At 73.5% G+C, this 222,644-nt stretch carries 208 protein-coding genes, 6 pseudogenes and 1 riboswitch (1 of these 215 running past the window's edge); of the genes and pseudogenes, 115 read left to right on the top strand and 99 right to left on the bottom strand.

Annotation, left to right across the window (positions count from 1 at the left end):
• Nucleotides 1-439 precede the first annotated feature (439 nt).
• The gene (locus ACIBQZ_RS14870; RefSeq protein ID WP_396089143.1) at nt 440-982 is read left to right on the top strand and encodes a hypothetical protein; all 543 of its coding nucleotides are present in this window, start codon (nt 440-442) and stop codon (nt 980-982) included.
• A gap of 120 nt (nt 983-1,102) precedes the next feature.
• Here the strand turns inward: ACIBQZ_RS14870 and ACIBQZ_RS14875 are convergent, their stop codons facing one another.
• On the bottom strand, nt 1,103-2,851 hold the full coding sequence (locus ACIBQZ_RS14875) for a DNRLRE domain-containing protein (protein WP_396089144.1): 1,749 nt from the start codon (nt 2,849-2,851) through the stop codon (nt 1,103-1,105).
• 293 nt (nt 2,852-3,144) lie between these two features.
• On the opposite strand from ACIBQZ_RS14875, the gene ACIBQZ_RS14880 reads away from it, so the two are divergent.
• Entirely contained in the window at nt 3,145-4,314 is a 1,170-nt protein-coding gene (locus tag ACIBQZ_RS14880; RefSeq protein ID WP_396089494.1) for a dipeptidase, read from the top strand.
• A 288-nt stretch (nt 4,315-4,602) separates the two neighbouring features.
• Nucleotides 4,603-5,421, top strand: a complete 819-nt coding sequence (locus ACIBQZ_RS14885) for a polysaccharide deacetylase family protein (RefSeq protein WP_396089145.1) — start codon at nt 4,603-4,605, stop codon at nt 5,419-5,421.
• A gap of 59 nt (nt 5,422-5,480) precedes the next feature.
• On the opposite strand, the gene ACIBQZ_RS14890 is transcribed toward ACIBQZ_RS14885, so the two are convergent.
• Genes ACIBQZ_RS14890 through ACIBQZ_RS14900 form a run of 3 tightly spaced genes read right to left on the bottom strand, consistent with a single transcriptional unit; the run spans nt 5,481 to nt 8,160 of the window.
• Nucleotides 5,481-6,185 (bottom strand): VOC family protein, encoded by a 705-nt coding sequence (locus ACIBQZ_RS14890; RefSeq protein WP_396089146.1) that lies wholly within the window; start codon nt 6,183-6,185, stop codon nt 5,481-5,483.
• 35 nt (nt 6,186-6,220) lie between these two features.
• On the bottom strand, nt 6,221-6,913 hold the full coding sequence (locus ACIBQZ_RS14895; RefSeq protein ID WP_396089147.1) for a response regulator: 693 nt from the start codon (nt 6,911-6,913) through the stop codon (nt 6,221-6,223).
• Nucleotides 6,877-8,160: a sensor histidine kinase gene (locus tag ACIBQZ_RS14900; RefSeq protein WP_396089148.1), complete on the bottom strand. Its 1,284-nt coding sequence runs from the start codon at nt 8,158-8,160 to the stop codon at nt 6,877-6,879. Before ACIBQZ_RS14900 ends, ACIBQZ_RS14895 begins: the two co-directional genes overlap by 37 nt.
• Before the next feature lie 131 nt (nt 8,161-8,291).
• On the opposite strand from ACIBQZ_RS14900, the gene ACIBQZ_RS14905 reads away from it, so the two are divergent.
• The 4 genes from ACIBQZ_RS14905 (at nt 8,292) to ACIBQZ_RS14920 (ending at nt 12,487) form a co-directional block, all read left to right on the top strand.
• A complete protein-coding gene (locus tag ACIBQZ_RS14905) occupies nt 8,292-9,191 on the top strand; it encodes an ABC transporter ATP-binding protein (protein ID WP_396089149.1) in 900 nt (299 codons plus the stop codon).
• Complete coding sequence (locus ACIBQZ_RS14910) at nt 9,188-9,988, top strand: ABC transporter permease (protein WP_396089150.1); 801 nt, start codon at nt 9,188-9,190, stop codon at nt 9,986-9,988. Before ACIBQZ_RS14905 ends, ACIBQZ_RS14910 begins: the two co-directional genes overlap by 4 nt.
• 36 nt (nt 9,989-10,024) lie before the next feature.
• Nucleotides 10,025-10,291 (top strand): hypothetical protein, encoded by a 267-nt coding sequence (locus tag ACIBQZ_RS14915; RefSeq protein WP_396089151.1) that lies wholly within the window; start codon nt 10,025-10,027, stop codon nt 10,289-10,291.
• 87 nt (nt 10,292-10,378) lie between these two features.
• Nucleotides 10,379-12,487 (top strand): peptidase M6 immune inhibitor A, encoded by a 2,109-nt coding sequence (locus ACIBQZ_RS14920; RefSeq protein WP_396089152.1) that lies wholly within the window; start codon nt 10,379-10,381, stop codon nt 12,485-12,487.
• On the opposite strand, the gene ACIBQZ_RS14925 is transcribed toward ACIBQZ_RS14920, so the two are convergent.
• Nucleotides 12,460-13,260 (bottom strand): cyclase family protein, encoded by an 801-nt coding sequence (locus ACIBQZ_RS14925; protein WP_396089153.1) that lies wholly within the window; start codon nt 13,258-13,260, stop codon nt 12,460-12,462. The two genes, ACIBQZ_RS14920 and ACIBQZ_RS14925, sit on opposite strands and share 28 nt — an antisense overlap.
• 101 nt (nt 13,261-13,361) lie before the next feature.
• Here ACIBQZ_RS14925 and ACIBQZ_RS14930 point away from each other — a divergent pair, with 101 nt between their 5' ends.
• Together ACIBQZ_RS14930 and ACIBQZ_RS14935 are read left to right on the top strand one after the other, a co-directional pair.
• Nucleotides 13,362-13,973: a hypothetical protein gene (locus ACIBQZ_RS14930; RefSeq protein ID WP_396089154.1), complete on the top strand. Its 612-nt coding sequence runs from the start codon at nt 13,362-13,364 to the stop codon at nt 13,971-13,973.
• A 99-nt stretch (nt 13,974-14,072) separates the two neighbouring features.
• Nucleotides 14,073-14,783 carry a hypothetical protein gene (locus tag ACIBQZ_RS14935; RefSeq protein ID WP_396089155.1) on the top strand — a complete coding sequence of 237 codons (711 nt, stop codon included), beginning with the start codon at nt 14,073-14,075 and terminating at the stop codon, nt 14,781-14,783.
• A 66-nt stretch (nt 14,784-14,849) separates the two neighbouring features.
• On the opposite strand, the gene ACIBQZ_RS14940 is transcribed toward ACIBQZ_RS14935, so the two are convergent.
• Nucleotides 14,850-16,472, bottom strand: coding sequence for a diguanylate cyclase domain-containing protein (locus tag ACIBQZ_RS14940; protein ID WP_396089156.1), 1,623 nt, complete (start codon nt 16,470-16,472; stop codon nt 14,850-14,852).
• A gap of 102 nt (nt 16,473-16,574) precedes the next feature.
• On the opposite strand from ACIBQZ_RS14940, the gene ACIBQZ_RS14945 reads away from it, so the two are divergent.
• From ACIBQZ_RS14945 to ACIBQZ_RS14955, 3 genes are all read left to right on the top strand, one after another.
• Nucleotides 16,575-17,249 (top strand): MerR family transcriptional regulator, encoded by a 675-nt coding sequence (locus ACIBQZ_RS14945; RefSeq protein ID WP_396089157.1) that lies wholly within the window; start codon nt 16,575-16,577, stop codon nt 17,247-17,249.
• Entirely contained in the window at nt 17,246-19,585 is a 2,340-nt protein-coding gene (locus tag ACIBQZ_RS14950) for a VIT domain-containing protein (protein ID WP_396089158.1), read from the top strand. Before ACIBQZ_RS14945 ends, ACIBQZ_RS14950 begins: the two co-directional genes overlap by 4 nt.
• A gap of 159 nt (nt 19,586-19,744) precedes the next feature.
• Nucleotides 19,745-20,638, top strand: coding sequence for a ricin-type beta-trefoil lectin domain protein (locus tag ACIBQZ_RS14955; protein ID WP_396089159.1), 894 nt, complete (start codon nt 19,745-19,747; stop codon nt 20,636-20,638).
• Nucleotides 20,639-20,755: 117 nt separating this feature from the next.
• Here ACIBQZ_RS14955 and ACIBQZ_RS14960 read toward each other — a convergent pair whose 3' ends face one another.
• Nucleotides 20,756-21,265 carry a MarR family winged helix-turn-helix transcriptional regulator gene (locus ACIBQZ_RS14960; RefSeq protein WP_396089160.1) on the bottom strand — a complete coding sequence of 170 codons (510 nt, stop codon included), beginning with the start codon at nt 21,263-21,265 and terminating at the stop codon, nt 20,756-20,758.
• Nucleotides 21,266-21,362: 97 nt separating this feature from the next.
• Between ACIBQZ_RS14960 and ACIBQZ_RS14965 the strand changes: the two genes are divergently transcribed.
• The gene (locus ACIBQZ_RS14965) at nt 21,363-22,001 is read left to right on the top strand and encodes an FMN-dependent NADH-azoreductase (RefSeq protein ID WP_396089161.1); all 639 of its coding nucleotides are present in this window, start codon (nt 21,363-21,365) and stop codon (nt 21,999-22,001) included.
• A 7-nt stretch (nt 22,002-22,008) separates the two neighbouring features.
• On the opposite strand, the gene ACIBQZ_RS14970 is transcribed toward ACIBQZ_RS14965, so the two are convergent.
• Genes ACIBQZ_RS14970 through ACIBQZ_RS14985 form a run of 4 tightly spaced genes read right to left on the bottom strand, consistent with a single transcriptional unit; the run spans nt 22,009 to nt 24,891 of the window.
• Entirely contained in the window at nt 22,009-22,683 is a 675-nt protein-coding gene (locus ACIBQZ_RS14970) for a glycosyltransferase (protein WP_396089162.1), read from the bottom strand.
• Nucleotides 22,677-23,285: an SAM-dependent methyltransferase gene (locus ACIBQZ_RS14975; protein WP_396089163.1), complete on the bottom strand. Its 609-nt coding sequence runs from the start codon at nt 23,283-23,285 to the stop codon at nt 22,677-22,679. The genes ACIBQZ_RS14970 and ACIBQZ_RS14975 overlap by 7 nt, the downstream gene beginning before the upstream one ends.
• The gene (locus tag ACIBQZ_RS14980) at nt 23,282-24,004 is read right to left on the bottom strand and encodes a PIG-L deacetylase family protein (RefSeq protein ID WP_396089164.1); all 723 of its coding nucleotides are present in this window, start codon (nt 24,002-24,004) and stop codon (nt 23,282-23,284) included. Before ACIBQZ_RS14980 ends, ACIBQZ_RS14975 begins: the two co-directional genes overlap by 4 nt.
• Nucleotides 23,998-24,891: an acyl-CoA dehydrogenase gene (locus ACIBQZ_RS14985; protein ID WP_396089165.1), complete on the bottom strand. Its 894-nt coding sequence runs from the start codon at nt 24,889-24,891 to the stop codon at nt 23,998-24,000. Before ACIBQZ_RS14985 ends, ACIBQZ_RS14980 begins: the two co-directional genes overlap by 7 nt.
• A 113-nt stretch (nt 24,892-25,004) precedes the next feature.
• Here ACIBQZ_RS14985 and ACIBQZ_RS14990 point away from each other — a divergent pair, with 113 nt between their 5' ends.
• The 4 genes from ACIBQZ_RS14990 to ACIBQZ_RS15005 are packed head-to-tail and all read left to right on the top strand — an operon-like array spanning nt 25,005 to nt 28,106.
• Nucleotides 25,005-25,508 (top strand): hypothetical protein, encoded by a 504-nt coding sequence (locus ACIBQZ_RS14990; RefSeq protein WP_396089166.1) that lies wholly within the window; start codon nt 25,005-25,007, stop codon nt 25,506-25,508.
• 44 nt (nt 25,509-25,552) lie between these two features.
• The gene (locus tag ACIBQZ_RS14995) at nt 25,553-26,419 is read left to right on the top strand and encodes a DUF4097 family beta strand repeat-containing protein (RefSeq protein WP_396089167.1); all 867 of its coding nucleotides are present in this window, start codon (nt 25,553-25,555) and stop codon (nt 26,417-26,419) included.
• On the top strand, nt 26,416-27,336 hold the full coding sequence (locus ACIBQZ_RS15000) for an ATP-binding cassette domain-containing protein (RefSeq protein ID WP_396089168.1): 921 nt from the start codon (nt 26,416-26,418) through the stop codon (nt 27,334-27,336). The genes ACIBQZ_RS14995 and ACIBQZ_RS15000 overlap by 4 nt, the downstream gene beginning before the upstream one ends.
• Complete coding sequence (locus tag ACIBQZ_RS15005) at nt 27,333-28,106, top strand: ABC transporter permease (protein WP_396089169.1); 774 nt, start codon at nt 27,333-27,335, stop codon at nt 28,104-28,106. Before ACIBQZ_RS15000 ends, ACIBQZ_RS15005 begins: the two co-directional genes overlap by 4 nt.
• Before the next feature lie 51 nt (nt 28,107-28,157).
• Here the strand turns inward: ACIBQZ_RS15005 and ACIBQZ_RS15010 are convergent, their stop codons facing one another.
• Complete coding sequence (locus ACIBQZ_RS15010) at nt 28,158-30,344, bottom strand: ricin-type beta-trefoil lectin domain protein (protein ID WP_396089170.1); 2,187 nt, start codon at nt 30,342-30,344, stop codon at nt 28,158-28,160.
• Between the two features lie 24 nt (nt 30,345-30,368).
• Nucleotides 30,369-31,577 (bottom strand): alginate lyase family protein, encoded by a 1,209-nt coding sequence (locus ACIBQZ_RS15015; protein WP_396089171.1) that lies wholly within the window; start codon nt 31,575-31,577, stop codon nt 30,369-30,371.
• Between the two features lie 286 nt (nt 31,578-31,863).
• On the opposite strand from ACIBQZ_RS15015, the gene ACIBQZ_RS15020 reads away from it, so the two are divergent.
• Genes ACIBQZ_RS15020 through ACIBQZ_RS15035 form a run of 4 tightly spaced genes read left to right on the top strand, consistent with a single transcriptional unit; the run spans nt 31,864 to nt 34,415 of the window.
• A complete protein-coding gene (locus ACIBQZ_RS15020; protein WP_396089172.1) occupies nt 31,864-32,268 on the top strand; it encodes a VOC family protein in 405 nt (134 codons plus the stop codon).
• Nucleotides 32,265-33,134, top strand: a complete 870-nt coding sequence (locus tag ACIBQZ_RS15025) for a GNAT family N-acetyltransferase (protein WP_396089173.1) — start codon at nt 32,265-32,267, stop codon at nt 33,132-33,134. The genes ACIBQZ_RS15020 and ACIBQZ_RS15025 overlap by 4 nt, the downstream gene beginning before the upstream one ends.
• A 59-nt stretch (nt 33,135-33,193) precedes the next feature.
• Nucleotides 33,194-33,751: a TetR/AcrR family transcriptional regulator gene (locus tag ACIBQZ_RS15030; RefSeq protein WP_396089174.1), complete on the top strand. Its 558-nt coding sequence runs from the start codon at nt 33,194-33,196 to the stop codon at nt 33,749-33,751.
• A gap of 1 nt (nt 33,752) precedes the next feature.
• Nucleotides 33,753-34,415, top strand: a complete 663-nt coding sequence (locus ACIBQZ_RS15035; protein ID WP_396089175.1) for a lysophospholipid acyltransferase family protein — start codon at nt 33,753-33,755, stop codon at nt 34,413-34,415.
• Nucleotides 34,416-34,419: 4 nt separating this feature from the next.
• Here ACIBQZ_RS15035 and ACIBQZ_RS15040 read toward each other — a convergent pair whose 3' ends face one another.
• Nucleotides 34,420-35,376 (bottom strand): TIGR03885 family FMN-dependent LLM class oxidoreductase, encoded by a 957-nt coding sequence (locus tag ACIBQZ_RS15040; protein ID WP_396089176.1) that lies wholly within the window; start codon nt 35,374-35,376, stop codon nt 34,420-34,422.
• A 67-nt stretch (nt 35,377-35,443) separates the two neighbouring features.
• Here ACIBQZ_RS15040 and ACIBQZ_RS15045 point away from each other — a divergent pair, with 67 nt between their 5' ends.
• Nucleotides 35,444-36,346 (top strand): nucleoside hydrolase, encoded by a 903-nt coding sequence (locus tag ACIBQZ_RS15045; protein WP_396089177.1) that lies wholly within the window; start codon nt 35,444-35,446, stop codon nt 36,344-36,346.
• A gap of 10 nt (nt 36,347-36,356) precedes the next feature.
• On the top strand, nt 36,357-36,809 hold the full coding sequence (locus ACIBQZ_RS15050) for an SRPBCC family protein (protein ID WP_396089178.1): 453 nt from the start codon (nt 36,357-36,359) through the stop codon (nt 36,807-36,809).
• Here the strand turns inward: ACIBQZ_RS15050 and ACIBQZ_RS15055 are convergent.
• Nucleotides 36,793-37,875, bottom strand: a complete 1,083-nt coding sequence (locus ACIBQZ_RS15055; protein ID WP_396089179.1) for a M20 family metallopeptidase — start codon at nt 37,873-37,875, stop codon at nt 36,793-36,795. The two genes, ACIBQZ_RS15050 and ACIBQZ_RS15055, sit on opposite strands and share 17 nt — an antisense overlap.
• Nucleotides 37,876-37,901: 26 nt before the next feature.
• On the opposite strand from ACIBQZ_RS15055, the gene ACIBQZ_RS15060 reads away from it, so the two are divergent.
• Nucleotides 37,902-38,621 carry a nucleotidyltransferase domain-containing protein gene (locus tag ACIBQZ_RS15060; RefSeq protein ID WP_396089180.1) on the top strand — a complete coding sequence of 240 codons (720 nt, stop codon included), beginning with the start codon at nt 37,902-37,904 and terminating at the stop codon, nt 38,619-38,621.
• 122 nt (nt 38,622-38,743) lie between these two features.
• A complete protein-coding gene (locus ACIBQZ_RS15065; protein WP_396089181.1) occupies nt 38,744-39,667 on the top strand; it encodes a GNAT family N-acetyltransferase in 924 nt (307 codons plus the stop codon).
• A gap of 65 nt (nt 39,668-39,732) precedes the next feature.
• On the opposite strand, the gene ACIBQZ_RS15070 is transcribed toward ACIBQZ_RS15065, so the two are convergent.
• Nucleotides 39,733-40,326, bottom strand: coding sequence for a transglycosylase domain-containing protein (locus tag ACIBQZ_RS15070; protein WP_396089182.1), 594 nt, complete (start codon nt 40,324-40,326; stop codon nt 39,733-39,735).
• A gap of 55 nt (nt 40,327-40,381) precedes the next feature.
• Between ACIBQZ_RS15070 and ACIBQZ_RS15075 the strand changes: the two genes are divergently transcribed.
• Nucleotides 40,382-41,041, top strand: coding sequence for an MSMEG_1061 family FMN-dependent PPOX-type flavoprotein (locus ACIBQZ_RS15075; protein WP_396089183.1), 660 nt, complete (start codon nt 40,382-40,384; stop codon nt 41,039-41,041).
• A 73-nt stretch (nt 41,042-41,114) separates the two neighbouring features.
• On the opposite strand, the gene ACIBQZ_RS15080 is transcribed toward ACIBQZ_RS15075, so the two are convergent.
• The gene (locus ACIBQZ_RS15080) at nt 41,115-42,278 is read right to left on the bottom strand and encodes an LLM class flavin-dependent oxidoreductase (RefSeq protein WP_396089184.1); all 1,164 of its coding nucleotides are present in this window, start codon (nt 42,276-42,278) and stop codon (nt 41,115-41,117) included.
• A 116-nt stretch (nt 42,279-42,394) separates the two neighbouring features.
• Nucleotides 42,395-42,754, bottom strand: a complete 360-nt coding sequence (locus ACIBQZ_RS15085; protein WP_396089185.1) for a hypothetical protein — start codon at nt 42,752-42,754, stop codon at nt 42,395-42,397.
• 352 nt (nt 42,755-43,106) lie between these two features.
• On the opposite strand from ACIBQZ_RS15085, the gene ACIBQZ_RS15090 reads away from it, so the two are divergent.
• Nucleotides 43,107-43,355, top strand: a complete 249-nt coding sequence (locus tag ACIBQZ_RS15090; protein WP_396089186.1) for a hypothetical protein — start codon at nt 43,107-43,109, stop codon at nt 43,353-43,355.
• 243 nt (nt 43,356-43,598) lie between these two features.
• On the opposite strand, the gene ACIBQZ_RS15095 is transcribed toward ACIBQZ_RS15090, so the two are convergent.
• Both ACIBQZ_RS15095 and ACIBQZ_RS15100 read right to left on the bottom strand, forming a co-directional pair.
• The gene (locus ACIBQZ_RS15095) at nt 43,599-44,537 is read right to left on the bottom strand and encodes a DUF808 domain-containing protein (RefSeq protein ID WP_396089187.1); all 939 of its coding nucleotides are present in this window, start codon (nt 44,535-44,537) and stop codon (nt 43,599-43,601) included.
• A 553-nt stretch (nt 44,538-45,090) separates the two neighbouring features.
• A pseudogene (locus ACIBQZ_RS15100) lies at nt 45,091-45,720 on the bottom strand (transposase family protein).
• A gap of 474 nt (nt 45,721-46,194) precedes the next feature.
• Between ACIBQZ_RS15100 and fxsT (ACIBQZ_RS15105) the strand changes: the two are divergent.
• Nucleotides 46,195-48,387, top strand: coding sequence for an FxSxx-COOH system tetratricopeptide repeat protein (gene fxsT, locus ACIBQZ_RS15105; RefSeq protein WP_396089188.1), 2,193 nt, complete (start codon nt 46,195-46,197; stop codon nt 48,385-48,387).
• Between the two features lie 34 nt (nt 48,388-48,421).
• Here fxsT (ACIBQZ_RS15105) and ACIBQZ_RS15110 read toward each other — a convergent pair whose 3' ends face one another.
• The 4 genes from ACIBQZ_RS15110 to ACIBQZ_RS15125 form a co-directional block, all read right to left on the bottom strand.
• Nucleotides 48,422-48,820 carry a hypothetical protein gene (locus ACIBQZ_RS15110; protein ID WP_396089189.1) on the bottom strand — a complete coding sequence of 133 codons (399 nt, stop codon included), beginning with the start codon at nt 48,818-48,820 and terminating at the stop codon, nt 48,422-48,424.
• 334 nt (nt 48,821-49,154) lie between these two features.
• Nucleotides 49,155-49,796: a hypothetical protein gene (locus ACIBQZ_RS15115; protein WP_396089190.1), complete on the bottom strand. Its 642-nt coding sequence runs from the start codon at nt 49,794-49,796 to the stop codon at nt 49,155-49,157.
• A 29-nt stretch (nt 49,797-49,825) separates the two neighbouring features.
• Nucleotides 49,826-53,095 carry an FxSxx-COOH system tetratricopeptide repeat protein gene (fxsT, locus tag ACIBQZ_RS15120; RefSeq protein ID WP_396089191.1) on the bottom strand — a complete coding sequence of 1,090 codons (3,270 nt, stop codon included), beginning with the start codon at nt 53,093-53,095 and terminating at the stop codon, nt 49,826-49,828.
• Nucleotides 53,096-53,152: 57 nt separating this feature from the next.
• Nucleotides 53,153-53,560: a universal stress protein gene (locus tag ACIBQZ_RS15125; protein ID WP_396089192.1), complete on the bottom strand. Its 408-nt coding sequence runs from the start codon at nt 53,558-53,560 to the stop codon at nt 53,153-53,155.
• A gap of 111 nt (nt 53,561-53,671) precedes the next feature.
• Between ACIBQZ_RS15125 and ACIBQZ_RS15130 the strand changes: the two genes are divergently transcribed.
• Complete coding sequence (locus ACIBQZ_RS15130; RefSeq protein WP_396089193.1) at nt 53,672-55,096, top strand: APC family permease; 1,425 nt, start codon at nt 53,672-53,674, stop codon at nt 55,094-55,096.
• Between the two features lie 3 nt (nt 55,097-55,099).
• Here the strand turns inward: ACIBQZ_RS15130 and ACIBQZ_RS15135 are convergent, their stop codons facing one another.
• Nucleotides 55,100-55,861 carry a dihydrodipicolinate synthase family protein gene (locus tag ACIBQZ_RS15135; protein ID WP_396089194.1) on the bottom strand — a complete coding sequence of 254 codons (762 nt, stop codon included), beginning with the start codon at nt 55,859-55,861 and terminating at the stop codon, nt 55,100-55,102.
• A 78-nt stretch (nt 55,862-55,939) separates the two neighbouring features.
• Here ACIBQZ_RS15135 and ACIBQZ_RS15140 point away from each other — a divergent pair, with 78 nt between their 5' ends.
• Nucleotides 55,940-56,491 (top strand): TetR/AcrR family transcriptional regulator, encoded by a 552-nt coding sequence (locus tag ACIBQZ_RS15140; RefSeq protein ID WP_396089195.1) that lies wholly within the window; start codon nt 55,940-55,942, stop codon nt 56,489-56,491.
• Here the strand turns inward: ACIBQZ_RS15140 and yicI are convergent.
• The 7 genes from yicI to ACIBQZ_RS15175 all read right to left on the bottom strand — a co-directional run bounded on the left by yicI (nt 56,477) and on the right by ACIBQZ_RS15175 (nt 66,902).
• Nucleotides 56,477-58,714, bottom strand: coding sequence for an alpha-xylosidase (gene yicI, locus ACIBQZ_RS15145; protein ID WP_396089196.1), 2,238 nt, complete (start codon nt 58,712-58,714; stop codon nt 56,477-56,479). The genes ACIBQZ_RS15140 and yicI overlap by 15 nt on opposite strands.
• A gap of 12 nt (nt 58,715-58,726) precedes the next feature.
• Nucleotides 58,727-59,551 (bottom strand): carbohydrate ABC transporter permease, encoded by an 825-nt coding sequence (locus ACIBQZ_RS15150; protein WP_396089197.1) that lies wholly within the window; start codon nt 59,549-59,551, stop codon nt 58,727-58,729.
• On the bottom strand, nt 59,544-60,443 hold the full coding sequence (locus ACIBQZ_RS15155; RefSeq protein WP_396089198.1) for a carbohydrate ABC transporter permease: 900 nt from the start codon (nt 60,441-60,443) through the stop codon (nt 59,544-59,546). The genes ACIBQZ_RS15150 and ACIBQZ_RS15155 overlap by 8 nt, the downstream gene beginning before the upstream one ends.
• Nucleotides 60,440-61,750 (bottom strand): ABC transporter substrate-binding protein, encoded by a 1,311-nt coding sequence (locus ACIBQZ_RS15160; protein WP_396089199.1) that lies wholly within the window; start codon nt 61,748-61,750, stop codon nt 60,440-60,442. Before ACIBQZ_RS15160 ends, ACIBQZ_RS15155 begins: the two co-directional genes overlap by 4 nt.
• Before the next feature lie 143 nt (nt 61,751-61,893).
• On the bottom strand, nt 61,894-62,898 hold the full coding sequence (locus ACIBQZ_RS15165) for a LacI family DNA-binding transcriptional regulator (protein ID WP_396089200.1): 1,005 nt from the start codon (nt 62,896-62,898) through the stop codon (nt 61,894-61,896).
• Nucleotides 62,899-62,953: 55 nt separating this feature from the next.
• Nucleotides 62,954-65,878: a glycoside hydrolase family 3 C-terminal domain-containing protein gene (locus tag ACIBQZ_RS15170; RefSeq protein ID WP_396089201.1), complete on the bottom strand. Its 2,925-nt coding sequence runs from the start codon at nt 65,876-65,878 to the stop codon at nt 62,954-62,956.
• A gap of 235 nt (nt 65,879-66,113) precedes the next feature.
• Entirely contained in the window at nt 66,114-66,902 is a 789-nt protein-coding gene (locus ACIBQZ_RS15175; protein WP_396089202.1) for a class I SAM-dependent methyltransferase, read from the bottom strand.
• Nucleotides 66,903-66,968: 66 nt separating this feature from the next.
• On the opposite strand from ACIBQZ_RS15175, the gene ACIBQZ_RS15180 reads away from it, so the two are divergent.
• The 4 genes from ACIBQZ_RS15180 (at nt 66,969) to ACIBQZ_RS15195 (ending at nt 72,040) form a co-directional block, all read left to right on the top strand.
• Nucleotides 66,969-67,658, top strand: coding sequence for a hypothetical protein (locus ACIBQZ_RS15180; RefSeq protein WP_396089203.1), 690 nt, complete (start codon nt 66,969-66,971; stop codon nt 67,656-67,658).
• A 60-nt stretch (nt 67,659-67,718) separates the two neighbouring features.
• A complete protein-coding gene (locus ACIBQZ_RS15185) occupies nt 67,719-69,782 on the top strand; it encodes a glycosyltransferase (RefSeq protein WP_396089204.1) in 2,064 nt (687 codons plus the stop codon).
• Entirely contained in the window at nt 69,779-71,119 is a 1,341-nt protein-coding gene (locus ACIBQZ_RS15190) for a glycosyltransferase (protein ID WP_396089205.1), read from the top strand. The genes ACIBQZ_RS15185 and ACIBQZ_RS15190 overlap by 4 nt, the downstream gene beginning before the upstream one ends.
• A 6-nt stretch (nt 71,120-71,125) precedes the next feature.
• Nucleotides 71,126-71,256, top strand: a riboswitch (FMN riboswitch).
• A gap of 67 nt (nt 71,257-71,323) precedes the next feature.
• Nucleotides 71,324-72,040 carry a nicotinamide riboside transporter PnuC gene (locus ACIBQZ_RS15195; RefSeq protein ID WP_396089206.1) on the top strand — a complete coding sequence of 239 codons (717 nt, stop codon included), beginning with the start codon at nt 71,324-71,326 and terminating at the stop codon, nt 72,038-72,040.
• 12 nt (nt 72,041-72,052) lie between these two features.
• Here ACIBQZ_RS15195 and ACIBQZ_RS15200 read toward each other — a convergent pair whose 3' ends face one another.
• On the bottom strand, nt 72,053-73,219 hold the full coding sequence (locus tag ACIBQZ_RS15200) for an LCP family protein (RefSeq protein WP_396089207.1): 1,167 nt from the start codon (nt 73,217-73,219) through the stop codon (nt 72,053-72,055).
• Nucleotides 73,220-73,370: 151 nt separating this feature from the next.
• On the opposite strand from ACIBQZ_RS15200, the gene ACIBQZ_RS15205 reads away from it, so the two are divergent.
• From ACIBQZ_RS15205 to ACIBQZ_RS15215, 3 genes are read left to right on the top strand one after another with little or no spacing between them, the layout of a single operon-like run.
• Nucleotides 73,371-73,766 carry an ArsR/SmtB family transcription factor gene (locus ACIBQZ_RS15205; protein ID WP_396089208.1) on the top strand — a complete coding sequence of 132 codons (396 nt, stop codon included), beginning with the start codon at nt 73,371-73,373 and terminating at the stop codon, nt 73,764-73,766.
• Nucleotides 73,699-74,181, top strand: a complete 483-nt coding sequence (locus ACIBQZ_RS15210; RefSeq protein WP_396089209.1) for an SRPBCC domain-containing protein — start codon at nt 73,699-73,701, stop codon at nt 74,179-74,181. The genes ACIBQZ_RS15205 and ACIBQZ_RS15210 overlap by 68 nt, the downstream gene beginning before the upstream one ends.
• Entirely contained in the window at nt 74,168-74,740 is a 573-nt protein-coding gene (locus ACIBQZ_RS15215; RefSeq protein ID WP_396089210.1) for a TIGR03086 family metal-binding protein, read from the top strand. The genes ACIBQZ_RS15210 and ACIBQZ_RS15215 overlap by 14 nt, the downstream gene beginning before the upstream one ends.
• A 1,014-nt stretch (nt 74,741-75,754) precedes the next feature.
• Here ACIBQZ_RS15215 and ACIBQZ_RS15220 read toward each other — a convergent pair.
• Genes ACIBQZ_RS15220 through ACIBQZ_RS15230 form a run of 3 tightly spaced genes read right to left on the bottom strand, consistent with a single transcriptional unit; the run spans nt 75,755 to nt 77,013 of the window.
• On the bottom strand, nt 75,755-76,198 hold the full coding sequence (locus tag ACIBQZ_RS15220) for an SRPBCC domain-containing protein (protein ID WP_396089211.1): 444 nt from the start codon (nt 76,196-76,198) through the stop codon (nt 75,755-75,757).
• Nucleotides 76,199-76,231: 33 nt separating this feature from the next.
• A complete protein-coding gene (locus ACIBQZ_RS15225; RefSeq protein WP_396089212.1) occupies nt 76,232-76,564 on the bottom strand; it encodes an ArsR/SmtB family transcription factor in 333 nt (110 codons plus the stop codon).
• Entirely contained in the window at nt 76,561-77,013 is a 453-nt protein-coding gene (locus tag ACIBQZ_RS15230; protein ID WP_396089213.1) for an SRPBCC family protein, read from the bottom strand. Before ACIBQZ_RS15230 ends, ACIBQZ_RS15225 begins: the two co-directional genes overlap by 4 nt.
• Nucleotides 77,014-77,083: 70 nt before the next feature.
• On the opposite strand from ACIBQZ_RS15230, the gene ACIBQZ_RS15235 reads away from it, so the two are divergent.
• Nucleotides 77,084-77,245, top strand: coding sequence for a hypothetical protein (locus ACIBQZ_RS15235; RefSeq protein ID WP_396089214.1), 162 nt, complete (start codon nt 77,084-77,086; stop codon nt 77,243-77,245).
• A gap of 5 nt (nt 77,246-77,250) precedes the next feature.
• Here the strand turns inward: ACIBQZ_RS15235 and ACIBQZ_RS15240 are convergent, their stop codons facing one another.
• The 9 genes from ACIBQZ_RS15240 to ACIBQZ_RS15280 all read right to left on the bottom strand — a co-directional run bounded on the left by ACIBQZ_RS15240 (nt 77,251) and on the right by ACIBQZ_RS15280 (nt 85,791).
• The gene (locus ACIBQZ_RS15240; RefSeq protein WP_396089215.1) at nt 77,251-77,715 is read right to left on the bottom strand and encodes a nitroreductase/quinone reductase family protein; all 465 of its coding nucleotides are present in this window, start codon (nt 77,713-77,715) and stop codon (nt 77,251-77,253) included.
• A 27-nt stretch (nt 77,716-77,742) separates the two neighbouring features.
• Nucleotides 77,743-78,810, bottom strand: a complete 1,068-nt coding sequence (locus tag ACIBQZ_RS15245; protein WP_396089216.1) for a polyprenyl synthetase family protein — start codon at nt 78,808-78,810, stop codon at nt 77,743-77,745.
• 85 nt (nt 78,811-78,895) lie between these two features.
• A complete protein-coding gene (locus ACIBQZ_RS15250) occupies nt 78,896-80,278 on the bottom strand; it encodes an alkaline phosphatase family protein (protein WP_396089217.1) in 1,383 nt (460 codons plus the stop codon).
• Complete coding sequence (gene eboE / locus ACIBQZ_RS15255; RefSeq protein ID WP_396089218.1) at nt 80,275-81,426, bottom strand: metabolite traffic protein EboE; 1,152 nt, start codon at nt 81,424-81,426, stop codon at nt 80,275-80,277. Before eboE ends, ACIBQZ_RS15250 begins: the two co-directional genes overlap by 4 nt.
• Nucleotides 81,426-82,274 carry a TatD family hydrolase gene (locus tag ACIBQZ_RS15260; protein ID WP_396089219.1) on the bottom strand — a complete coding sequence of 283 codons (849 nt, stop codon included), beginning with the start codon at nt 82,272-82,274 and terminating at the stop codon, nt 81,426-81,428. The genes eboE and ACIBQZ_RS15260 overlap by 1 nt, the downstream gene beginning before the upstream one ends.
• Nucleotides 82,274-82,882 carry an EboA domain-containing protein gene (locus ACIBQZ_RS15265; RefSeq protein ID WP_396089220.1) on the bottom strand — a complete coding sequence of 203 codons (609 nt, stop codon included), beginning with the start codon at nt 82,880-82,882 and terminating at the stop codon, nt 82,274-82,276. The genes ACIBQZ_RS15260 and ACIBQZ_RS15265 overlap by 1 nt, the downstream gene beginning before the upstream one ends.
• Nucleotides 82,879-83,721: a sugar phosphate isomerase/epimerase family protein gene (locus ACIBQZ_RS15270; RefSeq protein WP_396089221.1), complete on the bottom strand. Its 843-nt coding sequence runs from the start codon at nt 83,719-83,721 to the stop codon at nt 82,879-82,881. Before ACIBQZ_RS15270 ends, ACIBQZ_RS15265 begins: the two co-directional genes overlap by 4 nt.
• Nucleotides 83,722-83,803: 82 nt before the next feature.
• Nucleotides 83,804-84,652, bottom strand: coding sequence for an SCO3242 family prenyltransferase (locus ACIBQZ_RS15275; protein ID WP_396089222.1), 849 nt, complete (start codon nt 84,650-84,652; stop codon nt 83,804-83,806).
• Nucleotides 84,649-85,791 (bottom strand): inositol-3-phosphate synthase, encoded by a 1,143-nt coding sequence (locus ACIBQZ_RS15280; protein ID WP_396089223.1) that lies wholly within the window; start codon nt 85,789-85,791, stop codon nt 84,649-84,651. Before ACIBQZ_RS15280 ends, ACIBQZ_RS15275 begins: the two co-directional genes overlap by 4 nt.
• Nucleotides 85,792-86,016: 225 nt before the next feature.
• Between ACIBQZ_RS15280 and ACIBQZ_RS15285 the strand changes: the two genes are divergently transcribed.
• The 4 genes and pseudogenes from ACIBQZ_RS15285 to ACIBQZ_RS15300 form a co-directional block, all read left to right on the top strand.
• Nucleotides 86,017-86,829 carry an NAD(P)H-binding protein gene (locus ACIBQZ_RS15285; protein WP_396089224.1) on the top strand — a complete coding sequence of 271 codons (813 nt, stop codon included), beginning with the start codon at nt 86,017-86,019 and terminating at the stop codon, nt 86,827-86,829.
• 4 nt (nt 86,830-86,833) lie between these two features.
• Nucleotides 86,834-87,766 (top strand): AraC family transcriptional regulator, encoded by a 933-nt coding sequence (locus tag ACIBQZ_RS15290; RefSeq protein WP_396089225.1) that lies wholly within the window; start codon nt 86,834-86,836, stop codon nt 87,764-87,766.
• A 53-nt stretch (nt 87,767-87,819) separates the two neighbouring features.
• Nucleotides 87,820-87,992 (top strand): annotated as a pseudogene (locus ACIBQZ_RS15295) (IS5/IS1182 family transposase); the annotation flags it as partial.
• Nucleotides 87,974-88,198 (top strand): annotated as a pseudogene (locus tag ACIBQZ_RS15300) (IS5/IS1182 family transposase); the annotation flags it as partial. The pseudogenes ACIBQZ_RS15295 and ACIBQZ_RS15300, both read left to right, overlap by 19 nt.
• 184 nt (nt 88,199-88,382) lie before the next feature.
• On the opposite strand, the gene ACIBQZ_RS15305 reads toward ACIBQZ_RS15300, so the two are convergent.
• A complete protein-coding gene (locus tag ACIBQZ_RS15305) occupies nt 88,383-89,099 on the bottom strand; it encodes a hypothetical protein (protein ID WP_396089226.1) in 717 nt (238 codons plus the stop codon).
• Between the two features lie 988 nt (nt 89,100-90,087).
• Nucleotides 90,088-91,323, bottom strand: a complete 1,236-nt coding sequence (locus ACIBQZ_RS15310) for a serine/threonine-protein kinase (protein WP_396089227.1) — start codon at nt 91,321-91,323, stop codon at nt 90,088-90,090.
• Nucleotides 91,324-91,412: 89 nt separating this feature from the next.
• Here ACIBQZ_RS15310 and ACIBQZ_RS15315 point away from each other — a divergent pair, with 89 nt between their 5' ends.
• Nucleotides 91,413-92,927: a diguanylate cyclase gene (locus tag ACIBQZ_RS15315; protein WP_396089228.1), complete on the top strand. Its 1,515-nt coding sequence runs from the start codon at nt 91,413-91,415 to the stop codon at nt 92,925-92,927.
• Nucleotides 92,928-93,145: 218 nt separating this feature from the next.
• Here the strand turns inward: ACIBQZ_RS15315 and ACIBQZ_RS15320 are convergent, their stop codons facing one another.
• Both ACIBQZ_RS15320 and ACIBQZ_RS15325 read right to left on the bottom strand, forming a co-directional pair.
• Nucleotides 93,146-93,646 (bottom strand): hypothetical protein, encoded by a 501-nt coding sequence (locus ACIBQZ_RS15320; RefSeq protein WP_396089229.1) that lies wholly within the window; start codon nt 93,644-93,646, stop codon nt 93,146-93,148.
• Between the two features lie 98 nt (nt 93,647-93,744).
• Nucleotides 93,745-94,917, bottom strand: coding sequence for a PucR family transcriptional regulator (locus ACIBQZ_RS15325; protein ID WP_396089230.1), 1,173 nt, complete (start codon nt 94,915-94,917; stop codon nt 93,745-93,747).
• Nucleotides 94,918-95,012: 95 nt separating this feature from the next.
• On the opposite strand from ACIBQZ_RS15325, the gene ACIBQZ_RS15330 reads away from it, so the two are divergent.
• The 4 genes from ACIBQZ_RS15330 to bluB are packed head-to-tail and all read left to right on the top strand — an operon-like array spanning nt 95,013 to nt 99,199.
• Nucleotides 95,013-96,071: a ferredoxin reductase gene (locus tag ACIBQZ_RS15330; protein ID WP_396089231.1), complete on the top strand. Its 1,059-nt coding sequence runs from the start codon at nt 95,013-95,015 to the stop codon at nt 96,069-96,071.
• A 31-nt stretch (nt 96,072-96,102) separates the two neighbouring features.
• Nucleotides 96,103-97,311: a fatty acid desaturase family protein gene (locus tag ACIBQZ_RS15335; RefSeq protein WP_396089232.1), complete on the top strand. Its 1,209-nt coding sequence runs from the start codon at nt 96,103-96,105 to the stop codon at nt 97,309-97,311.
• A 23-nt stretch (nt 97,312-97,334) separates the two neighbouring features.
• Entirely contained in the window at nt 97,335-98,576 is a 1,242-nt protein-coding gene (locus tag ACIBQZ_RS15340) for a D-arabinono-1,4-lactone oxidase (RefSeq protein WP_396089233.1), read from the top strand.
• A complete protein-coding gene (gene bluB / locus ACIBQZ_RS15345) occupies nt 98,573-99,199 on the top strand; it encodes a 5,6-dimethylbenzimidazole synthase (protein WP_396089234.1) in 627 nt (208 codons plus the stop codon). The genes ACIBQZ_RS15340 and bluB overlap by 4 nt, the downstream gene beginning before the upstream one ends.
• Nucleotides 99,200-99,204: 5 nt before the next feature.
• Here bluB and ACIBQZ_RS15350 read toward each other — a convergent pair whose 3' ends face one another.
• The 3 genes from ACIBQZ_RS15350 to ACIBQZ_RS15360 all read right to left on the bottom strand — a co-directional run bounded on the left by ACIBQZ_RS15350 (nt 99,205) and on the right by ACIBQZ_RS15360 (nt 102,472).
• Nucleotides 99,205-99,609, bottom strand: a complete 405-nt coding sequence (locus ACIBQZ_RS15350) for an ester cyclase (protein WP_396089235.1) — start codon at nt 99,607-99,609, stop codon at nt 99,205-99,207.
• Nucleotides 99,610-99,733: 124 nt separating this feature from the next.
• Nucleotides 99,734-100,774 (bottom strand): hypothetical protein, encoded by a 1,041-nt coding sequence (locus tag ACIBQZ_RS15355; protein WP_396089236.1) that lies wholly within the window; start codon nt 100,772-100,774, stop codon nt 99,734-99,736.
• Nucleotides 100,775-101,089: 315 nt separating this feature from the next.
• Complete coding sequence (locus tag ACIBQZ_RS15360; RefSeq protein WP_396089237.1) at nt 101,090-102,472, bottom strand: cation:dicarboxylate symporter family transporter; 1,383 nt, start codon at nt 102,470-102,472, stop codon at nt 101,090-101,092.
• 96 nt (nt 102,473-102,568) lie between these two features.
• Here ACIBQZ_RS15360 and ACIBQZ_RS15365 point away from each other — a divergent pair, with 96 nt between their 5' ends.
• On the top strand, nt 102,569-104,143 hold the full coding sequence (locus ACIBQZ_RS15365; RefSeq protein WP_396089238.1) for an ATP-binding protein: 1,575 nt from the start codon (nt 102,569-102,571) through the stop codon (nt 104,141-104,143).
• A complete protein-coding gene (locus tag ACIBQZ_RS15370) occupies nt 104,140-104,823 on the top strand; it encodes a response regulator (RefSeq protein ID WP_396089239.1) in 684 nt (227 codons plus the stop codon). Before ACIBQZ_RS15365 ends, ACIBQZ_RS15370 begins: the two co-directional genes overlap by 4 nt.
• A gap of 7 nt (nt 104,824-104,830) precedes the next feature.
• Here the strand turns inward: ACIBQZ_RS15370 and ACIBQZ_RS15375 are convergent, their stop codons facing one another.
• On the bottom strand, nt 104,831-106,972 hold the full coding sequence (locus tag ACIBQZ_RS15375; protein ID WP_396089240.1) for a transglycosylase domain-containing protein: 2,142 nt from the start codon (nt 106,970-106,972) through the stop codon (nt 104,831-104,833).
• Between the two features lie 37 nt (nt 106,973-107,009).
• Complete coding sequence (locus ACIBQZ_RS15380; protein ID WP_396089241.1) at nt 107,010-108,017, bottom strand: chlorophyllase; 1,008 nt, start codon at nt 108,015-108,017, stop codon at nt 107,010-107,012.
• Between the two features lie 87 nt (nt 108,018-108,104).
• Here ACIBQZ_RS15380 and ACIBQZ_RS15385 point away from each other — a divergent pair, with 87 nt between their 5' ends.
• Nucleotides 108,105-108,887: an LLM class F420-dependent oxidoreductase gene (locus ACIBQZ_RS15385; RefSeq protein WP_396089242.1), complete on the top strand. Its 783-nt coding sequence runs from the start codon at nt 108,105-108,107 to the stop codon at nt 108,885-108,887.
• A gap of 120 nt (nt 108,888-109,007) precedes the next feature.
• Here the strand turns inward: ACIBQZ_RS15385 and ACIBQZ_RS15390 are convergent, their stop codons facing one another.
• Both ACIBQZ_RS15390 and ACIBQZ_RS15395 read right to left on the bottom strand, forming a co-directional pair.
• Complete coding sequence (locus ACIBQZ_RS15390; protein ID WP_396089243.1) at nt 109,008-109,667, bottom strand: response regulator; 660 nt, start codon at nt 109,665-109,667, stop codon at nt 109,008-109,010.
• Nucleotides 109,655-110,899: a sensor histidine kinase gene (locus tag ACIBQZ_RS15395; RefSeq protein WP_396089244.1), complete on the bottom strand. Its 1,245-nt coding sequence runs from the start codon at nt 110,897-110,899 to the stop codon at nt 109,655-109,657. The genes ACIBQZ_RS15390 and ACIBQZ_RS15395 overlap by 13 nt, the downstream gene beginning before the upstream one ends.
• A 157-nt stretch (nt 110,900-111,056) precedes the next feature.
• Between ACIBQZ_RS15395 and ACIBQZ_RS15400 the strand changes: the two genes are divergently transcribed.
• Complete coding sequence (locus ACIBQZ_RS15400; RefSeq protein ID WP_396089245.1) at nt 111,057-111,248, top strand: hypothetical protein; 192 nt, start codon at nt 111,057-111,059, stop codon at nt 111,246-111,248.
• Between the two features lie 48 nt (nt 111,249-111,296).
• Here ACIBQZ_RS15400 and ACIBQZ_RS15405 read toward each other — a convergent pair whose 3' ends face one another.
• Both ACIBQZ_RS15405 and ACIBQZ_RS15410 read right to left on the bottom strand, forming a co-directional pair.
• A complete protein-coding gene (locus tag ACIBQZ_RS15405) occupies nt 111,297-112,790 on the bottom strand; it encodes a GntP family permease (protein WP_396089246.1) in 1,494 nt (497 codons plus the stop codon).
• 44 nt (nt 112,791-112,834) lie between these two features.
• Nucleotides 112,835-113,518 (bottom strand): SDR family oxidoreductase, encoded by a 684-nt coding sequence (locus ACIBQZ_RS15410; protein WP_396089247.1) that lies wholly within the window; start codon nt 113,516-113,518, stop codon nt 112,835-112,837.
• Nucleotides 113,519-113,622: 104 nt separating this feature from the next.
• Between ACIBQZ_RS15410 and ACIBQZ_RS15415 the strand changes: the two genes are divergently transcribed.
• Both ACIBQZ_RS15415 and ACIBQZ_RS15420 read left to right on the top strand, forming a co-directional pair.
• Complete coding sequence (locus ACIBQZ_RS15415; RefSeq protein WP_396089248.1) at nt 113,623-114,189, top strand: TetR family transcriptional regulator; 567 nt, start codon at nt 113,623-113,625, stop codon at nt 114,187-114,189.
• Nucleotides 114,190-114,384: 195 nt separating this feature from the next.
• Nucleotides 114,385-114,768 (top strand): VOC family protein, encoded by a 384-nt coding sequence (locus tag ACIBQZ_RS15420; RefSeq protein WP_396089249.1) that lies wholly within the window; start codon nt 114,385-114,387, stop codon nt 114,766-114,768.
• Nucleotides 114,769-114,800: 32 nt separating this feature from the next.
• On the opposite strand, the gene ACIBQZ_RS15425 is transcribed toward ACIBQZ_RS15420, so the two are convergent.
• The 3 genes from ACIBQZ_RS15425 to ACIBQZ_RS15435 all read right to left on the bottom strand — a co-directional run bounded on the left by ACIBQZ_RS15425 (nt 114,801) and on the right by ACIBQZ_RS15435 (nt 116,910).
• Nucleotides 114,801-116,267, bottom strand: coding sequence for a hypothetical protein (locus ACIBQZ_RS15425; protein WP_396089250.1), 1,467 nt, complete (start codon nt 116,265-116,267; stop codon nt 114,801-114,803).
• Nucleotides 116,268-116,290: 23 nt separating this feature from the next.
• Nucleotides 116,291-116,656 (bottom strand): PadR family transcriptional regulator, encoded by a 366-nt coding sequence (locus tag ACIBQZ_RS15430; protein WP_396089251.1) that lies wholly within the window; start codon nt 116,654-116,656, stop codon nt 116,291-116,293.
• Nucleotides 116,657-116,739: 83 nt separating this feature from the next.
• A complete protein-coding gene (locus tag ACIBQZ_RS15435; protein WP_396089252.1) occupies nt 116,740-116,910 on the bottom strand; it encodes a hypothetical protein in 171 nt (56 codons plus the stop codon).
• A gap of 58 nt (nt 116,911-116,968) precedes the next feature.
• Between ACIBQZ_RS15435 and ACIBQZ_RS15440 the strand changes: the two genes are divergently transcribed.
• From ACIBQZ_RS15440 to ACIBQZ_RS15455, 4 genes are all read left to right on the top strand, one after another.
• The gene (locus tag ACIBQZ_RS15440; protein ID WP_396089253.1) at nt 116,969-117,841 is read left to right on the top strand and encodes an amidohydrolase family protein; all 873 of its coding nucleotides are present in this window, start codon (nt 116,969-116,971) and stop codon (nt 117,839-117,841) included.
• A 67-nt stretch (nt 117,842-117,908) separates the two neighbouring features.
• The gene (locus ACIBQZ_RS15445; RefSeq protein WP_396089254.1) at nt 117,909-118,064 is read left to right on the top strand and encodes a hypothetical protein; all 156 of its coding nucleotides are present in this window, start codon (nt 117,909-117,911) and stop codon (nt 118,062-118,064) included.
• 7 nt (nt 118,065-118,071) lie between these two features.
• Nucleotides 118,072-118,926 carry a PfkB family carbohydrate kinase gene (locus ACIBQZ_RS15450; RefSeq protein ID WP_396089255.1) on the top strand — a complete coding sequence of 285 codons (855 nt, stop codon included), beginning with the start codon at nt 118,072-118,074 and terminating at the stop codon, nt 118,924-118,926.
• 92 nt (nt 118,927-119,018) lie between these two features.
• A complete protein-coding gene (locus ACIBQZ_RS15455; protein WP_396089256.1) occupies nt 119,019-119,822 on the top strand; it encodes a S1 family peptidase in 804 nt (267 codons plus the stop codon).
• An 11-nt stretch (nt 119,823-119,833) separates the two neighbouring features.
• Here ACIBQZ_RS15455 and ACIBQZ_RS15460 read toward each other — a convergent pair whose 3' ends face one another.
• Nucleotides 119,834-121,291, bottom strand: coding sequence for a serine/threonine-protein kinase (locus ACIBQZ_RS15460; protein WP_396089257.1), 1,458 nt, complete (start codon nt 121,289-121,291; stop codon nt 119,834-119,836).
• A gap of 165 nt (nt 121,292-121,456) precedes the next feature.
• On the opposite strand from ACIBQZ_RS15460, the gene ACIBQZ_RS15465 reads away from it, so the two are divergent.
• From ACIBQZ_RS15465 to ACIBQZ_RS15480, 4 genes are all read left to right on the top strand, one after another.
• Nucleotides 121,457-122,791: a hypothetical protein gene (locus ACIBQZ_RS15465; RefSeq protein WP_396089258.1), complete on the top strand. Its 1,335-nt coding sequence runs from the start codon at nt 121,457-121,459 to the stop codon at nt 122,789-122,791.
• A gap of 46 nt (nt 122,792-122,837) precedes the next feature.
• Nucleotides 122,838-123,404 (top strand): class F sortase, encoded by a 567-nt coding sequence (locus ACIBQZ_RS15470; protein WP_396089259.1) that lies wholly within the window; start codon nt 122,838-122,840, stop codon nt 123,402-123,404.
• Nucleotides 123,376-124,842 (top strand): hypothetical protein, encoded by a 1,467-nt coding sequence (locus ACIBQZ_RS15475; RefSeq protein WP_396089260.1) that lies wholly within the window; start codon nt 123,376-123,378, stop codon nt 124,840-124,842. Before ACIBQZ_RS15470 ends, ACIBQZ_RS15475 begins: the two co-directional genes overlap by 29 nt.
• A gap of 146 nt (nt 124,843-124,988) precedes the next feature.
• The gene (locus ACIBQZ_RS15480) at nt 124,989-125,210 is read left to right on the top strand and encodes a hypothetical protein (RefSeq protein ID WP_396089495.1); all 222 of its coding nucleotides are present in this window, start codon (nt 124,989-124,991) and stop codon (nt 125,208-125,210) included.
• A gap of 218 nt (nt 125,211-125,428) precedes the next feature.
• On the opposite strand, the gene ACIBQZ_RS15485 is transcribed toward ACIBQZ_RS15480, so the two are convergent.
• The gene (locus ACIBQZ_RS15485) at nt 125,429-125,887 is read right to left on the bottom strand and encodes a MarR family winged helix-turn-helix transcriptional regulator (RefSeq protein WP_396089261.1); all 459 of its coding nucleotides are present in this window, start codon (nt 125,885-125,887) and stop codon (nt 125,429-125,431) included.
• A gap of 103 nt (nt 125,888-125,990) precedes the next feature.
• Between ACIBQZ_RS15485 and ACIBQZ_RS15490 the strand changes: the two genes are divergently transcribed.
• On the top strand, nt 125,991-126,218 hold the full coding sequence (locus ACIBQZ_RS15490; RefSeq protein ID WP_396089262.1) for a hypothetical protein: 228 nt from the start codon (nt 125,991-125,993) through the stop codon (nt 126,216-126,218).
• 200 nt (nt 126,219-126,418) lie between these two features.
• Nucleotides 126,419-127,282: an alpha/beta hydrolase gene (locus tag ACIBQZ_RS15495; protein WP_396089263.1), complete on the top strand. Its 864-nt coding sequence runs from the start codon at nt 126,419-126,421 to the stop codon at nt 127,280-127,282.
• Between the two features lie 50 nt (nt 127,283-127,332).
• Here the strand turns inward: ACIBQZ_RS15495 and ACIBQZ_RS15500 are convergent, their stop codons facing one another.
• Nucleotides 127,333-128,340, bottom strand: a complete 1,008-nt coding sequence (locus ACIBQZ_RS15500) for an NADP-dependent oxidoreductase (protein WP_396089264.1) — start codon at nt 128,338-128,340, stop codon at nt 127,333-127,335.
• A gap of 59 nt (nt 128,341-128,399) precedes the next feature.
• On the opposite strand from ACIBQZ_RS15500, the gene ACIBQZ_RS15505 reads away from it, so the two are divergent.
• Nucleotides 128,400-128,918, top strand: coding sequence for a TetR/AcrR family transcriptional regulator (locus ACIBQZ_RS15505; protein WP_396089265.1), 519 nt, complete (start codon nt 128,400-128,402; stop codon nt 128,916-128,918).
• Nucleotides 128,919-129,522: 604 nt separating this feature from the next.
• Nucleotides 129,523-130,422, top strand: coding sequence for a hypothetical protein (locus tag ACIBQZ_RS15510; protein WP_396089266.1), 900 nt, complete (start codon nt 129,523-129,525; stop codon nt 130,420-130,422).
• A gap of 12 nt (nt 130,423-130,434) precedes the next feature.
• Here ACIBQZ_RS15510 and ACIBQZ_RS15515 read toward each other — a convergent pair whose 3' ends face one another.
• The gene (locus tag ACIBQZ_RS15515; RefSeq protein WP_396089267.1) at nt 130,435-131,376 is read right to left on the bottom strand and encodes a helix-turn-helix domain-containing protein; all 942 of its coding nucleotides are present in this window, start codon (nt 131,374-131,376) and stop codon (nt 130,435-130,437) included.
• A 71-nt stretch (nt 131,377-131,447) separates the two neighbouring features.
• On the opposite strand from ACIBQZ_RS15515, the gene ACIBQZ_RS15520 reads away from it, so the two are divergent.
• Nucleotides 131,448-132,380 (top strand): saccharopine dehydrogenase, encoded by a 933-nt coding sequence (locus ACIBQZ_RS15520; protein ID WP_396089268.1) that lies wholly within the window; start codon nt 131,448-131,450, stop codon nt 132,378-132,380.
• A 55-nt stretch (nt 132,381-132,435) separates the two neighbouring features.
• Here the strand turns inward: ACIBQZ_RS15520 and ACIBQZ_RS15525 are convergent, their stop codons facing one another.
• The gene (locus ACIBQZ_RS15525) at nt 132,436-133,491 is read right to left on the bottom strand and encodes a DUF3068 domain-containing protein (RefSeq protein WP_396089269.1); all 1,056 of its coding nucleotides are present in this window, start codon (nt 133,489-133,491) and stop codon (nt 132,436-132,438) included.
• A gap of 110 nt (nt 133,492-133,601) precedes the next feature.
• On the opposite strand from ACIBQZ_RS15525, the gene ACIBQZ_RS15530 reads away from it, so the two are divergent.
• Nucleotides 133,602-134,801: an acyltransferase family protein gene (locus tag ACIBQZ_RS15530; RefSeq protein WP_396089270.1), complete on the top strand. Its 1,200-nt coding sequence runs from the start codon at nt 133,602-133,604 to the stop codon at nt 134,799-134,801.
• Here ACIBQZ_RS15530 and ACIBQZ_RS15535 read toward each other — a convergent pair.
• Nucleotides 134,690-138,940: an alpha-(1->3)-arabinofuranosyltransferase gene (locus ACIBQZ_RS15535; protein WP_396089271.1), complete on the bottom strand. Its 4,251-nt coding sequence runs from the start codon at nt 138,938-138,940 to the stop codon at nt 134,690-134,692. The two genes, ACIBQZ_RS15530 and ACIBQZ_RS15535, sit on opposite strands and share 112 nt — an antisense overlap.
• A gap of 86 nt (nt 138,941-139,026) precedes the next feature.
• Here ACIBQZ_RS15535 and ACIBQZ_RS15540 point away from each other — a divergent pair, with 86 nt between their 5' ends.
• Nucleotides 139,027-140,226: a glycosyltransferase family 4 protein gene (locus tag ACIBQZ_RS15540; protein WP_396089272.1), complete on the top strand. Its 1,200-nt coding sequence runs from the start codon at nt 139,027-139,029 to the stop codon at nt 140,224-140,226.
• Here the strand turns inward: ACIBQZ_RS15540 and ACIBQZ_RS15545 are convergent.
• Nucleotides 140,211-140,372: a hypothetical protein gene (locus ACIBQZ_RS15545; RefSeq protein ID WP_396089273.1), complete on the bottom strand. Its 162-nt coding sequence runs from the start codon at nt 140,370-140,372 to the stop codon at nt 140,211-140,213. The two genes, ACIBQZ_RS15540 and ACIBQZ_RS15545, sit on opposite strands and share 16 nt — an antisense overlap.
• A 63-nt stretch (nt 140,373-140,435) precedes the next feature.
• Nucleotides 140,436-141,950 (bottom strand): annotated as a pseudogene (locus ACIBQZ_RS15550) (hypothetical protein); the annotation flags it as partial.
• A 68-nt stretch (nt 141,951-142,018) separates the two neighbouring features.
• Here ACIBQZ_RS15550 and ACIBQZ_RS15555 point away from each other — a divergent pair.
• Nucleotides 142,019-143,233, top strand: coding sequence for a polysaccharide biosynthesis protein (locus ACIBQZ_RS15555; RefSeq protein ID WP_396089274.1), 1,215 nt, complete (start codon nt 142,019-142,021; stop codon nt 143,231-143,233).
• 18 nt (nt 143,234-143,251) lie between these two features.
• The gene (locus ACIBQZ_RS15560; protein WP_396089275.1) at nt 143,252-145,732 is read left to right on the top strand and encodes a DUF5005 domain-containing protein; all 2,481 of its coding nucleotides are present in this window, start codon (nt 143,252-143,254) and stop codon (nt 145,730-145,732) included.
• A 9-nt stretch (nt 145,733-145,741) separates the two neighbouring features.
• On the opposite strand, the gene ACIBQZ_RS15565 is transcribed toward ACIBQZ_RS15560, so the two are convergent.
• On the bottom strand, nt 145,742-146,383 hold the full coding sequence (locus ACIBQZ_RS15565; protein ID WP_396089276.1) for a hypothetical protein: 642 nt from the start codon (nt 146,381-146,383) through the stop codon (nt 145,742-145,744).
• Between the two features lie 1,384 nt (nt 146,384-147,767).
• Between ACIBQZ_RS15565 and ACIBQZ_RS15570 the strand changes: the two genes are divergently transcribed.
• Nucleotides 147,768-149,375, top strand: coding sequence for an ATP-binding protein (locus tag ACIBQZ_RS15570; protein ID WP_396089277.1), 1,608 nt, complete (start codon nt 147,768-147,770; stop codon nt 149,373-149,375).
• Between the two features lie 42 nt (nt 149,376-149,417).
• Here ACIBQZ_RS15570 and ACIBQZ_RS15575 read toward each other — a convergent pair whose 3' ends face one another.
• Nucleotides 149,418-150,140, bottom strand: a complete 723-nt coding sequence (locus ACIBQZ_RS15575; RefSeq protein ID WP_396089278.1) for a VOC family protein — start codon at nt 150,138-150,140, stop codon at nt 149,418-149,420.
• Nucleotides 150,141-150,600: 460 nt separating this feature from the next.
• Nucleotides 150,601-152,448 carry a molecular chaperone HtpG gene (gene htpG, locus ACIBQZ_RS15580; protein WP_396089279.1) on the bottom strand — a complete coding sequence of 616 codons (1,848 nt, stop codon included), beginning with the start codon at nt 152,446-152,448 and terminating at the stop codon, nt 150,601-150,603.
• Nucleotides 152,449-152,687: 239 nt separating this feature from the next.
• Between htpG and ACIBQZ_RS15585 the strand changes: the two genes are divergently transcribed.
• Nucleotides 152,688-154,046, top strand: a complete 1,359-nt coding sequence (locus tag ACIBQZ_RS15585; protein WP_396089280.1) for a ferric reductase-like transmembrane domain-containing protein — start codon at nt 152,688-152,690, stop codon at nt 154,044-154,046.
• Here the strand turns inward: ACIBQZ_RS15585 and ACIBQZ_RS15590 are convergent, their stop codons facing one another.
• The 3 genes from ACIBQZ_RS15590 to ACIBQZ_RS15600 all read right to left on the bottom strand — a co-directional run bounded on the left by ACIBQZ_RS15590 (nt 154,047) and on the right by ACIBQZ_RS15600 (nt 155,679).
• Complete coding sequence (locus tag ACIBQZ_RS15590; RefSeq protein WP_396089281.1) at nt 154,047-154,472, bottom strand: ASCH domain-containing protein; 426 nt, start codon at nt 154,470-154,472, stop codon at nt 154,047-154,049. It abuts the gene before it with no gap.
• 202 nt (nt 154,473-154,674) lie between these two features.
• Nucleotides 154,675-154,875: a hypothetical protein gene (locus tag ACIBQZ_RS15595; RefSeq protein WP_396089282.1), complete on the bottom strand. Its 201-nt coding sequence runs from the start codon at nt 154,873-154,875 to the stop codon at nt 154,675-154,677.
• 192 nt (nt 154,876-155,067) lie between these two features.
• Complete coding sequence (locus tag ACIBQZ_RS15600; RefSeq protein ID WP_396089283.1) at nt 155,068-155,679, bottom strand: TetR/AcrR family transcriptional regulator; 612 nt, start codon at nt 155,677-155,679, stop codon at nt 155,068-155,070.
• A 45-nt stretch (nt 155,680-155,724) separates the two neighbouring features.
• Here ACIBQZ_RS15600 and ACIBQZ_RS15605 point away from each other — a divergent pair, with 45 nt between their 5' ends.
• Nucleotides 155,725-156,843, top strand: coding sequence for an FAD-dependent oxidoreductase (locus ACIBQZ_RS15605; protein ID WP_396089284.1), 1,119 nt, complete (start codon nt 155,725-155,727; stop codon nt 156,841-156,843).
• Nucleotides 156,844-156,905: 62 nt separating this feature from the next.
• The gene (locus ACIBQZ_RS15610; protein WP_396089285.1) at nt 156,906-157,724 is read left to right on the top strand and encodes an alpha/beta hydrolase; all 819 of its coding nucleotides are present in this window, start codon (nt 156,906-156,908) and stop codon (nt 157,722-157,724) included.
• On the opposite strand, the gene ACIBQZ_RS15615 is transcribed toward ACIBQZ_RS15610, so the two are convergent.
• Nucleotides 157,690-158,064: a hypothetical protein gene (locus tag ACIBQZ_RS15615; RefSeq protein ID WP_396089286.1), complete on the bottom strand. Its 375-nt coding sequence runs from the start codon at nt 158,062-158,064 to the stop codon at nt 157,690-157,692. The genes ACIBQZ_RS15610 and ACIBQZ_RS15615 overlap by 35 nt on opposite strands.
• 113 nt (nt 158,065-158,177) lie before the next feature.
• Between ACIBQZ_RS15615 and ACIBQZ_RS15620 the strand changes: the two genes are divergently transcribed.
• On the top strand, nt 158,178-158,999 hold the full coding sequence (locus ACIBQZ_RS15620) for an alpha/beta hydrolase (protein WP_396089287.1): 822 nt from the start codon (nt 158,178-158,180) through the stop codon (nt 158,997-158,999).
• The gene (locus ACIBQZ_RS15625; RefSeq protein WP_396089288.1) at nt 158,996-159,886 is read left to right on the top strand and encodes an ABC transporter substrate-binding protein; all 891 of its coding nucleotides are present in this window, start codon (nt 158,996-158,998) and stop codon (nt 159,884-159,886) included. The genes ACIBQZ_RS15620 and ACIBQZ_RS15625 overlap by 4 nt, the downstream gene beginning before the upstream one ends.
• A gap of 32 nt (nt 159,887-159,918) precedes the next feature.
• Here ACIBQZ_RS15625 and ACIBQZ_RS15630 read toward each other — a convergent pair whose 3' ends face one another.
• The 3 genes from ACIBQZ_RS15630 to ACIBQZ_RS15640 all read right to left on the bottom strand — a co-directional run bounded on the left by ACIBQZ_RS15630 (nt 159,919) and on the right by ACIBQZ_RS15640 (nt 162,176).
• On the bottom strand, nt 159,919-160,509 hold the full coding sequence (locus ACIBQZ_RS15630; RefSeq protein ID WP_396089289.1) for a dihydrofolate reductase family protein: 591 nt from the start codon (nt 160,507-160,509) through the stop codon (nt 159,919-159,921).
• A gap of 31 nt (nt 160,510-160,540) precedes the next feature.
• Entirely contained in the window at nt 160,541-161,314 is a 774-nt protein-coding gene (locus tag ACIBQZ_RS15635; RefSeq protein WP_396089290.1) for a DUF6597 domain-containing transcriptional factor, read from the bottom strand.
• 67 nt (nt 161,315-161,381) lie between these two features.
• Nucleotides 161,382-162,176 (bottom strand): CDP-alcohol phosphatidyltransferase family protein, encoded by a 795-nt coding sequence (locus ACIBQZ_RS15640; RefSeq protein ID WP_396089291.1) that lies wholly within the window; start codon nt 162,174-162,176, stop codon nt 161,382-161,384.
• Between the two features lie 108 nt (nt 162,177-162,284).
• On the opposite strand from ACIBQZ_RS15640, the gene ACIBQZ_RS15645 reads away from it, so the two are divergent.
• The 7 genes from ACIBQZ_RS15645 to ribA all read left to right on the top strand — a co-directional run bounded on the left by ACIBQZ_RS15645 (nt 162,285) and on the right by ribA (nt 168,313).
• A complete protein-coding gene (locus tag ACIBQZ_RS15645) occupies nt 162,285-163,268 on the top strand; it encodes a zinc-binding alcohol dehydrogenase (protein ID WP_396089292.1) in 984 nt (327 codons plus the stop codon).
• The gene (locus ACIBQZ_RS15650; protein WP_396089293.1) at nt 163,269-163,667 is read left to right on the top strand and encodes a 6-pyruvoyl trahydropterin synthase family protein; all 399 of its coding nucleotides are present in this window, start codon (nt 163,269-163,271) and stop codon (nt 163,665-163,667) included.
• Complete coding sequence (locus tag ACIBQZ_RS15655) at nt 163,664-164,905, top strand: glycosyltransferase family 4 protein (RefSeq protein WP_396089294.1); 1,242 nt, start codon at nt 163,664-163,666, stop codon at nt 164,903-164,905. Before ACIBQZ_RS15650 ends, ACIBQZ_RS15655 begins: the two co-directional genes overlap by 4 nt.
• Nucleotides 164,902-165,705 carry a methyltransferase domain-containing protein gene (locus tag ACIBQZ_RS15660; protein ID WP_396089295.1) on the top strand — a complete coding sequence of 268 codons (804 nt, stop codon included), beginning with the start codon at nt 164,902-164,904 and terminating at the stop codon, nt 165,703-165,705. The genes ACIBQZ_RS15655 and ACIBQZ_RS15660 overlap by 4 nt, the downstream gene beginning before the upstream one ends.
• Before the next feature lie 59 nt (nt 165,706-165,764).
• On the top strand, nt 165,765-166,835 hold the full coding sequence (locus tag ACIBQZ_RS15665; RefSeq protein WP_396089296.1) for a lysylphosphatidylglycerol synthase transmembrane domain-containing protein: 1,071 nt from the start codon (nt 165,765-165,767) through the stop codon (nt 166,833-166,835).
• 73 nt (nt 166,836-166,908) lie between these two features.
• Complete coding sequence (locus ACIBQZ_RS15670; protein ID WP_396089297.1) at nt 166,909-167,598, top strand: RibD family protein; 690 nt, start codon at nt 166,909-166,911, stop codon at nt 167,596-167,598.
• Nucleotides 167,599-167,650: 52 nt separating this feature from the next.
• Nucleotides 167,651-168,313, top strand: coding sequence for a GTP cyclohydrolase II (gene ribA / locus ACIBQZ_RS15675; RefSeq protein ID WP_396089298.1), 663 nt, complete (start codon nt 167,651-167,653; stop codon nt 168,311-168,313).
• Here the strand turns inward: ribA and ACIBQZ_RS15680 are convergent, their stop codons facing one another.
• Nucleotides 168,314-169,711, bottom strand: a complete 1,398-nt coding sequence (locus ACIBQZ_RS15680; RefSeq protein WP_396089299.1) for an alpha/beta hydrolase — start codon at nt 169,709-169,711, stop codon at nt 168,314-168,316.
• A gap of 93 nt (nt 169,712-169,804) precedes the next feature.
• On the opposite strand from ACIBQZ_RS15680, the pseudogene ACIBQZ_RS15685 reads away from it, so the two are divergent.
• The 4 genes and pseudogenes from ACIBQZ_RS15685 to recQ all read left to right on the top strand — a co-directional run.
• Nucleotides 169,805-170,134, top strand: a pseudogene (locus ACIBQZ_RS15685) (VOC family protein); the annotation flags it as partial.
• A gap of 77 nt (nt 170,135-170,211) precedes the next feature.
• Nucleotides 170,212-170,613: a VOC family protein gene (locus ACIBQZ_RS15690; RefSeq protein ID WP_396089496.1), complete on the top strand. Its 402-nt coding sequence runs from the start codon at nt 170,212-170,214 to the stop codon at nt 170,611-170,613.
• Between the two features lie 46 nt (nt 170,614-170,659).
• A complete protein-coding gene (locus tag ACIBQZ_RS15695) occupies nt 170,660-171,478 on the top strand; it encodes an alpha/beta fold hydrolase (RefSeq protein ID WP_396089300.1) in 819 nt (272 codons plus the stop codon).
• Nucleotides 171,475-173,313, top strand: coding sequence for a DNA helicase RecQ (gene recQ / locus ACIBQZ_RS15700; protein ID WP_396089301.1), 1,839 nt, complete (start codon nt 171,475-171,477; stop codon nt 173,311-173,313). Before ACIBQZ_RS15695 ends, recQ begins: the two co-directional genes overlap by 4 nt.
• 11 nt (nt 173,314-173,324) lie before the next feature.
• Here recQ and ACIBQZ_RS15705 read toward each other — a convergent pair whose 3' ends face one another.
• A complete protein-coding gene (locus ACIBQZ_RS15705; RefSeq protein WP_396089302.1) occupies nt 173,325-174,206 on the bottom strand; it encodes a hypothetical protein in 882 nt (293 codons plus the stop codon).
• 65 nt (nt 174,207-174,271) lie between these two features.
• Between ACIBQZ_RS15705 and ACIBQZ_RS15710 the strand changes: the two genes are divergently transcribed.
• Both ACIBQZ_RS15710 and ACIBQZ_RS15715 read left to right on the top strand, forming a co-directional pair.
• The gene (locus ACIBQZ_RS15710; protein ID WP_396089303.1) at nt 174,272-174,634 is read left to right on the top strand and encodes a YybH family protein; all 363 of its coding nucleotides are present in this window, start codon (nt 174,272-174,274) and stop codon (nt 174,632-174,634) included.
• A 72-nt stretch (nt 174,635-174,706) separates the two neighbouring features.
• The gene (locus ACIBQZ_RS15715) at nt 174,707-175,936 is read left to right on the top strand and encodes an EAL and HDOD domain-containing protein (protein ID WP_396089498.1); all 1,230 of its coding nucleotides are present in this window, start codon (nt 174,707-174,709) and stop codon (nt 175,934-175,936) included.
• A gap of 61 nt (nt 175,937-175,997) precedes the next feature.
• On the opposite strand, the gene ACIBQZ_RS15720 is transcribed toward ACIBQZ_RS15715, so the two are convergent.
• Nucleotides 175,998-177,167, bottom strand: a complete 1,170-nt coding sequence (locus ACIBQZ_RS15720; protein ID WP_396089304.1) for an RNA polymerase sigma factor — start codon at nt 177,165-177,167, stop codon at nt 175,998-176,000.
• 56 nt (nt 177,168-177,223) lie between these two features.
• Nucleotides 177,224-177,583 carry a YciI family protein gene (locus tag ACIBQZ_RS15725; RefSeq protein WP_396089305.1) on the bottom strand — a complete coding sequence of 120 codons (360 nt, stop codon included), beginning with the start codon at nt 177,581-177,583 and terminating at the stop codon, nt 177,224-177,226.
• Between the two features lie 118 nt (nt 177,584-177,701).
• On the opposite strand from ACIBQZ_RS15725, the gene ACIBQZ_RS15730 reads away from it, so the two are divergent.
• A complete protein-coding gene (locus ACIBQZ_RS15730; RefSeq protein WP_396089306.1) occupies nt 177,702-178,856 on the top strand; it encodes a hypothetical protein in 1,155 nt (384 codons plus the stop codon).
• Here ACIBQZ_RS15730 and ACIBQZ_RS15735 read toward each other — a convergent pair.
• Nucleotides 178,853-179,854, bottom strand: coding sequence for a 3-oxoacyl-ACP synthase III family protein (locus ACIBQZ_RS15735; protein ID WP_396089307.1), 1,002 nt, complete (start codon nt 179,852-179,854; stop codon nt 178,853-178,855). The two genes, ACIBQZ_RS15730 and ACIBQZ_RS15735, sit on opposite strands and share 4 nt — an antisense overlap.
• Nucleotides 179,855-179,951: 97 nt before the next feature.
• Between ACIBQZ_RS15735 and ACIBQZ_RS15740 the strand changes: the two genes are divergently transcribed.
• Nucleotides 179,952-180,221 carry a hypothetical protein gene (locus tag ACIBQZ_RS15740; protein WP_396089308.1) on the top strand — a complete coding sequence of 90 codons (270 nt, stop codon included), beginning with the start codon at nt 179,952-179,954 and terminating at the stop codon, nt 180,219-180,221.
• Nucleotides 180,222-180,279: 58 nt separating this feature from the next.
• Here ACIBQZ_RS15740 and ACIBQZ_RS15745 read toward each other — a convergent pair whose 3' ends face one another.
• Complete coding sequence (locus ACIBQZ_RS15745) at nt 180,280-183,153, bottom strand: M36 family metallopeptidase (protein WP_396089309.1); 2,874 nt, start codon at nt 183,151-183,153, stop codon at nt 180,280-180,282.
• A gap of 152 nt (nt 183,154-183,305) precedes the next feature.
• On the opposite strand from ACIBQZ_RS15745, the gene ACIBQZ_RS15750 reads away from it, so the two are divergent.
• From ACIBQZ_RS15750 to ACIBQZ_RS15760, 3 genes are read left to right on the top strand one after another with little or no spacing between them, the layout of a single operon-like run.
• Nucleotides 183,306-184,754 (top strand): FAD-linked oxidase C-terminal domain-containing protein, encoded by a 1,449-nt coding sequence (locus ACIBQZ_RS15750; protein ID WP_396089310.1) that lies wholly within the window; start codon nt 183,306-183,308, stop codon nt 184,752-184,754.
• Nucleotides 184,754-185,854, top strand: coding sequence for an FAD-binding oxidoreductase (locus ACIBQZ_RS15755; RefSeq protein ID WP_396089311.1), 1,101 nt, complete (start codon nt 184,754-184,756; stop codon nt 185,852-185,854). Before ACIBQZ_RS15750 ends, ACIBQZ_RS15755 begins: the two co-directional genes overlap by 1 nt.
• Nucleotides 185,854-187,197 (top strand): (Fe-S)-binding protein, encoded by a 1,344-nt coding sequence (locus ACIBQZ_RS15760; protein WP_396089312.1) that lies wholly within the window; start codon nt 185,854-185,856, stop codon nt 187,195-187,197. Before ACIBQZ_RS15755 ends, ACIBQZ_RS15760 begins: the two co-directional genes overlap by 1 nt.
• A gap of 242 nt (nt 187,198-187,439) precedes the next feature.
• Here ACIBQZ_RS15760 and ACIBQZ_RS15765 read toward each other — a convergent pair whose 3' ends face one another.
• Entirely contained in the window at nt 187,440-189,650 is a 2,211-nt protein-coding gene (locus ACIBQZ_RS15765; protein ID WP_396089313.1) for a cellulose binding domain-containing protein, read from the bottom strand.
• A 222-nt stretch (nt 189,651-189,872) separates the two neighbouring features.
• On the opposite strand from ACIBQZ_RS15765, the gene ACIBQZ_RS15770 reads away from it, so the two are divergent.
• Nucleotides 189,873-190,961 carry a cellulose binding domain-containing protein gene (locus ACIBQZ_RS15770; protein ID WP_396089314.1) on the top strand — a complete coding sequence of 363 codons (1,089 nt, stop codon included), beginning with the start codon at nt 189,873-189,875 and terminating at the stop codon, nt 190,959-190,961.
• A 48-nt stretch (nt 190,962-191,009) separates the two neighbouring features.
• Here ACIBQZ_RS15770 and ACIBQZ_RS15775 read toward each other — a convergent pair whose 3' ends face one another.
• Nucleotides 191,010-191,339 carry a putative quinol monooxygenase gene (locus ACIBQZ_RS15775; protein WP_396089315.1) on the bottom strand — a complete coding sequence of 110 codons (330 nt, stop codon included), beginning with the start codon at nt 191,337-191,339 and terminating at the stop codon, nt 191,010-191,012.
• A 69-nt stretch (nt 191,340-191,408) separates the two neighbouring features.
• On the opposite strand from ACIBQZ_RS15775, the gene ACIBQZ_RS15780 reads away from it, so the two are divergent.
• Nucleotides 191,409-192,212 carry an IclR family transcriptional regulator gene (locus tag ACIBQZ_RS15780; RefSeq protein ID WP_396089316.1) on the top strand — a complete coding sequence of 268 codons (804 nt, stop codon included), beginning with the start codon at nt 191,409-191,411 and terminating at the stop codon, nt 192,210-192,212.
• On the opposite strand, the gene ACIBQZ_RS15785 is transcribed toward ACIBQZ_RS15780, so the two are convergent.
• Genes ACIBQZ_RS15785 through ACIBQZ_RS15795 form a run of 3 tightly spaced genes read right to left on the bottom strand, consistent with a single transcriptional unit; the run spans nt 192,203 to nt 194,915 of the window.
• A complete protein-coding gene (locus ACIBQZ_RS15785; RefSeq protein ID WP_396089317.1) occupies nt 192,203-192,868 on the bottom strand; it encodes an iron-sulfur cluster assembly protein in 666 nt (221 codons plus the stop codon). The two genes, ACIBQZ_RS15780 and ACIBQZ_RS15785, sit on opposite strands and share 10 nt — an antisense overlap.
• Nucleotides 192,865-193,905 carry an amidohydrolase family protein gene (locus ACIBQZ_RS15790; protein WP_396089319.1) on the bottom strand — a complete coding sequence of 347 codons (1,041 nt, stop codon included), beginning with the start codon at nt 193,903-193,905 and terminating at the stop codon, nt 192,865-192,867. Before ACIBQZ_RS15790 ends, ACIBQZ_RS15785 begins: the two co-directional genes overlap by 4 nt.
• 11 nt (nt 193,906-193,916) lie before the next feature.
• The gene (locus tag ACIBQZ_RS15795; protein WP_396089320.1) at nt 193,917-194,915 is read right to left on the bottom strand and encodes an NAD(P)-dependent alcohol dehydrogenase; all 999 of its coding nucleotides are present in this window, start codon (nt 194,913-194,915) and stop codon (nt 193,917-193,919) included.
• A gap of 282 nt (nt 194,916-195,197) precedes the next feature.
• Between ACIBQZ_RS15795 and ACIBQZ_RS15800 the strand changes: the two genes are divergently transcribed.
• The 6 genes from ACIBQZ_RS15800 to ACIBQZ_RS15825 are packed head-to-tail and all read left to right on the top strand — an operon-like array spanning nt 195,198 to nt 201,166.
• A complete protein-coding gene (locus ACIBQZ_RS15800; protein WP_396089321.1) occupies nt 195,198-196,472 on the top strand; it encodes an ABC transporter substrate-binding protein in 1,275 nt (424 codons plus the stop codon).
• Complete coding sequence (locus tag ACIBQZ_RS15805) at nt 196,469-197,428, top strand: carbohydrate ABC transporter permease (RefSeq protein WP_396089322.1); 960 nt, start codon at nt 196,469-196,471, stop codon at nt 197,426-197,428. The genes ACIBQZ_RS15800 and ACIBQZ_RS15805 overlap by 4 nt, the downstream gene beginning before the upstream one ends.
• A 2-nt stretch (nt 197,429-197,430) precedes the next feature.
• Nucleotides 197,431-198,264 (top strand): carbohydrate ABC transporter permease, encoded by an 834-nt coding sequence (locus ACIBQZ_RS15810; protein WP_396089323.1) that lies wholly within the window; start codon nt 197,431-197,433, stop codon nt 198,262-198,264.
• 36 nt (nt 198,265-198,300) lie between these two features.
• Nucleotides 198,301-199,473 (top strand): ABC transporter ATP-binding protein, encoded by a 1,173-nt coding sequence (locus tag ACIBQZ_RS15815; protein WP_396089324.1) that lies wholly within the window; start codon nt 198,301-198,303, stop codon nt 199,471-199,473.
• A gap of 51 nt (nt 199,474-199,524) precedes the next feature.
• Entirely contained in the window at nt 199,525-200,049 is a 525-nt protein-coding gene (gene smpB, locus ACIBQZ_RS15820) for an SsrA-binding protein SmpB (protein ID WP_396089325.1), read from the top strand.
• Nucleotides 200,042-201,166 (top strand): alpha/beta hydrolase-fold protein, encoded by a 1,125-nt coding sequence (locus tag ACIBQZ_RS15825; protein ID WP_396089326.1) that lies wholly within the window; start codon nt 200,042-200,044, stop codon nt 201,164-201,166. Before smpB ends, ACIBQZ_RS15825 begins: the two co-directional genes overlap by 8 nt.
• Here ACIBQZ_RS15825 and ACIBQZ_RS15830 read toward each other — a convergent pair.
• The 3 genes from ACIBQZ_RS15830 to ACIBQZ_RS15840 form a co-directional block, all read right to left on the bottom strand.
• Nucleotides 201,153-201,413, bottom strand: coding sequence for a hypothetical protein (locus ACIBQZ_RS15830; RefSeq protein WP_396089327.1), 261 nt, complete (start codon nt 201,411-201,413; stop codon nt 201,153-201,155). The genes ACIBQZ_RS15825 and ACIBQZ_RS15830 overlap by 14 nt on opposite strands.
• A 56-nt stretch (nt 201,414-201,469) precedes the next feature.
• Entirely contained in the window at nt 201,470-201,988 is a 519-nt protein-coding gene (locus tag ACIBQZ_RS15835; RefSeq protein WP_396089328.1) for a hypothetical protein, read from the bottom strand.
• 66 nt (nt 201,989-202,054) lie between these two features.
• The gene (locus tag ACIBQZ_RS15840) at nt 202,055-203,494 is read right to left on the bottom strand and encodes a hypothetical protein (RefSeq protein ID WP_396089329.1); all 1,440 of its coding nucleotides are present in this window, start codon (nt 203,492-203,494) and stop codon (nt 202,055-202,057) included.
• Between the two features lie 144 nt (nt 203,495-203,638).
• On the opposite strand from ACIBQZ_RS15840, the gene ACIBQZ_RS15845 reads away from it, so the two are divergent.
• From ACIBQZ_RS15845 to ACIBQZ_RS15870, 6 genes are all read left to right on the top strand, one after another.
• The gene (locus ACIBQZ_RS15845) at nt 203,639-205,216 is read left to right on the top strand and encodes a hypothetical protein (protein ID WP_396089330.1); all 1,578 of its coding nucleotides are present in this window, start codon (nt 203,639-203,641) and stop codon (nt 205,214-205,216) included.
• Between the two features lie 23 nt (nt 205,217-205,239).
• Nucleotides 205,240-206,100, top strand: coding sequence for a hypothetical protein (locus tag ACIBQZ_RS15850; protein ID WP_396089332.1), 861 nt, complete (start codon nt 205,240-205,242; stop codon nt 206,098-206,100).
• Nucleotides 206,101-206,199: 99 nt separating this feature from the next.
• Nucleotides 206,200-206,922 carry an energy-coupling factor ABC transporter permease gene (locus ACIBQZ_RS15855; protein WP_396089333.1) on the top strand — a complete coding sequence of 241 codons (723 nt, stop codon included), beginning with the start codon at nt 206,200-206,202 and terminating at the stop codon, nt 206,920-206,922.
• Nucleotides 206,919-207,266: a PDGLE domain-containing protein gene (locus ACIBQZ_RS15860; protein ID WP_396089334.1), complete on the top strand. Its 348-nt coding sequence runs from the start codon at nt 206,919-206,921 to the stop codon at nt 207,264-207,266. Before ACIBQZ_RS15855 ends, ACIBQZ_RS15860 begins: the two co-directional genes overlap by 4 nt.
• A complete protein-coding gene (cbiQ, locus tag ACIBQZ_RS15865) occupies nt 207,266-208,027 on the top strand; it encodes a cobalt ECF transporter T component CbiQ (protein ID WP_396089335.1) in 762 nt (253 codons plus the stop codon). The genes ACIBQZ_RS15860 and cbiQ overlap by 1 nt, the downstream gene beginning before the upstream one ends.
• Nucleotides 208,024-208,764 carry an energy-coupling factor ABC transporter ATP-binding protein gene (locus ACIBQZ_RS15870; RefSeq protein WP_396089337.1) on the top strand — a complete coding sequence of 247 codons (741 nt, stop codon included), beginning with the start codon at nt 208,024-208,026 and terminating at the stop codon, nt 208,762-208,764. Before cbiQ ends, ACIBQZ_RS15870 begins: the two co-directional genes overlap by 4 nt.
• 69 nt (nt 208,765-208,833) lie before the next feature.
• Here the strand turns inward: ACIBQZ_RS15870 and ACIBQZ_RS15875 are convergent, their stop codons facing one another.
• Entirely contained in the window at nt 208,834-209,286 is a 453-nt protein-coding gene (locus ACIBQZ_RS15875; protein ID WP_396089339.1) for a hypothetical protein, read from the bottom strand.
• Between the two features lie 30 nt (nt 209,287-209,316).
• Nucleotides 209,317-209,826, bottom strand: coding sequence for an RICIN domain-containing protein (locus ACIBQZ_RS15880; RefSeq protein ID WP_396089340.1), 510 nt, complete (start codon nt 209,824-209,826; stop codon nt 209,317-209,319).
• A gap of 201 nt (nt 209,827-210,027) precedes the next feature.
• On the opposite strand from ACIBQZ_RS15880, the gene ACIBQZ_RS15885 reads away from it, so the two are divergent.
• Together ACIBQZ_RS15885 and ACIBQZ_RS15890 are read left to right on the top strand one after the other, a co-directional pair.
• Nucleotides 210,028-213,684 carry a BTAD domain-containing putative transcriptional regulator gene (locus ACIBQZ_RS15885; protein ID WP_396089341.1) on the top strand — a complete coding sequence of 1,219 codons (3,657 nt, stop codon included), beginning with the start codon at nt 210,028-210,030 and terminating at the stop codon, nt 213,682-213,684.
• A gap of 91 nt (nt 213,685-213,775) precedes the next feature.
• Nucleotides 213,776-214,951, top strand: coding sequence for a hypothetical protein (locus ACIBQZ_RS15890; RefSeq protein ID WP_396089342.1), 1,176 nt, complete (start codon nt 213,776-213,778; stop codon nt 214,949-214,951).
• A gap of 14 nt (nt 214,952-214,965) precedes the next feature.
• Here ACIBQZ_RS15890 and ACIBQZ_RS15895 read toward each other — a convergent pair.
• Nucleotides 214,966-215,199 (bottom strand): annotated as a pseudogene (locus ACIBQZ_RS15895) (aldo/keto reductase); the annotation flags it as partial.
• 150 nt (nt 215,200-215,349) lie between these two features.
• Between ACIBQZ_RS15895 and ACIBQZ_RS15900 the strand changes: the two are divergent.
• From ACIBQZ_RS15900 to ACIBQZ_RS15910, 3 genes are read left to right on the top strand one after another with little or no spacing between them, the layout of a single operon-like run.
• Entirely contained in the window at nt 215,350-215,685 is a 336-nt protein-coding gene (locus tag ACIBQZ_RS15900; RefSeq protein ID WP_396089344.1) for a PadR family transcriptional regulator, read from the top strand.
• A complete protein-coding gene (locus ACIBQZ_RS15905; protein WP_396089345.1) occupies nt 215,682-216,572 on the top strand; it encodes a permease prefix domain 1-containing protein in 891 nt (296 codons plus the stop codon). Before ACIBQZ_RS15900 ends, ACIBQZ_RS15905 begins: the two co-directional genes overlap by 4 nt.
• Nucleotides 216,569-217,513, top strand: a complete 945-nt coding sequence (locus tag ACIBQZ_RS15910) for an NAD(P)-dependent alcohol dehydrogenase (RefSeq protein ID WP_396089346.1) — start codon at nt 216,569-216,571, stop codon at nt 217,511-217,513. The genes ACIBQZ_RS15905 and ACIBQZ_RS15910 overlap by 4 nt, the downstream gene beginning before the upstream one ends.
• On the opposite strand, the gene ACIBQZ_RS15915 is transcribed toward ACIBQZ_RS15910, so the two are convergent.
• The 3 genes from ACIBQZ_RS15915 to ACIBQZ_RS15925 all read right to left on the bottom strand — a co-directional run bounded on the left by ACIBQZ_RS15915 (nt 217,503) and on the right by ACIBQZ_RS15925 (nt 221,264).
• A complete protein-coding gene (locus tag ACIBQZ_RS15915; protein ID WP_396089347.1) occupies nt 217,503-218,348 on the bottom strand; it encodes a sugar ABC transporter permease in 846 nt (281 codons plus the stop codon). The two genes, ACIBQZ_RS15910 and ACIBQZ_RS15915, sit on opposite strands and share 11 nt — an antisense overlap.
• Nucleotides 218,345-219,937, bottom strand: coding sequence for an ABC transporter permease subunit (locus ACIBQZ_RS15920; protein WP_396089348.1), 1,593 nt, complete (start codon nt 219,935-219,937; stop codon nt 218,345-218,347). Before ACIBQZ_RS15920 ends, ACIBQZ_RS15915 begins: the two co-directional genes overlap by 4 nt.
• Before the next feature lie 85 nt (nt 219,938-220,022).
• The gene (locus ACIBQZ_RS15925; protein ID WP_396089349.1) at nt 220,023-221,264 is read right to left on the bottom strand and encodes an extracellular solute-binding protein; all 1,242 of its coding nucleotides are present in this window, start codon (nt 221,262-221,264) and stop codon (nt 220,023-220,025) included.
• A gap of 215 nt (nt 221,265-221,479) precedes the next feature.
• Here ACIBQZ_RS15925 and ACIBQZ_RS15930 point away from each other — a divergent pair, with 215 nt between their 5' ends.
• Nucleotides 221,480-222,532, top strand: coding sequence for a LacI family DNA-binding transcriptional regulator (locus ACIBQZ_RS15930; protein ID WP_396089350.1), 1,053 nt, complete (start codon nt 221,480-221,482; stop codon nt 222,530-222,532).
• Nucleotides 222,533-222,550: 18 nt separating this feature from the next.
• A protein-coding gene (locus tag ACIBQZ_RS15935; RefSeq protein WP_396089351.1) for an alpha/beta hydrolase crosses the window boundary here: on the top strand, nt 222,551-222,644 show its 5' portion. It continues 512 nt past the right edge of the window; 94 of the gene's 606 nt are visible here — the first part of the coding sequence; it begins with the start codon at nt 222,551-222,553; its stop codon lies beyond the right edge, outside the window.

Here is a 222,644-nt window from a genome sequence, read left to right on the forward strand (position 1 = left end):
CGGCAATGCTTGGCGCGGCCGTTTCGGCGCGGCAGAAGCGTGTCGCCCGTCCGGGGGATGGCGATCGATCATCACAACAGCCATGCAAAAGACTCGGTGGAACGTTTTAGCTCATCAAGATCTGCGGGAAGGCTGCCACTGAGGCTGCGACCGCACTGAATGGCGAAAGTCGACCGCTGAGTAAGGGTCACAAGATGACACAGCGAGTCATGGCCGCGGCGATTTCGCGGGGGCACCTTGCTTGTCAATGAGCCCCTCTTGCCGGTGCACCGGCTTCCGCTTCCCTTGCACCGCAACGAATACACCCCTCAAACGGTCACCTTGAGTAGCGTCGCGATGTCACTTAGTAGTGGGCCAGATGTCACAGCGAGTAATCGCCACTTATGCCGCCAATGGTGACAATCTGTAACCCTAACCATCGCGGCCACGGGAGCTCACCATGACGGCAGTCCGACGGCTGACCACGACGCTCACCCTCGTGATCGCTGCCCTCGCCGTCACCACGGTCACCGTCGCTTCGCCGGCCTCGGCGGCCACCGTGTCAACGTCGCGGGCCAACAGCGCCCTGCAGTCGGTTGTTCCGGGCGCCTGGCGCAACGCCATCCCCAGTGCCCTGGCCACCAGATTGATCTCCGGGAAATCGAGCACATCCGCCTACCGCCAGGGAATCTGGGTCAGCCGCTTCCACGCCGGCCAGTCGACACCGCTGCTGCGGCACACCATGGCGCACGAGTTCGGTCACCACATCGCGTTCTTCTACGGCAGCCAGACGATCTACGGAGCCGCACCGAAGGGCTTCCCTCAGGGCGTCACGTCCGTCGAGACCTGGGCGGACTGCGTTGCCACGGCCCTCAGCGGGGTCGACAAGCACGGCACGAACGTCAAGAAGATCTGCAGCCGTGCAGGCCTGCGGTGGACGAAGGCGTGGCTGAAGAAGGGCCCCGCCGCGCACCCGCGCACCGACGCGGCGATCCGCTGGTGACATCCGGGACCGTCCACCCGTGACACCGGCACCCACCCGAGCCACCAACAGCACCAGCCACCGACAGCACGAGCCGCCCTGCAGACTTGCCGGGCGGCTCGTGAGCACATCGGACTTCGGTCAGCGCAGCTTCACGTCGAAGATCTTGTCGGCGGCCAGCGCGCGGAACGCGGCCAGGGCCGGCTTGGTGCTGTCGATGCTGATGTCGCGGTCACCCTGGTCGTCGCGCTTGGTGTCGAAGTAGACGATCGCCTTGATGCCGGGACGCTTCTTCAGCTCGGGCAGCACGCTCGCGAAGCCCGGCGCCTTGTCGGCGACCTTGCCCACGCGGTGGTACACGCCCCACTCGGCGACCATGATCGGCTTGCTGGCGTACTTGCCGGTGGCCCAGTCGTACCAGCCCTGGCCGCCGCCGGTGGGCGCGCGGTCGAGCAGGTCACCGAACATGCCGAAGTGGTAGTAGCCCTTCTCGGCGCTCACGTACGAGTCGAGGCCCAGCCAGTCGACGACGTCGTCGCCCGGGTAGAGGTCCTGCCACCAGGACTGCGCCATCCACTTCTCGTTGCCCATGTAGGCCATGACGTTGATCGCGTTGGTGACACCCTTGGCCCGCAGGCGCAGGATCGTGTGCCGGTACATGGCGGCGAAGTCCTTGGCCTCCCAGCCGGAGCCGGCCTTGGCCACGACGTCGTTCTCCGGCTCGTGGTTGAGCACGAGGAAGAACTTCTCGCCGAAGGTGGAGCTGATCCGGGCGGCGAACTTGTCGATCCGGGCGTCCTGCTCGCCCTTGGCGACCTTCGCCCAGGTGGAGCCGTACGCGATCTTCCAGTTCAGCAGCAGCACGCGGGGCTTGGCGGCGTCGCGGGCCATGGCCATCTCGGCCTTGGTCGGGAACGGCTCGTCACCCTTGTGGTACGCGTGGAAGATGCTCGCGGTGCGGCCGCTGAGCTGCTCCCAGTCCATGAGCGCCCGGTCGCGCGGCGCGTCGGTGAAGCCACCGGCGGCGGCGCCCCACAGCACCCCGCAGGACGGTACGAGCTTGGCGTCGGTGACGCACCCGCCCGGCGCCGGGGTGGTCGGCGCGGGGGTGGTCGGGGCCGGGGTGGTCGGAGCCGGGGTCGTCGGAGCCGGGGTGGTCGGGGCGGGCGTGGTCGGGGCGGGCGTGGCGGGGGCCGGGGTCGACGGCGCGGGCGGCGGCATGTCCTCGTCCTCGATCGGCGTGGCCGGCGGCACCGCGACGTCGCCGGGCACGGAGCCGGCCGGCGGCTGGGCCGGCGCGGTGGGCGCGGCCGGGGCGGGCTGGCCGTCCCGGGTGGTCACGGTCAGCAGCGGGCCGCCCCACTTGCCCTCGGTGGCGCGCAGCCGGGTGACCGCGTTGGCCGCCGAGGACTGGATGGCGAAGGAGTAGGTGCCCGGGCCGGTGACCGCGGCGCCGACGTCCAGCGACAGCTCGGCGCCGGTCCTCGGGGTGACGGACGCGACGACCGCGCCGAGGGCGGGCGCGGTGCCGGCGGTCAGGGTGCGCTGCGACCAGGTGGTGTCGGCCACCCGGCGCACGGTCACCGTGCCGGCGACCTCGCCCACCGTGACCAGCCGCAGCCGGGCGCCGGTGACCTGGGCGCCGGCCGGGACCTGGAACTTCAGGAACGCGATCTTGGCGTCGCCCTCGAGCCGGCCGACCGACAGCTTGTCCTCGGCGCCGAAGGAGGCGTCCTTGCGGCCGCTCGAGACGTACGTGTCGTCACCGGCGGTGAGCTTGAGCTCCGGGCCGGCGGCCTCGGCGGGCGCCGTGGCGACCAGCGCGGTGCCGGCGCCGGCCACCAGGGCGGCCAGCGTGGTCACGGACTTCTGCAGCTTCGAGCGACGCAATTCAGATCTCCCCCGCGTTGTCCGGCCGGGTGTCGGCCGGGCATGCAGAGAAGATTCCGGGGCTTCCGGTGCCCGCGCCGTGCCCGTCCGGGTGCCGCGTGGTTGCGGACGAGCCGATCGGCGGGACTTGAGGATTCCGCGGGGCCTCCCGCGCGCGGATCGCCCGTTCCGTCCTAAACTCCGGGCCAGTGATCATCGTCCGTCCGGACCGAGCACGAGGAGCCCCGCCGGTGTCCGTCGTCGATCTCGCCCTGCGTGCCGCGCCCGTGATCGACGGGCACAACGACCTGCCGATGGCGCTGCGCGACCGGGCCGGCTACCGGGTCGACGGGCTGGCCGCGGACCGGCCGGAGTTCCACACCGACATCGCCCGGCTGCGCGCCGGCGGCATCGGCGGCCAGTTCTGGTCGGTGTACGTGCCGTCGGACCTGAGCGAGCCGGACGCGGTGGTGGCGACCATGGAACAGGTCGACGCGGTGTACCGGCTCGTCGCGGCGTACCCGCGGGACCTGGTGATCGCCTGCTCGGCGGCGGACGTCGAGGCCGCCCAGCGGGCCGGGCGGATCGCCTCGCTGATCGGCATCGAGGGCGGGCACAGCCTGGCGACCTCGCTCGGCGTGCTGCGGTCCTTCGCCCGTCTCGGCGTCCGGTACGTGACGCTCACCCACAACCACAACACCTCGTGGGCGGATTCCGCGGCGGACGTGCCGGCGGCCGGCGGCCTGACCGGCGAGGGCCGGGCGGTCGTGGCGGAGATGCAGCGGATCGGCGTGCTGGTGGACCTGTCCCACGTCGCCACCACCACGATGCACGCGGCGCTGGACGTGGCCACCGCCCCGGTGATCTTCAGCCACTCCTCGGCCCGGGCGGTCAGCCCGCACCGTCGCAACGTGCCCGACGACGTGCTGGTCAGGCTGCGGGACAACGGCGGCGTGTGCATGGTGACGTTCGTGCCGCCGTTCGTCTCGGCGGAGGTCGCGGCCTGGACCCGGGCCGCCGACGCGGAGTGGGAACGGCTCGGGCTGCCGGCCGAGCCGGAACCCTGGGCGAGCGCACCCCGGCCGGGCCGCGCCGCCGAGCCCCGGCCCCGCACCGCGAGCGGGTCGTTCGGCACCGCGCTGCCGGGTGCGGGCGCGCCGCCGCCGGAGCCGTTCCGCGCCTGGCTGGCCGCGCACCCCCGGCCGCAGGCGACGATCGCGCAGGTGGCCGACCACGTGGAACACGTCCGCGCGGTGGCCGGGCCGGAGCACGTCGGGCTCGGCGGCGACTACGACGGCTGCGACCGGTTCCCGGTGGGTCTGGAGGACGTGTCGGGTTATCCCCGCCTGCTCGCCGAGCTGGCGCGGCGGGGCTGGAGCGGGGCCGAGCTGGAGCTGCTGACCGGGCGCAACATCCTGCGCGTGCTGCGCGAGACCGAGCAGGCGGCCGAGGAGCCACTGTGGCCGCTCTCCCCGGCCCGATAGCCCCGGCCCGATAGCCCCGCCCGATCGGTCCGGCCCGATCGGTCCGGCCCGGCAGCCCCCGCCCGATCGGTCCGGCCCGATCGGTCCGGCCCGGCAGCCCCCGCCCGATCGGTCCGGCCCGGCAGCTCCGGGCCGGTAGGTCCGGCCCCGTAGCACAGGCGCGCCTCGGCCGAAGGACGGATCCGGGTGCGGTTGATCTCCGGCCCGCGCCGGATGCCGGCCGGTGGCGCCGCGCGAGAGGCTCCCTGGGCGCCGCGGTTCCGCGGCGCGGACACGGGGAGATCAGCCATGCGCTTCACCATCGCGCGGCCGAGCCGGCGCGCCTTCCTCCGCGGCGGCCTGCTGGCCGCCGCCGGGGCCGGCGTGGGAGCGCTCGGCGCGGGCGGGATACCGCACTGGTGCGGGTGGGACCGGCCGCCGCTCAGCGGCGGTTACGCGGCTGCCGCGGACACCCCGGCCGCCGCCCGGCACGCCGACGTGACCGTGCGGTACTACGCCGAGACGGCCGAGCCGGTGGTGGCGTTCACCTTCGACGACGGCCCCGGGCCACGGTGGACGCCGATGGTGCTGGACACGCTCGCCGCCGCCGGGGTGCCCGCCACGTTCTTCATGGTCGGGCGCAACCTGCGGGACCACGCCGGGCTGGTCCGGGACCGGCTGGCCGGCCACGAGGTCGGCAACCACTCCTGGTCGCACGACGACCTGGCCACCCTCGACCTGGCCGGGGTCACCGCCGAGCTGACCCGGACGCACGAGGTGATCCGGGACGTCACCGGCCGGGCGCCGGCGCTGCTCCGGCCGCCGTACGGGCACCTGGGCGGGTCGACGCTGCTGGCGGCCGACTCGATGGGCTACGACATCGTGCTCTGGTCGCAGCAGATGCGCGAGCGCACCTACGCCCGCGACCCGGCCGCGCAGGTGCGGGCGATCGTCGACACGGCCCGCCCGGGCGACATCATCCTGGCCCACGACGTCGGCGCGGACCGGCGGCTGGTGGCGCTGCACGGGCTCACCGCGATGATCGACGGGCTGCGCGCCCGCGGTTTCCGCTTCGCGACGGTCTCCGACCTGGTGTCCGCGCACCCGAGCCCCGCGACACCCGCCTGAGCCGAACGCCCGGTCGCGGCCCTGCGACGGGCCGCCCGAGCCGGATGTCAGCCGGGCGTTCAGTCGCGGCCCTGCCAGGTGGTCACGCAGGCCTCGTTGCCCTCGACGTCGGCCAGCACCCAGAAGGACGGCGCCCGGTCGGCGGAGAGCAGCACACCCCCCGCCGCGATGGCCGCCCGGATCCGGTCCGGCGCCTCCTCGTGCGGCACCGAGACGTCCAGATGCAGCCGGTTGCGCTGCGGGCGCGGGCCGGTCATCTGCTGGAACCAGATCGCCGGGCCCTGGGCCAGCGGATCCACGATCGGGTCCTGCGGGCCGCCGCCGCCCGGCTCGTCGGCGTAGCCCAGCACCGCCTTCCAGAACGGCCGGATGTCCGCGATCACCAGCGCGTCGATGCCGATCTCCAGGGCCTGCACGGAGCGCCGCCCGTCGGCGTCCGGCAGCAGTGGCAGGCCCATCTCGGCGGCCGCGGTGGCGATCAGCCGGGCGTGCGTCAGCTCGCGGGCGGTCAGCCCGGCCGGGTCCGGCGGGCTCAGGATCAGCTCCAGCCGGCCGCGGCGCAGGTCGAGCTGGAGGCATTCGTCGGCGCCCTCGCCGCAGGCCCGGATCAGCTCGGTGGCGACCTCGGCCACCTGCCACATCGAGCCGAGCCGCAGCGACGCGCGCAGGCTGCCCAGCACGTACCGCCAGCCGAGGTCGCCGATCGCCGCGGACACGCTGGTCCCGCTGAGCACTGTGCGGTCGTCCGTCGCCTCGCCGGTCATCCCGGCATCGTCTCATCCCGGCCGCGCGGAAGCGGTCAGGCCAGGCCCGCGTCGTGCACCAGCAGCGCCACCTGGACCCGGTTGTTCAGCTCCAGCTTGACCAGCAGCCGCGACACGTGGGCCTTGACCGTGGCGACGCTCATGAACAGCTCGGTGGCGATCTCCGCGTTGGCGCGGCCCTGCCCGAGCAGCAGCGCCACCTCGCGTTCGCGCTCGCTGAGCTGCGCCAGCGCGGTCTGCGCGGCCTGCCGGCCGCCGTTGACCTCGGGGGCGGCCACGTGCGCGATCAGCCGTCGGGTCACCGCCGGCGACAGCATCGCCTCGCCGTGCGCCACCCGGCGCACCGCGTGCAGGATCTCCACCGGCGGGGTGTCCTTGAGCAGGAAGCCGCTGGCGCCGGCCCGCAGCGCGCGCAGCACGAACTCGTCGGCGTCGAAGGTGGTCAGCACGATGATCTCCGGGGCGCTCGGCCGGCGGCGCAGCGACTCGGTGGCGGTCAGGCCGTCGACCCGGGGCATCCGGATGTCCATCAGCACGACGTCCGGGCGGTGCGCGGCCACCGCGGCCGGCACCTCGCTGCCGTCGGCCGCCTCGCCCACCACGGTGACGTCGTCGGCGCCGGACAGGATCATCGTCAGGCCCGCCCGGACCAGGGCGTCGTCGTCGACGATCAGCACGCGGACCGGCCCGGTCACGGCGCCGCACCCGGCTGCGGCCAGGGCAGCCACGCGCTGAGCGTGAACGCGCCGTCGGCGTCGTGCCCGGAGGTCAGCCGGCCGCCGGCCAGGGTGGCGCGCTCGGCGAGCCCGACCAGGCCGGTGCCGGCGCCGGGCAGCGCCGCGGCGGTGCGCGGGCCGACCGGCGCGGGGTTGCGGATGTCGATGGTCAGGCCGGTGCCGGCCGCGCCGGCCACCCGGACCCGCACGGCCGTGCCGGGCGCGTGCTTGCGGGCGTTGGTGAGCCCCTCCTGCACGATCCGGTACGCCGCCCGCCCGGTCCCCGCCGGCAGCTCGGCCGGCCCGTCGACCAGCAGCTCCAACCGCACCCTGACCCCGGCGGACCGCGACTCCTCGGCCAGCGCGGGCAGCTCACGCAGGGTCGGCTGGGGCCGTTCCGGGTTGGCGTCGCCGGCCGGCTCGCGCAGCACGCCGATGACCTCGCGCAGGTCCTGCAGGGCCTGGTGGGCGCTGGCCCGGATCACCCCGGCGGCGCCCGCGACCTCGGCCGGCGCCGCGTCGGGGCGGATCTCCAGCGCGCCCGCGTGCAGGCTGAGCAGCGAGATCCGGTGGGCCAGCACGTCGTGCATCTCCCGGGCGATCCGGGTGCGTTCCATCGCGCGGGCCTGGCCGACCCGCAGCTGCTGCTCGGACTCGGCGCGCTCGGCGCGGTCGCGCAGCGAGACCACCAGCTGCCGCCGGGACCGCACCACCATGCCCCAGAGCATGATGATCACGTAGATGACGGTGCCCCAGGCCAGCGACTCCAGCACCGGGGTGTCCCGCTCGGGGCGCAGCACGCAGAACACGGCGTTGGAGCAGAGCGAGCCCACACCGATCACCGCGGTCACCGCGAAGCGCCTGTGCACCGCCACGGTGAAGAAGATGATCGCGGCCGCGATGGCCGCCGCGATCGAGAACGCCCCGAAGACCATCGCGACCACGGACAGCCGCACCGCGAACCGGCGGCGCCACCAGAGCGCGGCCGAGAGCACCAGCCCGGCGACCAGGTCCGACCAGGCCAGCCAGGCGGGCGTGTTGGTCCATTGCGGCACCACGTCGGGGTCCGCCCGCAGCAGGTCGGTGCCGGCCAGCACGGCCCAGCCCAGGCCCATCACGAAGCAGAGCGAGTCGACCAGCCAGTCCCGGGTCGACCGCAGGCTCCGCACCGGCTCGGCCGGCTCCCGCAGCTCCGCCGGCAGCAGCCAGTGGTATTCCGGCGGCCGGCGGCCGGCCGTTGACACCGTCAGCTCCCCCATCGTGGTCATGCTACGGGCGGGCCGCCGCCGCCCGATACCGACCAAAGTCGCAACCATCACCAGACCAAGGTTCGCCGGAACCGACCGGCGGCCGACGCGGCCGGCCGGGTGGCCTCGGCACGCTGAGGGACATGATCACAGTTGACCATCTGAGCAAACGGTACGGGAGCCACCCGGCCGTCGACGACGTGTCGTTCACCTGCGAGCCCGGCACGGTGACCGGCTTCCTCGGCCCGAACGGGGCCGGCAAATCCACCACCATGCGGATGATCTGCGGGCTGACGCCGCCCACCGCGGGCTCATCCACCATCGACGGACAGCCGTACCGGCGGCTGGGCAATCCCGGCCGGCGGATCGGGGTGCTGCTGGACGCGTCCGCGCAGCACGCCGGGCGGACCGGGCGGGAGGTGCTGAGGCTGGCCGCGCTGACCATGGGCGTCGACAAGCGGGGGGTCGACGAGAGCCTGGCCCGGGTCGGCCTGAACAGCACCGCCGCCAAGCGCCGGGTCAAGGCGTACTCGCTGGGCATGCGGCAGCGGCTCGGGCTCGCGTACGCGCTGCTGGGCGACCCCGGCATCCTGATCCTGGACGAGCCGGCCAACGGCCTCGACCCGGAGGGCATCTACTGGATGCGCGGGCTGCTGCGGGACTTCGCCGACCGGGGCGGGACCGTGCTGCTCTCCTCGCACCTGCTGCGCGAGGTGGAGGCGGTGGCGGACCGGCTGGTGGTGATCGGCGCCGGGCGGGTCGTGGCCCAGGGTGACAAGGCCGAGCTGCTGGCCGCCTCGGGCACGGTCGTCCGGGCGCTGGACATGGCCGCCCTGGAGACGGTGCTGGCGCGCATCGGGCTGTCCGGCACGAAGGCGACCGACGGGGGCGTCGTCGTGCAGGCCGACGCGGAGACCATCGGGCGGGCCGCGGCGGACGCGGGCCTGGTGCTGCTGGAGCTGCGCCCGGCCGGCAGCGGCGGGCTCGAGCAGATGTTCCTGACCCTGACCGCCGGTGACTCGGTGCAGGAGGCTGTCCGATGACCGCCGTGCAGACCGTGCCGACCAAGGCGCCCGCCGCTGCGGCTGAGGACGCCGGACGCCGTACCGGAATCCCGCTGGCCCGGCTGATCCTGGTGGAGCTCCGCAAGCTGGCCGACACCCGGTCGGGCCTGTGGTTGTTGATCGTGATCGCGCTGGCCTCGGCCGGCGCGTCCACGCTCATCCTGCTCGCCGCGCCGGACGACGAGCAGACGTTCACGGACCTCTTCTCCTTCGGGCTGGTGCCGGCGGCCATCCTGCTGCCGGTGCTCGGCATCCTGTCGATGACCAGCGAGTGGTCGCAGCGCACGGCGCTGACCACCTTCACGCTCACCCCGGCGCGGGGCCGGGTGATCGGCGCCAAGCTGATCGCGGCGGTGCTGATCGCGATCGCGACCACGGCCGTCGCGGCGGCGATGGCCGCGGTGGCCAACCTGATCGCCATCGGTACGGGCGGCGACGGCAGCTGGCAGATCCAGGCGGCCCTGGTCGGCCAGCTGCTGACCAACCAGGTGGTGTTCGTGCTGATGGGCTCGGCGTTCGGCGCGCTGCTGCTGAACTCGCCGCTGGCCATCGTGCTGTACCTGGTGATCCCCACGCTCTGGTCGGTGCTCGGCGAGATGGTGTCGTGGCTGCGCCGGGCGGCCGGCTGGCTGGACATCAACCTGACCTCGCTGCCGCTCAGCGAGCCGGGGATGACCGCCGAGCAGTGGTCCCGGTTCGGCGTCGCGGCGCTGGTGTGGGTGGCGCTGCCGCTGGCCCTGGGCACGGTACGGGTGCTCCGGCGCGAGGTCTCCTGAGGTGAACCCCGCCCGGCCGGGGGCTAGGCTCGATCCATGCCGATCGGCGCCCAGCCACCCGGCCGGCGGGGCACCGTCGGCGAGCCGTACAGCGCGCTCAACCTGCGCCTGGTGCTGGCCGCCTTCGGGTTCGTGGCGTGCTCGGCGCTGGCGGTGGTGCTGTGGCGGATGGGCTGGGCGGTGCCCGGCTGGCTGCTGGCCGGGTGGGCGCTGGTCGCCGCGGTGGACCTGGTCGTGGTGCAGCTGCGGCGGCGGGCCCGGCGCCGGGCCGAGGGCGGCCGGCGGCATTCACTCTTCGAGTAGACCGCGTCTTGCCCCTTTTGCCCCTTCAGTCCGGGTACCGTCGCCTTCTGTGCGCGCCCCACCGGCGCGGCGCCGAAGGGAGTCCCATTGGCCCGCCTGCGTTTCGCCGCGGTCGCCCTGCTGATCCTGCCGCTGCTGCCGGTCCCCTCCCCGGCCGCGGCGGCCGCACCGGCCCCGCCCGCGCCGGCGGTCCCGCCGGCCGGCGACATCCGCGAACTGACCCGTAAGCACCTGGACGTCTCCGGGCTGACGATGCGCCGCCGGGCGGCCGGGCGCACGGCCCGGATCGCCGCCGCGCCCACGCCCGCGGTGGGCACGGTGCGGGAGTGGCTGGGCCTGGACGACGTGGCCGGCACGCTCTACCGCAAGGACTACACACTGCGCGGGGTCGGCGACCACATCGAGGTCTGGGTCGCCGTCGACGTCGCCTTCCCGCCCGGCGACTGCCGCCCGGCGTCCTCGGTCCAGGTCACCGACCAGCAGATCGGCGAGCTGGTACGGGAGTTCGACAAGACGATCTACCCGCGGGAGACGGCCGCGTTCAGCGTCCCGCGCGACCGCGACGGCACCGAACCGGTGCTGGCCGGCGGCGACTACACCGGCGACGGGGACAAGACCGTGACGCTGGTCGACAACGTGCGCGACCAGAACTACGTCGACTTCCCGGACTCGCCGACCTACATCGCCGGGTTCTTCTCGGCGCAGCTCAACCAGCTGGTCGACCGCAACGTCATGACCGTCGACGCGTACGACTGGCAGCACCGCTCGGGCGCGGCGCCGCCGGACGAGGCGACCGACGACCTGTGCACCAGCCGGCCGGCCCGGCCCCGGATGTACGAGGGCACGTTCGCCCACGAGTGGCAGCACCTGCTGCAGTCGTACACCGATCCCGTCGAGGACCTGTGGGTCAACGAGGGCCTGTCCGACTACGCGCAGACCCTGGTCGGCTACGTCGACGGCACCGCCACCGTGTACCACCCGGGCGCCGACAGCCACCTGACCTGCTTCCAGGGGTTCGGGCTGGTGCGCACGCCCTACAACACCAACCCGCGGGACTGCGGCGGGCCGCAGAACTCGCTGAACCTGTGGGGCGAGGGCGCGCCCGCGGAGGTGCTCGCCGACTACGGCAACGCGTACCAGTTCATGCTGTACCTGCGCGACCGGTTCGGCCCCGCGGTGCTGGAACGGCTGCACCGCGACGGCGCCCGCCAGGGCCTGGCCGGGGTGGCCGCGGCACTGGGCCCCGGGGTCAAGCTGCCCGCGGTGATCCACGACTTCCAGACCATGACCCTGGTCGACAAGGTGGTCGGCGACACCGCGGACGGGGTGATGACCGGCGTGCCGAAGGCGAAGGTGACCTCGGCGAGCGTCCGGTCCACGGTCAACCTGGCGAACCCGGCCGCGTTCGACTACCCGGGCGCCGCCCCGAACGGCGCCGACTACGTCCGGCTGCGCAACGCCGCCGGCGAGTTCCTGAGCGGGGCCGAGCTGACCGGGGTGCGGTTCACCGGCGCCCGGACGCTGCCGCCGCGGCCACTGCAGTGGACCGTGCAGGGTGGCGCGCTGTTCTCCGGCAACACCAGCAACCTCGACGCGAGCGCCGTGACGGAACTGACGGTGCCGGCCGTGGACCCGGCACTGCGGATGCGGACCACCTACAAGACCGAGGACGACTACGACTACGGGTACGTGACCGTGTCCACCGACGGCGGGCGCACCTACACGAGCCTCGGCGGGGACAGCACCGTGCCGGCGCCGGGCGGGCCCGCGCTCAACGGCGACTCCGGCGGGCCGGTGACGCGGACCTACGACCTGACCGCGTACGCGGGCAAGCGCATCCTGCTCGGCTTCCGCTACACCTCGGACGCCTCGATCAACCAGGGCGGCTGGCTGATCGACGAGGCGACCGTGGGCGCCCTGCGGGTCACCGACGGCGCGGAGCTGACCGGCTTCCGCTCGCCCACCCAGATCCAGCCGGTCAAGGTGCCCGCCTGGCACGTGAAGCTGGTCGGGCTGGACGAGGAGAACCGGCGGGCCCGGCAGGTGAGCCTCGCCGGGTACGCCGCGCTGCGGGCGTACCCCAAGGTCGTTGCGATCGTCGGCTACGACGAGCCGACCGAGCAGGTGAGCCAGTACGCGCCGTACGCGCTGACGGTCAACGGCGTGGTTCAGCCCGGCGGCGGCAGGATGCCGTAGATCAGCGCGGTCGAGCCCGAGCCGGCCTTGTTGACGTGCCCGCCGCACAGGACGTACCCACCGGTGGCGGGCAGCGCGGCCAGGTTGGCCAGCACCTCCAGGCTGATCCGGTGCCGCTGGTAGACCAGCAGCGAGACCGCGTACGTGGTGTCGGTGCCGAGGTCCGGGCCGAACGTGTCGGTGCCGGTGCCGCCCCGGTGCCCCAGCCGTCCGGTGTCGACCAGCCAGCGGACCGCCTCGAGGCTGAAGCCGGGCTGGTGCATGACCCCGTCGGCGTCGAGGTTGAGGTAGGCGGGGGTGCCCCAGCGGGCCTCCCAGCCGGTCCAGAGGATCACCATGGACTCGTCGGGGATCCGGCCGTGCCGGCGTTCGAATGCCTTCAGGTCGCGCACCGACAGCGCGAAGTCGGCGTCCCGGGCGCACTGCCGGCGTACGTCGATCTTGACGGCGGGCAGGAAGAGGTCGGCCGGCTCGAGGTCGTCGGCGAGCGCGGCGCCGGCGTTGAAGTGACCGGGCGCGCCCCAGTGCGTGCCGGTGTGCTCGCCCTCGCGCACGAACTGCAGGTAGAAGCCGTCCTGCTCGACGGTCGCGATGGTCTCCAGCTCGAACGCCGGGTCCCCGGGATAGCCGATCGTGGTCGCCGGATCGTTGACGTGCGACAGGCTGACCAGGTCGAGGGCGAGCCCGGGCCGGCCGCCGGCCCGGGCCGGCCCGCCGGTCAACGCCCCCGCCAATCCGGCCGCCGCCGCACCCATCAGTCCCCGTCGTCGCATGTGCCACCGTCCCGGTCATCCTGCCCGATCAAGCCACGCGGTTCTTGCTATCGCGGCGCGACAGGCGGTGTCAATGCGAGCACGGTGGGCAATCAGAGGCGATGAGACGGTGGCGGGTCGCGACGGCGGACGAGGTACGGACACGGGTACGGCGGGCGGTGGGTGAACCCGCCGGGCGGCCGCCGATCCTCGCGGTGGACGGGCGGGGCTCGAGCGGGAAGTCCACATTCGCCGCCCGGCTGGCCGGGATCTGGGACGGCGCCACCGTCGTGCACACCGACGACATCGCGTGGCGGCACGCCGTGCTGGACTGGGCGGCGCTGCTCAGCGAGGGGGTGCTGAACCCGGTCCGGGCCGGGCGGGCGGTGGCGTACCGGCCGCCGCAGTGGGACGCGGCCGGCCGCCCCGGGGCGATCGAGGTGCCCGCGGAGACCACCCTGGTGATCGTCGAGGGCACCGGCGCGGGCCGCCGGGAGCTGGCACCGGTGCTGGACGCGGTGGTGTGGGTGGAGGCGGCACAGTGCGACGTGGACCGGCGCAACGCCGAGCGGGTCGCCGCGGGCGAGACCACGCCGGCGGACTTCGCCGCCTGGATGGCCGAGGAGAACCCGTTCGTCGAGGCCGAGCGGACCTGGGAACGCGCCGCCTTCCTGGTCGCCGGGTGGCCCGCGCTGCCGCACGACCCGGGCGCCACATTCGTCATCGCGAGTTGAGCCCCGGCCATTCGGTCAGCCGACCCGAACTGTTCGGTTATCCGGGTTTCTGATCTTCGCAAACCTACGATCATGGCAACGTCAACGGCGGGGGTTGCCATGGAATCGACAAGCGCGGACCGGTGGGACAACGCGAGCCGGCAATGGGCGCCACCGCGGCAGAAACGGCGCCCCGCAAACGCCGCCAAAAGCCTTCCCGACGGCTTCGGCGGACGGTCCAACGTGGCCTCCGCCCCCGGCACGCGGCGGCGGGAGACGCCGGCCGGCACGGCTCGGACCTCGGCGCGGCCCGTGGTGGAGACCGGCAAGCCGGCGCTGCGCGCGATCATTCAGGCGGTCGAGGAAATGCGGGAGGACCGGCCGCGGATCTGCGTCGGCGGGCTTTATCTGCAATTCCGCTGCCGGGGCGGGCGGTGGGCGCTGGTCACCCGCGAGGATGTGCGGGTGGCGCTCGCCGGAATCGAATGTGCGGCGCGCCGGGAATTCCTTGCGCCGGGCGGCGCGGAAAGCCCCCGGCGGCCGGCGGCGCGCACTCCGCACGGTTCCTGGCCGCTGTTCCAGCAGGCGGTCGCCGAGCTGGGCGGCCGGGGCGCCGACCCGGCCGGGATGCTCCGGCTGCTGCACGAGCGCGGCTGGCAGCGGGTGGGCCACGACGACGTGGCCCGGGCGCTGCGCCGGATCGGGACGGCCAACACGCCCCGGCACTTCCTGCCCGGACAGTCGCTGCCCGCACCCCGGCAGGCGGCCCCGGGCCTGTGCCCGTCGTGCGCGGTGCCGATCACCGATCTCGGGCTGTGCCGCTGCTCCTGACCCGGGCCGCCCGCCGGCGCGAACCGCGGGCGGCAGACCTGACCGCGGCTCGGCGCGGCGGGCCGGCTACTGGGCGAGGACCAGGGCCAGGCGGCCGGTGCGGGCCTTCTTCGCCGCGTACATCGCGGTGTCGGCGCGGGCGATGAGCGCGTCCGGTGCGCTGGTCGCCGGGTCGCCCCAGGCCACGCCGATGCTCGCCTGCGGCAGCAGGCGCTCCCCGGCCACCTCCAGGCAGCTCTCCCCCAGCGCGGTCAGCAGCGTCTCGCCGATCCGGCGGGCCCGCTCGGCGGTCGCGACGTCGGCGCAGATCACCACGAACTCGTCGCCGCCGAAGCGCCCGACCACGTCGCCGTCGCGGACCGCGGCGCGCAGCCGGCCGGCCACGTGGGTCAGCAGGGCGTCGCCGGCGGCGTGCCCGTACCGGTCGTTGACCTGCTTGAAGTCGTTGAGGTCGATGAAGACGACCGCGGTGCCGCTGGTGCGGCCGGGCCCGGCCAGCGCCTCGCCGAGGGCGTGCAGCGTGGTGGCCCGGTTGCGGCACCCGGTCAGCGCGTCGTAGCTGGCCCGCTGCTTGAGCTCGTCGCGCAGCCGGACGTCCTCGGTGACGTCGGTGAGGCAGACGATCGCGCCGGTGATCTCGCCGCTCTCGCCGGTCAGCGAGCGCAGGCTGGCCCGCACCCGGCGCAGGCCACGCTCGTCGCGGTGGCCGTACTCGACGTCGATGTCGGTGCCGGCGCCGAGCACCCCGGCGAGCGCGTCGTCGATCGCCGGGCGGTCGCCGGGCACGATCGGGCCCAGGTACGCGTCGCCCAGGATGTCGCCGAGCCCGGCGCCGATGGCCCGGGCGGCCCGCGCGTTCTGGTAGACGATCCGCCGGCCGGCGTCGATCTGCACGATGCCCATCGGGATGGTCTCGGTGAGCCGGCGCATCAGCTTCTCGCCGGTCCGCAGCGCCTCCTGGGCGGCCATCTCGTCGGAGATGTCCAGCATCTCCGCGACCACCCGGGGCCGGTCCGGGTCGGCCAGCAGGTTGTAGTTGGTGACCTCGAACCAGATCGGGTGCCCGTCGCGGTGCAGGTGCCGCAGCCGCACCCGGCGCGCCTCACCCTGCGGGCTGGACAGCATGTCCATCCAGCTCGCGATGGCCCGCTGCTGGTCGTCGGGGTGCACCAGGTCCAGCGAGCGGGTGCCGGCCAGCTCGGTGTCGGTCCAGCCGAGCACCAGGGAGATCTCCGGGTCGGCCGAGGTGATCACGGCGACCTGGTCCTTGTGCACGGTGACCAGGCGCGGCTTGATCGGGTCGTGCTGCAGCGTGCTGCCGGCCGGGTGGGCGGACAGGCCGGTGAGGAACACGACGAAGACGCCGTGCCGGTGGGTCATGTCGAGCAGGTGCAGCCGGACCAGCTCGGTCGGCGCCGCCACCGGGTGCACCAGGCAGTTGGCGACGCCCTGGCCGAGCGCCCGCTGCCAGGCCTCGATCGTCATCTTGTGGTCGTCGGCGACGACCAGGCCCAACGCCGACTGCGCGCCCACGATGTGCCGCAGCCCGCCGGTGTCGAGCCCGTCCGGCAGCGGCATGAAAAGGCCCATCGGCGAGACCGCGCCGATGAAGTCGTTCGGGTGCTGCTTCAGCATGGCGGCGTAGATGTCGTCACGGGCGGCCGGATCCAGGCTCACTTCCTCGGGCATACCGCTTGGCATCGGCCGCCGCGGCGGCGACTGTAGCGAAACCTGACGGACATTAGTTGACAGTGTCACGATGACAGTGTCATGGTAGTCAGCGTGTGGACGATGGACGAGTTGGTGGAGCGGGTGCGCCGGGCGCTGGCGGCCGAGTATCCGGGCGCCCCCAACGGCCGGGTGCGCGACGTGCCCGACCGCCGGGCCATCCGGTGGTACACGACCACCGGGCTGGTGGACCGGCCCGCCGGGATGCGCGGGCGCACCGCCCTCTACGGGCCGCGGCACCTGCTCCAGCTGGTGGCGGTCAAGCGCCGGCAGGCACAGGGGCACTCGCTCGCGGCGATCCAGGCCGAGCTGGCCGGCGCCAGCGACGCCGAGCTGACGATCGCGGCCCGCGTACCGGAGGAGCTGCTGGCGGTCGACGCCGACGCCGAGCCGGCGGACGGCCCGGCACGGCCCCGGTTCTGGGCCACCGCCGCGCCGCCGCCGCAACCGGCCCTGGCCGCGCCCACGCCGGTGGCGACCGCCCCCGATCCCGCACCGCACGGTGCCGCCCTGACCGATCCCGCGCCGCAAGCGGTCGCCGGGCCGGTTTCCGCCGCCGCGGTGGTGCGCCCGGTGGGCGGCGTCGCGCTGGGTGGGGGCGCCATCCTCGTGCTTCCGGTACGCCCGGACGCCGCCGACTACCCGGCCATCGCCACCGCCGCCCGACCCCTGCTGGACCTGCTCGCCGCCCGTGGCCTGCTCGCCGGCGACACTCTCGACGATGGGAGCACGTCATGACCATTTCCGTCACGCCGATGGATCCGGCGGAGCTCGGCCGCGTCCGGGTGCTGCCCGACGCCGGCCTCGGCGCCCTGCACACCGACCGGGGCAACCTGCCGCTGGACCGCCTCGACGTGCGGGCGGCCATCACCGGCCTGGTCGCCCGCACCACCGTCACCGCCGAGTACGTCAACGCGCACGACACCCCGCTGGAGGCCACGTACATCTTCCCGCTGCCGGACCGCGCCGCGGTGACCGGCATGACGATGACCGCGGACGGCCGCACGGTCGAGGCCGAGCTGCAGGAGCGGGCCCGGGCCCGGCAGCAGTACGACGAGGCCATCGCGGCCGGGCGGCGGGCGTCGATCGCCGAGGAGGAACGCCCGGACGTCTTCACCATGAGGGTCGGCAACATCCTGCCCGGCGAGCGGGTCACCATCACGTTGTCCCTGGTGGGGCCGCTGCCCTGGGAGGACGGCGCGGCGACGTTCCGGTTCCCGCTGGTGGTCGCGCCGCGGTACGTGCCCGGTGTGCCGCTGCCCGGCCCGGCCGTCGGCTCCGGTCAGGCGCAGGACACCGACGCGGTGCCGGACGCCTCCCGGATCACGCCCCCGGTGCTGCTGCCCGGCTTCCCCAACCCGTTGCGGCTCAGCGTCGGGGTGGAGCTCGACCCGGCCGGGCTGGCGCTCGGCGAGGTCCGGTCCAGCCTGCACACGGTCACCGGCGAGGGCGGCCGGGTGGAGATCGCGCCCGGCGAGCGCGCGGACCGGGACTTCATCCTGCGGCTGCCGTACGCGGGTGACGGCTCCGGCGCGGTCGCCGTGCCGGACCCCACGGCGGCGGGCGACGAGGGCACCTACCAGCTGGTGCTGGTGCCGCCGGAGGACGCCGCCGCGGCCGCCCGGCCCAAGGACGTCGTGCTGCTGCTGGACCGCTCGGGCAGCATGGGCGGCTGGAAGATGGTCGCCGCCCGGCGCGCCGCCGCCCGGGTGGTCGACACGCTGACCACCGCGGACCGGTTCGCCGTGCTCACCTTCGACCACCAGGTCGACCGCCCCGAGGGGCTCGGCAACGGGCTGTCCGAGGCCACCGACCGCAACCGGTTCCGGGCGGTCGAGCACCTGTCCCGCGCCGACGCGCGCGGCGGCACCGAGCTGCTCGTCCCGCTGCGCGACGGGCTCGGCCTGCTGGCCGGCTCCGGCGCCCGGGACCGGGTGCTGGTGCTGGTCACCGACGGCCAGGTGGGCAACGAGGACCAGATCCTGGCCGAGATCACGCCGCTGATCGGCGCCACCCGGCTGCACACCGTGGGCATCGACCGGGCCGTCAACGTGGGGTTCCTGGGCCGGCTCGCCGCGCTCGGCGCGGGCCGCTGCGAGCTGGTGGAGAGCGAGGACCGCCTGGACGAGGCGATGGCCCGGATCCACCGGCGGATCGCCGCGCCGGTGCTCACCGACGTGACCGTCACCGCCGCGGGTTTCGCCGTCGAGCCGGCCGCCCCGCGGACCGTGTTCCCGGGGGTGCCGCTGGTGGTGTCCGGCCGCTACACCGGCGCCGCCACCGGCACGCTGACGGTGCGCGGCCGGACCGCCGACGACGACGAGTTCACCCGCGAGGTCCCGGTGCGCGACAGCGCCGAGCCGGCGGTCACCGCGCAGTGGGCGCGGGCCCGGCTGCGGGAGCTCGAGGACCGGTACCTGACCGGACAGCACGAGCTGGAGCCGGCCATCGTGGCCACCTCGCTGCGCTACGGGGTGCTGTGCCGGTTCACCGCGTACGTGGCGGTGGACAGCCGGGTGGTGGCCGAGGGCGGCGAGGTCCGCCGGGTGACGCAGCCGGTGGAGTCGCCGTCCGGCTGGGCCATGTTCGACCCGTCCGGCGCGCCGGACGCGAAGCGGATGGTGTCGCTGGGATTCGCGGCGGCGGCACCGCCGGCCCCCGCGCCCCAGGCCGGCGGGTTCGCGCCGGCGCGGGCCGCGGCGCGCACCGGGCCCCAGCCGTTCGCCCAGATCCCCGGCGGGCTGCGGGCGGGCGGGGCGCGGGCCAAGGCGGTGGCGCCGGGCGGCTCGCCGCTGACCCTCGCGGACCTCACGGCGATCGTCGCGGTGGAGGCCACCCGGCTGCGCGAGGCCGAGGGGCGTCCCGCCCGGGAACGCCGCGACCTGCTGGCCGACCTGGCCAGCCGGCTCGGGGCGCTGCTGGAGGGGCGCGACGACGCGGAGCTCAAGGCGCTGCGCGACCTGGTCGCGCGGCTGACGGCGGACGGCGGCCTGCCGGAGAAGTGGGCGCTGGCCCGGGAGACCCTGGACGGCTTCGCGCCGGCGCCGCACCGCAAGGCGTTCTGGAAGCGCTGACCGCCGCCCGCGGCCCCGCAAGGCGTTCTGGAAGCGCTGACCGGCGCCCGCGGCCCCGCAAGGCGTTCTGGAAGCGCTGACCGGCGCCCGCGGCCCCGCCCCGCGGGCGCCGAGGCGGTACGGTGCAGGTCGATGTCATGGCACAGGTGATGGGACGCGATGACCGACCGGAACGACGAGGGCGATCCGCTGCTGGTGCGTCCGTACCTCCTGGGTGACCCGGGTGGTACGGCGCCGCCCGCCGCCGGTCCGACGTGGCCGGAGGCGGCGGCGGAGCCCGCCGTGGCGCCGGAGCCGGCCGACGCGACGGTGATCCTGCCGGCGCTCACGCCCGCGCCCAGCCGGCCGGGGCGGCGCCGCCTGCTGCTGGTGCTCGGCACCGTGCTGGTGCTCGTGCTGCTGGGCGCGGCCGCCGCGGTGGCGGCGCTGCTGCCCGAGCCCGGCGTGACGAGCGCCGGGCCGGTCGGCGCCCCGCTGCCCGCCCCGCTGGTCTCCGAGCCGCCGCCGGCCACCACGCCCGCGCCGACCGGCACCACGCGGGAGACGACCGCGGCGAACCGGACCCGGCCCACGAGCAGCCCCACCGCCACCCCGACCTCGACGCCGGCCGCCACCGGCACGAGCACGGCTCCCCCGCCTGCCACCGCCGGCGAGCCCACCCAGATGCTGGTGCCGCCGCCGGGCGACCGGGTCGGCCGGATCCACGGCCCCGGCGGGCTCTGCCTCGACCTCAACGGCGGGGTGGCCGCCGACAACAACCACATCCAGGTCTTCACCTGCAACGACTCGCCCGCCCAGGTGTGGACCCTGGCGGCCGACGGCACGCTGCGGGTGGTCGGCCGGTGCGCCATGGCGGCCGACGACGGCACCGTGCGGATCACCGGCTGCGACGGCCGCCGGTCCGCGCAGTGGCGGGCCGGCCCGGACCGGGCGCTGGTCAACCTCGCCTCGGGCGACTGCCTGACCGACCCGGGCACCGGCACCCGGGTGGGCGCCGGCGTCCGGATCGAGGACTGCTCGGGCGCCGAACGGCAGCGCTGGGAGCTGCCGTGACACTCCCCGGCCCGCGGGCCGGCGGCTAGCTCGGCGCCCCGGCCGCCAGGTGCGGACCGGCCGCCAGGTGCGGACCGGCTCCGCCACCGGGGGCGGCCCGCTTCGGCGGCACCGCGGTCAGCTTGCCGGGGTGGCCGGCCGGTCCGGCAGCGGCCAGGTGTGCCCCGGCTCGACCCGGTCGGCGATGCGGCGGCCGATGTCGCACAGCTCGGCCACCTGATCGGGGCGCAGCGTGTCGAACACGTACCGCCGGACCGCCGCGACGTGGCCGGGTGCGGCCTGTTCGACCACCGCGAAGCCGGCGTCGGTGAGCGTCGCCTCGACGAAGCGGCCGTTGCCGCTGCAGGTCTCCCGGACGATCCAGCCGCGTTCCTCCAGGCGCTTGACCACATTCGACAGCCGGGAGAGCGAGCCGTTGGCGAACTGGGCCAGGTCGCTCATCCGCATCCGCCGGCCGGGCGCCATCGACAGCCCGCCGAGCACCAGGTACTCGAAGAGCGAGAGGCCGCTGTCGCGCTGCAGCTGGGCGTCGAACGCGCCCGGCAGCCGGTGCATCAGCCAGGACAGCGAGATCCAGGCGTCGGTCTCGCCCGGCGTCAGCCACTGCGGTTCGTCCCCTGCTTCCACGAATCCCAGCCTACCGGCGGGCGGGTTGACTTCAAGCTTGAAGCTGAGTTAGCGTCGACTTCAAGCTTGAAGTCAAACGCCGACAAAGGGATGAACCATGACACTGTTCCGGCTGGACGCCAGCATCCGGGCCGAGGGGTCCGCGAGCCGCGAGATCGCCGACATCGTCGAGCAGGAGTGGCTGGCCGCGCACCCCGGTGACCGGGTGGAGCGGCGGCACATCGGCGTCGACGTGCTGCCCGCCGACGCCTGGGGCCACGCCGTCGCCGCCGGCTTCGCGGCGCCCGAGGACCACACCGCCGAGCAGGCGTACGCGGTCAAGCTCGCCACCGCCCTCACCGACGAGCTGGTCGCCGCCGACGCGGTGCTGCTGGCCGTACCGCTCTACAACTGGGGCGTCTCGCAGCACTTCAAGACCTGGTTCGACCTGATCATGACCGACCCGCGGGTCCGCGCGCCCGAGGGCCTGCTGCCCGGCAAGCCGGTCGTGCTGGCCACGGTGCGCGGCGGCGCGTACGGGCCGGGCACGCCCAAGCACGGGTGGGACTACTCCACGCCGTACCTGCGCCGGATGCTCGCCGAGCAGTGGGGCGCGACCGTGACCGTGGTCGAGCGGGAGCTGACCCTGGCCGCGGTGAACCCGGCGATGGCCCCGCTCCGGGAGCTGGCGGCCCAGCAGCACGCCGAGGCGCTGGCCGCGGCCCGGGAGACCGGCCGGGCCTTCGGGGTGGCGTAGCCGCGCCTCAGCGCGCTGACACCTCATCCGCCACGGATGCCAGGTGGGCGGCGAAGCCCGCGGGTGCCCGGGCGACCCCGCGCGCGCTGGTCCGCACCGGGCACCTCCGGTCGAAGACGACCCGCAGCCCGGCCCGGGTGGCCCGGGTGACCAGGTCACGGTCCTCGTCGTGGGTCACCGCGGCGAAGCCGCCCAGACCCGCGTACGCCTGCCCCGCGCACCCCAGGTTGGCGCCGTGCACGTGCCGGCGGGATGCCCGGTAGCCCCGCTCGTACGCGTGCCGCACCGCCTCCGGCCACGGTGTCCAGTCACCCACCTCCACCGTGCCGACCAGCAGCTCGGTGCCGCGCGCCGCGTGCCGGGCGTGCCAGCCCAGCCAGCCCGGCCCGACCCGGCTGTCGGCGTCCGTGGTGGCCAGCCACAGCCCGGCGGTCCCGTGCCGCAGCGCGTACGCCATCCCGGCCGCCCGGGCCGCGCCCACCTTGCCCGCCGCCACGGTCACGACCTGGGCGCCGGCCACGGCGGCCAGCTGGGTGGTGGTGTCGGTGCAGGCGTCGGCCACCACGACGACCTCGGTCGGCACCGCCACCGCGCCCGCCGCGATCCGCAGCGCGGCCAGGCAGCCCGGCAGCAGTTCCTGCTCGTCGTGGGCGGGCACGACAACGGCGAACCGGGTCAGCACAGACCCTCGCGCTGCGCGACCGACCGGGCGGCCGGGGGCGTCCGCGCGAAGACCTCCAGGACGAAGTCGTCCTCGACGTGCCGGACCGTGCGGTCCAGGCCCGGGGTGGCGGCCAGCCGCGCGTGCACCTCGTCGCCGGGGCGGGCGTGCTCGGCGACCGGCCGGCGCCAGTGCACCGCGACCAGGTCCCCGCCGGGTTCCAGGGCGGTGAGCGTACGGGCCACGAGCGTGTCGAGATCCGCGTCGTCGAAGTAGTAGCCGAGCTCGGAGAGCACGATCAGGTCGAAGGTCCCCGCCGGCCACTCGTGCGGCATCCGGGCCCGGGCGACGCTCACGTGCGGCTCGGCGGCGAGCCGGTCCGCGGTGGTCGCGACGGCGGACCCGACGGCGTCCACGGCGAGCAGGGCCTCGCAGCGGGGCGCCAGCCGGGCGGTCAGCATGCCGGTCGAGCAGCCGGGCTCGAACGCGGACCGGTAGCGGGGGCGGGGCAGCGCGGCCACGGTCAGCGTGTGCTTGCGGTTGTCGTACCAGCGGGCCTCGAAGCTCCACGGGTCGGCGCTGGCGGCGTACATCCGCTCGAAGTAGTCCTGCGGGGTGGTCACCCGAACACCACCTCGAACGGCCGGCGGAACCGGGCCAGCACGTGCGGCGGCAGGATCGCGGCGTCGCCCGGCTCCGGCCCGAGGTCGTGGATCTGGCTGGGGAACGCCTGGATCGCCGCCTCCTTGGCGTGCCGGGCGGCTGCCGGCAGGTCCAGCCGGCGGGCCCGGTCCCAGGGCACCCGGTGGTCGCCGGGCTCCGCCCAGTGCCAGGTCCAGATCGGATACTCCAGCAGCCGGGCGCCGGTGGCCGCGCAGGCGGCGGCCGCGGCCCGGCCGACCGCCTCGTGGTCCGGGTGCCCGTCGCCGCGCCAGGTGGCCAGGCACCAGCGGCCCGGCGTGAGCCGTTCGGTGAGCGCCGCGGTCAGCGCGTCCTCGTTGATGCCGCCGTCGGGCTGGCCCAGGTGGACCACCGGGGTGTCCCCCACCCCGAGCCGGCGCAGTGCCTCGGCGGTCTCGTCGCGCCGGAGCGCGGCCAGCCGCGCCCGGGTGTACACGGTGGAGCCGGGGTGCGAGGCCTCGCCGTCGGTCACCGCGACCACCTCGGCATCCCGCAGCAGCGCCAGCAGCCCGCCGACGCCCAGCACCTCGTCGTCCGGGTGCGGGGCCACCACCAGCGGCGGGCCGGGCGGGTCGACGGCCAGGGCGGGCCAGCCGGCGACGGCGGGCCAGGAGCGCCAGCGGGTGTCGTCGGTACCGGCGCCCTCGATCACGGTCACCATGCGGGCGGGTCCTCCTTCAGCAGTTCTCCGAGGTGGGCGAGGTCGGCTTCGGCGTGGCTCTGCCGCAGGTAGACGGTCAGGTCGCTGACCCGGCGGGCGTGCGCGCCGTCGTGGCCCAGCGGCCCGGCGCCCAGGGCCCGGCCGACCCGGTCGATGACCTGGGCGGCGGCGGACTCCACGGTGCAGCGGACCCGGACGGCGAGCTGCTCGGCGTCGGCGCCCGGCTCGGCGTCGATCCGGGCGGCGGCCTCGCGCAGCACGGCCCGGGCGGCGCTCAGCAGCACGTCCACGGCGCCGAGGTGGGCCAGGGCGTGCGGGCCCTGGGCGCGGGCGAGCAGCAGGTCGGCGACGCCGGTCGCGCCGCCGTACCAGCAGGCCGCGACGCCGACTCCGCCGTGCCAGAAGCCGGGGCGGCCGACGTAGGCGCCGGGCCCGCCGACCGGACGGGCCGGCGCGTCGGTGAACCGGACCGTCCGGCTGTCGCTGCCGGCCATCCCGACCGCCGGCCAGGTGCCGTCCAGCGGGACGGCCCAGGGTGCGCTGTTCCGCACGGCGAACAGCCGCACGCCGTCCGGGGCGGCCGCGGTGACCAGCGCGTGCGTACAGGAACCCGCGCCGGAGCACCACGGCCGGTCGCCGGTCAGGGTCCAGGTCCCGCCGTCCGGGCGGGCCGTCACCGACGCCGGCTTGGCCGCCCAGACGCCCCACCGCTGGTCCGGGCCGGCCGGGCCGGTGTCGCCGAGCTCGGCCCGGATCGCCACCGCGTCGGCGTGCCCCTCGGCCAGCCGGGCCAGCACCGGGTCCCGGCGGGCCAGCGCGGCCAGCCGCTCGAAGCGTTCCAGGGTGCGGCCGGAGCCGGGCAGCGGAAGATCAGAAACCTCGTGCACGGCGGGGTGGTACCCCGCCGCCGGAACTTCAACCAACCGACGCGGCAACCGACGCAACAAGCGTGGCGCCATAGTGGCTTTACTTGGCGCCATTGTGGTGCCATAGTGGTGCCATGGACCTCACGTCATACGTCGCCCGCCTGCGCGAGGAGCTCGCCGACGCGGCCGAGCTCGGCGGCCCCGACGCCCGCGCGCTGGCCGACCGGCTGACCGCGCCGATGGACTCGGCCTTCCGGCTCGCCATGCTCGACGCCCTGTCCGCCGCCGCGGACGAGATCACCCGCGACCTCGCGCCCGGCTCGGTGGAGCTGCGGCTGCGTGCCGGCTCCCCCGGCTTCGTGGTCACCCCGCCGCCGGTCGAGCACCCCGGCGCCGAGAGCCCGGCCCCCGCTCCGGCGGAGGCCACCGAGACCCCCGACGACGGCGCCGTCTCCCGGATCAACTTCCGGCTGCCCGACCAGCTCAAGGGCCGGATCGAGGAGGCCGCCGCGCGCGACGGGCTGTCGGTGAACGCCTGGCTGGTCCGGGCGGCCACCGCGGCGGTGCAGACCGGCGACCGGCCGCACACGTCGCGCGCCCCGCTCGGTGGCGACCGCTTCACCGGCTGGGCCCGCTGATGCCGCCCACCGCACCCCCCTTCCTGCCGCGAAAGGACCACGCCATGCCCACCTTCGCCACCCCCGGGCCGATCCGGGCCACCATCGAGATGATCGTCGGCGATCTGCGCGTCGCCGCCTCCGACCGCACGGACACCGTCGTCGAGGTCCGCCCGACCGACCCGCTCGTCACGCTCGACGTGCGGGCCGCCGAGCTGACCCGGGTCGAGTTCACCGACGGCACGCTGCTGGTCAAGACCCCGAAGACGCTCAAGACCCTCGGCATCCTGCGCAAGACCGGCTCGATCGACGTCGAGATCTCGCTGCCCACCGGTTCCCAGGTACGCGGCGATGCGGCGGTCGCCGCGTTCCGTGGCACCGGCACCCTCGGCGAGGTCCGGATCCGCACCGCGACCGGCGACGTGGAGGTGGAGCACGCCGCCGCCCTGACCGTGACCACCGCCGGCGGTGCCATCGTGGTGCAGTCGGTTGACGGCGACGCGCACGCCACCACCGCGACCGGCGCGATCCGGCTCGGCGCCGTCGGTGGTCGGGTGACGCTGAAGAACTCCAACGGCGACAGCTGGATCGGCTCGGCCGGCGGCGACCTGCGCGCCCGGGCGGCCAACGGTGACATCGTCGCCGGGCAGGCGCGCGGCGACGTGGACGCGGCCTCCGCCAACGGCAGCATCCGGATCGGCGCGGTGCACCGGGGCTCGGTGGCCGTCCGGACCGCCGCCGGCGAGCTGGAGGTCGGCATCGCCCGGGGCACGGCCGCCTACCTGGACCTGCACACCCAGTACGGCAAGGTGCTCAACCAGCTCGACGGCACCGGCGCCCCGGAGCCGGGCGAGCACAACGTGCAGCTCCGCGCCCGCACCTCGTTCGGCAACATCATCGTCCGCCGCGGCGAGCCCGGGGAGAGCCGATGATCTCCGTGACCGGCCTGCGCAAGGCGTACGGCGACCACACCGTCCTGGACGGCATCAACCTGCACGTCCCGGCCGGCACGATCTTCGCCCTGCTGGGGCCGAACGGCGCCGGCAAGACCACCACCGTGCAGATCCTCTCCACGCTGATCGACGCCGACGCCGGCGAGATCCGGGTGGCCGGCCACGACCCGGCGACCGAGCCGGACGCGGTCCGGGCCGCGATCGGCGTCACCGGGCAGTTCGCCGCGGTCGACGGCCTGCTCACCGGCCGGGAGAACCTGATCCTGATGGCCGACCTGCACCACCTGGGCCGGCACGCGGGCCGGCGCCGCGCGGACGAGCTGCTGGCGCAGTTCGACCTGACCGACGCCGGCGGCAAGCCGGCGTCCGCCTACTCCGGCGGCATGCGGCGGCGGCTGGACATCGCGATGGGCCTGGTCGGCACGCCGCGGCTGGTGTTCCTGGACGAGCCGACCGCCGGGCTGGACCCGCGCAGCCGGCAGGCGATGTGGCAGACCGTGCGGCAGCTGGTCGCCGGCGGCGTGACGGTCTTCCTCACCACCCAGTACCTGGCGGAGGCGGACCAGCTCGCCGACCGGATCGCGGTGCTGGACGGCGGCCGGCTGGTCGCCGAGGGCACCGCCGACGAGCTCAAGCGGCTGGTCCCGGGCGGGCACGTGACGCTGCGCTTCCCCGACGGGCCGGCGCTGCGGGCCGCGGCCGTGGCCCTGGAGGCCACCGACGTCGACTCCGCCCAGCTCACCCTCCAGGTGGCCGGCGACGGCAGCGTGCGCTCGCTGCGCGCCCTGCTCGCCACCCTGGACGAGGCCGGCGCCGAGGTGGAGACCCTGACCGTGCACACCCCCGACCTGGACGACGTCTTCCTGGCCCTGACCGCGAAGGAGCCCGTGCGATGACCACCTTGAGTTTGGCCGTGCGTGACTCGAACACGATGCTGCGCCGCAACCTGCGGCACATGCAGCGCTACCCGGCGATGATCTTCTACCTGGCCGGGATGCCGGTGATCTTCCTGCTGCTGTTCGTCTTCGTCTTCGGCGGCACGCTCGGCGCCGGCCTGGGCGGTGGCCGCACCGAGTACCTCGGGTACGTGGTGCCGGGCATCCTGCTGATGACCATCGGCGGGGCGGCGGCCGGCACCGCGGTCTCGGTCGCCACCGACATGACCGAGGGCATCGTGGCCCGGTTCCGCACCATGGCCATCGCCCGGGTCGCGGTGCTGACCGGGCACGTGCTGGGCAGCATCATCCAGACCCTGGTGAGCCTGGCCATCGTGCTGGCGGTGGCGCTCGCGATCGGCTACCGGCCCACCGCGGACCCGGTCGCCTGGCTCGCGGTGGCCGGGGTGCTGACGATGACCTCGTTCGCGATCACCTGGCTGGCCACCGCGCTGGGCCTGGTGGCCAAGACGGTGGAGGAGGCGAGCAACACGCCGCTGCTGCTGAGCCTGCTGCCGTTCATCGGCAGCGGCTTCGTGCCGACCGGGTCGATGCCGGCCGGCCTGCGGCAGTTCGCCGAGCACCAGCCGTTCACGCCGATCATGGAGACCCTCCGGGCGCTGCTGACCGGGGCCCCGGTGGGCAACCAGCTCTGGTGGGCGATCACCTGGTGCGTGGCGATCGCGCTGATCGGCTACCTGTGGGCACGCAGGCGTTACAACGCCCGCTGACACTCACCGAGGCGGCCCGCCGGAGCACCGGCGGGCCGCCTCGTTCGTGGGTCAGGGACCGCTGACGATGCTGGTCACCTGGTGGCCGCTGTTGACCGCGGCGCCCGTGTTGTTGATGACGTGCGAGATGGTGCCGGTGCCGCCCAGCGAGACGGTCACCATGTTGCGGAACTGCACGCCGGACTTGACCGGCACCTCGAAGGCGCGGGCGTTGACCACGCTGGGGTTGACGTTGAAGTAGGCGTACGAGCCCAGCCCCCAGGCCTGGTGGTTGTTCACCGAGTCGGCCACCTTGTACGCCGCCCAGCCCTGCGTGGAGCCGTTCATGTAGGCGGCCTGGTTCGGCGGGTCGTACGGCATCTCGTTCTGGTAGAAGTACGTGCGCCCGTTCTCGCCGTTCCAGATGGTCTGGTACTGCTGGTAGTGCTCGACGAACAGGCCGTAGAACGTGACGTCGTCGCCGTTGACGATCAGGCCGTTCGCCGCGGTGTTGACGGTCCAGCCGACCGTGCCGCTGTTGCCGTGGTCGGCGCGCCAGATCCAGGCGTGGTCACCGATCACGTCGTCGCTGTTGATCCGCAGGCTCACCGACGCCTTGCCGGCGATGGCGCCGCCGATCCGGAAGAACACATCGGACAGCACGGTGGGGTTGGCCGAGTGGTCGGCGGCCGAGCCGTTCGGGCCGACCTCCATCAGCACGGACGAGTTGGTCGTGCCGGCGTCGAAGAGCACGCCGGCCACCCGCACGCCGTCGACGTCGGCCACGGTCATCGCCGTGATGCCGTTCTGCGGGACGAAGGTGGCCAGGCCGAGGCCGAGCACGACGGTGTTCGGCCGGGTCACGGCGATCGTCTGGTTGAGGTTGTAGACCCCCGGGGTCACCAGCAGGTTCTTGCCCGCGGCGAGGGCCGCGTTGATGGCTGCCGCGGTCTCCCCCGGCTTGACCACGAAGAACGTGCCGATCGGCAGCGACTGCCCGGCCGGGTTGCCGTTCGCCCAGGTGGTGCCCGACGAGTTGGACCGCACCGCGGGCACGAAGACCTGGTAGGCCCCGGCCGCGTCGACGTACAGGTACGGCTTCTCGGCGACCTTCGGCGTCTGCCCGACGGTGGTGTAGGGCGGGGTCGGGAAGGTGTTGCCCGGCGCGCCCGGCGAGCCCACGAACACCTGGTTCCAGTTCGAGCCGGACCAGGAGCCCATCTGCGAGTTACGGGTGATCCACTGCTGCTGCGAGCCGGACTGGATCTGCCCGTCGATCTTGGTGTCGGACATCCAGCCGCCGGACGACCAGCCGCCGTCGGAGAGCGCCAGGTTGCCGCGCACGTGCATCCGGCGGTACGGCGCCGCCTGCGACACGGCCCAGCGGTCGAGCCCGCCGGTCGGGGTCACCGACAGCCCCTCGGCCGAGCGCCAGAAGTTCTGGGTGGCGTTCTGCGAGCCGTCCGGCCACCAGTCGGCCTCGGCGTGCACCCGGCCGTTGATGGTGACCGCGTCCGGGCTGAGCCCGAGGCCGGCCACCTGGGTGAAGAAGCCGACGTTGGCGTCCACGTTGTACGAGCCCGGCTTGAACAGCAGCGCGTACCGCTGGTTGCCGAACTGGTTCTGCACCTGCTGGTTGAAGACGGTGTTCAGGCGGTTCTGGACGGTCGCCTGGGTCATCGACGGGTCGAAGATGGTCACGTTCGGGCCGAGGTCGGGGTTGCCGCTGCCCGGCGGGACCGTCGGCGGCGTGGTCGGGGGCGTGCTCACTCCGTTGACCGTCCACTTCTGGTTGGCGCCGCCGCCGCAGGTCCAGAGCTGCAGCTTCGCGCCGTCGGCGAGGTTGTTGTCCTTGATGTCCAGGCACTTGTCCGCCTTGACGTTGACCAGGTCCCGGCCGGCCGTGTAGGTCCACTGCTGGCTGGCCAGCCCGGCGTAGCAGTCCCACAGGTGCACGGTCGCGCCGTCGGTGGTGGCGCCGTTCACGACGTCGAGGCATTTGCCCAGGCCCTTGAGCGACAGGTCGTCGCCGTACGTCCAGGTCTGGTTGGGCCCGCTCACGCAGGACCACATCTGCGGCAGGTTGCCGTTGGCGGTGGAGCCGTCGGTGACGTCCAGGCACTTGCCGTTGGCGCTGCTGACCACGGTGCCGGTGGTGGCGGCCAGGGCGTTGGTGATGCCGGCGACGCCGAGAGCCGCGACGGTCAGCGTGGTGACGGAGACGGCGAGGACACGCCGTCGGCGGGGATGCGGGGGCATGGGGATCCTTCGGGGACGAGGGGATCAGGCGGGGTTGCCGGCGTGGGTGAGCGTCTCCCACGCGACGAACAGGTTGTTGCTGCCCTGCGGGCGCTTGGCGAGGGTGTACGTCTCGGTGTTGGCCATCGCGATGCCGAGGCGGTTGTGCAGCGCGTTGAAGGCCACCTCGGTGATCGGGCCGAGGCCCTTGGTGACGGTGCCGCCGCAGATGCTCGCCGGCACGGCCGTGCCGTTCTCGAACTTGGTGTGCAGGCCCAGCGCGTGCCGCAGCCGGTCCTGGAGCTCGGGGTAGCGGTCGCCGCCCTGGATCCGGCTGGTCTCGGCGACGTGGGCGATCGCGGAGATGCCGTAGCCGGTGTGCGTGAAGTCGCGGCAGGTCTCCTGGGAGAGGCCGTCGACGAAGGTGCTCTGGCCCTGCCAGTAGCTGATCAGCTCGGCGCGGGTGTCGATGCCGCCGGCCGGCGGGTACCTGGGCTGCGCGCCGTCGGCGGTGACGTACAGGTAGGAGGCCGCGCGCAGCCGGAAGCGGGCGATGGCACGGTCGTAGCCGGCCCGGTCGTCGAGGTGGACGGCGATGCCGACGGCCGCCTCCATCATCGACAGCTCCCAGTTGCCGTTGCTGTGGATGCCGGGGATGACCACGGGCAGGTAGACGGTGCGCAGCATGGTGGCGAACCGGGCCTGGTTGGGCCAGTTCCCGTACGCGTGCTTGATGATCTCCGCGGCCCGGGGCCAGACCGAGCCGGCCCAGCCGGTCTGCAGCGGGGCGTTGCTGTTGGTGTGGCTCCGGATCGTCGCGGACCAGGCGTCCATCAGCGCGATGGACTTGGCCGCGTACGCGGTGTCGCCGGTGATGTACCAGGCCAGCGCGTCGGTGTACGCCGCGATGGCGTCCTCACGCTCGTCGGTGCAGCCGTTGTCGGGGTTGGAGTACGAGCCGCACTCGACGATCGCGCGTGGCTTGGGGGTGCGCGAGAGCGAGGCGTACCGGCTGGCCATCATCTGGCCGTAGGCGGCGGTCCAGGGCTGGGCCTTGGCGGCGACCCGGCCCTTGACGAAGTCGAGCTGGGCCCGGTTGAGCAGGACGCCGGGGTGGGAGAAGGCGGCCGCGGCGGCGACCCGGACGGGGGCGACCGTGTCCGCGTGGGCCACGAAGCGGACGCCGGCGGTGGCGAGCAGGGCGACGAGCACGGTACCCGCGGCCAGCAGGGACCTTCGGGGGGATGGGTGCACAACGACTCCGGGTGGGGACGGGGAACCGGAAGGTGACTTAACAGTGCCGAACTCAACCGTGGCGAACCGGACGCGGTCAAGCAGGCATCGACCAACTTAAGGATGACGAAAGGTTCGCGGAACGGAGAGCGCTTTCCCTTGACAGCGTGGCAGATCCGGGTCCCGGAACCGGTTACGGCGAGAAAGCGCTCTCACGGAGTCAGCAACCGCACCGCGCTGCATCAGCGGGAACTTCGTCATACCAGCGGGTCGGCGCGGCGCCGCGTTTCTCGACATCATGGGTGCCATGACCGGAGTCACCGGGCCGATCGGCCGGCTGCACCACACGATCGTCGACTGCCCCGACCCGGCCGGGCTGGCCGCGTTCTACAGCGCCGTGCTGGGCCTGCCGATCACCTACCGCGACGAGGACTTCGCGGTGGTGGCGACCAGCAGCCGCGCCTCGGGGCTGGCCTTCCAGCGCGCACCCGGCAACCGGCCGCCGACCTGGCCGGACCCGGCGGTGCCCCAGCAGATCCACCTGGACGTGATGGTCGACGACGTGCCCGCCGCGTCCGCCGCCGTGCTGAGCCTGGGCGCGACCCCGCTGCCCGGCACCGGCGTCTTCGCCGACCCGGCCGGCCACCCGTTCTGCCTGATCCCCAGGCCGGGCTGGGCGCCGCCGGTCGCGGACGGCACAATGCCCGGGTGAAGATCAGCGCCTGGACCGAGCCACGGCCGGGACCGTCGTCCTACCGGCTGGCCTGGGTCGCCACCGGCGACGAGGACCACCCGGTCGCGACGGCGTCGCTGCGGGTGTTCACGGTGGCCGGCGCGGAGCACCGCACCGAGGCCGAGATCGCGGTGCACCCCGCCGAACGCCGGCGCGGGGCCGGCACCGCGCTGCTGGCCGAGGCCACCGCCGCGGCCCGGGCCCTGGGCCGCCGCACGCTGGTGGCGGGCCCGGTCGACGCCGGCTCACCCGGCGAGGCGTTCCTGACCGCGCGGGGGCTGCGGCCGGTGCTGGCGCTGACCTACGCCCGGCTGGCCCTCGCGGAGGCCGACGTCACGGCCGCCCTGGCCGAGCCGCATCCGGGCTACCGCCTGGTCACCTGGGAGGGCACCGTGCCCGACGGGCTGGCAGCCACCTTCGCGGAGTCCCGCCGGGCGATGGACGACATGCCGATGGACCAGGCCGACGTCGGCGCCGAGACCTGGGACGTCGACCGGGTCCGGGCGATCGCGGCGGCGGTCACCACCCGCGGCGACACCCTCTGCACCGTCGCGGCCGTCGACGCGGCGGAGGGCACGATCGCCGGCTTCACCGAGCTGGTGGTCGCCGGCGCCGGCACCTCCGACGCCCAGCACTACGGCACCGGGGTGCTGCCCGGGCACCGCGGCCGCGGCCTGGCCCGCTGGATGAAGGCGGCCGCGATCCGGCACACCCGCGAGCGGCACCCGGACGTGCCGGGGCTGCTGACCGACACCGCCGACAGCAACGTGGCCATGCGCCGGATCAACGACGCCCTCGGGTACGCACCCACCCACCGCTCGGTGCTCTTCCAGCTCGACCTCTGACCGGCCCCGCCCACGACCGGGTGATAGACACTGTCCATCGGCTCTGGTAGACACTGTCTATGCCCGATGACCTGCGTGCCCGCCTGGTCGCCACCGGCGTCCAGCTGGTCACCGCCGAGGGCACCGAGGCGCTGACCCTGCGCGAGATCGCCCGCCGCGCCGGGGTCTCGCACGGCGCGCCGCGGCGCTACTTCCCCACCCATCGCGAGCTGCTGGCCGCCGTCGCCCGGGTCGGTTACGACCGGCTCTCCGCCCGGGTCGCCGCGCTCGGCGAGCAGCCCGACCCGCGGGCCGGGCTGCTCGCGCTGGGCCGGCTCTACCTGGAGTTCGCAAGCACCGACCGGGGCATGTTCGAGCTGATGTTCCGGCACGAGCTGCTGCGCGGCAACCAGGAGGGGCTGCGGGCGGCCAGCAGGCCGCTGTTCGCCGTCCTGGTCGACCTGGTGACCGCGGCCCGGCCGGGGCGCACCGACGCGGCCGTCGCCGCCGGTGCACTATGGGCGAATCTGCACGGCATCGCGCAACTCTGGTCCTGGGGCAGTCTGCAGATGACGGTCGAGACCGACGACGCCGACGCGCTGCTGCGCGCGGCGATCGACGCGTACGTGGAGTGCTGACATGCTGCCGCAGCTGATCCGCGCCTCGCTGATCCCGGTGTCCCGGGTGGCCTTCCGGCCGGTCATCGAGGGCCGCGCGCACGTGCCGCCGGCGGGCCCGGTGATCCTGGCCGCCAACCACCTGTCGTTCCTGGACAGCTTCCTGGTCCCGCTGGTCGCGCCGCGTCCGGTGGTGTTCCTGGCCAAGGACGACTACTTCACCCGGACCGGGGTGCGGGGCCGGCTGATCGGCGCCACGCTGCGCGGGCTCGGGGCGGTGCCGGTGCCCCGCGGCGCGCACCGGGCCGCGCAGGCCGCCCTGGAGACCGCCCTGGGCCTGCTGCACGAGGGCCGGGCCTTCGGCATCCACCCCGAGGGCAGCCGGTCCCGCGACGGCCGGCTGTACCGGGGGCGCACCGGCGTGGCGTGGCTGGCCTTCGCCTCCGGCGCTCCGGTCGTACCGGTGGCCCTGATCGGCACCGAGCAGATCCAGCCGGTCGGCGCGAGCTTCCCGCGGCCCGGCCGGGTGATCGTGCGCTTCGGGGCGCCGCTGCGGTTCGGCGCGCCGGTGGGCAGCGCCGGCCGGGCCCGGCGGGAGGCCACCGACCGGATCATGGCCGAGATCGGCAAGCTCTCCGGCCAGGAGCCGGCCGGCTGCTACAACGAGCTCTCCGGCGGCGGGTGAGCGGTCAGCGCAGCGCCGGCAGCACCTTGGCGCCGAAGGTCTCCACGAACGGGATCAGGTCCTGGCCCACGTGGTGCAGGTAGATCCGGTCGAAGCCCAGCGCCGCATAGCCGCGCAGCAGCTCGACGTGCCGCTCGAGGTCGGCGGAGACGTTGACCACCTGGCGGACCTGCGCGATGGTCACCTTCTCGGAGATGACGTCAAAATGCTCGACGGTCTCCAGGTCCCAGCAGACCGGCGGCGGGAAGATGTTGCTGCGCCACTGGTCCAGCGCGATCGCCTCGGCCTCGGCCTCGGTCGGCGCCCAGCTCAGGTGCACCTGCAGGGCCGCCGGGCCGCGGCCGCCGGCATCCCGGTACGCGGCGAGCATCGCGCGCAGGTGCTCCTCGGGCGCGTTGACGGTGACCAGCCCGTCCGCCCAGCCCGCGCACCACGCGGCGGTCTTCGTGCTGACCGCGGCCCCGATCAGCGCCGGCGTCGTCGCCGGCCGGGTCCAGAGCTTGGCCCGGTCCACCTTGACCAGGCCGTCGCGGGTGACCTCTTCGCCGCCGAGCATCCCGCGGATGACCCCGACGCACTCCAGCAGCCGGGCCTCGCGGACCTCCTTGCGTGGCCAGGGCTCGCCGGTGATGTGCTCGTTGCTGTACTCGCCGCTGCCCAGCGCCGCCCAGAACCGGCCCGGGTACATGGCGCCCAGGGTGCCGATGGCCTGCGCGATGATCGCCGGGTGGTACCGCTGGCCGGGCGCGTTGACCACCCCGAACGACAGGTTGGTGGCCTGCAGCGCGGCGCCGAGCCAGGACCACGCGAAGGCCGACTGGCCCTGCCGGGCGCTCCACGGCGAGAAGTGGTCGGAACACATCGCGGCGTCGAAGCCGGCGCGTTCGGCGGCGACCACGGCGGCGAGGAGCTCGGCGGGCGGGATCTGCTCGTGCGAGGCGTGGATGCCGTAGTCCGTCATGGTGCAGGTCGTACCCAGCCGGGTAGGGGGACAACCACGGCGGCCGCGACCACATAGCCTTTCGGCCATGGCGACGCCCTATTTCCTCGACTGCGACACCGGCGTGGACGACGCCCTGGCGATCGCGCTGCTGCTCGGCCGGCCCGGCGTCACCCTGACCGGCGCCGGCACGGTCAGCGGCAACACGTCCGCCGGGCAGGCCGCCCGCAACACCCTGGACCTGCTGGCGCTCGGCGGCCGCCCGGACGTGCCGGTGGCGGTCGGCGCCCACCACCCGCTGGACGGACGCTTCGGCGGCGGTGCGGAGGTGGTCCACGGCGGCAACGGCATCGGCGGGGTCGAGCTGCCCACCGCCGGACGCGAGCCCGAGGACCGGGACGCGGCGGACCTGCTGCTGGAGCTGGCCCGGCGGCACGCCGGCGAGCTGCGGATCGTGGCGACCGGCCCGCTGACGAACCTGGCCCTGGCGCTGCGCCGGGAGCCGGGCCTGACCGGCCTGGTCCGCGACGTCACGGTGATGGGCGGCGCGGTCCGGGTGCCGGGCAACGTGACCGGGCACGCCGAGGCCAACATCGCCAACGACCCCGCGGCGGCGGCGGTCGTGCTCGCGGCGGACTGGCCGGTGACGCTGGTGCCGCTCGACGTCACCATGCGGCACCGCTTCACCGAGCGGGACCGGGCCGTGCTGGCCGCCGCGGGCACGCCGCTCACCGCGGCGCTGGCCGCGATGCTGGGCGGGTACTTCGACTTCTACCAGCCGCAGTTCGGCGCGCGCGAGGTGCCGTTGCACGATCCGCTCGCCGCCGGCATCGCCACCGGCCTGCTCACGCCGTCGGAGGCGCCCCTGCTGGGCCTGCGGGTCGGGCCCGGCGGGCAGCTCGTCGAGGACCCCGCGGTCGCGGCCCGGACCCGGGTGGTGTTCGCGCTCGCCGCCGACGCCGCGCCGATCATCCGCGATCTCATCTCCTGAGCGGGCACCCGTGCCGACCACCGAGTTCAGCCACACCTTCGCCGTCGCCGCGCCCGCCGGGCAGGTCTGCGCCCACCTCGCCGAGCCGGCGAACTACCTCGGCCTGTCCCCGCTGGTGGTCGAGGTCCGCGACGTCCGGCGCACCGGCGCGGCCGTCTCCTACGTGGCCGTCGAGCGGTTCACCCTCGGCCCGGTCCACCACGACAACCTCATCGCGGTGACCATCACGGTGCCGCTCCCCGACCGGCGGCTGGTCAGCGACGTCGTGAGCCCCGCCCGGGTCCGGCTCACCGCCACCGTCGACCTGGCACCGGACGGCGCCGGCACCCGGGTCACCGAGACCCTGCGGGTGACCTGCCCGGCGCTGCTGCGGCGGTTCGTGCTGGGGCAGGCCCGCGAGGTGCAGCGGTTCCGGGCGGCGGAACTGACCCGGCGGATGGCCGCGCTCAGCGCGCCGGGCTGAGGCCGGTGAGAAACAGGACCAGGGCTTTCCGGTACGGCGCCACGGTCGTCAGGTCGGCGTACTCGTGCGGGCCGTGCTGGCCGTCGCCGCCCGGGCCGAAGATGACGGCGTCGACGCCCCGCGCCGAGTAGAACCGGCCGTCGGCGGCGCCGTGCTTGCGCAGCAGCTCCCCGGAGTAGCCGGCCTCCCGCGCGGCGGCCCGCAGCAGGGTCACCTCGGGGCTGTCCGGGTCGGCGTGGTGCGGCGGGCCGAGGCTGTCCACCGTCACGTCGACGCCGCTGAGCGCGCGCAGGAACGCGGTGATCTCCTCGGCGGTCCGGCCCGCGAGGTCGGTGTCCTCGCTCGGGAAGCGGATGTCGAGCCAGGCGGTCGCCTCCGCCGGCACCTGGTTGACGGCGCGGTTACCGGTCTCGATCCGGGCCACGTTGACGGTGGTCCGCCACTGCTCCTCCGGCGGCACCGGGTAGCGCCGCAGCACCGCGTCCACCGCGGCGGTCAGGGTCAGCAGGGCGTTGGCGCCGAGCCACGGGTAGGCGGCGTGGGCGGCGGTGCCGGTGGCGTGCAGCCGTACCTGAAGGATGCCCTTGGAATCGGTGACCACGCGCAGGCCGCTCTGCTCGCCGATGACGACAAAGCCGGCGGCGACGCCGGCGGCGACCTGATGCGCGGTGCCGTCGTAACCGCCGACCTCCTCGTCGGTCACCAGCTGCAGCCCGAGCGGGTACGGCAGCACCGGCGCCAGCGACCGGAAGACGTCCGCCAGGACCAGCGCGGCGACCTTCATGTCCTGCGCCCCGCGCCCGTAGAGCCGGTCACCGTCGCGCCGGGCCGCGTACGCGTCGGCGGGCACGACGTCGAGGTGGGCGTTGAGCAGCACCCGGAACGCCGGGCGCGAGCCGGGCAGGTGGACCAGTGCGCTGGGCTTGCCCCGGGATTCGAACCACTCCACGGTGAAGCCTGGCCCGACGACGTCGAGCACCAGCTCCAGGGCCCGCCGGAGGTCGCCGGGGCGGTCGGTGGTGGAGGGCACCGCGATCAGCTCGGCGGCGCGGGCCGGTAGATCCATGAGCCGACGATACGTAGACTCCCGCCATGGTGACAGCACCGGCGGTCGTCGCGGAGTTCGGCGCCGAGCTGCGCGCGGTGGGCTGGGTCCGCGATCTGATGGTCGCGGGGTCGCTGGCGACCGGCGACTACCTCCCGAGGATCAGCGACCTCGACCTGGTCGCCCTCGTCGACGGGCCGGTCGACGCCGGGCGGCGGGCCGCGCTCGCCGCGCTGCACCGCCGTCTCGACGGCGGCTCCGGCGCGGGGTTCGACCTCGGGTGCGTCTACGTCGACACCACGACGCTGGCCGAGGCCGGCACGGCACACCCCACCTGGACCCACGGCCGGCTGGTCGACCGGATCCTCTCCCTGGTCACCCGGGCCGAGCTGGCCCGGCACGGGTACCCGGTCTTCGGGCGCCCGCCCCGGGAGGTCTTCCCGCCGGTCTCCGACGACGACGTGCGGGCGGCGGCCCGGGCGGAGCTCACCGGCTACTGGGCGTGGGCCGCCCGGCGGCCCTGGATCTGGCTCGACCCGGTCATGGCCGACCTGGGACTCACCTCGATGGCCCGGGGCCGGCACGCGCTGCGCACCGGCGAGCTGCTCACCAAGTCCCGGGCGATCGCGCGGGCGGACGCGCCCCGCTGGCTGATCGACCAGCTCGCCGCCCGGCGCCGGGGTGAGGCGGTGGTGTCACCCCGGATCGCCACCGCGCTGATCGCGTGGCGGGACGCCCGCCGCACCGTGGTCGGCGTGCGACCGTAATCCGGTTGCGGGCCGCCGGGCCGGCGGGCTACAACTGGCGGCCGCGCTCATGTCCTCACCGTTCGTTCGACCAGCACAGCTGATCACGGAGCGGACGGGGCGCCCTCCCGACGGAGAATGCCTTGACCCTGCACGACCCTGACCTGACCCTGCGCCCGATCACCGGGCCCGACGAGCTGGACCTGTTCAACAGCCTGCCGTACGTCCTCAACAAGGAGCTCGCCGAGGACCTCGCGGCCGGCCGGCGCCGCCCGGAATGGCTGTGGCTCGCCCTGCGCGGCGACCGGGTCGTCGCCCGGGCCGCCTGGTGGTCCCGGCCCGGCGACGAGCACCCGGTGCTGATGGACGTCCTCGACCTCGCCGGCGAGGTCGGCGACGGCGCCCGGCTGGTGCGGACCGCGCTGGCCACGCTGGGCACCGACCCGCCCGACTACCTGCGGTACGTCCCCGGCGACTGGCGTGACCAGCCGGAGGTGCGCCGCGGCGTCGAGCAGCGGATGGGCGTCCTGGAGAGCCTCGGCGCGAAGCTCTTCGTCGAGCGGCTGCGCCTGGAGTGGCGGCCCGGCACTCCCCTGCCGGAACCGGCCGGCCGCCTCACCTTCCGCCCGGTCCGCGACGCCGGCGAGCTCATCAGCCTGATGACGCTGGTGCTGGAGGGCACGCTGGACGCGCACAGCCGCGACGACCTGACCCGGATGACGGCCCGGGAGTCCGCGCAGGAGCAGTACCGCGACGAGCTGGACCGCTACGCGACCCCGCACGAGTGGTGGCAGGTGGCGACGCTGCCGGACGGTGACCCGGTCGGCTTCGTCATCCCGGCGCACAACGGCTACAACCCGATCATCGCGTACCTCGGGGTGGTGCCGGCCCACCGCGGCCACGGCTACGTCGACGAGCTGCTGGCGGCCGGCACCCGGCTGCTGGCCGGCGAGGGCGTGCCCCGGATCCGGGCGTCGACGGACGTCGGCAACGTGCCGATGGCGCGGGCGTTCGCCCGGGCCGGCTACGTCACCTTCGAACGCCAGCTCGACATGACTTGGCGCTGACCGGGGGCGTGCCCCGCAGAGTCTCGCGGGGTACGCCGCACCGCCGCCGGATCTCCCGGGCCCGGTCAGCCGGGGAAGGTGAGCCCGTTCCGTTCGGCCGGGCTCAACCAGCCGCGCTCCACCATGGTGTTGAGCACCTGCGCCCAGCCGGCCTCCGGCGCGGGCCGGTCGGGGTGCAGCTGCACCGCGAGCAGCGCCGCCTCGGCAACGGTCAGTTGTGCGGCCGGCTTGTCGAAGTACGTCCGCGCGGCGGCGTCCAGGCCCACCGCACCGCGGCCGTAGTCGGCTCTGTTGAGGTAGCGCTCCAGGATCTCCGTCTTGGTGTAGCCGGCCTCGGCCTTGTCGGCCATGACCCACGTGCGCCAGCCGGACTGCTCACCGGCACCGGACGCGAGCACCGCGTACCGCCGGGTGATCAGCGAGTCGTCGGAGGCGTAGAAGTCCGGGTCGACGGCGGCGATGAACGCGTTGGCCACCGGCGGCGGCAGCTCCGCCACCGGCACGACCGGGTACCCCACGCTGTCGTCGGCCAACGGCACATTGTCGTAGTAGTAGGTGAACGCGACGGTGCCGACGGCCCACAGCAGCAGGACGATCGAGGCACCGACGGCCAGCCACCGGCCGCGACGCCGTGACGGGTTGTTGCCGGCGAGAGTCATGGCCCCACAATAGGGTGCGGGTCGGCGGCAGGGTCGGCCCGCTAGGGTCGGCGGCATGACGTCAGCCCTTGCCGCCACTGCTTTCGACTCGCTGCGCCGCGACGCCGTGCCCGACCTGGAGGCGCTGCGCCGGGCCTACGAAATGCCCAGCGAGGCGGCCGTACGGAAGCAGATGACCGAACTCACCGACCAGGCCCGGCGGTTGATCGGCTGCTCGTCGCTGGTCCTGGTCGCCAGCGTGGACGCCGAGGGCAACTGTGACGTCTCCCCGCGCGGCGGTCCCGCCGGGTTCGTCGCCGTCCTGGACGCACGGACGGTGGCGATCCCGGACGCGACCGGCAACAAGCGCCTGGACTCCCTGCAGAACATCGTCGCCACCGGCCGGGCCGGGCTGCTGTTCGTCATCCCGGGCCGCACCACGACGCTCCGGGTGAACGGCCGGGCCTGCGTCTCCACCCGCCCCGAGCTGCTGTCGCAACTGACCGCCGTGGGCAAGCCGCCGGCCAGCGCGCTGGTGCTGGGGATCGAGCAGGTCTACCCGCACTGCCCCAAGGCGCTGCTGCGCAGCGGGGCCTGGCAACCGGAGCAGTGGCTGCCGGCGGACGCCCAGCCGACCTCGGCCGAGGTGACGCTGGCCCAGCTGCGGATGCCGGAGCTGACGATCACCGACATCGAGCAGGCGGAGGCGGACTCGCTGAAGTACCGGTACGAGTGAGTGACCCTCGACCGCGGCCGTGGCTCGCGATGCCTGAGACGGCGGCTGCCGCGGAGCGCGCCGAGCGGTCCACTCAGCTGGGTGACGCCGCCGGAGTCGGTGCGACGCCGGCGAACGGGATGCTGGCTTGCTGGGTGTTGCCGTCGCCGCCCGGGTGGCGCCAGAGGCCCCGGCGGCGCAGTTCCGGCAGGACGCCCTCGCCGAACCAGTACGCCTCCTCCAGGTGCGGGTAGCCGGACAGGATGAACTCGGTGATGCCCAGGGCGGCGTACTCGGCGACGCGGTCGGCGATCTCGGTATGGCTGCCCACCAGTGCCGTGCCCGCGCCGCCGCGGACCAGGCCCACGCCGGCCCACAGGTTCGGGGAGACGACCAGGCCGTCGCGGCTGCCGCCGTGCAGCTCGAGCATCCGCCGCTGGCCCTCGGACTCGCTGCGCCGCAGGCCCGCCTGGACCGCCTCGATGTCGGCCGGCGACACGCCCCGGAGCAGCCGGTCCGCCTCCGCCCAGGCCGCCTCGGCCGTGTCGCGGGCGATGACGTGCAGCCGGATGCCCAAGCGCAGGGCCGGGTTCAGCCCGCGGATCCACTCGATCTTCCGCGCCACCTGGGCCGGTGGCTCGCCCCAGGTGAGGTAGACGTCGGCGTGCCGGGCCGCGACCGGGCCGGCCGCCGCCGAGGAGCCGCCGAAGTAGATCTGAGGGGCCGGGTCCGGCAGCCGGCTGAGCCGGGCGCCCTCGACGCGCAGGTGCTCGCCGAGGTGATCGACGGTCTCGCCGCGCCACAGCGCCTTGACGATGCCGAGGAACTCGTCGGTGCGGGCGTAGCGGGCGTCCTTGTCGAGGAAGTCGCCGTAGCCGCGCTGCTCGCTGGACTCACCGCCGGTGACCACGTTGAGCAGCAGCCGGTTGCCGGACAGCCGCTGGAACGTCGAGGCCATCTGCGCCGCCAGGGTCGGCGAGATCAGCCCGGGCCGGAACGCGACCAGGAACTTCAGCCGCTCGGTGACCTCGGTGAGCATCGCCGTGGCCAGCCAGGCATCCTCGCACCAGGCGCCGGTCGGGGTGAGCGCGCCGGCGAAGCCGAGCTGCTCGGCGCTGCGGGCGATCTGGCCGAGGTAGCCGACGGTCAGCGGGCGGATCCCGCCGGCCGAGCCGACCGGGGTGCCGTGCCCGCCGCCCACGATGTCGCGGCTGTCGCCGTTCGTGGGCAGGAACCAGTGGAAGTCGAGCGCCGTCATGCGGGACAGGATACCCACATATCCTATGGGCCAGATAGAGTGCGTCGCGGGCCGGCGCGGCGGCACCCGCTGGACCGCCTCGGCGTCCCGCTCACCCGCGGCGGGCGGCAGGTGGTTCAGTCGCGGCGGCGGAGGCCGGCGTGACGCAGCGGTCCCACGGCCCGCGCGCCCCGGGGCTCGGTCCGGCGGTGGTGCAGCCCCGGCCGGAGCCGGGGCACCGGGCCCCGCGTGCCCGGCCGCCATCCCGCGACCAGCGCCCGGGTGACGCTCTCGGCCACCGTGGACGGCAGCACCGGCCGGGCCGGCGCTACGGCCGGCAGGTTGACCACCAGCAGCGCACCCTGCCCGGTGTCCCGCTCCGCCACGAACGTCAGCAGCGTGCACCCGCCGCCCCGGTAGTGGGCCGCCCGCCGCCGGAACGTCCAGCGGTATGCCGTGCCGCCCACCTCGATCGGCCGGGATCGGTTCCGTGCCACCGTCATCGCTCCGCCCTTCCCTCCCCGGACGCCGTTGCCGGCGTGGTCAGAGGGCCGACCCTACCCACACGTGGCCGGCCGCGCCGCCGCATTTCCGGGCGGTGGCGCGGGCCGCCTGGAGTCGGCGCCATGGACGGGGAGCCCGGACGGCCGAGGCTGAGCCCCCCGTTGCTGGCGGCGGGTCTCGTGCTCGGCCTGGACGCGATCGGCTGCCAGGTGCTCGCCCTGGCCTGGGTGCTGACCACCTGGCTCTCCCCGCTGCCCGACGTGGCGACCGACGACGGGACCGTCCCGGCCGTCCGGCTCGGCGCCGCCGCCGTGCTCGCGCTGTGGTGCCCGGCGGCGGCCGCGCTTGTCCTCGGGGTGCGCACCCGGGGCGGCCCGGCTGATCGGCCTGGCCACCGCGGCTGTGCTGGCCGCCACCGCGGCTGCGCCGGCCGCGGCGGGCCTGCGACCGGGGGCCGGAGTGAGCGTCCAGCTCCTCGTCGGTGTCGTCGCGGCGCTGGTGAACGTCGGCGTGGTCGCGCTGCTCCTCCCGGCGCCATGCCCCGAGCCGCTCGCCGCGGCGCCGACCGGCGTGATCGACCTCGGCGACCGGTGACCGGTCAGCCCTCCACCGCCTCGGCCCTCCATGCTGGACAGCGCGCTCTGGCGCCGGTCCGCGCCGGTCCGGGCCAGCAGCAGGGCCGGCCACGCCCGGGGTGAACTGGTACTCGGCCACCCCCGCCGCGAGCCGTCAACCGCTCCGCAGGGCGGCACCGCCGGCGACGACCGGCCGGCGCGGTGGCCCGAGGCGCAGGGCCCTGTTCGTGGAGCGGGCCGGCCGGCCCGCTGACCGGTTGGTTCAGCCGGTGACACTCCCGGCCTTGCGGCGGCGGGCGATCAGGGTCATGACCGCCACGACCAGGGCGCCGACGACCAGCCCGAGGATGGCACTGGCCACCGTGTTGACGAGCCAGCCGACCAGCCCGCCGAGCGCGCCCGTGGCGTCGTGGGCCGCCTCCTCCACGTGGTGCACGGCAGCGTAGAGGAAGTGCAGGCCGAGCTCGTCCGTGCCGACCAGCAGGATGTGCCCGCCGACCCAGAGCATCGCGGCGGTGCCGACCACGGTCAGCACGGTGAGCACCAGCGGCATCGCCTTGACCAGGCCCCGGCCGAACGACGCGACCGCGCCGGAGAGCTGGGCCAGGCGCAGCCCGGCGTCGTCCATCTTCACGATCAAGGCCACGGCGCCGTACACCACGACGGTCATGACCAGGGCGACCACTGCCAGGATCGCCAGCCGGGACCAGAACGTCTCGTTGATCACCTCGTTCAGGGTGATCACCATGATCTCCGCCGAGAGGATCAGGTCGGTCCGCACCGCGCCGGACACCAGGGTCTTCTCGTCCAGGGCCGCCTCGTCACCGGCGCCGTGCGCGTCGTGGTGGGCGAGCTTGGCCCAGACCTTCTCCGCGCCCTCGTAACACAGGTAGGCGCCGCCCAGCATGAGGATCGGGGTGAGCAGCCACGGCACGAACTGGCTGAGCACCAGCACCGCCGGCAGGATGATGAGGAACTTGTTGCGCAGCGACCCCACCGCGATGCGCTTGATGATCGGCACCTCGCGCTCGGCGGCCAGGTCCCGGACATACTGGGGGGTGACGGCAGCGTCGTCGATGACCACGCCGGCGGCCTTGGCGCCGGCCTTCGCGGCGGCCGCCCCGATGTCGTCGACGGACGCGGCAGCGGCGCGAGCCAGCACCGCGACGTCATCCAGCAGGGCTACGAGTCCACCGGCCAAGGCGAATCCTTCCAGGGTTGAACAGATCGTGTCCGCTCATTGTCGCCCATCGCCCGTGCGAGCTCCGCAGGGTCAGCCCTATGGCCGATCCGGGTGGTCGCCCGCCCGTCGCCTCGCACCCCGCCTGACATGACCGCGGTCACCCTGCACAGGCATCAGCCGTCGTCGACTTCCGGGGCGGCACCCAGGATCGGGTCCGTCGACCCGATCGGCTCGCCGAACGCTGACCAGAACGTGGGCCCCTGCCGCCGGGCCTGGCCGGCCCACCGGCCCGGACGCGCCCAGGTCCGGCAGGCGCTCGGGAAGCCGGGCTCGCCGCCACGCCCGCAACCGGCGCCGGAGATTGCCCGGCGACCAGCAGCAGCGGGTGACGATCGCCCGGGCCTGGGTCATCACGCGGCACGACGCTGTCGTTCGCGTAACCCGCTGCGGCCTGAAAGAGGTTGCTCCGTAGAGGTGAATCGGTAGCCGGGAGTATTCGAAGCGCTGGTGCGGGAGTTCAAGTCGGTGGCCAGAATTGGACCAGAAATCCATGACATTTGATAGCTGCGGGTCATATACCAAAGCGTGCCCGGAAGGCAACGCGATCATCCTCAAATGAGCCCTTTTGACCTGCGTAGTGGTCGGCCTGGACGTGGTGCAGGACGAGGATGGCCTGCACGATCGTGGTGGCGCGGCGTGGGCAGCAGCCCAGCTTGACCAGGACCTTCCAGGTCTGAGGGTGGTGATCACGCGCCCACCGCGGGCGCGGATCTCGGCGTGGGGCGCTGGACGTTCACGCCGTGCCGCTGGTGTTTTCCGGAGTAGTACGGCCTCCGGTCGGCGACGCGGTCGATCGGGATCAGGGTGCCGTCCAGGATCGCGTACGCCAGTTGACGGATGCGTCGCATGGCGGCGTCAAGGTCGTCAGCGGTCGCCCTGAGCAGGGCGATTGCTTCCTGGACGTAGCGCCAGGCGGCGACGACGCCGATCTCGAAGCGGCAGCAAGGCGGGTGTAGGTGTCGCCGTTGCGCAGATGGGCCAGGGCCAATAGTGCCTGGCGGCCGGGGCTCAGCCGCCTCCACCGGGATTTGCGTTGCTGGCGGTGACCGCGGAGGCGGTCGGCGAGGTGGTTCAAGGCCCGGCTGGACAACGAGATCGTGGACAGGTAGGACAGCCACGGCGAGCCTCCCGCTCGGGGCATCAGGTTTGGTCGATTTGCTGTCCCATCTGGAGCCTCGACCTCATCGATCACCGACCCGGCCGACACGGCCTGACCAGCAAGATCAAGCTGGAAAAGGCCCATCGATGGTCGGCAGCGCCTGAGGCTTGGACGCTTCCGGTGCGCTGCCCCCTCCCCCGCTCGACTGCAAATGCACTCCCAACTGCGATCAGCGCGTGTGACATCTGCGCGATGTCGATCACGACAAGAAAGTCGCAATGCACCTGTTGTGCATCTATGCTTCAATTGGTTCAGGCTTGGGGAGGCAGCATGAGGAGATCGTCAAGATATATAGTCTCCTGCGCATCGGTGATTGTGTCTTTCGCTGCGACCTGGCCAATTTTTGAGATTATCCTAGAGATCGATCGGGACACCACCCTTGCGTTGTGCGGCCTAGTGTCAGGCCTGATCGGAAGCTTCTGTTTTTCTTGGGCGGCCACGGGTAGGGCTCGCCCGGTGAAGACTTCCGATAATCCAGCATCACAGCCCGTCTTGCCGATTGGTACTGAAATCCTGTCGATCGAAAGCTCGACGGGATTGGCGATCCCGGACGGCATTGATGTACGAGATATTTCAGCAGGGCAGGGCGTTGCCATCACCGCAGCCGAACCGGCAGGCATTCCTCCGCGCGCATGGAATGTTGCTGCCCGAAACCCTGACTTCGTTGGCCGGAAACAGCTATTGCAGATCCTTCGCAGACGCCTGCTGGGCAGCAAATCTGTGGTGGTTCAGGCTCTACACGGGATGGGCGGCGTTGGAAAGACTCAGCTTGCCATAGAATACTGCCATCGATACTCCGACTACTACGATATCGTCTGGTTCTTCGCTGCCGAGCGTACCGATATACTCGGCGATCAGTATGCGGATCTGGCGGTGGAGGCAGGTTTGGCAAGTCGTGATATCGACACGGCCTCCGCTGTTCGTATCGTTCGCGCGCATTTTCGATCGAGTGATCGATGGCTGGTCATTTTCGACAATGCCGAAGACCCCGCATCTTTGCGCGCCTGGCTTCCGTCAGGTCGCGGGCACACCATGATCACCTCCCGGAATGAATCCTGGCGAGAAGTAGCCGCACCACTCTCCGTCAATGTATTCAATAGATTCGACTCGGTTGCACTGCTGGTCGCCAGGCTGCCAAATCTCAGCCCGGCAGCGGCAGGTCGACTGGCGCATGAAATGGGCGACCTGCCGCTTGCGCTTGCTCAAGCTGCGGGCGTTATGGCGGAGACCGGAATTTCGGAAAGCGAATACCGCACGATGTTGACAGCCAGCCCGACCCAGTTACTCGATCATGGAAAATCGGCGGCTTATCCACGTTCATTGGTCGGCACCGTGCGCATCGCAGTTGATCGTCTACGCGCAGAAGATGCTGCCTCACCTCAATTGCTTGGGCTTTGTTCTTATTTCGCACCAGAACGGATCCCGTTCAGCGTCTTCTCGGAGTACCCTGGCAATCTTCCTGAACCCCTGGCGACGACCGCAAAAGACATGTTCAACCTTCGAAGGTCGGCTCAAACAGCGAGACGCCTTGGGCTCGCCCGTATCGACAATGATTTTCTGCAGCTGCACAGGCTAACCAGGGGAATTCTAATTGCCAGCGCAGACGCTTTGGTGAGTGGCGCTCGAATTCTGGCAGAAGACATCATCGTACAGGCGGCCCCTGAAGACGCCGACTCACCGTTGAGCTGGTCCAAGTGGGGAGTCCTTTTCCCGCACATTCTTGCCCAGGATCCGGCTTCGAGTGCAAACGAGGAGATCCGAGGAACAACCGTAAGGATGGTGTGGTACCTGATCTGCCGGGGCGACGTTGATGCCGCACGAATCTTGGCGGAAGAACTGCGGGAGACGTGGCTGCGACTCCATGGTCCTATGGATCCGAATGCGATAGTTGTCGGCAACCATCTTGCCCGGTCCTACGCTAAACTCGGAATGTCGACGCGCGCCCGAGAACTACAGGAGTCCGTGCTGCGCGAGCTGCGCTCGGTGTATGGCGACGATGACGTTCGAACGTTGGCCGCAGCCGGAAATCTCGGCGGCGATCTGAGGCGGTCGGGTGCGCATGCGGCTGCTCTGAAGATCGACCAGGACGTATTGATGAGGAGGCGCCGAGTCCTCGGCGAAGACCATCCGGACACTCTTCGCATCAGCAACGGCGTGGCTCGTGACCTGCGTCGGCTCGGAGCCATAGAGGAAGCGCGAAAAATAGACGAGAACGTCTATAAAAGGATGCGACAGCTAATGGGCGACGATCATGTCTACACCTTGGCGTCTGCCAATAGCCTCGCTTACGCGCGAAGGACGGCGGGCGACCTGATCGGTGCGCGGGCGTTGGATGAAAACACATTTCGTAGATGTCGGGAAGTCCTCGGCGAAAACCACCCTGCGACTCTGGTTTCGGCGTTCAATTTGGCGAGAGACCTCTTCGCGCTGGGAAACCGGGAAGAAGCTCAGAAGCTGGATGAGGAAACACTTTCACTAAGAAGGAATGTACTGGGGCGAACTCATCCAGACACTATCAATACCGCCCGATTCTTGGTAGCCGATCTTCGAGCTCTCGGCAAAGACGAGGCAGCTGGCCGGCTTGAAGAGGAGATTCTCAGTGTTCGACAGGTTGTTGGCGACCCGAGCGAACCGGACGGCAATTTTTGAGTCTTCTCCGGGTGGGAAATCCGGGGCCTTCCAGTCACGATTGAGCCCACCTTCGTCGGCACGAACGAGCGCCGGTCAAGCCCACCGCGGTGATCTGCCCGTGCACCACATCGGCGCGGATCCGGCCCCCGGGCAAGCCAACCGGTTTCACCGCACCCCACCTGCCACGGCTGGCCCACCGTCCGGCGGTGCCGGAGACGAGGAACGTTGCCACGTCGTGGCGAACGCCGTTGACGGGTTCGCCGACGTCGGCGACGCGGCCGTCGAGGTCGGCGACGAACCTGCACTTTCTGGCCGGAGATGTGTTCCTGCCCGACGACAGACCGTCATAGACGTTGTATCGGTGGCTGCGCGACGGTGTCTGGGCGCGGATCCCGGCCTTGCTGCAGGCCCGAGCGGACGCAGCCGGGTTGATCGGCCGGACAGCGAGCATGGGCTCCACCATCAGCCGCGGTCACCAGCACGCGGCCGGAACTCGCCGTGACGGTGATCGGTAGAAGGAAGCACCCGGCGACGCGCGGGTCGAGCCGGAAGACACCGGGCTCGGCCGGTCGAGGGTCGGCTGGACCACCAAGACCCATCCGCAAAGCCAGAGGATCCAAAGGCGGGGCTGGTGCCGCCCGGTGCTCGGGTCCGACCCGCGATACGACCGGCCTTCGGTGCCTTGGGCGGTCAGGTAGCGGAGCCGGATCCGGGCCGTCGGCTAGTGATCAGTCGTGGCGTAGTGCTGAGCATCGTCCGCCTGCGACTCGGCCGCTGAATGAGTGTCAGGGCCGGTCGCGCGTCTCGGCATCTGCGATCACGACGCGGGCGCGGTTGAAGAACGCGTCCAGCGCCGCCTGCTTGGCCGCTCGGTTTGGCTCAGTGCCACCGCCGCGGAGGGTTTCTTCGGCTCGCGTGTACCAGTCTTCGTAGGTGGCGAAGACGGCGTGTGCGGCGTCGCGCAGCGCCGGGTCCTCCAGAACGCCGATGTGTGGCACCGCCGCGTTGGCGGCTTTCCTGACGGCGAGTGTCGCCTGGTTCCACAAGGTGGCCCGTTGATGGCTCGCGGCACCCGCGCTGGCTTCGTCCATCGGGCGCACGCCTTCCAGCATTCCCGCGATCTCGGATGCCACTGCGGCGATCTGCTCGCGGATTCTGGCATTCCGGCCGGCCCACAGCTCCGCCGATCGGCGGTCACGCTCCGCGGAAATGGTGTACCAATGGCCGAGCGCCGCTGTCAACGCGGCGGAAGCCAGAGCGATCAGGCCGGTCACGACCGCGAGCGCCAGTGCGTTGCTTTCGGTGACCGTGCTGGTCTCGGTTCCGTTCTGAGTGACCACCGTGCGCGTAACGCCGTACCGCTGCAGCAGATACAGGACGGCGATGCCGATACCTGTGCATCCGGCGGTAGTGAGGAGCAGGAGCACGCGACGTGGCATTCGGTTGCTGCCTTTCCCTACAGGGGCAAGGGGTCGATCTCACAATCGGCGCGCAGGTACTGCTCGGCGTTGACGGTGGCGGGATGTTGGGGTCCGAGGGACTGGCGGTATCGGTGCACCGTGTCGTCGTGGATCACCTGAGCCTCACGGTCGCGGCCGAGGAGCCTCAGGTCGAGGGCAAGGTTGAGGTTGCAGGCAAGGGTGGACGGATGTGTCGCGCCGAGGACTCTGGTGGACCGGGCGACGGTGTCGGTGTCGCGCTCGAAGGCATGCTGGCAGTCGCCCAGGAGAAGCTCGTCACTGGCCAGGTTGACAGCACAGGCCAGGGTGGACGGGTGGTCCGGACCAAGCCTATGTACGAACTCGCGCAGTGTTTCGTCGTCGTTCCTGCGAGCAAGTTCGACGTCACCTTGCAGCCGCTGGACGACGGCCAGATTGACCCGGGCGGAGAGCGTGTGCGGATGGGTCGGATGGAAGACGATCCGGTACCGCGCAACCGTTCGTTCATTGAGTTCACGGGCATCGTCGAGCTCACCGTGCAGACGCATTTCCACCGAGAGGGCGAGCGCCGCCGCCATGCCCTCGGGATACTCGTCTCCGTAGCGTCGTTGGATCCGCTCGACGGTGTCCTTGGCCAGGCGCCTGGCCGCGTCGTGATCGCCGCCACAACGCCGGGCGACGGCCAGGGTGCGTGCCGCGCGTAATGCCCCCGGAGCATCCGGCCCGAACGTGTCGACGTGCCGTTGGTAGACATCCTCCGCCAGGCGCCGAGCGCGATCGTACTGACCAATTCCGCAGTAGTCGATCGCCAGGCTGTTGCGGGTGCTCAGGGTGGCCTCGGCATTGTCGCCGAACAGGTCGCCCCGCCGCCGGTAGGTGTCGTTGTCGAGGTCGGCTGCAACGGTGAATTCACCAGTCAGCCGGAGGTCCGCGGCCAACGCGTGGGCGGCGGCCAAAGTGGCGGGATCATCGGGCCCGAACGAGCGGTTGCAGGTGGCCAGGGCGTGCTGATCCATGTCTCGAGCCGACCAGAACTCGCCGGCTGAGCGCAGATCGGCAGCCACCAGGTGCATCGCACGAAGGGTGCCCTCGTCGTCTTCACCGAAGTTGTGTCGGTAGTGCTCCAGCGATCGGCGGTTGAGTTCGGCGGCCTCACCGTACTTGCCGATGGTCCACTTGACCGAACCCAACCACGTCGCGAGTTCAAGGGTCCGCGGGCTGGTCTCCCCGAGATGCGCCAAGCGAACGGCGTAAGCCTCGCCGGCGAGTTCCTCGCATCCCGCATGATCGCCCCAGTGGAAGAGGAACTGGACCGTACCCAGCACGAGGTCCTGAACCCGTCGATCACCCGACTCGACAGCTCGGGACACTCGCAGGTGGGGAAGCATCGCCTGGTAACGCGGCCACATCGCGGCGTCGGACGGGTTCTTCGGGTCGCCGTTGGCCAGCAGAGTGTGTGCGCCGCCCCTCATGGTCTCGCGTTCCGCGGGCGTCATCCGGCCGATCAGAACGACCTGCACTATGCGATGCATCTGCAAGGTCTGATGGTGGTGATCAAGGCGGGCCAGGGCGTAACGCTTGATCTCCCGGATGACGCGGCCGAGCCTGATCGAGTCGTCGAGAGCGTGGTCGAGTGGGTCGGTGATCGGCGCCGTGGGTGATCCGGCGAACAGAGCCAACGAGATCGGCTCAGGGGCGAAGAACGCGCAAACCTGGAGCAGATGCAGAGCGGCCGGGTGTACGTCTGCGAGGCGGTCCAGTGACACGTTCCAGGCGGCAGCGACCGAGGTCTCGATGTTCGGCGGGTAGTCGTCGAACAGTTCCAGCCGCTGTTGATCCAGAAGACGAAGGTACTCGTCCACGGCCATGCCCGTAGCCGCGCACCACGCGGCGGCCTGGTCGAGTGCGAGAGGCAGGTCACCGAGGGCCGCGGCCAGTCGGTCCGCTTCCTCGGTGCGCAAATCGGGAGTGCGTCTCGTGAGCAGAGCTACGCTCTCCACCCGAGAGAAGACGTCGATCTCCAGCGATGCCGCGACCAGCGCCCACTCGGGGTTCCGTGCCGTCACGAGAATCTGCCCACCCGCTCCGGCCGGGAAGTAGTGCCGGACATCGCGTACGGCCTCGGCGTTGTCGAACACGAGCAACCACGAGGGGTATGGCCCGGCTCCGGTGCTCAAGGCCTCCCGCACGGCCGGGACGGCACTCGACGCGTCCAGGCCGACGTCCAGATTCAGGCGTTGAGCGAGCCGGGTGAGCGAGGCAAGGATCTGGTCGGGATGCTCGGCCGGAATCCACCAGATCAGATCGTAGGTCTCCTTGAACCGGTGCACATACTCGATCGCGACCTGCGACTTCCCGACCCCGCCCAAGCCATGCAACGCCCGGGGAAGAACGGCCGCGTGCCCGCTCGTCACGAGCTGCTCGCGCAGCAGGTGCAGCAGATCCTCACGTCCCGTGAATTGAGGGTTCCGGGGAGGGACGTCACCCCAGATGACGGGACGCCGGATGTCGTGTTCCCGAGACAGCTTTGCAGCAGCGGTTTCCGACGCGTTCGGCGCGCCGCCATCCGCCGGATGCAGCGACGGATCGTGGCATTCGGGAGGTAGGAGTGGGGGCAGCGGATCGAGCCCAGGGGGTGGCGACGGCTCCGGTGGCGGGATCACGGCCTCGGCGGCAGGCGCCTCGGTGGTGGACACGCCGGGCCCAGGCGGTCGGCCCACACCGACTTGCTCCGCCACCGACGCGATCCAGGTACGCAACTCCGGATCATCCGTCTCGTCGGCGACCCTCGTGGCCAGGTCCAGCGCCGGCGGCATGCCGTGGTCGTCCGGCGGGCGGGACAGCAGTTCGTCGAAGTCGGACAGAAGGTCAGGAGCTGTCGCGGAGCTCCGACGCCGCGCCTCCGGCAGCCGGGTCAGTACGCGCCGGATCAGCCGTCGTCCCCGGTCCAGCTCGGCGTCGCTCAGGAGACTCTGCAGAGGTGCCGATTGCACCAGATGCTGCACCCGCAGCGCCTGGGGCTCGTTCGGTGCCATCACCGAAAGCGCCCCGGCGAGAGCACGTAGCCCGGCCGGCGGATGGAGGCACGCCATGACGATCTCGACCGCGTGAAGTCGCTGCTCCTGCCGCTCCTGAATGTCGGCGACCGGAGTGCCGTCGCGGCGGATCAGCTGGATGAACAGCCGGCGGTTCGGCAATCCCCGCATGAACGGCAGTTCGACCAGCGCCTCGACCAAGGCGGCGCGCAACTCACGAGCCGGATCCCTACGGACGGAACCGCTGACCATCCAGCCCTCCGTTCACTTTCACCGGACCGATCGCTTACTCGCCGAAGCTCCCGTGATCTACGGCCGGGTGACCACCAGGACCGGGCGGGACGCCTTCTCGATCAGCTGCAGTGGGACGCTGCCGAGCAGCCGTTCCGCCACCGCGGGCCGGGTGCTGGCGCCCACCACGATCACGTCGGTCTGCCGTTCGTCGGCGAAGTCGATGATCCGCTGGAGCGGGCGGCCGGAGAGCACCACCCCTTCCGCCACCACACCCGCCTCGGCCAGCCGGGCCACCGCCGTGTCGACGGCCTCCCGGGCGCCCTGGACGAACACGCTGCGCGGCGCCGCCGAGAAGCGTTCGAGCTCCACCGTGTCGACCGCGATCACGACGACCGTCGCGGCGGTCTGTCTGGCCAGCCGGGCCACGGAGTCGGTGATCCAGGGCTGGTCGGCGTCGGGCTTGGCAGCCAGCACGATGTGCATGTCGTCCTCCGGCAGGTGGGATCACGTGGGTCGATCCTCGCCCGCCCGCCGCGCCGGAACAAGTCTCCGCAGCGGCGAGTTCCCGCCTGATCGCTTACCGTGAGGCCAGGCATGTCGATGTGGAGGTACGCGGCTATGGCGGACGCGGGAACACGGGACAGCACCGAGACACGCGACCAGCCCGCGCTCAACCGGGTGATCGGCCCCGGGCTGCTGCTGCTGTTCGTGGTCGGCGACATCCTCGGCACCGGGGTGTACGCGCTCACCGGCAAGGTCGCCGCCGAGGTGGGCGGCGCGGTCTGGCTGCCGTTCCTGGTCGCGTTCGTGGTGGCGCTGCTGACCGCGTTCAGCTATCTGGAGCTGGTCACGAAGTACCCGCGCGCGGCCGGCGCGGCGCTGTACACGCACAAGGCGTTCGGCCTGCACTTCCTCACCTTCATGGTCACCTTCGCGGTGATGTGCTCGGGGCTGACCTCGGCGTCCAGCGCGTCCAAGGCGTTCGCCGGCAACTTCGCCGAGGCCTTCGACCTGTCGCTGGGCGAGGGGCTGGGGCTGACCGCGGTGGCGGTCGGCTTCATGACGCTGATCGCGCTGGTCAACTTCCGTGGCGTCGGCGAGAGCGTCAAGGTCAACGTGCTGCTGACCTGCGTCGAGCTGACCGGCCTGCTGATCGTCATCGGCATCGGCGCGTGGGCGCTCGGCGGCGGCGAGGGTGACCTGGCCCGGCTGGTGCAGTTCGACTCGCCGCCGGACGAGAGCGCGTTCTTCTCGGTGACCGCGGCCACCGCGCTGGCGTTCTTCGCCATGGTCGGCTTCGAGGACTCGGTGAACATGGCCGAGGAGACCAAGGACCCGGTGCGGATCTTCCCCAAGGTGATGCTGACCGGCCTGTGCGTCACCGGGCTGATCTACGTGCTGGTCGCGATCTCCGCGGTCGCGCTGGTCTCCCCGGCCGACCTCAGCGAGGGCGACGCGCCGCTGCTCAAGGTGGTGTCGGCCGGCGCGCCCGGGTTCCCGCTGTGGGTGTTCGCGTTCATCACCATGTTCGCGGTGGCCAACTCGGCGCTGATCAACATGCTGATGGCCAGCCGGCTGCTCTACGGCATGGCCAACGAGCGGGTGCTGCCCAAGGTGCTGGGCCGGGTGCACCGGACCCGGCGCACGCCGTGGGTGGGCATCGTCTTCACCACGCTGATCGCCTTCGGGCTGATCTGGTTCGCCGACCTGACCGCGCTCGGCGGCACCACCGCGCTGCTGCTGCTCTGCGTCTTCACCGTGGTCAACATCGCGGTGCTGGTGCTGCGCAAGGACCGGGTCGAGCACCAGCACTTCAAGGCGCCCACGGTCATCCCGGTCATCGGCGCGGTCGCCTGCGCGTACCTGGCCAGCCCGCTCTCCGGCCGGGCCGCCGCCGACTACCAGGTGGCCGGGGTGCTGCTGATCATCGGCGTGGTGCTGTGGGCGATCACGTACGCGACGAACCGGTTCATCCTGCACCAGGAGACCACGCTCGACCCGACCAAGCTGGAGAAGTAGGGCTCAGCCCAGCCGGCGTACCGGTGAGGTGCCGTACCGCTGGGCCACCGCCTCCTTCAGACCGCCCGGCAGGGCCTTGCTCTCGCGCTCGGCGCGCAGCACAGCGTGCTGGGCGGCGGCGTCGCGCTCCCAGGCGGCCACGCACTCCTGCGGTACGAGGTTCGCCGCCGCCACGATCGCACCGGCCGCGCCCAGCCAGCTCGCGTAGCCGAGCAGCGCGGACGCCCCGGTGTAGACGGCGAGGTCCCCGCCGAGCTGGAGCTCGTGGCCGAGCCGGGCCGGGTCGCCGCTGGAGTCCTTGACCCCGGCGAGCCCCAGCTCCCCGAGCGCCCCCACCGGCACCGGCCCGCCCGCGACCCCCGGGTAGTGATAGGCCAGCACGGGCACCCCGGCGGCGGCGACCACCCGCTCGAAGTAGCCGTGCAGGGCGCCGCCGAGCCGGGGCGGCGCGACCAGCACCGCGTCCGCGCCCGCGTCGACCGCGCCGGCGACCCGGGTCGCGGCCTGCCGCCACCAGTCCCCCGAGGCGCCGGCGATGACCGGCACGTCGGGGCAGGCGGCCCGGACGGCGGCGACCAGCTCCACGCGTTCGTCGTCGGTCAGCGCGGCGGCCTCGCCGGTGCTGCCGTTCACCAGCACCGCACGGATGCCGGCCGCGACCAGGCGGGCGGCGTGCTCGGCGGTGGCTTTCGCCTCCACCGCGGCGTCGGCGTCGAACAGGTTCACCAGGGCGACCGCGGGTCCGGTCCAGAGCGGCTCAGTCATGCCCCCAGCGTCCCGCACAACCGGCGGCGACGCGTGTCGTACGATACGGAGGGATACCCCGGTTAGGCAGGGTGAGGTATGCGACCGAGACGAGCGGACGCCGCCCGCAACTACGACCAGCTGGTCGCGGCGGCGGCGGAGGCCTTCGCGCGCGAAGGCGCCGAGGCCTCGCTGGAGGAGATCGCCCGGCGGGCCGGGGTCGGCTCGGCCACCCTGCACCGGCACTTCCCGTCCCGGCAGGCCCTGCTCACCGCGGTCTTCCACGACCGGGTCGAGGCGCTCTGCCGGCAGGCCCGGGAGTCCGCAGGCAGCGCCGAGCCGGGCACCGCGCTGACCGGCTGGCTGCGCTCGGTGGGCGCCTCCGTGGCCGGCACCCGGGGCCTGGCGTCGTCGCTGGTGCCGGGCACCGACAACGCCTGCCACCTGATGATGGCCGAGGCAGGCGACGTGCTGCTGACCCGGGCCCGCCGGGCCGGCGCGGTCCGCGCCGAGGTGTCGATCGGTGACCTGCTGACGCTGGTGGTGGCGATCTCGATGACCGTCGAGCACCGCCCGGGCGCCGACGGCAGCGAGGCCGAGCGGCTGCTCGGCCTCGCCATCGACGGCATCCGCCAGCTACGGCAGGGTTAGCTCGCAGCCGGTCTCGCCGGCGGCCACCGCGACCACCGTGTCGCCGGCCTGGACCTGCCACGGCAACGCCGCGCCCGAGCGGGTCACCCGGACGGTCGCGCCCTGCCGGGTGACCTCGAAGGTGGACCCGGCCACGGTCACGGTCCGGCTGCCCTCGGCCGGCTCGAACAACCGCAGCGTGATCCCGTCCCGGTAGTCGTAGTCCGGCCGGTCCACCCGCGCGCCGACCGGCACCACCGAGTCCGGCCGCACCAGCAGCGGCACGCCGTCGAAGCCGTGGGTCTCGTGCACCCAGCCCGGCCCCTCGACGATCTCCCCGGTCAGGTACCGCGTCCAGCGCCCGGCCGGCACGTAGTACGACGTCTCCCCGGACTCGCTGAACACCGGCGCCACCAGCAGCGAGTCGCCGAGCAGGTACTGCCGGTCCAGGTGGGTCACGGCCGGGTCGTCCGGCCAGCCGAAGACCATCGGCCGCATCACCGGCAGGCCCTCGTGGTGCGCCCGCTCGGCGGCGGCGAACAGGTACGGCATCAGCGAGTTCTTGAGCCGGGTGAACGACCGCAGCACGTCCACGGCTTCGGAGTCGAACAGCCACGGCACCCGGTACGTCTGGTTGCCGTGCAGCCGGCTGTGCGAGGAGAGCAGCCCGAACGGGATCCACCGCTTGAACACCGCCGGGTCCGGCAGCCCCTCGAAGCCGCCGATGTCATGGCTCCAGAAGCCGAACCCGGACGCCGCCAGCGACAGCCCGCCGCGCAGGCTCTCGGCCATCGACTCGTACGTGGACGAGTTGTCGCCGCCCCAGTGCACCGGGAACTGCTGGCCGCCCACGGTCGCCGAACGGGCGAACACCACCGCCTCGCCCTCGCCGCGGTGCTCGCGCAGCACGTCGAAGACCACCTTGTTGTACAGCTGGGTGTAGTAGTTGTGCATCCGTTCCGGGTCCGAGCCGTCGTGCCAGACCACCTCGAGCGGGATGCGCTCGCCGAAGTCGGACTTGAACGCGTCCACCCCCATCTCCAGCAGCGTGCGCAGCTTGCCGGCGTACCAGGCGCAGGCCTCGGGGTTGGTGAAGTCGACCAGCGCCATGCCGGCCTGCCACCGGTCCCACTGCCACACGTCGCCGTCCGGCTTGCGCACCAGGTAGCCGGCCCGCATCCCCTCGGCGAACAGCGACGACCGCTGCGCGATGTACGGGTTGATCCACACGCAGGTGCGCAGCCCCCGGTCGTGCAGCCGCTTGAGCATGCCCGGCGGGTCGGGGAAGATCCGCGCGTCCCACTCGAAGTCGCACCAGCTGAACTCGCGCATCCAGAACGTGTCGAAGTGGAACACGCTCAGCGGCAGGTCCCGCTCGGCCATCCCGTCCACGAAACTCGTCACCGTCTCCTCGTCGTACGAGGTGGTGAAGGACGTGGTCAGCCACAGCCCGAACGACCAGGCCGGCGGCAGCGCGGGCCGCCCGGTCAGGGCGGTGTACTTGCGCAGGATGTCCGCCGGCGTCGGCCCGTAGATGACCAGGTAGGACAGCGACTGCCCGGCGACGCTGAACTGGGTGCGCCCGACCAGCTCGGAGCCGACCTCGAAGGACACCTTGCCGGGGTGGTCGACCAGCACGCCGTAGCCGCGGTTGGTCAGGTAGAACGGCACGTTCTTGTAGGCCTGCTCGCTGCTGGTGCCGCCGTCCTCGTTCCAGATGTCGACGGTCTGACCGTTCTTGACCAGCGGCCCGAACCGCTCGCCGAGCCCGTAGACCGCCTCGCCCACGCCCAGGTCGAGCTGCTCGTGCACGTAGTGCTCGCCGTCGGCGGTGTCGACGACGCCCATGCCCTTCCAGCCGCTGCGGGTCAGCCGCTTGCCGCCGGCCCGGAACTCCAGGCCCCAGGCGTCGCCTTCGGCGAAACGCGCGGTGAGCGCTCCGGAGACCAGCGACCGCGACGAGATCTCCGGCCGGAAGTCCGGCTCGGCGAAGATCTCAAATTCCGGGGTACGGCGCTGAGCGCCCGCGAAGTGGCTGATCGACACCCGGACGACGTCGGGCGCCGGCGCGCTGAGCTCGACGGTGATGATCGGCGCGTCCAGGGTGTCCCCGCGCCCCTGCACCCGCTTGGCCGAGGCGTAGGCCGTCAGCGACGTCGTACCCGCCGAGGTGTCCTGGAGCTGGACGGGGTGCAGCACGGTGAGGCCGTCACGCTTGCGCCAGTAGCCGTCTGTGAACTTCATACACAGCGTCCTTTACTTGATTGCGCCGGCAGTGATGCCGCGGGTGAGAGTGCGCTGGAAGAGGAGGAAGAACAGCATCGCGGGCAGGATGCCGATCAGCGCCGAGGCGCTGGTCGTGGTGGCGTCCATCTGCCGGTCGCCCTGCAGCACGCCGAGCGCGACCGGCACGGTCTGGTTGGCGTTGGAGATCAGGAAGACCAGCGGCAGGAAGAACTCGTTCCACGTCCAGATGAAGAAGAACGTGAACAGCACCGCCAGCGTCGGCTTGCTGACCGGCACGACGACCCGCCACAGCGTCCGGAAGCGGCCGGCGCCGTCGACCGCGGCGGCGTCCAGCAGCTCGGTCGGGAACTCGGCGTAGACCGAGGAGAGCAGATACGTGCCGAACGCGCTCTGGATCACCGTGAAGATGATGATGATCGAGAACAGGCTGTCGTACAGGTGCAGGCTCTTGGACAGGTAGTACAGCGGGTAGACCAGCACCTCCTGCGGCAGCAGGTTGGCGACCAGGAAGAACACCAGGAACCAGACCCGGCCGCGGACCCGGCCGATGCCCAGCGCGTACGCGTTGAAGACCGACAGGATCACCGCCAGCACCGAGACGACCGCGCTGGTGATGAAGCTGTTCCAGAGCTTGCGGCTGAAGTCGACACGCTGCCAGAAGTCGACGATGCCGTCCCAGTGCAGCGACCTGGGGATCGACAGCGGCCCGTTGCTGGCGTAGTCGGCCGGGCTCTTGACCGCGTTGAGCGCGACCACCAGCAGCGGCGCCACCACGAGCAGCAGCAGGATGATCAGCACGATGAGCACGACGTAGCGTGCCGGGTACCTACGCATCCTGACCACGGTTCTGCAGGCGCAGGAACACGAAGGCCAGCACCACGATCAGCACCGTCAGCACGGTGGAGATCGCCGAGCCGTACCCGACCTGGGCCTTCTGGAAGAAGTTCTGCCAGGCGAAGTACGACGGCACCAGGGTGGCGTTGCTCGGCCCGCCCCGGGTCAGCACGAAGATCTGCCCGAAGATCTTCAGCGCGGCGATGGTGGTGGTCACCAGCACCACGTAGAACTCCGGCCGGATCAGGTACACGGTGATGTGCCGGAACCGCTGCCACCAGCCGGCCCCGTCCAGGTCGGCGGCCTCGTAGAGCTCGGGGTCGATGCGCTGCAGGCCGGACATGAACATGACCACCGGGTAGCCGAGCTGGAACCAGATCATCACGGCCATCACGCTGTAGAGCGCGTACTTCGGGTCGCCGAGCCAGTTGCGGCCCAGCGAGGAGAGCCCGACGGTGTCCAGGATCCGGTTCAGCGCGCCGTAGCTGGGGTGCAGGATCCAGCCCCAGACGATGCCGGTCACCGCGACCGGCAGCACCTGCGGCAGGTAGAAGCCGGAGCGGAACACGCTGGCCCAGCGCGGCCCGAAGATCTTGGCGATGTAGTCGAACAGCACCGCCGCGAGCAGCAGCCCGAGCAGCGTCGGTATCACCGCCATCGCCAGGATCAGCAGGATGATGTGCCCGAACGAGGCCCAGAACCGCTCGTCGTGGAACAGCCGGGTGTAGTTGTCGACGCCGATCCACTCCGGATCGCCGATGCCGGACCAGCGGGTGAAGCTGATGCCGACGGTCATCACCAGCGGCACCACGATCACCGCGAGGGAGGCCAGCACCCCCGGGACCAGATACCACCCGAACCCGGCGCCGTGCCGGCCTCCCTGCCGGCTCATTTGCCCAGGTCGGTGAGGTTGTCCTGGTACGGCTTGGCGACCTCGTCGAGCATCTGCTGCGGGGTCTTGGAACCGTTGATCAGCCCCTGCACGCCGCCGACCATGACGTCGTAGTAGCCCGGCGCGGGCCAGTCGGGGTAGAACGCCAGCCCGTCACTCGACGAGATCCTGGCAAAGTTGTCGATGAGTTCCTTGTTCTTCGCGTCGGTGATCGCCGCCGCGTCCGCCGCCACCGGGACCCCGCCGTTGTTGCCGAGCAGGTTCTGCACCTCGGGCTGCATGGTGATGTCGATGAAGTCGTACGCCAGGCTCTTGGCCTTGCTCTTGGTCGGCACCACCCAGAGGTTGCCGCTGGAGCCCGGGTGCAGGGTGTTGCCGGGGAACAGGAACGTGCCCCACTGGAAGTCCTTGATCTCGGTGGCGAACCGGCCGTACCACCAGGAGCCGGAGATCATGATCGGGAACTTGCCCTGGGTGAACGCCACGCCCATGTCCTCGGCCTTGATGCCGGCGGAGTTCTTGGCGATGTAGCCCTTCTTCACCCAGTCGGCGAAGGTCTGCGCGCCGTAGGTGAGCTCGGGGCCCTGGAAGTTGACCTTGTTCTTGTAGAGCTGGTAGTCGTCCACGAAGGCCCGGTTGGCCTTGGACAGCGCCAGCTCGTAGAAGATCTGCTGGGCCGGGTACTCGGCGCCGCCGACCGACAGCGGCGTGACGCCGGCCTTGGTGAAGGTGTCCATCGCCGACTCGAACTCGGCCAGCGTGGTGGGCACGGCGACCTTGTGCTTGGTGAACAGGTCCTTGTTGTAGTAGACCATCACGTACTCGCCGTAGTTGGGCACGCCGAAGGTCTTGCCGCTGCCCATGATGCCGTCGTCGTCGTACTTGGTGGTGGTCTGCAGGCTCGGGCTGAGTTTGGCGTCCCAGCCGCGCTTACCCGACTCCTCGGTGAGGTCGGTGAGCAGGCCCTGCTTGCTCAGCAGGCCGGCGGTGGCGTTGCCCTTGTTGTACTCCAGGATGTCCGGGGTGCTGTCGGAGTTGAGGATCATGCCGGCGTTCTGCTGGATCTGCTCGAAGCTCTTCTCCTCGAACTTCACCTCGACGCCGGGGTGGCTCGCCTTGAACAGCTCGATCGCCTTGGCCCAGGCGACGCCCATGGCGCTGGTGGGGCCCTCGTAGTGCCAGAGGGTCAAGGTCTTGGCGTCGGCGCCCTCATCGGCGCCGGAGCCGGAGTCGCTGCACGCGGTAAGGCCGAGGGACGCCGCCAGCAGCAGCGCGCCCACGGCGAGGGTCGATCGGGATCTGACCATGCCGTCCTCCCAGGGGTGACCGGTATCGTCGAAGCGCTTCGACGAAGAACCCGATTGAGTGTCGAAGCGCTTCGACGATGGGGCTGGGGCAGACGCTAGGGAACGGCTCGCCCAGATGTCAACAGTGTGACGGGGGGATTTCCTCAGCCGCGGGAAGAGCAGCTGTCCCGCTCGACGATCGTCGGCGGCAGCAGCCGGGTGCCCGGCGTGCGGCGGCCGTCGAGCAGGTTCATCGCGGTCTCCACGGCGAGCGTGCCGACGTCGTGCGCCGGGATGTCGGCCGAGGTCAGCCGCACCGGCAGGCCGACGGCGACGTCCCGGGGGCAGATCGCCACGATGGACAGGTCCTCGGGCACCTGGCGGCCGCCGGCGCGCAGCGCCTCCAGCAGCGGCATCAGCGCCTCCTCGTTGTGCACCACCAGCGCCGAGACGCCGGGCAGCTCGGCATCGATCTCGGCCAGGCACTCGCGCACCCCGGCGGCGCCCGGCCCGCACGGATGCGCCACGGTCTCCAGGCCCAGCTCCGCCGACGCCTCGGTGAAGCCGGTCAGGAACCGCGAGGCGTAGGTGGTGCCGCGCTCGTACACCGCGGGTGAGGGGCCGACCAGGGCGATCCGGCGGTGCCCGTGGCCGGCCAGGTGGCGCAGGCACTCGGCGGCGGTGGCGGCGAAATCCAGGTCGACGCAGGCGATGCCGGCCGCGTCGTCGGGCAGCCCGATCAGCACCGACGGCTGCTTGAGCCGGCCCAGCGCCGGGATGCGCACGTCGTCGCGCTCCACGTCCATCACGATCAGCGCGTCGACCATGGTGGCGCCGGCCACCCGTTCCAGCCCGGCGGTGCCCTCGTCCTTGGTCAGCAGCAGCACGTCGTGGTTGTAGGTGCGGGCGGCGGTCACCACCGCGGTGACGAACTGCATGATGACCGGCACGCTCACGTCCACCCGCAGCGGCACCACCAGCGCCAGCACGCTGGTGCGGCTGCTGGCCAGCGCGCGGGCGCCGGCGTGCGGGTAGTAGCCCAGCTCGGCGATCGCCGCCTTCACCCGGGCCTGGGTCTCCGCGGAGATCGGCCGGCGGCCGCTGAGCACGTAGGAGACCGTGCTCATCGACACGCCCGCCGCCCGGGCGACATCGCTGATCGTCGGCATCGCCCCTCCCCCGGTCCGTCGCTGCTGGCCTGCCGATCCTACTGACCGCGCGCGGTCACCCGGCCCGGAAGGTGGCCAGCCGCACGCCCGCGCCGAGCACGAGGTAGACGTCGTGCCGCCCGGCGACCCGGTCCAGCCGCGCTGTGGCCGTGGCGTAGGTGTACTTGTCCGCGGTGCCGGCCACGGTGGCCGTGCCGAGCAGCCGTCCCGTCGGTGAGCCCAGCCGGACCTCCACGGTGCCGCTGCCCGCGACCCGGGCGGTGAAGGCGGGGCCGAGACGCGCGTCCTTGAACGCGATCCAGCCGCCGCTCACGGCGGTGCCGCGCGCCTTGCTCTCGTCCACCAGCAGAGCCCCCCGGTACGCGTCGAAGCTCTCGGCGCGCGTCGTGCGGGTCAGGTCCCGGGCCGGGACGGTCTCGCCCCGCACCGCCAGCGTGGCCCGTTGCCGGATGTCCGCGGACGAGGCACCGGCGAGCAGGTCGTGCACGGAGTTCTCCACCACGAAGCGCTCCCGGGTGACGTCCCAGTGGGCCAGGTCGGCGCGCGCGAACCGCAGCGTGACGGTCCGGGTGGCGCCGGGCGCGAGGCGCACCCGTTCGAACGCCCGCAGCTGCTTGACCGGCTGCGCGACCCGGGAGCTGCGCTGGTGGCTGTAGAGCTGGACCACCTCGTCGCCGGCCCGGGCGCCGGTGTTGGTCACGTCCAGGCGCACGGTCACCGTGGCGCCGGTGGCCCGGACCCGCAGCGGCGAGTAGCGGAACGTGGTGTAGGAGAGCCCGTGGCCGAACGCGTACAGCGGCTGCTGCTTGCTGTAGAGGTAGGTCTGCCCGGAGCTGATGATGTCGTAGTCCAGCAGGTCGGCGGGGAGCTGGCCGTCCGAGCGCGGCCAGGTCTGGGTGACCCGGCCGGCCGGGTTGACGGCGCCGAACAGCACGTCCGCCACGGCGTGTCCGGTCTCCGCGCCGGCGTGGGTGGTCCACAGGATCGCCGGCACGTGCCGCTGCTCCCAGGCGATCGAGTCCGGGTAGCTGGTCTGCAGCACCACGGTGGTCCGCGGGTTGGCCGCCAGCACCGCCTCGACCAGCGCGTGCTGGCTGCCGGCCAGCGCGGTCGTGGTGCGGTCCTTGGCCTCCCGGCCGGCGATGAACGGGTTGCTGCCGACCACCACGACCGCGGCGTCGGCGCCCCTGGCGGCGGCGACGGCCCGCTCGACGCCGCTGCTGAGCACCTCGCGGGTGAAGTGCGCGGCGCCCTCGGCGGTGGCGGAGCCCAGCGTCAGCCTGCCGTCCGCGCCCACGGTGACGTAGGTGTTCGCGCCGAACCAGCTCTCCCTGGTCTCGTACCCGGCGTAGTGCAGGACGTAGCTGCCGTCGGCCTGCCGTTCGAGCTTGAACTGCTGCTGCACGAACCAGCCGGCCGGCTGGTCGTCGCGGGTCACGAACGGCCCCCAGTTGTAGCCGAGCAGCTTGCCGGTGCCGACGTTGCGCAGGGTGGCGACGCCCTCGCCCCACTCGACCAGGTCGAACTGGGCCGCGGCGCCGGCCGTCGCGCCGGTGGCGGTGACCGCGTCGGCGTCGGTGCTGCCGGTCGCGGTCACGTACCGGCCGGTGGCGGTGTCCTTGAGCGCGATCCGGTCGGCGCCGTCGCTGCTGGTCACGCTGCCCGCGCGCGCCCGGATGCCGGCCAGCGTGCTGACCTCGTACGGCAGCTTGCCGCCGTACCAGTCGGTGTAGAGCGTGTCGGCCAGCGGGCCGACCACGGCGACCTTGCCGCCCGGCTTGAGCGGCAGCGCGTTGCGGGAGTTCTTCAGCAGGACCGCGGCCTTGCCGGCGGTCTCGCGGGCCAGCTCGCGGTGCGCCGGGCTGTTGATGACATCCGCGCCGATCGCCGCGTACGGGCCGCCGTCCGGGTCGAACTCGCCGAGCCGGAACCGGATGCTCAGCGCGTGCCCGGCCGCCGCGTCCACGTCGGACTCCGCCAGCAGCCCCCGGGCGAGCGCCTCCTTGACCGCGGTCACGGTGGGCGTGCCGTTGCCGTCGTCGACGGTGAAGCTGTCCAGCCCGGCCTTGAGCACGGCGGCGTCCGCCTCCGGCTGGGTGGCGAAGTACTGCTGCGACCGCGTCAGGTTGTACGGCGCCCCGGCGTCGCTGACGTTGAACAGCGGCCGCTGCGACCAGCCCCGGACCAGCCCGCCCAGGTCGGGGTCCACAGTGGCCGGCCGGCCGTTGATGAGGTTGTAGGAGGCCATCACGCCGGTTGCGGCGCCCGCCTGCAGCGGGATCCGGTACGCCGGGCGCTCGTACTCGTTGAGCACCCGCTGCGGCACGTTGGACGAGGTGACGTCGCGCCCGGCCTCGTTGTTGTACGCCGCGTAGTGCTTGAGCGTCGGCGCGGTCTTCAGGTGGTCGGGATCGTCACCCTGCAGCCCGGTGCCGTACGCGGTGGCGACCGCGCCGGTCAGCAGCGGGTCCTCGGAGTAGCCCTCCTCGTTGCGGCCCCACCGGGGGTCCCGCAGCGGGTTCACCACCGGCGCCCACAGGTTGAGCCCGAACACCCGCGGGTTCTGCGCGTGGTAGCCGCGGGCCTCGTCGCCGACCGCCGCGCCGACCCGGCGCAGCAGGGCCGGGTCCCAGGTGCTGGCCAGCCCGACGGCCTGCGGGAAGACGGTGCCCTGGGCCAGCACCTGGGCGCCGCCGGCGTTGATGTCGTTGGACCAGGCCACCCCGTGCAGCGCCTCGGTGCCGGCCTTGAACAGCCCGATCCCGAGCCGTGGGACGGCCGGCTGGTACTGGTGCAGCAGCGAGATCTTCTCGTCCAGGGTGAGCCGGCCGACCAGGTCGGCGACCCGGGCGTCCAGGGCCAGGCCCGGGTCCCGGAACGGGTAGGCCGGTGCGGCGGCGGCCGCGGCGGGCACCGACGGCGCCGTCAGCACCGCGAGCACAACCGCGGCCAGGGCACGCCGGAGGGATCTGTTCCGCATGTGTCTCTCCCGATCGGAGCCGTTCCGGAGGGTTATCGAAGCGCTTCGACGATCGCCCGCGGCGAACGCCAAGAAAGAGGCGGGAATGAATACCGACCATAGAGGCCGGACGATGGCGGGGCAACCGTCCGATGTACCACGACGGAAATGTCGCCGAAACGGTGGCGGCCCGCTCCACCGGTCAGCGGATGGCGCCGCGCATCGCCCCGCCGGTCGGCGGACCGCGGCCGGATGGTCAGCGCGTGGTGCCGCGGACCGCCCAGGCGCGGGCGGTGAGCCGGATCGTCCCGTCGGGCTCGGCGGGCAGCCGGGAGCGCAGCAGCTCACGCAGCGCCGACCGCTGCTGCTCCGGCAGGGACGCGACGTAGCCCGGCGCGGTGCCCTGCCCACCGAGGAACGGCTGCCAGTAGTCCGTGAAATCGGCGAACACCGTCGGCACCTCGATCGGCCGGGTCGCCACCTCGGCGAACCCGGCGCCCGCCCACAGCTGGGCCAGCGGCCCGGGGGCGCAGAGCGTGAACCGCCGGCCCTCGTCGTACGACGCGGCGGCCGGGTCCAGCACGGCGGCGGCGTCCCAGAAGTGCCGCATCATCGCCATGCCCTCGCCGTAGTCCCAGACGTACGCGGCGGCGACCCCGCCGGGCGCGGTGACCCGGGCGAACTCGGCGGCGGCCCGCTGCGGCTCGGGGACGAAGTTGACGGCCAGCCCGCTGACCACCACGTCGAACAGGCCGTCCCGCAGCGGCAGCGCGCGGGCGTCACCGGCGGCGAACCCGGTGCGCGGGCCGCCGACCCGCGAGCGCGCGTCGGCCAGGAAGCCCGGCGAGCGGTCGATGCCGGTGACCCGGGCCGGGCCGGTGCCCAGCGCGGCCGTGGTGAGCGCGCCCGGGCCGCAGCCGACGTCCAGCCAGGACCGGCCGGCGGGCACGGCCAGCCACCCGACGAACTCCCGGGCGACCGGACGGCTCCAACGGCCGACATAGGCCTCGTACGCGGCGCCGACCTCCCACACCTCGTGACCCATGCCGAAACCCTACGACCGGCGCACCCCGGTTGCCGACCGCCGGAATATGGATAGGGTTCATCCTCGATGCGGGCTACCCCGGGACAGCACCAGGAGCGTGGACGGGCCCGCACCGGGCCGGCCCTGCGGGAGCTGCTGCCCTGGGCGCCGACGGTGCTCGGCGTGTGCGCCCTGGTGGTGCTGCTGATCATCGCCGCGACCCGGTTCACCGCCGCGCCCGAAGCGCGCGCCGTGCCCCCGGCGCTGCCCTTCCTCCCGGTGCCCACCCTCACCCCCGGGCCGCCGTCGGCGGTGGTGACCCCGTCCGGGAGCACGCCACCCGACCGGCAGGTGACCGCGCCCACCTCGACGCGCCCGTCCCGGACGCCGGCCCGGATCCCGTCGCGGACCCCGGCCCGCACCACCACCGCGCCGGCGCCCGCTCCCGGCCCGGTCAGCGGCCGTTACCGGGTGATCGACTCGTACGGCGACGCGTTCATCGGCGAGGTGCTGGTCGCCAACGCGGGCGGGCGGGACAGCGACTGGCGGGTCGAGCTGCGCTTCCCGGCCGCGGTCGGCGACCTGATCACCTCGTGGGTGGAGTCGGCGCCCCAGGCGACCCTGCGCCGCTCCGGCGACGGCTACGTCTGGTCGTCCGGGGTGCCGGTGCCCGCCGGCGGCCAGGTCGCCCTGCGTTTCCACTTCTCCCGGTCCGCCACCGGCAACCTGCCGCTCACCTGCACGGTGAACGGCCGGAGCTGCGCCGGCCTGGGGTGACCGCGGTCTCATCGGGCGCCGCGGTGCATCCGCCGGGGCATCCGGTGACGAAGACCGGGCATGCGCCCTTCTCTGCCCTCGGCACTGCGGCACGTACGACAGGCTCCGCGGCTGGTGGAGGTGCTGGGCGACGGCCTGCGCGCCGCGGCCGCCACCGGCGGGCCGGAGGCGGTGCCGCTGCTGGCCGGCGCGACCGCCGGCACCGACGAGCTGACCGCGATCGCGGCCGTGCACGCCCTCGGCGCGGTGGACGACCCCGGCGCCGCGACCGTGCTGACGGAGCTGCTCGGACACCCCCGGGCCTTCCTGCGCGAACACGCCTCCTGGGCGCTGATGGCGCAGCCGCCCCGGGCCGACGCGACCGACCCGCTGGTGGCCGCCGTCGCGGGCGGCGGCTTCGCCGGGATGCTCGCCCAGCGCACGCTCGGCCGGTGGGGCGAGACCGCCGGGCCGCACGGGGTCACCGTCTTCGCCGCGCTGCTGGTCGCGCTCGCCGGCGAACGCGACGCCGGGGCCCGTACCCGGCTGGTGGAGACGCTCGGGCTGCTCCCCGGTGACCTCGCCGGCCGGGCGGTCGGGGAGATCGCCGTGGATCCGGCCGAGGCGCTGCCGGTCAGGATCGCCGCGGCGGCCGCCCTCGGGGACCACCGGGGCAGCCTGGCCGCGGCGCGGACCGTGGGAGAGCTGCTGGCCTCCGACGGCGAGCTCGGTGCCGTCGCCCGGCTGGCCGCCTTCGACCTCGGACTGCTGGGCGGTGCTCCGGCCGTACCGGAGCAGGGCCTGACCGTGGCCCAGCTGTTCCTGCACGCCGACCTGGACCGGCAGCTCAGCCGGGCCGGGGCCGGCGACAACGGCGGCATCGCCACGCTGCTGGTCCGGCTGGGCGACGCGCTGGCCGCCGAGCCCGGCATCGCCCGGGTGCTCACGCTGTCGCGGGGCACGGCGGCCGATGGGTACGACGCGTTGCCGGCCCGTCCCGGGCACCAGCTCGCGGCCGTACCGTTGCTGAGCCCGGCCGTGGGCGCGGCCGACGCGTGGCCCACCTGGGTCGCGGCCCGGCGCGGCATCCGCCGCCTGCTCCGCGCGCACCGCGTCGACCTGCTGCACCTGCGGATGGCCGACGTCGGCAGCCTGGCGGCCGCCGAGGCCGCCGCCGGGCTCGGCATCCCGGTCGTGTTCACCCTGGCCCCGGACCCGCACGCGGCGATCGACGCGCTCGACCGCAGCGGCGCCCTGAGCCGCGAGGACTTCGGCGCGATGGACGAGCGCGAGCACTTCTGGTTCCGCTCCCGCCTGGTGCGGCGGCTCACCGCGGACGCGGCGCACGTGGTGCTCTTCCCCCGCCCGCAGGTCCGCGCCGACCTGCGGCGCCTGGTCGGCATCGACGTCGGCGCCGAGCCCGACCGCTACACGGTCGTGCCCGAGGGCATCGACCTGTCCGTCATCGAGGCCGCCGCCGGGGCGGCGGCGCCCGCCGAGCTGGCGACGCTGGTCGCGGCCCTGCCGGCGGACCGGCGGGACCTGCCGCCGGTGCTCAGCGTCGGCCGGCTGCACCGGGTCAAGGGCATGGTGACGCTGGTCCGCGCCTGGGCCGGCGAGGCGGAGCTGTGGCGGCGCAGCAACCTGGTGATCGTCGGCGGGGACCTGGCCGACCCGTCGCCGGACGAGCGCGAGCAGCTCGACCAGATCGCCGAGCTGCTGCGGGGCAGCCCGGCCGCCGCCGGGCTGATCCTGTCCGGCCACCGGCCCAACGACGAGGTGGCCCGCTGGCTGACGCTGGCCCGCGACCGCCGCGGCCTGTACGTGTGCGCGAGCCTCAAGGAGGAGTTCGGCCTGGCCCTGCTGGAGGCCCTCGCCGCCGGGCTGGTGGTGGTCGGCCCGGACGCCGGCGGGCCGCCGACCTACGTCGAGCACGGGCGCACCGGCCTGCTGGTGGACACCAGCCGGCCGGAGAATCTCGCCCGGGCCATGGCGGATGGACTTGATCTTGCAGCCGGGCCGGGTCAGGCTGCCCGGGTGGCCCGGGCCCGGGACCGGATCCGCGCCGGGTTCACGGTCGGCGCGATGGCCACGGCCCTGCGCGGCATCTACACCACCGTGACCAAGGAGGACGGCAAGCCGTGACGCTGCTGGTGATCAGTCCGGACTACGCCTCGCATCTGTTCCCGCTCGCCACCCTGGCCACCGCGTGGCGCGACGCCGGCGAGCGGGTGGTCGTCGCGACCGGCCCGGCGACCGCGCCGATCGTCCGGGCGGCCGGCTTCGAGTGGACCGAGCTGCCGCTGGGCCGCGGCTCCAACCCGGGCGTGATCCGGGCCGAGCAGCAGCCGGCCGGCGAGGACGAGACGCTGCGCGGCTTCTTCGCCGCCACCCGGCGCGGCCTGGTGCAGACCCTGCTCTACCAGGCCCGGGCCCGCCGCGCGGACCTGCTCTGGGACCCGGTCGGCCGGGGTTTCGCGGTCCGCGAGACGGTCGCCGCGATCCGCCCGGACCAGGTGATCGTCGACCACCTCGCGTTCAGCGCCCGGCTCGCGCTGACCGCCGACCGGGTGCCGCACGCCGACGTGGTGCTCGGCCACCCCTCGGCCCTGCCGGTCGGCGGCGAGGTCTACGGCTACCCGACGGACTGGCCGGCCGCCTTCGCCCCGCCGCCCGCCGAGCTGGCCGAGCTGCACCGGGTCTGCCGCGACGTCCGGGACGCGTTCACCGCCGAATGGAACGTGGCGCTGCGCAGCCTGTCCCGGACCGCCCCGCTGAGCTCCGACGCGCTCGCCGAGCACGGCGACCGGCTGCTGTTCAACTACCCGGAGGCCCTGCACGACCCGGCCCGCACGGCCCTGCTGCCACCGCACGTCTTCCTCGGCTCCGCGGTCCGCGCCGAGACGGTCCCCGACGACATCCGGGCCTGGCTGGAGGCGGACGACCGGCCGCTGGTCTACGTCAGCTTCGGCAGCTTCCTGTCGGCCCGCGGCGACGTGCTGGCCACCGTGCTGACCGCGCTGCGCTCGCTGGACGTCCGGGTGGCGGTCGCCACCGGCTCGGCCCGCGACCTGCCGCAACCGGGCGCGGACTGGCTGGTCCGCGACGTGCTGCCGCAGACGGCGCTGCTGGCCCGGGCCGCGCTGGCGGTCACCCACGGCGGCAACAACAGCGTGACCGAGGCGCTGACCTGCGGCGTGCCGATGCTCGTGCTGCCGTTCTCGACGGACCAGTTCGCCGGTGCCGCCGCGATCGAGCGCACCGGCCTGGGCGCGGCCCTGGACCCGAACGCGGCGTCGGCGCCGGACATCATCGACGCGGTCCGCGACCTGCTGGCCGGCCGGGCGCCGGAACTGGCGGCCGAACTCGGGGCGCGGCTGCGGGCCGCCCCCGGCGCCACCCTCGCGCGCAGCGCCCTGGTCCAGGCGCGACGCAGGTCACAGCTGCCCGGCGGCCGGGAGGATTACGATGACCGCAAGTGACACGTTCAGCGTGCTCCGGGGTCGGTGCAATTCCGAACCGGCGGTGACAGTCCGCGACCCGACCGCAGCCGGCGGCCGGTTGACCCGGTGAAATTCCGGGACCGACGGTGAAAGTCCGGATGGGAGGCAGCGCGCGGGCGGTTCGGCCTTTCCGCGTGCGCGGTCCTCCCCGGCGTGCACCTCTGTCCCCCGGAGGTGCAGGGCATGCACTGGCTCGATCAGCTGCTCACCGCGTTCTACGACGCCAAGTGGCAGGTCACCGACACCCAGGCGATCTACTACCGGGAGATCGTCGGCAACGCCTTCGGGCTCGGCTCGGCGCTGTTCGGGCTGCGCCGCAACGCCTGGGCGTGGCCGGTCGGCATCGTCGGCAACGTGCTGCTGTGCACCGTCTTCCTGGGCCAGGCGCTCGGCAACGACCAGGGCACCCCGCTGTACGGGCAGGCGTCCCGGCAGGTCTTCTTCATCGTCACCAGCGTCTACGGCTGGTGGCGCTGGCGGCAGAACCGGCACGCGGCCGGCGGCCCGGCGGTCGTCCCGCGGTGGGCGACGCACCGGCAGCGGGCGGCCCTCGTCCCGCTGGCCCTGGCCGCGGTGGTGCTCTGTTTCTTCGTCTTCCGCGCGATCGGCGCCGGCTTCCCGGTCCCGTGGTGGTACTACCTGGCCGACTCCTGGATCTTCGTCGGCTCGATGCTGGCGACCTACGCGATGGCCCGCGGCTGGGTGGACTTCTGGCTGTGCTGGCTGGCCGTGGACCTGGTCGGGGTGCCGGAGCTGCTGCACTTCGGCTACTACCCGTCGGCGATCCTGTACGCCGTCTACGCGGGCTTCGTGATCTGGGGCTTCCTGGTGTGGCTGCGGATCTCCCGCCGCGAGCAGCCGCAGCGCCTCGACTCCCCCACCATGGAGACCGTCGGCTGACCACCGCGCCGCTCAGCTGCGGGTGACCCAGGTCGGGTGGGCCAGCACGAACTCGTCGACGGTGTCCTCGTGCACCGACCGCAGCAGCTCCATGCTCGTGTCGCTGAGGATCTCGGCGCTGCCCACCCCGGGGATGTCGTCGCTGTTGAACGTGCCGTTGTTGGTCTTGACGGTGATCAGGTCGTCGGCGCGGAGGCCGCGCAGCGCGAACGCCCAGTCCGCCAGCGGGATGCCGCCGTCGTCGACCGTCATCGTCCGGCCCACCGCCTTGAGCAGGCCGGGCAGCTTCGTCGGGGAGTTCAGCCCCTTCTCCAGCACGGTCCGGATGACCGCCTTGATGAACTGCTGCTGGTGCCGCTGCCGGCCGTAGTCGTAGCTGCCGTCGGCCAGCAGGTCCCGCTGGCGGACGAAGTCCAGCGCCTCGGTCGGGGTGAAGCAGTGCTCACCCTTGCGGTAGATGTTCGGCGTCACCCCGCGGATCTTCGCCCGGACGGTGCCGTCCGGGTTGATCCGGTACGGCTTGGCGACCTTGCCGGTGGCGTTGTCGTGTCCGATATGGATCGACGTGGTCCTGGTGTCGACGGTCAGGCACACCTTGCCGAGCACGGTGACCACGTTGCGGAAGCCCGGGAAGTCGATGATCGCGCCGGCGTCCGGGGTGATCCCGGTCAGCTTCCGCACCGTCTTGGCCAGCAGCGTGAAGCCGCCGGTGAGGGCCTTGTCGCCGGTCAGGCCGCGGCTGCCGTACGCGAACGCGGCGTTGATCTTGTTGCGGCCGCCGGCGTACCGCTGGGCGCCGTTGTCGAAGGCGGGTATCCGCACGTAGCTGTCCCGGGGCAGCGACACCAGGTAGGCCTTGCGGTGGTCGGCCGGCAGGTGCAGCAGGATGATCGAGTCCGACCGGATCAGCTTGTCGGCGTCCTGGTGCGGCCGGGTGTCCAGCCCGACCAGCAGGATCGTCTTGGCGCCCTTGACGCTGACCCGCTTGGTCTCCACCCGGGTCTCGCCGAGCAGGTTCTGCTGGGTGACCGTCGCGGTGGCGGTGCCGAGCAGCACCCGGGTGCCGGCCACCGCGACGCCGCTGCCGGTCACGAGCAGCGCGCCGATCACCACGCACCACAGCGCCCAGCGGGGTGACCGGGTCCGGCCCTTCGCCCTACGGCCCGCACGCTCGCCCACAGCACCGCTCCCCGATCCGGCCGGCCCCGGTGGCCCCCTCGCAGAAGATGACGGAAGCGGAACGCGAGAACGTTGCACGCACCAGGATGGTTGACGGACGGCAGGTGGCGGTCTAGCGTCTTTCAACTATGAGGTTGAAAGACGGCGCCGGATGACCGCCGACACCTTGACCCGGGTCTTCGCCGCGCTGGCCGACCCCACCCGGCGGGACATGGTGGCCCGGCTCTCCGCGGGCGACGCGACCGCGAGCCAGCTGGCCGAGCCGTACCGGATGAGCCTGCAGGCGGTCTACAAGCACCTGCGGGTGCTCGAGGACGCCGGCCTGGTCAGCCGGCCGCCCGGGCCGCAGCCCCGGCCGGTGCGGCTGGAGGCCGGGGTGTTCGACCTGATGGAGACCTGGATCGAGCGTTACCGGGCCCGCGCCGAGCAGCGCTACCGCCGCCTCGACGCCGTCCTGGCGGAGCTGAACGGAGCCGAGCATGCCCAGCATCACCGAGACAGCCGTCGAAGCCGACCCCCGGGTGCCGATCATCCGGATCACCCGTGACTTCGCCGCGACACCCGAGCAGCTCTTCCGAGCGCACACCGATCCCGCGCTGTTCGCCCGGTGGGTGGGCCCGGACGGCACGACCACCCGGATCGAGCACTGGGACGCGACCACCGGCGGCAGCTGGCGGTACGTCACGGAGCGCGACGGCACGGAGCACCGGTTCCACGGCTGCTTCCACGAGGTGCGGCCGGACCGGATAGTGCAGACCTTCACCTACGCCGGCGACCCCGACGGGGTCCTGCTGTCCACCATGTGGTTCGAGGACCTGGGCGGCGGCCGCACCCGGCTGCGCAGCCAGTCCCTGGTCGACAGCTTCGAGGGCCGGGACGCGTGGCTGCGCTCGGGCATGGAGACCGGCCTCGACGACGGCTACACCGAACTGGAACGGATGGTCACCGATGGCACTCTCTGACACCCCCGCCGAACGGCACCGGCAGATCGCCGGGCTGTTCACCGACCGGGTGCTCGGCACCAAGTCCTGGGACGCGCCCGCCCCGGTCGCCGGCTGGGCTGCCCGCGACGTCGTGCGGCACCTGGTCACCTGGCTCCCCGGCTTCCTGGCCGCCGGCGCCGGCGTCGACCTGCCGCGCGGACCGTCCGCGGACGAGGACCCGGTGCGGGCGTGGCAGGTGCACTGCGACGGCGTGCAGGCGGTGCTGGACGACCCGGCGACGGCCGGCCGGGAGCTCACCAACCCGCACCTCGGCAGCCTGCCGCTGGCCGCCGCGATCGACCGGTTCTACACCTCCGACGTGTTCATGCACACCTGGGACCTCGCCCGGGCCACCGGCCAGGACGACCGGCTCGACCCCGCCTTCTGCGCGCAACTACTCGGCGGCATGGAACAGATGGAGGAGGTCATCCGCTCCTCCGGCCAGTACGGCGCCCGCGTCGAGGTGCCCGCCGACGCCGACGCGCAGACCCGGCTGCTCGGGTTCATCGGCCGCGACCCCTGCTGGACGCCGCGCTGACCGGCCCGCCAGTCCCCGCTGTCGATCTTGACGTTGTGCGGGTGCGCCGCGCCGGCCCGGTCCCGGCCGGCTGCTTCTGGCCGGGTGGACGCGATCATCGCGGGACTGCCGACCCGATCCTGGCGGCGGATGTCCTGCGGTGAGGGCGCGCACGGACCTCGCGGCCATGACCGGGTACGAGTTGGGCGCCGGGCCGCGGGCACTGGCTCCTCGCGCGGCGCAGCGTCACCGACCCGGCCGAGATCGTCTCCAGCATCTGCCACGCAGCCCGCCGAGCCACTCCGTCCACGCTGATCCGGGTCGCCGGCCGGGCGAGGAGTGCTTCCAGCAGGCCGAACAGGAGACCGGCCTGGACGACTGCCGGGTCCGCAGCTGGCGCGGCTGCCGATCAGCGTCCCGGAAGCCCGCGAACAGGCACCGGGGGCGGCGGCCCGCGGCGAGATCCCGTGCACCCGGTCAGCACCGGACCGCCCACCGGGCGCCCGTCCACAACGGACAGCAGCGGTGAACTGCGCCGGTGAGCTGTGCATGCTGAGGCTGGCCAGCCTGGAGCGCGTCGCGCCCGCGCTGCCGGTCGGCGCCCCCGCGCCCCGTCGACTGCGATCTGCTGACGACCGCCCTGGAGGGGTCGCGCTCCCTGTGGCTGATCCCCTGGGGGCATCCAACGTCGGGGACTACTTCTTCCGGCGCCGCAACGACCCCACCCCGACCGGTGGCCGGAGGCGCTGCAGTCCCACGACGCCCTGACGACGCGACTCGACCTCGACCGCTGGTCGCCACCTGGACCTTGGTAAGAACCGGCCGCCATAGGGGCCAGTTCTTACCAAGGTCGGTGGCTCGGACGGCCTCGGCGGGTCGTTGGCCTGCCGGAGCCGGCCTTTTGACGATCACGGTCACCCAGACGCTGCCCGGGATCCGCCGGGCATCTCGCCATCCGACGAGCCGGCCGGCCGACAACCACGCGCGATCCGGGCGCTGCGCGGCGGCCGCACCAGCAAGGGCGTCGCCGCGCCCCTAGTCCCAGCTGTCGATTTTCACGTCGTGCGGGTGGGCCGCGCCCTTGCCGGTCTCGATCAGTGACTTCAGGCTCATCAGGTACGTCGCCCATTTGGTGCTGCAGTGGTGCATGAAGTCGACCGGTTCGCGCCAGCCCTGGTGGTGGAAGAGCACCACCGTGTAGTCGCCGCTCTGGTCGAGGACCCAGTCGACGTGGGTGCCGATCCATTCCTCCGGCCCGTCGATCACCTCCCACAGGACGCGCTTGCCGGGGTCGAGCTGGCGGACCTTCATGTCGAAGCCGCCGGCTGCGAACCGGAATGTGAGCACGCCGCCGACGTTCTCGCCGTCGCCCGCGGTGTCGGTCGTCCACCAGCCGGCCAGTCCTTCCGTACCGGTCAGTGCGGCGTAGACCGCGGCCGCCGACCCCTTGATGCCGACCTTGTGCAGGATGTCCACCATCTGATCCTTCTTCCCTTTGTTGTCAACGGATTTTCAGGAGCGCTCCAGGGTTTCGGCGATCCGCTTGATCCGCCGCAGCCTGGCGTCCCAGGCCGCCCCCACCGAGGACAGCTGCGCGACGGCACGGGCCAGTTGCGCCTCGTCCACCCGGTACCGCCGTTCCCGCCCGGCGGGCGCGGCGTGCACCAGGCCGACGCGGTCGAGCACGCCGAGGTGTTTCGCGATCGCCTGCCGGGTCACCGGCAGCTGCTCGCTGAGGCTGGTGGCCGTGCCGGCGCCGGTCGCCAGCAGCAGGTCGAGCATCCGCCGCCGGGTCGGGTCCCCGATCGCCGACCACAGGTCGTCGTCGACGGCCGCGACGGTCACGGCGCCGACACCAGCCGGGCGACGTACTCGCCGAGCCGGGGCACGAAGGTGTCCCAGCCGCTGACGTGGTCGTGGTACATCTCCTCGAGCTTCGCGGCCTCCCAGCCCAGCTCGCGGAACCCGGTCTCGGTGAGCCGGACCCGGGTGCCGCTCCCGGCCGGGGTGAGCTCGAAGGTCACCAGCATCGAGGCGGCGTCGTCGTCGACCGTGCCGCCGGGGTAGCACCAGCGGAACGCGAACAGCCGGGGCGGCTCGGCGGTCACCACCCGCATCGCCTCGACGTGCGCGCGGTCGCCCCAGACCAGCTCGCCGACCGCGCCCGGCGCCGGCTCGAACTCGGCGCCGTCGGTCCACCACTCCGCGATGTGCTGCGGGCTGCTGACCACCTTGAAGACCACCTCGGGCGAGGCATCCACGTGGATCTCGCGCTCGATGCTGCCGTACTCCATGCCGTCCTCCATGTGCAACGTTTGGTTGCACATCAACCTAGCCGGAGGTCCGGCATCGCGCAACCATTGGTTGCTATTCGCGGAGGTACGCCAGCACGGCCGACACCCGGCGGTGGACGATCCCGCGGTGCTGTCGGTGCCGTGGCTGCCGCTGGCCGGGGCGGCGGCAGCCTGCGCGGTCATCGTGGTGACGGCGGCCGTGGCGACGGCGGCCCGGCACACCAGGTCATGAACAGGTCAGCCGCTGACCGGCGTCAGGCGGAAGATCCGCAGGTGCCGGTGGGACGCCCGGGTCCGGTACGTCTCGTAGCCGGGCCACTGGTCGACGATCAGCTGCCAGAGCCGTTCCCGCTCCGGGCCGTCCGTCTCGCGGGCGGCCACCGGCGACTCGCGCCCGTCGAGCGTGACCCGCGCGTGCGGATCGGCGCGCAGGTTCCAGGCCCAGCCCGGATCCTTCTCGCCGCCCCAGTTCGAGGCGATCACGATGAGGTCGGCGCCGTCGCGCACGTACAGCAGGGGTTGGCTGCGGGGTTGCCCGCTCTTGCGCCCGGTCGTGGTGAGCATGAGCGACGGGGCCATGCCGAGGGCCACCACCCGCCCACGGGACATCCGGCCGAGCCACCGGTCGATGCCGACCAGGCGCCGGGCGACCGGGGTGAAGCCCTTCGAGGCGCCCGCGGCGCGCCACAGCTTTCGCCACACACCGGAAGGATCTCACGCCACCGCCGTTCAGTGGTGCCGGACCACCACGGAGGCGGCCAGCGCGGTCAGCGCGGCGCGGGCCTCGCCGGTCAGCGGGGCGTCGGCCAGCGCGCCGGTCGCCGCCGCGGCCCGCTGCGAGATCAGGTCCTCGATCCGTTCCCGGGCCCCGGTCGCGGTGATGATCGCGCGCAGCTCGGCGGCACCGGCGTCGTCCAGCTCCGGGTCGCCGAACAGCCGGCGGAGCCGGGCCGCCTGGGCCCGGTCCGCGCGGTCCCGGGCCATCGCGATCATCACGGTCGGCTTGCCCTCGCGCAGGTCGTCGATGACGGGTTTGCCGGTCACCGCCGGGTCGCCGAAGATGCCCAGCACGTCGTCGCGCAGCTGGAAGGCGTCGCCCAGCGGGTCGCCGAACGCCTGCAGCGCGGCCTGCAGCTCCGGCCCGCCGCCGGCCAGCGCCGCGCCGATCTGCAGCGGGCGGGTGACCGTGTAGCGGGCGGCCTTCATCCGGATGACGGTCAGCGCGCCGGCCACCGAGCCGTCGCCCACCCCGGAGACCAGGTCCAGGTACTGGCCCGCGATCACCTCGGTGCGCATCACGGTGAACAGCCGGTAGCCGCGGTGGATCCACTCGACCGGCAGGCCCGACTCGTGCAGCATGTGGTCGGCCCAGGCGGCGCAGAGGTCGCCGCAGAGCAGCGCGGCGCTGTGGCCGTACCGGGTGGCTTCGCCGCGCCAGGAGTGCCGGGTGTGCACCTCGGCGAAGTGCCGGTGCACGGTCGGCTGGCCGCGGCGCAGGGTGCTGCCGTCCATGATGTCGTCGTGGATCAGCGCGAACGCGTGGAACAGCTCCAGGGCCGCCGCCGCCACCACGATCTGCGGGCTGTCCGGCTGGCCGGCCCCGCGCCAGCCCCAGTAGCAGAACATCGGGCGCAGCCGCTTGCCGCCGGCCAGCACGAACCGGCGCACCGCGTCGAGCACCCCCGCCGGGGTGCCGTCCGGCCAGTGTGGACGCTGCCGGTCCAGGTAGGCGACCAGCGCCGACTCGCACCGGCGGGCCAGCTCGGCGTCGGTGCCGGGCGCGGTGCCGACGCTCATGACTGAACCTCCTGGGGCATGCCCTTCTGGCCCTCGCCTGCGAGGCCGTTGGCAGGTGCGGCCGAGTGCCGCTCGGTGCAGGCGGTCATGCCGAGAGCCCGGCGAGGCTGAGCAGCAGCTCCTTCACCTCGGTCGCCGCGATCGTGTCCCGGGCGGCGGCCGGGTCGGAGCAGATCAGCACCGGCGCGTCGCGTGGGTCGGCGGGCAGCCGGCCGTGCGAGCCGCGGACCGCGCGGGCGCCGGCGTCGAGGCCCACCACGCTCATCAGGTACCGCATGCCGAGCTTCTTGCGCAGCAGCGCGAGCCCCGCCCGGCCCTTCGCGGCAACCGGGCCGGCCGGGTCGAAGAACAGCTCGGCCGGGTCGTAGCCGGGCTTGCGGTGGATCTCGACCAGCCGGGCGAAGTCCGGGGCGGCGCGGTCGTCGAGCCAGTAGTAGTAGGTGAACCAGGAGTCCGGCTCGGCCACCAGCACCAGCTCACCGGAGCGCTCGTGGTCGAGGCCGTGCGCGGCCTGGCCCTCGGCGTCGAGCACCTCGGCGACGCCGGGCAGGCCCGCGCACAGCTTCGCCACGGCCGGCACGTCGGCCGGGTCGCGGACGTAGACGTGGGCGATCTGGTGGTCGGCGACGGCGAACGCCCGCGACGTCCACGGGTCCAGGTACTCCATCCCGGCCTGGGTGTACACCCGCAGCAGCCCCTCGGCGCGCAGCAGGCGGTTGATGTCGACGGGGCGGGAGACGTCGGTGATGCCGTACTCGGAGAGGACCACGACGGTGGCGCCGCGGGACGTGGCGGCGTCCAGCAGCGGGCCCAGGGTGGCGTCCAGCTCGGCGGCGGCCGCGGCGGCCCGTGGCGAGGAGGGGCCGTACCGCTGCAGGTCGTAGTCCAGGTGCGGCACGTAGACCAGGGTGAGGTCGGGACTGTGCCGGTCCATGATCTGCTCGGCGGCCCGGCAGATCCACGCCGACGAGGGCAGCCCGGCGTTCGCGCCCCAGTAGCTGAACAGCGGGAACGTGCCGAGCCGCGCGGTCAGCTCGTCGTGCAGCTCCGGCGGGTCGGTGTAGCAGTCCGGGTCCTTGCGCCCGTCGGCGTGGTAGACCGGCCGCGGGGTCACCGTCCAGTTCACGTCGGCGCCCATCGCGTACCACCAGCAGACGTTGGCCACGGTGTAGCCGGGCCGGCGCGCCCGGGCCGTGTCCCACAGCTTCTCCCCCTGCACCAGCGCGTTGTGCTGCCGCCAGAGCAGCACCTCGCCCAGGTCGCGGAAGTACCAGCCGTTGCCGACGATGCCGTGCCGGGCGGGCAGCTCGCCGGTCAGGAACGTGGACTGCACGGTGCAGGTGACCGCCGGCAGCACGGTGCCGAGCGGGGCCTGGAACCCGGTGCGGGCCAGCCCGGCCAGGCGCGGCATGTGCTCGAGCAGCCGCGGCGTGAGGCCGACGACGTCCAGGACGACCACGGGTGTCACGGTGTCACTCCCTGGTGGACGGTGAGGCCCAGCGCGGTGAGCTGGGCCCGGGCGAAGAACAGCTCGGCGGCGATGCCGGCCGCGAGCTCGGCGGGGCTGCCCGGGCGCGAGGTCGGCGGCAGCACGTGCCAGGTGTACGTCTCGACGTCGAAGTGGTCGCACAGCGCGGCCGGCCCGCCGGCGAGCAGCCGCAGCGACTCGGCGAGCACCCCGACGGTGCTCGTCAGCGGCGGTACGGGCGGGGCGTGCAGCGGCACGTGGTAGTGCACCCGCCAGGGCTGGTCAAAGCCGTCGCGCCGGGCCAGCGCCTCGTCGAGGTCGTCGGTGGACAGTCCGAGCGCGCCCCGGGTCTGGTGCAGGAAGCGCGGCTCGACGTACTCGCCGAGCACGGCGGCGTCGGCGCGCGGGTCGGCACTGGCCAGCGCCGCCGACACCTGCACCTTGACGATCGGCAGGCCGGCCGCGGCCAGCGTGCGCAGCGCCTCGGCCGGCTCCTCCCAGGCGCACGCGAGGTGGGCCAGATCCAGGCAGACACCGAGCCGGGTGGTGTCGACCCCGGCCAGCAGCTCCGCCGCCTGGGTGGTGTTCTCGATGACGCAGCCCGGCTCCGGCTCGAACGCGATCCGGATCTCCCGGTCCAGCAGCGTCAGCGACCGGGCCAGTTCGTCCAGGTTGTGCCGGCAGTCGGCGGCCCGGGCGTCGGTCCACGGGTCGCGCCAGGCCAGCGGGAGCGTGGAGATCGAGCCGTGGGCGGCGTCGGCCGGCAGCAGGTCGGTCAGCACCCGGGCCAGGTCCAGGGTGTACGCGAGCCGCTGCGGGGTGGACCAGTCCGGCTGGTAGACGGCGTGCTTGACCACCGGCGCCTGGAACGCCTGGTACGGGAACCCGTTGAGGGTGACCACCTCCAGCCCGCGCGCGTCGAGCTCCCGGCGCAGCCGCTGCCGGCCGGCGACGTCACCGGCCAGCCCGGCCGCCACCGGCGCGGCGAGCCACAGCCCGAGGCCGAGCACGTCCGCGCCCAGCCGTTCCCGGATCGGCACCGCGTAGGTGTCCAGCTGGGCCAGGATCCCGGCGAAGTCCTCGGCGGCGTGCACGTTGGTGCAGTACGACAGGTGCACGAGCCGGCCGTCGGGGTGCCGGAAGCGCATCAGCTGCCTCCCCGCGCGATCGAGCTGCCCGCGAAGGTGTCGCCCGGCGTCGTGGCGGACAGGTCCAGGCGCCCGGACTGGCCGTAGAACTCGACCGGGTTGCGCCACAGCACCCGGTCCACGTCGTCGGCGGTGAACCCGGCTTCCAGCAGAGCCCGGCCGGTCGCCACGGTCAGCAGCGGGTCGGAGTGGCCCCAGTCGGCGGCCGAGTTCACCAGGATCCGCTCGGTGCCGTACGCCTTGATGATCTCGACCATCCGGGGCGGCGACATCTTGGTCTCCGGGTAGATGGAGAACCCCATCCAGCAGCCGGAGTCGCGGACCAGCCCGACGGTGACCTCGTTGAGGTGGTCGACCGCGACCCGGCCCGGCTCGATGCCGGACTCGGCCACCACGTCCAGGGTGCGTTTGGTGCCGGCGGCCTTGTCCCGGTGCGGGGTGTGCACGAGCGCGGGAAGCTCGTATTCGATCGCGAGTCCCAGCTGGAGCGCGAACGCCTCGTCCTCGGCCGGGGTCATCGAGTCGTAGCCGATCTCGCCGACCGCCACCACCCCGTCCTTGTCCAGGTAGCGTGGCAGCAGGTCGAGCACGCCCCGGCAGCGTGGATCGTTGGCCTCCTTGGGATTCAGCGCCAGCGTCGCGTGGTGCCGGATGCCGAACTGCGCCGCCCGGTACGGCTCCCAGCCGATCAGCGAGTCGAAGTAGTCGGCGAACGAGCCCGGGTTGGTGCGCGGCTGCCCGAGCCAGAACGCCGGCTCCACCACGGCCTGCACACCGTGCGCCGCCATCGCCCGGTAGTCGTCGGTGGTGCGGGAGGTCATGTGGATGTGCGGGTCGAAGATGCGCATCACGCCTGCTTCCTCGAGGTGTTCGCGACGGTCAGCCGGTTGAGCAGGGCCAGCGCGTCGTCCGGCAGGCGCCGGCCGGCGGCGGCACGTTCGGTGGCCAGCGCGCCGAGCATCTCGGCCAGCTGCTGGTCGGCCCGGTCGTCGAGCCGGTCGACGGCGCTCAGCGCAATGCCCATGAACACGCACTTGACCACGCCCTGGCGCCAGGTCGCGGCGTCCAGGTGCGCGGCGTACGGGCCGAGCGCGGCGGCGACCAGCCGGGTGTCGTTGGTGCGCAACGCGTCGTGCAGCAGCGGCACGCCGGCGTCGCCGAGCTCCAGCAGCGGCAGCGCGGCGAGCACGGCCAGCCGTTCGGCGGCGTCACCCTGCTGGTACAGGGTCACGACCCGGTCGGGATCGGCCAGTGCGGCCAGGAGCAGCGCCCGTCCGGCCCGCCCGGCCGTCCAGGCGCCGCCGCCGGCGAGCGGCTCGCGCCCGAGCTTGCGCTCGGCACGGGCGAACAACGGCCCGGCGGCGTCCGGGTCGGTGCGGACCCGGACCAGGGCGTCATCCAGCCAGGCCCGTCCCGGTACGGCGCTGAGCGCGGCCCGCAGGTCGTCAAGTGTCATCGTCCCTCCTCGCCGGCCGCCCGCAGGAACGCCAGCGACTCACGCGCGACGGCCGGGGCGGCGTGCGAGTGCCGGGGCAGCTCGACCGCGACCAGCCCGCGGTAGCCGCCGTCGCGCAGGGCCCGCAGCACCGGCGGGAAGTCGATCTCGCCGGCGCCGAACTCGAGGTGCTCGTGCACGCCCCGGCGCATGTCGTCGATCTGCACGTTCACCAGGTGCCCGGCCACGGCGGCCACGCACTCCGGCACCGGCAGCGGCTCCAGGCACCGGCAGTGTCCGATGTCGAGGGTCAGGCCGAACATCGCCGGGGCGCCCAGCTCGGCGTGCAGGCGGCGCCAGTCCGCGAGGTCGGCGACGAGCATGCCGGGCTCGGGTTCGAAGCCCAGCGGGACGCCGGCGGCGGTGGCCGCCTCGGTGATCTCCGCGCAGCCCGCGACCAGGCGCTGCCAGGCGGTGCGCTCGTCGACGTCGTCCGGGCGTACCCCGGCCCAGCACGAGACCGCCTCGGCACCCAGGTCGGACCCGACCGCGACCGCGCGCCGCAGGAAGTCCAGGCGCAGCTTGCGGTCGTCGTGCAGCAGGGTGGGCGCGTGCTTGCGCCAGGGGTCGAGCAGGTAGCGGGCGCCGGTCTCGATGACGACCGCGAGCCCGAGGTCGCGGAGCTGGTCGGCGGTGCGGGCGACCCGGCGGGCCAGATCCGGCGCGAACGGGTCGAGGTGGTCGGTGTCCAGGGTGAGCGCGACGCCTTCGTAGCCCAGCCCGGCGATGACCTCCAGCGCGTCGCTCAGCCGGTGGTTGGCGAATCCGTTGGTGCCGTAGCCGAACCGCAGCGCGCTCATGCCGCACTCACCTCCGCCGGGGCTGCCCGCCCGCCGGCGACGCGATGCGGGCGGAGATCGCGGTGTTGTCCGATGTGGCCGGTCATGTCGGTGACACCTTGCGGGCGAGCAGCCGACCGAGCGGGGCAGCGGCCGCGACGGCGACGCCGAGCCAGGCGCGGCCGGCGCGTGCGGTGAGCGCGCCCTGGAGCGCGGGCAGGGCCGTGATGCCCGCGCCGACGGCGCCGCGCACAGTGGACGGTGCCGGGTCGGTGAACAGCCGGGCCTGGGCGCGGCCGTAGCTGGTCAGGTATTCGCCGGCGAGCATCGCGGTGGCCGGGGTGCCGCGGGCCGCGACCGCGCCGGCCAGCCCGGCGGTGGCCGCCAGGGTCGCCGCGGGCAGGGCGGCGGTGCTGCTGCCGGCGACCTCGCGGCGGGACAGCTCGGTGACCGTGTACGTGTGGGCGGCGACGACCAGGGCGGCCGGCACGGCTCGTACCGGATCGCCCGGGGTTGCCCCGAGCAGCACGTCGAGGCCGCGGCACAGGGCCATGCCGGCCGGCCCGGCCGCGGTGTTCTTGGCCCGCAGGTCGTAGGCCCAGACCGCGGCGGCCAGCGGCACCGCGACGGCCAGGGCCCGCGCTCCCCCGGCCCGGGCGGCCAGGGCCAGCCCGGTCGCGGTGAGCCCGGCGGCGAGACCCAGCGCCGCGGGCGCGGAGATCCGGCCGGACGGGATCGGCCGCTCGGGGCGTTCCACCGCGTCGAGCTCGCGATCGGCCCAGTCGTTGGCGGCCATCCCGGCCCAGTAGAAGCAGACCGAGGCGCCGGCCAGCCCGGCGGTGCCGCGGCCGAGCGTGCCGGCCGCGGCCGCCCCGGCGATCACGTCGCCGGGCACGGACAGCGCGGCGGGCGCCCGGACCAGCTCGACGACGGTACGCAGCGGAGCCTTCACCGCGCCGCGTCCAGTCCCGCCGTGAACGCGGCGAGGGTCGCCCACTGCTCGGCCAGCGCGGACGGGCCGGCGCCGAGCGGGTCCTTGAAGAAGAAGCCGAGCTCGCCCAGCGGACCGGCGCGCCCGGCGCGGTGCGCGGCGGCGGTGAGCCGGGCCAGGTCGAGCACCAGCGGGGCGGCGAGCGCGGAGTCGCAGCCGTGCCAGGTGAACTCCATCCGCATCCCGGTGCCGAGGAAACCGTCGAAGGTGATCAGGTCCCAGGCGGTCTTGAAGTCGCCGATCTCGGCCACGTAGTCGATCCGGCTGGTGCCCTCCGGCCGGTAACCGAGGGCGTCGCCGAGCACCCGCTGCTTGCTGGCCACCTTGGCGGCGTTGGCGGCCGGGTCGGCCAGGTTGGCGCCGTCGCCGCCGCCCAGCAGGTTGATCCCGGACCAGCTGCGCACCCGCAGGTTGCGCAGCGCGAACATCGGCGCCAGCACCGACTTGACCAGCGTCTCGCCGGTCTTGCCGTCGTTGCCCGCGTACGGCAGCCCCTCACGCAGCGCCAGCCCGTCCAGCGCGGGCAGCCGGGCGCCGGTGGACGGGGTGAAGTCGATGAACGCGCACCCGGCGGTGAAGGCCGCGTAAGCCGCGAGCGCGCTGGGCGGGAGCACCGGCTCGGGCCCGCGCAGCGCCGAGGTCAGCGCGGCCAGCCCGGCGTGCGCGGGGTGCGCGGCGGCCAGCGGCTCGGTGGTGGACACGTTGACGACCACGATCTCGTCCAGCGCGTGCCGGGTGCGGAACTCGCGCAGGTCGGCGGCGATCCGTTCGGCGGTGCCGGCCTGGGTGTCCGCGCCGGGCAGCGGCCGCAGGTCGGCCTCGACGGCGGTCAGCTCGCCGGCCAGCGCCGCGACCAGCCGGCCGGGCACCACCCCGGCGGCGGCGAGGGCGTCGGCCTTCTTGAGCACCGGGGTGGTGACGATGTCGTGGCCGCCGAAGACCAGTTCGCCCCAGCCGGGCAGGGCCGGGCTGCGCAGCTGGGGCAGCTCGGTGACACAGCCGGTGGGCTCCACCAGGCGGGCCCGCAGCGCGAGGGCGCCGACCACGGCGGTCACGGCGACGGAGCCGCGCGCACCGATCAACCAGATTCCCGTGCGCATGACGGCATCCCCTCCGATAACACCATGTGTCACCTGTGTTACGTGAAGCGACGCTAACCCAGGCTCCCGGACAAAGGAAAGGCTCGATATGAAGAAAGTTCTCCATTGTCGACGAAAACTTTTTTGTGCACCGTACGAAAGTCGGCCGAGTCTCGTGGACGCTCGCGTATGGACGCGCGCCTCCGGACCATGGCCCGTCCCGCCGCCCGGCGGTTGACTCGACCCATGACCACTCTGGTGCTCGGCGGCACCGGCAAGACCGGCCGCCGGATCGTTTCCCTGCTCACCCGCCGCGGCCTGCCCGTCCGGGCCGGCTCCCGCGCGGCGCGGCCACCGTTCGCCTGGACCGACCCGCGGACCTGGGACGCCGCGCTGGCCGGCGTCGACGCGGTCTACCTCAGCTACTACCCCGACCTGGCGCTGCCCGGCGCGGCGGAGACGATCGCCGCGTTCGTGGCGCGGGCGGGCGCCCGCGGCGTGCGCCGGCTGGTCCTGCTCTCCGGCCGCGGCGAGCCCCGGGCGCTGGCCAGCGAGGAGACCGTCCGCCGCTCCGGTCTGTCCTGGACGGTGGTGCGGCCCAGCTGGTTCAACCAGAACTTCAGCGAGGGCTTCCTGCTGGACGCGGTGCTGGCCGGCGAACTGGCACTGCCGGTGGGCGAGGCCGCCGAGCCGTTCACCGACGCCGACGACATCGCCGAGGTGGCGGTGGCGGCGCTCACCGACGAACGGCACGCCGGGCAGACGTACGAGCTGACCGGCCCTCGGCTGCTCACCTTCGCCGAGGCGGCCGCGGAGATCGGCGCGGCCTGCGGCCGCCCGATCGGCTTCGTGCCGCTGCGGCCGGCCGAGTTCACCGCGGTGCTGCGCGAGCACGGCATGCCCGAGGACCTCGGCGACCTGTTCCACCTGGTCACCGACGGCCGCAACGCCCACCTGACCGACGGCGTGCAGCGCGCCCTCGGCCGCCCACCCCGGGACTTCGCCGACTACGCCCGCGCGGCGGCCGCCACCGGCGTCTGGGACGTGGCGCTACGGTGACCGCGTGGACTCGCTGACCGGGCTGCTGGACGGGCCGCGGGCGCGGGGGGCCTTCCTGCTGCGGTCGCTGCTGGCACCGCCGTACGCGCTGCGGATCGAGGACGAAGCGCCGCTGACGGTGCTGACACTGGTGCACGGCGTCGCCTGGGTCCTGCCCGACGGGGCCGACCCGGTGGAACTGCACCCGCACGACGTGGCGCTGATCCGCGGCCCGGGCCACTACACGGTCGCCGACGACCCCGGAACCCCCTGGCAGACCCTGATCGGCCCCGGCGAGACCTGCACGACGCTGACCGGCCCGGACCGCACAACACGGATGGACCGGGCCGGCCGCACCTGGGGCGACGGCCCGGACGGCGGCACCCTGCTGCTCACCGGCACGTACCAGCTGCACAGCGAGGTGAGCCGGCGGCTGCTCACGGCACTGCCACCGCTGCTGGTCCGCCCGGGCGAGACCGGCCCGGTGAACCTGCTCGCCGCCGAGATCGCCCGCCCGGAACCGGGCCAGGAACTGGTGCTGGACCGGATCCTGGACCTGCTGCTGGTGGCGGTGCTGCGAGGCTGGCTGGCCGACCCGGCCTCCGGGGCGCCGGCCTGGTACCGCGCCCGCACGGACCCGGTGGTGGGCCCGGCGCTGCACCTGCTGCACGAGGAGCCGGACCAGCAGTGGACGGTGGCGAGCCTGGCGGCCCGGTGCGGGGTGTCCCGGTCGGCACTGGCCCGGCGCTTCACCGAGCTGGTCGGCGAACCGCCGATGAGCTACCTGACGGGGTGGCGGCTGGCGCTGGCGGCGGACCTGCTGCGCGAGGAGGAGCTGACGATCGGGGCGGTGGCTCGGCGGGTGGGGTATGGGAGCTCGTTCGCTTTGAGTGCGGCTTTCAAGCGGGAGCGCGGGGTGAGCCCCCAGGAGTACCGGCGGGAGTGCCGCTGTTGGTGAGCTCGCGGCGCGCGCCTTCCACGTCCGCTCCACCATGCCCCGCCGCGATCCCGATGGTCACCCGCAGCCTGAACCACCTCGCCGGTCGGGCCCGGTCGAGCGGAACGGCGGGCCACCGTGCTGGCCTCATCCGAGCCCGCCGCCACCAGCGGCGATCCCGACGGCGGCGCTCGCAGCCCGGGCCGGCCGCCGGCGCAACGGTGACACCCGGACCCGCCTGGCCGGCTGCCCTGCCCGGCGCCGGCCCGCACCCACGCCATCATCGACACCCCTGAGATGACGTTCGCCGACAAGGGCCTACCAAGGCGCCCGCGGCAGCATCCGGACACCGTTCAAAGGCCACCGCTGCGCTGCAGCCCGCACCGAGCGACCCCGATCATGCAAACCATCCTCGTCCGACACCACGTCGAGAACCCGACCTACCGGGGATGATGATGGCTCATGGATTGAATCCAAATTGTTGCCGCCTTGCTCTTCCGGTGACCGGGGCAGCACATTCTCACGGCGTCGCCAGAATGGCATGATCGAACGCGGATCGGGGTCGAAAATGTCAGTCGGGGGCGGGATAATTGGTCCATGCGGCAGCTCCAACTTTTCACCACGGCCGAGGTGGCGGCTATGCGCGATCGGACCGCGTCGCGCAATTACTCGGCGGCGCGGGAGGAGTTCCGGCGCACGCATCAGCGTCACCGGGACTGGGGCTTGGCGCGCCGCCACGCCGAGCGCCTGCGCCGCGTGCGGGAGAGGGAGCGGCAGGCGGGCGCCGCGGATCGCACGCCGGGTGGGCCTGCGGCACCGGCGGGCAGGCAAGCCGGTTCCCGCCGGACGCCGCGCCCGGCGCCTGGACCATCGCAGGCCCCGAGACCAGGACCAGCGACCTGCCCGGCATCGGGCCCTGCATCCCGCCCGACATCCGGCCCTGCATCCCGCCCGACATCCGGCCCTGCATCCCGCCCGACATCCGGCCCTGCATCCCGCCCGACATCCGGCCCTGCATCCCGCCCGGCGGACGCGGGCAGCGCCGCGCCACTGACCGGTCCGCGACGACGCCTCCCCGTGTCGGGGCCGACGTCGCGCCCAGCGTCGGGAGCAGCAATCCACCCGGCATCAGGACCCGCACCGCGGCCGACGCCGGGTCCGGAAGCACAGCAGCCGTCACGACCTCCACCGCGGCCAGCGCCAGGAGCGGCAGCACGCCCGCCATCAGGACCGGCGTCGCGCACAGCACCGCCCCCGAGACCGGAAACCACACCGCGCCGGGCACCGGGACCAGTTCCGGAATCACGCCCGGGACCACGGCCAGCGCCGGGACCGGCACCTTGTCCGGCACCACGACCAGGACCGCGCCAAGCACTGGGACCAGCAACCCAACCGGAGTCAGGACCAGCACCGCAGCCCGGGGGCCGGACCGGCACCGCACCCGCCATCGCGACCAGCACCGGGAGCGGCAAACCATCCGATATCACGACCAGCACCCTGCCCGATACCCGAACCAGTGGCACGCCCAGCGCCCGGACCGGCATCACGCCCAGCGCCCGGACCGGCATCACGCCCAGCGCCCGGACCGGCATCACGCCCAGCGCCCGGACCGGCATCACGCCCAGCGCCGGGGCCGGCGTCGGGACTGGCATCACGCCCAGCGCCGGGACCAGCCCCAGGGCCGGCGTCGGGGCCAACGTCAGGACCAACGTCAGGACCAGCAACCCTCCCGATTCCGGGACCGGCGTCACGTCCGACCTCACGCCCGGCGTCAGAGACCGGCCGAGTCCGGCCCGCGCCGCATGCGCCGGCTCGCGCGGATCGAACCCGGCAGCCCGCACCGGCCACCACCCGCATCCGACGCAACGCCACCGACGCCAACCGCCGGCTCCCACCCCTGCCCACCCACCAGCGGCGAAAACCCGCCCGTCACCAGCAACGCCGCCCCGAGTACGGCCGGCCCGTGTCCCTCGCGAACAACACCCCGACCCGACGAAGAATTGGCGCGCGAACGAGCGAATCGTCCGACGTCAGCCCAGAAGTCCTGCAGAATCGCGGACGGTCTCCACCTATCAGAATGGTAACCGTCGCACGCCGGAGACCATTCGCCCGACGGTCCTTGAAAATGCATTTTGGGGGACGGCGCCCATGTCCCGGCGCCCCGGCCGCGGCGCTCTCATCGCCATGCAGCAGCCGGCAAGAAACGCTTCGGCGGTCACTTCCAGGATGACGCCCGGCGTGAGTGACGCGGAAACGGACAGCCTGCGCCGAGGCGAGCTGCCGGCCACAGGACGACCGGAAGCACAGCGAGCCCACCTGAACACACCCGGGCGGCCGGACGATCAGCCCTTGCCTTTGTGCTTTCCCTTGGACTTCGGCGCCTTCGCCTTCTTCGGTGCCTTGACCTCGGCCTTGGCTTTCGTCTTTGTCTTCGGCAGGGGCCTGGCAACGGTCACCGACGAGGCCTTCCGGGCGACCGGCCGCGCGACCGGATCGGCAGCCGGCGGGGCCGGCGGGGCCGGCGGGGCCGGCGGGGCCGCTGTCGGTGTGGTGGTGGACGGTGCCGGCGTTGACGGGACCGTCGCCGCCTCCGCGCGGACCGCGTTCGGCGCTCCGGACGGCCACCAGGTGAACGACGACATCATCGCCAGCATCGTCACCGCCGCCACCAGCATCGCCGGGCGGCGGGACCGCCGGGGCCTCAGCGATCGGATCGTCACCGTCGGGGCTTGCGCGGTCGCGGCCGCGGTCGGCAGCGTCAGGGGTTCCGGGGCCGGCAGGCCGACCGCCGCGCCGAGGATGCGGGCCGCCTCCGCCGCGGTTGGGCGGTCTTCCGGGCGTTTTGCCAGCGCTCGGCGGCACACGTCGGCCACCTTGGGCGGCAGGCCGGCGATGCGGGGCAGCGGGGCTGGTTCCGTGTACAGGTGGTTGCCGACCATTTCCGTCACCGTCGAGGCGGTCCAGGGCAGCCGGCCCGCCAGCGCGCGGTAGAGCAGCAGGCCCAGCGCGTACACGTCGGTTGCGACCCGGACCGGGCCGCCGTCCAGGCGTTCCGGGGCCAGGTAGGCCGGGGTGCCCAGGACCTCGCCGTCCGCCTCGTCGACGGCGCCGGCCGCCGCGGAGATGCCGAAGTCGACCAGCTTCACGCCGTCCGGGGTGACCATCACGTTGCCGGGTTTGACGTCGCGGTGCACCACGCCGCGGGCGTGCGCCGCCGCCAGCGCCGACGCCACCTGGGCGCCGATCCGGGTGGCGGCCTGCCAGGGCAGGGTCCGGGAGAGCAGCAGGTCGTCCAGCGTGGTGCCTTCGACCAGCTCCATCACCACGTACGGGCGGGCCTGACCGGACGCGTCGACGGCCTCGCCGTAGTCGTAGACCTCGACGATGTGCGGGTGGCGCAGGCCGGCCGCGGCGCGCGCCTCCAGGCGGATCCGGGCCGGGCGGGCCGGGTCGGCGGTGGCGTACGCGGCGAGCACCTTGACCGCCACGTCGCGGCCGAGCACCTGGTCGTGGGCCCGCCACACCTCCGACATGCCGCCCGCGCCGAGCCGTTCCCGCAATTGATACCTGTCATCCACGCGGCGGCTGTTCCCACCGTGACCACGGTGAAACCCGGACGCTCCGGTTCGCGCCCCGAGCGAGACCTGTGACCACTAGATTGCGTTTTGTGAGCATCGAGGTCGCGGAGCTGGAGCTGCGGCCGGTGACCGAGTTCCGGGCCACGGCCGCCGCGGCCGCGCCGCTGGAACGCGACGGCGACGAGCGGACCGTCATGCGCGCGCGGCTGATCCGGGCCGACGCGGCGCTGCGCGAGGGGCGTACGGCCGAGGGTGGCACCCTCGCCCAGCAGGTGAACGCGTGGGCGCTGGAGCGCGGGGACGCGTACGTGCTGGCCTGCAGCCACCGCACGCTGACCCACTTCCACTACTACATCGGTGACCTGGCCGGGGCCCTCGGCAACGCGGTGCAGGCGGTCGCCCACCTCGGTGACCACGACCCGGCGGCAGTCCGGGTGCGGCACCTGATGACGCTGGCCGTGGTGCTCGGCGAGAGCGGCTCCCCCGGCGACGCCGCGCGGCGCTACCGCGAGGCCCTGGACCTGGCCGCCGCGATGGGCGACCACCAGCAGATGCTGATGATCCTCGGCAACCTGGCGAACCTGGCCACCCAGGAGGGCGACCCGGCCACCGCAGCCCGGGCGGTGGCCCGGATGGCCGAGGTGCACGCCGCCAGCGGAATCGCGCTGGACGGCCCGCAGCTCATCACGATGGCCCGGGTCCGGCTCGCCGCCGGTGACCACGCGGCGGTCGAGGAGATCCTGCGCCCGCTCACCCAGGACCCGGAGTTCCGGCACAGCACCAGCGCGGCGCTGCCCGAGGCGATGCTGACCCTCGGCGAGGCGCACCGGCTGGCCGGGCAGTTCGGCGCCGCGCAGGCCGACCTGGACGCCGCCCGCCGGCTGGCCCGGGACCGCGGGCTGCGGGCCACCCAGGCCGCGATGCTCGAACAGCAGGCCGTGCTGTACGCCGCGATGGACCTGCACCGCGAGGCGTACGACGCGCACGTGGCGTACCACCGGTACTTCGCCGAGCTGCAGTCGGCGCAGCGTGACGCGCAGGCCCGGACCCTGCAGGCGGTGTTCGAGGCGACCGAGGCCCGCCGGGTCGGCGAGCACTTCCGCGAGCTGGCCCACCGGGACGCGCTGACCGGGCTGTACAACCGCCGCTACGCCGACGAGCGGCTGCCCGCGCTGCTCGGCGAGGCGGTGGCCGGCGGCCGTCCGCTGGCGGCGGCGATCGTCGACCTGGACCACTTCAAGCGGATCAACGACACGCTCTCGCACGACGCCGGCGACCTGGTGCTGCGCCAGGTTGGCCGGCTGCTGACCGAGGCGGTGGCCGACCCGGCGTTCGCGGCCCGGCTGGGCGGCGAGGAGTTCCTGCTGGCGCTGCCGGGCACCGGGCTCGGCGCGGCGGTGCGGCGCTGCGAGGAGCTGGCCGCGCGGATCCGCGGGCACGACTGGAGCCCGGTCACCGGCACGCTGCCGGTCACCGCCAGCATCGGCGTGACGGTCACGGCGGACGGCCAGGTGACGCCCGCGATGCTGCTCTCCCGAGCCGACCGCCACCTGTACGCCGCCAAACACGCCGGCCGCGACCGCGTGGTGGGCGACGCGCAATAAGCACCCGGACCGGATCGGGCCGCGCCCCGAAAAGCCGGACCGGCCAAGCCGCGCCCCGAAAAGCCGGACCGGCCGAGCCGCGCCCCGAAAAGCCGGACCACCCGGGCCGCGCCCGGAAGACCCCGACCGCCCGGGCCGCACCCAGAAGACCCCGACCACTCGGGCCGCGCCCAGACGACCCCGACCACTCGGGCCGCGCCCAGAAGACCCGGACCCGCTCAGGCAGCGTCCGGGGACCATCGGGGCCGGGGCACGTGGCCGGCCGCGAGCGCCCCGACCACCGCCGCGGCGAAAGCCTCCCGGTCCCCCGGCGAATACCCGTGCGCGTTCGCCGCGGTCGCCGCTGCCGCCCACACCGCGCGCAACTGATGCTGGTCGAAGGCCGGCACCGGCGTGTCCGGCACCTGCGCCAGCTCGTCCGTGCGCGGGCGCCGCCACAGATCCAGCAGTGCGGCGAACCGCCCCCGCCCGGTCGGCACCGGCCGGGCCGCGGGCTCCCCCGCCGCCAGCGTCACCACCGTCTCCGCGACGAAGCCCAGCACGAACGGCGCCCACCGGGCGCGCAGCCCCGCCGGCACGCCCGTCAAGGTCCACGGCGCGATCCGGTACGCCTCCAGCACCGTCGCCACCTCCGGCAGCTCGCCGGGCGCCAGCGCCGCCAGCACCTCCCGGACCACGTCCTCGCCGGTCCGCACAGCATCGTCGTCGTACAACGGCACGCCCCCGTCTGCTCGGCTCCCCGCGCTGACCATAGGCACGCCACACCGAGGCGGGCCACGGTCGTCACGCGTTCGGGGACGGGCGGGGACGCGTCGACTCAGGCCGGGTCGGTGGCCAGCGCGACGGTCAGCTGGAGCAGCCACTGGGGGTCGCGCAGGCGGTCGCCGTACAGGTCGCGGAGCCGGGTCATCCGGTAGCGCACGGTCTGCGGGTGCACGAAGAGCGCCGCCGCGACCTCGTCGCGGCGGCCGTGGTGCAGCAGCCAGCCGCGCAGCGTCTCGATCAGCTTGGCCGCGTTCGGGCCCTTCTCGTCGGCCAGCGGCGCCAGCACCCGGGCCCGCAGGTCGGCCAGGGCCTGCGGGTCCGCGGTGACCACGAGCCGGACCAGGTGGTCCTCGGTGTCGACCACCGCGCCGCCGGTGCTCGGCGCGAACCGGGAGGTGCGGACCGCCCGGGCCAGCGAGTCGCGGGCCTGCAGCCAGGGCCGGACCGGGCCGACGACCGCGCCGCGCCCGGCGAGCAGCCGCATCAGGTGGATCCGGGACGGGCCCTGGGCGTCCGGGACCAGCAGCACCGAGGTCTCGTCCGGGCCGGCCTCGGCGACCTGGAGCGTGCGGGCGTCCAGCAGGTCGAGCACGGCCCGGGCGAACGGCTCGGGCACCAGCACCGCGGTGAGCGTCTGCGGCGGCACCCATTCCGCCCGCTCGGCCGCCGCGGTGACCACGTGCGCGGGCTCGCCGGCCAGCAGCGCCTGGGCGAGCCGCTCCAGGTGCCGGCGGCGGACCCGGCCGGAGCTGGCCAGCTCGTCGGCGTGCCCGGCCACGCTGGCCGCGGAGAGCTCGTCGATGTACGCGAACACCAGCTCGGCGAAGTGCGCGATCGTCGCGGAGTCCTGCCCGGCCCGCACGCTGATCGCCGCCAGCTCCCGCCACGCCACCCGGGCGCCGAGCCGGTACGCCGCCAGCAGCGCGTCCAGGCTGCGCCCGTTGCGCGCCTCGCCCCGGCCCAGCGCGTACGCGGCCTCCAGCGCCTGGTGCAGCGGCGACTCGCGGCCCCGGGTGGACGAGCGGGACACCAGGTTGAGGAAGGTGGCCAGCGCGGCCCGGACCGCCTTCTCGATCTGCGGGCCGAGCGGGCCGGCGAAGGCCTCGGCGTACGCCGGCACCCCCGCGGTGATCGCCTCGACCGTCTGGGCGGCCACCCCCGGCAGCGCGTGGCGAAGCGGCGCGACCGCCTCCCCGGACAGCCGGAAGTCCTGCACATCACTCACTTCGACCTCCTTTTGTTCGCTACGAACAATAACCCGCGCCGAAATTCCCTTGACCAGGTCAGGCAGAAGTGCCGCGTGGGACGCAGGCTTGTCCCATGGCGGTAACTCACACCCTGCGCTCGCGTGCCTGGCGGGTCGTGGAGCTTCTCACCACCCCGGTGGTGCCGGCCGACTACCTCGACGTTGTCGCGCCGTTACGCAACGCGAACGTCCTGCGCGCCCGGATCGAGGAGGTCCGGCCCGAGACCCGCGACGCCGTGACCCTGGTGCTCCGGCCCGGTCGCGGCTTCCGCCCGCACCAGCCCGGCCAGTACGTCCGGATCGGCGTCGACGTCGACGGCGTCCGGCTGTGGCGCGCGTACTCGGTGACCAGCGCACCCGGCCGGCTGTCGGTGACCGTCAACGCGGTCGAGGACGGCGCGGTCAGCAACCACCTGATCCGGCACGCCCGGCGCGGCATGCTGGTCAACCTGGACCAGCCCGCCGGCGACTTCACACTGCCGGCCGCCCGGCCGGAGAAGGTCCTGTTCGTGACCGCCGGCAGCGGCATCACCCCGGTCATGGGCATCCTGCGCAGCGCCCTGCACGAGCTCGGGGACGTCGTGCTGGTGCACTCGGCGCCCGAGCGCGAGGCCGTCGTGTTCGGCGACGAGCTGCGCACGCTGGCCGCGGCCGGCCGGCTCCGGCTGATCGAGCGGCACACCCGCGCCGACGGCCGGATCACCCCGGCCGAGCTGGCCACCCTGGTGCCGGACCTGGCCGAGCGGCAGACCTGGGCCTGCGGGCCCAACGCGATGCTCGACGAGCTGGGCGCCCACTGGGACGAGGTGGGCCTGCCGCAGAACCTGCACGTCGAGCGCTTCCGGCCGAAGGTCATCGCCACCGGCGACGGCGGCAAGGTCACGTTCGGCCGCACCGGCACCGTCGTCGACGCCGGCGGCAGCACCCCGCTGCTGGAGGCCGGCGAGGCGGCGGGCGTGCTCATGCCGTCCGGCTGCCGGATGGGCATCTGCTTCAGCTGCGTGCTGCCGATGACCGAGGGCGCCGTCCGCGACCTGCGCGACGGCTCCGTCACCACCGCCGTCGAAGGCGACAACGTCCTGGTGCAGACCTGCATCTCGGCCGCCGCCGGCAACTGCCACCTCGACCACTGACTCCCTGACGAAGACGATCCTGAGGACTGCCGTGACCACTTTGCAGCGCAAGCCCGTGAACCCGATCGCGCACCTGACCGCCGAGGACATCGAGGCCATCGGCCGCGAGCTGGACGAGCTCCGCGACAAGATCGTGGCGAGCCGCGGTGAGAGCGACGCCCGGTACATCCGCAAGGTGATCACCACGCAGCGCCGGCTCGAGCTCGCCAGCCGCGCGGTGCTGCTCGTCTCGATCTTCCCGCCGGCCTGGCTGCTGGGCACCGCCGGCCTCTCGATCGCCAAGATCCTCGAGAACATGGAGATCGGGCACAACGTCATGCACGGCCAGTGGGACTGGATGCGTGACCCGAAGATCCACTCGACCACCTGGGAGTGGGACAACGCCTCGCCGTCGGAGCAGTGGAAGCACTCGCACAACGAGCTGCACCACACGTACACCAACGTGATCGGCAAGGACAACGACCTGGGCTACGGCATCATGCGGGTCGACGAGCAGCAGCGCTGGAGCCCGATCCACCTGGGCCAGCCGCTCTACAACTTCGTCAACGCCTGCTTCTTCGAGTACGGCATCGCCGCGTACGACCTGGAGCTCGGAAAGAACCTCAAGACCAGGAAGCGCCGCCAGTCGCCGCAGTTCAAGGAGCGGCTCAAGCAGGTCCGCCGCAAGATCGGCAAGCAGGTGCTGAAGGACTACGGCGTGCACCCGCTGCTGTCCGCGCTGACCGGCTCCTGGCTGACCACGATCGCCGCCAACGCCACCGCCAACCTGGTCCGCAACCTCTGGACCCACTCGGTGATCATGTGCGGTCACTTCCCGGAGGGCGTCGAGACCTTCGAGCGCTCCTCGATCGAGGGCGAGACCCGCGGCGAGTGGTACCTGCGCCAGATGCTCGGCTCGGCCAACATCGACGGCAACCGGGCGATGCACATCATGACCGGCAACCTGTCGTACCAGATCGAGCACCACCTCTTCCCGGACCTGCCGAGCAACCGCTACCAGGAGATCGCGCCGCAGATCCGCGACCTGTTCCAGCGGTACGGCCTGTCCTACGTCAGCGGCTCGCTGCCCCGCCAGGTCGGTTCCGCCTGGTACAAGGTCTTCCGGCTCGCGCTGCCCAACCGCGGCGAGGCCAAGCGCCTGGCCGACGGCCCCCGTCCGGTCAGCGGCCGCCGGCAGACGCCGGCCACCCGCTGGCAGCGCCCGGCCACCGAGGCGGAACCGGTAGTGGCGAACTCCTGAGCGAATTCGCCTAGGCTGGCCCGGTGAGCGACGTGGTGAAGAACTGGGCCGGCAACATCACCTTCGGCGCCCGCCGGCTGCACCGGCCGGCGGGCCTGCCGCAGCTGCAGGACCTGGTCGCGGCGGGCGGGCCGCTGCGGATCCTCGGCAGCGGCCACTCCTTCAACCGGATGGCCGACACCACCGGCGACCTGGTCAGCCTCGCCGGCCTGCCGCGCGTCGTGGAGATCTCCGCGGACCGCGCGACCGTCCGGGTGGACGGCGGCATCCGGTACGGCGAACTGGTCGGCCCGCTGGAGGCCGCCGGGCTGGCGGTGCCCAACCTGGCGTCGCTGCCGCACATCTCGGTCGCCGGCGCGGTCACCACGGCCACCCACGGCTCCGGTGTGCGCAACCGCAACCTGGCCGCCTCGGTCGCGGCGATCGAGCTGATCCGCGGCGACGGTGAGCTGGTCACGCTGCGCCGCGGCGACGAGGACTTCGCCGGCGCGGTGGTCGGGCTGGGCGCCCTGGGCGTGATCACCGCGCTCACCCTGGACGTCGTCCCGGCGTTCGAGATCCGCCAGTACGTCTACGACGACCTGCCCCGGGCGTCGCTGGAGCAGCACCTGCCGGAGATCCTCAGCGCCGGCTACAGCGTCAGTCTGTTCACCAACTGGGCAGGCGCCGACATCAACCACGCCTGGCTCAAGCGCACCGAGCCGATGCCGGAGGGGCTCTTCTTCGGTGCGCGCCCGGCGGACGGCCCCCGCCACCCGGTGCCGGGCGTGGCCGCGGACAACGCCACCGAGCAGTTCGGCGTGCCGGGCCCGTCGCACGCCCGGCTGCCGCACTTCCGGCTGGAGTTCTCCCCCAGCACCGGCGCGGAGCTGCAGTCGGAGTGGATGGTCCCGCTCGACCGGGCGCTGGAGGCCATCGACGCGGTGGCCCGGGTGCGGGAGCAAGTGGCCGCGGTGGTGCAGGTCAACGAGCTCCGCACGGTCGCCGCGGACGACCTGTGGCTGAGCATGAACTACCAGCGCGACAGCCTGGGCCTGCACTTCACCTGGATCGCCGACACCGCGGCCGTGCTGCCCGTGGTGGCAGCGCTGGAGGAGCAGCTCGCGCCGCTGGCGGCCCGCCCGCACTGGGGCAAGGTCTTCACCCTGGACGCGCCCACGGTCCGCAGCCGCTACCCCCGCTTCGCCGACTTCCGCGCGCTGGTCCAGCGGTACGACCCCAAGGGCGTGTTCCGCAACGCCTGGCTCGACGACATCCTGGGATGATCCACGACCTGTACGAGACCATCAGCCGCCGCCGCGACGTCCGCGGCCAGTTCACCGGGGAGCCGGTGAGCGCCGCCGTGCTCGAGAAGATCCTGACGGCCGCGCACGCCGCGCCGAGCGTCGGGCTGTCCCAGCCGTGGGACTTCATCCTGGTCCGCGACCCGGAGCTGCGGCAGGCCTTCCACCGTCACGTGCACACCGAGCGCGAGGTCTTCGCCGCCACCCTGGACGGCGAGGCGGCCCGCCGGTTCGCCGGCATCAAGATCGACGGGATCCTGGAGTCCACGCTGTCGGTCGTGGTCACCTACGACCCCGGCCGCGGCGGCCCCGCGGTGCTGGGCCGGCACGCCATCGCCGACGCCGGGCTCTACTCGGTGTGCCTGGCCATCCAGAACCTGTGGCTGGCGGCCACCGCGGAGGGGCTGGGCATCGGCTGGGTGTCGTTCTACCGGGAGGAGTTCCTGCGCGAGCTGCTGGGCATCCCCGGCGGCGTGCGGCCGGTGGCCTGGCTGTGCCTGGGCCCGGTCAGCCACCTGGAGGCCGTACCGGATCTGGAACGGCACGGCTGGCGGCAGCGCCGGCCGCTGCACCTGGCGCTGCACACCGACCGCTGGGGCGGCTGAGCTGGTCAGGCGGGGATGATCCGGCCGCCGATCTGCTGGGCCACCTCGAGGTCGTTGCCCTCGAACCAGGTCTCGGCGATCCTGCCGCCGACCACCCGGAAGATGATGATGCCGGTCTCCCGGACCTGCTGCCCGCCGGACGGCAGGTCGAGATAGCCACCCCGGTACGTCGACCGGATCGTGTACCGCACCACCAGCTTGTCCCCGCTCTGGATGACGTCCTCGAGGACGGGCTGCTGGCCGGCGAAGGCGGCCGGGTACCAGCGCAGCCAGGTGGCGAAGGCGGCCAGGTCGCCGCTCCCGCCCGGCCCGTGCGCCACGAAATCGTCGGTGACCAGCTCGGCCAGCCGTTCGGCGTCCCCCGTGCGGCACATGGCGAACCACGCTCGCGCGATCTCGGTCAAATCCATGCATCAAGTTCTATGTCATGACGGGCCCGGGCGCACTGCCACCACCCCGGCGGAATCAGGGAGTTTGCCGGCGGGGCCGGCCACCACCGGCGGCCGGGACGGATCCCGGCCGCCGGCACCCAGGTCAGTCCGTGACCGGCGGCGCCGTCTCGGCCGCCTTGCGCAGGTCCGCCGCCTCCGCCCGGTACGGGTTGTAGCTGTACGACCGGGCCAGTTCCCCCGGCACCGCGAAGTACTCGGCCGACAGCTTCGCCGGATCCGTGGCGATCTCCCCGCGCCCCGGCAGGTCGTCGCCGTCGTCCCAGCCCCACGGCGCGTTCGCCGAGTTGGTGCCGCAGGAGTACGTGCCCACCCCGCAGCCGCCCGAGGTGTCGCCCGCGAAGGTGCCCAGGTTGGCGAACAGGCCGGTGTTGTCCCGCTGGGCCCAGAGCCCGCCGGCCGCGAAGACGTCGATCAGCTCGTACCGCACGTCGCGGTCGTTGGTGCTGCTCGGCGTCTCGCCCGCCGTCGACGGGTAGTACACGACGCCGTCACCGTTGATCGTGTACTGCGGGTACGCCTTCAGCCCGTGGCCCTGCACCTCCTGCGCGGTCACCGGGTGCTGGAACTCGTCGTGCGGCGACGACTGCGACTGCAAGGTCCCGTCGACCGTCTCGCGCCCGCTCGTCCACGGACTGCCGCTCGGGGTGTACGAGTAGAAGCTCGTGTGCGCCACCGTCACCGCCGATCGCAGCACCCCGTAGGTCGAGCCGTCCTTCTGCACCGCGAGCAGCACGCCCTCGCCGTCGTTCTCGTGCTCGGTCTCGAAGAACGGGTGGTCCACCCAGTCCCGGGGGTGGAAGAAGAAGTACGTCAGGTACCAGTGCGTGCTGGTCTCGGCCACCGAGTAGTACGCCGCCGCCGCGAAGGAGGCGTCCGCCTGCGCCGCCCGGTCCCAGTTGTTGCGGCCGTTCCAGTCGCCGTCGAAGTTCACCCTGGTGATGTAGTCCGCCTTGCCGCCGAGCGCGTGGCTGCCGGTGGCGTCGACGTCCTGGTAGTGGATGGGCGCCCAGCGCAGCGCCAGTTCGGCCCGGCCGATCGCCGCACCGGCGGGTGCCGGGGCGGCGAGGCCGATGGACACCAGCGCTACCGACAGTACGGCCGCGATCCTGCTCCTACCGGGCATGTGTGCTCCCCACGTTCCGCTATGGACGAACTCGAGGGAAACCTAAGAGATAGACCGTGGTCTGTACATGGCCGCGCCGGAACGCCCGGATGGCCACCGGCCGAAGAGTCGGCGCGCCCGGACACGCCCGGGGCCACCCCGCCGCGCCCGGGGCAGTTCGGGATCGGCGCGACGGGGTGGCGGATCGGGGCCGCGGGCCCGGCGGACCGACCGCAGGGGCGGGACCGGGGACGCGGGGCGGGGCCGGGGACGCGGGGGCGGGGCGGGGCTGGGGACGTGGGGCGGGGACGCGGGGGCGGGGCCGGGGACGCGCGCTCAGCCGGGCGAACCCGCGGGCACGGCCGGTGCGGACGCCGGCGGGGCGACGGCCGGCGCCGGCTCGTCGTCGTCCTCGTCGAGCATCGTGGACTCGTCGAACGGGTCCCCGCCGGCCAGCACGGTCAGTGCCCGGTCCCGGTCGAACTCCCTGGTCCAGGTGCCGATCAGCAGTGTGGCGACCGCGTTGCCGGCGAAGTTGGTCAGGGCCCGGGCCTCGGACATGAAGCGGTCGATGCCGACGATCAGGCCGACGCCGTCGAGCAGTTCCGGGCGGTGGCTCTGCAGGCCGCCGGCCAGCGTCGCCAGGCCCGCGCCGGTGACCCCGGCGGCGCCCTTGGAGGCGATGATCATGAAGACCAGCAGCGAGATCTGCTCGCTGACCGACAGCGGGTCGCCGACCGCCTGGGCGACGAACAGCGACGCCATGGTCAGGTAGATCGCCGTGCCGTCCAGGTTGAACGAGTAGCCGGTCGGCACCGTGATGCCGACGACCGGCTTGCTCACCCCGAGGTGCTCCATCTTGGCGATCAGCCGGGGCAGCGCCGACTCCGACGACGAGGTGGAGACGATCAGCAGGAACTCCCGGCCCAGGTAGCGCAGCAGCTGGAAGATGTTGATCCGGGCCACCAGCAGGAGCAGCGCGCCGAGCACCACGAAGACGAAGATCGCGCAGGTGGCGTAGAAGCCCAGCATGATCTGGGCGAGGCTCTTGAGCGCGTCCACACCGGTCGCGCCGACCACCGCCGCGATCGCGCCGAACGCGCCGACCGGGGCCAGCCACATGATCATGGCGAGCACCTTGAAGACCAGCCGCTGCAGCACGGTGACCGCGCGCAGCACCGGCTCGCCGCGGGCGCCCAGCGACTGCAGCGCGAAGCCGATCAGCAGCGCCACCAGCAGCGTCTGGAGCACCTCGCCCTCGGTCAGCGCGGAGAACAGCGAGGTCGGGATGATGCCGAGGACGAAGTCCGCGGTGCCCTCGCTCGCGGTGTCGCCGACCGCCTTCTGCCCGGCCTCGGCGACCGAGGCGTCCAGGTTCAGGCCGGCGCCCGGGTGGATCAGGTTGCCGACCACCAGGCCGATGGCCAGCGCGACGGTCGACATGGCCAGGAAGTAGCCGAGCGCGAGCCCGCCGACCTTGCCGACCTTCGCGGCCTGGCGGACCGAGCCGACGCCCAGCACGATCGTGCAGAAGATGACCGGGCTGATCATCATCTTGATGAGGTTGACAAAACCGGTGCCGATCGGGCGCAGTTCCACCGCGACGTCGGGCACGAGGAAGCCGACGGCGATGCCGAGGATGACGGCGACGATCACCGCCAGGTACAGGTAGTGGGTGCGGTCGCGCTTGACCGCCGGCGCGGGACTCTGGCTCTCCATGCCGCAGACTGTGGCCTGGGTCTCACCCTCGGGGCACCATTGCGTTCATTCTGTTCACCATCGCGAAACGCGCCGACCTCGACGGGAAACACGGCCTTGAGAAGACGTTGGAGTATCGCGGGGCAGCTGTTCGCGCTGCAGGTGGTGGTCGTCTCGCTGCTCGTGGCGGGCGGCGGCACCGGCGCCGTGCTGCTGGCCCGGCGCGACGCGCACGACGCCGCGGTGGAGGAGGTGAGCGCCGTCGCGGAGGCCATCGCCCGCTCCCCCATGGTCGTCGACGCGGTGCGCGGGCCGGACCCGACGGCGCTGCTGCAGCCGTACGCGGAAGCCACCCGGATCGCCACCGGGACCGACTTCGTCGTGGTGATGGCGCCCGACCGCACCCGCTGGACCCACCCGGCGCGAGAGCTGATCGGGCAGCGGTTCGCCGGCTCGGTGGCCGGCGCGCTGGCCGGCGGGACGGTGGTGGAGCAGTACAAGGGGAGCCTCGGCGAGTCGGTGCGGACCGTGGTGCCGGTCCGGGCCGCCGACGGCACGATCGTGGCGCTGGTCTCGGTCGGCATCACCACCGAGGCGATCAACCGCAAGCTGCTGGGCCAGGCACCGGCGGTCGGGCTCGCCACGCTGGCCGCGCTGCTGCTGGCCGCCGCCGGGGCCTGGCTGCTCAGCCGCCGGCTGCGCCGGCAGACCCACGGCCTCGGCCCGGCCGAGATGACCCGGATGTACGAGTACTACGACGCGGTGCTGCACGCCGTCCGGGAGGGTCTGGTGGTGGTCGACCGGGACGGCCGGGTGGCGCTGATCAACGACGAGGGCCGCCGGCTGCTCGGGATCGCCGAGGACACCCCGGTGGACCGCCGGGTCGAGGAGCTGGGGCTGCCCGCCGAGGCCGCGGAGCTGCTCAGCTCCCGCCGGACCACCGTGGACGAGCCGGTGGCGGCCGGCGCCCGGGTGCTGGTGGCGAGCCAGCGGGAGACCCGGTTCGCCGGGCGCGCCCTGGGCACCGTGCTGACCCTGCGGGACCACACCGAGCTGCGCGCGCTGACCGGCGAGCTGGACTCCGTCCGCGGGCTCACCCAGGCGTTGCAGGCCCAGGCGCACGAGGCCGCCAACCGGCTGCACACCGTGCTGACCCTGATCGAGCTCGGCCGCCCGGACGAGGCGATCCGGCTGGCCACCGCCGAGCTGGCCCAGGCCCAGCAGCTCACCGATCAGGTGGTCGGCGCGGTCGCCGAGCCGGCCCTGGCCGCGCTGCTGCTGGGCAAGTCGGCGCAGGCCGGCGAGCGGGGTGTGGAGCTGACCGTGGACCCCGGTTCGCGGGTCACCGGTGAGCCGCTGCCCAGCCGGGACCTGCTCACCGTGGTCGGCAACCTGGTCGACAACGCCCTGGAGGCGGTGGCGGCCGCGCCGCCGCCGCGCCGGGTCCGGGTGCTGGTCCGCGAGCAGGACGGCGCGGTGCTGGTCCGGGTCACCGACACCGGCCCGGGGATGACCCCGGAGCAGGCCGCGGCGGCGTTCCGCCGCGGCTGGACCACCAAGACCGGGCCGGGGCACGGCGTCGGGCTCGCCCTGGTCCGGCAGGTGGCCGACCGGTACGGCGGGAGCTACGAGGTCACCCCGGCCGAGGGCGGCGGCGCGGTGCTCACCGTCCGGCTCCCGGTGCCGTCGTGACCGCGATCAGGGTGCTCGTGGTCGACGACGAGCCGTTGATCGCCGACGCGCACCGGGCGTACACCGAGCGGATCGCCGGGTTCGAGGTGGTCGCGGTCGCGCACACCGCCCGGGACGCGATGGCCGCGCTGCGCGCCGTACCGGTGGATCTGGTCCTGCTCGACCTGAACCTGCCGGACAAGCACGGCCTGGAGATCGCCCGGGCGCTGCGGGCGGCCGGCAGCGGCACGGACGTGCTGGCGGTGACCTCGGCGCGGGACATCGCGATGGTCCGCGCCGCGGTCGCCCTGGGCGTGACGCACTACCTGCTGAAGCCGTTCACCTTCGCGGCGTTCCGCGACAAGCTGGACCGGTACGCGCGGTACCGCAGCCAGCTGGGCAACACCGGCGAGGTGGCCGCCCAGCACGAGATCGACCGGGTGCTGGCCACGCTGCGCGGCGCCCCGCCGGACACGCTGCCCAAGGGGCTGGACGCCCGTACCCTCGATCTGGTGCTGGCCGCGCTCCGGGCGGTGACCGGCCCCGCCGGGCTGTCCGCCGCCGAGGTCGCGGTCCGGACCGGCACCTCGCGGGTCACCGCGCGCCGCTACCTGGAGCACCTGGCCGACAGCGGCCGGGTCGTCCGCAGCTCCCGCTACGGCGGCCCGGGCCGGCCGGAGGTCGAATACCGGCCGGCGTGACGCCGGGTCAGCCGGGCTTCTTGAACTCCTCCTCCGGGCGGCCCTCCATGTAGTCGGCCACCGTCCGGTAGACCGCCGGGTTCACGATGCCGTGCGACATCCGGTCGGTGTGCCCGGCCCAGTCGGGGTTGACCAGGTAGCCGGCCACCACCAGCTGCTGGGTGCCGACCACCAGCGCGGCGGTCTTGTCGTCGTCGGTGGTGCCGGTCTTGCCGAAGACCGGGTGGCCGACCACCCGGCGCGCGTTCGCCTCGGTGGCGCCGCCGCAGTTGCCGAGCTGGGCCCGGTCGCCGACCGGGCAGCGGGCCGCGTCCAGCGCCTTGCGGGCGACGTCCTTGCTGGTGGCCCGGTTGCACTTGGGCTGGCCGATGGCGCTCTTCTTGCCGTCCTGGGTGTAGATCTGCTGGATCGGCGTGGGCGCGCAGTACATGCCGTCGCCGGCCAGCGTCGCGTACGCGTTCGCGATGTCCAGCGGGGTCGACGCCGACACGCCCAGGGTGAACGCACCCCACTGGTTCGCCGAGGTCTCGTCGTTCGCCAGGTCCGCGTCCTGCTGCGCGCGGAACTTGACCCCGAACCGCTTGGCCACGTCGACCACGTTCTCGGCGCCGACCTTCTCCTGCAGCGGCACGAAGTACGTGTTCACCGAGCGGCCGAAGCCGGTGTACATGTTGAACGGCCCGACCTCGCTCTTGGAGGCGTTGCCGGGGCAGTAGAAGTGGGTGCCCGGGCAGGCCGCGTCGGAGCTCGGCGAGATGATGTAGCCGGACTTGTACCGGGCCTGGGCGTTGATCGTGTAGCTCGGCTCCAGCCCGCTCTCCAGCGCCGCCACCATGGTGAACATCTTGAACACCGAGCCGGCCTGGTAGCCGGTGATGTCGCCGCCGCCGGTGATGATCGGGTTGGTGGTGTTCGGGTAGGTGCCGCGGACGCCCTGCGCCGCCTTGCGCGGGTCGGAGGAGATCCGGTTCTCCGGGTCGGTGGTGCTGTCCAGCTTGTACTTGCGGTTCGCGGCCAGCGTGCGGACCCGGCCCGAGCCGGGCTCGACCCCGGCCAGCAGCAGCGCGTTGCGGTTCGTGTCCTTGATCAGCCCGGTGATCTCCTTGCGGGCCGCCTTCTGCGCCTTGACGTCCAGCGACGTGACGATCCGGTAGCCGCCGGTCTTGAGCTGCCGCTCCCGGTCGTAGGTGGACGAGCCGAACGCCTCCTGGCTCAGCCACCAGCGGTAGAAGTAGTCGCAGAAGAAGCCCCAGTTGTTCTTCGCGACCGACACGCAGCCGTTGCCCGGCCGGTTGGTGGTCTTGCCGAGCTTGACCGTCTTGGCCTTGGTGGCGTCCGCCGGCGTCAGGTAGCCCAGGTCGCGCATGTTGTCGATGATGTAGTTGCGCCGGTCCAGGGCCTGCGGGTAGCCGGTGGTGGTGGTCGGGTCGAACGACGTCGGCGCCTTGACCATGCCGGCCAGCAGGGCCGCCTCGGCCACCGTGAGGTCCTTGGGCTTCTTGCCGAAGTAGACCTGGCTGCCGGCGTAGACCCCGTACGCGCCGTTGCCGAACGGCGCGATGTTCAGGTAGCGCTCCAGCACCTGCTGCTTGGTCAGCTCCTTCTCGAGCTGGATCGCGTACTTCATCTCCGACAGCTTGCGTTCCGGGGTGTCCTTGGTGGCGTCGACGGCCTCCTGCGGGGTCTTCGCCGAGTACGCCAGGGTCATCCGGACCAGCTGCATCGTCAGGGTCGAGGCGCCCTGCTTGTCGCCGCCCTGTTTGTTGTTGACGAAGGCGCGGGCGACGCCCTTGAGGTCGACGCCGTTGTGCTTGTAGAAGTCGTGGTCCTCGGCCGACACGATCGCGTTCTGCATGTTGACCGAGATGTCCTTGAGCGGGACGTCGCTGCGGAACTCGTCGTACATGACCGCGAGCTGGGTCTTGTTGTCCGCCGCGAACACCCGGGTCACCTGCGGCGCCGACTGCTGCTCCAGCTCGCTGGGGAGCTGCGCGAACGTCTCCGACCCGGCCTTGGCCGCCAGCCCGGACATGGCGACGGCGGGGAACGAGGCGGCGGCGACCACCACGCCGGCCAGCAACCCGCAGATCAGCAGTGATCCGGCGCTGGCGAATTTGTTGCGGTCGCGGGGAGGCGTTGGGGAGCTCACTCGAAACAGGTTAGCCAGGAAGATCCGAAGGTGCCTCTCAGAGGTCGGTCTCCACCGTGGCGACGTCACCGGTCCGGGCGGCGGCCGGGATGCGCGCGCGGGCGGCGGCGTCACCGTACAGGGCCCAGCGCAGGAACTCCGTCGAGGTGGCGGCGGTGGCCTCGAAGTCGCCGGCCTGCGTGACGTGCCCGCCGTCGGTGATCGACAGCAGTGCGCGTGACCAGGGAACGGCCGCGAACACGGCGTGTCCGGCCCGGTAGGTGACGGTGTTGTCCTTGCGGCCGTGCACGAAGAGCATCGCGGCGGAGGGGCCACTGAAGGGGGTGCCCTGGAAGTCCGTACCGGCCAGCACAACGCCTGCTTTGAGACGTTCATCACGATGTGCACTGAACAACCCGACCGTGGTGATTCCCCCGCCCGAGTGACCCGCGGCGGCGAGCCGGTTCGGGTCGATGATGGTACGCAACGGGTCGGTCAGCGCGAGCAGCGAGTCGAGCACCGCGGAGGCGTCCGCGGGCTGGTTGACCAGGTCCGCGGAGTCGAAGTCGGTGGCGCCGTACGAGGTGTGCGGGTAGGTGGGGCCCGCCACCACGAAGCCCGCCTGGGCCCAGCGCGCCAGCATCGCCTCGTAGTCGGCCGGCTGCGCGGTCAGGCCGTGGCTGAACAGCACCACCGGGAACCGCCCGGTGGCCACCTGCGCGTCGTCGGCCGGGGCCGGGCTGCTCGGCGCCGCGCCGGTCGCCGGATACCAGACCGTGGTCGGCAGCGGCCGGTCCGCGCCGCGGGAGAACTCCAGCACCCGCTTGCCGACCGCGAAGGCGCTCGCCGGCGCGCTGCCCGGCGGCGGCGCGTACCGCGCCGTCACGCTCTGCGGCGCCAGCGACGACGCCGTGGTGGAGCCGAGGATCGGCGCCGCGGAGGCGCTGCCCGTGGCACTCGTGGCGCTCGCGGCGGGCGTGCCGGCGCCGGTCTGCGCCGCGCACGCCGTCAGGGCTCCGGCGCCGGCGGTGGCGGCCAGTCCGGCCAGCAGGGTCCGTCTACGCATGGTGACATCCTGCGGCACCAAGCTGTGCTGACCTTGAGAATCCCCCGAGCGGAACATCACACACCGTGGAGGATTAGGCTCGTTTCCATGACCTCCAGGCCGGTAAGGATCGGGCTGCAGCTCCAGCCCCAGCACGCGGACTACGCCACCATCCGTCGCACCGCGGCCGAGGCCGAGGAGCTCGGCGTCGACGTGCTGTTCAACTGGGACCACTTCTATCCGCTCTACGGCGAGCCCGAGGGTCTGCACTTCGAGTGCTGGACCATGCTCGCGGCGTGGGCCGAGGCGACGTCGCGGGTCGAGATCGGCGCGCTGGTCACCTGCAACAGCTACCGCAACCCCGGGCTGCTGGCCGACATGGCCCGCACCGTCGACCACATCAGCGACGGCCGGCTCATCCTGGGCATCGGCTCCGGCTGGTTCGAAAAGGACTACCTGGAGTACGGCTACGAGTTCGGCACCGCCGGCGGCCGGCTCGACGCGCTCGCCGGGGCGCTGCCCCGGATCGAGTCCCGGCTCGGCAAGCTGAACCCGCCGCCGACCCGCAAGATCCCGGTGCTGATCGGCGGCGGCGGCGAGAAGAAGACGCTGAAGCTGGTCGCCCGGCACGCGGACATCTGGCACAGCTTCGGCGACGCGGAGACCATCGCGCACAAGCTCGGGGTGCTGCGCGGGCACTGCGCCGACGCGGGCCGCGACTTCACCGAGATCGAGGTGTCGGCCGGCGTCCCCCAGGGCGACCCGGAGACCGGCGGCGCCGCGCTCCGCGAGCTGGGCGTGTCGCTGTTCACCGTCGGCACCGGCGGGCCGAAGCCCGACCTGGGCCCGCTGAAGCAGTGGCTGGCCTGGCGCGACGAGCAGAACGCGTGACCCGGACGGCCGGGCCCGCGGGTCCGGCCGTCCTCCGCGACCGTTCAGGCCGCGCGGTCCCGGCCGTCCGTCCGCCACCGGTTCACGCCGCGCGGTCCCGGCCGTCCGTCCGCCACCGGTTCACGCCGCGCGGTCCCGGCCGTCGAGGTAGCGCAGCACCGCGGCGACGCGCCGGTCCGAGCGGTCGTCCGGCGCCATGTCGAGCTTGTTGAAGATGCTCCGGATGTGCTTGTGCACGGCGCCCTCGCTGACGTACAGCCGTTCCGCGATGGCCAGGTTGCCCAGGCCCTCGGCCATCAGCGCCAGCACCTCCCGCTCGCGCGGGCTGAGCCGGTCCAGCCGGGCGTCCGGGCGGGTACGGGCGAACAGCTGCGCTACCACCTCGGGGTCGACGGCCGTGCCGCCGCCGGCCACCCGGTGCAGCGCCGCCAGGAATTCCTCCACCCGGCCCACCCGCTCCTTGAGCAGGTAACCGAGGCCTCGGGCGCCGCCGGCGAGCAGCTCGGTGGCGAACATCTGCTCGACGTACGCGGACAGCACCAGCACCGCCAGCCCGGGCCGGCGCCGCCGGGCCTCGACCGCCGCCACGATCCCCTCGTCGGAGTGGGTCGGCGGCATCCGGACGTCGACGATCGCCACGTCCGGCGCGTGCTCGTCGACGGCGGCCAGGAAGCCCGCCGGGTCGCCGGCGGTGGCCACCACGTCCAGCCCCTCGGCGCGCAGCAGCAGCGCCAGCCCTTCCCGCAACAGCGCGTCGTCCTCGGCGATCACGATCCGCACGGCAGTTCCACCTCCAGGGTCGTCGGCCCGCCCGGCGGGCTGGTCAGGGTCAGGACGCCGTCCAGGGCCTCGATCCGGCGGCGGATGCCGACCAGGCCGGAGCCGCCGGTCTCGGCAGCGCCGCCGGCACCGTCGTCGGTGATCCGCAGGCGCAGCCGGGCGCCGCGGGTGCGCGCCTCGACCTCGGCGTGGCGCGCGCCGCTGTGCTTGGCGATGTTGGTCAGCGCCTCCGCCACCACGAAGTAGGCGGTGGACTCGACCGCCGCGGCACACCGGGCCGGCACGTCGACCTCGACCCGGCACGGCACGGCGCACCCGGCGGCCAGCCCGCTGAGCGCCCCGGCCAGCCCGCGGTCGGCGAGCACCGGCGGCAGGATGCCCCGGGCCACCGCCCGCAGCTCGGCGAGCGCCTGCTCGGCCGAGCCCTGCGCGCGTTCCAGCAGCTTCTCGGCCTCGGCCGGGTCCCGGGCGAGCATCCGGCGGGCGGCGCCGAGCAGCACGGTGGTGGCGACCAGCCGGTTCTGGGTGCCGTCGTGCAGCGACCGCTCGATCCGGCGCAGCTCGGTGGCGTGGGCGTCCAGGGCGGCGGCCCGGGTCGCGGTCAGCTCGGCGATCCGCAGCGACAGGTCGGTCTCCGGGCCGGGCGCGAGCAGCCGCCGGCCGGGTCCGCTCTGCAGCCGCGCCAGCGCCGGGCTCAGGCCCACGGTCAGCGCGGCCCAGCAGAGCCCCAGCAGCGAGACGGTGACGACACCGGGCCAGTCGTCCACCGTCCACAGACCCAGCCCCGGTGTCCGCTCGCCCGCCGGCAGCAACCGCCACCACAGCGCGAACGTGGCGTCCCGGACGGCCCACACCGGCAGCTGGATCCCGATGCCGCCGAGCACCAGGCCGACGGTCGCGTGCCGGACCAGCCAGCGCAGCTCCCGCCGGGTGTCGGGGTCCGCGGCCGCCGCCCGCCAGCGGACCGGGAGCGGGCCGGGGCTGAGCACCTCGGGGCCGCGCCGGGACAGCCGGTGGCGTTCGATGTCCGCGACCTTGTGCACCGCGCGCAGGGCCCCGGGCAGCAGCGGCAGTCCGATCCCGATCAGGCTGGTCAGAGCCACGACGGCCAGCCAGCCCAGCGCGCCGAGCGCCAGCAGGGCGGTGCCGCACCCGACGAGCAGCTCGCGCAGGGCGCGCAGCGTGGCGGCCCGGGTCCGGGCGGCCGGTCGCCGGATCTTCGACACCTCCATGGCCGCTGACCCTAGGGCCCCGACGCCACCGGCGGCAGGTGCGGTGCCGGAAAGTACAGCCTGCTGTACCCCGGCCGGGCAGGTGGCGGGATCGAAGCCCGGCGTGCCGGTGCCTAGCGTCGACGACAACCGAGTCCCGTCGTCCCGAGGAGCCGCCATGACCGACATCGACCGCCCGCGACCGTCCGCCGCCCGGGCCCTGATCTGGACCCTGCTCGGGCTCTGCACGGTCGGCAACCTGGCCCTGTCGCTCTACGGGGGCCCGCTTGCCGTGCACGCCGTGCTGGGCGTGGCGACCCTGCTGTGCATCGCCGCGCTGATCGCCACCGCCGTCCGCGCGAGGCGGTGACCGCGCCCGCCGGAGCGGACGCGGTCCCCGGATCGCACCCGGCTAGATCTAGACGAAGATGTCGAGGATCAGCACGCAGGCGAAGCCGACCACCGAGATGATCGTCTCCATCACCGACCAGGTCTTGATGGTCTGCCCGACGGTCATCCCGAAGTACTCCTTGACCAGCCAGAAGCCCGCGTCGTTGACGTGCGAGAAGAACAGCGAGCCGCAGCCGATGGCCAGCGCCAGCAGCGAGATCTCGGGCTTGTCCAGGGTCGCCGCCAGCGGGGCGACGATGCCCGCGGCGGTGATCGTGGCGACGGTGGCGGAACCGGTGGCCAGCCGGATGCCGACCGCCACCAGGAAGCCCAGCCACAGCGCGTTGATGTTCGCGTCCCGGGCCGCGTCCGCGACCACGTTGCCGACACCCGCGTCGACCAGCACCTGCTTGAAGCCGCCGCCGGCGGCGACGATGAGCAGGATGCCGGCGATCGGCGGCAGCGAGCCGCCGATGACCGCCGAGGTCTGCGCGCGGTCGAAGCCGGCCCGCTTGCCCAGCGTCCACATGGCCAGCAGGACGCCGGCCAGCAGCGCCACCACCGGGGTGCCGGCGACGTCGAGCGCGTTGCGCAGCGTGGTGTCCTCGTCGAGGGTGAGCTCGCCGATCGCCCGCAGCAGCATCAGCACGATGGGCAGCAGGATCGTCAGCACCGCGGCCAGCACGCTCGGACTGCGGCGGCGGGCCGGCAGCCCGGTGTCGACCGGCTGGTCCGGCTCCGTGGAACCGGCGTTGGCCAGGTCGTCGCGGTCGACGAAGTCCTGACCGCCGGCCGGGCCGGACCCGGCGGACCGGCCGTCGCCGCCCGCGGGCACGAGCGCGGCCGGCACCGCCAGCGGCACCCGCTTGGCGATGAAGTTGCCGAAGATCGGACCCGCGACGAGCACCGTGGGGATCGCGCAGATCAGCCCGAAGGCGAGGGTGAGCCCGAGGTCCGCGCCGAGGCTGGAGACCGCGACCAGCGGGCCCGGGTGCGGCGGGACCAGGCCGTGCAGGACCGACAGGCCGGCCAGCGCCGGGATGCCGATCTTGAGCAGCGGCACGTCGGTGCGCTGCGCCACCAGCAGCACGATCGGCACCAGCAGCACGACGCCCACCTCGAAGAACAGCGGCAGGCCGATGAGCGCGGCGACCGCCGCCATGGCCCAGGGCAGCGCCGATCCGTTGAACTTGCGGACGATCGTGGTGACGATGCTGTCCGCGCCGCCGGACTCGGCGAGCAGCGCCCCGATCATCGAGCCGAGCGCGATCAGCAGCCCGACGCTGCCGACCGTGCTGCCGACCCCGGTGGTGAACGACGTGACGGTGGCGCCGGGCGCGGCGCCGGCCACGACCCCGAGCACGGCGGCACCGATGACGAGGGCGAGGAACGGATGCCACTTGGCCCAGGCGATGAGCAGGACGACGGCGGCGATGCCGAGCACCGCGGCGAGGACGAGCTGGCCGGTCCCGGCGGAGGTGATCGCTTCCGCGGCCAGCACAGGGGCAGAGAGCGAGGTCATGGGCGTGCCCGTACCCCATGCCCGCGATTTCCAACCGGCGCGGCTCAGCCCTGCAGGGCGGTGGCCAGCCCGGCCTTGACGGTGCGGCTGAACTCGTCGGCCACGATCTCCGGCCGGCAGGCCTCGACGCCGTCCAGCGCCAGCCGCGCCACCACCGCCGGGTCGGACTTCTGGTCGGCCGGCACGCTCGCCGCCATGTCGGTGTCCATGAAGCCGACGTGCAGCGCCGACACGGTGATGCCCTTGGGCGCCAGCAGGTCACGCAGCGCGTTGCTCTGCGCCCACTCGGCGGCCTTGGCCGCGCTGTACGCCCCGAACGGCCCCGGATGCACCCAGGACAGCACCGACAGCACGTTGAGCACCGCGCCGCCGCCGTTGCGCTCCAGCACCGGGGCGAACGCCCGGGTGACCGCGAGCGTGCCGAAGTAGTGGGTCTCCATCTCCCGGCGGATCTCGTCCAGATCGCCGTCGAGCAGGTGGGCGCCGAGGCTGGTGCCGGCGTTGTTGACCAGAACGGTGACGTCGTCGGCGAGTTTCGCGGCATGGGCGACCGACTCGGGGTCGGTGATGTCGAGCCGCACCGCGATGACGCCGGGCAGGTCGACGGTCTCGGGGCGGCGGGCGGCCGCGTACACCTTGGCGCCGCGCTGCACGAGCTGGGCGGCGAAGTGCCGGCCGAGGCCGCGGTTGGCGCCGGTGACGAGGGCTACGGAGTTCTTGAGCCGCATGGTGGTTCCTCTCCTGGGTCCGATAGGTTGAGATTATGAGCGTCATCTAAACGCCGCAAGCTTAGATGACGGACGTCATATAAGATGGGAGCCGGAGGTGCGGCATGGCACGGGTGTCCCAGGCACAGGCACGGCAGAACCGCGACCGGGTGATCGACGAGGCGGCGCGACTGTTCCGCGAGCGCGGCGTCCAGGGGGTCAGCGTCGCCGACCTGATGGCCGCCGCCGGGCTCACCCACGGCGGCTTCTACAAGCGGTTCGCGTCCAAGGAGGCGCTGGTGGCCGAGGCGACCGGGCGTGCCTTCGCCGAGCTTCGGGAGCGTCTCGCGGAACTCGATTCGCGGCATCCCGGGGATCGTGACGGGGCTCGGCGGGAGTTGCTCGACTTCTACTTCTCCGCGGGGCATCGGGATCGCGCCGGGGAGGGGTGTCCTGCTACCGCTCTTGGTGGGGATATGGCTCGGGAGGCGCCGGAGAGTCCGGCTCGGGAGCCGTACGCGGATGGGGTGCGGGATTTCGCCCGGTGGTTGGCGGATGACGATGAGGGGTTGGCGGCGGTTGCCACGATGGCGGGGGCTCTCATGCTGTCGCGGGCTTTGGCCGGGTCTCCTCTTTCCGACCTTGTTCTTGCTGCTGGGCGTCGGGCTGTGGAGCGGGGGATCGCCGGCTAGTCGCGGTGGACGGCCGGGCCCGGCCTGGCATGGTCTCCGGTTACGTCAGGTTCTTGGTTGCTCGCCGGCTGCGGTCGGTGGCCGGTAGGGAGAGGGGGTGCGGTTGAGATGTTCGCTGTTGGAATTCCCGCGTCCCGTCGGTGGCGCCGCTGAGCTGCTGCGGGTGGGGCGCATTCGTCCGTTTGGAGAAGTGCGATGGTTTCGAGTGTTCACAACATCACCTTTGATACGACTGGTGATCCGTACGAGCTGGCGCGGTTCTGGTCGGCGGTGGTCGGCCGGCCGATGAGTGCCGATGACGAGCCCGGTGATCCCGAGGCTGCGCTGGTTGCCGAGGGGCAGCCGACGATGCTGTTCATCCGGGTGCCGGAGGGCAAGGCGGTGAAGAACCGGGTCCACCTCGATCTGCAACCTCAGGATCGCAGCCGGGACGAGGAGGTCGACCGGCTGATCGAGGTCGGCGCGAAGCTCTTCGAGGACCACCGCCGGCCGGACGGCAGCGGGTGGGTCACGCTCACCGACCCGGAGGGCAACGAGTTCTGCGTGGAACGCAGCGCCGCCGAACGGGCCGCCACGTAAGGCCTTGGGGCGGTCCGCACGGACCGCCCCACCTATTCGGGTACGTGGTGGGCGGCCACCACGCCGGGCATTCCGATGACCTCGGTGGCCAGGCCGGTGAAGAGGCCGGGGCTGGCCAGGTCGACCGTCCAGTAACGGGGCAGCGTTTCCGCGACGGCATCGGCGAGGCGGCCGTGGTTGCAGTAGGCCTCGGCGAAGGTTCGGGAGGTCGGGTCCGCGTCGAAGGTCAGGCCGCCGCCGAAGCCGCGGCCGATCGCCGCCTGCACCAGGTTGCGCTGGTCGTCGGTGGCCTGCGGGCTGATGAAGATCCGGGACAGGTAGCTCAGCCGGGCGCCCGGCGGGTCGACGATGCCGGCGGGCACCGACGGCGTGCACGACCCCGGCATCGTGTGGCGGGTGACCAGCCGGTACGCGCCCAGCCCGAGCAGCATCGACGCCACCACGGTGAGCGCGACGACCGCGGCCGGCCGCGGGGTGCGCGGCCACCGCAGCCGGCGCAGGAAGCCGGGCGGGCCCTGGGCCAGCGCCGCGATGAGGATGCCGGCCGCCGGCACGCCGCCGAGCAGCAGCGGCAGGATGCCCAGGCCGGCGAACCCGTGCCAGAACGGCGCCGCCGTCTCGTCGGCCGTGGTGTCGCTGGCCGACAGGGCGACCGGCAGCAGCCCCAGCAGGAAGATCCCAGCGCCCACCGTCGCCGCCAGGCTCGCCTCCGGGCGGCGTTCCAGGCGCCGGCTCGCCCAGCCGGTGAGCAGCCAGGCCAGCAGCGCGCCCGGCAGCACCCCGGCCCAGGTCACCGCGACCAGCCAGGACGGCGGCTCGTGCCAGACGAAGTACATGCCGGCGCCGTCCGAGTCGTACCAGGGCTGGCCCGGCCAGTAGGTGTCGGAGAAGCTCAGGCCCAGGTCGCCGCGGACGGCGGTGAAGCCCTCGGCCCGGTCCCCCGGGTGTGCGCCGACCACGTCGGTCCGGTCCAGCGGTGGGTCGACGCCGGTCACCCGCCAGCCGGCCGCTTCCAGCCGGGCCCGGGCGGCCGCCGTGTAGCCGGCCACGTCGCGGGTGGCAGCGGTGTGCCGCACCCAGGAGACGGCGTAGCCGTACTCGATGCCCTCGCCGTCGGCCTGGCTGACGATCGTGGCGGCGTCGCCGCCGCCGGAGACCGGGAGCCCGGGGAAGATCGTCTCGCGGAGCTCGGCTGCCTCGGCGCCGGCCGGCAGCGGCCCGACCGCGGCCAGCCCCAGCCCGTTGGCCGCGGCCGCGCCGAGGAAGCCGCCGGCCAACGTGACCAGCAGCGCCAGCACCACGACGCCGCGGCTGCGCGGCCGGCCGAGCCGGGCCCGGGCGCCGTGCCGCAGCAGGTTCACGACCTCACGCGCGCCGGGCCGGCGGCGGCCCGGCGGGGCGCACTCGACCAGGGTGTCCAGCAGCTCGGCGCGGCGCGGGCCGGGCGGATAGGCCAGCAGCAGCCTCCGGTACGCCCGGACCAGCCGCGGATCGGCCACAGTGGACACTGGGGCGCCCGGGCTCACCACGCCACCCGCCCGCCGAAGCGGTGCGCGCCCGCCGGGCCCAGCCCGAACCGCCGGAGCTGCGCGGTCGCGGCGTCCAGGCCGGCGCGCAGCCGTTCGGTCTCGGCGCTCAGCGCGGCGGCGCCCGGGTCGGTCAGCCGGTAGTAGCGGCGGATCCGCCCGTCGACGAGCTCCTCGCGGTCGACCTCGACCAGCCCCTCGGCGGCGAGCCGGTCGAGCGCGGCGTACAGGGTGCCGGCCTGCAGCCGGACCCGGCCGCCGGAGAGCGCCGCGGCCTGCTGGATCACCCCGTAGCCGTGCCGGGGCTCCGCGGCCAGTGCGGTGAGGATCCAGAACGTGGGTTCTCGCATCGGGGCGGCCATCACCCCAATATAGAGATCATCTGACTATGGGGCAACCAGCCGAGCGAGCGGGATGCCGAGCGCGCCGGCGGTGACCCACACGGTCAGCGCCCGGGGCGCTCGGCGGGTTCGAAGAGCACGGTCAGCACGGCCGAGGTCAGCGGCATGAGCACGGCGGCGCCCGGGCCGAGCGCGGCGCGGGCGGCGATGAGCTGACCGGTCGAGGTCGCGTACGCGCAGGCCACCGACGCGGCGCCGAACACGTGGTGAGCCATTGCAGGTCACCGGCGAGAGTGGGCAGCGCGCTCAGAATGTGACGTACGCGATGATCGGGTGGTGAGCGACTTCATCAGCGGGCTGGGCCTGCCGGGGCTGGCCGACGTGCACACCCACTTCCTGCCCGAGCGGATGCAGCGCCGGGTGTGGGCGCACTTCGACGCGGCGGGGCCGCTGATCGGCCGGCCCTGGCCGATCCGCTACCGCGGCTCCGAGGCCGAACGGGTGGCCGAGCTGGGTGCGCTCGGCGTCCGGATGTTCTCGGCGCTGGCGTACGCCCACCTGCCCGGGATGGCCGCCGACCTGAACGCCTGGACGCTGGACTTCGCCGCGCGCACCCCGGGCTGCCTGCCCAGCGCCACGTTCTTCCCGGAGCCGTCCGCGCTCGCCGACGTCCGCGCGGCGCTCGACCGCGGCGCCCGGATCTTCAAGGTGCACCTGCAGGTCGGCGGCTTCGACCCGCGCGACGAGCAGCTGGACCGGGCCTGGGGGCTGCTGGCCGAGGCCGGCACCCCGGTGGTGGTGCACGCCGGCTCCGGCCCGGTGCCCGGCGGTTTCACCGGTCCCGGCCCGATCGGCGAGGTGCTCGCCCGCCACCCCCGGCTGGCCATGATCACCGCCCACCTCGGCGGCCCGGAGTACGCCGGCTTCCTGGCGCTGGCCGAACGCTACGAGCGGGTCGGCCTGGACACCACGATGGCGTGCACCGACTTCTTCGAGGAGTTCGCGCCGTACCCGCCGGCACTGCTGCCCCGGCTGCGCGAGCTCGGCCTGGCCGGCAAGGTGCTGCTCGGCAGCGACTTCCCCAACATCCCCTACCCGTACGCCCACCAGCTCGAGGCGCTGGGCCGGTTGGGGCTCGGCGACGACTGGCTGCGCGCGGTCTGCTGGCACAACGCCGCCCGACTGTTCGGTATCGAAGCAGCATAGGTGCCGGTGGGACGGGCGCGGCTGTGTCACGATCACATCGATCAAGACGCGTGAGACGAGGTGGGCGATGAAGAAGGCCGTCGGCTGGATCGTGCTGGCACTGGTCATCTTCTACATCGGCACGAACCCCGGCCCCGCCGCGGACATCGCCCGGGGCCTCGGTGACGGGGTGGCCGAGGTCTTCCGCAACATCGGGACGTTCTTCGCCGAACTGGCGGACTGAGCCCGGCGTGCACGTCGTCTGCGTCGGGCTGGCCACCGTGGACCTGATCCACCGGGTCGCGCGGCTGCCCGGGGTGGACGCCAAGGCCGAGGCGCTCTCCACCGAGGTGGCCGCGGGCGGGCCGGCCACCAACGCCGCGATCACCGCGGCCGCGCTGGGCGCCCGGGTCACGCTGGTCACCGCGGTCGGCGCGCATCCGCTGGGCGCTCTGATCCGGGCCGACGCACAGGCGTACGGGGTGACGCTGCTGGACGCGACGCCGCTGGCCCGTACCCCGCCGGCGGTCTCGGCCGTCACCGTGCTGGACGCCACCGGCGGCCGGTCGATCGTCAGCAGCAACGCCCGCGGGGTGGCGGCGCCCGTACCGTCCGGGCTCGCCGCCGTGCTCGCCACCGCCGACCTGGTGCTGGCGGACGGCCATCACCCGCACCTGGCCCGGGCCGCCGCGGCGAGCGGGCGGCCGCTGCTGCTCGACGCGGGCAGCTGGCGGCCGGTCTTCGCCGAGCTGCTGCCGGCCGCCGACGTGGTGGCCTGCTCCGCCGCGTTCCGCCCGCCCGGCGCCGGCGACGTCCGCGCGGCGCTGCAAGCGGCCGGGGTTCGGCGCGGCGCGATCACCCGCGGCCCCGACCCGGTCGGCTGGTGGTCCGGCGACCGGACCGGCGAGCTGGCCGTGCCCGAGGTCGCCGCGGTGGACACGGCCGGCGCCGGCGACGTGTTCCACGGCGCGCTCGCGGTCGCCCTGGGCCGCGGCGACGACCTGCTGCCCGCCCTGGCGTTCGCGGTGCGCATCGCCGGGATCCGGGTCGGGCACGCCGGTCCCCGCTCCTGGCTTGCCGAACTCTCCGCCCGGGACAGACCCTAGGACCGCGGGCACCCGGACGAGTGCCTCGCCGCGGCCGCGAACCACGCCGGTATCCGACAGAGTTCCCCGCCGGACGGTGCCATGCTGCCGCGATGAGAGTGCGCACAGCTGTCGCCACGGCCCTGATGGTCCTGCTGCTGCCGGCGCCCGCGGCCGCCGCCCCGGTCGCCGCCGATCTGCACCTGCCCGGGACCGCCTGGTGGGTCGAGCCCGCCACCGGCCGCACGGTGGTCGCCGCCGACGCCACGGTCGGCGCCCGCGACCTGCGGCGGCTGGCCGGCGCCGGGGTGCGGATCGTGCGGGAGCCCGGCAAGCGGCGCCTGCACCTCGCCGGCGGCGACTCCGTGCAGCCCACGGGTTCGACGAGCCGCTGCACGCTCGGTTTCAACGCCCGCGACGCCGGCTCCGCCCACCACTTCCTCGCGGCGGCGCACTGCCTGGGTGGCGTGGGCACCAGCGTCAGCGCCGGACCGGTCCTGCTCGGCGACGTGACCGCGGTCGACGCGGCGCGCGACATCGCGGTGGTGCGCTACCGCAACCCGGCGATCGCCAAGCCCAGCGCCGTCAGCCTGCCCGGCGGCGCGCTGCACATGATCACCGCTTTCGGCCCGCCGGTCGTGGGCCGGCGGATCCAGCGGGTCGGGCGCACCACCGGGCTGCGCGCCGGCACGATCACCGCGATCAACGTGACGGTCAATTTCCCCGAGGGAACGCTCACCGGCCTGGCCCGCACCACGGCCTGCGCCGAGCCCGGCGACAGCGGCGGGCCGGTCTTCTCGGGCGGCGTCGGACTCGGGCTGGTCAGCGGCGGCAGTGGCTCCTGCGCCACCGGCGGGATCTCGTACTTCACCCCGATTCACCGGACCGCGGCGGCATTCGGGCTGACCGCATACTGATCACCGCCGCATCAGGCCGGGCCGAAGCTGGCCAGCACCACGGCCAGCTTCGGCAGCGCGGTGGCCCAGTCGTCGCGCGGCGCCTGCCACTCGAGCACGTACGTGTCGCCGTTCACGCTCAGCACCCGCCGCAGGCCGCGCATCGGCTCGCCGCCCGGCTCCCGGAACGTGTACTCCCACACCGCGTTCGGCGGCTGGGACAGGGCCTCGATCCGCAGCCGCCGGTAGGACCCGAGCCGCACGTCCCTCTCCTCGGTCACCAGCGCCGCGACCACGTCCTGCGGCGGCGCGACCCATCGGCTGATCCGCAGGCTCGGCACCCCGCCCGCAGGCCGGAACAGCACCCCGGCGGCGTCCGGGCCACGCCGCCAGCCGGTCGGCACGGCCACCCGGACGTCACCGGCGTCGGCCCACCACCAGTACCCCCGGGGCAGTACGAACGGCGCGCGGGGCGCCGGGGACGCGGCGACCGCAGGCCGGTCGCCGGCCGGGCCGTCGGGCCGGGTGACCGCGGCCGCCCCGCCCAGCGCGGCGAGCACGGCGAGCGCCGCGGCCACAGCGGCCGGGCGGCCGGCGAACCGCCGGGCGCGGGCGGGCGGGACCGCCGCGCCGGGCTCCTCCGCGATCTCCCGCAGCCGTTCCTCCACCTCGGACGGCCGCAGCCGCTCCGCGGGGTCGTGCCGCAGCAGGCCGGTCAGCACCCCGAGCAGCGGACCGGCGTGCCGGGGCGGGTCGGGCGCACCGTCGACGATGGCCCGCAGCGTCTCCTCCGTGCTCTCCCGGACGTACGGCGGCCGGCCCTCCACGGCGTGGTAGAGCGTCGCGCCCAGCGACCAGAGGTCGGACTCCGGCGTGCAGCCGCCGCCGGAGAGCCGTTCCGGCGCCACGTACTTGGGTGAGCCGAGCACGATCCCGGCGCCGGCCAGCGTGCGGATGCCCTCCGGCGTGACGGCGGGGCCGAAGTCGGCCAGCACGATCCGCCCGTCGTCGCCGATCAGCACGTTCGCGGGTTTGACGTCGGCGTGCAGCACCCCGGCGCGGCCGGCCGCGATCAGCCCGCGCAGCACGGCGAGGCCGACGGTCGCGGCCCGGGCCGGCGGCAACCGGCCGGCGTCCCGGATGACCTCCAGCAGCGACCGGGAGGCCACGTATTCCATCACCAGCCAGGGCTGGTGCGCGCCCGGCAGCACGTCCAGGATCCGGATCACGTGGGGGTCACTGACCTGGGCGAAGGCGCGGGCCTCCCGCATCGTCAGACCGCCGAGCACGGCTCGTTCGGCGGTGCTGAGCCCGGCCGGGAGCGCGCATTTCTTGATCGCGACCTGACGGCCGAGCAGCTCGTCATCGGCCAGCCACACCCGGCTCATGCCCCCGACCGCGAGCACACGCAGGAGCCGGTAGCGGCCGGCCACCAGGTGTCCTTCCGGCGCCATGCCGTCACCTCGGACGTCGACGGTGGTCAGCAGCACCCCGACGATACTCGCCCGGGACCGGGTCGGCGGTCCCCTCCACGGCCGGTGATCGGGGGACGCGGCGGTGGCCGCTCGGACGACTGGACAGCCATCGACGCGAGCGTATGGTGACTGCCACATCACCATCGGCCACCGATCCCTCGACGATGAGGAAGCTCGGCGATGAGGACAGACACAGCTGCCCGGCACGGGCGAGGGCGCGCGATGCTGGGCGTCGGGCTCGCCGCGGTGCTCGCGGCCGGGCCGGCCGCGGCCGCCACCCGGACGCCCGGCGCCGCGACCCACGACGGCCACGGCGCGGCGGGCCCGCCGCCGGCCTCGGCGGCCCTCGGCGGTCACCGTCCGGCAGGCCTGCTGCGTGCCACCGCGGCTGATCAGGCCGTCCGCCTGCAGGCCCTGCTCGGGCAGCACTCGGTGCTGGCGGCCGACCTGATGCGCAGCCGGATCCGCGGCGACGACAACTTCGTGCAGGCCGCGGACGCCGCGCTGGGCCAGAACACCGAGGCGATGACCGCCCTGATCGGACAGCTCTTCGGCGCCGCCACGGCCGAGCGGTTCGGGCCGATGTGGTCCGAGCACGTGGTGGAGCTGGTCGCGTACGCCGCCGCGGTGGCCGCGCACGACGCGGACGCCCGGGCGCACGCCCGCGAGGAGCTGATCGAGTACGAGGAGGAGCTGGCCGACTTCTTCGCCGGGGCCTCGCACGGCCGGCTGTCCCGGTCCGCGGCGCGCGGCGCGATCCTCATGCATGTCGACCATCTGACACAACAGGCCGACGCGTACGCCGAGCACGACTACGCCACCGCCGACAAGCTCTACCGGCAGAGCTACCAGCACACCTACGACCTGGGCCTGACGCTCGCGTACGCGCTGCTGCCGGGGCGCGACCGGGCCATCCTGCGCGAGCCGATCTGGCGGCTGCGGTCCCAGCTCGGCAAGCTGCTCGCCGAGCACGCCGTCCTGGTGGAGGACGTGACCCGGGCGGCGGTGACGAGCGCGCCGGACTTCACCGCCGCCGGCGAGATGATCAACGGCAACACCCGGGACCTGGCGGCCGCCGTGGACACCCTGTTCGGCGCGCCGGTGGCCGAGAAGTTCCAGGCCGTGTGGGCGCCGCACGTCGAGCAACTGGTCGCGTACGCGGGCGCCACCGCGGCCGAGCAACCCGACCGGCAGCAGCAGGCCCGGTCCGCGCTGCCCGACTTCGAGCAGCGCCTGGCGGCGCTGCTGGCCCCCGCGACCGGCGGCCGGATGACCGAGGCCGGGCTGTCCGCGGCGCTGCAGGAGCACGACCGGATGCTGCTGCGCCACGCCGACGCCTACGCCGCCCGGGACTACCCGCAGGCACAGACCATCGCCGGCCGGACCTACGAGCACATGTTCGAGCTGGCCCGCCGGCTCGCCGACGGCTTCGGCGCCGAGGTCGCCTCGCGGCTCCCGCGCGGCGGCCCGGAGACCGGCCACGGCGGACTCGCCGGCGTCGTGGCCCGCCGCTGACATGCCCGGGTACGCCCGCCTGGGGTCGCTCGCGGCGCTGACACTGATGCTCAGCACCACCCTGGCCGGCGCCCAGCCACCACCCGCCGCCGGCCCGCCCGCCACGGCGACGCCGTCCGCCCGTGGGCCGGCACCAGCGGAGTCGTTCCGGTCGGCGCGCACCTATCCGACCGTGGCGGCGCCGGTGCGGCTGCGGATCCGCGCGCTGCACGTCGACAGCAAGCTGCAACGGCTCGGCCTGCTCCCCGACGGCACGGTCGCGGTGCCGGAACGGTCGGACGTCGCCGGCTGGTACCGGGACGGCCCCCGCCCCGGCCAGGCCGGCCCCGCGGTGATCCTCGGCCACGTCGACTCGCGCACCGGCCCGGGCGTCTTCATCGGGCTGAGCCGGGTCCGCCCCGGCACGCTGGTCACCGTCGACCGCGCGGACGGCAGCACGGTGACGTTCCGGGTCCGCACGGTGGCGCAGGTCGCCAAGACCCGCTTCCCCACCGACCTGGTGTACGCGCCCAGCCTCGATCCCACCCTGCGCCTGGTCACCTGCGGCGGCAGCTTCGACCGCGCCCGAGGAAGCTACCGGGACAATGTCATCGTGTACGCCGACCAGGCGTGAGCGCCGGCGGCTCCGCGCCGCGGCCCTGCTCCTGACGCTGATCGCGGTCCTGTCCCCCGGGCCGGCGGCGGCGGCCGCCCCGGTGCCCCTGCCGGTCACCGCGGTGCTCGTCACCGGCGCCCGCACGGCGCTGGTCGTGGACCTGAGCGCGAGCACCCGCCCCGGCCGCCGCAGCGTCTCGGTGACCCGCGCCGGCACGCCGCAACGGGCGGACCTGGTGCCCGTCGTGGCGGACGGCCTCGCGGTCGCGCTGGTCGTCGACACCTCGCAGGCGGGCGCGGTGACGCTGCCGGCCTGGCTCAGCGCCGCGGCCCGCTTCATCCTCGAGGCGCCGCCCACCACCGGTGCGGCCGTGATCGCCGACTCCGCGCCGGCCACGGTGACCGTGCCGCGGCAACGCGGGCCGAGCGGCGTCGTCCGGGCACTCACGGCCCTGCGTGCCGGCGGCGACCGCGACACCGCCGCGGCGCTCGGCCTGGCGGCGCGCCAGTTCCCGGGCACCGCGGCCGGCCGGCGGGTGGTGCTGCTCTACACGACCGCGGCGAACGCGGGCGGCGAGCCCGCCGCGACCCTCGCGGCCCGGTTCCGGGCGAGCGGCACGATCCTGGTCGTGGTAGGCACCGCGGGCGGCGGGTACTGGGCGGAGGCGGCGGCGGGCACCGGCGGCTTCTTCGCCCCGGCGGGCAACCCCGTGGTGATCCCGGCGCTGGACCAGGTGACGGCCACCCTGCGCGGCCGGTACCTGATCCGCTTCCCGACCCCGCCGACGCTGCCGTCGCGGGTGTCGGTCCGGGTCTCGACCGGCGACCTCCAGCTGGCGGGCGACACGATCGTGCCGGCGGCTCCGGCGCCCGCCTCACCCGGCGGGGCGGAGCCGTCGCCGGTGCGCTCTCTGGTGCTGCTGGCCGGGATGGTGACCGGGCTGGCGGCGGTGCTCGTGCTGGTCGCGGTCGTGCGGGGACGGCGGGCGGCGCCGCCGCGGGTGAAGCCGGCCGGGGCGGCGCCGCGGGTGAAGCCGGCCGGGGCGGCGCCGCGGGTGAAGCCGGCCGGGGCGGCACCGCGGGTGAAGCCGGCCAGGGCGGCGGCACCGCGGGTGAAGCCGGCCAGGGCGGCGGCACCGCGGGTGAAGCCGGCCGGGGCGGCGGCGGTCGCGGATCCGCCGGGGCGGTGGGTGGTGCAGGGGCGGGCGGCGGTGCCGGCACAGGCTCCGGCTCCGGCTCCGGCTCCGGCTCCGGCTCCGGCTCCGGCTCCGGCTCCGGCTCCGGCTCCGGCTTTTCCGCCGGCTCCGGCCTTTCCGCCGGCGCCGGCGCCGGCACCGGCACCGGTGGCGCGGGGCCGGGCCAGCGTGCCCGAGGCCTCCCGGTTCCCGCCGGACACCGACCCTTCCCTGACCCGGGAGTCCCCACGCGACCCGGCCCAGCCGCCGGCCGGAGCCTGAGCCGGGGCATCGCCCCGGATCCCGGCCGCGCGGCCGGCTCAGCGCCGGGTCGGTGAGCAGGACCTGAGCCGGCCGGCGCGACGCGCCGGACGTGAGCCACGTTCGCCGTCCGGTGCCGCCGGCCGGGCAGGATCGGGGTCGTGGTGATGTTCCCGGAGCCGCCCCGACCGGCGCGGAAGCCGTGCGCCCGGTGCGGGCATCCCACCCGGGTGGACCGGATGGTGCACGGCTTCGGCGAGGACTGCGCCGCGAAGCTGGGCCTGGTCGTGGCGGTCCCGCGGCTGCGGGTCGACGACCAGACCGGTACGGATCTGCTGGACCTGCTGGCCGAGGAGCCGGCGGACTGCTGCGACGGCTGGGACCGCTGACGGCCGGCCGCGTTCCGCCCACATCGGGTGGCCACGGCTGCACCTCGCCCCGGCAGGCCGCCGCGACCCGGGCCGGCGAGCGCGCTTCGCCCTCATCAGGCCACCGCGACCAGCGGACTACCGAGCCTCACCCCCGGCAGGCCGCCGCGACCCGGGCCGGCGAACGCGCTTCGCCCTCATCAGGCCACCGCGCTGGCGGGCTGCCGCGCTCGCCGCCGTCAGGTCGCCGGGATCGGCCGGGCGGCCGCGATCACCTGGGTCAGGGCCGCGTGCAGGCCGCGCAGCTCCTCGATCGGCAGGCCCAGGCGGGCCACCACGGCCGGCGGGATCTGCTCGGCCCGGGCGCGCAGGGCCTGCCCGGCCGGGGTCAGCGTGAGCGCCAGGCTCCGTTCGTCGGCGGGGTCGCGCTCGCGGCGCAGGTAGCCGATCGCCTCCAGCCGCTTCAGCAGCGGTGACAGGGTGCCGGGATCAAGCTGGAGCAGGCCGCTGAGATCGCGGACGGACAGCGGCGCCCGCTGCCACAGCGCCAGCATCACCAGGTACTGCGGGTGGGTCAGGCCCATCGGCTCCAGCAGCGGGCGGTAGACGGCCACGACGCTGCGCGCGGCGACCGACAGCGCGAAGCAGACCTGCTGTTCCAGGGCCAGCGGATCGGTGGTGTCGACCGGGTCACTCATGCGCACACTCCTCAGCTCCGTGGCTAGACTACCAATAGTTGGTGTACAAATCATTGGTGCACAAACCATTCAGTGTGGCAACTACCTATGGAGGCGGCGGACGATGCCCGACAAGCCGAGCGGGAACCGGTTCCTGCGCGCGTTCCACCAGCAGTTCGACAACTGGTTCTTCCGTTCGATGATCGGGCCCGCGCAGACCCGGAACGCCGTGCACGGCGCCGAGGCCGAGGCGCGCGAGCAGTGGAAGGCCGACCTGGCGGCCCGCAAGCGGTACAGCCAGGAGCAGCGCGCCCGCAAGCGGGCCGCCCGGGAGGCCGGCAACGACCGCTGACGGCGGGTCGAGAAGTCCGTCTGTGCACGTGTACATATCGACGTGACCAGGATGTCGGTGGGATTACCGGCAAGTAACGAATGTGACAGAGCATTGACGTGCCTCGATGGTGAGGCCGCCGGAACGTCCGTAGCCCCCGGGCCACCCCCCGCCGGCACGGGCGACGACGCGATCCCTCCCCACCCTAGGGAGCTCCGTCCATGCGTAATCCCGTCAAACACCTGCTCGGCGCCGTCGCCCTGGTGGCCGCGCTGGTCGCCGCACCCGCCACGCCCGCGCTGGCGGCCAACCCGTACGAGCGGGGGCCCGCACCGACCACGGCCAGCATCGAGGCCAGCCGTGGCTCGTTCGCGATTGCCCAGCTCAGCGTTGCCCGCTCCAGCGTCTCCGGCTTCGGCGGCGGCACGATCTACTACCCGACCAGCACCGCCGCCGGCACCTTCGGCGCGGTGGCGATCTCGCCCGGCTTCACCGCCTCGCAGTCCAGCGTCTCCTGGCTCGGCCCCCGGCTGGCCTCCCAGGGCTTCGTGGTGATCACCATCGACACGCTCAGCGTCTACGACCAGCCCGACAGCCGGGGCACCCAGCTGCTGGCCGCCCTCGACTACCTGACCCGCACCAGCACCGTCCGCGACCGGATCGACGCGACCCGGCTCGGCGTGATGGGCCACTCGATGGGTGGCGGCGGCAGCCTCTCCGCCTCCCGCACCCGCCCGGCGCTGCAGGCGGCCATCCCGCTGACCCCGTGGCACGGCACCAAGAACTGGTCCACCGACCGGGTGCCGACCCTGATCATCGGGGCCGAGAGCGACTCGGTGGCGCCGGTGGCCTCGCACGCGGAGCCGTTCTACACCAGCCTGCCGAGCACCCTGGACAAGGCGTACCTGGAGCTCAACAACGCCTCGCACTCGGCGCCGACCTCGACGAACGTGACGGTGGCGAAGTACAGCATCTCGTGGCTCAAGCGCTTCATCGACAACGACACCCGCTACGAGCAGTTCCTCTGCCCGGCACCGAGCGGCTCGGCGATCCAGGAGTACCGGGACACCTGCCCGCACTCCTGAGCGCACGGCGAGGGCCCGGCACCCCAGGTGCCGGGCCCTCGTGGCGCCGGTCAGGCGATCTTGACCAGGTTCTTGCCGAAGCCCTCGCCGCGCAGCATCGCCAAGAAGGCCTCCGGCGCCTGCGCCAGACCCTCGAACACGGTCTCGCGGTGCCGGATGGTGCCGTCGGCGACCAGCGGCGCGACCTCCTTCACGAACGCGTCGCGCAGGTCGGCATGGTCACCGACCAGCATCCCGCGCATGGTGATCCGCTTGCCGATCAGCATCGCCAGGTTGCGCGGCGCCGGGGTCGGCTCGGTGGCGTTGTAGACGCTGATCATGCCGCAGACGGTGATCCGGCCGTGCACGTTCAGCGCCGAGATGGCGGCCTCCAGGTGCTCGCCGCCGACGTTGTCGAAGTACACGTCGATGCCGTCCGGCGCGGCCCGCTTGAGCTGCTCGCGCACCGGGCCGTCGTGGTAGTCGAACGCCGCGTCGAAGCCGAGCTCGCCGGTGAGGTAGGAGACCTTCGCCGCCGAGCCGGCGCTGCCGATCACCCGGGCCGCGCCCCGGTGCTTCGCCAGCTGGCCGACCACCTGGCCGACCGCGCCGGCCGCGCTGGACACGAAGACCACATCGCCGGGCTTGAACTCGGCGGTGCGCAACAGCCCCGCGTACGCGGTCAGCCCGGTCATCCCGAGCACGCCGAGATAGGCGCCGAGCGGTGCCACGGACGGGTCGACCTTCGCGGCGGAACGGGCGTCGACCAGGGCGTACTCGCGCCAGCCGAGCCCGTGCAGCACGTGGTCGCCGGGCTTGAACCCGTCGACGGTCGACGTGACGACCTCGCCGACGGCGCCGCCCTGCAACGCCTCCCCCACCTGGAACGGCGGCACGTACGACTTGCGGTCGTCCATCCGCCCGCGCATGTACGGGTCGACACTCATCAGCAGGTTACGAACCAGCAGCTGACCCGGGGCGGGGTCGGCCACGTCGACCTGGGTGATCGCAAAGGTCTCGGCGGTGGGCCAGCCGTGCGGCCGGGCCGCCAGCCGGACCTCGGTGGAGCGTACGGACACGGGCCCTCCCGGAGATCGCGAATGTATACACTGCGCACATTAGGAAGGCGGTGTGTGCAGTGTCAACTTCGCGGCCGTACCACCACGGCGACCTGCGGGCGGCGCTGCTCGACGCCGCCCTGGATCTGCTCGAGGCCGACGAGCCCTTCTCGCTGCGCGCAGTGGCACGCCGGGCGGGCGTCTCACCCAACGCACCGTACCGCCATTATGAGGACAAGGAAGCCCTGCTGGCCGCCCTGGCGACGCACGGCTTCGCGCAGCTCGCGGACCGTCTGGAGGCGGCCTCGGAGGTGCCGGACATGGCGGTGGAGTACGTCGCGTTCGCCCTGGCCCACCCGGGCCTGTTCCGGCTGATGTACGGCCGGCCCACCGCGAACGCCGCCTCCGCCCGGACGGCCGAGATCCTGGCGAGCCGGCTCGCCGCGCCGGCCCTGCAGATCGGCGCGTGGGCGATGGTGCACGGCCTGGCGGTGCTGCTCCTGGACGGCAAGCTGACCTGCGCCGACCCGGCCCAGCTGGTCCGGGCGACGGTGTCGGCCGTCCTGACACCCGCCGCCCGGCTGACCGCGCCGCATTGACGGGCATACGACAGATCGGGTCGCTGTGCGCGGTCCCGTGGATCTGTCAGGCTCGACAGAGCGTGGACGATGGGAGCACCCGGTGTTCGAAGGCTTTCGCCGGAGGAACGAGCCCGAGATCTCGCCCTGGCCGGAGCAGATACCGGAGGCGGCCCCCGAGCCCCCGCTGGAGCAGGACGTCTACCACGTGCCCCCGCGGTTCGACCCCTCGTCGGCAGGCCCCCTCTGGGCCGGGCCGGGTCTCGATGCCGGCGCCGGCGCGGACCTCGACCCGCAACGCCTCGACGGCAGATCCGGCAAGCCCACCCGCCCGGCGCCACCGGGCGAGCCCGCCCTGGGCGCACCCCTCGCGGAATTCCTGACCGGACGCCCCGCGACACCACCGGAAGTCCCCCGGGCCCGCTCCGGACCCGCACCGGAAGCCCGACCCCCGCGCGGACCCACGGCCCACCCGAGACCCGCCGAGCCACCCCCGACCCGCGGACCCGCGGCTCGGTCGAAGCCGCCCGCGGCACCTCATCCTCGCGGACCCGTCCCCCAGCCGAGACCGGCCGACGGACCCCGCACCCGCGGACCCGTCGCCCCGCCGAAACCGGCCGAGACCGTGCGGTCGCTGTTCCGGGAGGCCACCCGCGTCCGCGAGCGTCCCGCGCCGCCCGCCGAGCCCCCGGTCACCCCGAAGGACCCAGCCACGAACACCCGGGTCCTCCTCCGGCTCCGCACGCTCGCCCCGGCCGCCCTGGCCAGGTCCGGAATGGACGTGGAGACCAGGCCGAACCGCTCCTACCCGGTGCGCTGGCCGGGCGCCTCCCGCGAGACCCGGGTCCGCCCCGAGTACCACGGCGTCGGCGTCCTGCGGCCGAGCACCCCGGCGCCCACCCGGGGCCTCGGCCTGCTGTTCCCTCCGCACACCGGGCACCCCCAGGATTCGACCACGACCGGCGCTCCCTGCGAGCTCACCGAGGTCGACCACGTCCACATCAGACAGGCGGTGGTGGCGCCCGACGACCCGCTGCGATCGGGCCCGGTCCAGGAGATCCTGCCGGGCGCCGATCCCGGCATCCTCAGGAGGGCGCTGCGCGAGGCGATCGGTGGCCGGCACCGCGCGGAGCGGCAGACCACCGTCCACCGGGCGGAGACGGTCCAGCTCGGCGACGACGCCCTGATCCGGCTTGATCCCCGCTACGTCGTGGAGCGCACGATCATCCCGGCCGGCGCCCTGCTGGCCGCCGGCGCGGAGCTGGCCCACCGCTACCTCGACCTCCTCGCGGCCGAGTCGGACGATCCCGCCACGCTCGCCGCGTTCCTCACCGACCTGATCGGCGCCGCCGCCGCGGACGGCAACCTGCTCGGGTACGCCGACGGGCTCCCGGAGCAGCGCGCCGCCGCGCTCGGCCTGTTCGGGATGGTCGACGTCGACCGCGCCACCGGCGTCCTGATCGGCGCCGGTGACCACCTGCCCGCCGGCCTCGACCTCGACCAGTCCCCCGGCACGCCGCCCTGAGACCCGGCGCGGTCAGCCCGCCGGCCGGAAGGTGCGGCGGTAGGTCTCCGGCGGCACCCCGAGCTGCTGGTGAAAATGCCGGCGCAGCGTCGTCGCCGTCCCCATCCCGGTGCGCGCCGCGATCTGCTCGACCCCCAGGTCCGTGACCTCCAGCAGCTCCTGGGCGCGCCGCACCCGCTGGGTGAGCAGCCAGCGCAGCGGGCTCACCCCGGTCACCGCGTGGAAGTGCCGGGCCAGCTGGCGGGTGCTCATCCCGGCCCGGCGGGCGAGGTCACGCACCGTCAGCGGCTCCGCGACGCGTTCCAGCGCCCACGGCAGCAGGCCGGCGAGCACGTGGTCCGGGGCGTGACCGAGCGCGGCCGGGATGAACTGGGCCTGGCCGCCCGCCCGGTGCGGCGGCACCACCAGGGTGCGGGCGAGCGCGTTGGCCACCGCCGTACCGTGGTCGGCCCGGACCAGGTGCAGGCAGAGGTCCAGGCCGGCCGCCTTGCCCGCGGAGGTCAGCACGTCGCCGTCGTCGATGTAGAGCACGTCGGGGTCGACCTCGACCGCCGGATGGCGGTCGCGCAGCAGCGCGGTGTGCGCCCAGTGGGTGGTGGCCCGCCGGCCGTCGAGCAGCCCGGCCGCGGCCAGCACGAACGCGCCGGTGCAGAGCGAGGCCACCCGGGCGCCGGCCGCGTGCGCCGCGCGGACGGCCTCGACCAGGGCCGGTGGGGGCGGCGCGGCGACGTCGCGAACCGACGGGACGATCACCGTGTCGGCGCCGGCGAGCGCGTCCAGGCCGTACCGGAGACCGGCGGTGAGCCAGCCGCCGACGGCGGCGCCGTCCGGGCCGCAGACGGCGAAGTCGTACCACGGGTCGGCCAGCTGCCGGTCGACGCCGAAGACCTCGCAGGCCGCGGCCAGCTCGAACAGCGGGGTGCCGTCCGTGACGGCCACCGCGACTGAGGTCATGTCCGAAACTGTACGGGGTACGGCGGATCGGACGCTGTCCGTACCCGATGGGGTGGGCGACGCTGAGCACCATGAGCAAGCACATCGCGGTCCTGGGGGCCGGCGGCCACACCGGCGGTTTTGTCGTCGCCGAGCTGCGGCGGCGCGGCCTGACACCGGTTCCCTGTGGTCGCGCCACCGACCTGGCACAGGCGCTCGCCGACGCCGACGCCCTCATCAACTGCGCCGGCCCGTTCGCGACGACCGCCGCGCCGGCGATCCGTGCCGCGAGCCGCGCGGGCATCCCCTACCTCGACGTCACCGCCGAACTCGAGGTCATCACGGACACCTTCGCCGGCTTCGCCGACGCCGCGATCCCGGTCGTGCCGGCGGCGGCCTTCTACGGCGGCCTGGGTGATCTCCTCGCGACCGCGGCCGCCGCCGGCCGGGCGGTGGACCACCTGACCATCGCGTACGCCCTCAGCAGCTGGCGCCCCACCCCCGGCACCCGGGCAACCGGCCGGGTCTCGGCCGCACGCCGCGACGGCAGGCGCCCGGTCTACACCGGCCACCGGCTGGAGTACCGCCCCGGCGCCGCGCCCCGCACCGACTGGACCTTCCCCGCACCCGTCGGCACCCAGCCGGTCGTCGGCGAGTTCACCACGGCCGACAGCGCCGTCATCCCGACCCACCTGGACCCGGCCGAGATCGCCACCCTCATGACCGCCAACGCCGTCGCGGACCTGCACGACCCGGACCCGGCCGGACCGGTCGCGGTGGACGCGGACGGCCGCTCGGCGCAGACCTTCCTGGTCGAGGTCGTCGCCCGGTCGGGACTCACGGAACGGCGCCTGGTGGCGAGCGGCCGCGACATCTACGCGGTGACCGCACCCCTGGTCGTGGAGGCAGCCACCCGGATCCTGAACGGCGAGGGCGCCACCCCCGGCGTCGCTTCGCTGGGCGCCCGCTTCCCCGCCCCGGACTTCCTGGCCGCCCTCGCCCCACGGCACCTGAGACTGGGCTGACCCACAAACAGCGGGGCAGGCCGTGAGGCCTGCCCCGCCGTTCGTGCCGGTTTTGTTACGCCGTGACGCCGGACTCCGCTTCGCTGATCTCCTCGGCGCGGTGCCGGGCGGCCGAGCGCCGTCCCGTGGTCACCAGGATCAGGCCCAGGATCAGCAGCAGCGCGCCCAGCGCCGCCAGACCGATCGGCAGGTTACGGCTGATCAGCTGCACCTGGCTCTTCGTGTCGCCGGCCGACGACACGTTGTTGGTGATGGTCTGGTCGGTGTAGACGAAGTTGCCGTCCAGCAGCCCGGTCGGCGTGCCGGTGTTGGGCTTCAGCGTCTTCTTCTGCTGTTCCTGCACCTTGATGAAGGTGCCGCTGACCGGCTCCACCCAGATCGTGCGGGTGTTGCTGTAGGTCACCTGGCCCGAGGTGGCGCCCGGGGCGAACGTGTTCAGCAGACCGGTCAGCCGTTCGGCCGCGAAGTTGAGCGGCGTCTCGGGGATGACCTGCTGGAACCGGTAGGTCTCCAGGCCCTTGATGGACTCGGTGCCCTGGTACGACATCGGCAGCGCCTTGCGCAGGTCGCGGTCGAAGTACTGGTACGTCTTCTTCTCGGTGCCGAACGGGAACTTGTAGAGCTGGCCGGTGAACGTCACCGACGAGTCGCCCGTGGGGCCCGCGTCCTGCAGGTACTGCTTGTCCCAGTCAGCGGCGGCCGCGGTGTCGCGGTCGATCGCCAGCTCGGCCTTGTACTGGCTCACCATGTAGTTCTGCTCGAGCCACTTCACCGTGCCGTAGCCGTTCCAGACGACGGTGTCGCCCTCCAGGTCCCCGGTCATCTCCGAGTCGGTGAGATCGGGCCGGGGCTGCACCTCGGTGACCGATTCCAGCGTTCCGGTCTGGATCGCCACGACCGGAGCCTCGCCGCCCTTGGTCTGCAGGAACCTCGCGTTCTCCGCCCTCGCGACGCTGGGCCGCAGGCAGCCCTCGGTCTGCCCTTCCTTGCACATGGCCAGGTCGTACGGCAGCCGTGCGACGGCAGGTGCAACATAGAACGCACATCCAGCCGCAACCACCAAGACGAAGACGCCGATGCCGAACAACACGGCGCCCAAGCGAGCCTTCACAGATCCTCCCCAACGAGACTGTCGGCCGGTATCCCAGGAGCGGTCCGATCGCCAATAATGGGCGCAGGTTACTCGCCGGTTACATAGTTGCGCGACCCCTAGGACGGTTAATGTCTGCGTCGATTTCCCAACGGTCCCTTCATCGCCTCCCGGCGCTCGACGCGATGCGCGTCATCGGCGCCCTCGCGGTGATCGGGCACCACGTCGGGTTCGCCACCGGGATCAACACCGGCGACGGTCCGTGGGCCGGCTGGTTCGCCCGGCTGGACGTCGGGGTCGCGATCTTCTTCGTGCTCTCCGGCTTCCTGCTGTTCCGCCCGTACGCGCACGCCCAGGCCACCGCTAGCCCCCGGCCGGGCGCCGGGCGCTACCTGTGGCGCCGGGCGATGCGGATCCTGCCGGCGTACTGGGTGGTCGTGGTGGTGTGCCTGCTGGCGATGCCGCGCGACGAGCCGGCGTCCGGCGGGGACTGGGCGCGGCACTTCACGCTGACCCAGATCTACCAGCCGAACGAGCTGCGCGACGGGCTCAGCCAGACCTGGAGCCTGGCCACCGAGGTCGCGTTCTACCTGCTGCTGCCGGTGCTGGCGGTGCTGGCCACCCGTGGGCGGCGCCGGGTCGGCCGCCCGCTGGTGATCCTCGCCTGGGCCGCCGCGATCACCGGCACCTGGGTGTCGCTGATGGGCCTGGGCGTGCTGTCGCTGGGGCTGCACACGATGTGGCTGCCGGCGTACGGGCTGTGGTTCGGCTCGGGCATGGCGCTCGCCACGATCCACGCCGCGCTGCGCAACGACTACGCGCCCCGCTGGCGCTTCCTGGACGACCTGGGCCGGGCCCCGCTGGCCTGCTGGGCGGCGGCGCTGGCGGTGCTGGCCATCGCCAGCACCCCGGTGGCCGGGCCCCGCGACCTGGCCGAGCCCACCGCCACCGAGTTCGGGCTCAAGATGCTGCTGTACACGGCGTTCGCGGTCCTGCTGATGCTGCCGATCGCGTTCGGGCCGGAGACCCGCACCAAGACGGCGTTCAGCTCCGGCACCGCCCGCTGGCTGGGCACGGTGTCGTACGGGCTGTTCCTGTGGCACCCCTTCGCGCTGGAGTGGATCCACGTGATCGGGAACATCCCGGACTTCTCCGGCGACCCGCTCACGATCTACGTGCTGACCGTGGCGGGTGGGCTCGCGCTGGCCGCGCTCAGCTACTACGTCGTGGAGCGGCCCTTCCAGCGGCTGAGCCACCGCTGGCCCCGGCCACCGCGGCCGAGGATCACCGAGAGCCAGAGGCCGGTGGCGGCGGCCAGCGCGGCGAGCTGAGGCAGCGCCGCGGTGTGCCCGGTCGTGTCCAGGGTCAGCCAGCCGGCCAGCGCGAACAGCGCCACCGGCAGCAGGAACCCGGCCCAGCGCACGACCTGACGCAGGCGCTGCCGGTCGTTCGTACCGAAGTGCGGCTGCAACGCGCGCAGGGTCACCACGACGGCGATGCCGAGCAGGGCCAGGCCGCCGGCCGCGAGGCCGCCGACGGCGAGCAGCGCCGCCCCGCCGACCAGTGCCGACAGCAGCCGGCGCCGGCGGCGGGCCTGCGGGCGCGGCAGCAGGCTGCGTCGCACCGGCAACAGCGCCGCCACCGCGACCCCGCCGAACAGCAGCGCGCCGCCGCCGATCGCGGCCGAGTACGCGCGGTCCGGCGCGAACCGCAGCACCACCTCGCCGGTGAACCCGGCGGGCACCAGCCAGCCCTGCTGCCAGCCGTCCAGGATCAGCGGCTTCAGGGACTTGCCGGCCGCGGTGGCCTGCCAGCCGCGGTTCTGGTTCTCCCGCAGGCTCAGCACCCGCGCGTTCGGGTACGCGTCCAGCTTCAGCCGGCGCTCGGTGGGCGCCCAGGACGCGATCTCCACCGGGGTCTCCCGGTCGGTGCCGGCGGCCGGCAGTCCGGCGCCCTGCCCGGCGGCGGACGGCGTCAGGCTCAGCCGGACCGGGGTGGCCACCGCCGAGGCGGAGGCGACGATCCGGGCCGGACCGGCACTGACCGGCACCGGCCAGGCCGCGCCCGGGCCGCACACCTTCGCCGGGACCTCGCGCATCTCCACCAGGTCGCGGCGGCTGGCCACCAGCGCGGTGCGGCGCTTGACCCCGTTGACGTCGACCGCCGGCCCGCTGCCGCAGCGCAGGGTCAGCTTGGTGTCCTGGTCGGCACGCGGCGGCGCGGCGTCCGGCAGCGCGGTGAACTCGCCGACCGCGACCGGCAGCGGCCGGTGGACGTTCCGGTACGGGTCGTAGGAGCGGGCCGGCACGACGTCCGAGACCAGCAACGTGATCTCGGAGGTGCGCATCGGGCGGTCGAAGACCATGCTGCCGCCCTTGTCCAGGAACCCGGCACGGACGTCGCCGTCGCCGAGCACGGTGACCTGCCAGGGCCGGGCCGCCGCGGTGGTGTCCAGCAGCCGGATCCGCACGCCGCTGATCGGGCGGGCGGACGGCCAGGTCAGCCGGAGCCACGGATGCTTGTCCTCCTCGCCGGCGTGCCAGGCGGTGCTCGGGTCGCCGTCGACCACCGCGCCGGGACGGGCGGCCGGCTCGGGCACGCCGATGCTGGACGAGGTCACCAGCGGCGTGATCCCGCCGGTGGCCGCCGCCGCGCCGCCGGCGTCGAGCAGCGCGTCGAGGGCGGCGCCGGGCCGGGCCCGGGCCCGCAGCGAGACCCGGTACGAGCTGCTCACCGGCACGGTGGCGGTGCGGTCGATCAGCGAGCCGTCCTCGGAGCCGCGGGCCAGGTCGCCGGAGCAGGCCACCCGGCCGGCGTTGAAGTAGCACGCGGGCACGACCGGCGCGGCGGAGAACACCATGCCGGCCGCCCGCCCGGCCACCGGTGACGGCGGCACGGCCAGGGTGCGCTGGGCGCTCACGCCGGGGATGACCAGCTCGGCGATGCCGACGCCGCCGAAGCCGTACCGCACGTCGCGGACCTCGTCGACGACGATCCGGATCCGGCCGGCCGGCCGGGTGCCGGTCAGCGGCACGGTCACGGTGGTGGCGTCGACCGGATGGCCGACCGGTTTGTTGTCGCCGGCCCACACGCTGACCCGGGTGGGCACCGAGTCGGAACCCAGGTCGAAGGTCATGGTGACCTGCCGGACCACCCGGGGCGACAGCAGCCGCACCTCGAACCACTGCCCGGTGGCGATGGTGCCGGGTGCCGACCGCCAGGACGTGCCGGGGTCACCGTCCAGCGCGGCGTACGGCTGATAGGCCGGCCGGGCCCCGGACAGCGGCTGCGCGTCGGCGAACGAGCTGGCCGCGCTCACCGACTCGATGCCGGTGTACCGCGCGGTGGTCTCGATCCCGTCGGTGCCGGCCGGCAGGTAGTCGCGGGCCGGCGCGCCGAGCCGGGGTTGCTCGGCCGCCGTCATGGTGGCCGAGGCGCTGTCGTGCGCCAGCCCGAACGCGACCTCCTTGCGGCGCATGCCGTCGGTGAGCAGCACCGGCCCCGCGGGCAGGTCGGCGGGCCGGTCGTCGGCCAGCACCGTCGGCCCGGCCGGCAGCGCGCCCGCCGCGGCGGCGGCGAGCACCGACTCCGGCCCGCCCACCACCGTGGTCATGCTGCTGGCGTCGTACGCGGCGACCGGCTGCACCGGCCGGTCGACCTCCCACACCTCGAGCGCCCGCACCGACTGGTTGAGCCCGTTGTCGGCGAACGTGCCGGGCAGCGACCCGCCACCCACGTACGGGCCGAAGCCGGTGACCACGCTCAGCCCCGGCGAGCGGGCCAGCGCCTGCCGCACGATCATCGGCTGGGTGGCGCCGGACCGGCCGTAGTCCAGGTCGGAGCGGAGCAGCAGGTAGCGCACCCCGGACCGGCTCAGCAGGTCGGCCAGCCCGGGCGAGCCGGCGCCGTTGGACAGCACGCCGTCGATCGCGTCGAGCAGCCGGATGGTCGCGGGCGGGGTGAGCGGGATCGAGCTGCGCACGCCCCAGCGGCTGTTCAGCAGCGGCTGGGTGATCTCGTCGCTGGGGCTGCCCCACAGGTAGCGCGGGAACCGCGAGGCGGGCACCACCAGCACGTGTTCCTCGTCGAGGTGGTTGTCGAGCCAGGAGGACGCCTGCCGCCAGTAGCCGGGCACGCTGGCGAAGCTGCCCTGGGCGGCCAGCCCGCCGCCCAGCGCGGGCGCGGCCACCGCCGCCACCGCGGCGAGGGCGACGCCGGTGACCACGCCGGCCCGCAGCCGGGCCCGGTTGCGGGCCTCGCCGGGCCCGGTCGTGGCCGCGCGCAGGGCCAGCCCGACCAGGTGCGCCAGCCCGAGGATCAGCGGCAGGCGCAGCACCACGTCGAACTTGTGCACGTTGCGCAGCGGCGCACCGGCCCCGTCCAGGAACGCCCGCTGCGACTCGGCGAACAGCCCGCCGAGCGCGCTGACGTGCCCGAGGCCGACCAGCGCAAGCCCGGCCAGCAGGCCGGTGATCAGGAACCAGCGGTGCGGCATGCCGCGCCGGGCCAGCCCGGCCAGGCCCAGCCCGGCGACCACCAGGGTGGCGATGATCAGCGGCCGCTCGGTGGCCAGCCGCCAGCCGGCGGTCCAGGCCGGCCCGAACGACCCACCCAGGTACGCGTGCCAGTGCGAGGCGCCGCGCAGCACCGTGACCAGGTCGGTCGGCCCGGTGGTCACCGCGGCGGTCTCGATGTAGTCCAGGAACGGCGGGCTGTACCGGCCCAGCAGCAGCAGCGGCACCACCCACCAGGCGGTCGCGCAGCCGACCGCGACGCCCCAGGCGAGCAGGGCACGCACCCGCAGCCGGAACGGGTGCAGCCCGAGCAGCCAGATCGCGGCCAGCGGCACGACGGCCAGCACGGCGGTGGCGTTGACCCCGCCGGCGCAGGCGACCACGAGCGCGGACCGGGTCACCGCGCGCCGGATCGGCGCGCCCTCGCGCAGCCCGATCAGCGGCACCAGCACCCACGGCGCCAGCGCGCTCGGCCAGGCCTCGACCGAGATCGGGCCGAGCTCGGTGAGCAGCCGGGGCGAGAGCGCGAACGCGACGCCGGCGATGATCCGGGCCCACGGCGTGCCGATGCCGAGCTTCTCGGCCAGCTTGACCACGCCGGTGAACGCGACGGTCATGACCAGCGCCCACCACAGCCGCTGGATCACCCAGCCCGGGATGGCGAGCAGCTTGCCGGCGAGGAAGAACGAGCCCATCGGCCAGAGGTAGCCGTACGCCTGGTTCTGCAGCTGGCCGAAGGTGCCGGCCGGGTCCCACACGTGCAGCGCGCGGCTCAGCCAGCCGGCCGGGTCGACCACCAGGTCGACCTTGGTGTCGATCGCCAGCAGGCCGGGGTCCTGCAGGAACGCCAGCGCGGTGAGCCCGAGGCAGACCGCCAGCAGGCGCAGCCGCCAGACGGCGCGCGGCACGGCGTCCGCGGTGCCGGCTGCCACGGGCGAGTTCACAGCCGGGCGCATGTTGCTCCTGTTCGACCATTGCGGAGTCCCCGGGGGACCCCATAGTGTGACGCGACCGCGAATGCTACTCGCGAGTAGGGGTGATTGTGGACACACCGGCAGGCGTCTTCGGACACGTACTCTTCCTCAATTGGCGCGACACCCGGAACCCGCACGGGGGCGGCTCCGAGGTGTACGTGGAACGGATCGCCGGTGAGCTGGTCCGCCACGGCCACCGGGTCACGCTGTTCTGCGCGGCGCACGCCGAGGGCCCGGCCGAGGAGGTCACCGCGCACGGCGTCCGGGTCCTGCGCCGAGGTGGCCGGCACACGGTATACCTGCGCGCGGCGCTGGCGTACCTGGCCGGATGGCTGGGCTTCGGCCCGCTGAGCCGGCGCCACGGCGGCCGGCCGTCGGTGATCGTCGACGTCGGCAACGGCCTGCCGTTCCTGTCCCCGCTCTGGGCCCGCTGCCCGGTCATCGCGCTCGTGCACCACGTGCACCGCGAGCAGTGGCCGGTGGTGCTGACCCCGCGGCTGGCCCGGATCGGCTGGTGGATCGAGTCGGAGCTGGCGCCCCGGGTGTACCGCCGCTGCCGCTATGTCACGGTCTCCGGCGCCACCCGCGACGAGCTCGCGGTGCTCGGCGTCGACCCGGAACGGGTCAGCATCATCCACAACGGCACTCCGGACATGGCGACCGGCCCGGTGGCCCGCACCCCGGAGCCCTCGATCGTCGTGCTGGGCCGGCTGGTCCCGCACAAGCAGGTCGAGGTGGCGCTGCACGCGGTCGCCACGCTGCGCGGCGAGCTGCCCGGGCTGTCCCTGGTGATCGCCGGTCAGGGCTGGTGGGAGACCGAGCTGCGCGAGCACGCCGCCCGGCTGGGCATCGCCGAGCGCGTCCGGTTCGCCGGTTTCGTCACCGATGAGGAAAAGCGCACGCTGATGAGCGAGGCCTGGGTGGCGCTGACGCCGTCGCTCAAGGAGGGCTGGGGCCTGACCATCGTGGAGGCGGGCGCGGCCGGCACCCCGACCGTGGCCTTCCGCGGCGCCGGCGGGGTCGAGGAGTCGCTGGTGGACCAGCGGACCGGCCTGCTCGCCGACGACCAGGACGACTTCACCGCGAAGGTGCGGCTGTTGCTGACCGATGACACCCTCCGGCTGGCGATGGGCGCCGCGGCTCGAGCGCACGCGGCGCAGTTCACCTGGCCCGCGGCGGGTGAGAAGTTCGCGGCCCTCATCACGAGGGCCGCGAACCGGACGGCGGCCGGAGAACCGCCGGTGAAACAGAACTACCTGGTGCCGTAGACGCCCGGAGCGGCATCGGTGCCCTTGACGGAGTCGGCCGCCTCGGACGATGACCCGGTCAGCGTGGACGCCAGCGCCACCGAGCCGAGCACACCGAGGGCCAGAGCGACCATCCCGGCGAGAACCAGCGGGAGAGCTTTGCGCATCTTTCGACTTCCTTCTCGTGAGCGACGTGCGCGGCACGTTACCACCTAGTAACTTGTTTGCGAAGACCTGTTCTCGTACAGCTGGAGGTCGGCGCCGGCATGCACCAGCTGGAAGCCGGACAGCGCCGCCGGTGGGACCGGGTCGCCGCCGATCACCCGCTGCACGACCACCCAGCGCACACCCAGCTCGGCGAGCGGCCGGCCGGCCGCGAGGGCCTGCCGGACGGCCTCGGCCCGGCGGTCCTCGCCGCGCACCACCCGGTCGCCGACGATCAGGCGATCGTCGACCAGCACGTCCGCGTCCACGTAGCGGGGCAGCGGATCGAGCACGGTCCGGCCGGCGTTCCACGGGTAGGTGCGGTAGGCGGCGAACGGCAGCGAGACCACCGGTCCCGGCTCCCGGCCGATCCGCGCGGCGACCACGGCGAAGTCCGCCGGGTAGGACACCGGCCGCAGCCGGCCGAACGCGCCGCCCGCCAGGTCCGGCAGCAGCACGACCGGCAGCAGCAGGGCGCCGATCAGCAGGGGGCGGCGGGCCAGCCGTTCGGCGCCGAGCGCCGCGCCGAGGGAGAGCAGCAACGCGTACGGGACGAGGAACTTCTGCCCGTCGCGCAGCACCCCGGCGCCCGGCACGTGGGCCACCAGCCACTCCAGCCCACCCGCGACGCCGGGCAGCACCGCGAGCACGGCCAGCAGGAAACCGGCCACGGCCAGCACCGCCAGCCGGATGGCCAGCTCGGGCCGGCGGCGGCGCAGCAGCGGCCAGCCGTACGCGGCCAGCGCGAGCAGCAGCAGCGTGCCGACCGCGGCCAGCGGCGAGGAGCGGCTGGGCAGGGTGGCCTGGGCGTTCCAGATGCCGCCGGTGCCGGCGAGCGCGCCCAGCGGACCCGTCCAGTCCGTGCCCCGGGCCGCGAACGCCGCCACGCCGGCCGGGTCGCTGCGGCCGTCCGCCCCGGTCAGCAGCCCGGCGATCACCCAGGGCGCGTTGAGCAGCGCGACTCCCCCGACGGCGCCCGCCGACCAGGCCGGCCGGCCCGCCGGCGCCAGCACCATGACGGTGACCAGCGCGAGCAGCCCGCCCGTGGGCGTCACCGCCGCCAGCGCCGCGAAACCCAGCACGCCGAGCAGCGCGCGCCGGTCGCCGTCGCGCAGGCGCAGGGCCGCGGCGATCAGCCAGGGCAGCGCCGCGTACGCCAGCAGCAGCCCCCACTGCCCGATCAGCAACCGCTCGGCCAGGTACGGCGTCCAGGCGTAGCCGACCGCGGCGATCGGCCGGGTGAGCGTCCGCTCGGCGGGCACCAGCCGGCCGGCGCCGAACGCGGCCAGCAGCAGGACCGCCGCCAGCACCACCCGCTGCACCAGCCAGCCGGGCGCGACCGTGGCGGTCAGCGAGACCAGCGCGTCCAGCGGCACCGCGCGCGGCAGGGTCACGGCCGGCCAGATCAACTCGGCGCGCAGCGGCTGGTGCGGCACGAAGACCATGTCGTACGCGAGCACGTACCCTGGCGCGGCCAGCGGCGCCAGCACGGCCAGCAGCACGGCGAGCGCGGTGCACGGCAGGGCCAGCCGGTCCCGCACGCTTACCTCCTCGACGATCCGACCGTGACACGGCGCCACCTTACGCAACAACCGGACAGGACGGCAGCATGACCAGGCGAGACGGCATCGGCGCGGCGGGGATCGCGGTCACCGCGGCGGGGGTGCTGGCGAATCTGCTCGCGTACGTCGTGCCGGTGCTCGGCGCCCGGCAGCTGACCGCCGCCGATCTCAGCGCGCTGGCCACCCTGCTGGCGATGACCGCGATCGCCGGGGTGGCCAGCACCGGCCTGCAGATCGCGGTGGCCGTGCACCGGGCCCGGTTCGGCCCGTCGCCGGCCACCCGCTCCGCGGTGCTGACGGTGGCGGTGACCGCCGGCGCGCTGCTGGCGGCGCTGCCGGTCGCGGTGCTGGTGCTGCGGCTGCCCGCGCTGGCGACGGTGCTCGCGGGCGTGTCCACGATCGGCGTGGTGGCGGCCGGGCGCTGGCTCGGCGAGATGCAGGGTGACCAGCGGTTCCTGCCGCTGGCCGCGGGCCTGGCGATCCTGGCCGGCGGCCGGTACGGCGGGGTGGTCGCCGGGCTGGCCCTGGGCGCCGGGCTCACCGGCTCGCTGCTGATCGGCGCGGCCACCGCGATCCTGGTGCTGCCGGTGCTGCACGTGCTGGCCCGCCGCCCCGGGGTGCTGCCGGTCGGCTCCCCGCTGACGGCCAAGGCCGTGCTGACCGCCGGTACGGCCACCCTCGCGATGCTCGTGGTCTCCTACGCCGACCTGCTGCTGGCCCGCCGGTTCCTGCCGTTCGACGCCTCCGGGGCGTACGCGGTGGGCACCGTGCTGACCAAGGGCGCGCTCTGGGCCCCGCAGGTGGTCACCGTGCTGGCGCTGCCCCGGCTGGCCCAGGGCAACACCCGCACGCTGCGCCTCGCCCTGCTGCTGGTGGGCGCGAGCGGGGCGGTGCTGACCGCGGCCGCGGCGGCCGGCGGCGGGCTGGCCTTCCGGCTGGCCGGCGGCCCGGACTACGCCTCCCTGGGCCGCTACGCCCCGGTCTTCGCCGCCACCGGCGCCCTCTACGGCCTGGTGTTCGTGCTGGTGAACGCCCAGGTCGCGGCGGGTGCGCGGTGGCCGTCGGGTCCGCTGTGGATCGTCACGGCCGGCTTCGTGGCGGCCGCCTGGCTGGTGCTGCCGCACACCCTGGCCGGCATCGCTTTCGGCGCGCTCGGCGCCGCCACGGCCGCCCTGGCCGCCACCACTGTCCTGGTTGGACTCCGGATGCGCCGGGCCGTTACCGAGCGGCAACCGGAGCGTGGAACACTGTCGATCGGATAGCCAAGGACGGGGGTCTTCGTGGTGCCGGCTCTGTCGCGATGGCTGCTGTGCTGCTGGGCCGTGCTGCTGTTGCTCGCCGCCACCGCCGCCGCCGGCCCGTCGGCCGCCCCCGCCGCCTCCATCGGGATCGCCGCCGACGCGCTGACCAGCATGTTCCGCTCGTACGGCGCCACCTCCGGGCAGTGGCTCGGCGCCGACCGGACGGCCTCGGTGCGGCTGCCCGACGGCCGGGTGCTGTGGCTGTTCTCGGACACGTTCCTGGGCCGCCCGGCCGCGGACGGCTCCCGCCCGGCGTCCGCGCCGCTGGTGCACAACTCGGCGATCATCCAGGCCGGCCGGACGCTGGGCGCCACCGTGTACGGCGGCACCCCGTCCGCGCCGCGCTCGCTGATCCCGACCGAGCAGGACGACGAGTTCCACTGGGTCGGCGACGCGTCGGTCTCCGGCGGCGGCGTCCAGGTGCTGGTCAACCGGTACGGCCGCACCGGCGACGGCCCGCTCGACCACAAGCTGCGCGGCACCGCGCTGGCCGTCTTCGACCTGCCCGGGCTGCGCGCCGAGCGGGTCGAGGCGCTGCCGCTGGGCGACCGCGTCTCCTGGGGCTCCGAGGTGCTGCCCGACGGCGACCACACCTACGTGTACGGCACCGAGGGGGTGGACGGCATGAAGTTCGCGCACGTCGCCCGGGTGGCCGGCACCGACCTGCGGGAGCCGTGGGAGTTCTGGACCGGGTCCGGCTGGTCGCCGCGCGAGGCCGAGTCCGCCCGCCTGCTCAGCGGCGTCGGCACCAACTACGGCGTGCGCCGGGTGCACGGGCAGTACGTGCTGGTCACCCACGAGAACAACCTGATGTTCAGCGCCGACTTCGTGGCGTACACCGCGAGCTCGCCGACCGGGCCGTTCGGCGGGCCGCGCTACCTGTTCCGGGCGCCCGAGACCGCCGCCGGGCACATCGTCTACGACGCCGACCTGCACCCCGACCTGGCCCGGGCGGGCAAGCTGCTGGTGTCGTACAACGTCAACAACCTGGACGACAAGGTCGCGTACTCGGACGCCAACATCTACCGGCCCCGCTTCGTGGAGGTCGACTGGCCGCCGCGCGCGCGGTCGCGCAAGGCGCCCGCGCCGCCGGCCGGGCTCACCGCCGCCGCGGCGGGCGCGGGCAACGCCGGCCTGGCCTGGCAGCCGCCGCCGGGCGACGGCCTGACCTACCGGGTCTACCGCCGGGACACCACCGCCGGGCAGAGCCACTTCGTCCGGCTGCCCGGCGACGGCCCCGGCGCGGCCCGCGAATTCCGGTCCGACTTCCTGACGAACGGCCACGTGTACGAGTTCGCCGTGACCGCGGTCAACAAGCACGGCGAGAGCGACCTGTCGAACGTGGCGACGATGACCGCCACCGTGCCGCCGCCCCCGGCGCCGGTGAGCGTCCGCGCCGAGACCGCGCCCACCGGCAAGGTGACGGTGCGTTGGAGCGGCGTGCCGTTCGTCCAGCTCTTCAAGGTCTTCCACCGCGACGTGACCGGCGGCGAGGAACGGCCCACCCCCGCGGGCACCTTCCCCGGCACCAGCGCAACCGTCGGGCCGCTGCGCGACGGCCGCAGCTACGACATGACCGTGGTGGCGGTGGGTGGCGGCGGCGAGAGCAAGCCGTCCACGCCGGCCCGGCTCACCGTCGAGGTGGCGCCGCCCGCCGCGCCCCGCTCGGCGCCGACCGCGACCGCCCGCCCGGACGGCTCGGTCGAGCTGGCCTGGCCCCAGGTCGCGCCGGGCCTGGCCTACCAGGTGCACAGCCGGGACGTCACCGCCGGCGAGACCCGGCTGGGCCACCCGGCGATCACCACCGGCACCACCTACCGGGCCCGCGGCCTCAAGCACAACCACGAGTACGAGTTCGCCGTCGCGGCGGTCAACGACGGCGGCGCGGGCCGGCTCTCCCCGCCGGTCCGCGTCCGCGCCGAGGTCGCCGCCCCGGACGCCGCCCCGACCGACCTGCGCGTCACGACCGAGGACAACAAGGTCGAGCTGCGCTGGCAGTCGCAGGCCACCTGGCACTGGCTGTTCCGCCGCGACGTGACCGCCGGCGAACGCGACTTCAAGCGCGACGACATCCCGATCGAGGGCACCCGGACCACCGTGCAGGGCCTGCGCGACGGCCACGAGTACGAGATCCGGGTCGCCGCCTTCACCCCCGGCGGCGTGGGCCCGCAGTCCGAACCTCTGACGGTGACAACGGCCTCCGCCGCCCCGGTGAACGTCCGGGCCGTGGCCACCGGGGCGGGCGCGGTCCGCGTCACCTGGCGCGAGACCAAACCTGGCCTGAGCTACCGCATCGACCTCCGCGACGCGACCGCCGGCGAGTCCTGGCAAACAGACCCGTACCCGGTCACGGGCAACCGCTTCGACAAGGAACTGCTGACGGCGGGCCACCGCTACGAGTTCCGCATCCTGACGACCGACGGCGAGACCTCCGCGACGGCCGCGGTCACCGTCCGGTAGCCGGCGGCCTCAGAACCAGCTCCGCGGGTGGACGAGCCGCCACAGCCGCCCCCGCCAGCGGGCCCGGCGCGGGTGCAGGAAGAGCCCGATGTCGTCCAGCGCGTCGCCGGCGGTCCCCCTGACGTGCGGCCTGGCCCGCGCGGCGCGCAGCGCACCGACCACCCGGCCCTCGTCGAGCCGGCGGCGGACCCGGGCCAGGTGCCCGAGGCAGGTGGCGGCGAGCGCCTGCACCTGATGGTCCGGGTGATCGAGCAGAGCCAGGTAGAGCTCCTGCGCCTCCCGCCAGTCGCCCTCGCCGTGCAGGGCGCACCCCACCATGGCATCCAGCGCGGCGTCGAGGTCACCGCGCCCGAAAGCCGCCCGCACCTCACCCGGCGTCGCCGGCGGCGGGTTACGGAAGGTGTGATGGCTGTGGCTCATGACCCCATCATCACCGGAGCATGAGCTTGCCGCTGCGGCGGATGAGCCGCTGGGTGGCCGCGTCCACGTCCAGGCCGCGGAGTTCAGGAAGGTGTTCTGCGCGCCGCGCCGCTTGCGCTCGCCCTCGATGTGCGGCTGCAGGCAGTCCCAGGTCTTCAGCAGGCGGTGGTGTGTCTGCACGGCGATGAACTCACCGTCCGCGATGCCGTACAGCGAGGTGTAGCTGAGCACCTGGTAGTAGGTGCCGATCTCGATCGCGCGGCCGCGGGCTCGTGCTGAGCGAGTTCCTCCCAGACCGCGAGCTCCTTGCGCACGAAGCCGGGGCTGCGGTGCGGCGTGAGCACCTCGAACACACCGGCATGTGGTTCATGTTCTGGATCACCCGGATCGCGGCGAGATTGAACGGGTCCTGTTCCGACATCTCGACTTCGCCATTTCTGGATCAGGTCCCCCGTTATCCGGCCCGTTGCCGGGTTCATCCGGTATGCGGGAGTGACCTTTGGAGGTTGAGGGGTTCATCTCAGGAGGAAAGGGGCGGGATTGGTGGACCTTGTAGCGGTGTGGTTCAGCTGGGAGTCTTTTGCATGGCTGTTGTGATGATCGATCGCCATCCCCCGGACGGGCGACACGCTTCTGCCGCGCCGAACGGCCGCGCCAAGCATTGCCGGAGGCCTGCCCACCGCCGAACCCGCAGCACCGGCCCACACATTGAGCAGGATTCTCACATCGCAGAACTCCTAAGGGAACAAAGAGCGTAAAAGACACGAAGCGAGCAGCGAATTGTCGATCTTGTGGACTTAAGGTTCGGAGCTCACACCACATCAACAAGAACGAAATCCTGCGCGTCGGTGGCGGTCGGCGCGCGGCCCACGTCACTCCGGCGGGCTATTGCCATCGCCCGATACACCAACCACGCAAAAGACTCCTGGAACGTTCTAGCTCATCAAGATCCGCGGGAAGGCTGCCGCTGAGGCTGCGACGGCACTGAATGGCGACAGTCGACCGCACCCGTGCTTTCCAAGATCTGTGAGGCGGTCGGTGGCTGCCCCTCGGTGCGGGCGCCACATGTGTCGGCCGCTGCGGGTGCCCGAGAGCTGGTTGCGAGCGACATCAACACGCCAACCCGGCTCGGCGCGGGAAATTCAGGGCTCCGATGCCTCTGCACTGAACCACCTGCGTCCAGCGTGATGCCCGCTGTGAACCGCCCACCGGGGCGTCTTCGGGCCGCCGTGCGGTGCGCGGATCGCCGTTTCCCGGTCCCGGACCAGAGGCAAGCCCAGCGCCGGATCGCCACCTCCACCCCCCGGCAGCGCGGGCCCGCAGTCCGAGCCCCTGACGGTGACAACGGCCTCCGCCGCCCCGGTGGACGTCCGGGCCGTGGCCACCGGGACGGGCACGGTCCGCGTCACCTGACGCGAGACCAAACCCGGCCTGAGCGACCGCATCGACCTCCGCGACGCGACCGAACCTTGGGGGGTGACCGATCACCTCATATCGCCATAGACCGTCAGATCGGGCGCTACGCTGAGGGTTGTTCGCCCCAGACCCCGGCGGCATGACCGCCCACCGTCGCGTTGTGTGACGCGTCGGCAGGCAGGATTCCGGGGGGGTAGCCATGGCAGACGGCGGCAGGGCAGCGAGCTCCGACCCGATGGCCGCGGTGATGGCATGGTCGATGGACGCGGTCGTGACCAAGACCCGGCAAGGCATGATCACCGGGTGGAATTCCGTCGCGGTCGAGATCTACGGCTATCAACCCGCTGAGATCATCGGCCGCGACTCGGCGATGTTGCTCCCGGCCGGATGGGCGAGTGAGGAAGCCGACCTGCTGCGCAGGGCCAGTTCCGGTGAGCCGATCCCGGCGCACAGCACGAACCGGGTCCGCAAGGACGGCACCATCATCACCGTCTGGCTGGCCATGGCCCCGATCAGGGACGACGCCGGCGCCGTCATCGGCGTGGCATCGACCTCGCGGCTCCTGCCGACGAACACGGCGACCGTCGCCGGGGACCACGTGCCGCAGGAGGACCGCGAGCGGCTGCGCGCGCAGATGGAACAGGCACAACGGCTGGAAGGGCTCGGGCAGCTCGCCGGTGGGGTGGCGCACGACTTCAACAACCTCATCGCGGTCATCCTCAACTACGCCGAGTTCGTGGGCGAGCAGATCGACACGGCCGAGGACTACAGCGCCGGGCCGCAGTGGAAGGCCGTCTCCGCGGATGTCGGGCAGATCCGCCGGGCCGCGGAACGCGCCGCCGGGCTGACCCGCCAGCTCCTGTCGTTCGCCCGCCGGGAAGTGATCCAACCGCAGGTCGTCAGCGTCAACGAGCTGGTGGAGAACATGGCCAGCATGCTGCGCCGTACGCTCGGCGCCGACCTGGACCTGATCACCGACCTGGCTGAGGAGCTGCCGGCGGTGCTGCTCGATCCGGGCCAGTTCGAGCAGGTGATCCTCAACCTGGCCGTCAACGCGCGGGACGCGATGCCCGACGGCGGCAGCCTGGCCATCACCACCGAACACTTCCAGGTGGACCGGGCGTACGCCGCCGAGTGGTCGTCGGTCCTGCCCGGCGACTACGTGCGCGTCACCGTCGTCGACACCGGCACCGGCATGCCCGCCGAGGTGATCAAGCACGCCTTCGAGCCGTTCTTCACCACCAAGAGCAAGGGCGAGGGCAGCGGACTGGGCCTGGCCACCGTCTACGGAGCCATCACCCAGGCCGAGGGACACGTGCGCATCCAGTCCGCACCCGGCCGGGGCACCACGTTCACCATCCTGCTGCCGGTCACCACCCAGACAGCGGCGGCGGCCACGCAGCCACCACCGGAAGCCGCGACCCCTCATGGGCTCACCACCCTGGTCGTCGAGGACGAGGACGCCCTTCGGGAAGTGACCCGGCGGCTGCTCGCCCGGCAGGGTTACACGGTGATCACCGCGGCCAACGGTGCCGAGGCCATCGCCGCCGCCACCAGCTACCAGGGCACCATCGACCTGCTCATCACCGACGTGATCATGCCGCAGATGCTCGGCAAGGAAGCAGCCGAGAAGATCCGTCACCTCCGGCCCGGCATCCGCGTGCTCTACATGTCCGGCTACGCCCAGCCCATCCTGGCCTCCCAGGGCCGCCTCGACCCGGGCGTCGCCCTCCTCGACAAACCCTTCACCGAACGCGACCTGCTCGCCAAGGTCAGCAGCGTCCTGTCACCCGTTTCCCCCGGGTAGGCGGTCATCCCCGGGCCGCACCCGATGGGTCCCGGCGGGCCGCTACCGGCGGGTCAGCAGGCAGAACTCGTTGCCGTCGGGGTCGGCCAGCTCCACCCGGCCCGGCTCGTCCACGCCGTCGGCCAGGCGCGTTGCTCCGGCCGACAGCAACCGCTGCACCTCGGCCGCCGGATCGGTGCCCTCCGGGATCGTCAGGTCGAAGTGCAGGCGGTTCCGGCCCGCCTTCGGCCGGTCCGGTGGGCCGCCCCAGGTGATCTTCGGGCCGCCGTGCGGTGACCGGATCGCGGTCTCCTGGTCCTGGTCCCAGACCAGCGGCCAGGCCAGCGCCGCGCTCCAGAAGAGCCCCACCTCCCGGGAGCCGTCGCTCGACAGCGCCCCGATGAAGCCGCAGTCGGCGAGGAAGTTGTTGCCCGGCTCGATCACGCAGAACTCGTTGCCGTCGGGGTCGGCGAGCACCACGTGCTCGTCCTCCGGGAGCTGGCCGACGTCGATGTGCCGCGCGCCGAGCCCGAGCGCGCGGGCCACCGTCTCCTTCTGCTCCTCCAGCGAGGCGCTGGTCAGGTCGAAGTGGATGCGGTTGGGCACGGTCTTCGGCCCGGCGCCCGGCAGGAAGCGGAGACGGAACCCGGTGTCGTCGGCGGGCAGCAGCGCGACGGCGCCGTGCGGCTCGCCGGCCGTTGCCCAGCCCAGGACCCCGGACCAGAAGCCGGCGAGCTGCCGCGGGTCGCTCGCGGCGAAACAGAGGGCGAACAGCTGACTTGTCATGTCCCGGCATCTCCACCCGCTGGCTGGCTGCTGTCGCCCGGAAGCCTAGGGCCGTCCCGGCGTCGCCCGCAGCCGATAATTGGCGGCGGTCAGCCCGGCGGTCCACCGCTGGCTTCCCGGAGAGACCGCCGGGCCCGCGCACGATCGGCGACCCGGCCGGCTTCGCCCGCGAGCTGGCCGGCCTCGTCACCGCGCTGCATGACCTGGACACCGGCGGCCGGGCGTGGGACGGGGTCTCCCGCGGCGGCCCGCCGGCCGGTCGGGACGACGAGGTCCAGCGGGCTCTCGCCGAGAGCGCCCACCTGGTCGACACCGACCGGCTCGCTCGGATCTGGGCGCGCTGCCGCGACGCCGGGACGGCGCCGGCCGACGTCTGGATCCACGCCGACCTCAGGCCCCGCCCGCGACGCCCTGGCCGCGGTGCTGCGCTGACCGCCCGTGGGCGGTCAGCGCAGCACCGTCAGACGGTACGGGCCAGCCGGTCGGCCAGCAGCTTGGCGAAGCGGGCCGGGTCGGCCAGGTCGCCGCCCTCGGCCAGCAGCGCGGTGCCGTACAGCAGCTCCGCCGTCTCCGGCAGGTTCGGGTCGTCGGCGCGCTGCTCGTGCGCCGCGCGCAGGCCGCTGACCAGCGGATGGTCCGGGTTCAGCTCGAGGATCCGCTTGACCGGCGGCACGTCCTGGCCCATCGCCCGGTACATCTTCTCCAGCGTCGGGGTGATGTCGTCCTTGTCGCTGACCAGGCAGGCCGGCGAGGTGGTCAGCCGGGTGGAGAGGCGGACCTCCTTCACCTCGCCGGTGAGCGTCTCGCCCAGCCAGGTCAGCAGCGCGGCGTACTCGCCGGACTTCTCCGCCGAGGCCGGCTCCTCGGTCAGGTCCACCGAGCCACGGGCGATCGACTGGAGCTTCTTGCCCTCGTACTCCGGGACCGCGTCGACCCAGATCTCGTCCACCGGGTCGGTGAGCAGCAGGACCTCGTACCCCTTGGCCTTGAAGGCCTCCATGTGCGGCGAGTTCTCCACCTGCGCCCGGGTCTCCCCGGTCATGTAGAAGATCTCGTCCTGGCCCGCGGGCATCCGCTCGACGTAGGCCGCCAGGGTGGTCGGCTCGGCGCCGGCGGTGGAGGCGAACGACGCCACGTCCAGGATCGCCTTGTGGTCGTCGGGGTCGCCGAGCAGGCCCTCCTTGATCGCCCGGCCGAACTCGCGCCACAGGGTCGCGTACTTCTCCGGCTCCTTGGCCTGCAGGTCCTTGATCGTGCTGAGCACCTTGCGGGCCAGCCGGCGGCGGATCAGCTGGATGTGCCGGTCCTGCTGGAGGATCTCCCTGCTGATGTTCAGCGACAGGTCGGCGGCGTCCACCACGCCCTTGACGAAGCGCAGGTAGTCGGGCATCAGCTCGCGGCTGTCGTCCATGATGAAGACGCGCTTGACGTAGAGCTGGATGCCGCGGCGGCCGTCGCGCTGGAACAGGTCGTGCGGGGCGCGCGACGGGATGAACAGCAGCGCCTCGTACTCGAAGGTGCCCTCGGCCCGCATCTGGATGGTCTCCAGCGGGTCCGACCAGTCGTGGCTGATGTGCCGGTAGAACTCCGTGTACTCCTCGGCCTTGACCTCGGAGCGCGGGCGCGCCCACAGCGCCTTCATCGAGTTGAGAGTGGCCGGCTCGCCCTCGGCGGAGACCAGACGGATGGGGAACGCGATGAAGTCGGAGTACTTCTTGACGATCTCCTTGATCTTCCACTCGTCGGCGTAGTCGAAGAGCGCGTCCTCCTCATCCTTCGGGCGCAGGTGCACGGTGACCGCGGTGCCCTGCGGCGCGTCCGCCACCGGCTCGATCGTGTACGTGCCCTCGCCGTCGGACTGCCAGCGCGTACCCTCGCTCTCGCCCGCCTTGCGGGTCACCAGGGTGACCTTGTCGGCGACCATGAACGTCGAGTAGAAACCGACGCCGAACTGGCCGATCAGCTCGGCCGACTCCTTGCTCTCCTTGAGCCGGCTGAGCATCTCGGCGGTGCCGGACTTGGCGATCGTGCCGATCAGCGCGACCACCTCGTCGCGTGACATGCCGATGCCGTTGTCGCGGACGGTCAGCGTGCGGGCCTCGGCCTCCGCGACGATGTCGATGTGCAGGTCGGAGGTGTCGGCCTCCAGCTCGCCCTGGAGCACGGCGAGACGCAGCTTGTCCAGGGCGTCGGACGCGTTCGAGATCAGCTCCCGCAGGAAGATGTCCTTGTTCGAATAGATCGAATGGACCATCAGCTGCAGCAGCTGGCGCGCCTCGGCTTGGAACTCCAGCGTCTCCGTGGTCATGACACCCCTCCGTGCTGTGTACGGCTTCTCCGCAGCGATCGTATGACCTCACCGTGACCGGCCCGCCACTGGTGTCACCCTGGCCACCCGCACCGGGCGTGCGTCGGATTTCCGGCGCACGCTTTCCGTTCCAGGGTCGCTGTGCTGAACTGTCGTCGCCCGCTCGCTGTACACCGTGGTGCTGAACCGGATCGCCGCCGTGGACGTGTGTGCGGCAGGCCCGCGAACAGGAGAGATCGATGACGGCTGCGAATGAACGGCTGCACCGGGCGCCGGCGCGCGCCGGCCTCCCCCCGGCCCGGCTGGCCCGGCTGGTGCTGTGGGCCGTCGTGGGGCTCAACCTGCTGATCATCGAGACGGTGTTCCTGACCGCCGAGCCGGCCAAGAACCCGATCCTCGGCTTCGGCAAGTGGCTGGGGCTGCACCTGGCCTTCGTGATGATCCTGCAGCTCACCCTGATCGCCCGGCTGCCCTGGCTGGACCGGCGGATCGGCATGGACCGGCTCACCTCGTGGCACCGGTGGACCGGCTTCACCCTGTTCTGGCTGGTCCTGCTGCACCCGACGGTCATCCTGCTGGGCTACGCCAGCGAGTACAACAGCACCCCGCTGACCGAGTTCAACAACCTGAAGGGCCAGCTGCCGGTCCTGCTGGGCATGCTGGCCGCCGGCATCCTGCTCATCGCGGCGGGCCTGTCGGTACGCGCGGCCCGCCGCCGGCTGTCCTACGAGGCCTGGCACGCGGTGCACCTGCTGCTCTACGTGACCATCGTGTTCGCGCTGATCCACCAGCTCTTCGAGGTCTCCACGTTCACGTCGTCACCGCCGGCGCGGGTGTACTGGTGGGCGCTGTGGGCCTTCGCGCTCGGCGCGCTGATCATCGGCCGGATCGTCACGCCGCTCTGGCGCAACGCCCGCCACCAGTTCCGGGTCGCGGCGGTGGTCCCCGAGGCCGACAACGTCGTGTCGGTCTACGTGACCGGCAAGCACATGGACAAGCTGCCGGCCCGCGCGGGCCAGTTCATGATCTGGCGGTTCCTGGGCCACGGCCGCTGGTGGGAGGCGAACCCGTTCTCGCTGTCGGCCGCGCCGGACGGCCGCACCCTGCGGCTGACCGCGAAGGCGGTGGGCACGACCAGCGCCCGGCTGCGCACGGTCCCGGTCGGCACCCGGGTCTTCGCCGAGGGCCCGTACGGCGCGTTCACCGCGCTCAACCGCACCCGGGAGGCGACCCTGCTGATCGCCGGCGGCGTGGGCATCACGCCGATCCGGGCCCTGCTGGAGGAGGCGACCGGCCCGACGACGGTGCTGTACCGCGCGCACCGCACCGAGGACGCCGTGCTGCTGGGCGAGCTGCGCAACCTGGCCCAGTCCCGCGGCGCGGTGCTGCACCTGCTGACCGGCCGCACCGGCGCGGGCAACCCGCCGAACAACCCGTTCGCCCCGGAGAACCTGGCAGCGCTGGTCCCCGACATCACCGACCGCGACGTCTACGTCTGCGGCCCGGCGGCGATGACCGACGCGGTGCTGCGCAGCGTGCGCGCGCTGAAGGTGCCGGCCGCGCAGATCCACTCCGAGCGCTTCGCGCTGGCGAGCTGACTACCCGGCGTCCACGAGCGGGACCACGCGGAAGCGCTCGGCGACCATCAGGGTGTCGTCGTTGACGGTGAAGGCCGGGTCGCCCAGCTCGGCGCGGGCCTCGGGGCTGTGCCAGAAGTCCTCGTGGCCGGCCCGCCACTCGGCCACCGACGCGTAGCCCTCGCCCTCGTCGATCGCGTGCCGCAGGTCGACGTCGCCGAGCCGGACGACCCGTACCTCGGTGGTCTCGATGACCGCGACCGGCCGACCGGCCGAGTCGAGGACCGCCGACCGCTCACCCACCCGGGGCAGCGGCTCGTCGTCGCGCTCGTAGTCGGCGAGCAGGCTGGAGGTCGAGGTCTTCGTGCCCGCGAGGATCGCCGCGACCAGCTGGTCGCGCAGCGGGCCGGGGAAGGCGAAGAGGGCCGGTGCGCCGTCGATGTGCATGCGCGCATCGTAGGGACCGGGTGCCGCGGCTGCCGCCCGATACGATGCCGGGCGTGCCACCCGTCGGGCCATCGGCGGGGCCGTCGCCGCGGCCTCGGCCCCGGCGCCCGAGGAGTGGTTCGAGCAATCGCGCGCACGTCCGGCGACGGCTACCTCCGGCAGCGCGTCGAGCTCCAGGGGGACTGAGCCGCGGCGGACCGGGTCAGCAGCCCGGGCCCGCGGCGCGGCCCCGGACGATCCGGTACGCGGAGATGTCGCCCCGCACCCACGGCTCGAGCTGCCTGACCGTGGTGGGCAGCGTGTCGTGCTGGGCCACGTAGCCGGCGATCGCCTGGTCGACGGTGCGGCACGACGCCTTGCTCGCGACGGTGGTGGCGGTCGCCGTGATGCCGTCGGTGTTCAACGCTGCGTAAGAGACACCAGCGATACTCACGGTGATAGCCGCTGCCATGGCGACTTCGCTCAGATGCACGGTTATCTCCTGCTCACTACGTCGGCGGCCCGCCGACGCCAGCCACTCTAGGCGAGATTACCCGCCGTAGCCAAACGGCCGTTTGGCCCGCGACGAGGGCCGGACGGTCAACGCAGCGTGAGATCAGTCGGCGAGCGCGGCGCGGAGCAGCCCGCGGATCGCGGCGGTCAGGTCCGCCCGGCTCTCCGGGGTGCCGGGCGGGGGCGCGGCCAGCGAGCCGGCGCCGGCCAGGCGGTCGAACAGCAGGCCGTCCACCGCGGCGACGAGGTGGCTGCCGCGCCGCTCGGCGTCCGGCGCGCCGGCGGCGGCCAGCAGCACCCGGGCCTGGGTGCGCATGGCCACCCCGTACGCCAGGATCGGCCGCAGCTCGGGGTGGTGGGTGGCCTCGAGCAGGCAGGCGTAGCGGGCCAGGGTGCGGGCGCGGCCGGCGGTCAGCCAGTCGTCCAGCAGCCCGGCGAAGCCGACGCTGAGCTGCTCGAGATCCGGTGGCGCGCCGACCGGCCCGGTGGGCACGCCGCGGGCGGCCAGGTCCGCGGTGTCCAGGTCGGCGAGCCGCCGCACCACGGCCTCGACCAGCGCCTTGCGGGTCCGCAGGTACGCCGAGGCGGTGCCGGCCGGCAGCCCGGCGCGCGCGTCGACGGCCCGGTGGGTGAGCCCCCGCATGCCCAGCTCGGCGATCAGCGCGATCGCCGCGTCCGTGAGAGCGGCGAAGCGCTCCGGTGAGGTGGTGACCACGACTGCGTAGTATGGCGTTCTACAGATGTAGAAGGGTGGCGACACATGAGAGCGGTCATCGTCGGCGGCGGGATCGGCGGGCTGTGCGCGGCGCTGGCGCTGCGCCGGTCCGGCTGGGAGGTCACCGTGCTGGAGCGGGCGCCCCGGTTCGGCGCGGTCGGCGCCGGCATCACGCTGATGGCCAACGCGCTGACCGGGCTCGACGCGCTCGGGGTCGGCGCCGAGGTGCGCGCCCAGGGCAGCATCGACGCGCCCGGCGGCACCCGCACCCCGGACGGCCGCTGGCTGGCCCGGATCAACGCCGGCGAGCTGGCGGCGGCGCTCGGCACGGCCGCGCTCGGCATCCACCGGGCCACCCTGCACGGCGTGCTGCTGGCGGCGCTGCCCCCGGCCGCGCTGGTCACCGACGCGGCGGTCACCGCCGTCGAGCCCGGCGCGGTGGTCTGCACCGCCGGCCGCCACCCCGCCGACCTCGTCGTCGCCGCCGACGGCATCGACAGCACGATCCGCCACCAACTCTGGCCGTCGGCCGCGCCACCCCGGTACGTCGGCACCACGGCCTGGCGCGGCGTCACCGACGAACCCTGGCCGGGCGAGCTGACCGTGGCGATCACCTGGGGCGCCGGCACCGAGTTCGGCATCGTCCCGCTCGGCGACGGCCGGGTCTACTGGTTCGCCGCGACCAACGCCCCCGAGGGCACCCGCTCCCCCGACGAGAAGGCGGCCGTCCGGGCGATCGTCGGCGACTGGCACGACCCGGTGCCCGCCCTGCTCGACGCGACGACCACGGTGCTGCACCACGACCTGCGCCACCTGCCGGAGCCGCTGCCGACGTACGTGCGCGGCCCGGTCGCCCTGCTCGGCGACGCGGCCCACGCGATGACCCCGAACCTGGGCCAGGGCGCCGCTCAGGCCATCGAGGACGCGGTGGTGCTCGGCGCGGCGTGCACACCCGGCCGGCCGCTCGCCGAGGCCCTCGCCGACTACGACGACCGGCGGCGGCCCCGGTCACAGTCGGTGGCGCGGGCCTCGTACCGGATCGGGCGCGTCGGCCAGCAGCTCACCCAGCCGATGCTGGTGGCGGCCCGGAACGCCGCGATCCGCTGGACGCCGCCGCGGGTGGCGCTGCGCTCGATGGCCCGCTACGCCGACTGGCGCCCCTGAACCGGTCGAGGGCGACCGTCACGTCGCGGGCCGCCGGCCGTTGAACGGGCGATGGAGACCACATGAGAAGGCGGACCCTGCTGGCCGGCACCGGGGCGGCGGCCGGCGTCGTCGCGCTCGGCGGCTGGCATCGGCGGCGTGCCTCCGGCGACCCCGTCATCCCCGGCGCCCCGGTCGGTGACGAGCGGCTGGAGCGGCGGTTCTCCGCGGCTCGGGGCCGTACCGTCGATTTCTACACCGCCGTGCCCGCCGGTCACGGCGCCGGGCGCGGCCTGCCGGTCCTGCTGGTCCTGCACGGCGGGTCGACGACCGCGGCCGACTTTCCCCGGCTGGGGCTGGGCCGGTTCGCCACCGACTCGGTGCGGCGCGGCAACGCGCCCGTGGTCCTCGCCGGCGCCACCGGCGACCGGCTCTCCTGGCGCCCGGCCGGCGCCGACGATCCGCAGCGGATGGTGCACGAGGAGATCCCGGCCTGGTGCGCCGAGCGGGGCTTCGACACCTCCCGGCTCGCGGTGTGCGGCTGGTCGATGGGTGGTTACGGCGCGCTGCTGCTCGCGCAGACCTTCCCCGGTTTCGTCCGCGCCGTGGCCGCGTTCTCCCCGGCCGTGCGTCCCGGCGACGACGTGTTCGCCGGGGCGGGTGCGCTGCGCGGGGTGCCGGTCGGGCTGTGGTGCGGCACCGACGACGGGCTGCTCTCCGAGGTGCGGGCGCTGGAACGCGCGTTGCCGCAGCCCAAGGCCGCCGGTTCCTACGAGGAGGGGCGGCACAACTTCGGCTACTGGAGCACCTGCCTGCCCGCCGCCTGCGACCTCGCCGCGCGATCGACCCGGCAGCCGGCCGTGCGGGTCAGCGGGAGCGGGCCGGGGCCCGGTCCGCGGTGACCCACTGACCGGCCGGGGTCCGGATGGCCAGCCCGGTCACCGGCGCGTCCGGCGCCTCGCCGTCGCGCAGGATCTCCACCACCGGGCAGCCCTCGGTCTCCGGGTGCCAGAATCCCTCGGGGTCCCGGACCGCCGAGAAGCGGCAGTGCTGCTCGTCGCTCCAGCCCCAGGCCAGCAGCAAATCACGGCCACCCATCGAGTAGCGGGCGGCCGAGGCGGCCCGCTCGCCGCCGGTGCGGTGGAAGAACTCGGCGCGCAGGCCCGGCACGGGCACGCCCTCGAAGGCGGCGTTCGTGATCGTCCGGTGCGGCGTGTAGGTGCTGAGATCGGGCAGAGGCACGGGCCCGACGCTGCCACGCCGGCGCCCGGCGCGGGGCCCGCCGGCGGAACGTGAGCCTTTCGGGGGACGGCGCGGCGCAGCTAACTGTCAGCCAGCCCGGTGATACTCCGGCCATGGGCGAGACGATGGTGCCGGCGAACGGGGTGGACCTGTGCCTGGAGACGTTCGGCGCCGGCGACGACCCCGCGGTGCTGCTGATCGCCGGCGGCGCCAGCTCGATGGACTGGTGGGAGGACGGCTTCTGCCGGCGGCTCGCCGGCGGCGGCCGCTTCGTGATCCGGTACGACCACCGCGACACCGGACGGTCGACGTCGTTCCCGCCGGGCCTTCCGCCGTACTCGCAGGTGGACATGGCCGGGGACGCGCTCGGGGTGCTCGACGCGCTGGGCATCGCCCGCGCGCACGTGGTGGGGCTGTCGTTCGGTGGCGGCCTGGCCCAGCGGCTGGCCGTCGAGGACCCGCCCCGGCTGCGCACGGTGACGCTGATGTCGAGCAGCCCCGGCCCGCTCCCCGAGGCGCCCGTCCCGGCGGCCCGGCTCCCCCACCCCTGCCCGGACTTCACCGACCGTGCCGCCACCGTGGAGCGGCTGGTCGCCTGCATCGCCGCGGCCGGCGGGCCGTTCACGGCGGACGCCGCGCACCTGCGGCAGCTCGCCGAGCGGGTGCTGGACCGCACCAAGGACCCCGCCGCGGCCCGCAACCACTGGCTGGCCGGCGGCGGCCCGCCGGTGCGCGACCGGCTCGGCACGGTCGACCTGCCCACCCTGATCATGCACGGCACGGTGGACCCGCTCTTCTCGATGGCGCACCCGGCGGCCCTGGCCCGGGAGATCCCGGCGGCCCGGCTGGTGCCGCTGCCCGGCGTGGGCCACGAGTTCCCGCCGCGGGCGGTGTGGGGTGTCGTGATCGAGGAGATCCTCCGGCACACTGCATGACCATGCGCCTGGTCTCGCTGCTGCCCTCCGCCACGGAGATCGTGTACGCCCTCGGCCTCGGCGACGACCTGGTCGGCGTCACGTTCGAGTGTGACGAGCCCCCGTCCGCCCGGCGGGACAAGGCGGTCGTGGTCGGCGGGCGCGACACCGGCGGCATGGCCCCGGGTGAGATCGACGCGTACGTCAAGGAGCAGCTGGCGGCCGGCGGTGACCTCTACACGCTGCACGCCGGGGCGCTGGCCGGGCTGGACCCGGAGCTGATCCTGACCCAGGACCTGTGCCGGGTGTGCGCGCTGCCCTCGGACCACGTGTCGGACGCGCTGGACCACCTGGGCTGCCGGGCGGACGTGCTGTCGCTCGATCCGTACACCCTCGAGGAGGTGTTCGGGACGTTCCTGGCGGTCGGCGCCCGGGCGGGGGTCCTGCCGCGCGCGGAGGAGCTGGTCGCGGGCCTGCGCCGGCGGCTCGCGGCGGTCGCTGCGGCGGTCGCCGGGCGGCCCCGGCCGCGGGTGGCGATCGTGGAGTGGGTGGACCCGCCGTTCACCGCCGGGCACTGGGTGCCGGAGCTGGTCACCGCCGCCGGCGGCAGCCCGGTCGCGGCCCGGCCCGGCGCCCGGTCGGTGCAGACCACCTGGGCCGAGCTGGCCGCCGGGGAACCGGCGGTCGTGCTGGTCACGCCGTGCGGTTTCCACCTGGAGGGCGCCGCGGCCCAGGCCGCCGGGGTGTCCGCGCACTTCCCGGGCGCGCAGGTGTGGGCGATCGACGGCGACGCCCTGGTGGTCCGCCCCGGGCCCCGCCTGGTCGGCGGGGTCGAGGCGATCGCGGCGATCCTGCACCCGGACGCGGTCCCGGCGCCCCCGCCGGGCACGATCCGGCGGGTGGGCTGAGCCCCGCTACGGCGGTGGCTGTCGGGTGCTGGTCAAAGATCCCGGCCGCGCACCCGGTAGCGCAGGTGCAGCACCCGGTTGCCCGGAATCACCACGTCAGGATCCGCCAGCAGGTGCTGCGCGTGGACCGACCCGAAGTAGCGCTTGCCGGACCCGAACACCACGGGGACGACGTCCATCCGCACCTCGTCGACCAGGCCCGCGGCAAGCGCCTGGCCACCGACGTCGCCGGCGGCGACCTCGACCAGGCGGTCACCCGCGAGCTCCTGCGCCTTGGTTACGGCTGCCTCGACGCCGTCGACGAAGTGGAACGGCGCCTCGGGGTCCCAGCCCTCCGGCCGCGGCCGGTGCGTCACGACGACCACGTGGTCGATCCCGCTCGGCGGCTTGCCGTCCCAGCCGTCCGTCAGGTCGAAGACGTGGCGGCCGGCGATCGTCACCCCGATCTGGTCCCAGTACGGCCGGGTGTAGTCGTAGGAGGCCTGCGACACCTTCAGCACTCCGCTGCCGTCCAACGGGACGTCACCGCTGGACAACCAGTCGAACAGCGGTCCGGGCTGGTCATTGGTGTCGGCGATGAAGCCGTCCACCGACACCGAGCTGTACATGACCACCTTGCCCACGGGGCGCTCCTCTGCTTGGGGTGGCCCCAAATTAGCGTGTCGTGAGCCGTCGCTCTTGGAGAAAATCAATCGGCCGGCAGCGGCCAGCCGTCCAGCACGTGGCCGGGATGTTCGCGCAGGAACCGCCGCCGGACCTCGAGGTAGCGGGTCGGCGTAAGCCCGGTGAAGGCCCGGAACTCGTGGCCGAAGTGGGCCTGGTCGAAGTAGCCGGCGCCACCGGCGAGGTCGGCCCAGTCGATCGGTCCGGCGGGGTCGATCGACAACACGGCGGCGGTGAGGCGGTAGGTGCGGGCCAGCCGGTCGCCGCGATCACGCCGCTCGTCCGGCGGACCAGCCCCAGCCCGGCGGTCTCGCCCAGCCGGCGCAGCAGCTCCTCCTCGAGCAGCGTCAGCATCTCGTGCGGTCCGTTCGCGGTGGCCAGCCGGTCCCGCAGCTCAGCAACGGCGGCCCGGCCCCAGACCTGCTCCACCGTCACCGGCCGGTCACACAGCTCGGCCGCGGGCATCGGCAGGAACGGCGCCGGCCCCCACGGCTTGAAGTGCACGCCGACAGACCGGGTCCGGGCCGGATAGCCGAACTCCCACGCCCGGGTGGGCGTGGTGACCACGCAGCCGTCGGCGTACTCGGCCGTCTTGATGCCGGCGCCGGCGCGGATGCGGAACGGCGCCCCGAGATTGACGATCAGCAACGCCGCCGGGCTTGCCGGCAGCGTCAGCCGGGCGTACGGCGGCGCACCCTCCAGGTAGTAAAGGTCGTCGATCAGCCCGTCCAGCGGCGGTCGCGGCACTCTGGACACGTACTCCACGCCCCCAGCATCGCCGACGCGCCGCCGGCATCGCGCCCCGGGCTGGTCCAGCCGGATCCTCGGCCGCTCAGACGTTGACCGAGACGGGCCGGTGCAGCAGCAGCGCACGGCGCTCGGCCACCCGGGCCCGGGCCGCCACCAGCCGGTGCCGGCGCTCCTCGGCCCACAGCCACTGCACGTCGCGGCCGAACGACCAGGTCAGCGAGGCCAGCGCGGCGGCCACCGCGAGGAACGCGACGGCGTCCGGCAGCAGGCTCGCGGTGGCGACCACGAGCACCACGCCCTGGACCGCGGCGACGACCTTGCGGGAGAACTTCGGCGGCAGCGGGGCGTTCAGCCACGGCCAGGCCCACGAGGCGGCGACGAAGACGTAGCGGAAGGCGCCCAGCGCGATGGTCCACCAGCCGAAGGTGCCCGCCACGAAGACGCTCAGCACCAGGATCAGGAACGCGTCGACCTCCATGTCGAAGCGCGCGCCCAGCTTGGTGGTGGAGTTCGTGCGCCGCGCCACCTGACCGTCCACGCCGTCCAGCGCCAGCGCCACCGCGACCAGCGTGACCAGCACGGGCAGCGGCACCGGCGCGGTGAAGGAGGTCACGACCAGGGCGGTCACGCCGCCGACCAGCGTCGCGCGGCCCAGCGTCACGGCGTTCGCGGCGCCGAGGGCGCGCATCCCGGTGCGGCGCAGGCCCGCGCCGAGCACCACGGTCAGGACCACGGCGTACGCGGTGCCCGCCAGCCAGCCGTTCGCGCTGAGCCCGGTGCCGGCGGCCAGCGCCGTCAGCAGGATCAGGTGTGCGGCCAGGCCGACGATCGGTCCACGGCTCTCGCGAGCCGTCATCGTGGCGATACTGATAGTCACCGTGCCTCCGGGATGGCAAGATCCGTTGCCGCGTATGGTTGCCGCTGTTGTCGTCACTGAACACGCTTGATCCGCGCGTTCGGTTCAGCGCACGGAGGAGAAATACCCATGACGGGCGAGGCAAACGCGTTCTGGCTCGCCGCGCCCGGCCGCGGCGAGATCCGGCCGGTGACCCTCGGCACACCCGGCCCGGACGAGGTGCTGGTGCGCACCCTGCACTCCGGGGTCAGCCGCGGCACCGAGACCCTGGTGTTCCGCGGCGGGGTGCCGGAGAGCCAGCACGCGGCGATGCGCGCGCCCTTCCAGGAGGGCGACTTCCCGGCCCCGGTGAAGTACGGCTACCTCAACGTCGGCGTCGTCGAGCAGGGCCCGGAGCACCTGCTCGGCCGCACGGTCTTCGCGCTGTACCCGCACCAGACCCGCTACGTGGTGCCGGCGGACGCCGTGACCGTGGTGCCCGGCACCGTCCCCGCCCGCCGGGCCGTGCTGGCCGGCACGGTGGAGACCGCCGTCAACGCCCTCTGGGACGCCGCGCCGCTGGTCGGCGACCGGATCGCGGTGGTCGGCGCGGGCATGGTCGGCGCCGGCGTGGCGGCCGTGCTGGCCCGCTTCCCCGGCGCCCGGGTGCAGCTCGTCGACGCCGACCCGGCCCGCGCCGCGCTCGCCGCGGCCCTCGGGGTCGACTTCGCCCTGCCCGCCGACGCCACCGGCGACTGCGACCTGGTCGTGCACGCCAGCGCCACCGCGGCGGGCCTGACCCGGGCGCTGGAACTGCTGGCCCCGGAGGCCACCGTCATCGAGCTCAGCTGGTACGGCGACCGCGAGGTGAGCATCCCGCTCGGCGAGTTCTTCCACTCCCGCCGGCTGGTCATCAAGAGCAGCCAGGTCGGCGGGATCGCCCCGGCCCGGCGCGGGCGCCGCAGTTACGCCGACCGGCTGGCCATCGCCCTGGATCTGCTCGCCGACCCGGTCTTCGACGCCCTGCTCAGCGGGGAGTCCACCTTCGCCGAGCTGCCGGCCGTGCTGCCGCGCCTGACCAGCGGGGACCTCCCCGCGCTGTGCCACCTGATCACCTACCCGACTGGAGAGTGAATGTTCAGCGTCACCGTGCGTGACCACATCATGATCGCCCACAGCTTCTCGGGGGAGGTCTTCGGACCGGCCCAGAAGCTGCACGGCGCGACGTTCGTGGTGGACGCCACCTTCAAGCGGCCCGAGCTGGACGCGGACAACATCGTCGTGGACATCGGCCGGGCCCTGGAGGAGCTGCATGCCATCTGCGGCGCGCTCAGCTACCGCAACCTCGACGACGAGGCCGACTTCACCGGCGTGAACACCTCGACGGAGTTCCTCGCCAAGGTCATCGCCGACCGGCTGGCCGACAAGATCGAGGCGGGTGACCTCGGCGCCGGCGCGCACGGCCTGACCGGCATCGCGGTGACGCTGCACGAGTCGCACATCGCCTGGGCCGGCTACGAGCGGAACCTGTGACCGCTGCCCTGCATGTGGTGCTGCCGGGCGGGATCGACGACCCGGCCGCGCCGAGCGGTGGCAACACGTACGACCGCCGGGTCCTGACCGGGCTGGCCGCCACTCGCGACGTGCACGAGATCGCGGTGGCGGCGGCCTGGCCGTACCCGGCGGAGGCCGACCGGGCGGTGCTGGCCGGGGAGCTGGCGCGGCTGCCGAGAGGCGCGACGGTGCTGCTCGACGGCCTGGTCGCCGGCGCGGTGCCGGAGCTGCTCGAGCCCCTGGCCGGCCGGCTGCGGCTGGTCGTGCTGGTGCACCTGCCGCTCGGCGACGAGACCGGGCTGGCCCCCGCCGCGGCCGCCGAGCTGACCGCGCGCGAGGGCCGGACGATCCGCGCGGCCGCCGCTGTGGTGGCCACCAGCAGCGGCGCCGGCCGCCGGCTGGAGAAAATCCACGGCCTGCCGGCCGGCACCGTCCACGTCGCCCCGCCCGGCGTCGACCCGGCCCCGCTCGGGGACCGAGGCCGGGCCGGGGCGGCCCCGGACAGCAACCAGGCCGGGGCGGTCCCGGACGGCAACCAGGCCGGGGCGGCCCCGGACAGCAACCAGGCCGCGGCGGCCCCGGACAGCAACCAGGCCGCCGGGGCGGCCCCGGACAGTAACCAGGCCGCCGGGGCGGCCCCGGACGGCAACCAGGCCGGGGCGGTCCCGGACGGTGGCCGGTTGGTGTGCGTCGCGGCGGTGACCCCGCGCAAGGCGCAGGACGTGCTGGTCGAGGCCCTGGTGACGCTCGCCGACCTGCCGTGGACGTGCACGCTGGTCGGCGCCCTGGATCGGGCGCCCGGCTTCGTGACGCGGGTCCGGGAGCTGGCCGCGGCGGTGCCCGGCCGGGTGGAGTTCGCCGGGACACGCACCGGGGACGCCCTGGCCGGCACCTACCACCACGCTGATCTGCTGGTGCTGCCGTCGCTGGCCGAGACGTACGGCATGGTGGTGACCGAGGCGCTGGCGCGCGGCGTACCGGTGCTCGGCACCCAGGTCGCCGGCGTGCCGGAGGCGCTCGGCACCGCGCCGGACGGCCGCCTGCCCGGTGCGCTGGTGCCCCCGGGCGACCCGCGGGCGCTGGCCGCGACGCTGCGCCGCTGGCTCACCGAGCCGGTGGAGCGGGCCGGGTGGCGGGCCGCCGCGGCCGCCCGCCGCGAGCACCTGCGCGGCTGGGACTTCACGACCCGACTACTGAGCGAGGTACTGGACGTATGACCGGAGAGTTCAGCTCGACGTGGCTCACCCTGCGCGAACCCGCGGACGCCGCCGCCCGGGCCCGGGACCTGGTCGAGGCGCTGCGCCTGCCGGCCGGCGGTGAGCTGGTCATCCGCGACCTCGGTTGCGGCACCGGCTCGATGGGCCGGTGGCTGGCGCCGCTGCTGCCCGGCCCGCAGCGCTGGGTGCTGCACGACCGCGACCCCGCCCTGCTCGCGCACGCCGCCGCGCACCTGCCGGCGGCCGCCGCGGACGGGACCGCCGTGACGGTGCGGACCGCGCAGGGCGACGTCACCGCCCTGACCGCGGCCGACCTGGCCGGCACCTCGCTGGTCACCTGCTCGGCGCTGCTCGACCTGTTCACCACCGAGGAGGTCGCGGCGCTGGCCGAGGCGTGCGTGACGTCGGACACCCCGGCGCTGTTCACCCTCTCCGTGGTGGGCGAGGTCACGTTCGAGCCGGCCGACCCGCTGGATGCGGTGGTGGCTGACGCGTTCAACGCCCACCAGCGGCGGTCCGTCGGCGGGCGGCGGCTGCTCGGCCCGGAGGCGGTGGGCGCCGCGGCCGAGGCGTTCGCCCGGGTGGGAGTGTCGGTCACCACCCGTTCGAGCCCCTGGCAGCTGGGCCCCGAGCACGCCGCGCTGACCGCCGAGTGGCTCCGCGGCTGGCTCTCCGCGGCCGCCGAGCAGCGCCCTGACCTGGAGCTGGACGACTACCTGAAGGCGCGGACCACGGCCGCCGAGGCGGGCCGGCTGCGGGTAACGGTAGGGCATCAAGATCTTCTCGCGCAGAAAGAGTGAACCGCCTGCCGCCGCCCGGACGTATTAATCCCAGAAGGTGATCCTGAGGGGGCAGCGGCATGAACCGATCGATCTGGGCGTGGGTGCGGGTAGTCGGCGGGGTGGGGATCCTTGCCGTATTGCTCTGGCGCCTCGGCACCGGCGCCTTCCTCGACGGGCTCCGGGTGATCGACGGACCGGCGCTGGCCCTGGCGTTCACCATCGGCGTCGCGACCACAGTGTTCTCCGCCTGGCGCTGGTGCCTGGTGGCGCGCGGCCTGGGCATGACGCTGTCGCTGCGCGGCGCGATCGCCGACTACTACAAGGCGCTGTTCATCAACGCGGCGCTGCCGGGCGGCGTGCTCGGTGATGTCGACCGGGCGGTGCAGCACGGCCGCGAAGAGGGCGACGTGGGCCGCAGCGTGCGCGCCGTGGTGCTGGAACGCACGGCGGGGCAGGTCGTGCTCGTCTCGGTGGGCGTGACGGTGCTGCTGACCGTACCGTCGCCGGTCCTGTCGCACCTGCAGGCCAACGCTCGCGGGCTCGCCGTCGCGACGGTGGGCACCGTCGGCCTCGCGGCCCTGCTGGTCTTCGTGGTCGGGCGGCTGCGCAGCGGCGCCTCCCGGTGGGCGCGGGCCGCCCGCACCGGGGTCACCGAGCTGCGCGCCGGGTTGCTGGCCCGGCGCAACTGGCCGGGCATCGTGCTGGCCTCGACGGTCGTGCTGGCCGGGCACCTGGCGACGTTCGTGGTCGCGGCGCGGGCCGCCGGTTCGGACGCGTCGCTGCTGCGGCTGGCCCCGCTGATGCTGCTGGCGCTGCTGGCGATGACCCTGCCGGTCAACATCGGCGGCTGGGGACCGCGCGAGGGCGTGACCGCGTGGGCGTTCGGCGCGGCCGGGCTCAGCGCCACCCAGGGCCTGACCATCGCCGTGGTCTACGGCGTGTTCGCCTTCGTCGCGGCGCTGCCCGGCCTCGTGGTCATCATCACCCGGGCCGCGGCCGGCGCCCGGGCCCGCTCGCGGGCCCGCGCGGCGGTCGCCGCCCCGGTCAGGGCCGTCGCGGCCCCGCTGGTCACGATCGCCGAGCCGGTGGTCGTGCCCGCGCACAAGGTCCTGCTGCCGGTGCGGGAGCTGGTCGGCAGCGGTGCATGACCGTGCCGTCGAGCGCCGTTCCGATTATGTTGGACGCCGGGGTGACGTTGGTCGCTCCGTAGGAGGACCCTCTGTGCTCGCGCGCCCGTACGTACTGCTCAGCTGTGGCATGTCCATCGACGGATATGTGGACAGCCCGAGCGACGAGCGCCTCCTGCTCTCCAACGACGCCGATTTCGACCGGGTCGATGAGGTTCGTGCCGGTTGCGACGCGATCCTGGTCGGCGCCGGCACGGTCCGGGTGGACAACCCCCGGCTGCTGATCCGCGACGAGTCCCGCCGGGCCGCCCGGATCGCCGGCGGGCTGCCGCCGGACCCGGTCAAGGTGACCGTGACCGGCGCCTGCGACCTGGACCCGGCCGCCCGGTTCTTCACCCTCGGCGACGCCGACAAGCTGGTCTACTGCGCCACGCCGGCGCTGCCCGGCGCCGAGGAGAAGCTGGGCAAGGTGGCCACGGTCGTCGACGGCGGCGAGCCGCTCGACCTGGACCGGGTGCTCACCGACCTGGGCGGGCGCGGGGTGCGCCGGCTGATGGTCGAGGGCGGCGGCACCGTCCACACCGGCTTCCTCACCGCGGGCCTGGCCGACGAGCTGCAGCTGGTGGTGGCGCCGTTCTTCGTCGGCGACTCCCGGGCGCCCCGCTTCGTCGGCGACGGCAGCTTCCCGTGGGGCCCGGACCGCCGGGCCCGCCTGACCGAGGTCCGGCAGATCGGCGACGTGGTGCTGCTGCGCTACGCGCTCTCCGATCGCTACCGGGACTGACCGGACGTGAACCGGGAAACCAAACCGTCGGAAAAATCGAAATGGGGGGCCGATGACCGAGACGGCCGGCTGGGGAACGCTCGACGTCGGGACGATCCCGCAAGCCACGGTACGGACGCGGGTCACGGTCCCGCTGCGCTTCGCGGACGGCTACGCCACCACCGCGCGGGTGCTGACCTTCGACGGCCTGGTCGACGGGCGTGAGCACCTGGCGCTGGGCCTGGGCGACTGGGAGGGCGCGGTGCGGGCCACCCCACTGGTCCGCCCGCACAGCGAGTGCCTGACCGGGGACGTGTTCGGCAGCCAGCGCTGCGACTGCGGCCCGCAGCTGCGCGAGGCGGTCGAACGCATCGCCGAGCCCGGCGGCCTGCTGCTCTACCTGCGCCAGGAAGGCCGCGGGATCGGGCTGTACGCGAAGCTGGACGCCTACGCGCTGCAGGAAGCCGGGCTGGACACGTACGAGGCGAACGTGGCCCTCGGCCGCGGCGAGGACGAACGGGACTACACCCCGGCGGCGCAGATGCTGCTGGCCCTGGGCGCCGGGCGGATCCGGCTGCTGAGCAACAACCCGGACAAGGCCGCCCAGCTGGCGGCGAGCGGCGTCGAGGTCACCGAGCGCATCCCGACCGGGGTGCACGTGTCCCCGGCCAACCTGCGCTACCTGGCGACCAAGGCCACCCACACCGCGCACACCCTGGACCTGCCGGGGCTGTAGTCAGGCCGCCGGGCAGACCGTGCCGCGCCGGGGCACGGTCAGCGAGATCAGGTACGCGTCCACCGCCTGCGCCATGCAGCCGGACCGGTTGTAGGAGCCGTGCCCGGCGCCGGCGTAGGTCAGCAGCACGCCGTGCCGGCCGAGCTGGCGGGCGATCTCGGTGGCCCAGTTGTAGCCGCTCGCCGGGTCGTGCCGGGCGTTGATCAGCAACAGCGGCGTGCGGGTGCGCACCCGCAGCCGGTGCTGCGGGTCGGCCACCGGCTGCGGCCAGCCCAGGCAGGCCGACAGGGCGAACACCCCGGCCGGGTAACGCACGTCCGGCGCCTCGGCCCGGGCGCGGTCCAGCAGCTCGCGGTACGCGCGGAAGTCGCGCACCGGCAGGGACCAGTCCGCGCAGAACACCGCCAGCACCGGGTCCAGCCGCTGGGTCGGGCCCGGCTCGCCGCGGCGCATCGCGGCGATGAAGCCGGCCAGGCCCGGGTAGTCGGGGCCGGCGAGCTTCTTGTGCGCGTTGGCGACCAGCTGGTACTGCGGCAGGGTCAGCTCGCCGCGGCCGGCCCGGTCCATGAGGTCGTCCCACACCGCCCGGACGTCCTCGCCCCGCAGGACGCAGGCCGGCTGCCGCGGGGTGCACCACCGCACGAACGCGTCGAACGAGTCCTGCAGGGCCCACGCCTGGGTGCGCAGGAACCCGTCGGTCCGCCGGCTGTGGTCGACCGCGCTCTCCAGGACGATGGCGCGGACCCGGTCCGGGTAGCGCTCGGCGTACAGCTCGCCGAGCAGGCTGCCGTACGAGGAGCCGTGGAAGGTCAGCGTGCGCTCGCCCAGCGCGGCGCGCAGCGCGTCCAGGTCACGCACCGTGCTGGCGGAGTCGGCGTGATCGAACAGCGGTCCGGTCAGTTCCCGGCAGCCCGCCCACCGGGCGCGGTTGGCCGCCAGCGTCCGGTCGAAGTCGGCCTGGCTGGTCAGCAGGGCCGGCGCGGGCGGCGGCGCGGCCGGGCAGGTGACCGGATGGCTGGCGCCGACCCCGCGCGGGTCGAAGCTCACGATGTCGAAGCGCCGGCGCAGCTCCTCGCTGAACCGCGACTGGCCGGTGCTGACCCGGTTCACCCCGCTGTCGCCCGGGCCGCCCGGTCCGAAGATCAGCGTGCCGATCCGGGCGGCCGGGTCGGTGGCGGTGCGCCGCGCGACGGCGAGGCCGAAGGTGCCGGCGCCCGGATCGGCCCGGTCGACCGGGAGCCGGAGGGTGGCGCAGTCGGCGGTGGCGGCGGCCTGGCCCGGCGGCGCGCACGGGTGCCAGTCGAGGGCCGCCGGCCGGGCCGAGACCGGCGGCGCGGCCAGCAGGACGGCGGCGACGGCCACCGCCCCGGCCGCGGCGGTCATTCGGGAAATCATCATGGCTCGATGCTTGCCGCGGGCCGCCGCCGCCGGAACAGGGATGCCCCCGAGACCGTCCCTTAAGGAGCGTCGCGGAGAGTTATGGTGAGGCGCATGACTCTGCCGCGCACCTATCCGCACGGCGTCACGTCCTGGATCGACACCGAGCAGCCGGACGTCGAGGCCGCCCGCGCGTTCTACGCCGGCTTGTTCGGCTGGCGGACGACCGGCACCCCGCTCGTCGCCACCCTGGACGGCCAGGACGTCGCCGCCATCGCCCCGGCCCCGGCCGGCGCCACCGCCCGGTGGAACACCTACGTCGCCGTCGACGACGCCGACGCCACGGCCGCCGCCGTCGCCGCCCAGGGCGGCATCGTGGTCTCGGCGCCGGCGGACGCCGGTCCGGACGGCCGGGCCGCGACCTGCCTGGACCCGTTCGGCGCGGAGTTCCGGCTCTGGCAGGCCGGCCGCCGGCCGGGCGCGCAGCGCGTCAACGCGCCGGGCGCTGGAACTTCAGCGACCTGTACACCCCCGACCGCGACGCCGCGATGGCGTTCTACACCCCGTTGTTCGGCTGGCGGGCCGTTGATCTCGGCCAGGGCGCGGGGACGATGCTCCAGGTGCCCGGGTACGGCGACCACCTCGCCGCCACGGTCGACCCCGGCTTCCACGAACGGCAGGCCGCGGCGCCCCCGGGCTTCGCCGACGCGATCGGCGGGCTGGTCGTGATCGGCGCCGGCGAGCCGCCGCGCTGGCACGTCACGTTCACGGTGGCCGACCGCGACGAGAGCGCCGCCACCGCGGAACGGCTCGGCGCCACGGTCGTCGCCCGGCCGGACACCACCTGGACGAGGGACGCGCTGGTCCGGGACCCGCAGGGCGCCGAGTTCACGGTCAGCCAGTTCACCCCGCCCGAGTGGTGACGCACGCCGCTTGACGCGTTTGGCTAATGGCAGTAGCTTTTTGGCTATGAGACTTCAGACGGCGCTGGGCGCCCTCGCCTACGACGACGCCGGCAGTGGACCCCTGGTGGTCTGCCTCCCCGGAATGGGTGACAACCGCACGACGTACCGGCACCTCGTCCCGCTGCTGGTCGCGGCCGGGCACCGGGTGGTCACGCTCGACCCGCGCGGGCAGGGCGAGAGCGACGCGGCGTGGCCGGACTACTCCCCCGCGGCGCTCGGCGCGGACCTGCTGGAGCTGCTGCGGCACCTCGACGCGGGGCCGGCGCTGCTGGTCACGAGCTCCTACACCGGCGCCACCGCGGTCTGGGCCGCCGCGGAGGAGCCGGCCGCGTTCGCCGGGATGGTGCTGATCGCCCCGTTCGCGCGGGTGATGCCGAAACCCAATGTGCTGCTGCGGCTCGCCGTCGCCGCGGTCAGCCGGTTCCGCCCGCTCTGGCTCGCGTACTGGTCGAGCCTTTTCAAGACCCGCAGGCCGGACGACTTCGCCGCCGCCCGCGCGCGGCTGTCCCGGCAGCTCGCCGAGCCCGGCCGGATGGCCGCGCTGCGCGCCATGATGAGCGCCGACGTCGCGGCCTGCGAGGCCCGGTTCCCCGAGGTCACGACCCCGGCCCTGGTCATCATGGGTACGCGCGACCCGGACTTCCCGGCGCCCCGGGACGAGGCGCGGCTGATCGCCCAGCGGCTCGGCGGGCGGGCCGTCATGGTCGACGGCGCCGGGCACTACCCGCAGACCGAGTATCCCGCCGAGACCGCCACCGCGATCCTGACGTTGTCCACAGGGTCCGGGCCGGCCCCCGGGGAAGTCACTACTATCGCGGAGTGACTTCCGCCCCCGAGATCTCCCGGACCGCTGCCACCGACGTGCTCAACCGGGTCTTCGGCTATGCCGCCTTCCGGGGCGAGCAGCGCGAGATCATCGAGCACGTCATCGCCGGGGGCGACGCCCTGGTGCTGATGCCCACCGGCGGCGGCAAGTCGCTGTGCTACCAGATCCCGGCCCTGGTGCGCGACGGCGTGGCCGTGGTGATCTCCCCGCTCATCGCGCTCATGCAGGACCAGGTCGACGCGCTGCGCACCCTCGGCGTCCGGGCCGGCTTCCTCAACTCGACCCAGGACGCCGCCGAGCGCCGCCGGGTGGAGCAGGCGTTCCTGGCCGGCGAGCTCGACCTGATCTACGTCGCGCCGGAGGGGCTCGGGGTGCCGTCCACCCAGCGGCTGCTCGACCGCGGCCGGATCGCCCTGTTCGCCATCGACGAGGCGCACTGCGTGTCGCAGTGGGGCCACGACTTCCGGCCCGACTATCTCAACCTGTCGATGCTGCACGAGCAGTGGCCCGACGTGCCCCGGATCGCGCTGACCGCCACGGCCACCTCCGCCACCCACGGCGAGATCGCCGAGCGGCTCGACCTGACCGGCGCCCGGCACTTCACCGCCAGCTTCGACCGCCCCAACATCCAGTACCGCATCGTCGCCAAGAACGAGCCCCGCCGGCAGCTGCTCGACCTGCTCCGCACCGAGCACCCCGGGGACGCGGGCATCGTCTACTGCCTGTCCCGGGCCTCGGTGGAGAAGACGGCCGAGTTCCTGGTGCAGAACGGCGTCGCCGCGCTGCCCTACCACGCCGGGCTCGACGCGCGCACCCGCGCGGCCAACCAGTCCCGCTTCCTGCGCGAGGACGGGCTGGTCATGGTCGCGACCATCGCGTTCGGCATGGGCATCGACAAGCCCGACGTGCGCTTCGTGGCCCACCTCGACCTGCCCAAGTCGGTCGAGGGCTACTACCAGGAGACCGGCCGGGCCGGGCGCGACGGCCTGCCGTCCACCGCCTGGCTGGCGTACGGGCTGCAGGACGTGGTGCAGCAGCGCAAGATGATCGAGACGTCCGAGGGCGACTTCGCCCACCGGCGCAACCTCGCCGCGCACCTCGACGCCATGCTCGCCCTCTGCGAGACGGTGCAGTGCCGCCGCGGCCAGCTGCTGGCCTACTTCGGCCAGAGCGGCACGACCGCCTGCGGCAACTGCGACACCTGCCTGAGCCCGCCGGAGACCTGGGACGGCACGGTCGCCGCGCAGAAGCTGCTCTCCACGGTGCTGCGGCTGCAGCGCGAGCGCGGCCAGAAGTTCGGCGCCGGCCAGTCCATCGACATCCTGCTGGGCAAGACCACCGAGAAGGTCACCCAGTTCCGCCACCACGAGCTGAGCGTCTTCGGCATCGGCGCGGAGCTGCGCGAGGGCGAGTGGCGCGGGGTGGTCCGCCAGCTGCTGGCCCAGGGCCTGCTGGCGGTCGAGGGCGACTACGGCACGCTGGTGCTGACCGACGAGAGCGGCGCCGTGCTGCGCAAGGAACGCCAGGTCATGATGCGCCGCGAGCCGGAGCGCACCGCCCGGGCGCCGAAGGCCCGCTCGGCCAAGGCGGCGCCGGCGGCGGACCTGCCGGCCGAGGCGGCGCCGGTGTTCGAGCGGCTGCGGGCCTGGCGGGCCGCGGCGGCCAAGGAGGCCGGGGTGCCGGCATACGTGGTGTTCCACGACGCCACGCTGCGGCAGATCGCGACCCAGCGCCCGGGCAGCCTCGCGGAGCTGGCCACGGTGAACGGCGTGGGCCAGAGCAAGCTGGAGAAGTTCGGCGAGCAGGTGCTGGCGGCGCTGCAGGAGGGGTGAGACCCACGCGGCTACGCGTCCTCGGGCCGCGCCGGGCCGTCGGCGGGCATCGGTCGGTTTTCGGTGCGGGCGGCGCCGAGTGCGAGCAGCGCCGGGCCGAGCAGGAAGGCGGCGGTCGCCAGGCCGGCGCCGAGCTTGATGTCGACGGCGAGGGCCGGGGCCGTCGTCACCTCCGTGCGCAGGCCCGGGGTGAGGAACGTGGAGACGGAGTCGTCCAGGCGCGCGGAGAGCCGGGCCGGCGTCCACGAATCGGCGGCGCCCTCGGTCCAGCGCGCCGCCGTCACCTGCAGCAGCAGCGCGCCGGCCGGCAGCAGCAACCACCGGTCGGCCCGGGTCACGGCCAGCACCAGCGCCACGCCGGTCAGCACGGTGGCCGCGAGGCCCGGCGTGAGGTGCCACCACAGCTCCGCCGGCACGGTGTCGGAGAAGGGCGAGGAGCCGGCCACGTCGTGCCCGACGTAGGCCAGCGGCGCCAGCGCCACGACAACCGCCGACGCGGTCTGCCACGCCGGCCGGCGGCGCCGCGGCAGCGCCGCCACACCCACGGTCAGCGCGACCGCGGCGGCCACCAGGAACAGCAGGCCGAGGTGGTCGGCATCCGCCTCCTGCCGGAAGATCCGGTGGACCTGGCCGGTGCCCGACAGCAGCGCGGGCCAGGCGTCGACGAGCACCAGCCCGGACACCGGCACGGCCGCCAGCAGCACGGCCCCGGCCGCCGGCGCCCAGCGGGCCACCGGCCGGCGGACCGCCAGCACCGCGTACGCCGCCGCCGCGAGCAGGGCGATCACGGTGGCGATCTCCGGCACCCAGCCGGTGAGGCCGGTGAGGTCGCACAGCACCGGCACGGCTGCGGCGACGCCGAGGACCAGCAGGACGATCCGGGGTGGGGGCACGGCGCGGAATCCTGCCACATCAATATCGGTGCCGCTGCCCGGTCCGCCGGTGCCATGATGCGGCCATGGACTTCCCCGACGCCGTGAACGCGCACCTCGCCACCATCGGCGCCCGCGACCTCGACGGTTACCTCGCCACCGTGCATCCCGACGCCACGCTGATCATGCCCAACGGCACGCTGCTGGCCAGCCGGGACGCGCTCGCCGGCTTCCACCAGGACTGGTTCGGCGACCCGGACTGGAGCTGGGAGCTGGACCTGCGGCGCACGGTCACGGCCGGCGGCACCGGTCTCGCGGTCTTCGCCGCCGACTACCACGACCTGGACGGCGAGGGCCGGCCGTACCAGCTGAGCTACCTGCTCACGCTGGTGTTCGTCCGCGACGGCGACCGCTGGCTGCTGCTGCACGACCAGAACACGCTGCGCTGAGCACGGCCGACGAGGACGCGACGAAAACCTCAGGCCCGCGTGCTGCCAGCCGATCATCAGGCCGTGAAGCCCATGGTGCCGCTCCCCCTGCCGGGCACTCAGCTCGTGCACGTCGGCCGGCAGCCGATCTTCGACCGAACCGGCGACCTGGTCGCCTACGAGCTGCTGTTCCGGGGCAGCATGGACGCGATCGAGGCGGGCCGCCGCGACACCTACGCGACCAGCCAGGTCATCGTCAACACGTTCACCGAGTTCGGCATCGACGAGGTGGTCGGCGACCGGACCTGCTTCATCAACATGACCCGGGAGTTCCTCACCGGTGAGCTGGTGCTGCCGTTCGGCCCGGAGCAGGTGGTGCTGGAGGTGCTGGAGACCGTCACGGTGGACGACGAGGTCGTCGCCGGGATCACCGCGCTGGTCGCGCAGGGCTACCGGATCGCGCTGGACGACTTCGTCTACGGCTCGGGCCACGAGCAGCTGCTGCCGCTGGCCTCGTACGTCAAGCTCGACCTGCTGCAGGGCGACCTCAGCCACCTGGACGAGATCGTCGCCGCCTGCCGGGCCTTCCCGGACATCCAGATCGTCGCCGAGGGCCTGGAGACCAGCGAGCACCTGGCGCTGAGCAACCGGTACGGCTTCGAGCTGCGCCAGGGCTACATCCTGAGCCGCCCGCAGGTGCTCACCGCCACCGCGCTGAGCCCGTCGCGGCTGCGCCGGCTGGAACTGCTCGGCGCGCTCACCGCCGCCGACACCGACCTGGAACGGATCCTGACCATCATCGCGGGTGACCCGGCGCTGACCATGCGGGTGCTGCGCGCCAGCAACTCCGCGGCGGTCGGGTCCACCAGCAAGATCTCCTCGGTGCGGCAGGCCGTCGTCATGCTCGGTGTCGCGCACATCCGGCAGTGGGCCATGCTGATGGTCGTCGACGACGTCGCCGAGGCGACCGAGGTGCAGATGGCCGAGGCGCTGACCCGGGCCCGGCTCTGCGAGAACGTCGCGAGCGCCTTCGGCGCCGCGTCCGACGGCGCCTTCATGGCCGGCCTGATCACCGCCGTGGCCGGGATGCTGGGCATCTCCGCCGCCGCCATGGCCCATCAGCTGCCGCTGAGCGCCGACATCGAGGCGGCGCTGGAACGCGGCACCGGGCCGCTGGGCCAGGTGCTGCGGGTGGTGAACGCGTACGAGCGCGGCGACCTCGCCCAGGTGGCCGCGTCCTACTCGGGCAAGGACCTCACCGGCACGGTCATGGACGCCATGCGCTGGTCCCGGATGGCCGTGCAGGCGACCCAGGCCGCGTAACCGCCGAGGCAGATCCAGCAACGATCACGTCCCGCGGGACGAACGACCGGCGATGACCCGTTCAGCGACGGAAGCCGCGGACCTCCGCGAGCCGTCCCGCCAGGAACGCCCGTTCGACGTCGTTGTCCGTCAGGGCCAACGCCTCCTCGTACGCCCCGGCCGCCTCCGCCCGGCGGCCCAGCCGGCGCAGGAAGTCGGCCCGCGCCGCGCTCAGGTAGCCGTACGTGGCCAGCGCCGGCTCGGCCAGCAGCGGCGTCAGCGCGTCCAGCCCGGCCTGCGGGCCGTCCCGTTCGCCGAGGGCCACCGCCCGGTTCAGTGCCACCACCGGTGACGGCCAGAGCGCCAGCAGCACGTCGTACAGGCCGACGATCTCCGCGAAGTCGGTCGCCGCCCAGGTCGGCGCCTCCGCGTGGACCGCGGCGATGGCGGCCTGCACCGCGTACCGGGAAGGCTCCGCGGCGTGCAGCGCCTCGGCCAGCAGGGCCGTGCCCTCGGCGATCTGCGCGGTGTCCCAGCGACCGCGGTCCTGGTCGGCCAGCAGCACCAGCCGCCCGTCGGCGCCGACCCGGGTGTCCCGGCGCGCGTCGGTGAGCAGCAGCAACGCCAGCAGCCCGGTGACCTCGGCGTGCGCGGGCAGCAGCCGGTGCAGCATCCGGGTCAGGTCCAGTGCCGCGTGCACCAGGTCGCGGCGGGCCAGCGCCGCCCCGATCGGCGCGGTGTGGCCGGTGCCGAAGACCAGGTGCAGCACCGCCAGCACCGCGTCGACCCGCTCGCCCAGCTCGGCCGGCCCCGGCACCCGGTACGGAATCCGGGCCGCCGCGATCTTCTTCTTGGCCCGGGTGATCCGGGCCGCCATCGTGGCCTGCGGCACCAGGAACGCGCGCGCCACCTCGGCGGTGGACAACCCGCAGAGCAGCCGCAGGGTCAGCGCCACCTGCGCGTCGGTGGCCAGCGCCGGGTGGCAGCAGGTGAAGATGAGCCGCAGCAGGTCGTCCTCGGCCGGGCCGGCGACCGGCTCCTCCAGCACCAGCAGCGGCAGCTTCCGGCGCCAGGCGGACTCGCGCCGCAGCACGTCCACGGCCCGGTTGCGGGCCACCGTGGTGAGCCAGGCGCCGGGCCGCTCCGGGATCCCGCCGTCCGCCCAGGCGCTCAGCGCGTGGGCGTACGCGTCCTGGGTGCACTCCTCGGCCAGATCCAGATCCCGGGTGACGCGCACCGTCGCGGCGAGCACCCGGGCCCACTCGCGACGGTGCGCGTCCGCGACGGCCGCGCGGACGCCCTCGGTGCTCAGCGGTGCTCCCGGATCGGCCGGATCTCCACGCCGCTGTGCCCGTCGGCCAGCTCGGGCAGCAGAGCGGCCAGCGCGATCGCCGCGTCGAGGTCGGCCGCCTCCAGCACGTAGTAGCCGCCGATGCCCTCCTTGGTCTCCAGGAACGGCCCGTCGGTGACCAGCGGCCGGCCGGCGGTGTCGCCCCGCCGCAGGCTGGTCGCGGTCTCCGGCGGCATCAGCTCGTGCCCGCCGGTCACCGCGGCGCCCGCCGTGGCGGCGAACCACCGGTGGCCCGCGTCCTTGCGCTCCAGCTCGGCGGGCGTCTCGCCGGCCCACTCGTTCTCGACGCCGTAGATGAGCAGCAGGTACTTCGCCATGTTGCACCTTCGTTCGCGCGGGGCCCGGTCGGGCCCGATCACCACTGCGACGAACGGGCCGGGCAGAAATCGACAGCCGGGGGTGTCCCCGGGTCATCGTGCCACCTAGTCTCGTGCGGTGCGTTCCCCGATACCCGCCGCCCTGTCCCTGATCTGCGCCCTGGCCCTCGCCGGTTGCGGCGAGGAGAAGGCGCCGGCATCGGCCGCGCCCCCGCCGGGCGCGCCGGCGTCCCAGCCGGCATCGGCGCCGCCGGCCACCGCGGCGCCGTCGCCGTCGGTGTCAGCCTCGCCGTCGCCGAGCGCCTCGAAGAAGCCCCGGGCGCTGCCCAGCCCCGGCAACCCCGACGGCACCGCCACGGTGCCGGCCGAGGCGCGGGCGGCCGACACCAGCGACCCGGACCGGGTGATCGGCAGGGGCACGCCCGCGAGCTGCACGTCCGCCGCGGTGGTCGCCGCCGTCGCGGCCGGCGGGGTGATCACCTTCGACTGCGGGCCGGCCCCGGTCACGATCACCATGAAGGCCACCGCGAAGGTGCGCAACGACCACGGCCCCGCGGTCGTGCTCGACGGCGGCGGCCGGGTGACGCTCAGCGGCGCCGGCAAGCGCCGCATCCTCTACCAGAACACCTGCGACCGGGCGCAGCGCTTCACCACCTCGCACTGCCAGGACCAGGCCACCCCGCGGCTGACCGTGCAGAACCTGACCTTCACCGAGGGCAACGCGACCGGCGAGACCGCCGAGGGTGGCGGCGGCGGCGCGATCTTCGTGCGCGGCGGCCGGCTGAAGGTGGTCAACTCGCGCTTCACCGCCAACCGCTGCGACGGTACGGGCCCCGACCTCGGCGGCGCGGCGATCCGCGCGCTGTCGCAGTCGAAGAACCTGCCGGTGTACGTCGTGCACAGCACGTTCACCGGCGGGCGCTGCTCCAACGGCGGCGCGCTGAGCAGCATCGGTGTCTCGTGGACCGTGCTCAACAGCGTGTTCACCGGCAACCGGGCGGTCGGCCGGGGCGCCAACCCGGCGCGCGGCGGCACCCCGGGCGGCGGCTCCGGCGGGGCGATCTACACCGACGGCGACGCGTTCGCGGTGACGGTGCGGGGCACGGTGCTGCGCGACAACCACGCCAACGAGGGCGGCGGGGCGATCTTCTTCGTCAGCAACGACCGTACCGGCACGCTGACGATCGCGAAGTCGACGCTGCGCGGCAACCGCAGCGCCGGCTTCGAGACCGTGCCGGGCATCTTCTTCCTCGGGGCGAGGATGAGCCGCTAGTTGCCGTACCAGCGGAGCAGGGCCGCGCCCACCGACATGCCGCCGCCGAAGCCGGCCAGCAGCACCAGCTCGCCGTCGTGCAGCTCGCCGGCGCGCGCGGCCGCGTCGAGCGCGATCGCCACCGAGGCGCTGCCGGTGTTGCCGTACCGGTCCAGCACCAGATGGGTACGGGCGTCCCGCAGCCCGGCCGCCTCGACCAGCTCGCCGACCATGACGCCGTTCGCCTGGTGCGGCACGAAGTGGTCGACGTCCCCGGCGTCCACACCCGCCCGCTTGAGCAGGCCGGCCAGCACCGGCGGCACCCCGGCCAGGACGAAGTCGCGCACGCCGCGGCCGTTCATCCGGAAGAAGTGGTCGCCGTCCGCCACCGTCGCGGCGGAGGCGGGCAGCCGGCTGCCACCGGCCTTGACGTGGATCAGCTCGTGCGCGTCGCCCCGGGTGACCAGCTCGACGTCGACCAGCCCGTACGGCGCCGGCACCGCGCCGACCACCGCCGCGCCCGCGCCGTCGCCGAACAGGATCGCGGTGCGCCGGTCGGTGAAGTCGAGGATCCGGGAGTACACGTCGGCCGCCACGACCAGGACCACCGCGTCCGGCCGGGTGGCGACCAGGCCCTCGGCCAGCGCCAGCCCGAAGACGAAGCCGGCGCAGACCACGTTGATGTCGAACGCCGCGGCCCGGTGCGCGCCGAGGGCGTGCTGCACCAGCGAGGCGGTCGGCGGCTGGGGCGAGTCGCCGGTCGAGGTGGCGACGATCAGGTAGTCGACCCGGTCGGCGTTGATCCCGGCCCGGGCCAGCGCCGCGGCCGCGGCCGCGGTGGCCAGGTCCGAGGTCGCCTCGCCGGGCGCGGCGAACCGGCGCGCCCCGATCAGCGTCTTCCGGGAGATCCACTCCGGCGTGGTGTCGGTGACCCGCTCCACCAGCGCCTCGTTGGTGACCTCGTGCTCGGGCAGGTAGGAACCGGTGCCCAGGATGCCCACTCGCGATGCCGATTGCATGACCACGCTTATCGGCGCGGCGGCGGCCCGGTTGAGATATCGGTGCGGCGAACCGCTGCCGGGGGGCGCGCGCCGCGGACCGCCGCTGGAGATAATCATGGCTGTGACGAATTGGGAGTACGCGCGACTCGAGTACCGAGCGGCCGGCACCTTCGGCGCGGACAAGTACATGGACTGGACCGCCACGTTCTACCATCCGGGCGGCACCCTGCGGTGGGGCACCGACGAGCGCTTCGACGACCTGCGCCACCTCAACCGCGCGGGGGCGGCGGGCTGGCAGGCGTACGACCGGGCCGCCATCCATGTGATCAACGAGCCGCACCGGCTGCACGGCGTCACATACTCGATGCGCCGCCCGGTGCCGTAGCCCGGCCCGCCGGGGCGGGGAGGCACGCGGTGGCGGCCGCGTGCCTCCCCGCTGCCGGTCAGCTGCTGAACACCTCGAACTCCGCGGCCACCACGTTGGCGGCGGCGGGTGCCGCGGTCGCGCAGTCGCTGGCGCTGCGCGGGTCGTTCTCCTGTTCGCCGGCGTACAGCGGGTTGCCGGTGCACTGGTTGGTCAGCACCCGCAGCTTCACGTGGGTCGCCAGGGTCGGCCGCACCGGGAACGACTTGATCAGCAGGTTCGGCACCTTGGGCCGGAACTGCGCCGTGTCGAAGGCGTTCGCCGGGCTGGTGTAGGCCACCCGGTAGCCGGCGTCGGTCGCGCAGTCCGCACCCGCGGTCGCGTTGCAGGTGAGGATCTCGAACTGGCGGACCGTGCTGTACATCGCCGCGGTCGCGGCGCCGGCGCCCGGGAAGGCGCTGAGCTGCACCCGGGAGACCAGCTTCGCCCGGTCCGTGGGCAGGTCGACGGTGACCTGGCGGCCCGCCGCACCACCCGTCGCGGTCCAGGCCGTGCCCTCGGCGTCGTCGGTGAGCCGGCCCAGGTTGGTGCCGTCACCGCTGATCGTGGCGCCGGACGCGGCCGAGGCCAGGTTGGCCGGCATGACCACGCCGACCGCGGCGGTCACCCCGGGGTAGATGGTCTGGGTGAACCGCTTGTGGCCGTATCCGGCGCCGATCGCCAGGAACTTGTACGTGCCCGGCGCCAGCGTGACGGTGGCCGGCAGGGCGGTGGCCGGGTCGGTGTCGGCCACCGGGACCGCGCCGAAGTCGTAGTCGCCCACGTACAGCCGGACCGGCTTGCCCGCCGCCTCGCCGAGCGCCTTGAACGTCACCTCGACGTTCTCCACGTACGGCGACGCGAAGCTCGGCACCGGGTCGGTGTCCGAGGGCCCGCTCGACGCGCCGGCGCCCATGCCGCGCAGCGCGAACGCGTTCCACAGCAGGTCGGCGTTGGCACCGTCGAAGCGCAGCGCGTCCGCGGTGATCATGTTGTCGCGCATGTCCAGCATGCTGATCGAGCCGGTCGCGGCGAGCAGGAACGCGTCGAACACCAGCTGCGCCCAGCGCCGGTTGCCCGGGCACTCGGTCGCCGGCGTGGTGCCGGCCGCGCAGCTCTCCTGCAGCGCCCGGGTGCCCGAGCCGTACCGGCTGAGCAGCGCGCGCCGCACGTCGAAGTTCGTCGCGCTCCAGATCTCGCCGTCCGGGTGCACGGCCGCGCCGCGGTCGTAGCCGTAGTCGGAGTAGTTGAGCGGGCTGTTGCTCATGTCGTGGTTGCGGATGCCGGTGGCCAGGTCGCCGGTCACGTACGCGCCGGTGACGTAGGGCGTGCTGCCCCGCGGGGTGTAGCCGCTCTCGTACAGGTACTCCATGGCGAGCAGGTCGGACCAGCTCTCCCCCATGGCGCCGCCCTGGCTGGAGCTGATGCCGCTGTCCGGGCCGGCGATCATCCGGTTGCTGATCGCGTGGGTGTACTCGTGCCCGATCACCGTCATGTCGTAGTCGCCGTCCACGCAGGGCGGGTACGCGCTGCCGGCGAACGGCTGCCACATGTACATGTTGGTGGTCGGCTGCATGCCGTCCGGCGGGGTCGCCTGGTTGGCGTTGTTGCGGGTGGTCGCGGTCGCCGCGCCCTGCTGGGCGTTGCCCCGTTCGGCGTCCGCGCCCTTGCCGTACGGGCTGGTGTTGGTCTTCTGCAGGTTCCAGGTGGCCTCGGTGAAGCCGAGGTGGTACGACCAGTCGTGCATCCGGTTGTGCATCGCGAACAGGTTCGCGGTGGCCGCGTCGACGTCCGCCTTCTCCGGCGAGGTCAGCGTGTTCGGGTCGCACTTGCTGGTGTTCCACTGGTTGGTGAACGGGTAGACGTACTCCCGGTCGGGCCGGGCGGCCGCGGGCGTGGCCGGGGAGCCGTTGCCCCACAGGCTGACCGACTCGGCGGAGTTGCCGGTGGTGGTGAACGTCGGCAGGCCGGTGGCCGGGTCGATGTCCCACGGCTTGCCGGTGGCCGGGTCGAGGACCTGGCGCGCGCAGCCCGTCGCGGTCGTCGCGCACCAGGTCTGCCGGGTGTCGGTGCCGGCCGCGGCCGGGGTCGCCGGGAAGACCTTCCAGTGCGGGTCGTCCTCGGCGAAGTTGACCAGGTTCTCCCGCAGCAGCACCGTGCCGTCGCGGGCGTCCACATAGGTGGTGTAGCCGAGCGGGTGCTCGGCGTCCTTGGAGAGCACGACCACCTCGTAGGCGGCGCGCGGGGCGGCGCCGGGCATCGGCACGGCGACCTGCCGGACCCGGGAGTCGGCGAGCTGGTCGCGGGCGATGCCGGCGTCGGCCAGCGCGGCGGCCAGCGCGGCGTCGGGCTCGAGCGTGGCGGCCGCCGGGGCGGTGGTCTGCGGGCTCAGCGACGAGGTGACCCGCAGGACGTCGCCGCCCTTGACCGCGACGGCGACCAGGCCGTCGTGGGCGGCGGGCAGCTTGCCGAACCGCTGGCGCATCAGCACGACGGTGCCCTCGCCGACCGGGGTCTGTGCGACCGTGTCCAGGTCGTCGACCGCGGCGGTCCTCAGCGAGAACAGCCCGACGCTGTTCTTCAGGAAGCCGCGCGCGACGGCCTCGGGGTCACCCTTGAGCCCGGCGGCGAGCGTGCCCTTGGCCGGGGTGACCGAGGCCGGGGTGCCGAGCTTGTTCCAGCGGGTCACCAGGTTGTCGTCGCGGACCAGGGAGCGCTGGCCGGCGGTGGGTGCGGCGCTGCCGCCGCGGTTGTCGACGAACGCGTACTCGTCGTCGAGGTGGTCGCCGGTCAGCGGCGTGGCCGCGGCCGGCTGCGGGTGGGCGGGTGCCGCATCCGCGCCGATGGGCGCGGCGGCGACCATCGTGGTCACGGCGAGGATTCCGGCGACGGCGGACCGTCTGCGTAAGCGCACGCATGCCTCCTGGGGTCGGCCTGGAGGATCTCTCCAGACGTCCGAGACATTACGCTTTGATCGACATTCATAGATGAACGAAATGTTTCAACCGTGACGGCCCTCGACTGCCGCGCCCGGCGGAGGTTACGTTGTCGCCCATGGGGTCGCCGATGACCGCGCTTGCCGTTCTCGCCGCCCGGCTGCGCGCTGAGCTGGGCGCCGACCGGGTCGTGAGCGACCGGCAGGAGCTGCGCACCTACGAGTGTGACGGGCTGGCCCATTACCAGGTCATCCCCGGGCTGGTGGTGCTGCCCCGGGACGCCGGCGAATGTGCCCGTACGGTCCGCGGCTGCGTCGCGGCCGGCGTGCCGTTCGTGGCCCGCGGCTCCGGCACCGGGCTCTCCGGCGGCGCCCTGCCGCACGCCGAGGGCGTGCTGATCGTGACGTCGAAGATGCGCGCCATCGTCGAGGTCGCGCCCGCCGACGAGCGCGCGGTGGTCGAGCCCGGCGTGATCAACCTGCACGTGACCAGGGCCGCCACCCCGCACGGCTACTACTACGCCCCGGACCCGTCCAGCCAGCAGATCTGCTCGATCGGCGGCAACGTGGCGGAGAATTCCGGCGGCGCGCACTGCCTCAAGTACGGCTTCACCACCCACCACGTCACCGGCGCCCAGGTGGTCACACCGGACGGCGAGCTGGTCGAGCTGGGCGGCCGGGCCCCGGACACCCCCGGCTACGACCTGCTCGGCGCGTTCGTCGGCTCGGAGGGCACGCTGGGCATCGCGACCCGGGTCACCGTCAAGCTGACCCGGCTGCCGGAGTCCGTGCGTACCCTGCTGGCCGCCTTCGCGACCACCGACCAGGCCGGCGCCGCCACCTCGGCGATCATCGCCGCCGGGGTGGTGCCGGCCGCGGTCGAGATGATGGACGCGCTCGCCATCGAGGCCGCCGAGGCGGCCGTGGCCTGCGGTTACCCGGCCGGCGCCGGCGCGGTGCTGATCGTCGAGCTGGACGGCCCGGCCGCCGAGGTCGAGGCGCAGTTCGACCAGGTCACCGCGCTGTGCGAGGCCGGCGGCGCGTTCGAGCTGCGGATCGCGGCCGACGCCGCCGAGCGGGCGTTGTTCTGGAAGGGCCGCAAGTCGGCGTTCGCCGCGGTCGGCCGGATCAGCCCGGACTACATCGTGCAGGACGGCGTGATCCCGCGGACCGCGCTGCCCGAGGTGCTGCACCGGATCGGCGAGGTGGCCCGGTCGCACGGCGTCCGGGTGGCGAACGTCTTCCACGCCGGCGACGGCAACCTGCACCCGCTGGTGCTCTTCGACGAGGGCGTGCCGGGCCAGGCCGAACGGGCCGAGGAGGTCTCCGGCGCGATCATCGACCTGTGCATCGAATACGGCGGTTCGATCACCGGTGAGCACGGCGTGGGCATGGACAAGGCGAAGTACATGCCGCGGATGTTCACCGACGACGACCTCGACACGATGCACCTGCTGCGCTGCGCGTTCGACCCGGCGGGGCTGGCCAACCCCGGCAAGATCTTCCCGACCCCGCGGCTGTGCGGCGAGGTCCCCCGAGTCCACAAGGCCGGCGAGCCGGCAGCGGCGGAGCTCTTCTGATGTGGACGGAAGCCGCGGAGAGCGTGGCCCCCGCCAGCACCGAGGAGGCCGCCGAGGTGCTCACGGCCGCCGCGCGCGACAACCTCGCGGTGGTCGTCCGCGGCGGCGGCAGCAAGCTCGACTGGGGCATGCCGCCGCGCCGGCTCGACCTGATCGTGGACACCCACCGGCTCACCGGGGTGGTCGAGCACGCCGCCGGTGACCTGATCATGGTGGTCCGGGCCGGCACCCCCCTCGACGCCATCGACCTGGGCGCCCAGCAGCTCGCGCTCGACAACCCCCTGTCCGGCGCCACCGTCGGCGGCGCGGTCGCGACCAACACCAGCGGCCCCCGGCGGCTGCTCTACGGCACCGCCCGCGACCTGCTGATCGGCATCACGGTGGTCCGGCCCGACGGCCGGATCGCCCACGCGGGCGGCAAGGTCGTGAAGAACGTCGCGGGGTACGACCTGGGCAAGCTCTTCACCGGCTCGTACGGCACGCTCGGGCTGATCACCGAGTGTGCGTTCCGGCTGCACCCGCGTCCGCCCGTCGCCGCGTTCGTGCGGCGCACCGCCCCGGCGGCGGAGCTCGGCGCGCTGCTGGCCGCCGTCCGCGCCGAGCAGGTCGCGCCGTCGGCGGTCGAGCTCGACGCGCCCGCCGAGGGTCCGGTGACCCTCGCCGTGCTGGTGGAGGGCACAGCCGCCGGGGTCCGGGACCGGGCCGCGCGGCTGGAGAAGGTGCTGGGCGGCCAGCTGACCGAGGAGCCGCCGGAGTGGTGGGGCCGCTACCCGTGGGACACCGTGGGGATGAAGCTGACCGCGCCGCTGTCACGCGTACCGGAGCTACTCGGGCACGGGGCGGCCGTGCGGGGCTCGGCCGGCGCCGGGGTGCTCTACGCCGACGTGCCGGTGGCGTCCGCGCCGGCCGTGGTGGAGCGGCTGCGGGCCGCCGCGGTCCGCGCGGGCGGGCACGCGGTGGTGCTGACCGCGCCGCAGCCGGTGCGCGAGCTGGTGGACATGTGGGGGCCGGTGGCCGGGCTGGCGCTGATGCGCCGGGTCAAGGACCGGTTCGACCCGGGACACCGGTTCGCCCCGGGCCGCTTCGTGGGAGGCATCTGATGATCGACCCGCCGCGTGACGTGCTCGGCCCGGTCCTCGGCGAGCCGGCCTTCGACGCGCACCGCCCGCCCCGGCGCGAGCTGGTCGACGACTGCGTGCACTGCGGCTTCTGCCTGACCACCTGCCCGACGTACGTGCTGTGGGGCGAGGAGATGGACTCGCCGCGCGGCCGGATCCACCTGATGAAGCAGGGGCTGGACGGCGAGCCGATGAGCGACGCGCTGGTGCGGCACGTGGACGCCTGCCTCGGCTGCATGGCCTGCGTGACCGCGTGCCCGTCCGGCGTGCGGTACGACCGGCTCATCGAGGACACCCGGGCACAGGTCGAGCGCCGGCACCCCCGGGCGCCCGGGCAGCGGCTGCTGCGCGAGACGATCTTCGCGCTGTTCCCGTACCCGCGGCGGTTGCGGCTGCTGCGCGGGCCGCTGCGGGCCTATCAGGCCAGCGGTCTGCGGCGCTTCGTCGCCCCCCGGCTGGCGCCGACGCTGGCCACCCTGGAGTCGCTGGCGCCGAGGCTGACGAGGGTGCCACGGCCGCCCGGCCGGGTGCCGGCCAGCGGCCCGCGCCGCGCGGTGGTCGGCGTGCTGACCGGCTGCGTGCAGAGCGCGTTCTTCCCGGACGTGAACGCGGCGACGATCCGGGTGCTCGCGGCCGAGGGCTGCGAGGTGGTGGTGCCGCCGGCGCAGGGCTGCTGCGGGGCGCTGAGCGTCCACAACGGACGCGAGGCGGAGGCGCAGGGCTTCGCCCGCAAGCTGATCGACCGCTTCGAGCGGGCCGGCGTCGAGCACGTGGTGGTCAACGCGGCCGGCTGCGGCTCCTCGATGAAGGAGTACGCGGACCTGCTGCGCGACGACCCCCGGTACGCGGACCGGGCGACGGCGTTCGCGGCGAAGGTCCGCGACCTGTCGGAGATCCTGGTCGAGCTGGGCCCGGTGGCGCCACGGCAGCCGCTGCCGGTGACGGTGGCCTACCACGACGCCTGCCACCTCGGGCATGCCCAGGGCGTCCGGGCCCAGCCCCGCGCGCTGCTGGCCGGCATCCCCGGGCTGGTGGTCCGGGAGATCGCGGACCCGGAGATCTGCTGCGGCTCGGCCGGGGTGTGGAACGTGCTCAACCCGGAACCGGCGGCCGAGCTGGGCGACCGCAAGGCCAAGGACGTGCTGGCCACCGGCGCGGAGCTGCTGGTGACCGCGAATCCCGGCTGCCTCATGCAGGTGGCGGCGGCGGTGCACCGGCTCGGCGGCGAGATCTCCCTGGCGCACACCGCCCGGGTGCTGGACGCCTCGATCCGCGGCCTGCCGGTCGCGGCGCTGCTTCAGCCGGCGGACGGCCGCTCCCGGTAGGCGTCGCCCACCGAGCGCAGGTGGGCCCGCACCGGTACGCCCACCGCGTACCGGGCGGGCCCACACCGCCCGCGAGCGCCGGCAGTGGCTTCGGCACGCGTTGGCTGAATGCCGTCGCCGCCGCCGGGCTCGCCGTCCTCACCCTCGCCGTCGATGACCCCGGCGGACCGTTCCCCTCTGGGCCGTCCCGGCGCCCTGGTCCGTCGGTGCGGTCATCGGCCTCATCGGGGCTCCCAGGGCTGTCACGGCTGGGTGATGCTGGGCCGCGGCGGGGTGGCCATGTTCGCTCCGATGAAGAAGCTCGGGTGCGGAGGCTGGTTGTAGGCCGTGTTCTGCCAGGCCAGCGCCAGCCGGTACTGGGCGTCCTGGAGCAGGGTGGTGATCCGGCGGTCGGTGGCGGTCGGCGTGGCGTAGACGCGCAGCGCGGTGTTGCTGCTGGTCGGCCAGATCACCTCCTCGCGCCAGTCGCCGAACAGGTCACCGGAGAGCGACGGCGTCGACTTGGTGCCGTTGTTGGAGTGCACGTCCGCCGCGGTCAGCAGCCGGGTGTCGCCCGCGGTGCCGTACTTGTCGATGTGCGTGCCGTCCAGCAGCTCCCGGACCGGGTCGGCGTCCCACCAGGCCAGGAAGTTGGCCGAGCCGGGCTTACGGCTGCTGACCACCGTGCCGGTCGGGCCGCGCACCCCGTCCGCGGCCGACGACCAGGACTCGGCGCCGGCGCTGCCCGACCAGATGTCGCCGGAGACGCCGCGGCCGTTGTCCCCGTTGGCCGGGGTGGTCCAGAGCACCTGACCGGTCCGGGCGTCGGCGAACCACGACGACGGCTTGCTGGCGTCCTCGTCCACCTTGAACACCTCGAGGCCGGCCCGCGCCGGGTTCAGGTCGCCGACGTGCAGGGCGTCGCCGTGGCCGTTGCCGGTGTTCCACAGCTTGGCGCCGGTGTCGTCGATGGCCAGCGAGCCGTAGACGATCTCGTCGCGGCCGTCGGCGTCCACGTCGGCCACCGCGAGCTGGTGGTTGCCCTGCCCGGCGGTGCCGGAGTTGGTGCTGCTGGAGCTGTCGAAGGTCCAGCGCCGGGTGAGCGTGCCGTTGCGGAAGTCCCAGGCGACCACCACGGTGCGGGTGTAGTAGCCGCGGGCCATGATCAGGCTGGGCCGCCGGCCGTCGAGGTAGGCCGTGCCGGCCAGGAACCGGTCGACCCGGTTGCCGTAGGAGTCGCCCCAGGAGGAGACCGTGCCGCGCGGTGGCTCGTAGTTCACCGTCGACAGCGCGGCGCCGGTGCGGCCGTCGAACATGGTCAGGAACTCCGGCCCGGTGAGCACGTACCCGCTGGAGTTGCGGTAGTCCGCGGTGGCGCTGCCGATGACCTGCCCGGTGCCCGAGACGGTGGCGTCGGCGGTCTTCATCGCCACCTCGGCGTCGCCGTCGCCGTCGTAGTCGTACACCTGGAACTGGGTGTAGTGCGCCCCGGCCCGGATGTTGCGGCCCAGGTTGATCCGCCACAGCCGGGTCCCGTTGAGCCGGTACGCGTCCACGTAGACCGGGTCGGTGACCCCGGACTGCGAGTTGTCCTTGGCGTTCAGCGGGTCCCACTTGAGCACGATCTCGAGCACCCCGTCGCCGTCCAGGTCGCCGACGCTGGCGTCGTTGGCCACGTACGCGGCACTGTTCGGGTTCTGGATCGGCACGTCGAGGTAGCCGTTGGCGAAGTTCAGCGCGGCGCCGGAGGCGGCCTGCTCGACCCCGCCGACGACCGCCCGCACCGTGTACGCCGCGCCGGCGGCCGCGCCCGCGTCGAGGTAGTTGGTGGAGGCGGTGATCGGGGTGGCGTTGACCTTGGTGGTGCCGCGGTAGACGTTGAACCCCACGTCGGCCGGGTCGGCGGCGAGCCAGCGCCAGCTCACCAGGTTGCCGCTGCCGGACCGGACGCTGATCAGCCCGCGGTCCAGTCGTTCCATCTGCCGCCCGTCCGCCGCGGTCGGCGGCGGGGTGGTGACCGGCGGGGTGGTGACCGGCGGCGTGGTGGGCGGGGTGGTCGGCGGGGTCGTGGTGGTGGCGCCGGTGCAGGCGACCCCGTTGAGGGTGAACGCCGTCGGGTCGGTGTTCGTGCCGGTGGAGGAGCCGTTGAAGCCGAACGACGTGCTCGCGCCCGTGGCGAGGGCGGCGTTGTACCCGGCGTCGCGGACCGTGACCGCGGCGCCGGACTGGGTCGCCACGCCGTTCCAGGCCTGGGTAACCGCTTGCCCGGACGGGAAGGTCCAGCCCAGGGTCCACCCGGTGAGCGGATCGCCGAGGTTCGTCACCTCGACCGAGGCGCCGAAGCCGCCCTGCCAGGTGCTGGTGACCGCGTAGGAGACGCGGCAGCCGGCGGCCGCGGAAGCGTCCAGGGCCGTCAGCAGGCCGGCGCCCAGCGCCACCACGCCCAAGCCGGCGATCTTGCCGAACGTCTTCATCGCGGTCTCCTCGCAGTGACGCCCATCAATTGGGAGCGCTCCCAAGACTGCCGCTGCGAAATGCCCGCGTCAAGACCCCGAAATTTATCGGAAATTAACCTTCGTAAATATCGGGCTATTTTTGGGAGCGCTCCCATGTCATGATGCCCGCATTCCCCTTACACGGTTCAGAGTCCTCCACCGCGCCCCGGGCGGCGGTGCCCCCAACCTGAGGTGAGTGCGATGAGCATCAGAAAACTCGCGGTCGTGCTGGCCGCGGCCGCGCTGGTCCCGATCGGCCTGATCGCCGCGCCGGCGTCCGCGGCCGCCGGCTGCCGGGTCGCGTACACGATCACCAGCCAGTGGCAGGGCGGCTTCGGCGCGTCCGTCGCGATCACCAATCTCGGCGACCCGGTCACCGCCTGGACGCTGGGCTGGAGCTTCCCGTCCGGGCAGACCGTCACCCAGCTGTGGAACGGCGTGGTCAGCCAGTCCGGCGCCGCCGTCACCGTCCGCAACGCGAGCTACAACGGCGCCATCGCCACGAACGCGTCGACCTCGTTCGGCTTCAACGGCGCCTGGACCGGCAGCAACGCCGTCCCGACCGCCTTCACGCTGAACGGCGTCGCCTGCACGGGCGGGGTCACCACCCCGCCGACCACCCCGCCGGTCACGCCCAGCACCCCGCCGACCACCACGCCGCCGCCGACCGGCGGCCCGGTCAAGGTGATGGCGCTGGGCGACTCGATCACCGGCTCGCCGGGCTGCTGGCGGGCGCTGCTCTGGCAGCAGCTCCAGCAGGCCGGCAAGGCGTCGGCGGTGGACTTCGTCGGGACATTGCCGCCGCAGGGCTGCGGCTTCACCTACGACGGCGAGAACGAGGGGCACGGCGGCTTCCTGGCCACCAACGTCGCCGACCAGAACCAGCTGGTGGGCTGGCTGGCGGCGACCGACCCGGACGTGGTGATGATGCACTTCGGCACCAACGACGTGTGGAGCAACCGCCCGCCGGCCACCATCCTGGCCGCGTTCACCAAGCTGGTCGGCCAGATGCGCGCCTCGAACCCGGCGATGAAGGTGCTGGTCGCGAAGATCATCCCGATGAACCCGAGCAGCTGCGCCGAGTGCGCCCAGCGGGTGATCGACCTCAACGCCGCGATCCCGGCCTGGGCGGCGTCGACCAGCACGGCGGCGTCCCCGGTCACCGTGGTGGATCAGTGGACCGGCTTCAACACCGCCACGGACACCGGCGACGGCGTGCACCCCAACGCCGCCGGCGACCAGAAGATCGCCAACCGCTGGTACCCGGCGCTGAGCGCGGCCATCTCCTGACCCCGAGCTGCGGCCCCGGACCGGGCGGAGGTCCGGGGCCGCTTTCGGTCAGGAGGCGGGCACGGCCAGCTCGCCGAGCTCCGACCAGCCGTCCTGGTCGACGGTCTGGCTGATGATCCTGGGCGTCTCCGCCAGGTGCGGCGGCAGGTCCAGCTGGGCCTGCTTGAAGTGCGCCGACCCGACGTGCGCGGCGCCCGCGTCGCCGTCGCGGAACGCCTCCACCAGGACGTACTCGTGCGGGTTGTCGAGGCTGCGGGACCAGTCGAACCACAGGCAACCCGGCTCGGCGCGGGTCGCGGCGGTGAAGGCCGCGGCGATCTCCGGCCAGCGGTCGGCGTCCTCGGGCCTGATCAGGAACTTCGCGGTAATGAAGATCATCGGTGCTCCTCTCGTGCAACGGGGTGCAATGCTTTTCCGGCCACCGCGGGCCGGGTGATGCTCAGGGGCATGAGCAGCCACCCCCGGACCGGCCTGCTGCAGTCCGTCGAGCGGGCCATGGCCGTGCTCGACCATGTCGCCGCGGCGCCCGGCCCGCTGCCGGCCAAGGAGATCTCCCGCGCCCTCGGCCTCGCCCTGCCCACCACCTACCATCTGCTCACCACCCTGGTGACCGGCGGATACCTGGTCCATCTGACCGAGGAACACGCGTACGCGCTCGGACACCACGTCGACGACCTGGCCCGGGGACTGCGCCGGCAGATCGCGGTGCCGCCCGAGGTCGAACGGGTCACCGCCGTCGTGCACCGGCAGGCGCACGCCGCGGCCTACTACGCGACGCTGCGGAATACCGAGATGATCGTCGCACACGTCGCCGAGTGCCCGGCGCATCCCCGGATCCGGGTGCTCGACGTCGGCTTCCACCGGGCCCCGCACGCCACCGCGTTCGGCAAGCTGATGCTCGCCATGCTCGAGCCCGGCGCGGCCGAGGAGCTGCTCGACGCCACCGGCACCCCGGCGGTCACCCCCGGCACGGTCACCGACCGGCGGTTGCTGCGCCGCCAGCTGGCCCAGGTCCGCAGCACCGGGCTCGCCATCGAGGTGGACGAGTTCCAGGCCGACCTGTCCTGCCTGGCCGCGCCGGTCACCGACGCCGCCGGCCGGTTCGTCGGCGCGGTGGCCGTCTCCCTGCCGACCGCCCAGCTGCGCGCCCGCCGCTGGACGGTGGAACGCGCCGTGCGGCTGGGCGCGGTGCGGGCGACGCGGGCGGTGTCCTTGCGGGCCACCGCCCGCCCCGGTCGCGGTCAGCCGTAGCGGGTCCGCAGGAGTCCTTGGCAGAAGCCCGCGTTGCCGTCGATGCTGACCCGCACCGTCCGCGCGAAGCGCAGCCAGCCGGGCAGCCGGTCCGCCGGCAGCGCCGCGCCCTCGTCGTCGCAGAGCGCGTGCTCGCTGGTCAGGCCCAGCCGGGCGCGGCGGCGGGCGACCGCCTCCGGCGCGGCCCGGGCCGCCGCGGCGAAGGAGAGCGTGCTCAGCGCCGCCGGGTCGGCCCCGGCCCCGACCAGGGCGCAGGCCAGCCGCTCCTGGGCGGCCAGGTGCGCCTTGCGCTCGAACGTGGTCCGGAGCCCGGCCAGCGCCGGGTCCGTCCCCGGGTCGGCGTCGCCGGCGAAGGTGCCCGCGAAGTCGCCGGCCGCGGCCACGCCCGCGTTGATCTCCGCCGCGACGAAGTGGTCGAGCAGGACCACCTCGACCGGTCCCGCCCCGGGCAGGGCGGCCAGCGCGTCCCGCGCGTCGGCCACCATCAGCCAGGCGAAGTTCGGCGCGCAGAAGTAGGTCGGCAGCCGCAGCTCCGCGCGGACCGCGCCGGCCTCGGCCGTCAGCCGGGCGACGAAGCCCAGCTCGGTGATCGGCCGGTCCAGCTCGGGGTCGCGGACCTGGGCCAGGGCCGCCCAGGCCGCGTCGGCCAGGGTCATGCCGGTGCCGCCGGCGCCGCGCCGACCGCCGGGCCGCTGTTGTCGGGGGCCGGCGCCACCATCAGCTCGCCGGGCACCTTGAGGTCGTAGAGCGCCGCCGCGTTCAGCCCGAGGATCTTCCGCTTGACGTCGGTGGTCAGCACGCCGTACTCGCTCTGCATGTCCTCCGGGATCTGGAAGTCGACGAACTTCTCGATCAGCCACTTCGGCTGCCAGATCGCGTAGTCGCTGCCGAACAGGATGCGGTTCTCGTCGAGCCAGTAGAGCAGCTCGCCGATGATCTGGGCGAAGTACCGCGGCCGGCTGTGGATGAACGGCATCGCGACCGCCAGCCCGCCGAAGACGTTCGGCTCCTGGGTGGCGATCCAGCAGAAGTCCTCCAGCCGGGGCAGGCCCACGTGCTCGACGATGAACCGCAGCCCGGGGAACATGGTGGCCGCGTCGTCCACGTCGGCGACGTCGAACGCGTCGCGGTTCATCGGGTAGACGGTCGGGCCCTTGTGCACGTGGATGTTGCGGATCCCCAGCTCCTGGCACTTCTCCAGGTAGCGGTAGGCCCACGGGTCGGACAGCTTCCAGCCCTTGGAGCTGCCCTTCCACTCGGCGGTGTAGACCTTGACGCCCTGCAGCTGCCAGCGCTCGTGCAGCCGCTCCAGCTCGGCCAGCCCGTTCTCGCCGTCGCGCGGGTCGAACCGGCCGTTGACGATGAACCGGCCCGGGTGCCGCTCGGCCATCGTGCCGTTCTGCTCGGTGGTGTTGAAGCCGTTGACGTACCAGTCGGTCAGGTACGTCGACTGCAGGACGGCCACGTCGTCGTACCCGGCCTCGAACAGGTCGTGGATCATCCGTTCCTCGGGGTAGCGCTCGAACTCCTCGAGGGTCCAGCGGTACTCCGCCGGCGAGAGGTTGGAGTGGTAGTCGAAGAAGCACTTGATGAAGCCCTCGCCGTACCGGTTGATCTGGTTGGCCGGGCTGCCGTCCCAGAAGTGGGTGTGCCCGTCGACCACGAAGTAGCTGGTCCCGTCCTTGGTGTACATCGGTGCTCCTCCTAGGGCACGAGGATGCCGCGGCCCTGCAGCCGCCCGGCCTCCAGGTCGTCGATGGCCTCGTTGACCGCGGTCAGCGGGTACGTCCTCGTGTGCAGCCGGACCCGGCCCTGCGCCGCGAGGACCATCAGCTCGTCCAGGTCGTTGTACGAGCCGACCAGGTTGCCGATGATGTTGCGTTCGGTGGAGATCAGGTCGATGGTGGGGATGTCCACCCGGCCGCCGTACCCGATCACGTAGTAGCTGCCGGCCCGGCGGGTCATCGCCAGGCCGCGGGCCTCGGCGCCCTGTTCGCCGACGAAGTCGAGCACCACGTGCGCGGGCTCGTCCAGCTCGTCGGTGCTCGCCACCACCAGGTGCGCGCCCAGCTCGGTGGCCAGGTCCCGGGCCGCCGGGTTCGGATCGGCCACCACCACCCGGGTGGCGGTCAGCGCCAGCAGGCACTGGACGCCGATGTGGCCCAGCCCGCCGGCGCCGATCACCAGGCAGGTCGTGCCCGGGTACAGCAGCGGCACCGCCTTGCGCACGGCGTGGTACGCGGTCAGCCCGGCGTCGGCGAGCGCGGCGACGTCGCGCGGCTCCAGGCCGGGCCGCAGCCGCACGCAGGACCGGGCGGTGGTCAGCAGGAACTCGGCCATCCCGCCGTCGGTGTCGATGCCGGGGAACGCGGCGTGCTCGCAGTGCACGTCGTCGCCGGCCCGGCACGGCCGGCACAGCCCGCAGGTGACCAGCGGGTGCAGGATCACCGCGTCGCCGGGCGCGACGGTGGTGACGGCGCTGCCGACCGCGCGCACCCAGCCGGCGTTCTCGTGGCCGATCGTGTACGGCAGCTGCACCCCGGACTTCTCGGCCCACTGACCCTCCACGATGTGCAGGTCGGTGCGGCACAGCCCGGCGGCGCTCACCTGCACGAGGACGTCGAGCGGACCGGTGGGCTCCGGCTCGGGCACCTCGTCGACCGAGGGGCGCTTGCCGTAGGCGTGGACGCGGACGGCCTTCATCGGCCTCATCTCCTCTGCTCCGGCTCGTCCTGCGGACTCTCGACGGCCGGCCGGCGGCACCGCCAGAGCGCGTTCAGATGCTGACAACGGGTTGCTAAATCGACACAGCGTGGAACGTCCGGCCTGTCACGTTTCATGACCGCCCGGTTACGGAACGGCGACATCGGCCCCGGAAAATCGTTCCTGCCACGACTCGCGCAGGTCAGCGATATCTGGCAATGTCGTGGTCAGGGCTGTGAGCTGGGCCACAAAGTGCCAGCGGTTTGCCCGGACGGAGGATCGATGAAGATTCAACGACCGACGGCGCTCCGGCGACCGTCACGGTGGGCCTCGATGATCGGCGTCGCCGCACTGCTGACCTCGATCGGCGCCTGCTCCAGCGGCCCCGAGGGCACCGTGATCAACCTCTACGGCGGCGCCAGCGGCACCGGCTTCGACAAGATCATCAACGACTGCAACCAGCAGGCGGCCGGCCGGTACACCATCGTCGGGAACCTGTTGCCCAGCGACGCCGACGGCCAGCGCGACCAGTTCGTGCGCCGGCTCGCCGCCAAGGACGACGGCATGGACCTGCTCGGCATGGACGTCACGTGGACCGCCGAGTTCGCCGAGGCCAAGTGGATCCGGGAGCTGACCGGGGACAAGAAGACCCAGGCCACCAAGGACACCCTGCAGCCGCCGATCGACACGGCCACCTGGAAGGACAAGCTCTACGGCGTACCGCGCACGACCAACGTCCAGCTGCTCTGGTACCGCAAGTCGCTGGTGCCGACGCCGCCCCGGACGTTCGACGAGATGATCTCGATGGCCCAGCAGCTCAAGTCCCAGGGCAAGGCCTACGAGATCGGCCTCACCGCGGCCCAGTACGAGGGCTACGTGGTCAACATCAACAACCTGGTCACCGCGTACGGCGGGACGCTGGTCAACGAGGACAGCACCAAGCCCACGATCGACGACAAGACCGTGCAGGCGCTGACCCTCATGAAGAAGCTGGCCACCTCGGGGGTCACCAGCGCGTCGCTGTCCAACGCCCAGGAGCCGGAGGTCTTCGCGGACCTGCAGGCCGAACGCTCCGCCTTCTCGCTCAACTGGCCCTACGTGCTCAGCGCCATGCGCGAGGCCAACCCGCCGCTGGTCGACGACCTCGGCTACGCGCCGTACCCGTCGGTGGACGGCGGCCCGCCCAAGGTGACGCTCGGCGGGATGAACTACGCGATCAGCACCTACAGCAAGCACCCGGAGGAGTCGTTCGAGGCCGCGATGTGCCTGCGGAACGAGAAGAACGCCCTGAGCGCCGCGCTCGACGCCGGTGACGTGCCGGCCCTGGCGACCGTGTTCGAGCTGCCGGAGTTCAAGAAGGCCTACCCGATGGCCGACGTCATGCGCAGCGAGCTGGAGGCGGCCGTGCCGCGGCCGGTGTCGCCGGTGTACCAGAACATCTCGACGCTCGTCTCGACCACGCTGTCGCCCCCGCAGAGCATCAACCCGCAGGCCGCGGCCGACAAGCTGCGTGACTCCATCCAGGACGCGATCGACGGCAAGGGGATCGTCCCATGACAGCCACCCCGACTGCGGCGGCCGCCGAGGCCGCCGAGCACCAGATCGACGACGGCACCACCGAGATCGCCCGGCAGCGGCACACCGACGCCAAGCGGGCCGAACGCAAACTGGGCCTGCTGCTCGTCGGGCCGGCCGTGGTGATCATGCTCGCCGTGGCCGCCTACCCGATCCTGTACGCGTTCTGGCTGTCGCTGAACAAGGCCGACCTGCGCCGGCCGGACGCCAACGAGTTCATCTGGTTCGACAACTACGTCACCGTGCTGTCCAGCCCGATCTGGTGGACCGCGTTCGGCGTCACCATGCTGATCACGGTGGTCGGCGCCACCCTCGAACTGATCTTCGGGATGCTGCTGGCGATCGTCATGCACCGCACGATCGTCGGGCGCGGGCTGGTCCGCACCTCGGCGCTGGTGCCGTACGCGATCGTGACCGTGGTGGCGGCGTTCTCCTGGCGGTTCGCCTGGACCCAGGGCCTGGGCTGGCTGGCACCGGAGAACTCCGCGCCGCTGACCGAGTTCTGGCCGTCGATCGGGATCATCATCCTGGCCGAGGTCTGGAAGACCGTGCCGTTCATGGCCCTGCTGCTGATGGCCGGGCTGGCGCTGGTGCCCGAGGACCTGCTCAAGGCCGCCTCGATGGACGGCGCGAACGCCTGGAAACGGTTCTGGATGGTCACCGTGCCGCTGATCAAGCCGGCCATCCTGGTGGCGCTGCTGTTCCGCACCCTGGACGCGTTCCGGGTGTTCGACAACATCTTCGTGCTCACCAGCGGGTCGAACAAGACCAGCTCGGTGTCGATGGTGGCCTACAGCAACCTGATCCGCGGGCTCAACCTCGGCATCGGGTCGGCGATGTCGGTGCTGATCTTCATCACCACCGGGATCATCGCGTTCACGTTCATCAAGCTCTTCGGGGCGGCAGCGCCCGGATCCGACGCTGAGGGGAGGCGGTAGTCATGCAGCCGGAGACCACCAACCGCAAGCTGATGTGGTGGGGCGTCAACATCATCGTCCTGCTGTACGCGTTCGTCCCGGTGCTCTGGATCGTGTCGCTGTCGCTGAAGGACGACGCGACCCTCAACGACGGCAACTACATCCCGACCTCACCCAGCGACGACAGCTACACCGCGATCTTCAACAACTCCGACTTCCTGCGGGCGCTGATGAACTCGATCGGCATCTGCATCATCGCCACCCTGATCGCCATCGCGTTCGGCACGATGGCCGCGTACGCGATCGCCCGGCTGGACTTCCCGGGCAAGCGGACCATCGTGGCGATGGCGCTGCTGGTGTCGATGTTCCCGCAGATCGCCCTGGTCACGCCGCTGTTCAAGATCGAGACCGCGATCGGGCTCTTCGACACCTGGCCCGGCCTGATCATCCCGTACATCGCGTTCGCACTGCCGCTGGCGATCTACACGCTGTCCGCGTTCTTCCGGGAGATCCCGTGGGACCTGGAGAAGGCGGCGAAGATGGACGGGGCGACGCCGTACCAGGCCTTCCGCCGGGTGATCACCCCGCTGGCCATGCCCGGCATCTTCACCACCGCCATCCTGGTCTTCATCTCCTGCTGGAACGACTTCCTGTTCGCGCTCTCGCTCACCTCGACCTCGAACGCGCGCACCGTGCCGGCGGCGATGAGCTACTTCACCGGCGCCACCACGTTCGAGAAGCCGACCGGACCGATCGCGGCCGCCGCCGTGGTCATCACCATCCCCATCGTGATCTTCGTGCTGGTGTTCCAGCGGCGGATCGTCGCGGGGCTGACCTCGGGCGCCGTCAAGGGCTGACCCATCCACCCCGCACTCACACTCGGAGGAGCTGACGTGGCCGAGATCGTTCTGGACCATGTGGTCAAGCGTTATCCCGACGGCGCCCTGGCCGTGGACGACTTCAACCTCGAGATCGCCGACGGCGAGTTCATCATCCTGGTCGGCCCCTCCGGGTGCGGGAAGTCGACCACGCTGAACATGGTGGCCGGCCTGGAGGACATCACCGCCGGCAAGCTGCTCATCGACGGCCAGGTGGTCAACGACAAGGCGCCCAAGGACCGGGACATCGCCATGGTGTTCCAGTCCTACGCGCTCTACCCGCACATGACGGTCGGCGACAACATGGGCTTCCCGCTGCGCCTGGCCGGCATGGACAAGGAGACCATCAAGAAGAAGGTCGCGCAGGCGGCCGAGATGCTGGAGCTCACCAACCACCTGGACCGCAAGCCGGCCAACCTGTCCGGCGGGCAGCGCCAGCGGGTGGCGATGGGCCGGGCCATCGTCCGCCAGCCCAAGGCCTTCCTGATGGACGAGCCGCTGTCGAACCTGGACGCCAAGCTGCGGGTGCAGATGCGCACCCAGATCTCCCGCATCCAGAAGAGCCTGGGCACCACCACCCTCTACGTGACCCACGACCAGACCGAGGCGATGACCCTCGGCGACCGCGTGGTGGTCATGCGCGCCGGGGTGGTCCAGCAGGTCGGCTCGCCGGCCTTCCTGTACGCCCACCCGGCCAACCTGTTCGTGGCCGGCTTCATCGGCAGCCCGGCGATGAACTTCTTCCCGGGCCAGCTGCGCGGCGACTCGGTGGTGACGGCGCTGGGCGAGGCGGTGCTGCCGGACAAGGTGCGCCAGGCCCTCAACGGCGGCAAGGGCGACCGCGACGTGATCGTCGGCATCCGCCCCGAGCATTTCGAGGACGCCGCCCTGGTGGGCGACAAGCCGGGCGCCACGTTCGACGCCCCGATCGACATCGTGGAGGCGATGGGCTCGGACGTGTACGCGTACTTCACCATGACGGGCGACCAGGCGCACTCCCAGGACCTCGACGACCTGGCCAAGGACACCGGCAACGACCTGCACAGCGGCGGCGTCGACGTGACGGCCCGGCTGGACGCCGGGGCGAACGTGCGCCGCGGCAGCACGGCCCGGATCTGGTACGACACCTCGAAGATCCAGGTCTTCGACACCTCGACCGGCAAGAACCTGATCGCGCCGGACGCCTGAACCCGGCTCGCGGCCCCGGCCGCCCCCACCGGCACCCCGTCGTTTGCGAGGATGGAGCAGCTCAACTTCTCCGGCGACACCGAGGGGGCGGCCACGGCCAGGGAGACCGGCCGCAAGGTCATCGCGTCCAACAAGAAGGCGCGGCACGACTACGCGGTCCTCAAGACGTACGAGGCCGGCCTCGTGCTGGCCGGCACCGAGGTCAAGTCGCTGCGGGCCGGCTATGTGTCGATCGTCGACGCATTCGCCCAGGAACACGAGGGCGAGCTCATGCTCTACAACCTGCACATCGCCGAGTACGGCTTCGGCTCCTGGACCAACCACGCCCCGCGCCGCACCCGCAAGCTGCTGCTGCACCGCATCGAGATCGACCGGATCCGGGAGAAGCTGCGCGAGCCCGGCAACGCCCTGGTCCCGCTGTCGATCTACTTCAACGAGGGCTGGGCCAAGGTCGAGCTGGCGCTGGCCCGGGGCAAGCGCGAGTACGACAAGCGCCAGGCGCTGGCCGAGCGGGACGCCAACCGGGAGATCGCCCGCGCCCTGGGCCGCCACCTCAAGGGGCGCACCCGTGGCTGATCCGGAGGCGCTGTGGTCCCAGGCGCAACGGACGGGCAGCCCGGTCGTCTCCCCGGTGGCCCCGGACGGCACGGTCGAGGTCACCTTCCTGTGGCGCGGCGAGGCGGAGTCCACCTCGGTGGGCTGGGGTGTGTGGCTGGAGCTCGCGCGCGTGCCGGGCACCGACCTGTGGCACGGCTCGATCCGCCTGCCCGCGACCGCCCGCACCCTGTACTACCTGTCCCACGACGGCGCCGACGACCTGCCGCGGGACGACAGCGGCACCGGCCCGGCGCACCTGGACCCGCTCAACCCGCGCCCGTTCCGTTTCCCCGCCGACCCGGACGACCCGACCGACCGCGACGCCTGGGCCTCGCTGCTGGACCTGCCGGAGGCCACCGAGCCGGCCTGGAGCACGCCGCGCCGGGACGTCCCGATCGAGGAGCACACGCTGCCCGGCGGCCGCCGGGTCGCGGTGTACCGGCCGCCCGGCGAGCCGCCCGCGGCGGGCCTGGCCACGCTGGTGCTGTTCGACGGCTGGCTGGGGCGCACCGTGCTGCGGGTCCAGCACACCCTCGACAACCTGATCGCCGCCGGGCGGATCCCGCCGATGCTCGGGCTGTTCGTCCCGGGGGTCGAGGCCGAGCGCGACACCGAGCTGACCCCGGCGTCGGCGGCCACCACCGGTTTTGTCACCGGCGAGCTGCTCCCCTGGGCCCGCCGCGAGCTGGGCGCCGGCGCCGACCCGGCCCGGACGGTCGTGGCCGGGCAGTCGCTGGGTGGCCTGATGGCGGCGCACGTGGCCCTGTCCGCGCCGGAGGCGTTCGGCGCAGTGATCGCCCAGTCCGGCAGCTTCTGGTGGCCCAAGCCGGAGCACGGCGAGCCGGGCCGGCTGCTCCGCGACTACGCCGAGCAGCCCCGGGCCGACCTGCGCTTCTATCTGAACGTGGGCGACCGGGAGACCCGGAACGGCTCGGCCGGGACGCCGACCATGCGGGAGCTGAGCCGGCGCATGCGCGACGTGCTCACCGCCAAGGGCTATCCGGTCACGTACGCGGAATACCACGGCGCGCACGACTACGTGAACTGGCGCGACACCTTCGCCGACGGGCTGCTGGCCGTGCTCAGACCCGGATGAGGTGCGAGGCGCACTGGAAGCTCTCCGCGGCGTGCAGGCTGTGCCAGTACGTGACGGGCACGGAATTCTGCAGGCAGCCCTCGTGGAAGCAGCGCACCCGCAGCCGGGTGCCCTCCGGCACGAAGCTGGTCCGCCCGGGATGCCGCCGGCACGTGGTGGCGGGCGTCAGCTCGTGCACAAAATTCCGCCACTGGCAGGTCTCCTCGCCGCAGACCGCCAGCCGTCCGCGCGGGTACGTAGAGCGCATGTCGACCACCTCCGGGTGACGGCTCCCCTGCGGACGTTACGCCGCTCCCCCGAGGCTCACAATGGTCCTTCGCCCGGTTCCGGCAGGGGTAGTTCGGCCGCCTCGCCGGCGGCCGGCGCGGCCGTCGAATGGGTCGGCGCGGGCCGGTCGGGACCGGCGCGCCGGGAATACCGGCCCTGGCTGCGGACCACCGGGAGCCCGATCAGGTGGATCGGCGCGGGCGGCTCGGCGATCCGGCCCGGGCCCCAGCGCACCCACACGGCGACCCGGCCCGCGCCGGCCTCGGCCAGCAGCTTCTCGACCGTCCGCCGGCGGTCGGTGTGGTCGACCTCGACCACGATCGGCGGCGCGGCCGGCCGGGCCAGCGCCACGTCGACGACCGAGTGCTGCTTGTCCAGCGGCGGCGGCAGCCGGACCACGCTGGGCGCCCGCCGGTAGACCCGCCAGCCCCGCGCCAGCCCCCAGGCCGCCACCTCGTCGATGATCCGGCCGGTGACCTCGTCCTGCGTCAGCCCCGCGAACGTGAGCCCGGCCAGCCGCTCCGCCAGCTCGTCCATCACGGCAGACTCGTCCATCACGGCAGATTAGCGGCACCCCCCGACACCCGGACCGGCGCGTCGACCGGCCCGCCGCCCGGCGGATCAGCCGAACACCTGCAGGAGGCGGCCGATCAGGTCCGCCGCCGGCGCCGCGATGTCCGAGGCGCGGGCCACGATCTCCGACACCACCTTCAGCCGGTCCACGACCCCGCGGCCCTGCGGAAGCTCCCGGGCCGCCTCGTGCACCGCGGTGGCTGCCCGCTCCCGGTCGGCCTCGGGCAGCGCGGTGCTGGAGAGCACGAGCCGCAACAGCTCCCGGAGCTGCACGGCCTCGTCGGACGAGGACCCGTAGGTGTTCTGGAAGTCCCGGATGACGGTGTCGACGGGCCGGTTGATGAAGGTGGTGGGCCCGTGGAAGTGGAAGTTCTCCGACATGACGCTCCTCCTGAGGTCGAGGACAACCGTGTGCAGGGTGTCCCGGATCTGCTGCTCCGCGGCCGCCACCCGGCGGAAGGCCCGCAGTTCGACGGCTTCGGCGTCGGGACCCAGCTCGGTGCGGGGCACGCTCGCCCGGGGCAGCGCCCGCAGCACCTGGCCGAGCGCCTCCGCTGAGTCCTCCGCGGCCACCGTGCCCAGGGTGCGGGCCGGCTGCGCGGCCGGCTGCGGCCGGCCGCTCGCGGCCTCGGCGACCAGGTGGAACAGCGTCCGCAGATACTTCGGCGAGACGGACTCGACGGGAAATACGATGCGGCGTGGCGAGTCCACCCCCCCCCGGAACAGCACCAGACACGGCAGGTCGGCCGGGCTGACGTCGAGAGCGCGGGCGATGTCGTACGCCTGGTGCTTGTCGAACGGCTGCCAGCGGAGCCACCGCATGGTGCCGAACACGCGCAGCAGCGGCTGTTCCAGGCGTGGGCGCCAGTACCGCAGGGCGGTGGCCCACCGGGCCGGGCGCTCGATGACGAAGATCCGCAGGGTCCCGCCGCTGAGGGCGTTCAGCTCGTCGAAGTGGACCCGCACGTACGTGGCGAGCTCGGTGTCGGCGTCGGTGTAGAGCAGCGCGCCCCAGACCCGCGGGATGCCTCCCGAGGGGAATTCCGCCGAGCCCAGCACCAGCGCCGCGAACAGGTCCCTCGGCGAACGGACGGGCAGCACCAGCGGCAGCGCCCGGGGCACCCGGGGCGTCCACGACAGGAACAGCTCGACGGTGTCGCCGTCGCAGAGGCCGAGCTGCTCCAGCGTCTGCTCGGCCGACAGGTCACCGTCGGCGTACGGACACCGGATCCACCCCTGCCAGCGGCCGTCCTCGTGGCCGGCGAGCGGCTCCTCCCGGACGGCCAGCCACGCGGTCGTCCTCAGCTCGCCGACGGTCGCCGAGTCGGGGACATGCACCTCGATCGCGTCGCCGAACACCGCCTCGTCCAGCGACCGCCACCTGCCGACCGGGTCCGCACCCGCGAGCAACGCCGAGCCCCGGGCCAGCGCGTGCCTGACCTGCTCGCCGACCGAGGCGCCCTGCCGCACCACCACGCGCAGCCGCATCGCTCACCCCCGTCCGTCCATCGATCTCACCACATCGATGCGAACCGGCACCCCCGCCGACCGCGCGGAGCAATTCCGGCCCGGTCCGATCCGGGAGCTGCCGGATTCCGTACTGATCAATGCCACCGACATGGAGGTATCACCATGCACGGACTCCCCGAGGCCGGTCCCACCGACGGAACCGCCGCGGCACCGCCGCCCGACTGGCCGGCTCCGGGCACCCCGCTGCCGGGTGAGGAACCGACGATCGAGCTGCCCGTCGTGACCGCGGCCATGCTGGCCGAGCACCCGCCCGCAGCTGCCGAGCACCCGCTGATCACCGCCGGCCACCCGCTGGTCACCGCCGAGCATCCGCCGGTCACCGCCGAGCATCCGCTGGTCACCGCGGAGCATCCGCCGGCCACCGCCGGCCACCCGCTGGTCACCGCCGAGCATCCGCCGGTCACCGCCGGCCACCCGCTGGTCACCGCCGAGCATCCGCCGGTCACCGCCGAGCATCCGCTGGTCACCGCGGAGCATCCGCCGGTCACCGCGGAGCATCCGCCGATGCCGGCGAGGCAGGAGCCGGCCGCGGCCCGACCGGCGAGGTCCGCGTGGGCCCGGCGCATCCCCGCGCTGGAACGGCGGGGTCCCCGGCCGGCCCCGGCCCCGGCCCGGACGGTCGCCCTGGACGACCTCCTCGATCCCCCGGGCGACCCCGCCGACACCGCCGGCCGGATCCACCCGGCCTTCCTCAACCCGGCCTTCCTCGGCCCGGCCACCGGCGCCGATCAGAACCGGCCCGCCGGAACCGATCAGGCCCGGCCCGGCGGCACTGATCAGGCCCGGCCCGCCGGCGCCGATCAAGCCCCGCCCGCCGGCGCCGATCGAACGCAGTCCGGCGACGCCGATTCAGCCCTGCCCGGCGGCACCGATCAGAGCCGGTTCTCGGGCACCGGCCAGGTCTGGCCGGCCGCTGCTGACGAGCCCGGCCGTCGCTGGACGGTGGGCGCCGGGATCGCGGCCGCCGCCCTGCTGCTGACCGGCGCGACCGTGGTGGCGCTCACCCACGACCGGGGCAGCGACGCCGGCGGATCCGCCGGCTGGAGCCCGCCGGTCGCCGCCGCCCCCGGCGCCCCCGCGGCGGGACACACGGTGACCGCGGCGCTCGACGGGCGTACCAGTGCCGGGTTCGACCTGGTGGACGGCGCCGTGCGCGTCACCCTGCGCACCGCCGATCTCGGCGGTGACCTCTACCGGATCAGCACGCCGGCGGCCGGCGCCGCCCGGCCGCGCGCCGAGGATCGCGACGGCCGGGTGCGGTTGCGGCTCGACGGTGACGCCCAGGCCGTGGACATCACCCTGCACGCCGCCGTGCGCTGGGATCTGCGGGTCGCCGGGGGCGCCGAGCTGTCCACCATCGACCTGAGCGCGGGCCGGGTCGGCGGGGTGGCGCTGACCGGCGGCGCGAGCCGGATCGAGCTGGCGCTGCCGCGGCCGGACGGCACGCTCGCGGTGCTGATGAGCGGCGGGGTCAGCAGCTTCGCCGTGCGCACCGCCGGGCCGGTCCCGGTGCGGGTCCGGGTCGGGCGGGGCGCCGGGCAGGTCACCCTGAACGGGCAGCGGCACGCCGGGGTGGCCGCCGGACGGACGTTCACCCCGGCGGCCTGGGCCGGTGCGGTGGACCGTATCGACGTGGATGCCGTGGCCGGGATGGCGGCCCTGACCGTCGCGCCCTACTAGCGGGTAATGACAGGATGGCGGGCATGACCGATGTGACGCCCGCCCTCGCCCGTGAGGCCTGGCGGCTCGCCGAGCCGCTGCACGCGATGATCTATTTCGTGCCGGAGGTGCGGGAGCGGTTCGCCGCGCTCGGCCTGCCGCCGGTGGCCGACTACTTCGCCTCGCGGGGTGCCGCCCTCGGCCCGGTCGGTCCCGGCCCGGTGGTCGCGACCTTCTACAACTTCCATCCCGGCCTGGTGGCGCGCGCGCTGCCCGCGGCCTGGCAGGTCGTGACGCCGGCGACGGCGGTGGCGGTGCGGCTCGACGCCGCCGGCGCGGCGCTGACCCGGGGCCTGGGCGACGACGTGGTCAAGAGCCCCGAGGTGGCCGAGGCGGCGGAGCTGGCCCGGCGGGCGGCGGAGTCGGCGGTCGCGTACGCCGCCGGGCGGCCGCTGTTCGCCGCGCATGCCGAGCTGGACTGGCCCGACGCCCCGCACCTGGTGCTGTGGCACGCCCAGACCCTGCTGCGTGAGTTCCGCGGTGACGCGCACGTCGCCGCGCTGCTGGTGGCCGGGCTGAGCGGGTTGCAGTCGATCGTCCTGCACGCGGCGTCGGGGCAGGCCAACGCCACGTTCCTGCGGGCCAGCCGGGGATACACCAGGGAGCAGTGGGCCGCGGAGGTCGCGGCGCTGCAGGAGCGGGGACTGCTGGCCGGCGAGGAGCTCTCCGACGCGGGCCGGGCGCTGCGGGAGGGCATCGAGGCGGACACGGACCGGCTGGCCGTGCCGGCGTACCGGGTGCTCGGCGCCGAGGGCGCCACCCGGCTCGGTGAGCTGGCCCGGCCGCTGAGCCGGACCCTGGTCAAATCGGGCTTTCTGAGCGCCGCGGCGCCGCCCCGCAAGTGATCCACATCCCAGCCGCCCCGGCGTTGTTGCCAATGCTTTGCAATTGCCAGGCAACTCCATATGCTGGATCGAGTCGTTCCCGGGCGCGGAGGGGTTCTCATGGACATCGAGGCGATGCACATCGCCAACGGGATCGTGAACGGCACCGTGTCGGCGATTTTCGCCGCCTTCGCCGCGCTCGCCCTGGCGGTCTGCGTCTGGCGCGCCCGCGCCGACCTGGACGACCGGCTCGCCCCGATGGCCGGGCTGGTCGCCGCGTTCATCTTCGCCGTGCAGATGCTCAACTTCCAGGTGCTGCCCGGGGTCTCGGGCCACCTGCTCGGCGGCACGCTGGCCGTGGTGCTGGTCGGGCCGTGGGTCGGCGCGCTCTGCGTCTCGACCGTCCTGATCATCCAGTGCCTGCTGTTCGCCGACGGCGGCCTGACCGCCCTCGGGCTGAACATCACCAACATGGCGATCATCGGCACGGCGGCCGGCTACCTGCTGGTGGCGGGCCTGCTGCGGATCCTGCCCAAGACGCCCGCGGGGCTCGGGGCGACCGCCCTGATCGCCTCGGTCATCGGCGTCGTGGCCGCCTCGCAGGGCTTCGTGTTCGAGTACTGGCTGGGCGGCACCACCCAGCTCTCGCTGCCCTGGGTCTCCGGCACGATGGCCGCCACCCACACGCTGATCGGCATCGGTGAGGGCCTGATCGCGGCGACCACCGTGGCGACCGTGGCCCGGGTGCGCCCCGACCTGGTCTACGCCCTGCGCCGCTTCCGCAAGCCGCCGCCGGCCGTGACACCGGCCACGCCGGCCACCGTCTCGGGCGGCGCCGCGTGACCCGGCGGCTCGGCTGGTTCCTGGCCGGCGGCCTGCTGGTCGCCCTGCTGCTGGCCGGGGTGGTCAGCAACTTCGCCGCCGGCAGCCCGGACGGGCTGGACGCGACGGCCCGCGAGGGCTGCACGTTCGGCGCCGACGGGCAGATCACCGGCGGCACCTGCATGCTCCAGCGCGAGCAGGCACACCAGGCCGAGGACAGCCCGCTCGCCGGCTACGGCATCCGCGGCATCAGCAACCCGCACCTGTCCACCGGGCTGTCCGGGGTGCTCGGGGTGCTGGTCACGTTCGCGGTCGGCGGCGGCGTGTTCTGGCTGCTGCGGCGGCGCGCCCCGGGGAAGGTCTGATGGGCGCCGGCCACGCGCACCCGCTGCACCTGGACCGGCCGAGCCCGGTGCACGCCCTGGCCCCCGAGGTGAAGATCCTTGCGACGCTGCTGTTCACCGTCGTGGTGGTGGCCACCCCGCGCACCGAGTTCCTGGCGTTCGGCGGCTACGCGCTGCTGCTCGCGGCGGTGACCGTGCTGGCGCGCGTACCGGTGGGGTGGTTGGCCAAGCGCGCCACCATCGAGCTGCCGTTCGTGGTGCTCGCCGTCGCGCTGCCGTTCGCCGGGCACGGCGAGCGGATCACCTGGCTGGGGTTGTCGCTGTCGGTCGACGGGCTCTACGGCGCGTGGAACATCGCGGCCAAGGGCACGCTCGGGGTGATCGCCTCGCTGCTGCTGGCCGCCAGCACCACCATGCGCGACCTGATCCTGGGCCTGGACCGGCTGCGCTGCCCGCGGGTGTTCACCCAGATCGCCACCTTCATGCTGCGTTACCTGGACATCCTGGCCTCCGATGCGCGCCGGATGCGGATCGCCCGGCTCTCCCGCGGCTACGACCCGCGGTTCCTCTGGCAGGTCAAGGCGTTCGCGGTCGGCATCGGCGCGCTGTTCCTGCGGGCGTACGAGCGCGGCGAGCGGGTTTACCTGGCGATGGTGTCACGCGGCTACGACGGCCGGCTGCCCCGGCCCGAGGCCGCGGGGGCGAGCCGGGCCGACTGGGCGCGCTCGGCCGTGCTGCCTGCCGCCGCGGCGGTCATCGGGCTGGCGGCGGTGCTCGGATGAGCCTGGAGATCGCGGGGCTGACCTTCGCGTACCCGGACGGCAGCGTGGCGCTGCGCGGCGTCGACCTGAGCGTCGGCGCCGGTGAGCGGGTCGCGCTGCTCGGGCCCAACGGCGCCGGCAAGACCACCCTGGTGCTGCACCTCAACGGCATCCTGCACGGCGGCGCCGGCACGGTCGAGGTGGGCGGGCTGCGGGTGGACGCCGGCGACCGGTCCCGGCTGGCCGAGATCCGCCGCCGGGTCGGCATCGTCTTCCAGGACCCCGACGACCAGCTGTTCATGCCGACCGTCGCCGAGGACGTCGCCTTCGGGCCGGCCAACCTCGGGCTGCGCGGCGCGGAGCTGGACGCCCGGGTCGACGAGGCGCTCGAAGCCGTCGGCATGGCCGCGCATCGCGACCAGGTGCCGCTGCACCTGTCGTTCGGCCAGCGCCGCCGGGTCGCGGTCGCCACCGTGCTGGCGATGCGGCCGGAGCTGCTGGTGCTGGACGAGCCGTCGTCCAACCTGGACCCGGCCAGCCGCCGGGAGCTGGCCGAGATCGTCGAACGGCTGCCGGTGACGGTGCTGATGGTGACGCACGACCTGCCGTACGCGATGCAGCTCTGCCCCCGCGCGGTGATCCTGGACGGCGGCCGGATCGTCGCGGACGCGCCGACCGACGACCTGCTGGCCGACGGGGACCTGCTCCGGGCGCACCGCCTGGAGCTGCCGTTCGGCTTCCATCCGGTACGGCGCTGAGCGCCGCACCGGCACACCGCGCCAGTGCTGGCCCACGGTGTGCCGGTCCGGTCAGGTCGACCTCTGCGCTCAATTGACGGTGATGGTTCTCCGGGCCAGTTGGACGGTCTGCTGGCTGCCGGTCTGCATGTCGTACAGGTACAGCGACCACGTGATCGTGGAGCCGCTCGTGACCGCCCGGACCTGCCGGGAACCGCCGAGAGAGATCCACTCTCCCGCGCCGCCGAAGCCGGGGCCGACGATGTAGGCCACCGGAGCCGGGCAGTACTGCGGCACGATGTTCCACTGCACGGTGACGAATTGGCCGTAGTTCGCCGGCGACGGCGCCGAGATGGTGCCGGTGCTGGCGATCGTGCAGAACAGGCCGGGCTCATCGGCGTAGGCGGGTGCCGCCGAGCCCACGACACCCAGCGAGCCGGCGAGGGCCGTTGTCATGACCGCGGCGGTGACCGCCGCTGATCGGCGGGACCGGGCCAGCATCGTGCGCAGCACGCGCCGGGCCGTTGACCATAGCTTGGACATCTGTATCCCCCTGTAGACAGTGGCCGCGGATTATCGAGGTGTGTAGAAGGCCTGGGCCGGAGTGTGGTTGCAGGTCCAGATCTGCAGGACGGCGCCGGCGGAATGCGATCCGCCGGATACGTCGAGGCACTTGCCGCCCGCCTTGAGCGTGAACAGGCTGCTGGTGGGAAGCGAAAGGGAGGAGCTCCAGACCTGGTTGCTGATGCCCGCGCACGGCCAGGTGTCGACCGGGGTGCCGTCGGTGTACGGGCCGTGGGCGTCCATGCAGCCGAGGGTGTACTGGTTGACCAGCCGGTATCTGTCGCTGCCCAGCGAGATGGTGTTCCACTGCTGTTCGAGGCTGCCGTTGCAGGGTTCCTGCACCAGCTGCGCGCCGATCGTGAGGTTGCCCGGCGGCGGCTGGATACACATGGCGCTGTTGGAGTTGCGGATCTCGAAGGGTGGCCCCGCAGCGGCGGCCGGCGGCGCACCGGACAGGGCGAACGCCGTCGACAGCACAGCGGCGAACAGGAGACCGATGAGGCCGCGTCGCTTGATCATGAATGCTCCAGGTGGTCGAGGAGAACGGTTGTTGCTGGCCGACACTGTGCGGATCGGCGCTGCAACCGCCCTGCAACGGCGCTGTCGACTGTGCGACTTGGCCGGTCCGGGCCGGCCCGCTGATCGATACGATGCGTCGATCGAGCTGCTCAGCGGGGGTGTGTTGTCGTCCAGATACGGCTGCTCGGACCCGTCGACGTCGTGGTCGACGACGTGCCGCGACCGGTGCGCGGGCTGCGGCGCAAGGCCGTGCTCACGGTCCTGGCCCTGCACCGCGGCGAGATCGTCAGCACCGACCGGCTGATCGACATCGTCTGGGGCGCCGAGCGGTCGTCGGTCGTCGTGAACACGCTGCAGAGCCACATGTCGCACCTGCGCCGGGTGCTGGGCCGGCCGAGCGCGATCGTGCCGCGGCCGCCCGGCTACCTGCTGGAGCTCGGCCCCGGCGGCACCGACGCCGAGGTCGCCGAGGACCTGGTCAAGCAGGGCACCCGGGCGACCGATCCGGCTCGGCGCGGGCAGCACCTGCGGGCCGCGCTGCGGCTGTGGCGGGGCCGTCCGCTGGCCGACCTGGCCGGGGTCCCGTGGCTGGAGGAGCAAGCCCAACGCCTCGACCAGCTGTGGCTGCAAGCCACCCGGGCGCTGATCGAGACCCGCCTGGCGCTGGGGGAACACGCGCAGCTGCTGCCCGAACTCGAACGGCTGGCCCACGACCACCCGCTCGACGAGCAGATCCAGGAGCAGCTGATCCTGGCCCTCTACCGCGGCAACCGGCAGGCTGACGCGCTCGCCGCGTTCCGCCGGCTGCGCTTGGCCCTGGCCGACCAGCTGGGCATCGACCCGAGCCGGACCCTCCGCGAGCTCGAGGCGGCCATCCTCCGGCAGGACCCGGCCCTGCAGGTCGCGGCGGCGGCGGTGATCACCACGCGGGCCGGCGCCCGGCGGGTCCGGTTGGGTCATGCCGAGGTCGTCGGACGCGTGGCGGAGCTGGCGGCCCTGCGCGACGCCGTGCACGACGCCGCCCGTGGCGAGGGCGGTGCCCTGGTGCTGCTCGGCGAGTCCGGCATCGGCAAGACGCGGCTGTCCGTCGAGACCGGGCAGCTGGCCGGTCAGTGCGGGATGAGTGTCCTGGGAGGCCGCGCCGCCACGGCCACGGTGCAGTTCCGGCCGCTGTCCGAGGCGCTGCTCACGGCGCTGCGCCGGTACGGGCTGCCGGACGACCCGGACCTGCTGCCGTATCTGCCGGCCCTGTCGCGGTTGGTGCCCGAGTGGCGCACCGCGGCGCCGGCCGTCGGCGACGACTCGCTGGTGGTGCTCGCCGAGGCGGTCCTGCGGCTGCTGATCACCTGGGGCGGGGCGCACGGCTGTGTCCTGATCCTGGAGGATCTGCACGACGCGGACGCCGACACCCTCGCCGTCATCGACTACCTGATCGACAATGCGGCCGGGCAGCGCCTGCTGGTGCTCGGCACCGCCCGCCCCGAGCCGGGTCCGGCGTTGCAGCTGGTCCGCGCCGCGCAACGCCGCCGGGCCGCGGAGGTGATCGAGCTGAGGCGTCTCGACGACGACGCCGTACGGCGCCTCGCCGGGGCCTGCCTCGGGGTGGCCGCCGACGAGGTGCCCGAGCCGGTGGCCGACCAGCTGCTGCGGAGCGCGGACGGATTGCCGTTGCACGTCGAGGAGCTCCTCGCCGGGATGGTCGACGACCGGGTGCTGGTGCCGGACGGCGAACGGTGGAGGCTGACCGCAGCGGTGCCGGCACCGCTTCCGGTCAGCCTCGTCGCCACGCTGACCGGCCGCGCCGAGCGGCTCAGCCCGGACGCCGTGGCGGTGTTGCAGGCCGCCGCGCTGCTGGGCCGGCGGTTCCCCGCGTCGGTGGCGGGTGCCGCCGCCGGCGTCACGGAGAAGCTGCTGACGCAATGCCTGCGCGAGGCCGTGGACGCGCAGCTGGTCGTGTCGTCAGACGATCCGGCCTGGTTCGAGTTCCGGCACGCGTTGACCGCCGCAGCGCTGCAGACCCGGCTGCTGCCGATGGAACGAGCCGCGCTCGCCCGCCGGGCGGCACCCGTGGTGGAGTCGTCGGTGCTCCTGACGGCCGGGGACCGGGAGCTGCTGGCCGCCGAGCTGTGGATCGTCGCGGGTGAGCCGCGCCGGGCAGCCGAGTGGTTCGGCGCGGCAGGGCGTCGGGCCGCCGCGCACGGCGCACTGTCCACCGGGGTCACCCTGCTGGAACGAGCATTCTCCCTGGCCCGGGCACGACCGGACGGGGACGGCCCGGCCGGCGCTCAGGCCGAAGCGCTCGGCGCGGCGTTGCTGGACGCCTACGCGCGGGCCGCCCGGATCGGCGACGCCTACGGGCTCAGCGCCGAACTTCGCCGGGCCACCCCCGGCCGGCGGGCGGCCATGCACCTCTGCCTGGCCAGGGTCGCGGTCGCGGCCGGCACCTGGAAGCAGGGCCTCGACGAGGTCGCCGCCGGGCGCCGGCTGCTCGGTGCCCGTCCCGACCCGGCGGAGGAAGCCCGCCTCGATGCCGTCGAAGCGGCGCTGATCCTGGGCAACCCGACTGCGGACCGGCTGCCGGAAGCGGTACGGATGGCGGAGCGGGCACTGCACGGCGCCGAGCAGACCGGCCAGCCGGACATCGCCTGCAGCGCCCTGGAGACGCTCGGACGCTGCGCCCGGCTGCACGACCTCGCCGGCGCCGACGCGCTCTACGAAACGGGCCTGGCGATCGCCGAGGCGCACGACCTCGCCGCCTGGCGGATCGCCCTGCTGTACCACCTCGGCGCCGACGACGGCATCCGCGACGCCGGCACCGCCCGGCTCACCGAGGCCCTGGCCGCCGCGGAACAGGCCGGCGCGGTGGTCACCGCTCTCGACATCACCTTGGAACTGTCGGTCGTGCGGATCTGCCGCGGCGAGGTCACCGCGGCGGCGGCCGCCACGGCCCGCTGCGAGCAGAGCGCCGCCCGGCTGCGGCTCACCCACACCCGGCTGATCGCCCTCGGTGAACGGATCATGGTCGCCGCCCACCGCGGGCGGCGCGAGGAGGTCGACGCGCTGATGGTCCGCTACCGTGATCTGGGCGGCGAGGACGACGACTTCGCCTCGGCCGTCCACGGTTTCGGGCTGGCCATCGGCCACCTGCTGCACGAGGACGCCGACGCGGCCCGCGCCGAGTCGGACGCAGCCGTGGCGCTGGAGGCGCAGCGGCCCCCGTCGTATCTGTCGTTCGTGCCCGGGCCGCACCTGCTGCTGTCCGTTCTCGACGGCCGCGCGGGTGCCGCCGAATGCGACTCCCTGGGCGGCTCCGCCCAGGTTCAGGCGGGCTGGAACCGCCAGTTCGTGACCCTGTCGCAGGCGGTCGTGCACGCCCGGGCGGGCGACGTCGCCCGGGCCGGCGACGCGATGGACCGGTTCCTGCGGGAGTCCCGGCCCTACCCGCTGGCGCGCCACCTCGGCCTGCGGCTGGTGGCGGCGGAGGCCATCGAGGGCGGCTGGGGCGATCCGGTGGCCTGGCTGCGCGCCGCCCTGGCCCACTTCCACGACTCGGCGCCCGCGGTGGCCCGGGCCTGCCGGGCGTTGCTGCGCAAGGCGGGCGTCACGGTGCCCCAGCATCGGCAGGGATCCGCCGCGCTGCCGGCGGCGCTGCGGGCACTCGGCATCACCGTCCGCGAGCACGAGGTGTTCCTGCTCGTACGGCAGCACCTGACGAACCGGGAGATCGCCCGCCGGCTGTTCCTGTCCCCGCGCACCGTCGAGAAACACGTCGCCGATCTGCTGACGAAGACCGGCACAGCCAACCGGTCGGCGCTGGCCACCTTCGGAGACGTCAGCGCCGTGCCGGAATCTGGGTAGTCACGCCCGCAATCCGGGGGCCCGGGAACCTCCGGTCCGGGTACGGCGCCGGGCACGATGGCCTCATCCCGTAGCCGAATGGAGTTCTGCCGTGCGCCTCCGCCACACCATCACCTTCGCCGCAACCGCGCTGTTGTCGGCGATCCCCGCCCTCATCGGCGAACCCGCGTCCGCCGGGGTTGATGCCGGATGGACGGTCGCTCCGCCGGTGCCGGCACCCGCCGGCGCCACCGACAGCGTCCTTCGCGACGTGAGCGTGCTGTCGCCGTCCAGCGTGTGGGCCGTCGGCGCCTGGTGGGCCGGGAAGACCCATCCGCTGGCGGTGCGCTGGGACGGGACGGCGTGGACGGATCTGCCGGTGCCGGACACCCTGCCGCCGTCCGAGAACTACAACCTGGCCGCCGTCGACGCCGTCACCTCCGCCGACGTCTGGGCCGTCGGCAGCATCGAGTCGCAGGCGACAGGCACGCTGATCCCGTCCGCGCTGGCCGTGCACTACGACGGCAACGCGTGGACCCCGGCGCCGGCCACGGCGGATCCCGGCGCGACGCAGAGCGCCCTCGCGGACGTCGACATGCGCACCGCCACCGACGGCTGGGCGGTGGGTCACCAGGTGGTGGGTGGCCTGCCGGCCCAACCGTTGATCCTGCGCTGGGCGGTCGACCACTTCACGCCGGTGTCCGTACCGAAGATCGGCTCGGCCGCCCGGCTCACCTCCGTGTTCGCCGGTGACGACGATGCCTGGGCCGTCGGTAGCCTGCAGAACGCGGCCGGTCGCCAGGAGGCGCTGGTGCTGCACTGGGACGGCGCCGGATGGTCCCGGCAGACCGTGCCCTCCGCCGGCGCCGGCGACGAGACCCTGCAGAGCGTGGCCGCGAGCGGCCCCGGCGAGGTGTGGACCGCCGGATCGACCTGTCCGCCGACCGGCACGCACGGGTGCGCACCCCGTGTCCTGCGCCTGGTCCGAGGCACGTGGCAGGCCGTCCCCACGGCATTCGCCGCCACGGCGAACGAGGTGGTGCCGTTCTCCGCCACCGACGTGTTGATCTTCGGGGAGACGACGACGCATCAGGACCACATCGAGCACTGGGACGGCGTACGGTTCACCACCGACGGCAGCGTCCCGCCCGCCACCGGCAACGGCCAGCCCGCCTCGGCGGTGGCACTTGCCGGCGCCTCCGGTGACCGGGCCACGGGCGCGCTGTGGGCCGTCGGCTGGACAGGCGACAGCCTGCATCGCGCCCCTCACGTGATCTACCGCGGCTGAGCACAGGCCGCGGGTCAGCCCGCGATGGCGTCGAGCTCCTTCACCGCGTCCGCCGGCGGCACCAGGTGCGCGACCGTGGACGTACCCGGGATCAGCAGGATGCTCGGCGAGCGCTGGAGCAACCAGGCCAGCGCCACCTGCTGCGCCGACGCGCCGATCCGGGCGGCGACGGCGTCGAGCGCGCCCGGCTGCAGCGGGCTGAAGCCGCCCAGCGGGAAGAACGGCACGTACGCGATCCTCTCGCGGGCGCACCCCGAGGTGCCGGATCAGGCCCTGCTCGGCGCAGCTCGGCCGGCACCCCCGAACGGCTCGGCGATCGAGCCCGGCGTGGGCCGTGGGACTGCCGGTGTCACCTTCACGTCACCCAATAGTGTGTGCCACACGCTATAGTTTCACTCATGGCCGACGATGAACTGCTGAGCACGCACCTGCAGGAGCTGCGGCGCGGGACGGTCGTGCTGGCCTGCCTGCTCGTGCTGACCAGGCCCAACTACGGCTACGCGCTGCTCGACCTGCTCGCGCGGCGCGGGTTCTCCGTGGACGCCAACACCCTCTACCCGCTGCTGCGCCGGCTCGAGAAGCAGGGCCTGCTCACCAGCGACTGGAACACCGACGAGGCCCGGCCCCGCAAGTTCTACCGGACCAGCGACGCCGGCGTCGCGCTGGCCGGGACCCTCAGCCATGACTGGGATCAGCTCGACACCGCACTACGCACCCTGAAGGGCGAGTCATGAGCAACCTCACCGACCGCTATGTCCAGTCCACCCTGCGCCGCCTGCCCGCCCGGCAGCGCCCCGACATCGAGCGCGAGCTGCGCGCCTCCATCGCCGACGACGTCGATGACCGGATCGAGGCCGGCGGCGACCCGGACTCCGCCGAGGTCGAGGCGCTGACCCACCTCGGCGACCCGGCCCGGCTCGCCGCCGGGTACGCCGACCGCCCGTTGCAGCTCATCGGCCCCGCCGTCTACCTCGACTACACCCGCATGCTGAGCACCCTGCTCGCGGCCGTGGTGCCGGTCGTGGCCGCGGTCGTCGCGTTCCTCGGGGCGGTCGACGAGGAGCCCTGGCTCACCGTGGCCGGCGACAGCCTCGGCGCCGCGGTCACCACCGCCGTCCACATCGCGGTCTGGACCACCGTGGTCTACGCGCTCATCGAGCGCAGCCCCACGGTGCGCCTCACCGCGGACCGCCCGTGGACCCCGGACGCGCTGCCGGAGCCACCCAGCCGCCGGGCCCGCTGGGGCGAGCTGGTCGCCGAGACGGTGGTCCTGGTGTTCGTCACGACCTTCCTGCTGCTCTCCCCCGGCTTCCTCTCCCCGTGGCTCTACGACACCGGCTTCGTCTGGGTCTTCATCGCCCTGGGCGTCGCGTCCCTCGCCACCTCGTTCGTCCGCTACTACGTGCGCTGGAGCCTGCCGGTCGCGCTGGCCGGCTCGGCCGTCTCCGCCGCCGGCGCAGCGACGCTGGCCTGGGCCGCCGCCACGGACCACCTGCTCGAGCCCGGACCCGACTGGCCCGCCGGCACCACCACCTGGGTCACGGCCGGCCTGATCGCCCTGGCCGCCTGGAGCCTCCTGCAGGCGGTCGCCGACACCTTCACCCACGCGAGGCGCTCGTGAAAGCCCTGACCTACCACCGGTACGGCACCCCCGATGTGCTGTCCTGGTCCGACGTGGACCAGCCGATCCCCGGTCCGCACGACGTCCTCGTCCGGGTCCGGGCCGCCTCGCTCAACCAGGCCGACCTGTTCATGCTGACCGGGACCCCGCGCATCGCCCGCCTGGCGTTCGGGCTGCGCCGGCCGAGGGCGACGATCCTCGGCCGCGACGTCGCGGGCACGGTCGAGGCGGCCGGCGCGCAGGTGACCCGGTTCCGGCCCGGCGACGAGGTGTTCGGCGAGGTGGAGCAGCGCGGCTTCGCCGAGTACGTGACCGCGCCGGCGGCCCACCTGGCGGCCAAGCCGGCCGGGGTGTCGTTCGCCGACGCCGCGACGCTGCCGGTCGCGGCGACCACGGCCCTGCAGTCCGCCCGCCTGGCCGGGCTCGGACCGGACCGCACCGTGCTGATCAACGGCGCCTCGGGCGGCGTCGGCACGTTCGCCGTCCAGATCGCCCGGACGCTCGGCGCCACCGTCACCGCCGTGTGCAGCACCCGCAACGCCGGCCTCGCCCGCGAACTCGGCGCCCGGGAGGTCATCGACTACACCCGCGACGACCTGACCGGCCGCTACGACGCCGTCATCGACCTGGCCGGCAGCCGGCCCCTCGCCGAGATGCGCCGCCTGCTGACCCCGCGTGGTGTCTACGTGGCGTCCACCGGCACCGGCGGACCGCTGCTCGGCCCGGCGCCGCGGCTGCTCGGCGTCGTGCTCGGCGGCTCCCGCCTGCGGGTGCTGACCAGCCGGCGCGACGTCGACGACCTCACCCTGCTCGCCGGGATGGTCGAGCGGGGTGAGGTCACGCCGGTCGTGGAGCGCACGTACCCGATGGCCGAGGCCGCGGCCGCGCTGTGGCGCCTCCGGGACGAGCACGCCCGGGGCAAGATCGTGCTCAGCCCTTGACGGCCCCGGCGGTCAGCCCGTTGACGATGTAGCGCTGGAGCACCTGGAACACCAGCACCGTCGGGACGGCGGTGAGCAGGGTGCCCGCGCAGAACATCCCGAAGTTGTTGTTGCGCTCCCCCGCGACCAGGCCGTACATGCCGACCGAGAGGGTCTTGGCGCCGGTGTCGGTCAGGAAGACGTTCGCGATCAGGAACTCGTTGATCGTGCCGATGAACGCCAGCAGCCCGGTCACCGCCAGGATCGGCGCGACCAGCGGCAGCAGGATCCGGAAGAACGTCTGGGCGTGCGAGGCGCCGTCCATCGTGGCCGACTCGTCCAGCTCCCGCGGCACGGTGTCGAAGAAGCCCTTCATCAGCCAGGTGTTCACCCCCAGCGCCCCGCCCAGGTAGAGCAGGATCAGGCCCCAGGCCTGGTTGAAGCCGATGGCCGGCCACAGGTCGGTGATCGTGGAGAACATCAGGAAGATCGCCACGATCGCCAGGAACTGCGGGAACATCTGGATCAGCAGCAGCGCCAGCAGCCCGATCCGCCGGCCGCGGAACCGCATCCGGCTGAACGCGTACGCGGCCAGCGCCGACAGGAACACCGACGCCACCGCCGACACGCCCGCGATCAGCACCGAGTTGCCGAACCAGCGGGCGAAGTCGGTGTCGGCCAGCAGGTTGGCGAAGTTGCCGAGCGACGCCCCGGTCGGCACGGCCTCGGTCGACGACAGCGTGCCCAGCGGGTTCAGCGCCGCGGACAGCACGAACACGATCGGGAACAGCGAGAAGACCAGCGCCAGCAGCGCGACCCCGTGCCGCCAGCCCACCCGGGCGAGCCACTTCGTCATGAGTAGACCTCTTCCTGGCGGCGGGTGCTGCGGAAGCTGACCGCGGAGATCACCGCGACGATCGCGAAGATGAAGATGCTCACCGCGGCGGCGAAGCCGTACTCCGCGCCCGAGCCGCCGAACGCCAGCCGGTAGGTGTAGGTGATCAGCAGGTCGGTAGCGCCGTTCGCCGGGTTGTCGGCCGGGAACGGCGCGCCGTCGGTGGTCAGGTAGACCGCGTTGAAGTTGTTGAAGTTGAACGCGAACGACGAGATCAGCAGCGGCGTGAGCGCGACCAGCAGCAGCGGCAGGGTGACCCGCCGCAGCGACTGCCACGGCGAGGCGCCGTCGATCCGGGAGGCCTCGGACAGCTCCGGCGGGATCGCTTGCAGCGCCCCGGTGGCGACCAGGAACATGTACGGGTACCCGAGCCACAGCTGCACCAGGATCACCGCGACCCGCGCCGACCCCGGGCCGCCGAACCAGTCCACGTCCAGCCCGAACAGGTTGTTGATCAGCCCGAAGTCGGTGTTGAACATGTCCCGCCAGACCAGCAGCATGGCGAACGACGGCATCGCGTACGGCAGCACCAGCAGCGTCCGGTAGAGCGCGCGCCCGCGGACCCGCGGCGAGTGCAGCGCCAGCGCGCAGCCCAGGCCGAGCACAAACGTCCCGCCGGTGGAGGCCAGGGCGAAGATCAAGTTCCAGACCAGGGTACGGGCGAACGGCCCGGAGACCGCCGAGTCGGTGACCAGCCGGCCGAAGTTGCTCAGCCCCACGCCGACCCGCCAGCCCTGCGCCAGCCGTTCGCCGTCGGCCGCCACGAACGCGCCCACCTCGTCGTCGGCGGTCCAGGTCCGGCCGGTGGCCACGTCCCGGACGCAGTCGCAGCCCTCGTCGTAGGCCCGCCCGGCCTTGCCCTCGTAGGCGCGCGACAGCCCCTGCGAGCGGATCGCGCCGCCGGGGGTGGGCACCGCCAGGTCGGTGATCTCCTGGCTGCGCGCACTGGCCTGGCCCCCGTTGAGCAGTGTGTAGCCGGCGGCGGCGGTGACCCGGCCGGCGGCGTTCACCGTGACCTCCCCGGCGGGCAGCGGCTCCAGCCCGTCGGCGGTGCCGGCCGAGACCACCCTGGTGGCGGGGTCGGTGACCAGGAAGGTCAGCGCCCCGGTGGCCGGGTCGCCGGTGGTGGCGACCGTCAGCGCGTACTCGGTGGAGCCCGGCACCCGGGTGACCGACGCGGTCTGGATGGCCACGACGGCCTCCCGCTTGTCGCCGCGGTGCCCGTCGCTGAAGTTGGTGAAGGCGGTCGCCGCGGTGTAGCCCACCGGGAACAGCTGGAAGACGATCAGGAACAGGGTGCCGGGCACGAGGTACTTGGCGGGCACGTGCCGGCGGCCCGTGTACAGGTAGAACAGCCCGGCGGTGGCCGCCACCAGGACGGCCAGGCCGAGCCAGGCCCGCTCGGCGATCAGCGGGAACGCCGCCCAGACGGCGAGCCCGGCGACCAGGCCGAGCAGGACGACCTTGATGAGGGGGCCGGCGAGGCCGCCCCGGCCGGAGGGCTGGGGCGCCTCGGCCGGGGCGGTCTCCCGCTCAAGAAGAGCAGTCATTACTGCGCCGCCTTCGCCATGCCCTCGTGGCCCTCGCCTGCGAGGCCGCGGCACGGTGCGGCTGGGTGCCGCTCGGTGCAGTCGGTCATGGCTTGATCTGACCCGAGATCGTCTTGGCAGCCGCGGTGAGCGCCGTCTTGGGGTCGGCGCCGGCGATGACCGCGGACTCGGCCTTGCCGAACGGGTCCCAGACGGTGGCCATCTCCGGGATCGCCGGCAGCGGCACCGCGTTCTTGCCGGCCTCGACGAACTTCGCGAGGTCCGGGTCGGTGCCCTTGACCTGGTCGTAGGCGGCGATGAGCACCGGCGGGCGGGGCTCGGCCTGGTACAGCGCGACGGCCAGCTCCGGCGTGGTCACGTAGTTGGTGACGAACTCCTGCGCCAGCGCCTTGTTCTTGCCCTTGGCCGCCACGTAGAACGACTGCACGCCGAGGAACGGCTGGGCCGGCTTGCCACCGGCGAAGCCCGGCACCGGCGAGATGTCGTAGGCGATCTTCGCCTTCTTCACGTCGGTGATCGCCCACGGCCCGGAGACCAGGTACGCGCACTTGCCCGCGGTGAAGGTGGCGATCGAGTTCTCCACGGTGATCGAACGCTTGAGGGCGCCCGCACCCTTCTCGCCCAGCGCCTGGATCTTCTTGAACGCGGCGATCGACTCGGGCTTGCCGATGCCCAGGTCGTTCTTGTCGTACTCGCCGGTGGCGGTGGTGCCGAACAGGTACCCGCCGGCCGAGCTGAACAGCGGGTACGCGTGGTACGCGTCGCCGTTCTGGCCGACCTGCAGGCAGAGCGTCTCGGCGGCCTTGGCCTTCTTCGCGTCGGCGACCAGGTCCTCGATGGTCGCCGGGGCGTCGGGGGCGAGCTTGGTGTTGCGGATCAGCGCCAGGTTCTCGGTCGCGTACGGCACGCCGTAGACCTGGCCGTTGAAGGTGACCGCCTTGACCGCGTTCGGGGCCAGGCCCTGCTGCTGCTCGGCGGTCAGCTGCACCGGGTCGATCGCGCCGTTCTGCACCAGGTTGCCGATCCAGTCGTGCGCGCCGACCATCACGTCCGGGCCACTGCCCTGCTGGGAGGCGGTGACGAAGGTGGTCTGCTGGTCCTTGGAGATGGCCTGGACCTCGACCGTGACGCCGTTCTCGGCGCCGAACTTCTCGGCGAACGGCTTGAGCGCGGCGGCGCGCTTGTCGTCGCCCCAGATGACCAGCTTGCCGCCGGCTCCCGCGGGGGCGGCGGAGGGGGTGGTGTCGGGATCGTCGCCGCCACTACAGCCCGCGGCGGCAAGCGCCAGGGCCAGGACGGTGACGACACCCGCGGTACGGATGCGCATAATCTTCTCCAATCGGGCACGCGGCGGCGCCCGACACTCTTGCAAGGACAGAAAGGGGGGAACCGGATGCAAGGCCCCCATAGGCCCAGCCCGGCTGTTGCGGGGACGTTAGCAAGGGATTTCCGTGAATGGAAGACCTTGCAACCCTTCCGCAAGAAGTTCCAGGTGTGGTGTAACCACGAGCCCCGGACACGGACAGTTCTATAGTGACGCCCATGCGCGCACGACTCTCCGACATCGCGCGCCAGGCCGAGGTCAGTGAGGCGACGGTGTCGCGGGTCCTCAACGACCGGCCCGGCGTCTCCCCCGAAACCCGCCAGGCGGTGCTCACCGCCCTCGACGTCCTGGGCTACGAACGCCCCGAACGGCTGCGCAAGCGCAGCGCCGGGCTGGTCGGGCTGATCGTCCCGGAGCTGGAGAACCCGATCTTCCCGGCGTTCGCCCAGACGATCGAGTCGGCGCTGTCGCAGAGCGGCTTCACCCCGGTGCTGTGCACCCAGACCCCCGGCGGCGTGACCGAGGACGAGTACGTGGAGATGCTGCTCGACCGCCAGGTGTCCGGCATCGTGTTCGTCTCGGGCCTGCACGCCGACACCACCGCCGACCACGAGCGCTACCGCCGCCTGGTGCAGCGCCCCCTGCCGATCGTCCTGATCAACGGGTACGCCGAGGGCCTGGACGCCCCGTTCATCTCCTGCGACGACCGGCTGGCCGGCGAGCTGGCCGTGTCCCACCTGGTGGCGCTCGGGCACAAGCGCATCGGCTTCGTCTCCGGCCCGGACCGGTTCCTGAACGTGCAGCGCAAGCTGTCCGGCTACCACGCCGCCATGCGCCGCGAGCTGGGCATCCGCGACCGCGACCTGGACGAGCTGGTGGCCCTGACGCTGTTCGGCGTGGAGGGTGGCGAGGTGGCGGCGGGCCAGCTGCTGAGCCGGGGCGCCACGGCGATGGTGTGCGGCTCCGACCTGATGGCCCTGGGCGCGATCCGCGCGGCCCGGCGCCGCGGCCTGAGCGTGCCACGGGACGTGTCGGTGGTCGGCTTCGACGACTCACCGCTGATCGCGTTCACCGACCCGCCGCTGACCACCCTGCGCCAGCCGGTGGCGGCGATGGGCAACGCGGCGATCCGCCAGCTGGTCGACGAGATCAACGGCCACGGCGCGCCGCGGTCGGAGTACGTCTTCTCACCGGAGCTGGTGGTCCGCGGCTCCACGGCCATCAACAAGGCGGGCCGGCCCGCGGAAACCGTGGACATCACCGCCGCCTGACCGAATGACCATCGCCGAATGACCGAGACCTACTGGCCGCGTCCGGCCGCACCGCACCGCGTGGCAGGCGACCCGGACCGGGTGGTCTTCCTCATTCCCGGCCTGGCCTACT

Source organism: Actinoplanes sp. NPDC049599 (assembly GCF_044465625.1).
In the GTDB taxonomy this organism is placed as follows: Bacteria; Actinomycetota; Actinomycetes; order Mycobacteriales; family Micromonosporaceae; genus Actinoplanes.

Bases quoted from the DNA above. Each gene is read 5' to 3' on its own strand.
- ACIBQZ_RS15490 (WP_396089262.1), top strand. From the start codon at position 125,991: ATGCCCGACAAGCCGAGCGGGAACCGGTTCCTGCGCGCGTTCCACCAG.
- ACIBQZ_RS15400 (WP_396089245.1), top strand. From the start codon at position 111,057: ATGACCGACATCGACCGCCCGCGACCGTCCGCCGCCCGGGCCCTGATC.
- ACIBQZ_RS15840 (WP_396089329.1), bottom strand. From the start codon at position 203,494: ATGCGGCTGCGCGTGGTGGTGCGGCAGGGCGCCTCGGTCGGCGAGCAG.
- ACIBQZ_RS14980 (WP_396089164.1), bottom strand. From the start codon at position 24,004: ATGGTGACCGTGATCGAGGGCGCCGGTACCGACGACACCCGCTGGCGC.
- ACIBQZ_RS15780 (WP_396089316.1), top strand. From the start codon at position 191,409: ATGAGCAGCCACCCCCGGACCGGCCTGCTGCAGTCCGTCGAGCGGGCC.
- ACIBQZ_RS15195 (WP_396089206.1), top strand. From the start codon at position 71,324: ATGCACTGGCTCGATCAGCTGCTCACCGCGTTCTACGACGCCAAGTGG.
- ACIBQZ_RS15650 (WP_396089293.1), top strand. From the start codon at position 163,269: ATGTTCAGCGTCACCGTGCGTGACCACATCATGATCGCCCACAGCTTC.
- ACIBQZ_RS15795 (WP_396089320.1), bottom strand. From the start codon at position 194,915: ATGAAGGCCGTCCGCGTCCACGCCTACGGCAAGCGCCCCTCGGTCGAC.
- ACIBQZ_RS15900 (WP_396089344.1), top strand. From the start codon at position 215,350: ATGGCCGACGATGAACTGCTGAGCACGCACCTGCAGGAGCTGCGGCGC.
- ACIBQZ_RS15005 (WP_396089169.1), top strand. From the start codon at position 27,333: ATGACCACCTTGAGTTTGGCCGTGCGTGACTCGAACACGATGCTGCGC.
- ACIBQZ_RS15435 (WP_396089252.1), bottom strand. From the start codon at position 116,910: ATGGCTCACCACGTGTTCGGCGCCGCGTCGGTGGCCTGCGCGTACGCG.
- ACIBQZ_RS15545 (WP_396089273.1), bottom strand. From the start codon at position 140,372: ATGCGCAAAGCTCTCCCGCTGGTTCTCGCCGGGATGGTCGCTCTGGCC.
- ACIBQZ_RS15835 (WP_396089328.1), bottom strand. From the start codon at position 201,988: ATGGACGAGTCTGCCGTGATGGACGAGCTGGCGGAGCGGCTGGCCGGG.
- yicI (WP_396089196.1), bottom strand. From the start codon at position 58,714: ATGAAGTTCACAGACGGCTACTGGCGCAAGCGTGACGGCCTCACCGTG.
- ACIBQZ_RS15515 (WP_396089267.1), bottom strand. From the start codon at position 131,376: ATGACCTCAGTCGCGGTGGCCGTCACGGACGGCACCCCGCTGTTCGAG.
- ACIBQZ_RS15755 (WP_396089311.1), top strand. From the start codon at position 184,754: ATGTGGACGGAAGCCGCGGAGAGCGTGGCCCCCGCCAGCACCGAGGAG.
- ACIBQZ_RS15080 (WP_396089184.1), bottom strand. From the start codon at position 42,278: ATGACGGCGCTCGACTTCCACTGGTTCCTGCCCACGAACGGCGACAGC.
- ACIBQZ_RS14940 (WP_396089156.1), bottom strand. From the start codon at position 16,472: ATGCCCGAGGAAGTGAGCCTGGATCCGGCCGCCCGTGACGACATCTAC.
- ACIBQZ_RS15805 (WP_396089322.1), top strand. From the start codon at position 196,469: ATGACAGCCACCCCGACTGCGGCGGCCGCCGAGGCCGCCGAGCACCAG.
- ACIBQZ_RS15140 (WP_396089195.1), top strand. From the start codon at position 55,940: ATGCGACCGAGACGAGCGGACGCCGCCCGCAACTACGACCAGCTGGTC.
- ACIBQZ_RS15030 (WP_396089174.1), top strand. From the start codon at position 33,194: ATGCCCGATGACCTGCGTGCCCGCCTGGTCGCCACCGGCGTCCAGCTG.
- ACIBQZ_RS15395 (WP_396089244.1), bottom strand. From the start codon at position 110,899: ATGGAGGTGTCGAAGATCCGGCGACCGGCCGCCCGGACCCGGGCCGCC.
- ACIBQZ_RS14880 (WP_396089494.1), top strand. From the start codon at position 3,145: ATGGCGCTGCGCGACCGGGCCGGCTACCGGGTCGACGGGCTGGCCGCG.
- ACIBQZ_RS15360 (WP_396089237.1), bottom strand. From the start codon at position 102,472: ATGGAGAGCCAGAGTCCCGCGCCGGCGGTCAAGCGCGACCGCACCCAC.
- eboE (WP_396089218.1), bottom strand. From the start codon at position 81,426: ATGCGCTTCCGGCACCCCGACGGCCGGCTCGTGCACCTGTCGTACTGC.
- ACIBQZ_RS15830 (WP_396089327.1), bottom strand. From the start codon at position 201,413: ATGCGCTCTACGTACCCGCGCGGACGGCTGGCGGTCTGCGGCGAGGAG.
- ACIBQZ_RS15870 (WP_396089337.1), top strand. From the start codon at position 208,024: ATGAGCCTGGAGATCGCGGGGCTGACCTTCGCGTACCCGGACGGCAGC.
- ACIBQZ_RS15555 (WP_396089274.1), top strand. From the start codon at position 142,019: ATGACCAGGCGAGACGGCATCGGCGCGGCGGGGATCGCGGTCACCGCG.
- ACIBQZ_RS15155 (WP_396089198.1), bottom strand. From the start codon at position 60,443: ATGAGCCGGCAGGGAGGCCGGCACGGCGCCGGGTTCGGGTGGTATCTG.
- ACIBQZ_RS15610 (WP_396089285.1), top strand. From the start codon at position 156,906: ATGAGAAGGCGGACCCTGCTGGCCGGCACCGGGGCGGCGGCCGGCGTC.
- ACIBQZ_RS14915 (WP_396089151.1), top strand. From the start codon at position 10,025: ATGCCGATCGGCGCCCAGCCACCCGGCCGGCGGGGCACCGTCGGCGAG.
- ACIBQZ_RS15135 (WP_396089194.1), bottom strand. From the start codon at position 55,861: ATGACTGAGCCGCTCTGGACCGGACCCGCGGTCGCCCTGGTGAACCTG.
- ACIBQZ_RS15045 (WP_396089177.1), top strand. From the start codon at position 35,444: ATGGCGACGCCCTATTTCCTCGACTGCGACACCGGCGTGGACGACGCC.
- ACIBQZ_RS15760 (WP_396089312.1), top strand. From the start codon at position 185,854: ATGATCGACCCGCCGCGTGACGTGCTCGGCCCGGTCCTCGGCGAGCCG.
- ACIBQZ_RS15000 (WP_396089168.1), top strand. From the start codon at position 26,416: ATGATCTCCGTGACCGGCCTGCGCAAGGCGTACGGCGACCACACCGTC.
- ACIBQZ_RS14990 (WP_396089166.1), top strand. From the start codon at position 25,005: ATGGACCTCACGTCATACGTCGCCCGCCTGCGCGAGGAGCTCGCCGAC.
- ACIBQZ_RS15185 (WP_396089204.1), top strand. From the start codon at position 67,719: ATGCGCCCTTCTCTGCCCTCGGCACTGCGGCACGTACGACAGGCTCCG.
- ACIBQZ_RS15810 (WP_396089323.1), top strand. From the start codon at position 197,431: ATGCAGCCGGAGACCACCAACCGCAAGCTGATGTGGTGGGGCGTCAAC.
- ACIBQZ_RS15495 (WP_396089263.1), top strand. From the start codon at position 126,419: ATGCGTAATCCCGTCAAACACCTGCTCGGCGCCGTCGCCCTGGTGGCC.
- ACIBQZ_RS15475 (WP_396089260.1), top strand. From the start codon at position 123,376: ATGTCATCGTGTACGCCGACCAGGCGTGAGCGCCGGCGGCTCCGCGCC.
- ACIBQZ_RS15485 (WP_396089261.1), bottom strand. From the start codon at position 125,887: ATGAGTGACCCGGTCGACACCACCGATCCGCTGGCCCTGGAACAGCAG.
- ACIBQZ_RS15775 (WP_396089315.1), bottom strand. From the start codon at position 191,339: ATGATCTTCATTACCGCGAAGTTCCTGATCAGGCCCGAGGACGCCGAC.
- ACIBQZ_RS14925 (WP_396089153.1), bottom strand. From the start codon at position 13,260: ATGCGACGACGGGGACTGATGGGTGCGGCGGCGGCCGGATTGGCGGGG.
- ACIBQZ_RS15420 (WP_396089249.1), top strand. From the start codon at position 114,385: ATGGTTTCGAGTGTTCACAACATCACCTTTGATACGACTGGTGATCCG.
- ACIBQZ_RS15845 (WP_396089330.1), top strand. From the start codon at position 203,639: ATGCACGGACTCCCCGAGGCCGGTCCCACCGACGGAACCGCCGCGGCA.
- ACIBQZ_RS15270 (WP_396089221.1), bottom strand. From the start codon at position 83,721: ATGAGCGCGCTGCGGTTCGGCTACGGCACCAACGGATTCGCCAACCAC.
- ACIBQZ_RS15915 (WP_396089347.1), bottom strand. From the start codon at position 218,348: ATGACGAAGTGGCTCGCCCGGGTGGGCTGGCGGCACGGGGTCGCGCTG.
- ACIBQZ_RS15735 (WP_396089307.1), bottom strand. From the start codon at position 179,854: ATGCAATCGGCATCGCGAGTGGGCATCCTGGGCACCGGTTCCTACCTG.
- ACIBQZ_RS14870 (WP_396089143.1), top strand. From the start codon at position 440: ATGACGGCAGTCCGACGGCTGACCACGACGCTCACCCTCGTGATCGCT.
- ACIBQZ_RS15620 (WP_396089287.1), top strand. From the start codon at position 158,178: ATGGGCGAGACGATGGTGCCGGCGAACGGGGTGGACCTGTGCCTGGAG.
- ACIBQZ_RS15385 (WP_396089242.1), top strand. From the start codon at position 108,105: ATGACCTCCAGGCCGGTAAGGATCGGGCTGCAGCTCCAGCCCCAGCAC.
- ACIBQZ_RS15740 (WP_396089308.1), top strand. From the start codon at position 179,952: ATGGCTGTGACGAATTGGGAGTACGCGCGACTCGAGTACCGAGCGGCC.
- ACIBQZ_RS15170 (WP_396089201.1), bottom strand. From the start codon at position 65,878: ATGCGGAACAGATCCCTCCGGCGTGCCCTGGCCGCGGTTGTGCTCGCG.
- ACIBQZ_RS15855 (WP_396089333.1), top strand. From the start codon at position 206,200: ATGGACATCGAGGCGATGCACATCGCCAACGGGATCGTGAACGGCACC.
- bluB (WP_396089234.1), top strand. From the start codon at position 98,573: ATGATCCACGACCTGTACGAGACCATCAGCCGCCGCCGCGACGTCCGC.
- ACIBQZ_RS15575 (WP_396089278.1), bottom strand. From the start codon at position 150,140: ATGACAAGTCAGCTGTTCGCCCTCTGTTTCGCCGCGAGCGACCCGCGG.
- ACIBQZ_RS14905 (WP_396089149.1), top strand. From the start codon at position 8,292: ATGATCACAGTTGACCATCTGAGCAAACGGTACGGGAGCCACCCGGCC.
- ACIBQZ_RS15280 (WP_396089223.1), bottom strand. From the start codon at position 85,791: ATGCGCACGGGAATCTGGTTGATCGGTGCGCGCGGCTCCGTCGCCGTG.
- ACIBQZ_RS15715 (WP_396089498.1), top strand. From the start codon at position 174,707: ATGGTGCCGCTCCCCCTGCCGGGCACTCAGCTCGTGCACGTCGGCCGG.
- ACIBQZ_RS15265 (WP_396089220.1), bottom strand. From the start codon at position 82,882: ATGACACTTGACGACCTGCGGGCCGCGCTCAGCGCCGTACCGGGACGG.
- ACIBQZ_RS15570 (WP_396089277.1), top strand. From the start codon at position 147,768: ATGGCAGACGGCGGCAGGGCAGCGAGCTCCGACCCGATGGCCGCGGTG.
- ACIBQZ_RS15680 (WP_396089299.1), bottom strand. From the start codon at position 169,711: ATGATGATTTCCCGAATGACCGCCGCGGCCGGGGCGGTGGCCGTCGCC.
- fxsT (WP_396089191.1), bottom strand. From the start codon at position 53,095: ATGGTCAGCGGTTCCGTCCGTAGGGATCCGGCTCGTGAGTTGCGCGCC.
- ACIBQZ_RS15875 (WP_396089339.1), bottom strand. From the start codon at position 209,286: ATGTCCAAGCTATGGTCAACGGCCCGGCGCGTGCTGCGCACGATGCTG.
- ACIBQZ_RS14955 (WP_396089159.1), top strand. From the start codon at position 19,745: ATGACCGACCGGAACGACGAGGGCGATCCGCTGCTGGTGCGTCCGTAC.
- ACIBQZ_RS15785 (WP_396089317.1), bottom strand. From the start codon at position 192,868: ATGACCCTGGCCGACGCGGCCTGGGCGGCCCTGGCCCAGGTCCGCGAC.
- ACIBQZ_RS15765 (WP_396089313.1), bottom strand. From the start codon at position 189,650: ATGAAGACGTTCGGCAAGATCGCCGGCTTGGGCGTGGTGGCGCTGGGC.
- ACIBQZ_RS14910 (WP_396089150.1), top strand. From the start codon at position 9,188: ATGACCGCCGTGCAGACCGTGCCGACCAAGGCGCCCGCCGCTGCGGCT.
- ACIBQZ_RS14885 (WP_396089145.1), top strand. From the start codon at position 4,603: ATGCGCTTCACCATCGCGCGGCCGAGCCGGCGCGCCTTCCTCCGCGGC.
- ACIBQZ_RS15465 (WP_396089258.1), top strand. From the start codon at position 121,457: ATGAGGACAGACACAGCTGCCCGGCACGGGCGAGGGCGCGCGATGCTG.
- ACIBQZ_RS15160 (WP_396089199.1), bottom strand. From the start codon at position 61,750: ATGGTCAGATCCCGATCGACCCTCGCCGTGGGCGCGCTGCTGCTGGCG.
- ACIBQZ_RS15905 (WP_396089345.1), top strand. From the start codon at position 215,682: ATGAGCAACCTCACCGACCGCTATGTCCAGTCCACCCTGCGCCGCCTG.
- ACIBQZ_RS15165 (WP_396089200.1), bottom strand. From the start codon at position 62,898: ATGCCGACGATCAGCGATGTCGCCCGGGCGGCGGGCGTGTCGATGAGC.
- ACIBQZ_RS14890 (WP_396089146.1), bottom strand. From the start codon at position 6,185: ATGACCGGCGAGGCGACGGACGACCGCACAGTGCTCAGCGGGACCAGC.
- ACIBQZ_RS15790 (WP_396089319.1), bottom strand. From the start codon at position 193,905: ATGTACACCAAGGACGGGACCAGCTACTTCGTGGTCGACGGGCACACC.
- ACIBQZ_RS15020 (WP_396089172.1), top strand. From the start codon at position 31,864: ATGACCGGAGTCACCGGGCCGATCGGCCGGCTGCACCACACGATCGTC.
- ACIBQZ_RS14945 (WP_396089157.1), top strand. From the start codon at position 16,575: ATGGACGAGTTGGTGGAGCGGGTGCGCCGGGCGCTGGCGGCCGAGTAT.
- ACIBQZ_RS14935 (WP_396089155.1), top strand. From the start codon at position 14,073: ATGGAATCGACAAGCGCGGACCGGTGGGACAACGCGAGCCGGCAATGG.
- ACIBQZ_RS15535 (WP_396089271.1), bottom strand. From the start codon at position 138,940: ATGCGCCCGGCTGTGAACTCGCCCGTGGCAGCCGGCACCGCGGACGCC.
- ACIBQZ_RS14930 (WP_396089154.1), top strand. From the start codon at position 13,362: ATGAGACGGTGGCGGGTCGCGACGGCGGACGAGGTACGGACACGGGTA.
- ACIBQZ_RS15355 (WP_396089236.1), bottom strand. From the start codon at position 100,774: ATGCCCGGTAGGAGCAGGATCGCGGCCGTACTGTCGGTAGCGCTGGTG.
- ACIBQZ_RS15220 (WP_396089211.1), bottom strand. From the start codon at position 76,198: ATGGTGGACATCCTGCACAAGGTCGGCATCAAGGGGTCGGCGGCCGCG.
- ACIBQZ_RS15470 (WP_396089259.1), top strand. From the start codon at position 122,838: ATGCTCAGCACCACCCTGGCCGGCGCCCAGCCACCACCCGCCGCCGGC.
- ACIBQZ_RS15430 (WP_396089251.1), bottom strand. From the start codon at position 116,656: ATGGCCGCCCCGATGCGAGAACCCACGTTCTGGATCCTCACCGCACTG.
- ACIBQZ_RS15410 (WP_396089247.1), bottom strand. From the start codon at position 113,518: ATGCGGCTCAAGAACTCCGTAGCCCTCGTCACCGGCGCCAACCGCGGC.
- ACIBQZ_RS15750 (WP_396089310.1), top strand. From the start codon at position 183,306: ATGACCGCGCTTGCCGTTCTCGCCGCCCGGCTGCGCGCTGAGCTGGGC.
- ACIBQZ_RS15130 (WP_396089193.1), top strand. From the start codon at position 53,672: ATGTCGATGTGGAGGTACGCGGCTATGGCGGACGCGGGAACACGGGAC.
- ACIBQZ_RS15665 (WP_396089296.1), top strand. From the start codon at position 165,765: ATGAACCGATCGATCTGGGCGTGGGTGCGGGTAGTCGGCGGGGTGGGG.
- ACIBQZ_RS15660 (WP_396089295.1), top strand. From the start codon at position 164,902: ATGACCGGAGAGTTCAGCTCGACGTGGCTCACCCTGCGCGAACCCGCG.
- ACIBQZ_RS15645 (WP_396089292.1), top strand. From the start codon at position 162,285: ATGACGGGCGAGGCAAACGCGTTCTGGCTCGCCGCGCCCGGCCGCGGC.
- ribA (WP_396089298.1), top strand. From the start codon at position 167,651: ATGACCGAGACGGCCGGCTGGGGAACGCTCGACGTCGGGACGATCCCG.
- ACIBQZ_RS15405 (WP_396089246.1), bottom strand. From the start codon at position 112,790: ATGACCTCGCTCTCTGCCCCTGTGCTGGCCGCGGAAGCGATCACCTCC.
- ACIBQZ_RS15055 (WP_396089179.1), bottom strand. From the start codon at position 37,875: ATGGATCTACCGGCCCGCGCCGCCGAGCTGATCGCGGTGCCCTCCACC.
- ACIBQZ_RS15060 (WP_396089180.1), top strand. From the start codon at position 37,902: ATGGTGACAGCACCGGCGGTCGTCGCGGAGTTCGGCGCCGAGCTGCGC.
- ACIBQZ_RS15070 (WP_396089182.1), bottom strand. From the start codon at position 40,326: ATGACTCTCGCCGGCAACAACCCGTCACGGCGTCGCGGCCGGTGGCTG.
- ACIBQZ_RS15920 (WP_396089348.1), bottom strand. From the start codon at position 219,937: ATGACTGCTCTTCTTGAGCGGGAGACCGCCCCGGCCGAGGCGCCCCAG.
- ACIBQZ_RS15800 (WP_396089321.1), top strand. From the start codon at position 195,198: ATGAAGATTCAACGACCGACGGCGCTCCGGCGACCGTCACGGTGGGCC.
- ACIBQZ_RS15585 (WP_396089280.1), top strand. From the start codon at position 152,688: ATGACGGCTGCGAATGAACGGCTGCACCGGGCGCCGGCGCGCGCCGGC.
- ACIBQZ_RS15330 (WP_396089231.1), top strand. From the start codon at position 95,013: ATGGCGGTAACTCACACCCTGCGCTCGCGTGCCTGGCGGGTCGTGGAG.
- ACIBQZ_RS15925 (WP_396089349.1), bottom strand. From the start codon at position 221,264: ATGCGCATCCGTACCGCGGGTGTCGTCACCGTCCTGGCCCTGGCGCTT.
- ACIBQZ_RS15040 (WP_396089176.1), bottom strand. From the start codon at position 35,376: ATGACGGACTACGGCATCCACGCCTCGCACGAGCAGATCCCGCCCGCC.
- ACIBQZ_RS15455 (WP_396089256.1), top strand. From the start codon at position 119,019: ATGAGAGTGCGCACAGCTGTCGCCACGGCCCTGATGGTCCTGCTGCTG.
- ACIBQZ_RS15150 (WP_396089197.1), bottom strand. From the start codon at position 59,551: ATGCGTAGGTACCCGGCACGCTACGTCGTGCTCATCGTGCTGATCATC.
- ACIBQZ_RS15695 (WP_396089300.1), top strand. From the start codon at position 170,660: ATGAGACTTCAGACGGCGCTGGGCGCCCTCGCCTACGACGACGCCGGC.
- ACIBQZ_RS14995 (WP_396089167.1), top strand. From the start codon at position 25,553: ATGCCCACCTTCGCCACCCCCGGGCCGATCCGGGCCACCATCGAGATG.
- ACIBQZ_RS15415 (WP_396089248.1), top strand. From the start codon at position 113,623: ATGGCACGGGTGTCCCAGGCACAGGCACGGCAGAACCGCGACCGGGTG.
- ACIBQZ_RS15710 (WP_396089303.1), top strand. From the start codon at position 174,272: ATGGACTTCCCCGACGCCGTGAACGCGCACCTCGCCACCATCGGCGCC.
- ACIBQZ_RS14900 (WP_396089148.1), bottom strand. From the start codon at position 8,160: ATGGGGGAGCTGACGGTGTCAACGGCCGGCCGCCGGCCGCCGGAATAC.
- ACIBQZ_RS15520 (WP_396089268.1), top strand. From the start codon at position 131,448: ATGAGCAAGCACATCGCGGTCCTGGGGGCCGGCGGCCACACCGGCGGT.
- ACIBQZ_RS15125 (WP_396089192.1), bottom strand. From the start codon at position 53,560: ATGCACATCGTGCTGGCTGCCAAGCCCGACGCCGACCAGCCCTGGATC.
- ACIBQZ_RS15725 (WP_396089305.1), bottom strand. From the start codon at position 177,583: ATGGCGAAGTACCTGCTGCTCATCTACGGCGTCGAGAACGAGTGGGCC.
- ACIBQZ_RS15770 (WP_396089314.1), top strand. From the start codon at position 189,873: ATGAGCATCAGAAAACTCGCGGTCGTGCTGGCCGCGGCCGCGCTGGTC.
- htpG (WP_396089279.1), bottom strand. From the start codon at position 152,448: ATGACCACGGAGACGCTGGAGTTCCAAGCCGAGGCGCGCCAGCTGCTG.
- ACIBQZ_RS14965 (WP_396089161.1), top strand. From the start codon at position 21,363: ATGACACTGTTCCGGCTGGACGCCAGCATCCGGGCCGAGGGGTCCGCG.
- ACIBQZ_RS15175 (WP_396089202.1), bottom strand. From the start codon at position 66,902: ATGGGTCACGAGGTGTGGGAGGTCGGCGCCGCGTACGAGGCCTATGTC.
- ACIBQZ_RS15010 (WP_396089170.1), bottom strand. From the start codon at position 30,344: ATGCCCCCGCATCCCCGCCGACGGCGTGTCCTCGCCGTCTCCGTCACC.
- ACIBQZ_RS15035 (WP_396089175.1), top strand. From the start codon at position 33,753: ATGCTGCCGCAGCTGATCCGCGCCTCGCTGATCCCGGTGTCCCGGGTG.
- ACIBQZ_RS15930 (WP_396089350.1), top strand. From the start codon at position 221,480: ATGCGCGCACGACTCTCCGACATCGCGCGCCAGGCCGAGGTCAGTGAG.
- ACIBQZ_RS15480 (WP_396089495.1), top strand. From the start codon at position 124,989: ATGTTCCCGGAGCCGCCCCGACCGGCGCGGAAGCCGTGCGCCCGGTGC.
- ACIBQZ_RS15110 (WP_396089189.1), bottom strand. From the start codon at position 48,820: ATGCTCGCTGTCCGGCCGATCAACCCGGCTGCGTCCGCTCGGGCCTGC.
- cbiQ (WP_396089335.1), top strand. From the start codon at position 207,266: ATGGGCGCCGGCCACGCGCACCCGCTGCACCTGGACCGGCCGAGCCCG.
- ACIBQZ_RS14950 (WP_396089158.1), top strand. From the start codon at position 17,246: ATGACCATTTCCGTCACGCCGATGGATCCGGCGGAGCTCGGCCGCGTC.
- ACIBQZ_RS15530 (WP_396089270.1), top strand. From the start codon at position 133,602: ATGTCTGCGTCGATTTCCCAACGGTCCCTTCATCGCCTCCCGGCGCTC.
- ACIBQZ_RS15850 (WP_396089332.1), top strand. From the start codon at position 205,240: ATGACCGATGTGACGCCCGCCCTCGCCCGTGAGGCCTGGCGGCTCGCC.
- smpB (WP_396089325.1), top strand. From the start codon at position 199,525: ATGGAGCAGCTCAACTTCTCCGGCGACACCGAGGGGGCGGCCACGGCC.
- ACIBQZ_RS15210 (WP_396089209.1), top strand. From the start codon at position 73,699: ATGCCCAGCATCACCGAGACAGCCGTCGAAGCCGACCCCCGGGTGCCG.
- ACIBQZ_RS15350 (WP_396089235.1), bottom strand. From the start codon at position 99,609: ATGGATTTGACCGAGATCGCGCGAGCGTGGTTCGCCATGTGCCGCACG.
- ACIBQZ_RS15285 (WP_396089224.1), top strand. From the start codon at position 86,017: ATGACCACTCTGGTGCTCGGCGGCACCGGCAAGACCGGCCGCCGGATC.
- ACIBQZ_RS15180 (WP_396089203.1), top strand. From the start codon at position 66,969: ATGCGGGCTACCCCGGGACAGCACCAGGAGCGTGGACGGGCCCGCACC.
- ACIBQZ_RS15445 (WP_396089254.1), top strand. From the start codon at position 117,909: ATGAAGAAGGCCGTCGGCTGGATCGTGCTGGCACTGGTCATCTTCTAC.
- ACIBQZ_RS15215 (WP_396089210.1), top strand. From the start codon at position 74,168: ATGGCACTCTCTGACACCCCCGCCGAACGGCACCGGCAGATCGCCGGG.
- ACIBQZ_RS15245 (WP_396089216.1), bottom strand. From the start codon at position 78,810: ATGAGCGTCGGCACCGCGCCCGGCACCGACGCCGAGCTGGCCCGCCGG.
- ACIBQZ_RS15205 (WP_396089208.1), top strand. From the start codon at position 73,371: ATGACCGCCGACACCTTGACCCGGGTCTTCGCCGCGCTGGCCGACCCC.
- ACIBQZ_RS15075 (WP_396089183.1), top strand. From the start codon at position 40,382: ATGACGTCAGCCCTTGCCGCCACTGCTTTCGACTCGCTGCGCCGCGAC.
- ACIBQZ_RS15590 (WP_396089281.1), bottom strand. From the start codon at position 154,472: ATGCACATCGACGGCGCACCGGCCCTCTTCGCCTTCCCCGGCCCGCTG.
- ACIBQZ_RS15605 (WP_396089284.1), top strand. From the start codon at position 155,725: ATGAGAGCGGTCATCGTCGGCGGCGGGATCGGCGGGCTGTGCGCGGCG.
- ACIBQZ_RS15625 (WP_396089288.1), top strand. From the start codon at position 158,996: ATGACCATGCGCCTGGTCTCGCTGCTGCCCTCCGCCACGGAGATCGTG.
- ACIBQZ_RS15260 (WP_396089219.1), bottom strand. From the start codon at position 82,274: ATGCGCATCTTCGACCCGCACATCCACATGACCTCCCGCACCACCGAC.
- ACIBQZ_RS15880 (WP_396089340.1), bottom strand. From the start codon at position 209,826: ATGATCAAGCGACGCGGCCTCATCGGTCTCCTGTTCGCCGCTGTGCTG.
- ACIBQZ_RS15380 (WP_396089241.1), bottom strand. From the start codon at position 108,017: ATGCGTAGACGGACCCTGCTGGCCGGACTGGCCGCCACCGCCGGCGCC.
- ACIBQZ_RS15230 (WP_396089213.1), bottom strand. From the start codon at position 77,013: ATGGAGTACGGCAGCATCGAGCGCGAGATCCACGTGGATGCCTCGCCC.